192 protein-coding genes, 7 tRNA genes, 3 rRNA genes and 1 pseudogene (2 of these 203 only partly in view) are annotated in these 230,686 nt (G+C 39.5%); 121 read left to right on the top strand and 82 right to left on the bottom strand.

Annotated elements, in window-relative coordinates; translation table 11 throughout:
* Positions 1–1,950, top strand: the 3' portion of a protein-coding gene (locus CBM24_RS24430) for a transglycosylase domain-containing protein (protein ID WP_088163052.1). The gene continues 321 nt to the left of window position 1, outside the view; 1,950 of the gene's 2,271 nt are visible here — the last part of the coding sequence; its start codon lies beyond the left edge, outside the window; it ends in the stop codon at positions 1,948–1,950.
* A gap of 93 nt (positions 1,951–2,043) precedes the next feature.
* The gene (gene uvrC / locus CBM24_RS24425; protein WP_070570103.1) at positions 2,044–3,843 is read left to right on the top strand and encodes an excinuclease ABC subunit UvrC; all 1,800 of its coding nucleotides are present in this window, start codon (positions 2,044–2,046) and stop codon (positions 3,841–3,843) included.
* Positions 3,844–3,919: 76 nt separating this feature from the next.
* On the opposite strand, the gene era is transcribed toward uvrC, so the two are convergent.
* Positions 3,920–4,798: a GTPase Era gene (gene era, locus CBM24_RS24420; RefSeq protein ID WP_070570335.1), complete on the bottom strand. Its 879-nt coding sequence runs from the start codon at positions 4,796–4,798 to the stop codon at positions 3,920–3,922.
* A 115-nt stretch (positions 4,799–4,913) separates the two neighbouring features.
* Between era and CBM24_RS24415 the strand changes: the two genes are divergently transcribed.
* From CBM24_RS24415 to CBM24_RS24370, 10 genes are all read left to right on the top strand, one after another.
* Positions 4,914–4,986: transfer RNA gene (locus tag CBM24_RS24415), tRNA-Met, on the top strand.
* A gap of 55 nt (positions 4,987–5,041) precedes the next feature.
* Positions 5,042–5,114 (top strand) — tRNA-Met (locus CBM24_RS24410).
* Positions 5,115–5,169: 55 nt separating this feature from the next.
* A tRNA-Met gene (locus CBM24_RS24405) sits at positions 5,170–5,242 on the top strand.
* A gap of 56 nt (positions 5,243–5,298) precedes the next feature.
* Positions 5,299–5,371, top strand: a tRNA-Met gene (locus CBM24_RS24400).
* 56 nt (positions 5,372–5,427) lie between these two features.
* Positions 5,428–5,500 (top strand) — tRNA-Met (locus tag CBM24_RS24395).
* 350 nt (positions 5,501–5,850) lie between these two features.
* On the top strand, positions 5,851–8,940 hold the full coding sequence (locus CBM24_RS24390; protein ID WP_088163051.1) for a SusC/RagA family TonB-linked outer membrane protein: 3,090 nt from the start codon (positions 5,851–5,853) through the stop codon (positions 8,938–8,940).
* Between the two features lie 23 nt (positions 8,941–8,963).
* Entirely contained in the window at positions 8,964–10,685 is a 1,722-nt protein-coding gene (locus tag CBM24_RS24385; RefSeq protein WP_088163050.1) for a RagB/SusD family nutrient uptake outer membrane protein, read from the top strand.
* 169 nt (positions 10,686–10,854) lie between these two features.
* A complete protein-coding gene (gene der, locus CBM24_RS24380) occupies positions 10,855–12,156 on the top strand; it encodes a ribosome biogenesis GTPase Der (protein ID WP_088163773.1) in 1,302 nt (433 codons plus the stop codon).
* Positions 12,157–12,177: 21 nt separating this feature from the next.
* A complete protein-coding gene (cysS, locus tag CBM24_RS24375) occupies positions 12,178–13,644 on the top strand; it encodes a cysteine--tRNA ligase (protein ID WP_088163049.1) in 1,467 nt (488 codons plus the stop codon).
* A gap of 120 nt (positions 13,645–13,764) precedes the next feature.
* On the top strand, positions 13,765–14,649 hold the full coding sequence (locus CBM24_RS24370) for a DUF4440 domain-containing protein (protein WP_070569123.1): 885 nt from the start codon (positions 13,765–13,767) through the stop codon (positions 14,647–14,649).
* A gap of 77 nt (positions 14,650–14,726) precedes the next feature.
* On the opposite strand, the gene CBM24_RS24365 is transcribed toward CBM24_RS24370, so the two are convergent.
* Positions 14,727–16,076, bottom strand: a complete 1,350-nt coding sequence (locus CBM24_RS24365; RefSeq protein WP_075994297.1) for a peptidylprolyl isomerase — start codon at positions 16,074–16,076, stop codon at positions 14,727–14,729.
* 482 nt (positions 16,077–16,558) lie between these two features.
* On the opposite strand from CBM24_RS24365, the gene CBM24_RS24360 reads away from it, so the two are divergent.
* Positions 16,559–17,650, top strand: a complete 1,092-nt coding sequence (locus CBM24_RS24360; protein WP_075994296.1) for a lactonase family protein — start codon at positions 16,559–16,561, stop codon at positions 17,648–17,650.
* 61 nt (positions 17,651–17,711) lie between these two features.
* On the opposite strand, the gene mnhG is transcribed toward CBM24_RS24360, so the two are convergent.
* From mnhG to CBM24_RS24325, 7 genes are read right to left on the bottom strand one after another with little or no spacing between them, the layout of a single operon-like run.
* Positions 17,712–18,062, bottom strand: coding sequence for a monovalent cation/H(+) antiporter subunit G (gene mnhG, locus CBM24_RS24355; protein ID WP_046671613.1), 351 nt, complete (start codon positions 18,060–18,062; stop codon positions 17,712–17,714).
* Positions 18,055–18,330 carry a monovalent cation/H+ antiporter complex subunit F gene (locus tag CBM24_RS24350; RefSeq protein WP_046671612.1) on the bottom strand — a complete coding sequence of 92 codons (276 nt, stop codon included), beginning with the start codon at positions 18,328–18,330 and terminating at the stop codon, positions 18,055–18,057. The genes mnhG and CBM24_RS24350 overlap by 8 nt, the downstream gene beginning before the upstream one ends.
* The gene (locus CBM24_RS24345) at positions 18,327–18,803 is read right to left on the bottom strand and encodes a Na+/H+ antiporter subunit E (RefSeq protein ID WP_046671611.1); all 477 of its coding nucleotides are present in this window, start codon (positions 18,801–18,803) and stop codon (positions 18,327–18,329) included. The genes CBM24_RS24350 and CBM24_RS24345 overlap by 4 nt, the downstream gene beginning before the upstream one ends.
* Position 18,804: 1 nt before the next feature.
* The gene (locus CBM24_RS24340; protein WP_088163048.1) at positions 18,805–20,313 is read right to left on the bottom strand and encodes a proton-conducting transporter membrane subunit; all 1,509 of its coding nucleotides are present in this window, start codon (positions 20,311–20,313) and stop codon (positions 18,805–18,807) included.
* Positions 20,310–20,666 (bottom strand): Na+/H+ antiporter subunit C, encoded by a 357-nt coding sequence (locus CBM24_RS24335; RefSeq protein WP_046671609.1) that lies wholly within the window; start codon positions 20,664–20,666, stop codon positions 20,310–20,312. The genes CBM24_RS24340 and CBM24_RS24335 overlap by 4 nt, the downstream gene beginning before the upstream one ends.
* On the bottom strand, positions 20,666–21,085 hold the full coding sequence (locus CBM24_RS24330) for a Na+/H+ antiporter subunit B (protein ID WP_075994294.1): 420 nt from the start codon (positions 21,083–21,085) through the stop codon (positions 20,666–20,668). The genes CBM24_RS24335 and CBM24_RS24330 overlap by 1 nt, the downstream gene beginning before the upstream one ends.
* 56 nt (positions 21,086–21,141) lie before the next feature.
* On the bottom strand, positions 21,142–23,451 hold the full coding sequence (locus tag CBM24_RS24325) for a putative monovalent cation/H+ antiporter subunit A (RefSeq protein ID WP_088163047.1): 2,310 nt from the start codon (positions 23,449–23,451) through the stop codon (positions 21,142–21,144).
* 364 nt (positions 23,452–23,815) lie between these two features.
* Here CBM24_RS24325 and CBM24_RS24320 point away from each other — a divergent pair, with 364 nt between their 5' ends.
* From CBM24_RS24320 to CBM24_RS24240, 15 genes are all read left to right on the top strand, one after another.
* On the top strand, positions 23,816–24,343 hold the full coding sequence (locus CBM24_RS24320; RefSeq protein ID WP_070569139.1) for an RNA polymerase sigma factor: 528 nt from the start codon (positions 23,816–23,818) through the stop codon (positions 24,341–24,343).
* A gap of 46 nt (positions 24,344–24,389) precedes the next feature.
* Complete coding sequence (locus CBM24_RS24315) at positions 24,390–25,547, top strand: FecR family protein (RefSeq protein WP_088163046.1); 1,158 nt, start codon at positions 24,390–24,392, stop codon at positions 25,545–25,547.
* 255 nt (positions 25,548–25,802) lie between these two features.
* Complete coding sequence (locus tag CBM24_RS24310) at positions 25,803–29,429, top strand: SusC/RagA family TonB-linked outer membrane protein (RefSeq protein ID WP_070569145.1); 3,627 nt, start codon at positions 25,803–25,805, stop codon at positions 29,427–29,429.
* A gap of 11 nt (positions 29,430–29,440) precedes the next feature.
* A complete protein-coding gene (locus CBM24_RS24305) occupies positions 29,441–30,910 on the top strand; it encodes a RagB/SusD family nutrient uptake outer membrane protein (protein WP_088163044.1) in 1,470 nt (489 codons plus the stop codon).
* 3 nt (positions 30,911–30,913) lie between these two features.
* Positions 30,914–32,284: a substrate import-associated zinc metallohydrolase lipoprotein gene (locus tag CBM24_RS24300; RefSeq protein WP_088163043.1), complete on the top strand. Its 1,371-nt coding sequence runs from the start codon at positions 30,914–30,916 to the stop codon at positions 32,282–32,284.
* Between the two features lie 98 nt (positions 32,285–32,382).
* Positions 32,383–33,708 carry a DUF4302 domain-containing protein gene (locus tag CBM24_RS24295; protein WP_083296084.1) on the top strand — a complete coding sequence of 442 codons (1,326 nt, stop codon included), beginning with the start codon at positions 32,383–32,385 and terminating at the stop codon, positions 33,706–33,708.
* Positions 33,709–33,803: 95 nt separating this feature from the next.
* Positions 33,804–34,613, top strand: coding sequence for a hypothetical protein (locus tag CBM24_RS24290; RefSeq protein WP_157698584.1), 810 nt, complete (start codon positions 33,804–33,806; stop codon positions 34,611–34,613).
* Positions 34,614–34,628: 15 nt separating this feature from the next.
* Positions 34,629–35,072 (top strand): PH domain-containing protein, encoded by a 444-nt coding sequence (locus tag CBM24_RS24285; protein WP_088163041.1) that lies wholly within the window; start codon positions 34,629–34,631, stop codon positions 35,070–35,072.
* A 120-nt stretch (positions 35,073–35,192) separates the two neighbouring features.
* On the top strand, positions 35,193–35,708 hold the full coding sequence (locus CBM24_RS24280) for a hypothetical protein (protein WP_157698583.1): 516 nt from the start codon (positions 35,193–35,195) through the stop codon (positions 35,706–35,708).
* Between the two features lie 1,082 nt (positions 35,709–36,790).
* A complete protein-coding gene (locus CBM24_RS24265) occupies positions 36,791–37,324 on the top strand; it encodes a hypothetical protein (RefSeq protein ID WP_157698582.1) in 534 nt (177 codons plus the stop codon).
* Positions 37,325–37,366: 42 nt separating this feature from the next.
* Entirely contained in the window at positions 37,367–38,377 is a 1,011-nt protein-coding gene (locus tag CBM24_RS24260) for a hypothetical protein (RefSeq protein ID WP_088163036.1), read from the top strand.
* 685 nt (positions 38,378–39,062) lie between these two features.
* Positions 39,063–39,845, top strand: coding sequence for a hypothetical protein (locus CBM24_RS24255; protein ID WP_157698581.1), 783 nt, complete (start codon positions 39,063–39,065; stop codon positions 39,843–39,845).
* 231 nt (positions 39,846–40,076) lie between these two features.
* A complete protein-coding gene (locus tag CBM24_RS24250) occupies positions 40,077–40,508 on the top strand; it encodes a nuclear transport factor 2 family protein (RefSeq protein ID WP_088163034.1) in 432 nt (143 codons plus the stop codon).
* Positions 40,509–40,729: 221 nt separating this feature from the next.
* On the top strand, positions 40,730–41,758 hold the full coding sequence (locus CBM24_RS24245) for an energy transducer TonB (protein WP_088163033.1): 1,029 nt from the start codon (positions 40,730–40,732) through the stop codon (positions 41,756–41,758).
* A 171-nt stretch (positions 41,759–41,929) separates the two neighbouring features.
* Entirely contained in the window at positions 41,930–42,913 is a 984-nt protein-coding gene (locus tag CBM24_RS24240) for an energy transducer TonB (RefSeq protein WP_088163032.1), read from the top strand.
* 62 nt (positions 42,914–42,975) lie between these two features.
* Here CBM24_RS24240 and acs read toward each other — a convergent pair whose 3' ends face one another.
* Positions 42,976–44,892 (bottom strand): acetate--CoA ligase, encoded by a 1,917-nt coding sequence (gene acs / locus CBM24_RS24235; RefSeq protein ID WP_088163031.1) that lies wholly within the window; start codon positions 44,890–44,892, stop codon positions 42,976–42,978.
* A gap of 184 nt (positions 44,893–45,076) precedes the next feature.
* Here acs and CBM24_RS24230 point away from each other — a divergent pair, with 184 nt between their 5' ends.
* A complete protein-coding gene (locus CBM24_RS24230) occupies positions 45,077–45,955 on the top strand; it encodes a hypothetical protein (RefSeq protein WP_088163030.1) in 879 nt (292 codons plus the stop codon).
* Between the two features lie 165 nt (positions 45,956–46,120).
* Here CBM24_RS24230 and CBM24_RS24225 read toward each other — a convergent pair whose 3' ends face one another.
* From CBM24_RS24225 to rsmA, 3 genes are read right to left on the bottom strand one after another with little or no spacing between them, the layout of a single operon-like run.
* Positions 46,121–47,053: an NAD(P)-dependent oxidoreductase gene (locus CBM24_RS24225; RefSeq protein WP_088163029.1), complete on the bottom strand. Its 933-nt coding sequence runs from the start codon at positions 47,051–47,053 to the stop codon at positions 46,121–46,123.
* Positions 47,054–47,112: 59 nt separating this feature from the next.
* Positions 47,113–48,297, bottom strand: a complete 1,185-nt coding sequence (locus CBM24_RS24220) for an FAD-dependent monooxygenase (RefSeq protein WP_070560763.1) — start codon at positions 48,295–48,297, stop codon at positions 47,113–47,115.
* 1 nt (position 48,298) lies between these two features.
* Positions 48,299–49,078 (bottom strand): 16S rRNA (adenine(1518)-N(6)/adenine(1519)-N(6))-dimethyltransferase RsmA, encoded by a 780-nt coding sequence (gene rsmA / locus CBM24_RS24215; RefSeq protein WP_070560762.1) that lies wholly within the window; start codon positions 49,076–49,078, stop codon positions 48,299–48,301.
* 81 nt (positions 49,079–49,159) lie between these two features.
* Here rsmA and pdxA point away from each other — a divergent pair, with 81 nt between their 5' ends.
* The 4 genes from pdxA to miaA are packed head-to-tail and all read left to right on the top strand — an operon-like array spanning position 49,160 to position 53,310.
* Positions 49,160–50,215 (top strand): 4-hydroxythreonine-4-phosphate dehydrogenase PdxA, encoded by a 1,056-nt coding sequence (gene pdxA, locus CBM24_RS24210; protein ID WP_070560760.1) that lies wholly within the window; start codon positions 49,160–49,162, stop codon positions 50,213–50,215.
* Between the two features lie 55 nt (positions 50,216–50,270).
* Positions 50,271–51,704 (top strand): CCA tRNA nucleotidyltransferase, encoded by a 1,434-nt coding sequence (locus CBM24_RS24205; protein WP_088163028.1) that lies wholly within the window; start codon positions 50,271–50,273, stop codon positions 51,702–51,704.
* 45 nt (positions 51,705–51,749) lie between these two features.
* Positions 51,750–52,343, top strand: coding sequence for an IS1096 element passenger TnpR family protein (locus tag CBM24_RS24200; protein ID WP_088163027.1), 594 nt, complete (start codon positions 51,750–51,752; stop codon positions 52,341–52,343).
* A gap of 46 nt (positions 52,344–52,389) precedes the next feature.
* Positions 52,390–53,310: a tRNA (adenosine(37)-N6)-dimethylallyltransferase MiaA gene (gene miaA, locus CBM24_RS24195; RefSeq protein WP_088163026.1), complete on the top strand. Its 921-nt coding sequence runs from the start codon at positions 52,390–52,392 to the stop codon at positions 53,308–53,310.
* Between the two features lie 144 nt (positions 53,311–53,454).
* Here miaA and CBM24_RS24190 read toward each other — a convergent pair whose 3' ends face one another.
* Positions 53,455–54,525: a branched-chain amino acid aminotransferase gene (locus CBM24_RS24190; RefSeq protein WP_046672808.1), complete on the bottom strand. Its 1,071-nt coding sequence runs from the start codon at positions 54,523–54,525 to the stop codon at positions 53,455–53,457.
* 324 nt (positions 54,526–54,849) lie between these two features.
* On the opposite strand from CBM24_RS24190, the gene CBM24_RS27420 reads away from it, so the two are divergent.
* The gene (locus CBM24_RS27420) at positions 54,850–55,008 is read left to right on the top strand and encodes a hypothetical protein (RefSeq protein ID WP_157698580.1); all 159 of its coding nucleotides are present in this window, start codon (positions 54,850–54,852) and stop codon (positions 55,006–55,008) included.
* Positions 55,009–55,199: 191 nt separating this feature from the next.
* On the opposite strand, the gene CBM24_RS24185 is transcribed toward CBM24_RS27420, so the two are convergent.
* The 3 genes from CBM24_RS24185 to recJ all read right to left on the bottom strand — a co-directional run bounded on the left by CBM24_RS24185 (position 55,200) and on the right by recJ (position 59,327).
* Positions 55,200–56,714: a GH3 auxin-responsive promoter family protein gene (locus tag CBM24_RS24185; RefSeq protein ID WP_070560751.1), complete on the bottom strand. Its 1,515-nt coding sequence runs from the start codon at positions 56,712–56,714 to the stop codon at positions 55,200–55,202.
* A gap of 22 nt (positions 56,715–56,736) precedes the next feature.
* Positions 56,737–57,471 carry an LPS export ABC transporter ATP-binding protein gene (gene lptB / locus CBM24_RS24180; protein WP_028072074.1) on the bottom strand — a complete coding sequence of 245 codons (735 nt, stop codon included), beginning with the start codon at positions 57,469–57,471 and terminating at the stop codon, positions 56,737–56,739.
* A gap of 155 nt (positions 57,472–57,626) precedes the next feature.
* Positions 57,627–59,327, bottom strand: coding sequence for a single-stranded-DNA-specific exonuclease RecJ (gene recJ, locus CBM24_RS24175; RefSeq protein WP_070560747.1), 1,701 nt, complete (start codon positions 59,325–59,327; stop codon positions 57,627–57,629).
* Positions 59,328–59,441: 114 nt separating this feature from the next.
* On the opposite strand from recJ, the gene CBM24_RS24170 reads away from it, so the two are divergent.
* The gene (locus CBM24_RS24170) at positions 59,442–60,224 is read left to right on the top strand and encodes an MBL fold metallo-hydrolase (RefSeq protein ID WP_088163025.1); all 783 of its coding nucleotides are present in this window, start codon (positions 59,442–59,444) and stop codon (positions 60,222–60,224) included.
* A 48-nt stretch (positions 60,225–60,272) separates the two neighbouring features.
* Here the strand turns inward: CBM24_RS24170 and CBM24_RS24165 are convergent, their stop codons facing one another.
* From CBM24_RS24165 to CBM24_RS27840, 5 genes and pseudogenes are all read right to left on the bottom strand, one after another.
* Entirely contained in the window at positions 60,273–61,064 is a 792-nt protein-coding gene (locus CBM24_RS24165) for a RagB/SusD family nutrient uptake outer membrane protein (RefSeq protein WP_410528388.1), read from the bottom strand.
* A 138-nt stretch (positions 61,065–61,202) separates the two neighbouring features.
* Positions 61,203–61,451, bottom strand: a pseudogene (locus CBM24_RS28165) (RagB/SusD family nutrient uptake outer membrane protein); the annotation flags it as partial.
* Positions 61,452–61,468: 17 nt separating this feature from the next.
* Positions 61,469–62,851: a hypothetical protein gene (locus tag CBM24_RS27850; protein WP_232475623.1), complete on the bottom strand. Its 1,383-nt coding sequence runs from the start codon at positions 62,849–62,851 to the stop codon at positions 61,469–61,471.
* Between the two features lie 17 nt (positions 62,852–62,868).
* The gene (locus CBM24_RS27845) at positions 62,869–63,330 is read right to left on the bottom strand and encodes a TonB-dependent receptor plug domain-containing protein (protein ID WP_232475622.1); all 462 of its coding nucleotides are present in this window, start codon (positions 63,328–63,330) and stop codon (positions 62,869–62,871) included.
* Positions 63,331–63,392: 62 nt separating this feature from the next.
* Complete coding sequence (locus CBM24_RS27840) at positions 63,393–63,755, bottom strand: carboxypeptidase-like regulatory domain-containing protein (RefSeq protein WP_232475621.1); 363 nt, start codon at positions 63,753–63,755, stop codon at positions 63,393–63,395.
* Positions 63,756–64,184: 429 nt separating this feature from the next.
* Here CBM24_RS27840 and CBM24_RS24155 point away from each other — a divergent pair, with 429 nt between their 5' ends.
* Both CBM24_RS24155 and CBM24_RS24150 read left to right on the top strand, forming a co-directional pair.
* Positions 64,185–64,664 (top strand): cation:proton antiporter regulatory subunit, encoded by a 480-nt coding sequence (locus CBM24_RS24155; RefSeq protein WP_046672804.1) that lies wholly within the window; start codon positions 64,185–64,187, stop codon positions 64,662–64,664.
* Between the two features lie 3 nt (positions 64,665–64,667).
* Positions 64,668–65,909 carry a cation:proton antiporter gene (locus CBM24_RS24150; RefSeq protein WP_088163023.1) on the top strand — a complete coding sequence of 414 codons (1,242 nt, stop codon included), beginning with the start codon at positions 64,668–64,670 and terminating at the stop codon, positions 65,907–65,909.
* Between the two features lie 99 nt (positions 65,910–66,008).
* Here CBM24_RS24150 and CBM24_RS24145 read toward each other — a convergent pair whose 3' ends face one another.
* A complete protein-coding gene (locus tag CBM24_RS24145) occupies positions 66,009–66,338 on the bottom strand; it encodes a metal-sulfur cluster assembly factor (RefSeq protein WP_046672802.1) in 330 nt (109 codons plus the stop codon).
* On the bottom strand, positions 66,335–67,504 hold the full coding sequence (locus tag CBM24_RS24140; protein WP_088163022.1) for a glycosyltransferase family 4 protein: 1,170 nt from the start codon (positions 67,502–67,504) through the stop codon (positions 66,335–66,337). The genes CBM24_RS24145 and CBM24_RS24140 overlap by 4 nt, the downstream gene beginning before the upstream one ends.
* Before the next feature lie 111 nt (positions 67,505–67,615).
* On the opposite strand from CBM24_RS24140, the gene CBM24_RS24135 reads away from it, so the two are divergent.
* The 3 genes from CBM24_RS24135 (at position 67,616) to CBM24_RS24125 (ending at position 70,241) form a co-directional block, all read left to right on the top strand.
* A complete protein-coding gene (locus tag CBM24_RS24135; protein ID WP_088163021.1) occupies positions 67,616–68,584 on the top strand; it encodes a polyprenyl synthetase family protein in 969 nt (322 codons plus the stop codon).
* 84 nt (positions 68,585–68,668) lie between these two features.
* Positions 68,669–69,445, top strand: coding sequence for an amidohydrolase (locus CBM24_RS24130; protein ID WP_046672799.1), 777 nt, complete (start codon positions 68,669–68,671; stop codon positions 69,443–69,445).
* Between the two features lie 352 nt (positions 69,446–69,797).
* The gene (locus tag CBM24_RS24125; protein ID WP_070560735.1) at positions 69,798–70,241 is read left to right on the top strand and encodes a MarR family winged helix-turn-helix transcriptional regulator; all 444 of its coding nucleotides are present in this window, start codon (positions 69,798–69,800) and stop codon (positions 70,239–70,241) included.
* A gap of 102 nt (positions 70,242–70,343) precedes the next feature.
* Here the strand turns inward: CBM24_RS24125 and CBM24_RS24120 are convergent, their stop codons facing one another.
* The 4 genes from CBM24_RS24120 to CBM24_RS24105 all read right to left on the bottom strand — a co-directional run bounded on the left by CBM24_RS24120 (position 70,344) and on the right by CBM24_RS24105 (position 75,734).
* Positions 70,344–71,900 carry an FMN-binding glutamate synthase family protein gene (locus CBM24_RS24120; protein WP_075994264.1) on the bottom strand — a complete coding sequence of 519 codons (1,557 nt, stop codon included), beginning with the start codon at positions 71,898–71,900 and terminating at the stop codon, positions 70,344–70,346.
* Between the two features lie 186 nt (positions 71,901–72,086).
* Positions 72,087–72,848: a Rossmann-like and DUF2520 domain-containing protein gene (locus tag CBM24_RS24115; RefSeq protein WP_088163020.1), complete on the bottom strand. Its 762-nt coding sequence runs from the start codon at positions 72,846–72,848 to the stop codon at positions 72,087–72,089.
* A complete protein-coding gene (locus CBM24_RS24110) occupies positions 72,848–75,307 on the bottom strand; it encodes a heme lyase CcmF/NrfE family subunit (protein ID WP_088163019.1) in 2,460 nt (819 codons plus the stop codon). The genes CBM24_RS24115 and CBM24_RS24110 overlap by 1 nt, the downstream gene beginning before the upstream one ends.
* Before the next feature lie 19 nt (positions 75,308–75,326).
* Entirely contained in the window at positions 75,327–75,734 is a 408-nt protein-coding gene (locus CBM24_RS24105; protein ID WP_046672794.1) for a cytochrome c maturation protein CcmE, read from the bottom strand.
* 385 nt (positions 75,735–76,119) lie between these two features.
* On the opposite strand from CBM24_RS24105, the gene CBM24_RS24100 reads away from it, so the two are divergent.
* Complete coding sequence (locus tag CBM24_RS24100) at positions 76,120–77,079, top strand: lipid A deacylase LpxR family protein (RefSeq protein WP_088163018.1); 960 nt, start codon at positions 76,120–76,122, stop codon at positions 77,077–77,079.
* Positions 77,080–77,167: 88 nt separating this feature from the next.
* Here the strand turns inward: CBM24_RS24100 and CBM24_RS24095 are convergent, their stop codons facing one another.
* The gene (locus tag CBM24_RS24095; RefSeq protein WP_070560724.1) at positions 77,168–78,418 is read right to left on the bottom strand and encodes a dicarboxylate/amino acid:cation symporter; all 1,251 of its coding nucleotides are present in this window, start codon (positions 78,416–78,418) and stop codon (positions 77,168–77,170) included.
* A gap of 574 nt (positions 78,419–78,992) precedes the next feature.
* Between CBM24_RS24095 and mnmD the strand changes: the two genes are divergently transcribed.
* Both mnmD and CBM24_RS24085 read left to right on the top strand, forming a co-directional pair.
* A complete protein-coding gene (mnmD, locus tag CBM24_RS24090) occupies positions 78,993–79,658 on the top strand; it encodes a tRNA (5-methylaminomethyl-2-thiouridine)(34)-methyltransferase MnmD (protein ID WP_088163017.1) in 666 nt (221 codons plus the stop codon).
* 64 nt (positions 79,659–79,722) lie between these two features.
* Positions 79,723–81,390 carry a hypothetical protein gene (locus CBM24_RS24085; RefSeq protein ID WP_088163016.1) on the top strand — a complete coding sequence of 556 codons (1,668 nt, stop codon included), beginning with the start codon at positions 79,723–79,725 and terminating at the stop codon, positions 81,388–81,390.
* Between the two features lie 36 nt (positions 81,391–81,426).
* Here CBM24_RS24085 and CBM24_RS24080 read toward each other — a convergent pair whose 3' ends face one another.
* From CBM24_RS24080 to CBM24_RS24065, 4 genes are all read right to left on the bottom strand, one after another.
* Positions 81,427–82,167 carry a hypothetical protein gene (locus tag CBM24_RS24080; RefSeq protein WP_088163015.1) on the bottom strand — a complete coding sequence of 247 codons (741 nt, stop codon included), beginning with the start codon at positions 82,165–82,167 and terminating at the stop codon, positions 81,427–81,429.
* A gap of 510 nt (positions 82,168–82,677) precedes the next feature.
* Entirely contained in the window at positions 82,678–83,367 is a 690-nt protein-coding gene (locus tag CBM24_RS24075; protein ID WP_088163014.1) for an SMUG2 DNA glycosylase family protein, read from the bottom strand.
* 102 nt (positions 83,368–83,469) lie between these two features.
* Positions 83,470–83,967 (bottom strand): peptidylprolyl isomerase, encoded by a 498-nt coding sequence (locus CBM24_RS24070; protein WP_075994257.1) that lies wholly within the window; start codon positions 83,965–83,967, stop codon positions 83,470–83,472.
* A 37-nt stretch (positions 83,968–84,004) separates the two neighbouring features.
* Complete coding sequence (locus CBM24_RS24065; protein ID WP_088163013.1) at positions 84,005–86,005, bottom strand: thioredoxin domain-containing protein; 2,001 nt, start codon at positions 86,003–86,005, stop codon at positions 84,005–84,007.
* 200 nt (positions 86,006–86,205) lie between these two features.
* Here CBM24_RS24065 and CBM24_RS24060 point away from each other — a divergent pair, with 200 nt between their 5' ends.
* The 4 genes from CBM24_RS24060 to CBM24_RS24045 all read left to right on the top strand — a co-directional run bounded on the left by CBM24_RS24060 (position 86,206) and on the right by CBM24_RS24045 (position 91,341).
* Positions 86,206–86,820, top strand: a complete 615-nt coding sequence (locus tag CBM24_RS24060) for an RNA polymerase sigma-70 factor (RefSeq protein ID WP_088163012.1) — start codon at positions 86,206–86,208, stop codon at positions 86,818–86,820.
* Between the two features lie 2 nt (positions 86,821–86,822).
* On the top strand, positions 86,823–87,833 hold the full coding sequence (locus CBM24_RS24055) for a FecR family protein (RefSeq protein WP_088163011.1): 1,011 nt from the start codon (positions 86,823–86,825) through the stop codon (positions 87,831–87,833).
* Between the two features lie 18 nt (positions 87,834–87,851).
* A complete protein-coding gene (locus CBM24_RS24050) occupies positions 87,852–90,419 on the top strand; it encodes a carboxypeptidase-like regulatory domain-containing protein (protein WP_088163010.1) in 2,568 nt (855 codons plus the stop codon).
* A gap of 85 nt (positions 90,420–90,504) precedes the next feature.
* Positions 90,505–91,341: a DUF4249 family protein gene (locus CBM24_RS24045; RefSeq protein ID WP_088163009.1), complete on the top strand. Its 837-nt coding sequence runs from the start codon at positions 90,505–90,507 to the stop codon at positions 91,339–91,341.
* 189 nt (positions 91,342–91,530) lie between these two features.
* Here CBM24_RS24045 and CBM24_RS24040 read toward each other — a convergent pair whose 3' ends face one another.
* A complete protein-coding gene (locus CBM24_RS24040) occupies positions 91,531–92,022 on the bottom strand; it encodes a SixA phosphatase family protein (protein ID WP_075994251.1) in 492 nt (163 codons plus the stop codon).
* A 140-nt stretch (positions 92,023–92,162) separates the two neighbouring features.
* Between CBM24_RS24040 and CBM24_RS24035 the strand changes: the two genes are divergently transcribed.
* The 6 genes from CBM24_RS24035 to CBM24_RS24010 all read left to right on the top strand — a co-directional run bounded on the left by CBM24_RS24035 (position 92,163) and on the right by CBM24_RS24010 (position 98,562).
* Positions 92,163–92,966 carry a methyltransferase, TIGR04325 family gene (locus tag CBM24_RS24035; RefSeq protein WP_088163008.1) on the top strand — a complete coding sequence of 268 codons (804 nt, stop codon included), beginning with the start codon at positions 92,163–92,165 and terminating at the stop codon, positions 92,964–92,966.
* Between the two features lie 35 nt (positions 92,967–93,001).
* Entirely contained in the window at positions 93,002–93,982 is a 981-nt protein-coding gene (locus CBM24_RS24030; protein WP_232475620.1) for a glycosyl transferase, read from the top strand.
* Entirely contained in the window at positions 93,961–94,362 is a 402-nt protein-coding gene (locus CBM24_RS24025) for a sugar 3,4-ketoisomerase (RefSeq protein WP_088163007.1), read from the top strand. Before CBM24_RS24030 ends, CBM24_RS24025 begins: the two co-directional genes overlap by 22 nt.
* Positions 94,328–95,416 (top strand): DegT/DnrJ/EryC1/StrS family aminotransferase, encoded by a 1,089-nt coding sequence (locus tag CBM24_RS24020; RefSeq protein WP_088163006.1) that lies wholly within the window; start codon positions 94,328–94,330, stop codon positions 95,414–95,416. Before CBM24_RS24025 ends, CBM24_RS24020 begins: the two co-directional genes overlap by 35 nt.
* A 266-nt stretch (positions 95,417–95,682) precedes the next feature.
* A complete protein-coding gene (locus tag CBM24_RS24015; RefSeq protein ID WP_088163005.1) occupies positions 95,683–96,969 on the top strand; it encodes a S41 family peptidase in 1,287 nt (428 codons plus the stop codon).
* Between the two features lie 129 nt (positions 96,970–97,098).
* Positions 97,099–98,562: an MAC/perforin domain-containing protein gene (locus tag CBM24_RS24010; RefSeq protein ID WP_088163004.1), complete on the top strand. Its 1,464-nt coding sequence runs from the start codon at positions 97,099–97,101 to the stop codon at positions 98,560–98,562.
* A 224-nt stretch (positions 98,563–98,786) separates the two neighbouring features.
* On the opposite strand, the gene CBM24_RS24005 is transcribed toward CBM24_RS24010, so the two are convergent.
* Positions 98,787–99,005: an alpha-1,2-fucosyltransferase gene (locus CBM24_RS24005; RefSeq protein ID WP_088163003.1), complete on the bottom strand. Its 219-nt coding sequence runs from the start codon at positions 99,003–99,005 to the stop codon at positions 98,787–98,789.
* Positions 99,006–99,088: 83 nt separating this feature from the next.
* Here CBM24_RS24005 and CBM24_RS24000 point away from each other — a divergent pair, with 83 nt between their 5' ends.
* The 3 genes from CBM24_RS24000 to CBM24_RS23990 all read left to right on the top strand — a co-directional run bounded on the left by CBM24_RS24000 (position 99,089) and on the right by CBM24_RS23990 (position 102,572).
* Positions 99,089–100,162 carry a glycosyltransferase family 2 protein gene (locus tag CBM24_RS24000; RefSeq protein ID WP_088163002.1) on the top strand — a complete coding sequence of 358 codons (1,074 nt, stop codon included), beginning with the start codon at positions 99,089–99,091 and terminating at the stop codon, positions 100,160–100,162.
* A gap of 363 nt (positions 100,163–100,525) precedes the next feature.
* The gene (locus tag CBM24_RS23995) at positions 100,526–101,371 is read left to right on the top strand and encodes a glycosyltransferase family 2 protein (protein ID WP_088163001.1); all 846 of its coding nucleotides are present in this window, start codon (positions 100,526–100,528) and stop codon (positions 101,369–101,371) included.
* A gap of 202 nt (positions 101,372–101,573) precedes the next feature.
* Positions 101,574–102,572: a hypothetical protein gene (locus CBM24_RS23990; RefSeq protein ID WP_088163000.1), complete on the top strand. Its 999-nt coding sequence runs from the start codon at positions 101,574–101,576 to the stop codon at positions 102,570–102,572.
* Here CBM24_RS23990 and CBM24_RS23985 read toward each other — a convergent pair whose 3' ends face one another.
* Genes CBM24_RS23985 through CBM24_RS23975 form a run of 3 tightly spaced genes read right to left on the bottom strand, consistent with a single transcriptional unit; the run spans position 102,573 to position 105,173 of the window.
* Positions 102,573–103,376 (bottom strand): glycosyltransferase family A protein, encoded by an 804-nt coding sequence (locus CBM24_RS23985; RefSeq protein WP_088162999.1) that lies wholly within the window; start codon positions 103,374–103,376, stop codon positions 102,573–102,575.
* Between the two features lie 55 nt (positions 103,377–103,431).
* A complete protein-coding gene (locus CBM24_RS23980) occupies positions 103,432–104,421 on the bottom strand; it encodes a hypothetical protein (protein WP_088162998.1) in 990 nt (329 codons plus the stop codon).
* The gene (locus tag CBM24_RS23975; protein ID WP_198385991.1) at positions 104,418–105,173 is read right to left on the bottom strand and encodes a glycosyltransferase family 2 protein; all 756 of its coding nucleotides are present in this window, start codon (positions 105,171–105,173) and stop codon (positions 104,418–104,420) included. Before CBM24_RS23975 ends, CBM24_RS23980 begins: the two co-directional genes overlap by 4 nt.
* A gap of 356 nt (positions 105,174–105,529) precedes the next feature.
* Here CBM24_RS23975 and CBM24_RS23970 point away from each other — a divergent pair, with 356 nt between their 5' ends.
* Both CBM24_RS23970 and CBM24_RS23965 read left to right on the top strand, forming a co-directional pair.
* Positions 105,530–106,195, top strand: a complete 666-nt coding sequence (locus CBM24_RS23970; RefSeq protein WP_088162996.1) for a glycosyltransferase family 32 protein — start codon at positions 105,530–105,532, stop codon at positions 106,193–106,195.
* A gap of 31 nt (positions 106,196–106,226) precedes the next feature.
* Positions 106,227–107,186, top strand: coding sequence for a glycosyl transferase family 90 (locus CBM24_RS23965; RefSeq protein ID WP_088162995.1), 960 nt, complete (start codon positions 106,227–106,229; stop codon positions 107,184–107,186).
* Here CBM24_RS23965 and CBM24_RS23960 read toward each other — a convergent pair.
* The 14 genes from CBM24_RS23960 to CBM24_RS23895 form a co-directional block, all read right to left on the bottom strand.
* A complete protein-coding gene (locus CBM24_RS23960; RefSeq protein ID WP_088162994.1) occupies positions 107,181–108,290 on the bottom strand; it encodes a glycosyltransferase family 4 protein in 1,110 nt (369 codons plus the stop codon). The genes CBM24_RS23965 and CBM24_RS23960 overlap by 6 nt on opposite strands.
* Entirely contained in the window at positions 108,287–109,312 is a 1,026-nt protein-coding gene (locus CBM24_RS23955; protein ID WP_088162993.1) for a glycosyltransferase family 9 protein, read from the bottom strand. The genes CBM24_RS23960 and CBM24_RS23955 overlap by 4 nt, the downstream gene beginning before the upstream one ends.
* Before the next feature lie 3 nt (positions 109,313–109,315).
* On the bottom strand, positions 109,316–109,921 hold the full coding sequence (locus tag CBM24_RS23950; protein ID WP_075994236.1) for a DUF4254 domain-containing protein: 606 nt from the start codon (positions 109,919–109,921) through the stop codon (positions 109,316–109,318).
* Between the two features lie 208 nt (positions 109,922–110,129).
* Positions 110,130–111,608, bottom strand: coding sequence for an NADH-quinone oxidoreductase subunit N (locus CBM24_RS23945; RefSeq protein ID WP_088162992.1), 1,479 nt, complete (start codon positions 111,606–111,608; stop codon positions 110,130–110,132).
* Positions 111,609–111,613: 5 nt separating this feature from the next.
* Positions 111,614–113,215 carry a NuoM family protein gene (locus CBM24_RS23940; protein WP_088162991.1) on the bottom strand — a complete coding sequence of 534 codons (1,602 nt, stop codon included), beginning with the start codon at positions 113,213–113,215 and terminating at the stop codon, positions 111,614–111,616.
* A 3-nt stretch (positions 113,216–113,218) separates the two neighbouring features.
* On the bottom strand, positions 113,219–115,273 hold the full coding sequence (locus CBM24_RS23935) for an NADH-quinone oxidoreductase subunit L (protein ID WP_088162990.1): 2,055 nt from the start codon (positions 115,271–115,273) through the stop codon (positions 113,219–113,221).
* A gap of 3 nt (positions 115,274–115,276) precedes the next feature.
* Positions 115,277–115,585, bottom strand: coding sequence for an NADH-quinone oxidoreductase subunit NuoK (gene nuoK, locus CBM24_RS23930; RefSeq protein ID WP_088162989.1), 309 nt, complete (start codon positions 115,583–115,585; stop codon positions 115,277–115,279).
* Positions 115,582–116,124: an NADH-quinone oxidoreductase subunit J gene (locus CBM24_RS23925; RefSeq protein WP_088162988.1), complete on the bottom strand. Its 543-nt coding sequence runs from the start codon at positions 116,122–116,124 to the stop codon at positions 115,582–115,584. The genes nuoK and CBM24_RS23925 overlap by 4 nt, the downstream gene beginning before the upstream one ends.
* A 3-nt stretch (positions 116,125–116,127) precedes the next feature.
* Positions 116,128–116,691: a NuoI/complex I 23 kDa subunit family protein gene (locus tag CBM24_RS23920; RefSeq protein WP_046672765.1), complete on the bottom strand. Its 564-nt coding sequence runs from the start codon at positions 116,689–116,691 to the stop codon at positions 116,128–116,130.
* A 3-nt stretch (positions 116,692–116,694) separates the two neighbouring features.
* A complete protein-coding gene (gene nuoH, locus CBM24_RS23915) occupies positions 116,695–117,768 on the bottom strand; it encodes an NADH-quinone oxidoreductase subunit NuoH (protein ID WP_088162987.1) in 1,074 nt (357 codons plus the stop codon).
* A gap of 250 nt (positions 117,769–118,018) precedes the next feature.
* Entirely contained in the window at positions 118,019–119,305 is a 1,287-nt protein-coding gene (locus CBM24_RS23910) for a citrate synthase (RefSeq protein ID WP_075994228.1), read from the bottom strand.
* Positions 119,306–119,496: 191 nt separating this feature from the next.
* Positions 119,497–119,742, bottom strand: coding sequence for a hypothetical protein (locus tag CBM24_RS23905; RefSeq protein ID WP_088162986.1), 246 nt, complete (start codon positions 119,740–119,742; stop codon positions 119,497–119,499).
* 81 nt (positions 119,743–119,823) lie between these two features.
* Positions 119,824–120,831, bottom strand: coding sequence for an SPFH domain-containing protein (locus tag CBM24_RS23900; RefSeq protein ID WP_088162985.1), 1,008 nt, complete (start codon positions 120,829–120,831; stop codon positions 119,824–119,826).
* A gap of 5 nt (positions 120,832–120,836) precedes the next feature.
* Complete coding sequence (locus CBM24_RS23895) at positions 120,837–122,207, bottom strand: hypothetical protein (RefSeq protein WP_088162984.1); 1,371 nt, start codon at positions 122,205–122,207, stop codon at positions 120,837–120,839.
* Between the two features lie 338 nt (positions 122,208–122,545).
* On the opposite strand from CBM24_RS23895, the gene CBM24_RS23890 reads away from it, so the two are divergent.
* From CBM24_RS23890 to CBM24_RS23880, 3 genes are all read left to right on the top strand, one after another.
* Entirely contained in the window at positions 122,546–122,908 is a 363-nt protein-coding gene (locus tag CBM24_RS23890) for a BlaI/MecI/CopY family transcriptional regulator (RefSeq protein WP_075994224.1), read from the top strand.
* A gap of 4 nt (positions 122,909–122,912) precedes the next feature.
* Complete coding sequence (locus CBM24_RS23885; RefSeq protein WP_088162983.1) at positions 122,913–124,679, top strand: M56 family metallopeptidase; 1,767 nt, start codon at positions 122,913–122,915, stop codon at positions 124,677–124,679.
* A gap of 182 nt (positions 124,680–124,861) precedes the next feature.
* Positions 124,862–125,065 (top strand): hypothetical protein, encoded by a 204-nt coding sequence (locus tag CBM24_RS23880; protein ID WP_088162982.1) that lies wholly within the window; start codon positions 124,862–124,864, stop codon positions 125,063–125,065.
* A gap of 266 nt (positions 125,066–125,331) precedes the next feature.
* Here CBM24_RS23880 and pth read toward each other — a convergent pair whose 3' ends face one another.
* From pth to CBM24_RS23860, 3 genes are all read right to left on the bottom strand, one after another.
* Positions 125,332–125,895, bottom strand: a complete 564-nt coding sequence (pth, locus tag CBM24_RS23870) for an aminoacyl-tRNA hydrolase (protein WP_075994222.1) — start codon at positions 125,893–125,895, stop codon at positions 125,332–125,334.
* Between the two features lie 82 nt (positions 125,896–125,977).
* The gene (locus CBM24_RS23865; protein ID WP_075994221.1) at positions 125,978–126,574 is read right to left on the bottom strand and encodes a 50S ribosomal protein L25/general stress protein Ctc; all 597 of its coding nucleotides are present in this window, start codon (positions 126,572–126,574) and stop codon (positions 125,978–125,980) included.
* A 493-nt stretch (positions 126,575–127,067) separates the two neighbouring features.
* Complete coding sequence (locus CBM24_RS23860) at positions 127,068–128,024, bottom strand: ribose-phosphate pyrophosphokinase (RefSeq protein WP_046672755.1); 957 nt, start codon at positions 128,022–128,024, stop codon at positions 127,068–127,070.
* A gap of 802 nt (positions 128,025–128,826) precedes the next feature.
* On the opposite strand from CBM24_RS23860, the gene CBM24_RS23845 reads away from it, so the two are divergent.
* The 11 genes from CBM24_RS23845 to CBM24_RS23795 all read left to right on the top strand — a co-directional run bounded on the left by CBM24_RS23845 (position 128,827) and on the right by CBM24_RS23795 (position 145,328).
* Positions 128,827–131,841, top strand: coding sequence for a DUF2723 domain-containing protein (locus tag CBM24_RS23845; protein WP_088162981.1), 3,015 nt, complete (start codon positions 128,827–128,829; stop codon positions 131,839–131,841).
* A gap of 148 nt (positions 131,842–131,989) precedes the next feature.
* Positions 131,990–133,390 carry an APC family permease gene (locus CBM24_RS23840; RefSeq protein WP_232475619.1) on the top strand — a complete coding sequence of 467 codons (1,401 nt, stop codon included), beginning with the start codon at positions 131,990–131,992 and terminating at the stop codon, positions 133,388–133,390.
* Between the two features lie 246 nt (positions 133,391–133,636).
* Positions 133,637–134,200: a bifunctional pyr operon transcriptional regulator/uracil phosphoribosyltransferase PyrR gene (gene pyrR / locus CBM24_RS23835; protein WP_070561239.1), complete on the top strand. Its 564-nt coding sequence runs from the start codon at positions 133,637–133,639 to the stop codon at positions 134,198–134,200.
* A gap of 182 nt (positions 134,201–134,382) precedes the next feature.
* On the top strand, positions 134,383–135,321 hold the full coding sequence (locus CBM24_RS23830; protein WP_075994218.1) for an aspartate carbamoyltransferase catalytic subunit: 939 nt from the start codon (positions 134,383–134,385) through the stop codon (positions 135,319–135,321).
* 382 nt (positions 135,322–135,703) lie between these two features.
* The gene (locus tag CBM24_RS23825) at positions 135,704–138,742 is read left to right on the top strand and encodes a tetratricopeptide repeat protein (RefSeq protein WP_088162980.1); all 3,039 of its coding nucleotides are present in this window, start codon (positions 135,704–135,706) and stop codon (positions 138,740–138,742) included.
* Positions 138,743–138,748: 6 nt separating this feature from the next.
* Complete coding sequence (locus CBM24_RS23820; RefSeq protein WP_088162979.1) at positions 138,749–140,506, top strand: TonB-dependent receptor; 1,758 nt, start codon at positions 138,749–138,751, stop codon at positions 140,504–140,506.
* Positions 140,507–140,546: 40 nt separating this feature from the next.
* Positions 140,547–141,983 carry an SPOR domain-containing protein gene (locus CBM24_RS23815; protein WP_088162978.1) on the top strand — a complete coding sequence of 479 codons (1,437 nt, stop codon included), beginning with the start codon at positions 140,547–140,549 and terminating at the stop codon, positions 141,981–141,983.
* Between the two features lie 25 nt (positions 141,984–142,008).
* Positions 142,009–142,716, top strand: coding sequence for a MotA/TolQ/ExbB proton channel family protein (locus CBM24_RS23810; protein WP_046672749.1), 708 nt, complete (start codon positions 142,009–142,011; stop codon positions 142,714–142,716).
* Positions 142,716–143,126: an ExbD/TolR family protein gene (locus tag CBM24_RS23805; protein ID WP_088162977.1), complete on the top strand. Its 411-nt coding sequence runs from the start codon at positions 142,716–142,718 to the stop codon at positions 143,124–143,126. Before CBM24_RS23810 ends, CBM24_RS23805 begins: the two co-directional genes overlap by 1 nt.
* 58 nt (positions 143,127–143,184) lie before the next feature.
* The gene (locus tag CBM24_RS23800; RefSeq protein ID WP_088162976.1) at positions 143,185–144,012 is read left to right on the top strand and encodes an energy transducer TonB; all 828 of its coding nucleotides are present in this window, start codon (positions 143,185–143,187) and stop codon (positions 144,010–144,012) included.
* Between the two features lie 11 nt (positions 144,013–144,023).
* A complete protein-coding gene (locus CBM24_RS23795) occupies positions 144,024–145,328 on the top strand; it encodes a bifunctional folylpolyglutamate synthase/dihydrofolate synthase (RefSeq protein ID WP_088162975.1) in 1,305 nt (434 codons plus the stop codon).
* A gap of 111 nt (positions 145,329–145,439) precedes the next feature.
* On the opposite strand, the gene CBM24_RS23790 is transcribed toward CBM24_RS23795, so the two are convergent.
* Positions 145,440–146,459, bottom strand: a complete 1,020-nt coding sequence (locus CBM24_RS23790) for an asparaginase (protein WP_088162974.1) — start codon at positions 146,457–146,459, stop codon at positions 145,440–145,442.
* 12 nt (positions 146,460–146,471) lie between these two features.
* On the bottom strand, positions 146,472–147,239 hold the full coding sequence (locus CBM24_RS23785; RefSeq protein ID WP_075994211.1) for a TatD family hydrolase: 768 nt from the start codon (positions 147,237–147,239) through the stop codon (positions 146,472–146,474).
* A 362-nt stretch (positions 147,240–147,601) separates the two neighbouring features.
* Here CBM24_RS23785 and CBM24_RS23780 point away from each other — a divergent pair, with 362 nt between their 5' ends.
* Genes CBM24_RS23780 through CBM24_RS23770 form a run of 3 tightly spaced genes read left to right on the top strand, consistent with a single transcriptional unit; the run spans position 147,602 to position 151,138 of the window.
* Positions 147,602–148,996, top strand: coding sequence for a TolC family protein (locus tag CBM24_RS23780; RefSeq protein WP_232475618.1), 1,395 nt, complete (start codon positions 147,602–147,604; stop codon positions 148,994–148,996).
* 1 nt (position 148,997) lies between these two features.
* Positions 148,998–149,954: an HlyD family secretion protein gene (locus CBM24_RS23775; RefSeq protein WP_070561231.1), complete on the top strand. Its 957-nt coding sequence runs from the start codon at positions 148,998–149,000 to the stop codon at positions 149,952–149,954.
* A gap of 11 nt (positions 149,955–149,965) precedes the next feature.
* Positions 149,966–151,138, top strand: coding sequence for an ABC transporter permease (locus CBM24_RS23770; RefSeq protein ID WP_088162972.1), 1,173 nt, complete (start codon positions 149,966–149,968; stop codon positions 151,136–151,138).
* A gap of 79 nt (positions 151,139–151,217) precedes the next feature.
* Here CBM24_RS23770 and CBM24_RS23765 read toward each other — a convergent pair whose 3' ends face one another.
* The 3 genes from CBM24_RS23765 to CBM24_RS23755 form a co-directional block, all read right to left on the bottom strand.
* Complete coding sequence (locus CBM24_RS23765) at positions 151,218–152,225, bottom strand: FKBP-type peptidyl-prolyl cis-trans isomerase (protein WP_088162971.1); 1,008 nt, start codon at positions 152,223–152,225, stop codon at positions 151,218–151,220.
* Between the two features lie 23 nt (positions 152,226–152,248).
* A complete protein-coding gene (locus CBM24_RS23760; RefSeq protein ID WP_075994208.1) occupies positions 152,249–153,259 on the bottom strand; it encodes a DHH family phosphoesterase in 1,011 nt (336 codons plus the stop codon).
* Between the two features lie 118 nt (positions 153,260–153,377).
* Entirely contained in the window at positions 153,378–156,017 is a 2,640-nt protein-coding gene (locus CBM24_RS23755) for a hypothetical protein (protein ID WP_157698579.1), read from the bottom strand.
* 412 nt (positions 156,018–156,429) lie between these two features.
* Here CBM24_RS23755 and CBM24_RS23745 point away from each other — a divergent pair, with 412 nt between their 5' ends.
* From CBM24_RS23745 to CBM24_RS23725, 5 genes are all read left to right on the top strand, one after another.
* Complete coding sequence (locus tag CBM24_RS23745) at positions 156,430–156,819, top strand: DUF423 domain-containing protein (protein WP_046672738.1); 390 nt, start codon at positions 156,430–156,432, stop codon at positions 156,817–156,819.
* A gap of 241 nt (positions 156,820–157,060) precedes the next feature.
* A complete protein-coding gene (gene priA / locus CBM24_RS23740) occupies positions 157,061–159,544 on the top strand; it encodes a primosomal protein N' (protein WP_088162968.1) in 2,484 nt (827 codons plus the stop codon).
* Positions 159,545–159,777: 233 nt separating this feature from the next.
* Complete coding sequence (locus tag CBM24_RS23735; protein ID WP_046672736.1) at positions 159,778–160,434, top strand: protein-L-isoaspartate(D-aspartate) O-methyltransferase; 657 nt, start codon at positions 159,778–159,780, stop codon at positions 160,432–160,434.
* Between the two features lie 105 nt (positions 160,435–160,539).
* Complete coding sequence (locus CBM24_RS23730; RefSeq protein ID WP_088162967.1) at positions 160,540–162,363, top strand: MutS-related protein; 1,824 nt, start codon at positions 160,540–160,542, stop codon at positions 162,361–162,363.
* A gap of 68 nt (positions 162,364–162,431) precedes the next feature.
* A complete protein-coding gene (locus tag CBM24_RS23725) occupies positions 162,432–162,833 on the top strand; it encodes an acyl-CoA thioesterase (protein ID WP_088162966.1) in 402 nt (133 codons plus the stop codon).
* Positions 162,834–162,993: 160 nt separating this feature from the next.
* Here CBM24_RS23725 and CBM24_RS23720 read toward each other — a convergent pair whose 3' ends face one another.
* Positions 162,994–163,368 (bottom strand): DUF779 domain-containing protein, encoded by a 375-nt coding sequence (locus tag CBM24_RS23720; protein WP_088162965.1) that lies wholly within the window; start codon positions 163,366–163,368, stop codon positions 162,994–162,996.
* Between the two features lie 120 nt (positions 163,369–163,488).
* Complete coding sequence (locus CBM24_RS23715) at positions 163,489–164,991, bottom strand: aldehyde dehydrogenase family protein (RefSeq protein ID WP_088162964.1); 1,503 nt, start codon at positions 164,989–164,991, stop codon at positions 163,489–163,491.
* 174 nt (positions 164,992–165,165) lie between these two features.
* On the opposite strand from CBM24_RS23715, the gene CBM24_RS23710 reads away from it, so the two are divergent.
* Positions 165,166–166,068: an AraC family transcriptional regulator gene (locus CBM24_RS23710; protein WP_088162963.1), complete on the top strand. Its 903-nt coding sequence runs from the start codon at positions 165,166–165,168 to the stop codon at positions 166,066–166,068.
* Position 166,069: 1 nt separating this feature from the next.
* Here CBM24_RS23710 and smpB read toward each other — a convergent pair whose 3' ends face one another.
* Positions 166,070–166,525, bottom strand: coding sequence for an SsrA-binding protein SmpB (gene smpB, locus CBM24_RS23705; RefSeq protein WP_075994200.1), 456 nt, complete (start codon positions 166,523–166,525; stop codon positions 166,070–166,072).
* A gap of 411 nt (positions 166,526–166,936) precedes the next feature.
* On the opposite strand from smpB, the gene spt reads away from it, so the two are divergent.
* From spt to CBM24_RS23645, 12 genes are all read left to right on the top strand, one after another.
* Positions 166,937–168,136 (top strand): serine palmitoyltransferase, encoded by a 1,200-nt coding sequence (gene spt, locus CBM24_RS23700; RefSeq protein WP_046672730.1) that lies wholly within the window; start codon positions 166,937–166,939, stop codon positions 168,134–168,136.
* An 11-nt stretch (positions 168,137–168,147) separates the two neighbouring features.
* On the top strand, positions 168,148–169,269 hold the full coding sequence (locus CBM24_RS23695; RefSeq protein WP_088162962.1) for a hypothetical protein: 1,122 nt from the start codon (positions 168,148–168,150) through the stop codon (positions 169,267–169,269).
* Complete coding sequence (locus tag CBM24_RS23690) at positions 169,266–170,258, top strand: NAD-dependent epimerase/dehydratase family protein (protein WP_088162961.1); 993 nt, start codon at positions 169,266–169,268, stop codon at positions 170,256–170,258. Before CBM24_RS23695 ends, CBM24_RS23690 begins: the two co-directional genes overlap by 4 nt.
* A gap of 9 nt (positions 170,259–170,267) precedes the next feature.
* Complete coding sequence (locus CBM24_RS23685; protein ID WP_075994198.1) at positions 170,268–170,960, top strand: CDP-alcohol phosphatidyltransferase family protein; 693 nt, start codon at positions 170,268–170,270, stop codon at positions 170,958–170,960.
* Positions 170,961–170,962: 2 nt separating this feature from the next.
* Positions 170,963–171,358 (top strand): GtrA family protein, encoded by a 396-nt coding sequence (locus CBM24_RS23680; protein ID WP_075994197.1) that lies wholly within the window; start codon positions 170,963–170,965, stop codon positions 171,356–171,358.
* Positions 171,359–172,352: 994 nt separating this feature from the next.
* On the top strand, positions 172,353–172,484 hold the full coding sequence (locus CBM24_RS27965) for a hypothetical protein (RefSeq protein WP_262507971.1): 132 nt from the start codon (positions 172,353–172,355) through the stop codon (positions 172,482–172,484).
* Positions 172,485–172,627: 143 nt separating this feature from the next.
* Positions 172,628–174,157, top strand: a 16S ribosomal RNA gene (locus CBM24_RS23675).
* 121 nt (positions 174,158–174,278) lie between these two features.
* Positions 174,279–174,352: transfer RNA gene (locus CBM24_RS23670), tRNA-Ile, on the top strand.
* Positions 174,353–174,363: 11 nt separating this feature from the next.
* A tRNA-Ala gene (locus CBM24_RS23665) sits at positions 174,364–174,437 on the top strand.
* Between the two features lie 227 nt (positions 174,438–174,664).
* Positions 174,665–177,546: ribosomal RNA gene (locus tag CBM24_RS23660) — 23S ribosomal RNA — on the top strand.
* 128 nt (positions 177,547–177,674) lie between these two features.
* Positions 177,675–177,786: ribosomal RNA gene (gene rrf, locus CBM24_RS23655) — 5S ribosomal RNA — on the top strand.
* Together the 16S, 23S and 5S rRNA genes with 2 tRNA genes alongside form the textbook arrangement of a ribosomal RNA operon.
* Positions 177,787–178,118: 332 nt before the next feature.
* On the top strand, positions 178,119–179,060 hold the full coding sequence (locus CBM24_RS23645) for a TIGR01212 family radical SAM protein (protein WP_088162959.1): 942 nt from the start codon (positions 178,119–178,121) through the stop codon (positions 179,058–179,060).
* A gap of 152 nt (positions 179,061–179,212) precedes the next feature.
* Here the strand turns inward: CBM24_RS23645 and CBM24_RS23640 are convergent, their stop codons facing one another.
* Positions 179,213–179,680 (bottom strand): nucleoside triphosphate pyrophosphohydrolase family protein, encoded by a 468-nt coding sequence (locus CBM24_RS23640; RefSeq protein ID WP_046671593.1) that lies wholly within the window; start codon positions 179,678–179,680, stop codon positions 179,213–179,215.
* Between the two features lie 94 nt (positions 179,681–179,774).
* Positions 179,775–181,391 (bottom strand): pseudouridine synthase, encoded by a 1,617-nt coding sequence (locus tag CBM24_RS23635; RefSeq protein ID WP_088162958.1) that lies wholly within the window; start codon positions 181,389–181,391, stop codon positions 179,775–179,777.
* 242 nt (positions 181,392–181,633) lie between these two features.
* On the opposite strand from CBM24_RS23635, the gene CBM24_RS23630 reads away from it, so the two are divergent.
* Positions 181,634–182,446: a lytic transglycosylase domain-containing protein gene (locus CBM24_RS23630; RefSeq protein ID WP_088162957.1), complete on the top strand. Its 813-nt coding sequence runs from the start codon at positions 181,634–181,636 to the stop codon at positions 182,444–182,446.
* Between the two features lie 108 nt (positions 182,447–182,554).
* Here CBM24_RS23630 and CBM24_RS23625 read toward each other — a convergent pair whose 3' ends face one another.
* The gene (locus CBM24_RS23625) at positions 182,555–183,208 is read right to left on the bottom strand and encodes a LolA family protein (protein WP_088162956.1); all 654 of its coding nucleotides are present in this window, start codon (positions 183,206–183,208) and stop codon (positions 182,555–182,557) included.
* A gap of 1 nt (position 183,209) precedes the next feature.
* A complete protein-coding gene (locus CBM24_RS23620) occupies positions 183,210–185,945 on the bottom strand; it encodes an FtsK/SpoIIIE family DNA translocase (protein ID WP_088162955.1) in 2,736 nt (911 codons plus the stop codon).
* Between the two features lie 272 nt (positions 185,946–186,217).
* Here CBM24_RS23620 and CBM24_RS23615 point away from each other — a divergent pair, with 272 nt between their 5' ends.
* On the top strand, positions 186,218–186,727 hold the full coding sequence (locus CBM24_RS23615) for a GNAT family N-acetyltransferase (protein WP_088162954.1): 510 nt from the start codon (positions 186,218–186,220) through the stop codon (positions 186,725–186,727).
* 120 nt (positions 186,728–186,847) lie between these two features.
* Here CBM24_RS23615 and tyrS read toward each other — a convergent pair whose 3' ends face one another.
* A complete protein-coding gene (gene tyrS, locus CBM24_RS23610; RefSeq protein WP_088162953.1) occupies positions 186,848–188,131 on the bottom strand; it encodes a tyrosine--tRNA ligase in 1,284 nt (427 codons plus the stop codon).
* Between the two features lie 103 nt (positions 188,132–188,234).
* Here tyrS and CBM24_RS23605 point away from each other — a divergent pair, with 103 nt between their 5' ends.
* Both CBM24_RS23605 and CBM24_RS23600 read left to right on the top strand, forming a co-directional pair.
* Positions 188,235–188,918, top strand: a complete 684-nt coding sequence (locus tag CBM24_RS23605) for a hypothetical protein (RefSeq protein WP_088162952.1) — start codon at positions 188,235–188,237, stop codon at positions 188,916–188,918.
* A gap of 80 nt (positions 188,919–188,998) precedes the next feature.
* Entirely contained in the window at positions 188,999–190,693 is a 1,695-nt protein-coding gene (locus CBM24_RS23600; protein WP_088162951.1) for an amino acid permease, read from the top strand.
* 89 nt (positions 190,694–190,782) lie between these two features.
* Here the strand turns inward: CBM24_RS23600 and rlmF are convergent, their stop codons facing one another.
* Together rlmF and CBM24_RS23590 are read right to left on the bottom strand one after the other, a co-directional pair.
* A complete protein-coding gene (gene rlmF / locus CBM24_RS23595) occupies positions 190,783–191,694 on the bottom strand; it encodes a 23S rRNA (adenine(1618)-N(6))-methyltransferase RlmF (protein WP_088162950.1) in 912 nt (303 codons plus the stop codon).
* Between the two features lie 77 nt (positions 191,695–191,771).
* Positions 191,772–193,718, bottom strand: a complete 1,947-nt coding sequence (locus tag CBM24_RS23590) for a KUP/HAK/KT family potassium transporter (RefSeq protein WP_088162949.1) — start codon at positions 193,716–193,718, stop codon at positions 191,772–191,774.
* A gap of 259 nt (positions 193,719–193,977) precedes the next feature.
* Between CBM24_RS23590 and CBM24_RS23585 the strand changes: the two genes are divergently transcribed.
* Complete coding sequence (locus CBM24_RS23585; protein WP_088162948.1) at positions 193,978–194,412, top strand: T9SS type A sorting domain-containing protein; 435 nt, start codon at positions 193,978–193,980, stop codon at positions 194,410–194,412.
* A gap of 116 nt (positions 194,413–194,528) precedes the next feature.
* Here the strand turns inward: CBM24_RS23585 and ispG are convergent, their stop codons facing one another.
* Entirely contained in the window at positions 194,529–196,538 is a 2,010-nt protein-coding gene (ispG, locus tag CBM24_RS23580) for a (E)-4-hydroxy-3-methylbut-2-enyl-diphosphate synthase (protein WP_198385989.1), read from the bottom strand.
* Positions 196,539–196,583: 45 nt separating this feature from the next.
* The gene (locus CBM24_RS23575) at positions 196,584–197,531 is read right to left on the bottom strand and encodes a LiaI-LiaF-like domain-containing protein (protein WP_075994184.1); all 948 of its coding nucleotides are present in this window, start codon (positions 197,529–197,531) and stop codon (positions 196,584–196,586) included.
* Between the two features lie 246 nt (positions 197,532–197,777).
* On the opposite strand from CBM24_RS23575, the gene CBM24_RS23570 reads away from it, so the two are divergent.
* The 3 genes from CBM24_RS23570 to CBM24_RS23560 all read left to right on the top strand — a co-directional run bounded on the left by CBM24_RS23570 (position 197,778) and on the right by CBM24_RS23560 (position 200,293).
* Positions 197,778–198,512, top strand: a complete 735-nt coding sequence (locus tag CBM24_RS23570; protein WP_046671950.1) for an MlaE family ABC transporter permease — start codon at positions 197,778–197,780, stop codon at positions 198,510–198,512.
* A 9-nt stretch (positions 198,513–198,521) separates the two neighbouring features.
* Positions 198,522–199,280 carry an ABC transporter ATP-binding protein gene (locus tag CBM24_RS23565; RefSeq protein WP_088162946.1) on the top strand — a complete coding sequence of 253 codons (759 nt, stop codon included), beginning with the start codon at positions 198,522–198,524 and terminating at the stop codon, positions 199,278–199,280.
* 107 nt (positions 199,281–199,387) lie between these two features.
* Positions 199,388–200,293, top strand: a complete 906-nt coding sequence (locus CBM24_RS23560; protein ID WP_088162945.1) for a class I SAM-dependent methyltransferase — start codon at positions 199,388–199,390, stop codon at positions 200,291–200,293.
* 79 nt (positions 200,294–200,372) lie between these two features.
* Here the strand turns inward: CBM24_RS23560 and CBM24_RS23555 are convergent, their stop codons facing one another.
* The 3 genes from CBM24_RS23555 to CBM24_RS23545 all read right to left on the bottom strand — a co-directional run bounded on the left by CBM24_RS23555 (position 200,373) and on the right by CBM24_RS23545 (position 204,968).
* On the bottom strand, positions 200,373–202,151 hold the full coding sequence (locus CBM24_RS23555) for a hypothetical protein (RefSeq protein ID WP_088162944.1): 1,779 nt from the start codon (positions 202,149–202,151) through the stop codon (positions 200,373–200,375).
* A gap of 83 nt (positions 202,152–202,234) precedes the next feature.
* The gene (gene purU / locus CBM24_RS23550) at positions 202,235–203,077 is read right to left on the bottom strand and encodes a formyltetrahydrofolate deformylase (protein WP_088162943.1); all 843 of its coding nucleotides are present in this window, start codon (positions 203,075–203,077) and stop codon (positions 202,235–202,237) included.
* Between the two features lie 37 nt (positions 203,078–203,114).
* Positions 203,115–204,968, bottom strand: coding sequence for a DNA topoisomerase IV subunit B (locus CBM24_RS23545; protein ID WP_088162942.1), 1,854 nt, complete (start codon positions 204,966–204,968; stop codon positions 203,115–203,117).
* Between the two features lie 167 nt (positions 204,969–205,135).
* Here CBM24_RS23545 and CBM24_RS23540 point away from each other — a divergent pair, with 167 nt between their 5' ends.
* Positions 205,136–206,287, top strand: coding sequence for an SPFH domain-containing protein (locus tag CBM24_RS23540; RefSeq protein WP_088162941.1), 1,152 nt, complete (start codon positions 205,136–205,138; stop codon positions 206,285–206,287).
* A gap of 24 nt (positions 206,288–206,311) precedes the next feature.
* A complete protein-coding gene (locus CBM24_RS23535; protein ID WP_088162940.1) occupies positions 206,312–207,421 on the top strand; it encodes a zinc finger domain-containing protein in 1,110 nt (369 codons plus the stop codon).
* Positions 207,422–207,493: 72 nt separating this feature from the next.
* Here CBM24_RS23535 and CBM24_RS23530 read toward each other — a convergent pair whose 3' ends face one another.
* The 4 genes from CBM24_RS23530 to CBM24_RS23515 form a co-directional block, all read right to left on the bottom strand.
* Positions 207,494–208,489, bottom strand: coding sequence for a hypothetical protein (locus CBM24_RS23530; RefSeq protein ID WP_088162939.1), 996 nt, complete (start codon positions 208,487–208,489; stop codon positions 207,494–207,496).
* A gap of 34 nt (positions 208,490–208,523) precedes the next feature.
* A complete protein-coding gene (locus CBM24_RS23525; RefSeq protein ID WP_088162938.1) occupies positions 208,524–209,633 on the bottom strand; it encodes a hypothetical protein in 1,110 nt (369 codons plus the stop codon).
* Between the two features lie 10 nt (positions 209,634–209,643).
* The gene (locus tag CBM24_RS23520) at positions 209,644–210,390 is read right to left on the bottom strand and encodes a hypothetical protein (protein WP_157698578.1); all 747 of its coding nucleotides are present in this window, start codon (positions 210,388–210,390) and stop codon (positions 209,644–209,646) included.
* A gap of 237 nt (positions 210,391–210,627) precedes the next feature.
* Positions 210,628–211,125 carry a cupin domain-containing protein gene (locus tag CBM24_RS23515; RefSeq protein WP_046671961.1) on the bottom strand — a complete coding sequence of 166 codons (498 nt, stop codon included), beginning with the start codon at positions 211,123–211,125 and terminating at the stop codon, positions 210,628–210,630.
* A gap of 196 nt (positions 211,126–211,321) precedes the next feature.
* Here CBM24_RS23515 and CBM24_RS23510 point away from each other — a divergent pair, with 196 nt between their 5' ends.
* The 9 genes from CBM24_RS23510 (at position 211,322) to atpG (ending at position 219,529) form a co-directional block, all read left to right on the top strand.
* The gene (locus CBM24_RS23510; protein ID WP_088162936.1) at positions 211,322–213,547 is read left to right on the top strand and encodes a helix-turn-helix domain-containing protein; all 2,226 of its coding nucleotides are present in this window, start codon (positions 211,322–211,324) and stop codon (positions 213,545–213,547) included.
* 83 nt (positions 213,548–213,630) lie between these two features.
* Positions 213,631–213,846: an AtpZ/AtpI family protein gene (locus CBM24_RS28160; protein ID WP_075994172.1), complete on the top strand. Its 216-nt coding sequence runs from the start codon at positions 213,631–213,633 to the stop codon at positions 213,844–213,846.
* Positions 213,843–214,229 carry a hypothetical protein gene (locus CBM24_RS23500; protein WP_075994171.1) on the top strand — a complete coding sequence of 129 codons (387 nt, stop codon included), beginning with the start codon at positions 213,843–213,845 and terminating at the stop codon, positions 214,227–214,229. The genes CBM24_RS28160 and CBM24_RS23500 overlap by 4 nt, the downstream gene beginning before the upstream one ends.
* Before the next feature lie 105 nt (positions 214,230–214,334).
* A complete protein-coding gene (atpB, locus tag CBM24_RS27835; RefSeq protein WP_227550270.1) occupies positions 214,335–215,531 on the top strand; it encodes a F0F1 ATP synthase subunit A in 1,197 nt (398 codons plus the stop codon).
* A gap of 34 nt (positions 215,532–215,565) precedes the next feature.
* Complete coding sequence (atpE, locus tag CBM24_RS23490) at positions 215,566–215,754, top strand: ATP synthase F0 subunit C (RefSeq protein ID WP_021188666.1); 189 nt, start codon at positions 215,566–215,568, stop codon at positions 215,752–215,754.
* A 96-nt stretch (positions 215,755–215,850) separates the two neighbouring features.
* A complete protein-coding gene (locus tag CBM24_RS23485) occupies positions 215,851–216,351 on the top strand; it encodes a F0F1 ATP synthase subunit B (RefSeq protein WP_046671966.1) in 501 nt (166 codons plus the stop codon).
* Between the two features lie 29 nt (positions 216,352–216,380).
* Positions 216,381–216,923, top strand: a complete 543-nt coding sequence (gene atpH / locus CBM24_RS23480) for an ATP synthase F1 subunit delta (protein ID WP_075994169.1) — start codon at positions 216,381–216,383, stop codon at positions 216,921–216,923.
* Positions 216,924–216,977: 54 nt separating this feature from the next.
* The gene (gene atpA, locus CBM24_RS23475; RefSeq protein WP_075994168.1) at positions 216,978–218,552 is read left to right on the top strand and encodes a F0F1 ATP synthase subunit alpha; all 1,575 of its coding nucleotides are present in this window, start codon (positions 216,978–216,980) and stop codon (positions 218,550–218,552) included.
* A 77-nt stretch (positions 218,553–218,629) separates the two neighbouring features.
* Positions 218,630–219,529, top strand: coding sequence for an ATP synthase F1 subunit gamma (atpG, locus tag CBM24_RS23470; RefSeq protein ID WP_088162934.1), 900 nt, complete (start codon positions 218,630–218,632; stop codon positions 219,527–219,529).
* A gap of 73 nt (positions 219,530–219,602) precedes the next feature.
* Here atpG and CBM24_RS23465 read toward each other — a convergent pair whose 3' ends face one another.
* The gene (locus CBM24_RS23465) at positions 219,603–220,649 is read right to left on the bottom strand and encodes a 3-oxoacyl-ACP synthase III family protein (protein WP_088162933.1); all 1,047 of its coding nucleotides are present in this window, start codon (positions 220,647–220,649) and stop codon (positions 219,603–219,605) included.
* A 78-nt stretch (positions 220,650–220,727) separates the two neighbouring features.
* On the opposite strand from CBM24_RS23465, the gene CBM24_RS23460 reads away from it, so the two are divergent.
* The 3 genes from CBM24_RS23460 to CBM24_RS23450 all read left to right on the top strand — a co-directional run bounded on the left by CBM24_RS23460 (position 220,728) and on the right by CBM24_RS23450 (position 224,427).
* Positions 220,728–221,009, top strand: coding sequence for an ATP-dependent Clp protease adaptor ClpS (locus tag CBM24_RS23460; RefSeq protein WP_046671971.1), 282 nt, complete (start codon positions 220,728–220,730; stop codon positions 221,007–221,009).
* A gap of 99 nt (positions 221,010–221,108) precedes the next feature.
* Entirely contained in the window at positions 221,109–223,550 is a 2,442-nt protein-coding gene (locus CBM24_RS23455) for a TonB-dependent receptor domain-containing protein (RefSeq protein WP_088162932.1), read from the top strand.
* A 67-nt stretch (positions 223,551–223,617) separates the two neighbouring features.
* Positions 223,618–224,427 carry a DUF1080 domain-containing protein gene (locus CBM24_RS23450; RefSeq protein WP_083663849.1) on the top strand — a complete coding sequence of 270 codons (810 nt, stop codon included), beginning with the start codon at positions 223,618–223,620 and terminating at the stop codon, positions 224,425–224,427.
* Between the two features lie 32 nt (positions 224,428–224,459).
* Here the strand turns inward: CBM24_RS23450 and CBM24_RS23445 are convergent, their stop codons facing one another.
* Positions 224,460–225,164 (bottom strand): YjjG family noncanonical pyrimidine nucleotidase, encoded by a 705-nt coding sequence (locus CBM24_RS23445; protein WP_088162931.1) that lies wholly within the window; start codon positions 225,162–225,164, stop codon positions 224,460–224,462.
* 210 nt (positions 225,165–225,374) lie between these two features.
* Between CBM24_RS23445 and CBM24_RS23440 the strand changes: the two genes are divergently transcribed.
* The 6 genes from CBM24_RS23440 to CBM24_RS23415 all read left to right on the top strand — a co-directional run bounded on the left by CBM24_RS23440 (position 225,375) and on the right by CBM24_RS23415 (position 230,181).
* Positions 225,375–226,250, top strand: a complete 876-nt coding sequence (locus CBM24_RS23440) for a sensor histidine kinase (RefSeq protein WP_088162930.1) — start codon at positions 225,375–225,377, stop codon at positions 226,248–226,250.
* Complete coding sequence (locus CBM24_RS23435) at positions 226,240–226,947, top strand: response regulator transcription factor (RefSeq protein WP_070563139.1); 708 nt, start codon at positions 226,240–226,242, stop codon at positions 226,945–226,947. Before CBM24_RS23440 ends, CBM24_RS23435 begins: the two co-directional genes overlap by 11 nt.
* Before the next feature lie 10 nt (positions 226,948–226,957).
* Positions 226,958–227,476: a hypothetical protein gene (locus CBM24_RS23430; protein WP_231585185.1), complete on the top strand. Its 519-nt coding sequence runs from the start codon at positions 226,958–226,960 to the stop codon at positions 227,474–227,476.
* Positions 227,476–228,513 carry a uroporphyrinogen decarboxylase gene (hemE, locus tag CBM24_RS23425; RefSeq protein WP_088162929.1) on the top strand — a complete coding sequence of 346 codons (1,038 nt, stop codon included), beginning with the start codon at positions 227,476–227,478 and terminating at the stop codon, positions 228,511–228,513. The genes CBM24_RS23430 and hemE overlap by 1 nt, the downstream gene beginning before the upstream one ends.
* Before the next feature lie 141 nt (positions 228,514–228,654).
* On the top strand, positions 228,655–229,224 hold the full coding sequence (locus CBM24_RS23420; protein WP_312352403.1) for a CopD family protein: 570 nt from the start codon (positions 228,655–228,657) through the stop codon (positions 229,222–229,224).
* A gap of 75 nt (positions 229,225–229,299) precedes the next feature.
* A complete protein-coding gene (locus CBM24_RS23415; protein WP_088162928.1) occupies positions 229,300–230,181 on the top strand; it encodes a DUF4476 domain-containing protein in 882 nt (293 codons plus the stop codon).
* Between the two features lie 21 nt (positions 230,182–230,202).
* Here CBM24_RS23415 and CBM24_RS23410 read toward each other — a convergent pair whose 3' ends face one another.
* A protein-coding gene (locus CBM24_RS23410) for an NAD-dependent succinate-semialdehyde dehydrogenase (RefSeq protein ID WP_075994160.1) crosses the window boundary here: on the bottom strand, positions 230,203–230,686 show its 3' end. 950 nt of this gene lie beyond the right edge of the window; 484 of the gene's 1,434 nt are visible here — the last part of the coding sequence; its start codon lies beyond the right edge, outside the window; it ends in the stop codon at positions 230,203–230,205.

The following is a 230,686-nucleotide window of genomic DNA, read 5'->3' as shown; positions in this document are numbered from 1 at the left end:
CACTCTGGGATAGACTACTCACGTACATTTACAGTTATCTTTCACACGCTGACCGGTAACAAACAGGGGGGAAGTACAATTACACAGCAGCTGGCACTTAATCTATTTTCGGATGGACGGCAAAAGAATTTTCTAAAGCGTGTCATCCAGAAATTTCAGGAATGGATTACAGCTGTTCGCTTGGAAAGAAATTATACCAAAGATGAGATTATTACCATGTATTTTAACACGGTAGACTTTGGTGCTTACAATACATACGGAATCAAATCTGCAGCGCGGACTTATTTTAATACGACTCCGGATAAATTGACAGCTGATCAAGCAGCCCTTTTGGTGGGGATGCTGAAAGGACCTGGCGTATATTCTCCTGTACGTTATCCTCAAAATGCAATGAAACGCCGTAATACGGTGTTGAATAATATGGTTGCCGCAAATTTTATTTCGGCTGAGGAGGCTACAAAAGCAAAAGAAAAACCACTTGGTTTAGAACTTAAGATCGCAAATTACGGTGAGGGTTTGGCGCCATATTTTAGAGCGGTATTAAAGGATGAAATCAAAAAGGAATTTGCAAAATTGTCCATCACCAAACCGGATGGCACACCTTATGACCTCGATCGTGATGGATTGAAAATCTATACGACGATCAATATGTCTATGCAGCAATATGCCGAAGATTCGCAAAAAGAGTGGATGAAGCAACTGCAGTCTAAATTTGCCGCGCAATGGAAAAATAGGGATCCTTTTAAAGGGGATAAAGCCAAGCTGCTCGTTAGCGGAATGAAGCGCTCTGACCGTTACCGTATTTTGAAAGAAGAGGGCTTGAATGAAGACGAGATCAAAAAGGCCTTCAATGTCAAGGTTCCGATGAATATATTTACATGGAAGGGAAGTGTTGATACGATGATGACGCCAATGGACTCCATTAAGTACAATAAACTTATGTTGCGCAATGCGATGATGTCTATGGAGCCGAAGACCGGACATATCAAAGCCTGGGTTGGAGGTATTGACTTTGACCATTTCAAATATGATCAGGTAAAAATGGGTACGCGTCAAGTCGGATCAACAGCGAAACCATTTACGTACGCGGTGGCGATTGACAATGGTTATTCCCCATGTTACAGTATTCCCAATTACCAACAAACTTATAACGGATGGACACCAAGAGGAAATGCACAAGGTGGAAACCCGATTACCTTAGCGAAAGCATTGGCGTATTCGCAAAACTATGCAACGGCCTATCTGGTGCACGAAGTTGGTGCAGCGGAAGTAGCTGCATTGACAAAACGGATGGGTATAACAAGTGATGTGCCTAATTATCCATCGATCTCATTAGGGGCTTATGAAGCGTCGGTCTTTGATATGGTGGGTGCTTATTCGGCATTTGTGAATCAAGGAACTTGGATTGAGCCAACAGCGATCTTACGGATTGAAGATAAAAATGGTACACCGATCTATGATAAAGCACCAAAGGTCGTAAAAGCCTTAAATAGTGAATCCGCTTATATTATTGTTGATATGTTGAAAAAGGTGGTATCCCAGGGTACGGCGAGACGTATTCAATGGATGTATAAGCTCACAAATCCAATTGGCGGTAAAACAGGTACAACCAACGATAACTCAGATGCCTGGTTTATTGGTATTACACCGGAACTGGTTACGGGTGTTTGGACTGGTGCAGAAGATCGAGGCATTAGTTTCGACAGGATGGAGTACGGACAGGGGGCTGCAGCAGCGATGCCAGTATTCGCTTACTACATGCAGAAAGTGTATAAAGATTCAAATTTGAAGTATACCAAGGGTGATTTTGAGCAACCGCAGGGAGGGCTTACCCGTGTCATTGACTGTAATCAGTATTGGGGCGGTGGTGGCTCCGATGTCGAAGATGGGTCTACGGATTCAAGCGGCAAAGATGCGACTAAACTAAAAGATGATCGCTTAGGTTTCTAAGTTATTTTAACGAATACCATTGGGCCAGACAATAAATTTTTTCGAGATTTGTTGTCTGGCTTTTTTGCTGAAGGTGTTTGATATTGGAACATAATGGACGTATTTGACTATAGAGAAGAATTAAAGAAGATACCGCATCGACCGGGAGTCTATCAGTATTTTGATAAAAATAACGAACTGATTTATATCGGTAAAGCGAAGGATTTGCGTAACCGGGTCGGTTCGTATTTCGTTAATGAAAATCAGCTGAATGGCAAAACCCGTGTTTTGGTTCGGAAGATCAACCGTATATCTTTTACTATCGTTGACACGGAGATTGATGCTTGGCTGCTTGAGAATTCATTGATCAAAAAACACAAACCCAAGTATAATGTTCTGTTGAAGGATGATAAAACCTATCCATGGATTGTCATCAAGAACGAACCTTTTCCGCGGGTTTTTTGGACCCGACAATATATCAAGGATGGGTCCCGTTATTATGGCCCCTATCCTTCGGTGGGGATGATGCATATTGTATTGGATCTGATCCGTGAATTGTTTCCCCTCCGTACCTGCAATTTGGCCCTAACACAGGAAAATATACGGAAAGGCAAGTTTAAGATCTGTCTCGAATATCAAATTGGAAATTGCAAGGGGCCCTGTGAAGGGTATCAGTCCGAAGACGACTATGATCAGAATCTGAGTGATATCAAGGATATTCTGAACGGAAAGATTGCTGTGGTGACCAATCGTTTAAAGGAGAGTATTGCTACCGCAGCAGCAGCTCTGGATTTTGAAAGAGCGCAGTTAATTAAGGCGAAGCTGGATAAGCTGGACAATTACCAAAGCAAGTCTACGGTGGTCAACTCATCCATTACAAATGTGGATGTATTTAGTATTGCTTCAGACGAGGGCTACGCTTTTGTCAATTACCTGAAAGTCATGAATGGTGTTATTATTCAGACACAGACGCTCGAAATGAAGCGGCGTTTGGATGAGAGTGAACAGGAGCTTTTGGCCTTGGCCATACCGGAGATTCGGGAGCGCTTCAAAAGCCTTTCACGGGAAATTATCGTACCCTTTGAATTAGATATTGAAGAGAACGAACGGATTCGATTTACGATTCCGAAGCTGGGCGAAAAGAAAAAATTGCTAGAGCTGTCTCAAAAGAACGTGGCATTCTTTAGAAAAGAGCGTCTGTTGCAATATGAAAAGCTTAATCCTGATATTCGGACCGAGCGCATCTTAAAGCAGATGCAAAAAGATCTTCGCATGAATGTGCTCCCTCAGCATATCGAATGTTTTGATAACTCGAATATTCAGGGGAATTATCCCGTATCGGCTATTGTTGTCTTTAAGGATGCAAAACCTTCGAAGAAAGATTACCGTCACTTTAATGTGAAAACAGTTGAGGGACCAAACGATTTTGCCACGATGGAGGAAGCTGTTTTTAGACGCTATAGGCGATTATTGGATGAAGATCAACCTTTGCCGCAATTGATCATTATCGATGGCGGAAAAGGACAGCTAGGCGCAGCCTTAAAGAGCCTGCGCTTGTTGGGGATAGAGCGAAAAGTAACCGTCATCGGTATTGCCAAAAGACTGGAGGAGCTTTTCTATCCAGGTGATCAATATCCACTTTATTTAGATAAAAAATCTGAAACCCTCAAGGTCATTCAACATCTTCGGGATGAGGCACACCGCTTCGGAATCACCTTCCACAGGAATCAACGGAGCCGGAAGACCTTCGTTTCAGAGCTGGAAAACGTTCCGGGCATAGGTAAAACAACCGTTGAGAAAGTATTAACTGAATTTAAATCGGTGAAAAAAGCGAAGGAAGCCTCAGATGAAGAGCTAAAAAAAGTGCTTAATCTGAAACAGATTAAAGCACTTCGTGAATATTTTGCAAAGTAAAAATTTACAAGAAGAACAGTTCGCACAGGGGAGGTCAGTATAAAAAGATCTCCCCTGTACGAATGTTCAATGCGAATTAATCGTCGTAACCGAAACGTTTAAGGTAGTTCTTTTTACTTCTCCAGTCAGGAATTACCTTAACAAAAAGCTCGAGGAATACTTTTCCGTCGATAAACTCTTCAATATCCTGGCGCGCATAGGTGCCGACTTTTTTGATCATGGCTCCCGCTTTTCCAATGATAATGTTTTTTTGAGAGTCGCGCTCAACAATAATTTCGGCAGCAATACGTGTGATATTTGCCTCTTCTTTGTAAGATGTAACGATTACTTCTGTACTGTAGGGAATCTCTTTATCGTATAGTTTGAATACTTTTTCACGAATCATCTCAGAGACAAAAAAACGCATGGATTTATCCGTTAACTCATCTTTTTCATAATAGGCTTCGTGAATCGGTAATTTATCCTTAATGTAGTGCATCACGGCAGCAACATTATGATTTAATTTTGCTGAAATCGCAAAAACGGTATCCGGATTTAATTTTTCCTGCCAAAATTCGATCTTAGCCTTGACCTCTTCTTCCGAAGATTTATCGATTTTGTTGATAAGCACGGCAACAGGGGAATTTGTTTTACGCAATTTCTCCAGGACATCGTTCTCATCGTATTTTTCGTGGATATCTGTCACAAATAAAATAATGTCTGCATCGATCAACGATCCTTGGACAAAATTCATCATCGATTCTTGCAAAGAATAGTTTGGTTTGATAACACCAGGGGTGTCCGAAAACACAATTTGATGGTCTTCATCGTTTACAATACCGATAATGCGGTGTCTTGTCGTTTGCGCTTTGGGTGTAATGATAGACATTTTTTCACCCACTAAAGCGTTCATTAGGGTGGACTTACCAGCATTTGGCTTTCCGATGATACTTACGAATCCTGCTTTATGTGACATTTTTCTAAATTTTATTAGGATTACAAAGAAACAAAATATATCTTTGTACTCCAATTCGGAAGGATCATAATCTTGTTTTTTCAAAAGAAAAAAGCAATTTTGTTCAAAAATATATTGCGGGGTGGAGCAGTTGGTAGCTCGTCGGGCTCATAACCCGAAGGTCACTAGTTCGAGTCTGGTCCCCGCTACTAAAGAAAGAGCCGATTGCAATGATCGGTTCTTTTAAAGAAATTTAAAATACATTGCGGGGTGGAGCAGTTGGTAGCTCGTCGGGCTCATAACCCGAAGGTCACTAGTTCGAGTCTGGTCCCCGCTACTAAAAAAAGAGCCGGTTGCAATGATCGGTTCTTTTAAAGAAATTTAAAATACATTGCGGGGTGGAGCAGTTGGTAGCTCGTCGGGCTCATAACCCGAAGGTCACTAGTTCGAGTCTGGTCCCCGCTACTAAAAGAAAGAGCCGATTGCAATGATCGGTTCTTTTAAAGAAATTTAAAATACATTGCGGGGTGGAGCAGTTGGTAGCTCGTCGGGCTCATAACCCGAAGGTCACTAGTTCGAGTCTGGTCCCCGCTACTAAAAGAAAGAGCCGATTGCAATGATCGGTTCTTTTAAAGAAATTTAAAATACATTGCGGGGTGGAGCAGTTGGTAGCTCGTCGGGCTCATAACCCGAAGGTCACTAGTTCGAGTCTGGTCCCCGCTACTAAAAGAAAAAAGCCGAGGTGAATATCTTGGCTTTTTTTGTGTCCTAATTTACGCTATAATACCGCCTGTTTTTCAGGATCATCTTTTTTCCTACTCTTGTAAATTTCTTTTTATCGATTGTCGTGAGGTTGTTGAAAAACGGTCTTTTGCTGTTATTTAATCGTTCTAATTTTTTGATATTGGATTACGCTGTAAAATGTGTGTTTATGCAATCGTTTGTTTAATTGGCGCAATCGATTTCGTTGTTGCTAAATTTTGATATACTATCATCTTGCTTTAGATTTAGCATTCATGTACCTAAATTTTGATTAGTACGCTAATCAATTTTTAAACTAACTATTAAATATTATGATTTCAAAGATTCTCGACAATCACAAGTTGAGTCTGTTATCATTAGCTTTACTCATTGCAAGTACACACAGCTCGGCTAATGCTAATGGTCTTACGTTTCCAAACAACAATATTTTGTTGAATGACGCGGTTTATCAACAAAAAGTGAATGGAAAAGTGCAGTCTACAGACGGCCCGTTGGCTGGAGCAACCATTAGCGTTAAGGGGAGCGGTAAATCGACATCCGCAGGAGCAGATGGACGTTTTACAATAGATGCTAAAAATGGTGATGTACTGGTCGTTACAAGTGTTGGTTATAAAGCACAAGAAGTGACCGTGACAGGACCGGTTGTTAACATCAATATGGAGTCCAATAGTGAAGCACTCCAGGAAGTTGTCATTGTTGGTTATGGAACACAACAGAAAAAAGAAAGTTTGACTGGCGCTCTTCAGGCGGTTAAAGGAAACAAATTACGTGATGTCACTACGCCATCGGTTGAAAACATGCTGAATGGTAAAGCTGCCGGGGTATATGTTGCCCCAGGAGCCGGTAAACCAGGGTCAAATGGCGGTGTTGTGATTCGTGGTCAGGCAACATTAAGTGGTACGACCAGCCCATTGTGGGTCATTGACGGTGTTATTGTTGGCTCAAGCCCAGGTGATATCAATCCGGACGACATTGAATCATTAACCATCCTAAAAGATGCTGCTTCAACCTCGATTTATGGTTCTCAAGGCGCGAATGGTGTTGTCGTTGTGACAACCAAAAACCCTACTGCATCCAAAACAAGCATTAGCTTTTCTACAAAAATGGGTATCAACCAACTTTCCAATGGACACATGGAAATGATGGATGGTGCTGAACTCTATGACTACTTTGCGTCATTCTCCAATCAAGATAAAATTAAATTTCCACGCTGGAACCCTGAATTACGCAACAGTAATTTTGACTGGTGGAAACTGGCGACAAAAACCGGGTTTGTCCAAAACCACAATTTGTCTATTCAGGGTGGAAATGATAAATTACAGTCTTATTTGTCTTTAGGTTACTACAACGAAGCCGGTGCTGTAAAAGGATATGATTACGATCGTTATAATTTTAGATTACGTACCAACTATAAGCCTTTCGATTGGCTGACCATTAAGCCATCTATTGCGGGATCAAGACGTGCTGTAGATGATCGTCAATATGATGTCAATGCCATGTATGGAAACCTGCCTTGGGACAGTCCTTACGATGCAAATGGAAATTTAGTGCCACATCGTTACAGCGGCTGGGTCAACAATGCAAGTACAAACTACTTGTACGACCTCCAATGGAATCATAGTGCCAATACCAATTATGAATTTATGGGTAACTTAGATTTCGACATCAAATTAACAGATTGGTTGACTTTCTCTTCTGTCAACAATTATCGTTACAATAGTTATTCCGATAGCGGATATCAAGATCCACGATCAAACAGCGGCGAAAGTGTAATTGGTCGTGTGACAGATTATCGCATGGAATTTGCCCGTCGGTATACCAACCAGATTTTACGTTTCAACAAGACTTGGGATAAACATAGCCTGAATGGATTGGCTGCATACGAATTTAACGACTATTGGACAAAAACCTTAGATGCTTATGGAACAGGTATTGTAAATGGTTTCGAGGTATTGGATGTTGTTGCAAAACCAGAGCGAACCAGAGGTGGAATTTCCGAATGGGCAGTACAGTCATTTTTGTCTAATGCAAACTATGCATACGATAATAAATATTTGGCACAGGTATCTTTCCGTCGTGATGGAGCATCCAATTTTGGTACCAATGCAAAATATGGAAACTTCTTTTCAGTTAGTGGTGGTTGGAATATCAATAAGGAAGAGTGGTTCAAGGCTGATTGGGTAGATAACTTAAAACTGAGAGCAGCTTATGGATCGGTAGGTAATAGACCAAGTTCATTATATCCGCAATATAGTCTTTACTCGGTGTCTGCATCATCAAGTTATAATGGTATACCAGGGGCATTAATTAGCCAAATCGGTAATAAAGATCTGACTTGGGAAAAAACCTACACAACTGGTTTTGGGGTTGATGCAGCCTTGTTTAAGAATAGATTGCGATTCAATGTTGATTATTATGACAAGAAGACCGATAATGTACTTTATCAAGTGCCAATCAGCGGTCTGACCGGTGTCACTTCTATCTGGAAAAATATTGGTAAGATGCAAAACCGGGGGATTGAATTGACCATCGGTGGCGACATCGTTCGAAATGACAATGTACATTGGAGCTTGGATGTTAATTTGAGTCACAATGTGAATAAATTGACCGAGCTATTTGCGACAAAAGATGCCAATGGTAATCTTGTTTCAAAACCAATTATCGCAGGTGACGGATCAGGTATCGCTGGATCGGCGCAACGTCTGCTTCAACCGGGTCTTCCGGTAGATACCTATTATTTAAAAGAATGGGCTGGTGTTAACGTAGATAATGGTTTGCCAATGTGGTATCGATACGAGACAGATGCCAATGGCAATGAAACAAGGACAACGACGTCTAACTATTCCAATGCAACCTTCCGTAATGTAGGAAAAGGAAATCCGGATCTTTTCGGCGGTTTCAGTACGGCTTTAAGTTATAAGCAGTTTGACCTGAATGCCGTGTTCGGTTTCTCCTTGGGGGGTAAATTATATAATTACTCGCGTCAGGAATTTGATTCGGATGGAACCTATACGGATCGTAACCAGATGAAGTTACAGGATGGTTGGAGCCGTTGGGAAAAACCTGGCGATGTTGCCACTCACCCGATTGCGAGATACGACAACCAAGATAAAGGTAATTCACCTTCAACACGCTTTTTAGAAAGTAACAATTTCTTGAAAATGAGATCGCTGACCTTAGGGTACAACTTTGATTTAAAGAAATATAACATCAAAAATTTACGTGTATTCTTAGCTGGCGAGAATTTGTTTACGATTACAAACTATTCGGGTGTTGATCCGGAGCTTCCATTGACTGAGCCAGATGGCAAAGGCGGCGGCGGTCAAATGATTCGATCTACCGGAGTTTCTGTCTATCCTATGGTTCGCAAATACATGTTCGGCGCAAGCGTAACATTTTAATTTTAACGTTTAGAAAATCAACAATGAAAAAGATATTAATAGGACTTTTGATCGCAACGGCAGTATCCTCCTGCGATATAGATCGTCTTCCTTATACTTCAATGGATGAAGAAAATATTGCAAGTAATCCTGATGCAATGGTAACAGGTACTTATGCGCAGTTAAAAGCTTGGTCTGATCCGATGCACCGTCTTGGTGAATACGCTGGGGATAATATGATGATCCGCGGATCATCGACAGATGCATTTTACGAATTTATTTCCTATGCAAGAACACCCAATAATTACCGTTTGCAAAACTTTTGGGATAGCGGTTATAAAGCGATTGCCCAATCGTCGAACCTGATCAAGATGTTTGCTGAAGGTCAGAGTCCAGAAATGGACAATAAAATAGGTGAATGTTATTACATCCGTGGAATGATGTATTTTTACCTTTGTCGCGCATTCGGGAAGCCTTACTACCAAAGTCCAGAAACAAACTTAGGCGTTCCGATTGTCAATGGTACACCTGAAGATGTTTTCAATGATTTGAACTTACCGGACCGTGCGTCTGTAAAAGATACTTACGCGCAAGCGATCAGTGATCTGAAAAAAGCAGAAGCTTTAATGACCCTTGATAAGGGGGCCGCATATGCGTCTAAGGGTGCAGCGCAAGCGATGCTTTCCCGTATATATCTGTATATGAGTGGTACGTATAAAAATCCAAATGCGGAATATGCGCGTCTTTCTGTAGAATATGCGGATAAAGTGATTAACTCAGGTAAATATGTCCTGTTGGGCCGTGAGCAATTCATGAAATACAATACGTTTAGACCTGAAGATAACAAGGAGACCATCTTTGCGGTGAAACGTGTGGCTTCTGAATTTTCGGGCGATGACCATTATTATGGCATTGGAGGTATGTATTCCAATATTGGTGGTATGGGCTGGGGTGAGATGTATTCCAGCGCCAAATACATTGATTTATTGAATGAAACTGGTCGCAATGACTGGAGACCTGATCATTATACGATTGTCGACGCACGTGCAGCATTTATTGAACCTACTTATTCAAAAGATGATGCGGGAAAATACACAACTGTTTTTCGGTTTATTAAACAAGATGTACCCAAAAATGCAGGCGATCCGGTTACGCTAAGCTATGTACAGGCTCCTGCTACCATAAACGGGAATACCGTGACTTGTAAAGATGGTGATAATGTCTATACATTAACTGCTGTCAATGCTGCACAACAAACCTATAAAATTGCCTATGCAGATGGTAAAACATATACAGGTATGATTGATTACTATATTTCCTTGAACCGGGCTTATCCACAATTTTATATTGTGAAATGCTCACGTGAAGGTGAGGAGTCTCAACTGCACTCCCCTGTAATCAGCCGCTTGGGTGAAATTTATTTAAACCGCGCAGAGGCTAATGCAAAATTAGGTAATTATGGTGCAGCGCTAAATGATTTAAATACCATCAGAAATCGATCTATTGTCAATGGTGGATATACTTCAATTGATGCGGCCAGTGCAAGCAAACTGATTGACAAAGAGCGTCAGTTGGAATTGGCTTATCAGGCTGAACGCAGCTACGATGTGTTCCGTAACGGAGACCCGTTAAACCGTACATATCCGGGGCCACAGAAACAATTTGAAGATATTCTACCAACAGATTTTAGAGTAACTTATTTTATTCCTCAGGATGCGATAAATTCATATCCGGGCAAATTGACTCAGAATCCAACGTCTAACTAGGCGAATATTGATAATTTAAACCCTATAAATGGCTTTACTTCACGGTAAAGCCATTTTTGTTTTTGTGTCGCGATAATCCCTTTCGAATCCGTATCTTTGTTCCCTTAAGTATATTTTTAGCATAAAAGTGCCGCCTGCTGTGATAGTGGGTGGATCAAATAAAATAAATATGGCAAATATTGTTGCAATTGTTGGTCGTCCAAATGTTGGTAAATCTACCTTATTCAATCGTCTTACAGAAAGTAGAAAAGCGATTGTTGATGACTTTATCGGGGTGACGCGCGACCGTCATTATGAAACAGCCGAGTGGATCGGAAAGAAATTTACAGTAATTGATACAGGTGGTTTTGTACATGGTTCGGATGATGTCTTTGAAGAGGCTATTCGCGATCAGGTTTATATCGCTATTGAAGAAGCTTCAGTCGTTATATTCATGGTGGATGTCACAACTGGTATTACCGACTTGGATGACGAAATCGCTGATATTCTGAGAAGAAGCTCCAAACCTGTGTATGTAGTGGCCAATAAAGTCGATCACGCGAAATTGCATCATGAATCGGCAGAGTTTTATGCCTTTGGTTTAGGAGAGGTCTTCAATATCTCGTCAGCTACAGGATCGGGTACAGGTGAACTGTTGGATGCTGTGGTTTCTCATTTCGAAGTGGAGGAGGAAGAAGAAGAATCCTTACCTAAATATACCATCGTAGGCCGCCCGAATGTAGGTAAATCTTCTTTGACAAATGCTTTGATCGGTAAAGATCGCAACATTGTAACGCCAATGGCAGGGACAACACGTGATTCAATCCGTATACATTACAATCAATATGGACATAACTTTTTATTGATCGATACTGCAGGTCTTCGTCGTAAGTCCAAAGTAAATGAAGATATTGAGTTTTATTCGGTGATGCGTACCATCAAAGCCTTGGAAGATTCTGATGTGACGATTTTAATGTTGGATGCACAGGATGGATTAGAAGCGCAGGATGTTAATATTTTCAACCTGGCAGAGAAGAACCGTAAAGGTATCGTAATTGTTGTCAATAAGTGGGATTTGATCGAAAAGGACAACAAAACAATGAAGGCTTTTGAAGATCGCATCAAAGAGAAAATAGCACCATTTACAGATGTGCCTATTATCTTTACTTCCGTAACTGAAAAACAACGTGTTCTTAAGGTGTTGGAAGTTGCCGACAAGGTATATGCCAACAAAACCAAAAAGATCCCTACTTCCAAATTGAATGAAGTGATGTTGGATATTATCGAGAATTATCCACCGCCATCCTTAAAGGGTAAATATATCAAAATTAAATATGCAACACAGTTGCCAGGACGGACACCGATGTTTGCATTCTTCTGTAATCTGCCACAATACATCAAAGATCCGTACAAACGTTTTATTGAAAACAAATTGCGTGAGAACTTTGACTTTACAGGTGTGCCAATTCAAATATATTTCAGACAAAAATAGATTTCCAAGCAGCGATTAAACATGGACCATAATCTCTATTTATACAATACGCTTTCGCGAACAAAAGAAAAATTCGAACCTATTCATCCCAATCTTGTTGGTATGTATGTATGTGGGCCCACAGTGTACAGTGATGTGCATTTGGGGAACTGTCGGACGTTTGTGTCTTTTGATTTGATTTTTAGATACTTGCGTCACCTTGGTTATAAAGTGCGTTATGTGCGCAATATTACCGATGCGGGGCACTTGGAAGGCGATCGTGATGAAGGGGATGATAAATTTGCAAAAAAAGCAAAATTGGAACAATTGGAACCGATGGAAATTGTTCAAAAGTATACGATAGGTTTTCATGACGTATTGCGTCTTTTCAATACGTTGCCGCCCAGTATTGAGCCTACTGCGACAGGACATATTTCCGAGCAGATTGAAATGATCGAACAGATTATGGAGAATGGCTATGCCTATGAGCGCAACGGTACAATCTATTTTGATGTTGAAAAATACGTTGAAACATACGATTATACGATATTGACCAATCGTAAATTGGAGGATATGCTCAATAATACCCGTGAATTGAGCGGTCAGGATGAGAAAAAGGGACGTTTGGATTTTGCCTTATGGATCAAAGCAAAACCTGAAACGATTATGCGTTGGCCTGCACCTTGGAGTGTTGGCTTCCCAGGTTGGCATATTGAATGTTCGGCCATGAGCAGAAAGTACTTAGGTGATCAGTTTGATATTCATGGCGGTGGAATGGATTTGGCAGCTACACATCATACCAATGAAATTGCACAATCAGAAGCATGTAACCATACGAGCCCTGCCAAATATTGGATGCACACGAATATGTTGACTGTAAATGGTGCGCGTATGTCCAAATCTGCCGGAAATGGATTTTTACCGGGTGAACTATTTACTGGAAACCATCCCTTATTGAATAGAGGTTATTCGCCGATGGCCGTGCGATTCTTTATGTTACAGGCACATTATAGAAGCACGTTGGATTTCTCCAATGAGGCATTGGATGCGGCCGACAAGGGGTATAAAAGACTTATGACTGCGATCAGTCTTTTAGACAAATTGAAAGTGTCGAAAGGTGCTGATTCATTCAATTTAGCTGAAATCCGCCGCAAGTGTTACGCAGCTATGGATGACGATTTTAATAGTCCTGTACTCATTGCCGAATTGTTTGAAATTGTCCGTATCATCAACTCTATTTATGATGGTAAAGCGAAAGTAACAGCTGAGGGATTGGAAGGTCTTCAAGTATTCATGAAAGAATTTGTTGAGGATATCCTAGGGCTTAGAAACGATCAGACTTCAGCATCCGATGATATCGATGACGTCATGAATCTGGTCATTAAACTACGTAATGAAGCCAAAGCAAATAAAGACTTCGTCACCTCTGACCGTATTCGTGATGAGCTTAATTCTATTGGAATTCAATTGAAAGATAGCAAAGAAGGAACACTTTGGAATAAGATTTGATAGATAAGAAATCGAATTTATAAAAGAGGAATAAAATGGAATATTCCTATTGGGAAAACACATTATCGTGGAAACCAATGGATATTCCATGTAACCTTTAAAAGAAAGATCAATTTGCATATGAATTTTTGGAATAGGCTATCCGTCGTCGCATTCATGAGTGTTGCTGGTACAACACTTTATGCGCAGATACCTGAGAAAGTTGGAAGCCTATTGCAGGCCGATAAGGATGCTGCTGCACTGGCTAAAGCCTCTACACCGCATCAAGCGTTTCTTTCGATCATTGATAAGGAATCTACGTTTTATGTCCCATCGGCAGTAAATGCTTATAACTATCTTAATAATAGACCAAATATTCCCGATGTTTTAAATTGGCAACCTACGTTTGCGTTGATTGCTAAAAGTCAGGAGTTTGGTGTGACTTCGGGGTCTATGGACTTTCAGAAAGTAGGTGCAAGATTGCGTCATGGAGAATACTTGACTGTCTGGAAACGCAACAAAAAGGGTAAGTGGCTGGTCGATATTCGGGCCGAAGTTGAAAACAACGGGAAGGATGGGGAATTTGATCTTGAATATATCGAACCTACCGATTCGTGGTATCTGAAGCATCGCTCTAAAGTGCGATTAAATCAGCGTGAAGATATTGTCCTGGAAACAGACAAATTGATGTCAACAGTTCTGAAGGCCGATAACCCAACCGCATATAAGGAGTTTTTAAGCGAGGATGTCCGCTTTTTGTTCCCTTGGACCAGTCCGATGGAGGGAAAGGCCACAATGATGGCTTACCTCAAAAAACAACGGATGACGATAGAAACAGTGCCCGAAGAAGTAAAACGTTCGTATAGTGGCGATTTTGCCTATACAAAAGGAACTGCAACGGTGCGACAAAAGGATAAGGTGGTGAAGTATAATTATATTCGTATCTGGCAACTGAGCGAATTGGCGAAGGATGATGTGAAGAAAGCGAACTGGAATATTCTGATCGAGATGATGTTTGAGAAATAGCATGACGATTGCCAAATAAAAAAAGGGCTTGAATATATACTATTCAAGCCCTTTTTTATAGGATAAGTGTTGTACACTTATTGTTTTTTCCATTTTTTCAATTCATCGCATGAACCAAACTCGTCACTGATATTGATAAATGTTGTTTTCGATTTATCATCGAACCATTTACTTAGATTGCGATTGATTTTATCTTGTCTGGCAGCCTCTTTGATTTTGGTGAAATCCTCGTCCAAATTTGCTTTGTGCGGCGGAATACGTGTTTTCAAGTAATTGAAACGGTAGCCAACATCGCCCATTTTGTCTGTAAATTGCTCTGGTTTGGAGTATTCTCCTGGTTTTAGGGGATCGATTGCTGTAAATACTGATTTTTCCAAGCCATCCATAGGAATTACGGTTGTGCGGCTTGAGCCTTCTTGATTTAGGATCATACCCCCATTGAATTTGCTTTCTTCTGCATCCGAATAATTTGTAGCAGCGTGATAGAAATCCATTTTTTTGTCAACAACCAGTTTATAGATACTGTCCAATTTATTTTTGGTTCTTTCCAACGCAGCAGTACCAGGATTGATCTTCATCAGGATATGGCGTGTATGCACCTCTTCGCCCCGTCGTTCGAGTACCTGAATAATATGAAAGCCAAATTTGGATTCTACAATTGGAGAAATTTCTCCCGGTTTTAATTTAAAAGCCATCGCGGAGAATTCCTTTACGTAGTTGTCACGTGTGCCGAAACCTAAATCACCACCATAAGGGGCAGATCCGGGATCTTGCGAGTATATACGAGCCATTGTACCAAAGTCTGAGCCATCTACAATCTGCTTGCGGATACCTTCAATCTTATCTCGCTGCTCTTTTTTTTCTGCATCTGTCAATTTGGGCATCATCACAATCTCACCGATTTCTACCTCGGTATTGAAGTAAGGCAGACTGTCTTTATTCAAGCCTTCAAAATAACGCTTTACTTCCAATGGTGTTACGTCTACTTTTTGAACAATGTTTTGCTGCATTTTGTTAGCTTTCAATTGCTCAAAAACACTTGAACGCATTTCTTCTTTGTATTGCAATAAAGAGCGGTTGAGGAATTTTTCAAGACGTTCTTGCCCTCCTGCCTGTTGTGACATATGACGTAGGCGGGAGTTAAGGTTATCGTCAACTTCGGTTTCCGTTACATCTATAGAGTCAATTACTGCCTGTTGGGAAAGCAGCTTCTGAATGATTAACTGCTCAAGTACGCCGCATTTAAAATTTTCATTAGGTTTATTCCCTTGCGCTAACCATTGAGAATATTGCATATCCACGTCGGACTGTAAGATAATGCCCGATCCAACCGTTGCTACAACGCGATCAATAACTTGACGTTGCGCAAGACTGGCCTGAATTGATGCAAACAGCAATAAAAACAATATATAAATGTTTTTTTTCATCCGTATAAATTATTTATGATATTTATGAGTGATCTTCATTTGTATAAATGAATTCGTTTCACTCGGTTATTTGTTCATCATTTATTTTTTTGTCACAAGCATTCACGCTGCCTTCGGCGGTATACGTAGTAATTGTGTTCAATATATACTTTTTTGAACAACAGCACAAAATTATCAGATTATATGAATTATTCGTACTTTTATTTAACAATATTTTTGTATTCCCAATATTTTAAATGGGCGATTTTAGAATTGTTAAAATTGATGTGCTAAAATACGCATTTGCCTATTAGAAAGGACGGTTTTAACCAAATTTAACAAGTCTATTGACGATATTTACGCCTGTAAAATGGAGGGGTTTTAGATCCTCAGACCGAGGAATGAATGGAGGGATTTAATTGGAGTCCCGTATAATTTAGCAACAAACTTGATGTAATGGTCTCATTCAACAAATGAGTAGCTACATCTATAAAATAATTTCAATGAAAAAAGCATTTATTTATTTGATGACAATTTTACCTCTGGCTAGTTTTGCGCAACAGATTCCCATGTTTGTGGGCACATATACGAGCAAAACCGCGAGCAAGGGCATCTATATTTATAATTTTGATGTTAAAACTGGTGAAACAACCTTGTCGAGCACGCAAGAAAGTAAAGATCCATCCTTTTTAGCGCGAAATAATAACTTTATTTATGCCGTTAATGAGGTTCCAAATCAAGAGGGGACTGTTTCTGCCTATTCTTTTAAGGACGGCCATTTAACTTTTCTAAATTCACTTCCTTCCGGAGGGGAGTCGCCTTGTTTTGTTGAAGTACATCCTAAGGGTAGCTTGCTCGCTGTAGCAAATTATACAGGCGGCTCTGCAGCGCTGTTTGATTTAGAAAGTAATGGTGTTTTGAGCAAAAGAGCACGATTAATACAACACGAGGGTAAGGGAGTGGACCCCGTTCGCCAAGAAAAGCCACACGTACATTCTACTTTTTTCTCCAATAAAGGGGATAAGTTGTACGTCCAAGATCTTGGTTTGGATGAGATTTCTATTTATCCGGTGAATAAAACTGGAAATGCCTATAGTCTTGCTGATGAATCAGAAGATATCTTTACGCCTGCTGGTGGCGGTCCTAGACATATTGTATTTGATAAGAAAGAGAAATTCCTGTATGTCGTATTGGAAATGACCGGTCAAATTGCATCGTATAAGAAAGATGGCGATGCATGGATGTATCAAAGTACTTTTGATATTAACCCCGAAGGCTTTAAAGGAAGTAACGGCGGTGCTGACATGAAGATCTCTGCTGATGGAAAATTCCTGTATGCGACCAACCGTGGCGATGCCAATACGATAGCTACTTTTTCGGTAGAAAAGGATGGAGAATTGAAGAAAATAGCGAATCTTTCAGTAAAAGGTAAAGGTCCGCGTAATTTCAACCTTTCTCCGGATGGGAAATATCTTTTGGTCGCCAATCAATATACCAACAACATTGTTTTGTTTAGCCGGGATGCTAAAACGGGTTTGTTGACAGATACTGGAAAAGAAATTGCTGTACCAGCACCAGTTTGCATTATCTTCTAATCCAGAAAAGAAGTTCGAATAAGAAAAGAAGATTTTTAGGAAAAACCGTATGCGTTTTTTCTTAAAAATCTTCTTTTCTACAATCTAATTTACCTTCCTTTTCAAGGTCATTTAAGGTGGTTCCCTTCCATGTTTTTACCCGCTGTATATAGGCAGCCCTTCCAATCATGTGTGCTGCAACCGGAGCCGTTAGGATCAGAAAAAATCCAATAGCTATAGCCTTGGTCGTTACGGATACATCCGGGAAGGTCATTGCCGCACAGATAAGTAAAAGTCCCACACCCAGCGTTGCCGCCTTTACCGTAACCGAAAGACGCAAATAAAAATCGGGCATCCGCAAGATGCCAATAGACGCAAATAGTATGGCCAAGGCCCCGATGGTACTGAGAATGGCTAAAGTAATATCAATCATCTTTGCTTTGTTTTTCTAAATAAAATGAAAATGCGATCGTACCAAGAAATGCGATAAGCGCCAAGATCATGGCAATGTCTAAAAACACTTCCTGCGAAGTTCGTATACTATAAACGGTAATAATGCCAATTCCGATGGTGATAATGAGATCTAGGGCAATAACACGATCAAATATCTGGGGTCCTTTATACAGACGAATAAAAGCCAGTATGACTGAGATAGTCAAGATCGGAAGGATCACATAATCAAAATAGCTATTTAAAGTCATCTTAAGAGTTCTAAAAGTCTTCGTTCAACATTATTTTTAAGGGTAGAAACAAACTGTTCCTTGCTTTTCATGTACATGACGTGAATAAAGAGCGTTTTTTTATCTTCACTTACGTCGAGGATGAGTGTGCCGGGTGTCAACGAGATAAAGGTTGAAAGCAGGTTAATTTCCAAATCGGTTTTTGCATCCATGGGATACTTGACAATCGCAGGTTTGATAAAAAACTTGGGGGTTATCACGTCGTAGGCAACCTGCACATTGGCAACAATCATTTCCCACAGGAAAAAAAGAATAAAACTCAATGTTTTGGGGACCCGATAAAAGTAGCGTTGGTCCACCTCATTCCTGTTCATAAGCCAGAGGATACCGAATCCCAACATAAAGCCGAAAAGGAAGTTGGTGTAATACATCGATCCCGTCAATGCGACCCAGATAAAGGATAGCATGAGGTTCATTAAAAACTGTTTGATCATATCATTTCTGCCCTCCTAATACAGCGTTTATGTAAGGTGATGTGTCCAATAATTGTGTAGCGATCTGATCCGCGACATGGATAATCGCTTCGGCGTTGAGTCCGATATACAGGGATGCAGATGCCAAAATAACAACAGGGAGTATGAGCATTGTTCTTTTATAGCCGATCATACCCGCAAATTTGTCCTCAATGATTTCCGGATCAGGTGCATCTTTCCAGAACACCTGCGCCCACATTTTGGCGATGACAAACAAGGTGATAAAGCTGCCAATAATCAGGGCTCCCGCGAAAGCATACTTCTCTAAGTGGAAGGCATCTTTGAATAGATAGATTTTAGGCCAGAATCCCGAGAGAGGCGGGATGCCCACCAGTGAAAAAAGAACAATGGCAAAAAGTAATGAAATCTTTGGGTATTGGGCATAAAGTCCACCCAGTTTAGTCATATCCATGGTGCCGCGGAGTTGCCGTATAACACCGGCTATGAGGAATAAATTCGTTTTGACCATGATATCATGGATCAGATAGAATACCGCCCCCAATAAAGCCCATTTGCTATATAAGCCCAATCCGCCAATCATAAAACCAATATGACAAACGATCAAATAGGAAAACAACCTCCGGATATTGGTTTTGATCAATGCACCAAAAGCGCCCGTCAGAATTGTCAATATGGCTAGTACGATAAGGAGTTCCTTGGTAAAATGATTGGGAATAAATAGTAAGGAAAATACCCGGAACAAGGCGTAAATCCCAACCTTGGTCAATAAGCCCCCAAATGTCGCTGCTACGGCCGAAGGTGGCGTATGGTAAGAGGACGGTAACCAGAAATAGAGTGGAAATACAGCGGATTTAATCCCAAAACCGATCAGGAAAAATGTTGCTGTAATTTCTACTAAAGCCTGATTTTGTATTTTAGGAATACGGAGGGCCAGGTCGGCCATGTTTAACGAGCCTGAAATGCCATAAAGTATACCTATTCCTGTTAAGAAAAATGTGGAAGCCAGGATATTCATGGCCATATATTTTACGGCACCTTCCAATTGGGATTTTCTGCCCCCCAAAGTCATCAGCACAAAAGAGGAAATAATAATAACTTCAAACCATACATACAGATTGAAGATGTCACCGGTTAGAAAAGCCCCATTGAGCCCCATCATCAAAAAGTGAAAGATCGGGAAATAACCATAGAGGATGCGCTGGCGCCCCACACCGACACAGGAAAAGATAGAGACCGCCAGACCTGCGATAGAAGTGAGGAGAACAAGGGTACTGCTGAATAGATCGGCAACAAAAACGATCCCAAAAGGAGCTTTCCAATTGGCTGCATTCATGGTCAAAATACCGCCATCATAAACTTTGAAGAACAGTTTAAAGGCAAGAATGAGTGCGAGCAAGCTTCCGCCAACGCTCAGAAAACGTTGTGCAGTGGATTTGCGCCACAACATCAGTTGGACAATAGCAATAAATAAATGCACGATAATCGTGGCAATAATGTGGTTGTCTATCATATATCTTCTTCCTCAGGCGTGTTCAAATCATCCAGATCATCTGTACCCAGCAATGCATATACACGCTTGAGTAAAACGATGGCAAAGGAGGTTAGGCCAAAGCTGATCACGATGGCCGTTAAAATAAGTGCTTGCGGAATCGGGTCCGCATAAATATCTGTGAATACCTTCAGATCGGGTCCAATGATAGGTGGTTTACCTTTAATAATGTTTCCCAATAAGAAGATCAATATATTGGTACCATTGCCCAGTAACATAATCCCCAGCAACAATTTCACCATGCTTCGACGCAAGATGAGGTATATTCCGGCAGCATAAAGGATGCCGATCAATAACACGAGTATCAGTTCCATTATTCTTCTTCAGTAGTTAAAGCAATTGTAAATAAAATCGTCAGGACGACACCTATGACAACAAAGTATACACCAAGGTCAAAAAATAAGGCGGTTCCTATCATCCCGATAACGGGGATTTTCTCTTCCAGCCAAAGCCCGGTCATGACGGGGTAGCCAAAAAATGCCGGTAAGAACATGCTTATGGCCGAAATCCCCAATCCTATGGGGATAAGTGACAAGGGTTTGTACTGAATCAGTTTCATGGTATTTTGAGGGCCAAAGGCAAAACTATGCAGCACAAAGGCAATCGAAGCAACCAAGCCGCCAACGAAACCTCCGCCGGGGTAATAATGCCCCCTGAGTAGAAGGAACACCGAGAAAAGTAAGAGTATCGGTAATAAATACCGCGTAGCGGTCTGTAATATTGTACTGTTCATTTGTTACTATTTAGCAAGGAGTTATTAGCTCATTTGTGCATAACCTTTATCTATCATTATTCTTTATCAGAGGATTTTAAACGTAATTTTAATAAGCTATATACCCCTAATGCAGCAATACTCAATACGACGATTTCAAACATGGTGTCAAAACCTCTGAAATCGACAAGCAATACATTGACGACATTTTTTCCTTTAGCAAGCACATAAGCATAATCGCCATAGAAATCACTGATATTAGTTGTTGTTGGTTCATGGAGTACACGGAGTGCGACCATGGATAGCAAAATTCCAAAAACGATAGCGACCACGGCGTCGCGAATGATAGTGCGTCGGTTGGCCAAATTCAGAAAAGAAGGGAGCTTAAAGAGTACCAATACGAAGAGTACCACCGTGAGTGTATCAATGGTGAATTGCGTCATCGCTAGATCTGGGGCACTGTAAAACACGAAAATAAGACATATGGCATAGCCTACAACACTGGTGGCTACTACGGCTGTTAAACGGGATGAGGTGCGGATGGTGAGTACAATGGCGCCGATCAAAATGCAGACTGTGGTGACTTCGTAGAAACTCACTGGAGATAAGGTTTCCCATTTGATATGGAGTGGCCCGCCCAGGTATAACTGGTAGGCGATCAATAATTCGGCAAATAAGATAATTTTCAACAGATACGAACGCAAATAGCCGTTGTGCATTTTGTTGGTGAAGAAAGTAGAGAACAAAACAATTTCCTGCGCACATAATTGGATGATATATTCAGGAGAAATCTTATTGAAATTTGCAATCCAAGCCAATTTTTTCTCGCTGGGCCTGTTTGTGAAATAAAGCAACGTACCAGCGGCAATTGTAATAGCGCTTAGTAGCAGGATTAAATTAAAGCCATGCCAGATTTTCAGGTGAAATGTTTCGGGTTTTGCGAGTATACTTGTTGCGGTAGGTCCAGCAATCCATTCGCCGACAAGTCCTGGGATGCACCCAAAGACAACTCCTAATATAGCTAAAAGTAGAGGTGGGATCCACATGGCTTTATAGGGCAGGTGGATTGTATTAAATTGCTCGGGTAGCTTACCCACAAAAGGTTTGATACCGGCCATAAATCCGGCAGAGACCAATAATATATTGGTTGCTACTGCAGCGACGGTCAAATAGAGAAATAAATCGGGTGTGGCATGTAGTGTTGCCTCGTAAATCAGATCCTTTCCAATAAATCCAAATGTAAGTGGAATACCTGCACTGGAAAGTGCCGCTAGGAGACCTGCGATAGCGACAGGCATTAATACCTTGCGTAGCCCCCGCAAGACTGTAAGATCTCGCGTTCCCGTTTCATGGTCTATAATCCCCGTAATCAAGAATAATGCGGCTTTATATAGGGCATGTACGAGTATAAAGACACTTGCAGCGATAATAGCATCCTTGGTACCGAGTCCCAATAAGAAAACCAAAATACCGAGGGCGGATATGGTTGAATAAGCGAGTACTCCCTTGAGGTCTGTTCTGAAAAGCGAATGGAATGCGGCATAAAGCATCGTGAGGCCACCAATGGCCATGAGGGAATACATCCAGATCGGGTTGCCCCCTAGTATCGGTGAAAAACGGGCCAAAAGGTAGATTCCGGCCTTTACCATGGTTGCCGAATGTAAGTAGGCTGACACAGGTGTTGGCGCCTTCATAGCACCGGGTAACCAAAAATGGAAAGGGAATTGTGCTGATTTCGTAATCGCTCCAAGTGCTACGAGGCCAAAGACCAGGGGAAAGAGTGGATGTTGCTGAATGATTGATACTTTGCCGATGAGTGCTGTAATATGGTAAGTACCGGCAATATTACCCAGCAAAATAAAACCTGCCAGTAGAAAAAAACCACCCAACCCAGTAATGGATAGTGCAGTCAGTGCGCTTTTGCGAGAATCATTTTTGTCATTGTTAAATCCAATGAGAAAAAATGAGCTGATCGAGGTCAGTTCCCAGAAGATAAACAATAGTAACATGTTGTCCGACAGGACAAGCCCCAGCATAGCCGACATAAAAAGGCAGAGGTAGCCAAAGAATCGATCGATATACCGATGACCTTTGAGATAGGCATTCGCATAAAAGAATATACAGGATCCGATCCCAGTAATCAATAAGGCGAAAAGTAGCGACAGTCCATCTAATTTAAAATCCAGATTGATGCCTAAGGAGGGCACCCACGATGTTGATTGTACGAAATAGGAGCCTTGACCAATAGGTACAATATATTGCGTAAAGTATAGAAATAGAAGTACCGGTAAGAATGCGAGAATAAAACCCCATTTGGTTTTTAGGAATCGACCAAATGGAACAATAAGGCTCGATGTTATTAGTCCTGAAAGAACAGTAAATAGCATGTAGTCTTTGTTTTAATTTTTAACCTTCTACATTTCATCGTTGCCAATGCTTATACGGCGATGAAGGTTTTTTGAAAGTTTACAATATAGTAAAAAAAAGCGAAAAAATGCTAGTTTTTGACCGTTTTCTCTCTCTATAAATGATAAAAGCAGGAATTTTGTTTTGTTTGTCGGAAAAAAAACAAAACTAGTTTAGCAATTTAGAGATGAATAAATTCGGGTTTAGAATTATTATTTGGGATTGACAAAAAAAAAGAGCATTTTTACGATACAATTATTAAACATCCTCAATTGGATGTGTTTTTTACCCTAAATAATCTCATCTATAAAAATAATAGAATCAGAGTGTGGAAGAGATCTAACTATGCAGAAAGAAGAAGTATTGTTTAAGACACACTATAATGGACTTTGCCATTTTGCTTGGAAGATTGTGGGTGACCTTTCTCTAGCAGAAGATCTGGTACAAGACTCTTTTATTGCTTATTTCAAAAATACTGATCATGTCAGTGATAATGAGATTGCAATAAAGAACTATCTCTATAGTTCTGTGCGTTTCGCTTGTTATAATCATATCCGTCATGAAAAGGTCCGTCAAAAATATTGGAATGTTGTAGGTTTTACCGAAGAAGATAATACTGCGCTTGAATTGAATATGATTCACAGTGAGGTCATTCAGGAAATATATAAAATTATTGAGGAAATGCCTTTCGCCTGTCAACAAGTTTTTCGGCTTGGTTATCTTGAAGGTTTATCCAATCTTGAAATTACACGGGAGCTGCAAATTAGTATCAATACTGTAAAAACACAAAAGCAACGAGGCATGAAAATGTTGCTCAAACGTTTGAATCCCGAGTTTATACCCCTTATTATATTTTTGTTAAAAAATATTTAAATTCTTGTCACCCTTTTCTTCGTCTTAAGTTTCTTTATGGTAATTGATGAAAGAAAACACAAGACATATCACTGATTTAATACAGAAATTCCTTTGTGGTCAATTGACAGCAGAGGAACAAGTGCAGCTTGATGAATGGCTCAATGCCAGTTCACAAAATAAGCAGCTTTTAGAGTCCTTCCGAAAAGCGGAAAATATAGCAGAAGATTTAGCCGTTATTCGGCAGTTGGATGTAAATCAAGCATGGGAGCGGTTGAAAAGTAAAGAATCTAACAGCGCGAGATCTTTTCGGAAATGGTCCTTAAGCATTGCAGCATCTATTGTATTCTTGTTAGGTGGTTTTCTATTATGGAAAGGTGATTTTACCTCATTCTTTTCGGGTGATAAAAGTGTAATAGTTTCAAAAAAGCAAGATATTGCTCCTGCAACAAGTGGTGCAGTATTAGTCTTGGCTGATGGCTCCAGGCTCTCTTTGAATAGTGATTCCACTAAAACCTTGACTAAAAACAATAATCTAATCGGGAATAGCAATGAGTTGATCGTTAAGGGAATAGATCAAACGATCCCATTGCAATACAACTCATTGATTGTTCCAAAAGCAAGTTTCTATAAGATGACTTTGGCTGATGGAACAAAAGTTTGGGTGAATGCGCTATCTCAATTGAAATTTCCTGCGCAGTTTTCACCGAAAGAACGTAGAGTCTTTTTGGATGGAGAAGCCTATTTCGAAGTTACCCCCAAGTCAGATCAACCTTTCATTGTGGAATCGAAAGGTAATGAAATTAAAGTGCTCGGAACGCATTTTAATATTAATTCTTATTCGGATCATGTTCGAACAACTTTAGCAGAGGGGAGAGTGGAGGTACGTCAAAATGATCAACGGGTAGAATTATTTCCTGGTGAATATGCTTCTTCTTTTAAAGACAACTTAGTTAAGGGAAAAGCAGATCTGGCCCATGATCTTGCTTGGCACAACAATGAATTTTATTTCAAAAAGGAAACGATAACGAATATAGCACATCAATTATCACGTTGGTATGATCTAGATGTTACCTTCCGAGGTGATGTGCAGCTGGACAAAGAGTATACCGGAAGTATTGAGCGTGATGTAAAATTGTCTCAAGTATTGGAGATGTTATCCTATGTCAGTAACCTAAAATTTGAAGTAGAAGGTAATAAATTGATTATTGCTACCAAAAGTTAAGGACTAACAATTTATAAAAAGAAAATAGCGCGCCTATGATAAAATAATACATCAAAAGCAATGACCTAAAAAAGAGAACAGGAATGTTGCAGCATCCCTGTTCAGAAAAAGATGCGATCATCAGGTCCTAAAATCTAAAAATGAACAATTAAATCCCAATTAACCACAAAGTGTAAATGTATGAATAACTTACCACTTAGCAAAAGGTGGTCCTTGATCCCTCAAGACCCACGATTTTGCAAACCATTACGTATTATGAAAATTAGTACATGTCTTCTATTCGCATTTGTGACGGGTGTGCACGCTAAGAGCGCAGCACAAAAAGTCACGTTGAATATGAAAAATGCACGTATTGAAGAAGCATTGTCTGCCATCTCCAAGCAGTCCCATCTACGTGTTTTATATAGTGAAAATCTGAATACTAAAGCACGGATTTCTGTGAACGTTAAGGATGCGTCCGTTGAGGAAGCATTGAATGCTGTCTTAAAAAGCAATAATATTGAATACAAAATTATTGCTAACACCATTTCGGTCAACAGTAATGCAAAGAATATCAGTATGACAGTCCCATTGGCTATACAGCAATCCGTTTCAGGTACCGTCACTGATAAAAATGGAAAGGGATTAAGTGGCGCTACTGTAACCGTAAAGGGAACTTCTATTTCGACGCAAACAGATGATTCAGGGCACTTTAGGATTAATGCCTCTTCTTCTGCAGTTTTGGTCGTTCGGTATGTCGGGTTTGGAACCAGGGAAATTTCCATGGCTGGTAAGTCAACTATAAATGTTGTACTTACAGCTAATGATCAAAAATTGGATGAAGTCAATGTAGTTGCCACCGGTTATCAAAATTTGGATCGTAAATTATTCACAGGCGCATCTTCGAAGATTGATGCGAAAGAGGCTGAACGTGCGGGGGTTCCGGATATTTCTCGTATGTTGGAGGGACAAGCAGCAGGGGTTTCCGTTCAGAACGTGTCTGGTACATTTGGAGCGGCACCCAAAATTCGGGTTCGTGGTGCAACCTCACTTACGGGAGATAACAAACCACTTTGGGTAATTGACGGTGTCATCCTGGATGAGGCGGTCAATATCTCCAATGAGGCATTGTCAACAGGGGATGCAAATACGCTATTAGGTTCTTCTGTAGCAGGTTTAAATCCAGATGATATTGAGTCGATCACTGTATTGAAAGATGCTGCTGCCACAGCCATGTATGGTGCTGCTGCAATGAACGGTGTTGTGGTCGTAAATACGAAAAGGGGACGCAATACAGATGGTGTTGTCAATTTTAATTATTCAGGAAACTTCACCACCTATATCAAGCCTAATTACAACCAATTTGATATCATGAACTCAGCGGAGCAGATGCAATTGATCATTGATATGGAAAACAAAGGCTATTTAAATCATTCACAGGTTTCTCGTTCCCCAACTGGAGGTGTCTTTAACAAGATGTATAATCTGATGTACGATTATGATCCTTCTACTGATTCGTATGCTTTGCGCAATGATGCTCCCTCTCGGTATCAATTTTTGCAGCGCTATACCAATGCGAATACAGATTGGTTTGACTTACTTTTTAAGCAGTCCCTTGTTCACGATCACTCCCTAAGTATGTCTACAGGGACGGCTAAAAGCCAGACCTATGCATCTACTAGTTTTATGAATGATTCTGGTTTTACGTTGGGGAACTCTGCGAAGCGTTTTACTGCGAATGTCCGTAATAATTACAAAATCAATGATAAATTGAGTACCGAATTTATCTTCCAAAGTAATATTAGGGATCAGCGTACTCCAGGAACATTAAATAGAGTTTCGGATGCTGTGTATGGTAGCTATTCTCGTGATTTTGATATTAACCCATACTCTTATTCGCTAAATACGAGTCGTATTATAACCGCTTACGATGAAAATGGAAAACTAGAGTATTTTAATAGAGACTACGCACCATTCAATATCCTTAATGAACTCGATAATAATTATATCAAGTTAAAATTGATGGATATTAAGGTTCAAGCTGGTATAACGTATAAAATTTTACCTTCCCTGACTTATTCTGCGAATGGGATGTATCGTTATTACAATTCCGAAAGACAGCATATGATCACAGAAAATGCGAATCTTTCCAAAGCATATCGAGCAAACCAGGATCAAACAGTAAATGCAGGAAATAGGTTTTTGTACGCGGATCCAGATTTCCCCAATACGGATAAATATGTGATATTACCCAATGGAGGATTCTTTAATGTTGCCAATAATAATATGATCAGTTATTATATGCGCCACAATTTGGAATACAACCAAAAATGGAATGATCATACATTAAATTTATTTGGAACCTACGAGCTTCAGTATGCGGACAAACAAAATCATGATTTTAATGGTCCAGGAATAGAATATGGCAATGGAAATTTAGTAATGCCTACCTATCGCTATTACAAGTATGCGATTGAAAGTGGCAACGTTCCTTTTTCAATGGCCTATAATTATGATCGAAAATTGGCCTATGCACTTCGAGGTGCTTATAATTATAAGGATAAGTATTCATTTAACTTTACGACACGGTATGATGGCTCAAATAAAATGGGACATTCTAATGTAGCTCGCTGGCTGCCTACCTGGAATTTATCGGGAGCATGGGACATTGACCAGGAAAATTTTTTCAACCGTGAAAATAAAATTCTCTCTTCAGCACGCTTAAGAGCAACTTATGGTCTTGTGGCAAATATGGGAAATGCGTCAAACTCCTCTGCTGTATTTTATAATGCGGTGGCATATCGACCTTACGAATCGGAGAAAGAAGGTAAAATTAATATTGACGGTTTAGAAAATTCAGAATTGACTTGGGAAAAGATGTACGAATTGAATATTGGTACTGACCTAAGCTTTTTAAATCGTCGAATTGATTTGAACTTTGATTATTATAGAAGAAACATTTTCGATTTGATTGGGCCTATTCGAACATCGGGTATTGGAGGTCAGTTCGAAAAACTGGGTAACTATGCGGATATGAAGGGGCATGGTGTTGACATTCAACTAGGCGGATATCCTTTTAAAGATCCGCAAGGTTTTACTTGGCGGACCCAGTTTACCCTAGGCTTTAATAAAACAGAAATTACAAAACTTGATGTGACACGTAACATCTGGAATTTAGTTTCTGCTGAAGGTGGGGCCAAATTAGGAAAGCCACATCGTGGATTGTATTCTATCGATTTCGATAAGCTTAACGCAAGAGGTGGGTACCCGATGTTTATCGGTACTGACGGGACACCAGGTGCTACGTATTTTTGGCTGCAGGACAATGAAACTGATTTCTTAAAATATGAAGGCCCTGTAGACCCTACAATAGCGGGTGGATATTATAACCGATTAGAGTATAAAAATTTCAGTTTGTCCTTTTTAATGAAATTTGCTTTTGGTAATAAGGTTCGTCTGCAACCTAGTTATTCCTCATCTTATTTGGATATGTATAATGTATCAAAGGATTTGATCAATAGGTTTTTATATCGTGGTGATGAGTATCTAACGGTGATTCCCTCGACTTTGGATCCGTTGTCGGCAGAATTCGATGTTAAGAATGCTTTGGAAGAAAGAAATGCGGCAAACTATACGTACAATGCTTACAACTATTCATCCGAGCGTGTGGCGAAAGGCGACTATATTCGTTTGTCACAAATTTCTATTGGATACAATGTACCTAAGGAGCTCGTGTCACGCATTAAATTCAGAACAGCACAGTTTAATCTTGTAGGGAATAATTTATGGTTATTATACTCAGATAAGAAGTTAAACGGAGTCGATCCGGAGTTTTATAGTAATGGTGGAGTTGCTCTTCCTGTGCCAAAACAAATTACGTTATCTGTGAAGTTGGGATTCTAAAAATATAAATCATGAAATTAAATACTATCAAATATATTCTTTTATCCTCTGCTTTTTTGTTCAGCGGATGTAGCAAATATCTTGATCAGGAGCCTGATATGCGTGCTCAGATCAATACTGTAGATAAAGTCAAACGATTGGTTGCGTCAGCCTATCCTGGGCGAAATTCTTTGGCTATGGCTGAAACGTATTCGGACAATGTCGAAGACAAAGGTGTTGGCGATTTGTATCAACCGGTTCCTGCTCTTTATGAGTGGAAAGATATTATCGGCGATGATACGGATTCTCCAACCGCTTATTGGAATTCATGTTATGAGGCAATTGCAGCAGCTAATCATGCACTGGATGCTATTGAGAAGAATGATTTTGGCGCTGATGTTTTGCCTTATAAGGGCGAAGCACTTGTTGCTCGTGCTTATTGTCATTTTATGCTTGCCAACTATTTTGCAAAAGTATATGACCCAAAATCGGGAGCTAGTAATGATTCCCCAGGTGTACCTTATGTGAAAGAACCTGAAACGGTGCTTATAAAAAAATATGATCGAGGAACCGTTAAATCGACTTATGATAATATTCGTCAGGATCTGGAAGAAGGATTAGCGTTATTAGACAAAGGAAAAGGACTTTGGGATGTCCCTAAATATCACTTTACACCTGAAGCGGCTCATGCTTTTGCTACACGTTTTTACTTGTTTACAGGAGAATGGCAAAAGGTAGTGGATAATGCCAATAAGATTTTCGGTGGTAATTTTACGGGTAAATTAATTCCTTATAATTCCACGTTCAAGACATTGGGGTTTGAGTCCGTTCGTACAGAATTTGCCAAAGCCGAACAGCCCTATAACTTATTGATTAATGAAACTTATAGCGGTTACCAAAGATGGTGGAACAATCGTTATGCGATGGGGATAAATGTGTTTCAAAATATTTATAATGGTATGACGGCTGCTGGAGCTAAGCTTTATAACTTTGGGGTAAGTTATGGATCTCCACATTACACCACCTATCTGTGGAAAGAGTTTTGGTACGTGACAAATCCAACCGCAAATACAGGCTATCCAATGTTAATGGTACCCGTATTGATTACAGATGAGGTATTATTGAATCGAGCAGAAGCTTATGCCGAATTGGGGAATACCAATAGTGCCTTGGCGGATCTTAATTTATTTGCCAGCAATAGGATTAATAATTATAATCCCAATACCTATGCTGTAACAGTTGCAAAATCCAAGGATTTTTTTGGTGTGGCTGATGATAAAGAAGCCTTGATTGAAACAACATTACAGTTTAAGCAAATTGGCTTTATGTCGATGGGTCTCCGTTGGTTTGATATTATACGTAAAGGATTAACTGTTAGGCACAATATGATTGGCAATGATGAGCGTGAAACCATTCTAGAACTTAAACCTGAAGATCCGAGGAGAGTCTTTCAAATTCCACAAGAAGCGAAGTTAGCAGGTGTCGAACTAAACCCAAGATAAATCATGAAAACAATTGTTAAAATATTTACAGGAGTTAGTCTGATCGGATTAATCTTTGCCTGTAATAAAGAAGATAAACTAAATTACACACTTCAGAACTACGATACATTTGTTCCGGGGGCGATTGATGAATGGATTACTAAAAATCTGACAGATCCCTATAATATCGAAGTCGTATACCGCTATCAGCGTAATATGCATGATATAAATAAAAATATATCTCCTGCAGATGAATCGAAAGTGATTCCACAAATGGATATTGTGAAAAAGGGATTTTTGGAGGTATACAATAAAATTGGTGGCGCAACTTTTATTAAAACCTATACACCCAAGCAATTCGCATTGTTTGGCTCCGGAGACTATGATCCAGATGGTTCTGTGAAAGGAGGGACAGCTGATGGTGGACGCCGGATAACACTCTATGGATTAAATGGCCTGAATGAGAATAATCCTAATTCAGTAGTTGGAAATTTACAAGTGATCCATCATGAATTTACCCATATATTAAATCAAACACGATTTATACCAGTCGATTTTGAAAAAGTATGTGTTGGAGATTATTATTCCAATTGGACTGCACAAGAAAATACACCAGCAGCAGCGAGAGCACTTGGATTTATCACTCCATATGCCCGTAAAAATATTGGTGAGGATTTTGCCGAAACGTTGTCGCACCTAATTGTTGGAGGGCAATTGTATTATGACCAATTTGCTTATCAATCTGACTCAATTCCCTATGTTAAGTTAAAGCAAAAAGAGACCATTGTGCGGGACTATATGATTAAGTATTTTAATATTGATGTTACTCAATTACAAATGGAATTTCAAAGGGTAATGGAGGAGCAGTACAAGAGTCAATCTTATAGTTTTTTGACGGCTGTGACGAACAAAACAATCACTGAAACCATCGATATGGATATTCGATCAAGCTGGGGACAGGAAAATGTCTTATCACCTAAGCAGATTGAATTATTTACGCCTATTCTAGATGGATTTGGAAGTTATCAGGTTAAAGGGGTACGGTTAAAGATGCTTAGTGCGAGCAAGATGACCTTGTCCATTCCATTTGGCAATAATACTGATACCTGGAATGCTTTATATGATTTGGATATTATTAAGATCGATAATGAGAGTTACAAGATAAAATTGTCTACTGTACAAGGGACCGATGCCGGGTACGGATACGGTAATTTTTCTTACATTATAAGTGATGTGAAACCTTTATTAAATTATTTAGAGAGCACAAGTTTTAAATTCTCCTGGAGCATAAACGGTGTACAAACGCCACTTAATTATTTGAAATTTGTAAGTATTCAGGATTTAGCAAATCCTCAGTTTAGTCTCACGGGTAAGGTCTCAACTAAGAAATATTAATCATTTACCAATCCTCTTTAAAATGCCACTTAATAAAGAAGGTGAATTTGGAATAACAAATTCCGTATTATGGATTGGAAATTAAAAAATATGTATAGATGAAAAAGATATTTTATTTTATATGTTTTGTATTACTCGCAATGAGTTGTACAAAATCAAAAGAAGTCGAACTGGAGCTGGGGTCTGATCCAGACTCTCGCATCTCTGATACCCTTTCGTATGTTAGGAAAACATTAATTGGTGCTCCATATGGATGGAAAGCAAGTTTAACGACAGAGTATTCTGGCGGCTATGGGTTTTACATGCAATTTGGCGATAACGATCGCGTAAAAATGGTTGCCGATTTAAATGATGCAACTTCTTCGGAACTCAAAGAATCTACTTTTAGGGTCCGTCAAATTATGGCGGCGACCCTGTCATTTGATACCTATAACTATCTCACCATGCTACAGGATCCAAATCCGGGAACATATGGAGGTCAGGCTGGTAAAGGAATGGGAAGTGATGTTGAGTTTGATTATGTTAAAACTCACGGAGATACTTTGTTTTTTGAAGGAAGAAAGTTTCAAAAGCCTTTAATTTTGGTAAAGGCGAACGAATCAGAAGCAAGTAAATATATTGCGAAAGATTATCTGAATACGATTACAAAAAATAGGACATTTTTTAAGAAGAACCCATTGACCTCCATTGTCGTTGACGGGGTAGAAGCAGAAATAGCATTTGGTTTTAGTACGAAAAAGATGTCTGTGGTTGTTGCTAATTCAGATGGTACATTTTCTTCTTCGTTTGCAGATTTTTGTAGTACGATTGATGGACTAGAGATTGTTGGCGGAGCGCTATTAGGTAATGCTAAAATAGAACGTTTTATTTGGAAGGATGAAAATTCGATTGTTGGAATCGACAGCGGAGGTAAAGAATATCCTGTGAAAATTAATTCTTCTTCTGTTATTCCTTATATTACAGCATTGGGGACTAGTTTTTCAATCATTACTATTCCAGATGTTACAACCTTTAACGGGTGGAGTACAGATTTTATCGCAAGGAAGGCGTCAACAAAGGCAGGTATCGGTCGATGGAATATTGGTGGCCAGACCCTTATTTTAAATACGACAGATTTTAAATTTCAAGTTGTGAACAACAAGATGGCTGTTGTATTTAACATTAAATATGGCGAAAACAGAACGACATTGACGTACAATTATACGTATACAGTAGAAAACGGCAAATTTAAATTTACACCTAGTGGAACGCCAGGCGGTAATGAAGGTGCACTTTATAATGATGTACGCTATTTACTTCAAGAAAGAATCAACACCGATACATTTGAATTAGATTATTTTGTAAATCCTGAAACATTTGAGGTAATGTCTCAATTTAAAAGCATTGAACATCCTGATTTCTATTTTACTGGACAAAATAATTAATAACATCTTGATTTAATATTAGGTTCGATGCAGTATGTCGAACCTAATATCCTATTATCCGCATGAAGTGCGTATAGGATTACTAATATAGGATTATGTTAAAATATCACGGAATAATATATTTTTTCTTTCTAAGTCTATTTGCTTGTGAAAGGAATCAAAAGGTGGATCTTACCGGAAGTCTGGAAGTCAAGTCGCCGTTTTATTTTGATTTATATGAGATGGAAAGTGGAAGTAAAGTTATCGCAGACACGCTATATAGCGACACCTTCAAGATAAAGCTTGATAAACTTCCAAAAGGAATCTATCAAATCGTTTTTTCCTGGGAGAGGGATGTGGTGAAGCCACAGGAGATCGAACGATTTGCCCGTCAACCTGAACTTGGTACACCAAAATATTATTTGTCAGCCACATTTTGGTTAGATGCAAAAGAGTCAAATAATTATACATTGTTACTGGACAGTACTTATCAACAATCGGAGCTAGAAGAATTATTGTTGGCTAAGAATGGGAGTGAATCAATTAAAATTGCAGTAGTATCCGATGGAGCAAACAACAAGTTATATAATAGATACTTAGCATTAGTGGATCGTTATAGGGCTAAAAATCGACATCAAAAAGATAGTCTTCAACAAGTAGTGGCACATTATAATGATCTTAAATTATTCGAGGATTCAGAGCGATTAAACGCGCTCTTAGCAAAAGATTGGTTGCCAAATGTTAAAACAGCACTGTTACGTGAAGAAATAAATTTTATGAAAGATAATATAGACAGCGAGGTCATTCCTCTAATCTACCATATTCAGGTTAATACGAAAGAAGATTTCGAACAATATCGTGAAGTCTATAATTTGTTTCCGCTTTCAGTTAAGCAAAATTTTACCGTTTGGAATAAAAGTAACTGACCTAGCAAACTATTGATGATGAAAGAAGTATTTAATACCCACATACCCTTTGGTAGTTATATATGGGGGGCTGGGATGATTATATTTATTGCCATGGTATCATATGGTGACTTGGAGCAAGGACTTTACACTGGGGCACTTTTGTTGTTTGCGGTATTTGCATTAACCTGGTATTTCACTTTCTTCTATAAACGTTATTGGATTGAAGACAATAAACTGTTTATTAAAAGTATCTGGGGAACAGATTCTGTTGATGTCAACTCCATTCGCAAAGTTGAAGCTGATAAGGTATTTTGGTTTGGATCGATGAGGTTCACCGTTTTAAGGCCCTATAGAAGGGGAATGATTCTGCATTATAATGTAATTGATGATATATTCGTTGATCCGGAAAATCCAACCCAATTTATTGATAAATTGAAACAAATTGCACCCAATATCAATGTTATCGAAGCGAAATAGTCTTTTTCCTCAATAAAGTTTCGTCAATACGAATTGGTTACTCGGACTAAACATCTGCCATTTGAGACGATCTATTTTGCCGGTGTTCAATTTAATAACGCTAGCAATCTGAATAGGATCTTGAAAGATTATGATTCCGGAAAGGTACCTCTATTTGGGTGGAATGCTGGAGCTGGACTTGCATATAGGATCAAACAACCCCTCATTGGCGTGAATTTTAGCCTTTCCACAAGCAGTAAAAATGACAATACAATGAATACAGGCGATTTTACGGTTTATGTATCTACCAATGCGATACGTACAGGCAGATTGATCTTTAGCCCGCAGCTGGGAGTAGGTACGCAGTCTACTACTTTTACCGTTCAAAAGAAAAATCTGAATGGAGAATTTGGAGACTTTTTGACCAGGCAGTCCAACCAAACTAAAATGGAGCACGATGCTGCTATCGTAGACTTGAGTGTCACCTTGAAAACTTTCAATACGGAACGTAATATCTTTCGTCCTGAATGCAGAGTAGGTTATAAATCTTCTATTACAAAAAATGAATGGAAAGTAGTGAATGCTGCTGTTTCGAATGCGCCGAAGGATAGGCTTGGAAATTTCTATGTGCAATTCGCTTGGGGTAATGGACGATAAAAAAGGATAATTTATTTTATTAGCAAACAGGAGTAATAGTCAGCACTTATAGATCTTTATGAAAACACACCGCAAATTATTTTTTATCTACTGCCAGATCATGTTGGTAATCATACTCAGTCAGCAACTTATTGACGTTTACTTTCGAGGTGAAGTGACAGAATTTACCGTCGGTAGACTAGTTGCAACATGTGTGTATTTAATAGTCGGTGCGCTGGTACTCACATTTGTGGAAATTAAAACTAAGAAACGTAAATAATTTCAGATCTTTAAATATATAGGTTGTTATAACAGGATGCGGTATCCTGAAAAACATAGGAAAGCATGTTATTTAACCAAAAAAATGATGAAAAGATTATTTTTTATTAATAGGCTGTCAGAAAGGTGAAAAGAAGATATAAATCCGTTGCTAAAAAGGAGCTATTAACATCTAATTGGTTCACACTTAAAGCTAGGCAAGAGCCCGCGGTTTGGAATAAAAGTTAACTTACTTCTCGTTTCTAATTTTTGAGCTTCTTTTGGAGAAAATGTCGACATTTAATTCTGTCAAAATAAATAGGAGTGCGATCCAAGTGGTTAAATGGTGCTTATCCTTTATACCTATAACCAATAAAAGGAGAGCAAATATTATTCTAAGCCATCGACCTATAGATATTTCGACGATAGTGGTTGTCGTAAAAAATTGATAAATCTTTAATAAAATTGTGTTCATTGCTAGAATTTTAATCTATTAAAGATAAGTCTATATAGAGAATAGATCAGAATTGCAATAGCACAGATATCAACTAATGTTACTGATATAATTTTCAGTATTTCAGCATCTCGATGTATTAGGATATGCTGAGGCATTTGGCTGAGTAAGAATAGAGCAGTAATAATGTTCAAAACTAATGACAATGGGGATTTCGCTTTTAAGTATGTTTTCATCATTCTGATTATTGTATTATAGGTTTAAATTTGGCATACTTAAAGATAGTTATTTTTTTTGAAATGAAGCTATATTATCTGACTTTCTAACGGTGCTGTGATTGTAATTACAAACTCTAACTTCTATAGTAGATAACAACGTATTTGACCGAAAAATGATGAAAAGATTATTGTTTATTATTCCCTTTGTTGTTTTCTTTCTAGGATGTAAGAAAGAAAAAGACGATGTTAATCCTTTCGTAGGAGAGTGGGAAATCAAGACTATCTATACAAAGTATACCGACCCGGTTGCTGGACTAAAAGAGGAAACAACGGACGTGAAAACATTTTTGGCAAAGAATGGCTATTACCCATCGACCTATAAAGGACTGCTGTTTTATGCTGTTGATAGTGCCGCATTGATGACATCGGAGATATTCACGCTGCCCAACGATGATGGGCACCTATATGAGGACCCGGACAAACCTGATAGCGAAAGTAAAACGGCCGATAGGATAAGAGCCAGCTATAAGGTCGATGGCAATACCATCACTCTTCAATTGGAACCATTACCAGTCTCACAGAAGTTAACTTATCGTTATGCTTTTGTAAATGGACTACTTGAACTTGTTGTAAATGATATAGATAGCGCTTCGGGTGGAAAGCCCATGATCCATAAAGAAGTATGGACATTGCAGAAAAGCAAATAATGCGATAACTTAGCGTAACCTATTTTTTGAAATTTACTTATCATGAAACGGATTATTTTCCTCCTATTCATTATTCTTATAAATACAGTTGCCGTGCAAGCGCAACAAAAGACCAGAGCATTTCTATTTACGAAACCACATAAGATCGTCGAGAACGCTAAGTATGGCAAAATAAACCTATACGACGCAAGAGAGATAAAAGATAATCTGGGCGTCATACAGGTCGGTATGATGAACGCAAACCGGTTGTTGGTGGCGGAGCCATCATTGGAAAAACAGTTGCAGAGGCAATTGGAACAAATAACCGGTCGTAAAGGCAATGGTGAATTGCTGATGCGGTTGGAAAAGTTCTGCATAGCGGAATTGACGGGAGCTTTTTCTGAAAAGGGATTTTTGGATTTTAGAGCAATCTTATTCTCAAAAAAGGCTAATGGAGAATATTTACAGCTAGCCCGAGCTGATACAGCTATCGTCGTTAAAGGGATGGATGTAACCAAAGCGACTTTGGCACGCGCCAGCGACGTTGTCAATAACCTGATCCTTGATGCATTAACCAAAAACGGCGATACCACAAAAAGCTATAGTCTCAGTGAAATTGAACATTACGACGATATTCAAAAGAAACAATTGGCACTTTATAACACGGAAACATATAAAGATGGGTTATATCTGACCTACGAAGAATTTGCCCTTCAAACACCGTCAGGTGGGCAGGCCCAATTAAGAGAGGGGGATTTAAACTTAGGCTTCTTTAAAGAGAATGAAAAAGGGAAACTTAAAAAGGTAAACCCGAAAGATTATTATGCAGTAGTGCATGCTGGTAATCCTTTTATTTCAAGTCAGGATCAGTTTTATGCTTTAATCAAGGAAGATGATGATTTTATTTTTGTGGGTCCCGTTATGGAAACTGCATCTGCAACCAATGTTGTTGTAGCCTCCGTGTTGCTAGGTGCAATAGGAGGTGTGTTGGTAGCAGGCCCTGAAACAAACTACTATGCGCAGAAACTCGATTATGCAAATGGTACCTTTATTCGGATGCTGAATAAACAATAATATGTATCTCTTATTTACATCGTAAAAAACTTTTGGCCGACCATAGTATATCGTCTTATATTTCGTGTAAAATTTGATGTGTCCGCAGTTTTCCACAGCTTGTTAATAACATTGTGGAAAACGTTATCAATCCAGAGTTGTTAAATAGGCTTCTTGTTATAGAAATGGATTAATTATATAAATTAAATAAATTTCTCTTTGGATGTTAAATGTCTTTTGTATATTAAGTTGTACTCTATTAACCCTTGACTAATGAAAACCAAATTTATACTTGTTTTAATATTGTCCTTCATCGTCTGCTTTTCAATAGCAGCTGCTGTATACTATTTCTTGGATGAGAAATCGTCCATTCCCGATTCTTTGTTCGTAGGGGCTATATCAAGCTCTATTGTGATTACACTATTCTCAAAGTTCAATACAGCCGCTCGGCGCAAATAATTATATTTTCCTGACAGCAACTCCATACCAACTTGCGATCAACTCCGTACTGTAACCACCTTGTGTGCACAGTGAGTCCACGTTGAGTCCACCTTTTAAGGGTGCTTTCACTGTACAGACATCCTGTCTGCATCTTGCTTGCAATTAGAAGGTGGTTAGGAATTGGTTATAACTAATCCCCAAAAAGGTATCACTAAATTTTCAAATTTATAATTGCTGTTTGCTGCAGCTTCCGAAATCCTTAAAAATGAACAAGATACTTGACATAGGGTCGTTTTGGTGGTATATTTATTGTATGGGAATAAATGATAATGGCTATATCCGTGGACTGGTTGGCCCACTGGTAAGCAGGAAGGTAGGAACAAAGAACTACATTCAAGGTAAACCACATCGTGTAAAACAAAACGTCGACACGAAGAATGCTGGTAAAGATTTTGGACAGGCAAGTCGCGCGGGCGCCGCAATTAGGCAGGCTTTTGGGTTAGTGCATCAGGAACTGCATGATGGACAAATGGGCAATCGCTTGAATAGACAGATTTATAGGGCAATGAAGACAAATATCAATGACGATAGGGGAACACTTTGCCTAAACAACTGTAGGCTCGACAGATTGGTGAATTTCCAATTCAACGAAAATTTCCATATGCAGGATGCGCTGAATATCGATCCAACGGTTAGCCTTACCAAGGAGAATCAGATCGAAATATCATTTCCAATATTTGACATTAACCGAGCATTGCTGCTACCCAAAGATTGTAATGCTATCGCCTTTAAATTCCATACCTTTTCTTTCAATTTCAAAGAAAGGGAGTTCACTGAGGTAAAGGATGAAGAATGGGAAATCGATATCGTCTATGGGCAGGATCCAATTCCGGCCAAGACAATCAGCATTCCATGCAACGAATTTGTTGGTACGCCGATCCTGGTTGGATTTACGATCATATATCTTCATAAAAATGGCCGACGGTGCAATGTGCTGAATGAAGTTGATTGTACGCCTGCAACTATTCTAGCTGCTTTCCAGTTATAAAAGTAACGTTAACCCATACCTGTGTTTTTTCCTACCGGAGCGGATATCCATTTACCGCTCCTTTACCTCCATTTACCGACTTTTTTATTCCGTTGATCTAAATGTAATAAAATAGGATGCTGCGTTGTCTTACTTTTGAATCAGAATCTTAAAGGAAATGATGCAACAAAATCAACTTCCTTGCGACAATAAGAAAAGAGATAAAAAAACTAACAATATAAATAAAGTATTATGAAAACTTTAGTAAAGACATTCGCAGCAGCAGCATTGATTACACTATCAACTTTTGCAATGGCAGCAACTGACCCTGGTAAAGCATTGAACCTTTCCACAGCCGATTTGGCCATCGATAGCTATGTATCGGTAATGACAGAAGGTGCATCTCAGGGCGTAGAAAAATTGTTCGCATCCGAATTCAATCAAAAAGTTCAGGGAAAAGCTGCACGCACCAATAGCCGTTCGGAAGTCATTTCGTTCCTAAAAAAGCAAAAAGGTGAAAAATTGAACTGCAGTACAAGTACCGAAGTACTCGAGGAGTCTGAAAACTATATGGTAGCACGTGTCACCATGAAGTTTGAGGATTTCACGAAAACAGATTTGGTGACATTGATCAATGAATCGGGAACCTGGAAGGTTGCAAGCTCCGTAAACTCGTATAAATAGAAACTGTTTAATTAAATTCATATGTTTATTTTAGCCACGTCGGGATGATGTGGCTTTTTTGTGTTTAATGCATTTTTGTTTCTGTTAATCTTAAAGTGCTTTTGAACTTATCAACAATGTTATTAACATCGTGTGGAAAACTGTTTTTTTTCCTCACTAAATCGATGCATCGCATGAATTATGTAAATTAGCCCATAAAATTATTGTCCTACGCACATTTTATGAAATATTATTTAAATCAATTGTTGAAATTCATTTGCTTCATTACATTATTGGTCTTTTATCTGCAGGATGCGGCGGCCCAAGATATCGACACAACATTCCATAAGAAAGATGGGAAAGAAATAACAGCGAAAGACCCCGCTTATTTTAAGCGTATTATTCGTCCTGTAAGCGATCAAAACAAAAAATATTATGTTATTGAAGAGTATTATATCAATAACAATACGATTAAGTTAAAAGGCACCAGCAAAGATGCTGGTTTTCCATTTAGCTTTCAGGGTCAGAAATCTCAGTTTAGCTTTCAAGGTCAGAAATCTCAGTTTTACGAAAATGGAGTGTTAAGGAGCCTGGAAAATTTCAGTGAAAAGAGTGAACTGATAGATTCTGCATACTATTGGTACCCAAATGGTAAGCCTGAGTTGACTGTATTTTACCCAAGCTCATTCGATAAAAGAGGTAACCGGGTTGCAGAGAATCCTATTTATGTGGCTTATTTTGACTCGTTGGAGAATAAAACATTGGCGGATGGAAATGGTTTAATTTGTTTACGTGAAGGTGGTGACGATAATTTTGAAGAGGGGAGGATGGTCAATAATTTGCGTGAAGGAGAATGGAAAGGAATGGCAGATAATGAAACTTTTGTCGAAACGTATAAAAAAGGAAAGCTATTAAAGGGTAGTAAAATCAAAGAAAATGGGGAGCTCATAAACTATGATGCGAAAACTTATTTTGCGCAACCGGAATACCCTGGAGGTATCTATAAGTTATTGACTTTTATTGCTAAAAATTATGAGTATCCCAAAGAAGCTGTCAAAAATGGGGTAAATGGTTTAGTAGAAATAGATTTTGTGGTCGACAGAGATGGCCATATCGAAGATATAAAAGTAAAGAGTGATTTGGGATTTAACACTGGTGAAGCTGGTATCCGAGTTGTAAAAATGCTTAAGAAATGGAAGCCGGGTATACTGAGAGGAGAGTCCGTAAGAGTGGGTTATACCTTGCCCATACGGCTAAATTATGTACGTTAAGGATATAATGACTGTCGGTTTTTATGTTATCCACAATGTTATCAACATAATGTGGATAACATAAAACAGGTATTGGCAATTCCAACGCGATAAAACTAAACATTATTTAACCGCTTAATTTTTTTACTATCCTGGATATTTGTTATTATTACCCCTGTATTAACAATTATTATGAAGTATTATTTACATTTTTTGACAAGATCTATCTGCTTTTTATTATTCACCCTTTGTGTATCACATCTTCTCGCTCAGAACAAGATTTCCTACTATAAAAAAAATGGAGAAGAAACTAGGCTGAAGGACTCTGCTTATTACCTTAGGATAGTTAGTCCCGAAGGAAATGGAATTGATACATTTTATCGCGTGGAGGAATTCTATTTTCACAATGATTCAGTTAAGCTTAACGCTATAAGTAAAACTGCCCAATCACCTTTAAAATATCATGGGAGAAAATATGAGTTTTATGAAAATGGTCGTTTAAAAAATTTAGAAAATTTTTTTAATGGAACCAAAATAGATTCTGCCTTTTACTTTTATCCAAATAATCAATTGGAGAAAATTTTGTTTTATCCAAATAGGATCGACGCAAAGGGGGAAGTACAGGTAGAAAAACCGATTTATGTAGCATATTATGACTCTCTTCGGAATAAAACATTGGAAAATGGTAATGGCTTAATTCGTTTTTCGGGGTACAAGAATAACTATGAGGAAGGAACTATGTTAAATAGTTTGCGTGAGGGTAAATGGCATGGCAAATTGGGAAAAGATAGCTACGTTGAAATCTATAGCAAGGATAAATTGATTTCGGGTATCACAACTAAAGAAAATGGGGTTTTAATAAGTTATGATTCAACAAATTATATGATTCCACCTCAATTTCCAGGTGGAATATCTAGACTAATGGGCTATATCGGCAGTCATTATATTTACCCCAAAGAAGCTATTCGAAATAATGTAAGCGGTGTGTTGTTGATTATGTTCATGATCGACCATGAAGGGAATATAAAAGATGCTGTAGTGAAAGAGGATTTGGGGTTTGGTACAGGGGATGAAGGTATTCGCGTGCTAAAAAAGGCTGGGAAATGGAAGCCTGGTGTACAGCGCGGTGAAGCAGTAAATGTGGCTTACATGCTACCTATTAGACTCAATAGATGATTATTTTCACACAAAAAAAAGCCTTCCATTTGGAAGGCTTTTTTTTTAAGATACTTTATACGTTATTTTTTCAAAGCCGCAGCGCCTTTGATGATTCCTTCGACAACGGCAGGATCCTGAAGTGTTGAAGTATCTCCTACATTGGCGATATCGTCTTCGGCAATCTTGCGTAAGATACGACGCATGATCTTTCCTGAACGTGTTTTTGGTAAATCATCAACAAATTGGATAATGTCTGGTTTAGCAATTGGACCGATAATACGTGAAACGGTTTCCATGATATCCTTTCTGGTGGCTTCTGCATCGGTGTGGTGATTCGCAATGACATAAGCATAGATACCCTGGCCTTTTACTGGGTGGGGATATCCGACAATGGCCGATTCAACAACGTCAGCGTGCATATTGATGGCATTTTCCACTTCTGCTGTACCAATACGGTGACCCGAAACGTTCAATACATCATCTACACGGCCTGTGATTTTATAATAACCCTCCGGACTACGGAAACATCCATCGCCTGTAAAATACATATCCTTATACGTCGAGAAATAGGTTTGACGACATCTGTCATGATCCCCCCATGTCGTGCGTAGCATACCTGGCCAAGGGAACTTGATACATAGGTTTCCTGTGACATCATTGCCTTCGATTTCTTTCCCATTCTCATCCATCAAAGCGGGTTGAATGCCCGGCATCGGGAACATCGCATAACTTGCTTTTTCCGGTGTTACTCCCGCCAAAGAAGTGATCAAGTGGCCTCCATTCTCTGTCTGCCAATAGGTATCAACGACAGGACAATTCTTTTTACCAACTTTTTCGTTAAACCAGTTCCAGGCTTCTTCGTTGATTGGCTCTCCTACAGATCCCAAAACGCGCAAAGAGGAAAGGTCGTTCTTGTCGACAAATTCATCACCAAAAGCCATCAATGAACGTAAGGCAGTAGGGGATGTATAGATAATATTGACCTTGAACTTATCAACAATGTCCCAATAACGGCTCGCGTCCGGGAAGGTTGGAATACCTTCAAACATTAAAGAAGTAGCTCCTTGTGATAACGGCCCATAGACGATGTAACTGTGTCCTGTAATCCAGCCAATATCTGCTGTACAGAAAAATACATCGTTTGGCTTATACTGGAACGTATTCATAAAGGTATAGCCTGTATACACCATATAACCGCCACAGGTGTGTACTACACCTTTAGGCTTACCTGTGGATCCCGATGTATAAAGGATGAATAAGTTGTCTTCCGCATCCATCTCTTCTGCTGGACATGCTGGATTTCCTTGTGTTTCTACTTTTTTGATCTCATCTTCCCACCATACATCGCGTCCTTTGATCATCGATACCGGTGTACGTGTACGTGTTAAGACAATTACTTTTTCAACAGTGTCACATTGCATTAAAGCATCGTCCACAATATTTTTTAAACCAATGGTTTTGTTGCCACGGTAACTACCATCTGAAGTAACGATCAGTTTGCATTCCGCATCGACGATACGATCCGCGATAGAACGTGCTGAAAAACCTCCAAATACCACCGAGTGGATGGCACCGATACGTGCACAGGCCAATACTGCAATAACCAATTCAGGAACCATCGGTAAGTAAATACATACCCGGTCTCCTTTTTTGATGTTATTATTTTTAAGTACGTTGGCAAATTGCTCTACCTTTTGTAGTAATTGTTTATAGGAAAGAATGCGGTGCGCTTCATTGGGATCGTTAGGTTCCCAGATGATGGCTGGTTTATCACCATTCGCATAAATATGGCGATCAAGACAGTTTTCTGTAATATTTAATTTTGCACCCTCAAACCATTTGACATTGGGTTCCTCAAAGTTCCAGCTCAGCACTTTATTCCATTTTCTCTTCCAGAAAAAATGATCTGCAATGCTCGCCCAAAACTCCTCAGGTTGTTCTACACTTCGCTTATATTCACTTTGATATTCTTCAAATGATTTTATTTGTAGGCTCATCGTTATTAGGATTATTATGAATTATTTTAATTTATATTGTTATCGTTGCGAAATCGTTTTTGATATTTCGATTTCGGTGTACAATTTAGCGGTTTTTGCCCATTTTATCAAAAAATTGATGTTTAATATAATGTTAAACTACTTTTATCTATAAGATTGTTATCTTGCATCAAGATTTACCAAGATGTCTTTTCTAAGAAAGCTATTCTATATTACAATCTATACAAATCTGCTGATCGCCATGGCGGCCATGGCACAATGCGCGCTGACTTATATCATATTTGAACGACCTATCAATTGGTATATTGTTTTAGTGGAAGGAACAGCGACTTTGTTGCTTTATAATTTTAGCCTGTGGTGGTCCAAACCGAAGAACCCAAAAGAATCAAAATTCCCGCGGACACGCTGGATCTTTAATCATGAATGGGTCATGTGGTTAAATAATGGTATCGCTTTGCTTGTGCTCGGTTATTGCTTGTGGTATATTCATGTGTACTCTTTTTTGTTTTTGGGTTTTATTGGAATCCTGAGTCTATTATACGGAATGCCCCTGTTTACCTTCCGTGACCGCAAAGTGGGCCTTAGACAGATACCCGGGGCCAAGATTTTTCATATTGCCCTGGTCTGGGTCTGCAGCAGTGTGGTGCTTCCCTATGTGGAACTGGCCAACGTCGGTGTCAAAATAGATCAGTGGGTTTTTATTGCGCTCTGCGGATTGAAGTTCATATTTTTGATTATCTGTACCCTGCCTTTTGATATTCGGGATATCCAACAGGATTCCTATTATCACCTGCGGACTTTGCCCAATATGCTGGGCGAACAAAAAGCTAAAAATCTAACTTATGGGCTGTTGGGCCTCCATTGTGTTTTGATCCTGACGGTACCTTATTCGATACCTATTAAAATTGGATTGATTCTGACCAACGTGCTCATATTTGCTTTGCTAAAATTGGCCGTTTTCAAAACAAAAGATCATTATCACTATGCTTATCTACTTGACGGTAGCTTGGTGCTTCAGTTTCTGATTGTTGTTGTTATCGGTATCTTTAGTGCCGGAACCTGATTTTTTATACGTTTCAAGAGCAATAGGTTACTTTAACCTCCTAAGCGTGTATGGATAGGAGGAGATTGCTAGATTGCTAGATTGCTAGATTGCTAGATTGATTGATTGCTAGATTGCTAGATTGATTGATTGATTGGAGCTTTGGGAAAATAGGCCGTACAAAAATTAAGATGTCAGAAAGGCGATGATCTTATCGGCAGCCACTTCCGATAATTTATAATAACTTTCGAATGTCCATCCGGCAACATGTGGAGATAAGATCACATTGTCTCTACGGATAAGATCTGCATACCAGTTCTGTTCAGCGAGTTTTGGGAATTTTTCTACGGGCAACACATCGAATGCTGCTCCGATAATGGAACCTGAATCAAGGCCGCTAAGCACTGCGGGTACTTGTACAATACCGCCTCGTGCCCCCAGTAAAAAGAAAATAGGTTTTTCAAATTTAGCCAGATAATCCACATCAATCATCCCCTTTGTTTCATCCGTTAAGGGGATATGGAAACTGATCACATCGGCTTCTTTGCAGATCTTTTCCATGTCTGCTGCTGATGCATATTGATCGGCGTAGTCGATTCGATATTTATCATAGGCAAGCACCTGTACATCAAAACCGGATAGTTTTTTTGCCATAGCCATACCATTGTGCCCATAGCCGATCAACCCTACAGTACGTCCCTTAAGTTCGTATCCACGATTGGCTTCACGCAACCACTGGCCAGATCGTATTTGTTGGTCACCCCGATTCAGATTGTTCATTAGACTGAGCAACATACCGATCATATGTTCACCTACAGCATCCCGATTGCCTTCATTGGCCGGAATTAACAGCACATCTCTTTGCGCAGCAACTGTATCGTCGATATTGTCCATACCTGCACCAGCACGGGCGATAAAGCGGAGGTTTGGTGCTAGGTCAAAAAAAGCCTTATCTACCTGAAATTTGGAACGGATAACCATCCCCGAGTAATTGCTGATAATTTTTTCAGCCGCTTCCCGACTGATATCCGGTTGATAATGGAACGCGATTCCTGCCTGTTCAAATTTCTCAAGCATGATTTCATGAATGTCGTCAACGATCAAAATGGTAGTTTTCATTCAGTTATTTTTTTATGTGGGACTGATCAGTGAATACTGTTGTGGTGTAGTACGATGATTTAGATCCCAGCGTCATGATTATGGTTGATCTGCATAAAATCTACAGATAATAATTTGTTTAATTGTTGTTGTTTCATGCGGTTAGGCATTATTTTCATGCCAAAATTTCGCATTCTTATCAGGAATGGATTCTCCCATTGTGCGATTTTTCCTATCCTCCAGGAAGTATTACAGATGTAATTTACCCGATCCAATCTTCTTTTTTCGAATCCTTGAAAAGCCAAACTAACGGAAGCTGCGGTCTGGAGTTCATCCACGAGAACAGCAACATCTTCAATAGCCTGACAGGCTCCCTGGCCCAAGTTGGGAGTCGTTGCATGTCCAGCGTCACCCAATAATAGGATATTGTCAAAAGCGAGTTGCTGAAGTGGTTCGATGTCAATGATGTCATTTGCAATTAGCTCGCTATCCTTTGTTTCCGAAAGAATCGTTGGAATAGGGGCATGATAATCTTTAAAATTTTCGAGGAGCTCCTTTGTTTTCCAGTTTTTTAAGACCGGATTTTGTGCCTCAGTATTGATGCATGCGTACCAATAGATGCGGTTATTGACAAGTGGGGTCATCCCAAACCGGCCTTTGCTGCCCCAGGTTTCTGTCCCCTTACTGAGCTGTATACTGCTATTATCGATGGTGGCCCGCCAACAGGTATAGCCTGAATAGCGAGGTGCCGAGCCTGGTATGAGTTGTTGTCGTAATGCTGAGTGTACGCCATCGGCAATCAAAAGGGCTTGGCCGCGTACATGGCTTCCGTCTGCGAAATAAACTTGAATATCTTCTCCCTCCCGTTCAAAGGAAACGGCACGTTTGCCGAGATGAACTTGTCCATTGGGGATTTTGGATAAGAGAAACTGATGCAGATCTGCCCGATGGATAGCGAAATTGTCCTGTTGATATTTTTGACTGATTGACCTGGTGTCTGGTTCAACAAGAATATTTCCCTTTTGATCCAAGACATTATAAGATGCAAGGTAATGCCCTATCGGAACGATTTCATCCTTCAATCCGAGATGTTCCAAAGCTTGCATGGCGTTGGCTGCGAGCCCGAATCCAGCACCTATGCCTTTGAGTTCAATGGCGCTTTCATAGACATGTGCTTCAATACCTACTTTTGCAAGCCCTATTGCAGCACATAATCCAGCGATACCTCCGCCTACGATAATAAATGTGCTGTCCGTCGAATGCATATTAAAGACTGTTTGCTATTTCGTTTGTTAAACCGACAAAATCGTCTACCGTCAATCGTTCTGCGCGTAGCTCGTACAGTGGATTGTCGGACATTTTATCTTTGGGAACAACGCCCGAAAGTGAGTTACGGAGGGTTTTACGACGTTGATTGAAGCCCGCTTTAACAACACGCCAAAATAGTTTTTCATCACAATTCAATTGTTCACGGTCATTGCGCGTCATGCGGATAACGCCCGACAATACTTTTGGCGGTGGATTAAAAGCTCCTGCTTTTACAGTAAAAAGGTATTCTACTTTATAATAGGCCTGTAAAAAGACACTCAAGATACCATATTCCTTGCTGCCAGCCTTAGCTGTACAACGTTCGGCTACTTCTTTCTGGAACATACCCGTCATTTGAACGACACGTTGGCGTTCATCCAAAATTTTAAAGAGAATCTGGGAGGAGATGTTGTAAGGGAAATTGCCAATGACAGCCATTTTCTCACCAAAATACTGTGAAAAGTCAAGGTTTAGGAAATCACCGTGGATCAATCGCTTACCCAATTGGGGATATTTATCGTCCAAATAAGCAATGGATTCGTCATCCACATCGATCAAATAGGTTTCATATTCCTCTTTTTGCAAGAGAAAATCAGAAAGTACACCCATTCCTGGACCTACTTCAAGCACTTGGCTAAAACCCAATTTAGGATCCAATGCTTCCACAATCTTTTGTGCAGCATTTTTATCGTTCAAGAAATGCTGTCCTAAATGTTTTTTTGCTCTTACTGTGCTCATGTTGCAAAAGTAAAAAATAAATAAGTGAAAAGTCATTCTAAGAAAAAAATCCCTATTTTTGAATCAAAGCATTTAAATAGAATGAGCGATAAATTAAAAATCGGAATTACCGTAGGCGATATTAACGGCATTGGACTTGAAGTCATCATTAAATCTTTGGTAGATCAGCGTATGTGCGATTTCTTTACGCCAGTGGTTTACGGAAATACAAAGGTTGCTTCTTTTCACCGTAAAGCGATCGGTGTAAATGATTTTAGTTTTAACGTGATCAATGATGCTGAGCAGGCGCATTCCAAAAGAGCAAATATGATCAATTGCTGGCAGGAAGACGTCAAGATTTCGTTGGGTGAAGAAAACGAAATTGGCGGTAAATATGCCTTCCTTTCGTTGGAGAAAGCTGTTGAGGACCTGAAAGCCGGCAAAATTGATGCTTTAGTGACTGCCCCAATTAATAAGCATAATATTCAACAGGAGGGATTTCAATTTCCGGGCCATACCGAATACCTGCAGGCCAAAGTAGAGGCTGATGATGTATTGATGTTTATGGTTTGTGATGAATTGCGTATTGGTGTGGTAACAGGTCATATTCCACTGCATGAGGTTGCGGCTAATATTACTGAAGAAGCTATTCTTAAAAAGCTAGCCCTGATGAATGACTCGTTGAAGAAAGATTTTTGGATTGAAAAGCCTAAGATCGCAGTTTTGGGACTAAATCCACATGCTGGCGATCATGGGATTATTGGCACCGAAGATGATCAGATCATTAGACCTACCGTAGAAAAAGCAAACGAACAGGGGATCTTCTGCTTTGGTCCATATCCTGCCGATGGATTCTTCGCAAAAGGTGCTTATGAGAAATTCGATGCGGTACTCGCGATGTACCATGACCAGGGGTTAATCCCTTTTAAGCATATTGCCAAAGGTGCCGGTGTAAACTTTACAGCCGGTTTACCTATCGTACGCACTTCGCCAGATCATGGTACAGGCTATGATATTGCTGGAAAAAACTTAGCTTCTGAAAGCTCTTTTGTAGAGGCAATTTTCTCGGCTTTACATATTGTAAAACGCCGTCGTGAACAAGCCGAATTACTTAAAAATCCACTTGCTTTCCGTAAGTTGTCCAAAGATAGGGATTAGGGAAAAAAAATGTTACTTTTGCAAACTGTTTGGTTTTTTACCTGCTGTTTTGACTATGTACGATAATTTACAACATCCAATCTTTTCAATCATTAAGGAACTCGCCGAGACAACAAATACAGAATGTTATGTCATTGGGGGGTATGTTCGCGACTATATTATGAAGCGGCCTTTTAAGAATGATGTGGATATTGTTGTCGTCGGCAGCGGCATTGAATTTGCGACTTTATTGGGTGATAGGCTACATACTAAAGTGGCTGTCTACAAGAATTTTGGTACAGCAATGCTGGTTTATGAAGGACTCAATGTGGAGTTTGTCGGTGCCCGAAGGGAATCTTATCGTGCCAATTCACGTAAGCCTATTGTGGAAGACGGTACCTTATCCGATGATCAAAATCGACGTGATTTTACGATCAACGCGATGGCGTTTTCTTTGAATAAAGCGGATTATGGTACTTTAGTGGATCCATTTGACGGCGTGCAGGATCTTGAACAGCGCGTTATTCGAACACCGTTGGATCCGATAGAAACGTTTTCCGATGATCCACTGCGTATGATGCGGGCTATCCGTTTTGCGACACAGCTAAATTTTAAAATCACGATTGATGCGATCAAAGCGATTAGCGATACCAAAGAACGAATAAAGATTATCTCGAAAGAACGTATTATCGATGAAATCAATAAGATTATTCTCTCACCTAAGCCGTCAGTCGGTTTTAAATATCTTTTTGATACCGGTCTCCTGGAATTGATCTTTCCGGCCATGTATAATTTACACGGAGTTGATGTCATTGATGGCAAAGGCCATAAAGATAATTTCTACCATACGTTGGAAGTGTTGGATAATGTATGCGAATTGTCTGAAGACCTTTGGTTACGTTGGGCAGCGATTATGCATGATATTGCCAAACCGGCAACAAAACGTTTCGATAAAAAGCTCGGCTGGACGTTTCATGGCCACGAAGATCGTGGTGCACGTATGGTACCAAAGCTTTTTGCTGAATTGAAGCTGCCGCTCCATGAGAAAATGAAATTTGTTCAGAAGCTGGTACAATTGCATCTTCGGCCTATTGTCTTGGCGCAGGATATCGTAACGGATTCTGCTGTACGTCGTCTCTTGTTTGAGGCGGGGGATGATATTGAAGCCCTTATGATGCTATGCCATGCGGATGTGACCACAAAAAATGAGTTTAAAAAGAAAAAATATCGTCAGAATTTTGAACTTGTCAAACAAAAATTGAAGGATGTCGAAGAGCGGGACAAGGTTCGAAACTGGCAGCCGCCAATCAGTGGAGAGGATATCATGATCCTATTTGGCTTAGCACCAGGGCGTACTGTAGGGCAGCTGAAAAATTTGATTCGTGAGGCTATTCTAGAGGGCGATATTCCAAATTCCAGGGTAGAAGCTTATCAATTCTTGGTGAAAAAAGCAGGGGAAATGAACCTGACGATCAAACAAGAAATCCCATTGGAAATTTCCAATTCTTAAAATATAGTATTAATTTTAGAGGGTTAAAAGAAGAAAATAGCAGAGATGGCAATTTATAGATTTAGAGTTACTTTTGAGGATTATGAAGATGTATATCGTGAGATCGACATGCCTTCTAAAAGTACATTTATAGACCTGCATGAGGAAATCCATAAATCAACAGGTTATGCTGCGGATGCATCTTCCTCGTTCTATGTGAGCAATGATCAGTGGAAAAAGGGAACGGAGATTGCATTCAAGCCTACACAACGTAAAAAAGATGCTGAGGTATTGTTGATGGAGAATATCCGTTTAAGTAAGTTTATTGATGATCCACATCAGAAATTTTACTACGTTTACAATTTTGATCGTCCTTATGATTTCCAGGTTGAATTGATCAAGATCTTGAAGGAAGAGGATGGAAAAGACTATCCGGCGCTGTTTAAGTCTATGGGTCAGGTTCCCAAAACTATGACTGCGGCTAATTTCCCCGTGTCAGATGCGGTTGAAGAGGACGATTATGTGGAGGAAGACGATACGCAATATGGCGTCGATGATGAAGACGAATTGGATGGCTTCGACAGCGATGGTGACGATGAGGAAGAGGGCGAAGAAGGTGAAGAGCGTGAAGAATCCAACGGCTACGAAGACGAATATTAATTAAGAAGACTTTACAGGTTCTTTTCAGCCTGTGAAGTGCTATATTATGGCAAATAAAAAAACATTGATAGCCATTGTGGGGCCAACTGCTGTTGGTAAGACTACAATGGCTATTTCATTGGCGCAATATTTTAAAACAGCGATAATTTCTGCTGACTCTCGTCAGTTCTATCGGGAAATGTCTATTGGTACGGCTAAACCAGATCCAGCGGAACTTGCTGCTGCTCCTCATTATTTCATTGATTCACACTCCATCACGCAGGATTATTCTGCAGGCGATTTTGAACGTGAGGCCTTACTGAAACTAGAAGAACTATTTCAATTGCATGATGTCGTAATTATGGTAGGTGGATCGGGCCTGTTTGTACGGGCCCTGTGCGAAGGATTGGATGATCTGCCCAAGGCGGGGGATGAAGTGCGCGAGCGGCTTAATCATGAACTTGCAGTATTGGGATTGGAGGTCTTAAAAGATCGATTGAAAAGTATTGACCCTGCATATTTTGAAACGGCAGACATCGATAATCCGCAACGTGTCGTACGGGCGCTTGAAGTTTTTGAGGAGACTGGTAAACCGATGTCATTTTACCATAAGAAAGATGTCGAGAAAAGACCTTTTGATATCCTTACCATTGGCTTGAATATGGATCGGGCGAACTTGTATGAAAGGATCAATTTACGTGTAGATTTGATGATGAAAAATGGCTTACTGGACGAAGTGAAAGCTTTACTTCCTTTCAGAACGAAGCCTGCATTGCTCACTGTTGGCTACGCTGAGTTGTTTGATTATCTCGATGGCAAGCAGTCTTTGACGGAAGCGACCGAGAAAATCAAACAAAATTCGAGACGTTATGCCAAGCGACAGATTACATGGTTTAAAAAATATGGTAATACGCACTGGTTTCAATCCCAGGAGACAGCCGCTATAATTGATTTTATTCAAAAGGAGCTGACAGGAGAGCATTCCTAAGGATCTAGCAGTAGACACTAGACGTTATCCGCAAAGGTTCAGACGAGGTATATAGACCGCGTTTCAAGGTATGCATAACGTATATAGGCCATAAAAAAAGCCTTTGTTATTAATAACAAAGGCTTTTCTATTTCATTTTGGAAATTACTTTACTAAATAGTTCCATCCGAATGGATCTTCTACTTTGCCATAGCGCAAGTCGTTGAGGTAATTCAAAACACGATTTGAAAACTCGCGGCCCTCTACTGGTGGCAAGTGGTAATCTTGTCCTTCAAAACCGATACGGCTGATATCCGTAATTGTGGCTGCAGTACCAGCTGCGAAAGCTTCAGTTACTGTACCGGCTTTAATACCGTCAATTAATTCTTGAATAGATACCTTTCTCTGCTCGGCTTTATAACCCCATTTCTCCGCCAATTCCATAATTGTACGACGTGTTACACCGTGTAAGATCGTATCACCATGTGGTGTAATAATCGTATCCCCAATGCGGAAAATAAGGTTTGCCGTACCTGCTTCTTCAATATATTTATGTTCAGAAGCATCTGTCCACATAATTTGGTCATAACCTTCATCATTGGCCAATTGTGTAGGGTAAAGCGATAATGCATAGTTACCTGCATTTTTAGAAAAGCCAACACCACCTTCTGCTGCACGCGTATAATAGGTCTCAACTTTTAAGCTGATTGCTTTGCTGTAATATGCGCCTACAGGGCCAGTGATAATGATAAATTTGTATGACTTTGAAGGGTGTACACCTAATGCTGCTTCTGTTGCGAACATAAAAGGACGGATGTACAATGATGAACCTTCTTTTGCCGGGATCCAGTTACGGTCGATGTCCAATAGTTTGCTTAGGCCATCCATAAAAATCTCCTCAGGTACCTCCGGCATTTGAAGACGTGCGGCAGATTTGTTGAATCTTTCCCAGTTTCTGTCCGGACGGAAGATACTCACTGTTCCATCTGCAAATTTATAAGCCTTGATTCCTTCAAAGATCGCTTGACCATAATGTAAAGCGGACATCGAAGGACTAATACTGATATCTCCATAAGGGACGATGCTGACATCTTTCCATTCACCGTCATCATAGTTTGCGACCAGCATGTGGTCGGATAAAATCTTTCCGAATTTTAGATTGTCGAAATCTACTTGCGAGAGTCTTGAATTTTGAGTTGGCTCTACGCGAATTGAATAGTTCTCTGTCGCGTTCATCTTATTTTTTAATTACTTAGGCTAAGTTAGGAAAAAAATGAAATATAAGTTGCACCTGTACCCGGATAATTTACCCGCTTCGATATGCCTTTTATTTCGGACAGTTGTTCCCTATTTTACTACACTTTTTTTGAAATGGAAGAATTTTACTTCATATTTCTTGGCTGGACTGTATTAATAATTAAATGTGTTAAGTATTTATTAATTAACGCCGTTATTTCATATTATGGCATAAAGTTTGGCTATAAAGAATGCGGTCCTATAGATGGGCTTTTTGGTCCGCAGTAACGCTATAAAATCACTTATCATAAAAATAAACTTAGTATGGAATTGACTCACAGTCTTAACAAAAGTAGTGAAGTAACATCAGGCGACAATCGCTCAGTGTTACAGGGTGAAGTTGAAGTTCAGAAGAAAGGTATTTCTATGAATTTTATCCTTGGTTTTTTTGTTTTTTTATATAAAACGGCAATTAAACCTTAACAAACCTCCATTATAGTCTAAGCTTTCTTGAGCTTACCAATTAGACGAACTCACAGCGGTTCTTTAAAACAACAAAATTCAGCAATACGAGATTAGCCAAAATAAGGGAATCCAAAAATTTTGGCTAATCTCCAGCCGGAGACCCCCTGTTATTCGGTCAATGTGCGGAATATTTTAGTCTGTATGCCGTATTATTCGGCTAGTATTTTCAACAGCGGGTCGAGATATTCGCGACTATTGCTCAATCTTGGAACCTTATTTTGTCCACCTAGCTTACCTCTTGATTTCATCCATTTATAGAACGTATCTTCGGGCGCATTGTGTACAATAGGTGGTCTTAGGGCCATATTCTTAAAACGTTTGGCGTCATAATCCGAATTGATTTCACGGAGTTTAGCATCCAATATTTCACAAAAACGCCTAAAATCATTGGGTTGTTGTTCAAATTCTATCACCCATTCATGTGCTCCGGCTTCGGCATCTTTAAAATAGACAGGTCCAGCGGTATAATCTTTTATACGTGCCTGTGTCAACTTGCTCGCTTCGGCCAGGGCCTGTTCGGCGTTGTCAACAATAACCTCTTCGCCAAAGGTGTTAATGTATTGTTTGGTACGTCCGGAGATCTGAAAACGATAAGGGGATAATGATGTAAACTTGATGGTATCTCCGATTTTATAACGCCACAAACCAGCATTCGTTGAAATGATCAATGCATAGTTTTTGCCAAGCTCCACCTGATCCAAACGTAAGGTTGACGGATTTTCTTCGTGCATTCGCTCAGTAGGTAAGAATTCGTAATAAATACCATAATCTAGCATAAGCAGAAGATCTTCCGAATCCGATTGATCTTGTAGACCAAAATATCCTTCTGAGGCATTATAATTCTCTAGATAATACATATTGTCAGAAGGGATCAATTTTTGGAATTGCTCGCGGTAAGGTTTGAAGCTCACTCCGCCATGCCCATAAAACTCTAGATTTGGCCATACCTCCAAGAGGTTGTCTTTGCCTGTAATCTCAAGAATACGTTTGGCCATAACAATATTCCATGTCGGTACGCCAGCTAGACTCGTTACGTTTTCTTTGAGTGTAATTTGGGCAATCTGCTCAATTTTCTCTTCAAAGTTGGGGTTTAAAGTAACTTCCATATTGGGCGTTCGCTTAAATTCGGCCCAGAAAGGAAGGTTACGGATGAGGATTGATGAAAGATCACCGTAGTAGGAATCCGGACTGAAATTGTTGATCTGTGAAGAACCACCAATAACAACTGATTTTCCCGTAAATACGCGATTTTCAGGTCTATTATGACAGTATATTGTGAGCATATCTTTACCGCCCTGGAAGTGACACTCTTCGAGTGCTTCCTCACTAACGGGAATAAATTTGCTGCGATCAGATGTGGTGCCTGAGGACTTGGCAAACCATTTGATATCAGAAGGCCACAGGATATTCTGTTCGCCTTTTATCATACGATCAACGTAGCCCTTGATATCATCATAGTCCTGTATCGGGACGCGTTCTTTGAAGATCTCTGGGGTTAATATACTTGTATAATCGTATTTTTTCCCCCATTCCGTCGCTTCAGCAGTGGCAATTAAACTCTGAAACCATTCTTCTTGTACATCGTGTGGGTATTTCATGAAAAGTTCAATCTGGTGAATTCTTTTTTTCATGAACCAAGTAAAAATGGAGTTTAATAAGGCCATAGGGGGAGGGATTCTTTAATCTTTAAAATTTTTTCCTTCTTAATTCAAAATGTCGACCGAGATAAAATTTACGGGCAAGCTCATTATCTGCAATTTCCTCAGGTGTACCCGTCAGCATAATCTTTCCTTCGGTCAGGAGGTAGGCCCTGTCCGTAATAGATAGCGTTTCCTGTACGTTGTGGTCGGTAATTAAGATGCCGATATTACGGGTTTTGAGCTTGGCTACGATCGTCTGAATTTCTTCTACGGCGATTGGGTCAACCCCTGCAAAAGGTTCATCCAAAAGTATAAAAGATGGATTTGCAGCTAATGCTCGCGCAATTTCGGTACGTCGACGCTCACCACCGGATAACAAATCACCCCTGTTTTTGCGGACACGGTGTAGGCTGAATTCTGTGAGTAGTTCTTCCAGTTTTGCCAAGCGTTCTTCTTTATTTGGATAGTGGATTTCTAATACAGCCAGGATGTTGTTTTCTACGGAGAGCTTCCGAAAGACGGATGCTTCCTGAGCGAGGTAACCTATCCCACGTTGGGCACGTTGGTACATCGCATCCTGCGTAATCTCCTGATCGTCGAGGAATACTTTGCCTTCATTGGGCTTGATCAGACCAACAATCATATAGAATGAGGTCGTTTTTCCTGCCCCATTGGGGCCCAATAACCCGACAATCTCTCCTTGTTCCACATGGAAGGAAACATTGTTGACAACGGTTCGCTGCTTATATTTTTTTATGAGATGTTCTGCCTTTAAAATCATCTTCGTGGAGTGTCTTGTGTTATATGTATCTGTTCAATAGGACTACTTAAGAACCCTCACCGTTCTTTCATGCCTGGTATCTAATCCAGTATGAGGGTTTTATGCCTGACCAAATCTTGTGTAAATATATTTAATATCTTCTTACTATTGCAATACTAATACTTAATCCCTTTGATGTTTAGCTGTAAGTTTCTTTTGTTGCGCCACACATTCTCTTCAATGCTGTAACAGATGTCGAAACTTTGTCCGGAATTGATATGTGTGATATGTTCTGCTAGTCCAAAACCGATACAGTCAAATGAAGGAGAGTCTTCTTGAACAACGGTCATCTTGAGGTGATTGGTGCCTACAATAAAAGCTTGTCCTACTGCATTTACCTTTTTACTGAGGAAAATAGGAGATTCATTTTGGGGCCCGAAAGGTTCAAACTGCTGGAGAATACGGAAGAACTTAGCATCTATATCCTTCAACGCTAGCTTAGCATCGATCAAAATTTCTTGGGTCAGCATTTCAGGACTGATACGTCGCGATACCACTTCCTCAAAACGATCTTGGAATAGGGTGACATTATCTAAGGACATCGTTAATCCGGCAGCATATTTATGACCGCCAAATTGTTCCAATAGATCGGCGCATTCGCTTAAGGCTTCATATAAGTCAAAACCCAGTACCGAACGGCAGGAACCTGCAATATGACCATTTGTTTCGGTCAATATAATCGTCGGACGGTAATATTTTTCGGTCAGGCGGGAAGCTACAATACCAATGACACCTTTGTGCCAGTCGGCTTTATACAATACCGTGGATTTGCGGCTTTTAAGTAGGGCATTGTCCTCAATGAGTGCCAGCGCTTCTTCTGTTATTTTGAGATCAAAATCTTTACGGACATTATTTTGATCGTCTATGCTCGAACTGAAGTCTTTGGCTTCTTGTAGCGATTTGGAAATCAAAAGCTTGACGGCGTCTTTGGCATGGTCTATTCTGCCCGCAGCATTAATGCGTGGGCCGATCTGGAACACGATGTCGTTAACTGTAAAGATCTTCGTTCGATTATTTGATAAATCAATCAGTGCCTTTAGTCCGACGCAGGGATTCGTATTAAGTTTAATAAGGCCAAAGTGGCTGAGTATTCTATTTTCACCGGTAATCGGAACAATGTCCGAAGCGATACTCACGGCCACAAGATCTAGAAACTGATAGCAGGCATTGATATCCATGCCATTGGTCAATATAAAAGCCTGAATAATCTTAAAGCCGATTCCACAACCTGAAAGTTCTTTATAGGGATATTCACAGTCTGCACGCTTGGGATCTAATACGGCATAGGCTTTAGGAAGTTCTTCACCGGGAAGGTGGTGATCGCCAATGATAAAATCAATTCCTTTGCTATTTGCGTAATCTATTTTATCGACTGCCTTGATACCACAGTCCAATGCAATAATTAAGCTGAAACCATTTGCTGCGGCATAGTCGATGCCTTGTGTAGAGATGCCATAACCTTCGGCATAGCGGTCTGGTATATAAAACTCCAGCTGGCTATGAAATTCCCTGAAAAAACTATAAACAACGGCTACCGCTGTGGTACCGTCTACGTCATAGTCTCCATAGATCAGAATTTTTTCTTTGTTGCCGATGGCTTGGATAATACGGGTGATGGCTTTCTCCATGTCCCGCATCAAAAATGGATCGTGCAAATCCGATAATTGAGGTCTAAAAAACTGCTTTGATTCGTCAAAAGTCTCAATTCCCCTGCTCACGAGCAACTCTGCCAATACAGTGTTGATGTTTAATTCCTCGCGCAGTTTGTTGGTTATTTTGACATCAGTTTTAGATTTTAGTACCCACCTTTTTTGCATATCTTTGCACAATATTTTAAGTGTAAATATACGTTTTAAGGCTGGACTTACCTAATTCCTAAACCCGGTATTGATCCGCTGTTGCTTAACGTGCATATTCCCAATGTTTTAAATATGGTGCAGGCTTATTCTTTATATGAAGGTTCTTTTTCCGTAGACAAGAGTAGAAAATTTATTCCCTTTGACCCACTTCTAGACGACCCTAAGGACCGACCGGGGGCGATGTTTATCCATGTCCATCCCTTCTTGATCCAAACTAATTCCGGGCTTGTTCTCTGTGATACCGGCCTTGGCTATACGGATGACAGTGCTGTGCTACAGCTGCATCATAATATCCGTAAGGCTGGCTTTAGACCCGAAGATGTAAAATATGTACTGATGTCCCATCTTCATAAGGATCATGCCGGTGGGATGGTCACATTTGAAAACGGAACTGGACGTATCGCATTTCCTGAAGCCGAATATATTGTTCAGCGTGGCGAATGGGAAGACGCCTATTCAGGCATCTCCAGTTCATACAGGACCGAGATTTTTGATGTGATTCAACGCAGTGGAAATTTGGTACTGGTGGAAGGTGAAGGAAAAATAAATGATGAAATCAGCTATGCGCTCAATGGTGGACATACCGCGCATCATCAGGCATTTCATATTCAAACGGATGATCAGCACTATTTCTTTGGCGGAGATGTATTACCTGAGCCTGAAGAAATTTTCCATAATTATGTCGCCAAATATGATGTCGATGGTCGGCGCTCCAAAGCCTTGCGTCAGGAGTATTGGGCAGAAGGCGCGCCAGCGGGCTGGATTTTTTTGTTTTATCATTCTAAAAATATAACCATTGGCCGTAGTCAGATCCGGGAAGATGGGACCTATAAGCTAGTTGACGCAAAGTCATAAAGGAAAAACCTCCATGACCTTTTGGGAACATGGAGGTTTTTGGAAGGTTTAGTATCCCGGATTTTGCGGGAAGGCTGCACCAGTGTTACTGTCGATAACTTCTTGTGGAATAGGCCAAAGAATAAATTCTTTTTTCACCACATTTTTTGATTGTGTGTTTAATGTTTGCACGCGACGTAAAAAGATGTCGTCACCAAAACGGGCAAGGGTCATACGGCGCATTTCCTCACCAATAAGCTCCCGGGCGCGTTCGTCGAGAATCAAATCAGCATTGATTGCTGTAGCATCGATTAATGACGCCTTTGCACGGGCGCGGACAGCATTGATGGCGTCTTTAGCTTGTGCCGGTTTATTGGCGCGCCAGTATGCTTCAGCCAATAGCAGGTAAGTTTCTGCCAAACGTACTTTCACACGGTCCTTCATATTTCCTTCAAATGCAGGGTCAACAGCTGTCTTTCCGTAGAAAAATTTGGTTGTTGTCGGGAATACATTGCCTGATTCTTTGATGGCGTCGGTAAGTTCGATCTTCTTGCCATAAAGTTCAGGGACGGACGGATCGTTGTAATACCAATCGCGTTTGATATTGAAAGATGAATTTCTGACATCTTGTTTTTCATAACTATCCAGCCACCATTGATAAGGGCGTACGTGCCCAAGACCTCTTCCACCAAGTGAGTCGGCCAAGGCAAATCCTTTTTGTTGCGAATAGAAAGGTACCCAGGCACGTTTACTCCAATCCGTGTAGCGGTCGCCGCCCCCTTGTGTATTGTATTCCAATTGGATGGCCCAGATCGTTTCTTGATTGCCAGAACCGCGATTTTGATTGTTTTCGATAAACATATCGTGGAAATAATCCCCGGGTTTATCTTTTTCGGCGCCAAAACGTTGATCGTTCAATTTAAAGTAACCACTTTGAATAACTTTGTTGGCAGCTTCTGCAGCTAAATCTGGCTGCCCAGCTTCGATATATGCTTCTGCCAGGTAGTGTAAAGCAGCCCATTTCGTCAATTTACCTTCCTGAATTGTTCCTGGATTGTCGGGCAGGTTTTCACTTGCATACTTAAGGTCTTCAATCATGTGCGTCAAGATTTCAGCTTTCGGTGTACGTGTGAAATCACGACGGGGTGTTTCGGATACTTTGTCCACCCAAGGCACATCGCCGTACAGGTTGACTAAATAGCGATAACTGTAGGCACGGAAGAAACGAGCCGTTGCTTCCACACGTTTTGGATCGTTGTCCTTGTCTAAATGGTGTTATAGCCGTTCATGACAGGGACCTGTTCACTTAATAAAAGATCCGATGTTTTTGAGGAGTAGTAGTCGATCGTTCCTGAAAGTCTATTTTTGAGAATCCCAAAATCCAAACCAAGGTTTAATGAAGCTGTCGTTTCCCACGTTAGATTGCTTCCACGTCCATTGAAATTCATCACAAGTCCTTTGACTGGGTCAAGACCATAAATATAATCGACGTTGGTCAGACGGTCATAAGTTTGATAAGGTGATACGGCCTGATTTCCATTTTTACCATAAGAAACACGAAGTTTTAACAAGTCGAAATAGTCCTGCACATTCCCTTCTTTAGAAATTACCCAGGCTCCTGCAACGGATGGGAAAAATGCATATCGGTTGTTAACAGAAAATGCGCTATAACCGTCCGAACGACCTGTTAAGGTTAATAGGTAGCGATCCTTAAAGGCATAGTTGATTCTTCCCATGTAGGAAATCATCGCTGTATTTTGAAGGTTGGATTCGATCTTAAGATTTTTAGAGGCAGAAGCCATGTTGTTATATCCGGCATCTGATACAAAATCGTCTCCATTCATTTTTGAAGTTTTCAAATTTGTTTTCTGGGAAGAATAGAGGCCCACGACATTGATCTTATGGTCACCAAAGGTACGGTCATAGGTCAAGAGATTTTCCCAGGTCCAGTCCCAGAAATGCTCATTGTAAATTGATCCGGTACCATTCACGCCGCGTCCTGTGACCGTATTTGAGCCATAGTAGGAGTTTTCGTTAATATTTCGGTAGTTGGTTCCGAATGTGGTTTTGAAACTTAATCCTTCAATAGGGAGTTTCACATCAAGCCAAGTATTCGCATAGACCGTTCTTCTGGTCTGATCCCACTGGCCTTTTTCGTCTGCGAAAGGGTGTGCCCACAGCGTTTGTGCGTACATTGGGTACGTTACAGCAGTGCCATCGGCATCACGGTTTTTACTGTAAGGGGAAAGTTTTACAACACTTTCAAGGTTAGGCTGTACGCCGTCACGGTTCCCTTGAGAAGCCTGCATGGTCATTCCTAGCTTTAACCAAGAGCTTAAACTTTGGTTGAGGTTTAGATTGACATTATATCTTTCGTAGGGCGTGTTTTTTACCACACCATCTTGATTTAGGTAGCTTACAGATGCATAATAATCGGATTTATCCGTTCCACCCGAAAAACTGAGTTGATGTTCCTGAATGGGAGCGCCACTATTGAATACTTCGTCCTGCCAATTAACTTCTTCCCCTTTTTTGTATTGTTCCAATACGTTGGCAAAAAGATAATTTTCTGGGTTGAGCTGATCGCCGGTTTTTCCTTTCGAAGCCTGGTAATCACGCATAAATTGGATGTACTGTGGGCCGTTCATCAATTTAAGGCGGCGTTCTACACTTTGAACCCCAAAATAGCCGTTGTAATTGATGCGTGCTTTCCCTGCGGCACCTTTTTTGAGGTGATGAGGATAACGCCATTTGCAGCTCTTGAACCATAGATTGCGGTGGATGAAGCATCTTTCAGTACCGAGATACTGGCAATTGTATTGGAAGAGATATCACCCAGGGAACCACTAAAAGGAATTCTATCCAGGATAATTAGGGGGGCATTGGACGCCGAGATCGAGTTCTCACCGCGGATATTGATAGAAGCTGTTTCGCCAGGTTTGGCCGAACCGGAATTGATCGCTAAACCAGAAATCTTACCCTGAAGTTTATCGACAACATTCGGTGAATTTATTCGTTCCAGGGATTTTGCTTCCACTGTAGCGATACTTCCTGTCAAATCGCTCTTTTTCTGTTTACCATAACCTACGACCACAACTTCATCCAAAACATCCTCGGATTTTGTCAAGGTTATTTGTGATGCTTGTGCTGCAGAGACTTCTTTCGCCGTAAATCCGATCGAGTTAAATGTTAGGATGCACTTTTTGAACTGACGTTCAGTGAGAAGATACCGTCTTGATTGGTTGTAGTTGCTGCTGCTTTACCTTTTTCAGAAACAGTAACACCGCTTATTGGTTTCCCCGTTTCATCAACGACCTTTCCGGAGACGGCTTGCTGCAAGGGTGAACGACTGGTTATTGCAACCAAATTACGTGGATTTGCTACCCCGTAAATAGGTGCCGCTAATGACAAAATTGATAATGGTGTCAGCAGGATGAGATGACTCTTTTTGACCATAGGTGTGTAATTTAGATTCAGTAAGTGTTTAATGCGGCAATTGTAAAGAAATAAAGCGTTGGCAATTCTATTGCTTCTTGGAACAAACGATTGCACGAACTACGAAAACGTTATAGAAATGGGGTTTTGTAATGAAAAATTGGAGCTAATGAAAGCTGATTTGTTCGGCTAGGAATTCCGATCGTTAATAACAGGTGTGCGTCGAGCGCTTTTATTGTTGTTCAGTTGTGTCATCAAGATGCCATACGTCGAAAAAAGGGATGATATCGGTTAAAAGAGTCGTTTTTCTGCTCTTTTTTTAGTATTTTGGGGTAATTTGGTCTTTGTAGCCCATCCCGTCAGATACCAGCGGATTCGTTTAAGATTGATTTTTTGGGTAAATTTGTGTTTTAGTAGCTAAGGGCTGATGCTGTTTTTTCTAAAAGTCTTTATTTTTTGTTAGAAAGAACCTTTAGCTTGTTTTCGTAATTGTTGTAAACAACGTTATGAAGCTTATATTATTAGTATTTATTTAAATAGAAGATTATGTCTATTGTAAGAGAGTCCGATCTGATTGGAATTGGAAAAAAATTTCAAATTGAAACCGATGCGGGAGACAATATGGTTGTTGTTATCCATGACGATGGCAGACGGGAACTTTATCGCTATGATGACGAGGAACATGAGTCACGTTGCGTCATGACACTCAATGACGATGAATCTCGGCAGATTGCGGGTATTATCGGTGGTTTGTCCTACAAGCCTAAAGCATTGGAGACAATTGAAGTTGCTTTGGACGATTTACGCATTGAATGGTACAAAGTGGAAGGCAAAAATGAGGGGGCCGGAAAGACAATTGGAGAGCTGGAAGTTCGTCAACGTACAGGTGCATCGATTATTGCTGGGATACGGGATGATGATACGGTTATCAATCCAGGACCGTCTTATTTGATTAGCCCAGGCACCACACTTGTCATTGCTGGAAAGAAGAATAATATTAAACTTTTGAAGGAAATTTTACTGTAATTTATGCTATCACATACCTTAATACTGGAAATTGGAATCGCTGTGGGACTTGTTGCCATTGTTGGCCTAATAGCCAATAAGCTTAAGTTTTCTGTTATTCCATTTTTCATTATTATAGGAATGGTTTTGGGACAGCACGCTCCGCAGGTTGGTCTGGTGGATTTAACATTTACAGAAAGTAAACCCTTTATAGATTTCATGGGACGGTTGGGTGTATTATTCCTGCTGTTCTACTTGGGACTTGAGTTTTCGGTCAATCGCCTTATTAAATCCGGTAAAGCAATTGTGACAGGCGGGACAATTTACGTCTTATTGAACTTTACTTCAGGCTTGTTGATCGGATGGCTAATGGATATGCCATTTAAGGAGATGATGGTCTTATGCGGTATCATGACAAGTTCTTCCACGGCCATTGTCGCAAAGGTTCTTACAGATCTCAAACGCACGGCCAACCCGGAGACTGAGGTCATTATGGGGATGATTATGTTCGATGATCTGTTTATAGCGATGCATATCTCTTTCCTTTCAGGCTTGATACTGACAGGAAGCAGTTCGTTTTGGACGGTAGCAGGAACGTCCTTACTGGCCTTGGGATTTATATTGGCCTTTTTGATTTTGGGCAGAAAACTGGTGCCTGCGATTGATCGCTTATTGAAGGAGAAAACTTCTGAACTATTTATATTGATCATCTTTGCCTTACTGTTTATTGTAGCAGGTTTCTCTGAAACCATCCATGTTGCGGAGGCTATTGGGGCGTTGATGGCTGGTTTGGTGTTGGCAGATTCGCAATACATCAAAAAGATTGAATCGATGGTACTGCCTTATAAAGATTTTTTTGGGGCAATGTTTTTCTTTAGTTTCGGATTGTCTATTGATATTATGTCACTTGGGGGAGCTGTATTTTGGGCTTCGATTGCAGCACTGGTGACGGTGATGGGTAATCTTGCATCGGGGTATTTTGCAGCTAAATTTTCGGGCATGAAACCTAAAACTTCTTTTGATATTGGCTTTACATTGTCTGCGCGGGGAGAGTTTTCCATTATCATGGCAAACATTGGTAAAGCAGGGGCTTTATTGCCCGTTATTCAATCCTTTGTGGTTGTATATGTGCTCATTCTTTCCATAGTATCCCCACTATTGACCAAAGAGTCCCGTAATCTGTGGAAATTACTTTTCGGTGCGGATACCAATAGCTCCAAGCCTTTGAAAAAGTTGAGTGATTTAGAAAATAAGCAGACCACTTAGACTTTCTAGATAAGAGAGAGTCTTATATGACTTATCATAAACAAAAAGGGATAATACGGTAATGTATCATCCCTTTTTGTTTATGATAGATATTGGATTTTACAAAAACCCTAATTCTAGTTTTGCTTCTTCCGACATCATGTCTTTTGTCCAGGGTGGATCAAATGTCAATTCGACCAATGCTTCTTTGACACCTGCTACAGCAGCAACTTTTTCTTGAACTTCATTCATGATTTCGCCTGCCACGGGACAGCCAGGAGCCGTCAGCGTCATTACAATCTTTGCAATACCCTCTTCCTTCGTAATGATTTCATATACAAGCCCCAAATCCACAATATTTGCAGGTTTCAGTTCAGGATCATAAATTGTTTCCAGTACAGCTTGGATTTGTGGCGCTAGACCCAGTTTATCTAATACAATGATACTCATTTATTCAGTTTTTTATCGTGAATAGCGTTTTGATAGATCGCTAATAATTTCGCTTCATTTATTTCAGGAGTAAAATTACTAAAATAGTAAGCAATACAGGTCTTTCTTATCTCATCTTTTTCGTTTGTCGTTTTTGTACTCCACTCCCTTAAACATTGGATGATATCGTTTTTGTTGTGGGGATCGAAAGTTTGTCCTGTTTTGCCGGGGATAATCAGTTCGGGGAGTGGGCCTAGATTTGAGCTGAGCACAGCTGTTCCGACTGAATAAGCCTCAAGAATCGTGATCGGCATACCTTCAAAACAAATCGATGGTACGAGTAGTGCCTGTGCTTTGGCTATCAGGGGAAGTATTTCTGACCTTTTTTTAAAACCGAGGTAGGAAATATTCGGCTGGTCTTTAATTCTTCTCAGGACCTCATTTTCGAGCGGACCGCCACCAATTAGCTGTAGTTGAAAATCTGTTCCGATAAAAGTATCAATCAGATTCAATATCCCCTTTTCATCTGAAAGACGACCGACGTATACAAAGTGGGCCTGTGTACCCTCAGGCGCTATTGTAGTAGGAAAAACAAAGTTCGGTTTAATCTCGAATTTAGTAGACGGAAGGTGCAAGGTCGATTCAACGAAGATGTTCTTTGCAAAGGAGCTTAAATTGATGTAGCGATTTACCTTTGCCCAAGTTCCAATTTTACGATGAAACCAGTAATTCAGTGCGAGAAGAAATGTTTTTACTATAGAGTTGTTAAATGCTTTTTGTCGAACGGCTGTCCACGGAAACTCCTCTTGGAGTGAGTCCAAAAAGAGATGGTTGTGGTGGTACAGCGTCGCCGAAGGGCATAGTAAACGGAAGTTATGCAAGGTCATGACCTGGGGGATGCCGAGTTTTGCAATCGTACGAACGATAATCGGACCCGCTGCATAATGGGTGTTGTGAACGTGAACGATGTCTGGTTTAAACGTCCGAATTATTTTTTTGACACGTTGAGCAGCGCAAATATTCCAAAAAGATCCTATTGTCTGTAATGCACCCTGCCAACCCTTTTTATTTTGAAAGGTTAGCGTTTGGACCTCATGTCCTTGCGCGAGGAGGGAAGATTCCTGCTGAAATACAGTGTCTTCACCACCAGGATCTTGATAAAATGTATGGATAATCAGTATGCGCATAATAAAAGACTTATGCAAATGTACAATTTTGAGGTGACTTCCTTTAAAGGGACAAAATTGCCATTTCTATATGATTATTGCTATATTCGCAAGATTCGATCGTAAAGATATATGCAACATTTACAACAACTCGTGATAGAGGCGATAGAGACAAGTCAATTTCCTGAAACACCATCAAATTTATATGATCCGATACGGTATATATTGACTTTGGGCGGAAAGAGGGTTCGACCAGTGCTGACATTGATGGCTGCCGAATTATTCGGTATGCAAGAGATGGATGAAATTATCCCTGCTGCCAAGGCAGTGGAGTTTTTTCATAACTTTTCACTGATCCACGATGATCTGATGGATAAGGCTCCTTTAAGAAGGGGTAAAACGACAGTTCACGAAAAGTGGGATGCTAATATTGCTATATTGTCTGGAGACGGCTTGTTGGTCAAAGCTTATGAGGAAATTTCAAAGTGTAATCCTATTTACCTGCCTGCAACCTTGAAAATTTTGAGTAAAGTGGCTATGGAAGTATGTGAGGGGCAGCAATTAGATATGGATTATGAAAGTCGGGATTCGCTGACAATGCCTGAATATCTTGAGATGATCCGTCTTAAAACTTCGGTGTTATTGGGCGGAGCGTTACAGTTGGGTGCTATTTTGTCTGGAGCAGATGAACAGCAACAGCAGCTGATCTACGATTTTGGAGAGAATGTCGGCTTAGCATTTCAATTACAGGACGATATCTTGGATGCCTATGGAGATCCAGATACCTTTGGAAAGATCGTTGGTGGTGATATCATGATCAATAAAAAAACCTTTTTATTGGTGAAGTTGATGGCGGTAATTTCGGACGACGATAAGATAGTCTTACAAGGCTTATTGGACGCGTCTATAGCGACTGCTCCATCAAAAGTAGCGGATATGCTTACCTTATACGAGAAGTATGCGATTAAAAGTGCTGCCGACGAATTGAAAGATAGCTATACACAACGGGCATTTGAAAAAATGGAAGCATTGAATGTACCAAATGATCGCAAAGAAGCGTTATTAGTGTTAGCAAATAACCTTTTGGTAAGACAGCAATAAGTATAAATTCTATTAAAATTCGTATCTTGCCTGTAAATGTTTTTTTTGTAAGAAAATAATTAAATAAATTTTTAGATTACGTTCATGGAGCCTTTAAAAATCACCGTATTTCAAGCATATTTATTCTGGGAAAATATCGAGAAGAATCTAAATAATCTTGCATTGAGACTTTCCTCATTGCGTGAGAAAACGGATGTTATTATTCTCCCCGAAATGTTTAATACAGGCTTCACGAATAATGTCGAGAAATGTGCAGAACCTGCAAATGGACCTACAACAAGATGGCTATTTGAAATGGCAAGCTCACTTAACTGCGTTGTTGCCGGTTCTTTGATTATCGAAGAAGGCGGGAAATACTATAATCGTTTTGTATGGATGTTCCCTGATGGTAAATATGTCAAATATGATAAACGTCATCTTTTCGGACTATCTAAAGAAAGCGAGTACTTCGAGCCAGGAAATGAACGTATCCTGGTGGATATCAAAGGATGGAAAATTTGCCCAATGATCTGTTATGACCTTAGATTCCCCGTCTGGTCTAAAAATCAAAATGGCGCCTATGATATTTTAGTGTATACGGCCAGCTGGCCGGATAAGCGTTCTGCACATTGGAGAGCCCTTATTCCAGCACGCGCGATAGAAAATCAAGCTTACGTTGTTGGAGTAAACCGGGTTGGGCATGATGGTAATGATATTTACTATTCAGGTGGTTCTATGTGTATCTCTCCACTTGGTGATGTGGTGTATTATAAGCCAGAAGACGAGGATTTGTATACATTTACCTTAAATCCGAATGATCTGTTGGAAGCACGGGAGAAATTTCCTTTCTTAAAAGACTCCGATTCTTTTACAATCGGGTAACACGCTCTAAATTAGGTATAATTGCAAGCAATTAGTTTTTCTGAGAGTGCCTGATCTTATTGGTCAGAAAGAACCTTCAGTTTGATTTAATTGCTGTTGGTGTTTGCAAAGTTATGAAGGTTTTGTTTGTCTCCTTTTTATTTGTTAAATTCAGTCTAGTATAAATCAAATTGTTATGATTTATCAACATCTACTGGTGACATGTTGATAAAATTTTGTTTGAGACAGTTAGATTAAAGCGTAATTTAGGCTAACTATTAGCCAAAATACGTTTAGCTTTTTCTCAAATTATATGAAAGACAACGTTTTATTATTGCAATAAGTTGCGTAAACAACCATAACCATTATTCATATGTTAGACCAAGATTTAGTATCACAAGAGTATTTTTATAATTTCTTAACAGGGAAATACTCAATTGCAGTTATGCGGAGATTACAGCGTAATCTCAAGGAGGCCGGGTTAAACATTACTTCTGAACAATGGAGTATCATGTATAACCTGTGGGTAGAAGAGGGGCTTACCCAGCAGGAGCTTGCTGTTCGCACATTTCGAGATAAACCAAGTGTCACTCGATTAATTAATAACCTGGAACGGGTAAATTTGGTTATCCGCGTTAATGATAAAAACGACAGACGGTCCAATCTGATCTATTTAACAAAAATAGGACGAAAGATGAAGGATGAAGGAATGAAGCAGGCAAAAAATACCATTGAACAGGCTTTAGGCGGATTAGCCGACGATCAAATTGCCTTATCAAATACCATTCTGCATCGCGTATTATTTAATTTGAAATAAAGATACTTAGTGGGGGTTATTTTATAAGTGAACTATCAGGGTATAAAAAAGGTCCCCTATGTTGAATACATAGGGGACCTTTTTTATATGAATTTCTAGCAGTTAATCTTCGAAAAGTTTGCTTTCGAAATCTGTGTGGCTATTGACCAATTTACCTTCAGTTCCGAAATAGATTTCCTGAAAACTTAGTGTCCGGATAGCATCTACCTTACGATAGAATTTATCAGCAGATACATCTGAAAGTGTTTTGAAACCACAAGCTTCCATAATTTCGACTGTAGCACGTAATGTGTTGCGGTGGAACTGAGCTACGCGTACATATTTATCATTTACGTCGAGTCCTTTGTATAAATGCGGCTGTTGCGTGGCAACTCCAACCGGACAAACGTCTTCATTACACTTAAGTGCTTGAATACAACCTAAAGCGAACATCATACCGCGAGCACTATAACATGCATCTGCGCCTAAGGCAATAACTTTTAAGATGTCGAAACCCGTTACAATACGGCTGGATACGATAACTTTAACATGTTTTTTCAAACCAAAAGCAATCAAGGTTTTCGTTACAAATGCCAATGCATCGTATAGTGGCATTCCTAGGTTATCTGTAAACTCTAGTGGCGCAGCTCCTGTACCACCTTCTGATCCATCTACGGAGATAAAATCCGGGAAGATCTGCGTGTTTTGCATGGCGTGACAGATGTCGATAAACTCATGTTTATCGCCGATACAAATTTTGAAACCGATAGGCTTTCCACCCGATAGCTCGCGCAGCTGTTGTATGAAGTGCATCATTTCAGTCGGTGAGGAGAAAGCGCTATGTGCTGGAGGAGACATCACATCTGTTCCTGGAATGACGTGACGAATAGCCGCGACCTCAGGGGTGTTTTTTGCCGCTGGAAGGATACCCCCATGACCGGGTTTAGCACCTTGCGAAAGTTTCAATTCGACCATCTTCACGTTTTCACGATTGGATTTTTCTCGGAAAAGTTCCGGATCAAATTTTCCCTCCTTATTACGGCAGCCAAAATAACCTGTACCCACCTGCCAGATTAAATCACCCCCATTGTTGTGGTAATCGCTGATTCCCCCTTCGCCGGTATTGTGTGCAAAGTTTTGAAGTGCAGCACCCTTATTTAATGCCGTTATCGCTGTTTTACTCAACGCACCGTAACTCATTGCCGAGATGTTGAACACACTTAAGCTATAAGGTTTTTTACAGGCTGCATTTCCAACAGTGGTACGCAGGTCGTGGTTTTCGATATGGCAAGGGAAAACAGAGTGTGCAGCCCATTCGTTCCCGACAGCCTGTGGATCAGTCTGCATACCAAATGCGACAGTTTCACGTTGATTTTTTGCACGTTGGTATACGATCGAACGCTGTCTTCTGTTGAAAGGACGTCCATCCATGTCTGATTCCCAAAAATATTGCCTCAACTCAGGACGAATAGATTCGAAGATATAACGGAAATATCCAACTAAGGGATAATTGCGTAGGATGGCATGTTTGGTCTGGAAACTATGGTATAACGCGATCAATAGCAATGGAAATGGGATGATAAGCAGCCAAAACCAGCTTGATGTAAATATAAATCCAAATGATACAATGATTAAATTAATCACAATCATTATTGAAAGAATGAGTTTTCTAACTTCCATAGAAAATACGATTGTTTAGTTTTAATTCGCTATTTTAATGTTTAGCCCAACTGATTATTTTATTACTCAATTAGCATTCCAAAATGCGCTTTTGGACGAAGCAAATGTACTAAAGTTCCTGAAGTAAATGGATATATTTACCCCTTGGAGGTAAGTTTTGATAAGTTTATAACCGTTTCTAACAAACTATTTTCTTTTAGTAATCTCCTGCGATAAAAGTTGATAGATTTGCTGTAAATCTGGTTTATTGCTAATAAATTGCAAATGTTTTTGCATTGTTGTGCTGTCCTGTCGGATCGCTGGTCCTGTCTGAACTGTTATTGGAATATGATTTTGCACTTTTTCTGCCGTCTCCAGGATGATTGGTTTAATTAGATCAAAGGACAGGTCGTTTTCTGCTAAGAGCTCGTAGGCCATCTGATAAAGGATGTTAGTAAAATTGTTGACCATAACCGAGGCAAGGTGGATGGCTAAACGCTGCTGGGAATTACAATAGATGCTCCGCGGTGCAAATGTCTGTGCTAACTGAAGTAGCTCGGCACTATTTTCATCCGTGTTACCTTCAACACAAAGTGGGACGGTCGAAAAATCGACTGCTTTATTTTTGGATAATGATTGTGGGGGATAGATGACTCCCGCATTTTTAAATCCAGCCAGGGCAGAAAGATCGGTTGCTCCCGAACAATGAATAACAACACCTTTTATATCTTTTGGTAGCGCTTCTACCAGCGATACAATGGCCTGATCGGTAACGGAAATGAGGTAAAGATCAGCATGTAGGTCTAGTTCAGATAGTTGGTCAATTGCTGCGCAATGAAGAGCAAAGGCCAATGCATCTGCATTGGCCTTTGTTTTACTGTAGATCTGAACGATATGATGTCCTGTTTTTTGAAACTGTTGTCCAAAATGCGTAGCGGCATTACCGCTTCCTAAGATCACAATGTTCATTATTTAAGTGCTTTTCGTTTCTCCTCTTTATTTCTTCTCACAATGGACATGATAAAACCAATGGTCATGACAATCGTTCCACACCAGAAAAAGTTGATGTATGGGAATTTAATGGCTTTAAATACGACCCATTTCTTTTCTGGAAGTGGCTTTTGATAAACCATGATTTCCAGTTTATCCTTGTCAGGTTTAATTCCCGTAAATCTGAATTTAAGCCCTTGCTCGTTGACATCTTTATTGAAGTCATAAACACCACCGTCTTTAATTAAGTAGATTGGTTGTACTTCATACTGTTTGTTGTCGGCCGAAAATACTTTTATTTTCAATCCAACCATAACATCACTAGGACCTTTTGGAATTTTCTCCAGGTGAGCTTCTTTGTTTAAGCCTTCAATGACATAATATCCATTGCGGTAGCGTAGGGTATCACCGATATTTACCTGATACGTTGCCGGCTCCTCGTAGTCTTCGAAACCAGTTTTGTCTTCTGCCGGAACTTTCGCATGTGTTGCCTGACTTTCAGCTGCAGCTGCGGTAATCAGTGTATACACGTCATGCGTGACATAATGTTTGGTCGCTGGAGTACCAATCAAACCGCCCATTTTCGCGTTGTTTTGTGCAAAAGGTTGCAGCACAAAATGCTCCTTCACTTTACCTGTTTCTTCGTCGATCCGCTCGTATTTTATTTTATAAAACGTATTTGGAGCCACAATGCTATCACCGATATAGGTTATTTTGTATTCCCCCATTTGTACAGGTTCACCTTCGGTCAAGAATAAGTTGTCGCCAGGTTTCTCTACCTTGTCAAATCCCGATACAGCAATGTAGCCTGTGTTGTTGACCGAGATGACCTCGTTGGTTGCTGCAGCCACCATGGCACCGATAAGTAGTAATCCAAAGCCGATATGGGCTACCGAAGAGCCGGCCAGCTTCCATTTACCTTTGACAGCATCACCCAATACACGGATATTCGCCAAAATACAGAAAATACTTGCGAAGGTGATCAAAATATAGATCAGGTTGGTATACGTCTTCGTAAAATAGACGACAGCAGCCGTTAGAATGAGAGACACAACCAACGATGCTACCGTAGAAGCCAAAAACTTGCGGCTATCGGTACGTTTGTATTTTAAAAATTGTGTAAATCCGGTTAAGATCATAACGATCACTGCAAAACCCGATTGCCACTTGTTATAATGTTGGATCGGATCCAAAGGTGGAGCTACCTTGGTGCCAAAGATCTTGTTGAACACTGGAATTGATGTTGAAGCAATGATCTGTGCACATGCGACAGTCAATACCAAGGCGCCAATAAACATCCAGAATTCTCTTGAATAGATATCCTCATCCTTTTCTGTGATGGGCATCTCTTTCTTTTTGACGGTAAGAAATACGACCATGATTACCAAAAAGACAACATTGAATAAGATCAATTGTCCGCTCATTCCCAGATCGGTAAAGGAGTGTACAGAAGTCTCTCCAAGGACACCACTACGTGTCAGGTAAGATGCATAGATAACAAGTACAAAGCTGATCATCGCTAAAAATGTAGCGGTGAAGTAGGAGTGGCCTGAATTCTTATAAGCAATCATGACGTGGACAGCAGCAATCAGGGTAAACCAAGGAATAATTGATGCATTCTCTACCGGATCCCATGCCCAGAAGCCACCGAAGTTAAGTGCTTCATAAGCCCAGAATGAACCCATGATAATACCTGCGCCTAAAATCATCACGGCAAATAAAGCCCAAGGAAGTGCTGCATTGATCCATTCTTTGTATCGCTTGGTCCAAAGAGCACCGGTTGCATACGCAAAAGGAACAATCATCGACGCAAAGCCAAGGAACAGTGTTGGTGGGTGAATCACCATCCAGTAATTTTGAAGCAAAGGGTTCAAACCATTACCGTCGGTGATGAGTGAAAGATAATTAGCTTCTCTAAAGATTGGAATATCCATTGCTTCACGCAATAGGATAAACGGAGAGCTACCGATACGCAGACCGAAGATTTCCACACCAATAATCATGGAAGCTAAAAATGCTTGGCATAACATGACGAAAGTCATGACAGACGATTCCCAGCTTTTTGCTTTAAATAGCAAAACAGAACCTAATACTGTTTGCCAGAACATCCAGAGCCAAAAACTACCCTCCTGACCTTCCCAAAAACTGGAAATGATATAGTAGGTAGGGAGTGTCTTGGACGAGTGCGCCCAAGCATAATTATATTCAAAAAGATGATTGTATATAATATAAAATAAAGTTGCACCAATCGCCACTACGGAGACCGCATTAACCCAAAAGGCAATACGTGCAATTTTTTTCCATGAATTCTCTTCAGGGTATTTTGTTGCAAAAAAGTAACTGATACAAGATAGAAGTGCAGCACCAAAAGAAAGTACAATAAAGAATTGTCCGATCTGCCCTGGTAGCAGGTGCTCACCAACGTAATTAACGTCCATTGAAAATTGATTTTACGAATTAATTATTGAAAGCAGTAGCATTGATCTCGGTGACGACCGATTTATCGTTATATTTTGACGGACATTTCATCAATATCTTACTTGCCCTAAACACATTTCCGTCCATTTTTCCTGTCAATACAATTTGCTCTGAACGTTCAATATCTTGAGGTTTGGCGCCTCTAAAAATCACTTCACATTCTGTACCATCGTTGTCACGCATGAAAAACGAAAATTTGTTGGCGTCAGTTTTGGGATCATAATGAAGCGCTTTGTCTTTATTCAATTGACCTACCACATATAGTTCGGTTTTCTTTTCTTTAGCTTCGGTAAATGTCGAATAGGTACTTGAATCGGTATAGATAACAAGTATCATGGCAATTGCGACAGCAATGATAGCGATTAGAATAATTGAACTTTTTTTCATTTGTATTTACTTATTTTATAAGTGTTTGATCTCATCGTATAAATGAGCTCGTTTCACCCGGTTTGTTTTTTCTTAACGATGAATAGCAGTTCCGATCTGCCAGATATCCTCCTGTTTTTTCAGAAAGATTATTACCCAAATCTGACAACGTTGTGCTCACTAAAATCCCAAATTGATTACATTTGAGACCTAATCGAATGCAAAATTACAAATAGATTCGCTAAGAAAGGAATAATGCAACTTTTCCATATTATTTATATCTATTCTAAATAGTTTGAATTAATTGGAAAAATAAGCTAGATTCGAATGCTTTTGAATAATTTGAAGTGAAATTTGCTATTTTGGTTCTAATGATATCGCATGAATTTTACAATTGCCTGTTAATATGAGTGTTGCTTTGCGATTTTTAGGCCTCTTTTGGGCTGTTATATTCCCCTGCTTTTTTGTTTTTGGACAGGTAAAATTCCGTAATCAGGAAATTGCTATCCAAAATGACAATGACGTTTATCTACTGACGGGTCAGGACCGCTATTATACCAATGGTATCAATATCAACTATAGGATTGCGTTGCCAGGGAAACCAGATAGTCAGACTTCAAATACGGTATTGGATTTTGAAATAGGCCAACGGATTTACAATGGTATCAGTATCATTGACTATAGACGGCAGGAAAAGAAATACGATAGACCATTTGCAGGTTACCTCTATTTTAGTGCTGGGATAACACGGTTTTTACCGCACGATCAGGTTGTTGAGTTTAAGACTGAATTGGCGCAGATCGGCCCTAAATCCTACGGTGAAGAAGCACAGAAGTTTATCCATCATCTCTTTGGGATGTACGAGGCGACAGGTTGGGATACGCAGCTTGGAAATTCCTTTGGTATTGATTTAAGTGCAACCTATAAAAAAGGACTATATCGCAGTCAAAATCAGCAATTCGATGTCGGAATTATAGGTGAGGGGACCATTGGATTAAATAATACCAATATGGGAATTGCGGCCCCGCTTCGGTTGGGGAAGCTGAAATCCTATCAGGCATCCACCTTTACACATGGGCATTTGACACAGGGAAGAGCGAACAATGATAAAGAATGGTATTTTGTCTATCAACCAAGCGTGTCTCGTATTTTTTACAACGCAACGGTAGAAGGAGGGAGAGGTAAAAATGATCCCATAGGCAAATTATACACTATTCAGCCTTGGATGCTTAGTCACCGCATTGGTTTCAATTGGTCTAACCACAAGATCAATTACGGTATCAATTACATCTTCAATTCGAAAGAGCTCAAATCGGTGTTTCACCGGCATCAATATGGCGAGCTGTTTTTTGCCTACCGTTTTTGATCAGCCAGCCATAAGTAGGACCTACATGGATCCGCTTGATAGGATCTTCGTTGGTCCAGCGTTCAAATGTTTGTCGTTTGGAGATTGTTTAACCTGGGTTTTCGGGAATAGGGTCAGCCAGTTTTTGCCCGATCAATCTGGTGGTGAGCATAGCGGCCACGGTATCTCCAGTAGCATTGAGCATTGTTGCGAGAGGATCGACGAGGGTTGCTATGATCATAATGGAAGGGATCACCTCCGTTGGCATCTGATAAACCGATATGATCAGCATTTCTCCGATGTAGCCACCATTAGGAATACCTCCGGCTACGATGCTCACCAGTAACGTAATGCCAACCGCCATAATCAGATTGGCTGGATCAAAAAATTCCTTTCCGCTTAATAAAAGTGCGATATAGATTTTAAAGATACAGGCGATCGCGGATCCATGCTTGTGCAATGTTGTGCCTAGGGGAATGACGACACTAGCGACGCTGTCCGGGATTCCAATTTGCTTGGCTGCAAGTAAGTTGGCTGGCATGGTGGCGAGACTACTGCAGCTGCTCAATGCGGTCAAGGAAGGCAATATATTGTTTTGCCAGTAACGTTTAATTCCCTTTAGTCCGAATGCAAAAAAAGCGAATAAACTGAATACCGTGAAAAAATAGAAGATTCCAAAAAAGTAATATAGACCGATAGGTTTGGCATAAAAACCAAAAAGCTGAGGGCCTAATGTTCCAACCTGATAGGCAAAATATGCTCCCAAACCAATGGGCGCGAGGTTCATGACCATCACGAGCAGATTTCCCATCACAACATTGCCCGAGTTTATAAATTTACGGAAGGTCTCTGCAGATGCCCCTGATTTGCGCGTAGCAATGCCAACGAGGAACGAAAAGATGACAAAGGCCAGCATATTTTGTCGTGATAATAAACTTGAAAATTCGCTAACGGTTAAAAAGCGGACCATTTTTTCACCCCAAGAATCATGAACAACTGTTTCCATGATCTTGTTTGTTTGTTCAATAGGCAGTGGAGCATCTACTGGAAAGAGGTAAAGGAAGCAGATGCTTGACAGTCCGGCGACGACAATACCCAGTACAAATACGAACGACATCATGCCGATGATCCTTCCCAGTACACTGTCGCCATTGATATTCGCAACAGATGAGGATATGGCAAAAAACACCAATGGTATGACGCTGACAAAGAGGAGGTTTAGGAAAATGTCACCGATCGGTTTAAGATTGTTGACGATATGCGGAAAGAAGATGCCGATCAAACTTCCAATACTGATCCCAAGGAGTAGAAGTAAGATACTGCCGTAGTTCTGCACAAAAGTTTTTGTAGCGTATTTCATAGGTGTATGATTAGTTATTTCAAAAGGAGTTCATTCACATGGAAGAACTGCTTATATTGTCTTTGTATTTGGTCACATTGAGAATATCCAATGCTGTTGTATTGCTTGCGCTTATTAGGTTTGGATATTTCATTAGGTTTTGTGAATATTTTGTATTTAAATTGCTAAAATAGTGTTTTTCTCGAATAGGTCTATTAAAACGAGCTGAATTTATGCGTGTTTGTTCATTTTTGTTTTACCTTGCTGAAAAAATCCGCTTTTTGCCGACCTTGTTATCTTACTGAAAACTTTTTTTGTCGAGGTATCCATCATCGCTGCACGCTCGGTATTAATATGTATTTTTCATTTGGAAGTCGATGTACTGCTTAATTGGTTGACATCTCCTTCAGGCTACGCTGATAGATGGTCGTGCTTCGGAAATCATGAGGATTTTGATACACGCATCGGCTTTTTTATCTTTGGACAGTAGCAGTGACTAAGTGTCATGGGTAAGGAATGCGCCATTTGTTTGGATTACTGTTTAGTTGTTTAGACTGAATGTGTGAAAATTGTAACTTAAAGTATTTGTATAAAAATGGAATTTGTAACGACAGGAGATGGTTCGAAAACGTTGTTTAATGCTGAAATAGGAGAATGTTATCATTCGAAACATGGTGCAGTACAGGAAAGCAGGCATGTTTTTATAAAAACAGGGCTTGACCACTATGTACAAACAACAGGGGTAACCGACCTCGGTATCTTGGAGGTGGGGTTCGGAACAGGTTTGAATTTTTTGCAAACAGCTGACTTTCTTAGGACCAAATCCGTTCAGGTGGAATATGTCGGAATAGAAGGATTTCCCTTGCCTTTATCCACTATTGCTGCAACGGGCTATGAGGCGACGGTAGATCCGACCGTGTGGGCAAGCTATTTGAATGCATACGAGCAGGCTTTGACGGAAAACGTACGGATTAACGAGTACTTAAAGCTTCATATTGACCATACCTTATTGATGAATTTCCAGTCGGATCGCTTGTTTGATGTCGTTTATTTTGATGCTTTTGCGGCAGTGCATCAGCCTGAGATGTGGAATGATGCTGCCTTGGGGCATATTGCGCAGTTTGTTAAACCTGGTGGTGTTTTTGTGACTTATGCTATTACCGGAAACCTCAAACGCAGTATGAAAGCATTGGGATTTTCAATTGAAAAGGCACCTGGTGCACCAGGCAAGCGTGAAATGCTGCGCGCGACAAAGCACTAATTTTTATAATAGCTACTTGAATTTAACACACACGATTTAGTAGAGACTTGTATACAGAATATATATGAAAATTTTGCAGATAATTGCCAAACAAAGTGAAGACCGGCTGACACAGGCTAAAAAGCTGGTTGTGCGTGAATTGGAGGAACATGAAGGCAAAGGAAATTTTGTGGCTTATGTGGATGAAGGGGAGTACTCTTACGATGTAAATATACAATTAAATAAGGATACTATTGTTGGGCATTCATGCGATTGTGGGCGTCGGGAAAGCTATTGTATGCATCAGTTAGCTGTGATTTGTGCCTTAGCAGGTATAGATAAAAATTCGCCCTCCGAGGTAAAAAACAAAAAAAAGGTGACACTGAAAAAAGTCAAGGAAAGCGAACAGCTGCTTTTAGCCGTGGAACATGAAGTGCTCAACTCTTGGCTTCTGGAGCTTTTCAAATCCAATAAAGATGTCGAGCTGCAATTTCTGTTGAAGTTTGGAAAGAATAAGCAAGAATATCAAGAGAAAGATATCGTTAAAATTCTAAAAGAGGCTGTTGTTTCTGTGATAGGTAAGCGTAAGAAAATAGAAACTTCTGAGATCAAAAAGATTTTACAATTATGGGAAAAATCTCTTGTGCCGTTTTGGGAGTATTTGGCGTTGAATATCGGAAACGAAAAAATTATTAATCTGTTTTTGGCTGTATATAATGCTGTTTTGGATATTGAATACCAAACCATGTATACGGGCACACGTTTTAGAAAGTTTATTGAAACCAACAATATAAAGATATCGACAGCTGTGGCCCAAATTGAATCTGATATCCAATGGGGAAGGCTTATGGATGCGTATTGGACTAAGCTGTGGTGGGAGGAAGGCCAACAGGGAGCACTGTTGGAGTTGTTTATTTTGATCTATCAAAATTCCAAGACAGATCGGAAGCGTTTGATCAGTGTGAAAATTGAACGTTTGATCGAGGAATTTTTGGAGGAAGCGTACCATATGTCTCTAACAGTAGATGAATTTTTTCTCGATGTGCTTTTAGAGAATGATATGTTCGAAGCAAGTTTGGATTATTTTTTTCCTCGCTATTGGGAGGCCAAATATAATTTAAAATTAATTGAGGCTGTGAAAAAGGTTGAGCCCGAACGGGCGATCGCGTATTGTCATGTTGTCATCGAATCAAATTCAAAGACGGAGTACAATCTACCATTTTTGGATATCTTGGAAGAGCTGTATTCAGCAAATGGTGACTTAAACAAGTTGGCCCAAGTCAAGATGGATAAGTTTCATATAAATAGAGATATCGCAGATTATGTCTTTATTATGGATAATTCTCAGGATGCGGATTTAAATAAAAAGTTCAGAACGAATACACTGACCATGCTGCGCAATAGTATGGGATACGATTATGATTCCGGTAAGATTTATTTTGAGATACTTGAGCACGAAAAAAATTACACTAAAATGCTTGAGGTAATTGATTATCGTGTCAGTGCAAAGCTTCTGTTGCAAGTTTGGGATCATTTGTATGCTTATGATAAGCTTAAATTTTTGCGAGCCATAGCGGGCAACCTGCATATCGATTACCGCACAGATCCAGCTGATCTCGATAAATTAATTCACAGGATATTAGAAAATTATGAAAAGGATGTTATCAGGTTATTGTTTAAGCCGGATGCACGGTCGAATTACTTACGTAATTTTAAAGCAATGGTGTCTAGCAGTCTGGAGAAAATGAAGTAATATTTTCTCCATCGTGCCTATGCCTATATTTTGCTTTTAAGATTCAATAATAAATGCTCCGACTATGGCGGCTGGATGTAAATCTTTGTTGTTTAGCAGGGAACTGTTTTCGCCGAATCTCTCATAATATTCGATATTCATTCCAATAAGAACGGTCTCAGCATCTTGATAGTCCACATCAAATAATAGCTCTTCGAGTTCTATATCTTTTGAAGGTGCCTGTAAGCTTATAGGAATCTGGTGTTTATGCCAACGGATATATTGTTGCTTGTCAAAGTTGAATATCGCAATCATCAAATTTATTTTAATTAGATTGCAGTATTTTGGACGATGAATATCTTTTTGCATGTTAAACTTTGGAAATTTTATGGAGACTAGCTTTGTGCCCAACATTTTTATTTCCGGGTCGAAATGCATGTAATCGTGCATGTGGCATTTTTCGACGAACTGGAAATTGATCAGACGATCAATTTTTCCGCCACGGATTGTCTTTTCGCCCACAGGAGCACTGTTTGCCCAGATCACTCTTTTTAAATGATTGATTAGCCGGTTGTGCATGGAACCGTCGTGCATGTTTAAGTGAATTTCTCCCATTATATTTCTGATACGGGATCCTGCAGTACTCAAGTGTCCAAAATCTCTAGCGGCTGCTTTTGTCGCCTGCGTTTGTTTTGTTTTACGGCCGGGGCCAGTTTGCACAATTGTTTTTTTATTTGATTTCCGAAAGACAAGATTTCCGACCAAGCCCTTCAAACTACCATTTTCTAAAATAGCCATAAGTTGAATTTAAGTAATTAAAATGCTGATAAACAAATAATTGTTTATTTTTGAGAAAATGGAAATTGGTAAGTATGGAGCTTTGTTAAAATGATAATGGCTGGTAAATGAGGATTATGAAATTTGCAGTAGATTTTTGAACGATTGTTCAAGTAAAGATTTAGGACGAATAGCGCATGGATGTAATACTTCTGTTTCGATGTCCATTTGTATCTCGTCCGATGCATATCCGTGTCATGGTCAGGATGTGTCCGTGGTGAGAGCGACATGAGTCCGTGTTGAGTCCGAGTCTAACTCGGAGATAAGGCGGTAGCACGCCGCTCAGAAAATGCTCTAACCTGCTTGTAAGTACGATTAAGGCCCGAAGATGCCTCGAATCATTGTCGAAGGAGAGTTAAATAACGCACAAAACACGGACTCCTTGATGATAAATAATAATAACGGTAACGCAGCAAAGAGGTTAATAAGATACGTGTTGTTTATCAGTTGATTAACATGTTTATCCATATTTTATAGGTCGCTTAATAATCGGATATAATTGTCAATATACAGTTCTTTGTCCTTTGATTTATACTGTTGGATATAACGGGGGTGATCCAAAATGGTCATCTTTCCGAAAAGCTTCTCTTCTTTGTTGATCTTCATGAGAAAAGTAGCATTCTTTTTCCCGAGAACAAAGACTTCGTCAGTTTCAAGTCCCATGGAAATATGCTGTTTTAGGGATTGAACCATAAAAGATTTCACCATTTCAAAAAGCTGCTTGTCATCATAGTAGTTTGCATTGATCCAGCTGTTGGGTTTGGTCTGCCTGACAATCGCTAATGGGAAGGGGGAGTTGATATAAAATTGGTTATAAAAGATTTCAGGGCCGCCAAAGGCTTCAATCATATCGTACATGAAAACCGAAGATACTTCATGGGTATGTGCGGATTGCATCTCTATGCCACATGCACTAGCTAATCTTTTGGTATCGGTAAAAGGAACGCCCGTTACACCTGCACCGTGTCTGCTTGGGTTAATGCCGATGATAAATTTGCGTTTAAGATTGTCATTATAGTATTTGTTGTAGAACTGTTCCATCACGACAAGCGTTTCAGGGTTATCGAGGTAGGGATTAATTACGTTAAACTCCGAAGGTAAATTTCCTCTGTAATGAAGTTGTTTGTTGAATAAAATTACTTTTTGGGAAAATGTTAGCATCGTTCGTGTGTTTAAAAACAAAATACGATTTTTAAAGAACAAAAAAACAAAGCCGGGTGTCATTTGACACCCGGCTTTGTTTTTTTGTATCTTGGGTCAGGATTAGTGACCTTGTGTACCGTCTACACCATGTGAATGTCCATGAGACAATTCTTCTTCAGTAGCAGGACGTACAGTTAAGATTTCGATATCGAAATTTAATGTTTTGCCAGCCATTGGGTGGTTTAAGTCAGCAACAACTACTTCTGGAGTAACCTCAGCTACTACAGCGCGGAATTGGTTTCCTTGGTTGTCTTGTAAAGGCAATACTTCTCCTACTGGAGGTAAACCTGTTTCTTTGAACATATCTACTGGCAACTGTGCGAATGCCTTGTCATCTTTTTGACCGTAAGCATCATCCGGTGCCAATTCAAATGAAATTTTATCACCAACGTTTAAGTCTGCGATGTTTTCTTCGAATTTAGGTAACATCATACCTACACCATATAAGAAATCTAAAGGTTGTTCTGCAGTTGTTTCTTCAACGAAAACTTTTTCACCGTTTTCTACTGTGTGAAGTCTGTACGTCAATGCTACGACGTCGTTTGCTTTTATAGCCATCTGATTTTGATTTTTGGAAGCCCGAGGCTACCGTTTATTAAATATAATTTATTAACGCTTGTATGGAATCCTGTGGTAGACTGCAGGTCCTGTTTTTACAAAGATATGCTTTTGTCTCCTTTCCGACTCTATGTTCGAGCAATGGAAGATTTTCTTCTGTACCGCCAAGAACAATTTTATTTGGAATATAATAGTTGCCGAGTTCATTTTTGAAAGCCATTGCTTTATCCCCCGTCAATGCAATTTCATTGATTCCATATATTTCTTCTAGCAATAATATTGCCCAATTTGAATAAGCCGAACCATAAGTCTTGATTTGCGGGAATACATTCGCCAGCAATTGGTCTGTAATGGCGATGTAATTTTCATCATCAAAAAGCAAACCTAATCGTTTCAGCTGACGAACCATTGTCGACGAAGAGGATGGAATTACATTATCCATAATTTCGCTTTTCCGTGCGATGAGTTCCTCTGCCTGCGACGATGTATAGTAGAATGTTTTTTGTGATCCATCGTAAAAGAATGCAATGGCCTTATCAGCGAGCTGTCTTGCTTTTGTGAGCCAATTGAGGTCAAATGTCGCCTCATATAATGCTATAAAGGCTTCAATAGTGAATGCATAGTCATCTAAGAAGCCTGCGATCGCTCTATTGTTATCTTTGGGTTGGTGCAATAACTGGAGATCGTCTTGAATAAGATGTGTACAGATAAACTGGGCATTGTTTAAAGCGAGTTCAAGGAAATGGCTGTTTCCAAGACTGTGATAGGCATCTATTAGTCCTTTTAGAAATAGCGCATTCCAAGTGGTTAGCTGCTTATGGTCGAGTCCCGGACGGATCCGTTGTTCACGATAGTTGTATAATTTTTTCTTTGAAATTTTTAAAAAATCTGCCCATTCGTCAGCTGACATATTGACCTTTGTTGCTAACTGGTCTGCATTAATGGCGCAAATAGGAATGTTGGTTTTCTCCTCCTCCCAGTTGCCGGCTTGGGTTATGTTAAAATATTGCCCGAGTAGGGGAGCATCATCGCCCAATACCTCGTCAAATTCAACTTTGGAGAAGGAATAGTATTTCCCTTCAATGCCTTCGCTATCGGCATCTAAAGCGCTATAGAAACCATGGTTTGGAGCAAGCATTTCACGCTCGGCCCAAGTAATCGTTTCTTCGATGATCCGTTTATAGAATGGATCCCGACTTTGTTGATAAGCTTCGGCATAAAGGGATAATAATTGCCCATTGTCATAAAGCATTTTTTCGAAGTGGGGAATATGCCAATAATGGTCCACCGAATAGCGGGCAAAGCCACCTCCGATCTGGTCATAAATACCGCCTGATCCAATCTTTTTCAATGTAAAATGAACATGTTCCAAGATTTCCCGATCGTCGGCCAACACAGCATATTTTAGCAAGAACAACCAGTTGTTGGGCAGTGGAAATTTGGGTGCTCTTTGATATCCGCCTTCCTTTTTATCGAATATCTCGATCCAAGGGGTAACAATTTCATTTAAGTCGTCGATTGTGTATTGCGCTGGAATAGGATTGATGGGAAGTTTCTCGGCCCGTTGAATACCATTGTTTAGCTTTTCGGCATATTCGAATGCAACTTCTGGTTTCTCAGCCCACATTTGTGCAATTTGCAATAAGATATTCTGCCAGTCGTGCGGTTTGAAATAAGTACCACCGTAAATTGGTCTTCCATCGGGCAGGCAGATACAATTCAATGGCCAGCCCCCGGCATTGGTCATCAGTTGCACTGCAAGCATATACACTTGATCAATATCGGGGCGTTCTTCGCGGTCAATTTTGACCGATACGAAAAACGTATTCATGGTTTGGGCGATGGCTGAGTTTTCAAAACTTTCACGCTCCATCACATGGCACCAATGGCAAGCCGAGTAGCCAATGCTTACGATGATCAGTTTATTTTCGTCTTTTGCCTTTTTTAAAGCTTCCGGTCCCCAGGGCATCCAATCTACTGGATTGTGTGCGTGCTGTTTAAGGTAGGGTGAATTTTCAAATTGCAATTGATTCGCCATAAGACGAAGGTAGTGAAAAAGTAATTATTAACCAGCCTAGTGAAAAACATACAGGCAATAAACTTTGCTGTAGCATTTTTTTTTATTTCTACGTCGTGTTAAAGTAACTTCATTGGATTGAAAATTAATTAGATGTTATATAATGTCCGATGAATTTGATTAGTTTTACATGCATTTATTATTAGCTTTACCGAAGTCCTATGTCAAATGACGTTGATCTGCTTAAGAAGATAGTCCAAAAAGATAGAAATGCTTTTGAAGCTATTTATAAGAGTCATTTCCGTAAATTGTATATCTTGTCTTTTCGGTATGTGCGAGAGGAGGCAATCGCTGAAGAGCTCACCAATGATGTATTTATGATGTTATGGGAAAATGCAGGAAAATTGATCATTAATCAATCACTTGGAGCCTACCTATCCCGCAGTGTTATCAATCTCTCGCTTACTTACCTCAAAAAGAATCAACGTTTATTAGAACGGAATAATGATTATAGCAAGGAACTGGATCTGACAGATGAGGAAGATCAGATCGATAGCGCAGCACTTTACGAATCCAAATTATTGATGATCGAAAGTATATTGGAAGGGCTGCCGCCGCAGTGTCGAAAAATCGTTCTTATGAGTAAGTACGATAAGATGAAACAACAGGAAATCGCGGATCAATTGGGAATTTCCATTAAAACCGTAAAAAATCATTTGACGATTGCTTACGATAAAATTCGGGTGGCTTTGGCCAGGCAAAAGACATTTCTGTTGCTTCTAATCGGCTTTTTATTTTTTTCATTAGGACTTTTTGTTCAGTTTATTATCTTATAGATATGGAAGAAAACAATACTTCAAGATTTATTCCTTATGACTTGATTCAGAAAGAGCTGGATGGGACTATTTTCGAAAGGGAAGGGGTATTACTTGAACGTTGGATTTCTGATGATACGGAGAACCATCGATTATATGATGAAATCAGAACAATATCCGATGACCTTATTGCATTGGAACACTATAAAAATGTAGATACCAATAGTCAATGGGATAAATTTAAACTGCAGCTGGATAAAGAAGCCATTGTTCAGGACCAAGAGATCGCGATACCAATTAGCACGATTTGGAAACCCTGGATGAAATTTGTGGCTGCAGCCGTATTGTTGGTTGTCGGTTTTGCCTGTTATCTGAACTTTGACCGCTGGATGGACAATGAAATCCGAATATATGGATCAGCAGCGCAGCAGCCCATTTTGCTTCCTGATAGTTCAATTGTGATATTGCATGCAGGAGCGGAAGCTTTGTTCAATAGGCGAACATTTCTGGGAGAACGGATTGTCGAACTTAAAAAGGGAAAAGCGCTATTTGATGTAAAGCACAAAACGGGGAACTCTTTTGTCGTAGATCTTGAAAACAATTATGTGCGTGATATCGGAACTACTTTTGAAGTGAATTTGCTTGAAAATGATGTTGAGGTTTTTGTTAAGGAGGGCTCTGTCGCCTTGAGCAGTGGAAAAGGAGATCATGCAAAGGAACTTATTCTGCAAAAAAATCAGAAGGGCCTGTATAAAAAACAAACAGCATCCTTGTCCAAAATAGATCTTTCTGAGCAAAATGATACCGAAGTTGCTCAGAAACTGAGCTATTCGAATATTCGATTGGACAGTATCTGCGCGGATTTGGAAAAGCATTTCCGGGCGAATATTACTGTTGTTGGGGATAGCTTAAAAGCGCGGAAGCTGACCATGTATTTTGATGGACAAACGCTCAATGAGATTGTTCAGATTCTCTCCAAGACCCTCAATGTGAAATGGAAATCGGGTAAAAAAGGATATAGAATCTACGAATAGACTTTTCGCATTGCTGATATGAAAGATAGGATACTGTATCGTCTGCTCTTTTTATGCTGGTTGGTTATAGTCATGTGTTCGAAATCCATGGGGCAGAATTCTCCTACGGATTCGCAAATTTCAATTGACACACATAACAAACAGATCATTCAGATACTTGTCGAAATTCATAAAACATACGATATATCCATGTCTTATGATGAGCAGATTTTTAACAAGGACATTATCTATAGTCGATCATTTAATAAATCGAGTTTAGAAGAGGTTCTTAATTATTTGCTCAAAGATTCCAATATTGGATTCACAATGATCAATAGGGCCCTGATCTTCTACAAAGAGGATAAGACTTTTACCATTAAGGGGCGTGTTGTAGATAGTCTAAGCGGTGAAAACCTGATTGGTGCTACTTTGTTGATTGCTGCGAAAAGTAAAAGTAGTTTTAGTAATAAATATGGGTTTTATTCATTAACTCTGCCACTGGAGACCAATGTCTGTGTGGTAAGCTATGTCGGGTATAAAACAAAAATTGTGAAATTTTCTCCCGATATGGAGTTTGGTACATTTTTAATCAAACTTTCCCCTCTAGATATGAATCTAAGTGAAATTGTGATCAATGGAGACTCTATCGGGCGAAGTAAGCAATTACAGGTGTTAAATGGGAAGATAGACTGGAATAGAGCTCGGAGAAGTTCTTTCTATAAGGGAGAAGCGGATATTATCAAGGTTTTACAGATGCAAAATGGTGTTAACGGATTGACTGAGGGGGGGAGTAACTTGTTTGTTAGAGGCAGTGGTAAAGATCAGAATCTTATATTGTTGGATGAAGCCGTTGTTTACAACCCATCGCATTTATTTGGTTTGACTTCTGTCTTTAATCCTGATATCTTAAAACATACTCAAATTTATAAGGATGCTATCCCATCGAATTTCGGAGGACGGATTTCATCCATCATGGAGATGAGCACACGTGATGGCGATGTAAACACAGTACATGTCTTCGGAGGCGCAAGCTTACTAGTTGCTCGCATTGGAGCTGAAGGTCCACTTATAAAGAAAGGGAAGGGATCTTTTTTAGTGACGGCAAGATCAAGTATATCGAATGTGTTCAATAAAGAATATCGTTTGTTCAATGTGAAGGGGAATTATAGTGACTATAATGCCAAATTGAATTACGCAATTGGGGACCGTCATAGGGTTTATGTTTCTGGATATATCGGGCAAGATAAAGTGGTTGCACCTAATAAAAATACTAATCATTGGGGGAATTGGGCGTCTACATTACGGTGGAATTATGTGCATAGTCCACGCCTGTTTATGAATTTGTCCGCGATTTTTAGTAATTATTCGAACAGGTTGGATATCAGTAAACCCGAATCGCCAGAAAACCGAACATGGCTGACCCAAATTAGAGATTTTAGCCTTAAAACTGATTTTACCTATTTTGGAGGATTAGATCGCATGCTTGATTTTGGAATCCAAGGGACGCTGCATAGGTTCAAACCTGGGGAAATTTCTCCCGTTGATCTAGCTAAGGAAGAAAATATTTTCAGGGCACAAGCATATGAGTATGCAGGCTACGTATCCTTTAACTGGAAGATTGACTCTTCCTTTCGGGTCGTTTTAGGTACACGTTTAAATGCTTTTTATAGCACTTCGTTTGGACAATATTATTTATTGAATAACCAATACAAAGTATTGGCGGGAGATTTGGATAAGAAAAAGACTTATTACGGGATCGAACCTCGTTTTTCTTTTCAGTATAAGTTTGCCGATGCTTATTATGCAAGAATATCTTATAACCGTATATACCAATATCTACAGCTTTTACAGAATGATGAATTGGCTTTTTCATCGTTGGAGGCCTGGATACCTGCTGGGCAAAATATAAAACCTCAATATACAGATGCAGTCTCATTTCGCATAAATAGAATGATTCATGGAGGATACATTGCGATAGATGGGTATTGGAAAAAGATGAAAAATCAAGTTGAACTTATTGACCATGCGCAACTTATTTTAAATCCTTTTATAGAAACTCAGATAAAACAGGGAAACGGTCGAGTATATGGTTTAGAATTTTCTTTTAATAAACGTATAGGCCCTGTTGAGGGAACTGTTCTATATAGCTATTCTCGGTCCTTTCGCAAAATTGTAGGAATAAATAAAGGCAATGAATACGTGGCTAACTATGACATTCCACATGTGGCAAAAGTTAGTTTGTCTTACGATATCAATACAACTATTCATTTGAATACATTTTATGTATTACAGTCAGGAAGGCCATTAACATATCCAATGGGGTTTACGGAGTATGAAGGCATAGTTATGCCTATTTATTCGGATAGAAATTCACATCGTATGCCGATTTTTAGTCGCTTAGATATAAGCTGTTCTTTCGATTTAGAAACGAAAAAACAGCGAGAAAAAGGTCGGCTAAATACTTTAAATATAGGTCTATATAATGTTTTTGACCGACATAATCCATTATATTACAGTTTTTTAGAGAGTGGAAATGGTTCCCCCGTCGTTAAACAGACTTCATTTTCAGGAATTGTTCCATCAGTAAACTATGCAATAAGATTTTAAAATAAATGATGTTCAATGTATCTAAAAGTTCATTTTAATCGTATGGTTAATGTAAATTTGGAACTAGTAAATTAGGTTGGGGCAGATGAATAAAAATATCTATTGGAAAGTCCTTGTTTTGTTGTTTTGCTGCAGCATGCTTTACGCCTGTGAAAAATCAGCGCTAGAAGATGGACAATCTTATGATATGATCGTGGAAGGTGGTATCAATACCATGTATAAAGAGCAATATATTCAATTAAAGCGACTTCATATTTCTGGCGTTACTAGTGAACTTGAAGGAATTAGTGCTGCTACGGTTATCGTGACAAATGGTCCAAATCAAATTGATTTTGAAGATGTTGGAAATGGTCTTTATAGAGGTCAATTGTTTGATTTAAGAGATACCGTTGGAAATATATTCCAATTAAAAATTGAATTGAATGGAAAGGTGTATGAATCACAAGATCAGCTAATCACCAATGTTCCGATAGAAAAGTCTTTTATTCCGGTAGAAAAATCTGATGTTAATAAAAAATGGCATGTCAAGGTTGATACATATTTATTTGGTATGAGCAATTCCAATAAATGGCTTATCATGCCGCAAAAGGAATTTTCGGATGAAAGTATGGTATTTTTTAAAGCACCCTATAGTTATAGTTTTAGGTCGGGAGCTCCAAATGTTTTAAATACATTGCTGGCTGCTACTTATAGTTATGAAATGGGAAGGAAAGACAGTTTAACGATTTCTAAATTTGCGATTTCGCCGAGATATGCAAAGTTTTTATATAATTTGTTCCAAGAAACAAAATGGAAAGGGCTATTGTCAGCAGTCCCTGCGAATGTACAAGGAAATGTTACGGGAAACGCCCTTGGATTTTTCTATGTAATGGATGGAATCAAGAAAACAGTTCCGATGAAAGATATTAGAAACGCTAAATAGCCAATTTAATCATTAAAATTAAGAGCCATATACGTAAGAATCGTATATGGCTTTTTTTATGTGAATTTGTTTCTATTAAATTTTGTTGATTAGAAAATGAAAATGCTATTAGGACTTTTTAATAATGTTATTGTCATTATTAAAGATTGAACAACTAGACGTGTTTCAATACAAATGGTTCTTTGAATTTTAATCAATTATTTGCCCAAGATCAGCGCAATTGCCGCTGAGCATCTGAAAAGTGAAACCGGTGTCGAGTTTTATCTCTGCGCATGATGAGGTCCGTAGATATGCCGCTTTCCGGGTTAAGTATTCAACGAGATCAGTTAACGTAGGATTATGACCGAAGAGCAGAACTTGATTGATATGGTCAGGAATTGCATTGATAATGGATAGCAGATGTTTGTATGTGCATTCGTAGATCGTTTCTTCGATCTGAATATCAAAAGAAGAAGAACCCATGACGTCCAGAAAAGTGCGCGTTGTTTGAAGTGCGCGGTTGGCTGGGGAGCTGATCACCATACTATTTTCGTCAAGATTCAATTTTGTGGCAAGCTTGGCAGCAACCTGTTTTGCATGCTGAATTCCATCGGAGGTAAGAGCTCGGTCAAAATCGTTTATTCCCGGAATGGTTTCAGCTTTGGCATGTCGGATGATATAAAGTTTTTTACTGTTGTCCATGATTAAAATTTTTGATTCTATACTAATAACGCTTGATAGCAATATTTCATTGTAAAAATGATGAGATTACTTTCTTCATTATAACAAAATAGTAAAGTATGAGTTCTGCGATTCTAAAAAATATAAAATATAAAAGATAAATGATAAAGAAGTTCTTTTCAAAAAAAAGTAATAAAGAAAGGACTGATCATGGATATGGCTGGTCAGGAAGATATATGTATTGGGAAGATGTTAAAAGCTTAACAGATGGGTATGATGCAAATTTGATTTTGAACAGAACCTATCAATCGATGCTTAAAATTCGTGATGGGCATGCTGTATATGAGAGAGATTCCGTGCTATTTGAGAAAAAAGAATATCCTTTTGCACTAATTTCAAGTCTTCTTTATATAGCAACAAAAAATGATTTGAAATTGAAAGTCATTGATTTTGGAGGCTCTTTGGGTACAACTTATTATCAAACACGTGACTTTTTAAAGCCTTTGGAATCGTTAGAATGGCACATTGTGGAACAAGAGTCCTATGTAGAGCTTGGTAAAAAAGAGTTTGAAAATAAGCAGTTAAAATTTTATAAAACAATAGAAGAGAGTATTGCTGATGGCCTGCCAGATATAATTATTCTATCCAGTGTTGTCCAATATTTGGAAAAACCGCATGAATTTCTCAGTTATTTGACGGGTTTGCGAATAGCTTATCTTTTTTTCGATCGTACGGCGTTTGTCTATGAGGGACCTGACCGCCTTACCTTGCAACGTGTGCCACCATCTATTTATGATGCATCCTACCCAGCATGGTTTTTTAATGAGGCAAAATTCTTGAACCATTTTAATGACTATGAACTACAAGCTCAATTTGCATCCTATGTTATTGGAGAACAAGATATGCTAATTGATGGAAAGTTGGCAGGATATGATAGCGGATTTTTTTTTAAGAAAATGATATGATGCATAACTACTGTACTTTATTTAACTCAACATATTTGACTAGAGGATTAGCAATGTATAATTCTCTCGATAAGTATGTTAAGGGATTTCATCTTTATATTTTCCCATTTGATGAGGCGTGCTTTTCAATTTTAAAAAATCTCAATCTGCCGAAAGCGACAATTATTCCGTTAATCCAGTTTGAGGATAGGGATTTACTTGCTGTTAAGTCGACGCGTACAGCTGCAGAATATTGCTGGACTTGTACACCATCTATTATACGTTATGCAATTAATACCTATGGATTGCAATCGTGTACATATCTGGATGCAGACTTGTTGTTTTTTGGAAATCCACAGGTTCTGTTTGAAGAGATGGGAGATAATTCGGTATTAATTACACCACATCATTATACTGAAAAATACGATCAGTCAGCAACAAGTGGAACATATTGTGTTCAATTCGTTTGTTTCAAAAACACGAAAGAGGGAATGGAAGTACTTGAATGGTGGCGCAATGCTTGTTTAGATTGGTGTTATGCGCGCGTGGAAGATGGGAAATTTGGCGATCAGAAATATCTTGATGATTGGATGACGAGATTTAACTGTGTTCATGCTTGTGAACATCGAGGAGCGGGAATTGCTCCCTGGAATATTCAACAATATGAATTTGGTGATAGGGATAGTTCAATATGGGCAAAAAGTATAGGGACTAGACTTAGTTTTCCAGTCATATTTTATCACTATCATGGGCTCAAGATAGCAGAAGCTAATAGTTTTATTCCGTTACCAACAGCATACTATGATTTAAATGATAATGGCCTCTTGTTTATGTATAAACCCTATATGTCCGCTTTGGTAGAAGTAAGTAATGGATTGAAGAAACGGGGGATTACTGCTGTACTACACGAAAATATCAAAATTCCGAAGATTCGGACATCCATTCGTCGAATTGCTAACCTCTTTTTTAAGGGAAAAACAGGAGAGTTTTATCACATCAATTATTTTAAAATGAGATGGCTTACCAAGTTGATTTAAAGACATTTACTGATGATCGCGGTAATTTGACAGTGATTGAAAAGGTTATTCCTTTTGATGTCAAGCGTATATTCTATATCTATGGAGTCGATGATTCTATCAGAGGAGGGCATCGACATTATCAGACCGTTCAAGCAGCAGTCTGCTTGCGTGGACGTTGTGCAATTTACAATCAAGATGGTGCAAAGGAACAAATTTTTGAATTGAATTCACCGGACCAATGCTTGATTTTAGAGCCAAAAGATTGGCATCAGATGTTCGACTTTTCGGACGATGCTATTCTTATGGTGCTTGCTTCTGAATATTTTGACGCTACAGATTACATTTATGAACCCTATTTAAAACATGATAGCATACGAGAACTTACAGCAGGTCAATAAGGAATTTATGGATGAATACACGCATGTTTTTCAGGAGGTATTACGCGGAGGTTGGTATATTTTGGGAAAACAGGTACAGCAATTTGAACAATCATTTGCGAATTTCTGTGGTGTCGAGCACTGTATCGGAGTAGCCTCCGGGCTAGATGCATTGGTTCTTTCACTGCGCTATTTTGGATTTAAACCCGGAGATGAGATTATCGTACCTGCTAACACCTATATTGCTTCGATATTGGCTATTGTTCAGGCTGGTTTAAAACCCGTACTTGTTGAACCGGATATAAACACGTACAATATTGATCCAAAACGGATAGAAGAGTGCATTACAAAAAGAACGAGGGCTATACTTGTTGTCCATCTTTATGGAAAGATGAGTGATATGGATCCCATTCTTCAGCTGTCCGCTCAATATGACTTAAAGATAATCGAGGATTGTGCACAAGCGCATGGAGCTAAATACAATGGTCAAAAGGCAGGAGCATTTGGTGATTTTGGTGCATTTAGTTTCTATCCTACAAAAAATCTTGGCGCATTGGGAGATGCTGGAGCTATCACATGTAAGGCTGATATACTGAATAATTCGATTCGTACGCTACGGAATTATGGTTCATCTGCTAAATATGTCTTTGATGAGGTGGGGTATAATTCGCGGCTCGACGAACTGCAAGCTGCTTTTTTGTCTGTGAAATTAAAATACCTAGATAAAATTACAGCGCACAAACAGAGGTTGGCAACAGTTTATCTACGTGAGTTAAAGTCCGATTTTATACTTCCAGTTGTACAACCTAGACAAGAAGATGTTTATCATATTTTTGCGATCCGTCATCCCGAACGAGACCGATTGCGCGCTCACCTTTTGGCAAATGAAATTGGAACGGAAATCCATTATCCAATCCCTCCACATCAACAAAAAGCGATGAAAGGAATTTTATCAAGCGACGGATATCCTATTTCAACGGAAATTCATCGAACAATATTGAGTCTCCCTATTTCCTATGGTCATACAGAAGAGGATATCAATAGGGTTGTGGAGGTAATGAATAAATTTTTATAAACAAGCTCGACGCAGGTAGAGGCCAAAGTCAGGCCGCTGGAAAAACGGATGAAGATCACTCGTGTATACAACTTTAAAAGTTATTTTATGTGTGTGAAAGGGGGAATTTTTCTTTATGATTATATTGCCATAACACTGCCAAAGCGATAGTCGTTATGCTGTAGTTTTAGTTTTAGAAGAAGTATTGTCTTGAGAGCCTATGAAAAAAATAATTTTTCATTAAATGCGAATTTAAAAAAAGGATATTAACATATTATATTTGTTTAATGAAAATAGTAAGTACTAACCTTTCGTATAAAGTTATAGATGTATGCTTGACAGCGACTCTTTTGTTTGTTTTTGGTTGTAAAAAATACTCTGACGAGAACATTTCCCCTTCAACAGGATCAAGAATAGAATTCACATTAGATTCATTATACCTGTATGCGAAAGATATATATCTATGGAACGATGTACTTCCCAGTTATAGTGATTTTTCACCTAGAGAGAAATATGCGTATATTTTTCCTGAAATCAACGCCGTTAATAACGAGTTATTTGACCTCTCTCAATTCAAAATCAACGAGAAGACTAAACTACCTTATGAATACCGAGGATTATTAGATCCAAAATATAGTTACCTAGAAACCAATTATAAACAAAATACAAAAGCAACGTTATCCGCTTCTGGTGTCGTAAATAGCGGGATAATAGTCAATCACATTGACAATTTAACTTACCTTTATATACCTTCATTCCCCCCATTAAATACACTAAGAAACAATTTGGACAGTATATTTATAGATATAGCCAAGCAGAGACCTAGAACAATGGTCATTGATTTGCGTTATAATAAAGGAGGATATATAGAAACGGCTGAGTATCTGGCTAACCTGATTGGCTCCAGTAAACTTAATGGAAAAATAATGTACATGGAGTGCTTTAACAGTACGTTAAGCACTGGAAAAGCAAAAATTTTAAAACATCAGCCCTATCTAGATATCAATGGGAACTATGTAAAAATTAATGGACGGCAAGCCACCATGGCAGATATAGACTTCAGTGAAAAGGGGAACACTTACTATTTTGATAAAAAAGGGCAGTTGGAGAGTATAGAAAATATATATTTTATTATCTCGGGATCGACCGCCTCAGCAAGCGAATTATTAATTAGCTTATTTAAACCCTATTACAACGTAAAACTAGTCGGACAAAAGACTTTCGGAAAACCGGTAGGCTTTTTTCCAATCGAAATTGATAAATATTCAATCTATCTCAGTAGCTTCTTATTAAAAAATGCAAAGGGCTGGTTTGATTATTTTGACGGAATCGAACCAGATATTGCTATTGATCTACCCATTAGCCCTGAACTTGGAGATCCTGAGGAAGTAGGTTTAAAGAATATTCTTCGAGACCTCGGAAGAAATAAAACTAGTTTATCAGCAACAAACCGCAAGAAATATACAGGACGCAACCGGCACGACAACAAAATATTTGATTCTGATAAAGAAATGCCACTTATTGAAAGAAGATTGAAATTAACTCTAGGTGTTGAAACCTTAAATACACAATAAACATGAGCAATTAAATACTATATGTGACAACATAAAGTCAAAAAAATATTATTTAAATATAAAAATGTAATAAAAGATATTTTGTAATAAGATTAATTTTGTTTTTTTTTGTGTAAAAATAATAAGATAATGAAAAGAATTAATCTATTTTGTACTTTAATCGCTTCGACGTTTCTCCTTGCTAACTGTGCTAAAAATGAATCTAATGACGAAATTTTATTAAACAATAACTCTGCTAACAAAGCATTTGCCGGCGATGAAAAATGGGATGTTTTGGGGTATGGGTATGATGTAGCTGGCGATTATCTTAATTTGAATAGTGTGAAAACACTTCCGGTAATTGATGTGGACAAATTTGATGCTGCAAACAATGGTAAAATATATATGCCAACTTCCACCTCCAGTCCAAAGGGAGACTACTATTTTGGATCCACGGCAACCGAGTTTATAAAGGAAATCAATACAAATAGAAAGTTTGATGCGAGTGCAAGCTACGGTAGTAAAGATAGTTTAAAGACGGGTGGGCAATTATTCACTGCATCTTTTAGTCGTGATAAATCAAACGAAAGTATTAAGAATACAGCCAGCCGGTATTCCTATGCGCGTTATGATGAAAGCCTAACTATAAAGAGGATTCAATTTACAGATGATATAGATGTGGACATTTTGAAAAATTATACAACAAATGATTTTAAAACTTACATCAATACAAAATCTCCAGAAGAAATTATACGGCTCTACGGTACACATGTTTTGTTGAATGTTGATTTAGGCGGACGTTTAAGCTTCTCGTTTTCTGCAAATATTACAAGTGAGACCAGTCAGGAAAAGAAGATTAATAAAGTTCAAGGAGGTTTGGGCTTCTTCATTAAATCATTCGGTATTAATATTGGAGGAAGTAAAAACACTGAAGAAATGACTAAAGATTTCAATGAAAGCAGAGAAAGATCTCTCAACCTAAGCTTTTATGGAGGAACGAACTCTGGAAGGTCAATTACTTTCGATTCAAATGGTAATTCGTCTGAAAGTATTAATATCGCCTCTTGGCAGCAGAGCATTTCCTCAAAAAACTGTGCTTTGACTAATATTAGAAAAATGGTTCCTCTTTATCATTTCGTAACCGACCCTACAAAAAAGGCTGCACTTAAAGTGGCTATTGAAAAGTATATTAGTGATAATCAGATTAGTGAGCTAGGGGAGATACCGGTATACTCATTACTTATCGGATCAGGTAAATTTACAAACCATCTTATATCTCATTCTCCTTCCTCCGAAATAGGGGATATTGTTAATGAAGGTGTTGTTTTTTACGCCTTAAAAAATCAAAAACCAGGAACGGTGCCTGTATATAGATATAGAAATGATAAGTATCATAATAATTTTTACACAGTGTCAGGTGCAAATTTGAATTTACCTGATTATAAGTACGAAGGGATTGTGTATTATGCTTACCCAAGTCCCGGATCGTCTCTTAAGCCTGTGTTTCGTTACTACAACGAAAATTTAGTAGACCACTATTATACAATGCAATTAGGGACATATATGGGGTATAAATTTGAACGTATTGAATTTTACGGAATAGGAATTGATTAGATACATATAATTGCTATAGAAGTATTCGGAGATACTAAACTGAAATACCTGCCAAGTAATATTATTAAGAATGATGATATTACTTGGCAGGCATTTCTTTTTTAGTTCACCTTCATGTTTTTTGTAGACATGCCGAGGATAATATTTATTTTAAAATGTAATGAAGTGTAATAATACTCGTCCCGAAGTATCAATGGGGACGTTTATCCATTTTCTTGGAGAAATCACAACTTTGTCCGGGGAATATTGTTTAGCCAAGCTCCCCACCAACTAAAACTATTATTGGCGATAATATGGTGTTTCCACAGTGACATGAGCTGCAAATCCCGAAAACTATTGACGCCGGTGTTGTGATCAACGAAAATCGCATTTAGATCATTAACTGTGGCTTCAAAATATCCAATATGAAATCCTAAAAGAATCTCCTGTGTTATATTTTTCAATCTTCCTAATTTTAGGAGAAATTGTTATATTGCATATTCACATTAATATATGCACGGATGATTTGTCTGTATTGCTTTTAGACATGTTATCTGAAGAAGATTATATGCTAATGCAAAAAGAAAGAAAACAGGGGAATTCACACGAAGAGAATAACGCAATAAAAGTGACAGTATTTATGGCTGCCTATAATGCGGCGGCTTATATTGCGGAATCAATAGAAAGCGTGTTGCAGCAAACTTATACTAATTTTGAATTACTAATTGTAGACGATGGTTCCACCGATGAGACTATAGATATCATTTTAGGATTCCAAGATTCAAGAATTAGACTGATTCAGAATGAAAGTAATAAAGGTTTACCTTTTACTCGTAATGTAGCCTTGAGGGAGGCAAAAGGCGATGTTTTAGCTGTTTTGGACAGTGATGATATTGCATTCCCTGATCGATTGCAGATACAGATTCAGTATTTTCTTAATCGCCCTCAATTGGCTGTCTTGGGAGCTTGTGCGTTTGTTATAGATGATCAGGGAAAGCGAACCGGGGAGGAGATGATCCCAATTTGTGAGAGTAATCAACTTCATGCAGCTTTATTGTTTTATAATTCATTTGTCCACTCTACTGTAATGTTGCGGATGTCTGTTTTCAGAGAATTTGGCGGTAATCCCAATCATCCTGTGGCGCAGGATTATGGATTGTTTTCCCGAATCGCTCTAAAGTATGAAGTTGATAATATTCCTTTACATCTGGTAGAATACCGTGTGCATGGTAATAATATTTCTATACGTAAACAAAGTCTATTAGCTCAACAGCTGACTGCAATCTTATTTTATCAACTCGATAAGTTACTTCCAGACACAAAAAAGATTGACCCTCAAATATTACTTACTCCTGTTGAAGGAAGTCATTATTCAATAGCAGATTATTATATGCTTTATCGAGAAATTATCGTAAATAATAACGAGAAAAGAATATATCCTATAGATTGTCTACATCGTCTGTTGTATAATAATTGGGTGGCGATTGTTATGGAAAAAGGACGGTTGAATACATTTACTATGCTGCTAAGTCAACCAATATTTAAATTGAGTTTTGCTACAGCAAAACAGATTCGAAAAGCCTTTAAACAATCATTTTGGAGTCTAGTAGGACGTCAGTGATATTTATATTCTACTTAGCAGATCTCTGTTGAACATATATTTTTAATCTTGACCCGTCGAAGAATTAGCAAGTACTCTTTCTAAAAAAATAGCCCTTCAATTATCCAAAAACTATTGCTGTCTAATATTTTTTAATTTTTGATTGGGACCTTTTTGAGAACTAGTTGTCATAATGTAGAAAGGGAGTATTCTGATGATACTTCTTTGTTTATGCTCTTTGTTCCAAATTCTGTGGTTGTAAGAAAAAAGATAAGTTAAAGGATGATTATAGATCTTTTTGTATAGATCCCGGAGATACCTCAAAGAGCATTTTATTTTCTTGATCAATTAGTATAACGAAAAATAAAATTTCTCTAAAGATATATGGGTGTTAAATTTTCCATTGTTACTATTAACTATAATAATAGAAAAGGATTAGAACAGACGATTGAAAGTGTGATAAATCAGAAATATGACAACTTTGAATTTATCATTATTGACGGCGGAAGCAATGACGGTAGCGCAGAACTTCTCAATAAATACGAACGATATATTAGCTATGCTGTTTCTGAAAAGGACGACGGTATTTATAATGCCATGAATAAAGGGATTCGTGCTGCGATCGGAGAATATATTGTATTTATGAACAGTGGAGATCAATTTTATGATGAATTTGTATTGTTGAAATACCAAGAAAATATTTGTGACAATTATCAAATTTACTATGGCAATGCAATTGGTGTTAATGAGGATAATGGATTGAAGGATATCTTTTATCCCAATGAGCTCAACTTATCTCAATGGTTATACGATACAATAAACCATCAGGCTTCTGCTATTAAACGTTCTTTGTTCTTAACATATGGTTTCTATAATGAGCAGTCAAAAATAACTGCCGACTGGCAGTTCTTTACAAAAATGTACCTTTTGCATCAAGTCCAGTTTAAATATATATCTTCCTTTCTAGCAAAAATAGACCTTAATGGAATTTCATCTGATCCATCATTTTCCATATTGCAGCAGCAGGAGAGAGATAATTTTATTCAACTTGAACTGCCTCAGTTTTGGAAAGAATATTTGTTCATGCGACAAGTTAGATTTTATAAGTATATGACCAAAAGAGAAAGGAAGATTTATCGTATTAAACAGAATAGAATGACTAGTAGAGTTTTTAAAATTTGGATTGATTTTTTAACATTATTTACTCGGGATGAAATTAAGCATGTGTAAAGTTTTATTGGGCGAGTAATATCTGGAAAGAAACAATAACTAATTTAGAATAGCCAAAATAATAATTCATGCTAGATGTAACTATATAGAAGCCTTCATCGTTATACTGTATAGTTGTTACAATTATTTGATATCTTTGATTAATAAGTTTAACTCTTTACTGGCGTATAACGCAGTTAATCGAATAGATCCATTTAAATTCATGAATAAAAAAATTCTTTTGCTAGTACCCAATGATTATCAGCTTTATAAATTAGTTCAAAAAAATATAGAAGACATAGGGTTTGATGTTACTGTTATTCTCCATAATTCAGTTAAATTTAGGTATAAAAACATTTTTCAAAGACTTTATAAGCTTTTTAGAAAGTTGTCCGATGGGAATAATAGCTACAAGCAGGAACTGATAATCAAATACAGTGCAGAGCAACTTATCAATAGGATAGAGGCGTTTGATACGTTTGATTATTGTTTAGTATTTCGGGCCGATTTTTTTCATATTGATGTTTTAAATACTGCTAAGCAGAAATCAAAATGGATAACGTCTTATCATTATGATGGTTTGAAGCGCAATCCGTCAATTTTTGAAAGAATTTCCATATTTGATAAGTTTTATGTTTTTGATGAAGAGGATGTCATGAAAACTGATACGGTAAGAACTTATCTTTCCCATAATTTTTATTTTGACTTTGATCATGGACACAAAGAGGCTATATATGATGCTTATTTTCTAGGTTACTATAGTGAAAGTAGAGAGTATTTTTTGTTAAGTCTATTTCATATTTTAAATAGAATTTATAGTAGAGTGAAATTTCAAATTGTTTTTCCTCCAGAACAATTAAAGCATGTAAAAAAATACACAGAATACGGCGTAGAATGCCTCAAAAAAGTTGTTCCATTTGATGATTACCTGGATCGGGTCGAACGGTCAAATATTATTGTGGACTTCTTAATCGGCGATCATAATGGTCTATCGTTTAGAATATTTGAAGGTCTAAAATATTCTAAGAAAGTAATAACGACCAATCCAAATGTGGTCAAATATGATTTTTATCATCCTAATAATTTTTATATATTGAATGCATCTTCCTTAGTTGAAAAGCAATTACTTGATTTTCTGAACCTTCCATATGTACAGATTGAAGATACCATACGTCAACGATATAGCTTTACTTCTTGGTTCAATCAGATTATAGCGATGTAATTAATAGTTTGTTTCAGTAGCAGCCAAATTTCCATCCTCATCAAATTTCCATGAGCTGGAGCTAGAGGATGTTCTCATATAAAATAGTTGTTCTTCGGTAAGGTTTTTGGGATTTAGATACCAGCCCATATGTTTACTTGTAAAGTCTCCTGCAATGCGGATACCTTCATAAAACCTTATCGGTTTTACCTTAAAATTAATGGGATATTTAGGTTTATATAGTGCAAATGTTGTGTCTATTCCTGCTTTGTAAATATTGGTGTCTAACTGATGTTCCCAAAATTGTTGTTCCCATTTTATGACTTTTTCTCTAAATGGATAGTATTCAGGTATTGATTCTAAATCGAGTGCAAAGCCGGTTTTTAATACGCTAAATTGGTATCTATCCAGCGTGCGAATTAAAGTGTCTAGGAAATTATCTGGAAGATTGTCATTGGGGCGTATATCAGCATCAGTAATACAATAGTACCCTTGCCCATACTTCTCTTGAAGTTGTTTGTTTTCAAAAAACACCATATGACCGAGATTGTCGGACATCATTTCGACTGTTACCGTGCCACGTATCTCATTATAATATTCTAGGAGAGGAGCATAGGTCGACTTATTGTCAATAATTATTATATTTTTGAACCCCCTTTTTAACAAAAATGAGACTAGATATTTTAAATTTTCTAACTGATTATAATTTATAATGAGGATTGGAATACTTTTACTGTTTTTTCTTTGTTTTTTTACTTCCGTATTGAAAAAAATAAGATATTTATACAAAAGAAAATGACTTAGACGCTTAAGATGTTTTTTCATTTATCGGATTCAATTTAAAATCAAATTTAGTTATATCAAATTATTTTGATAGCATTTAAATATAAATTTCTTCTGTTTTAAATATTTTAGTAATCCAAGAATCTAAAGAATAATTTCTATAAACATAATTTCGCAGAGGACTGTAGGGAGTATCAAAAAAGCAAAGATCAATATTCGAGAGCTCACGGTTCAAAATAAGAATATTACTAGTATTGTAAAAATCATATCTCTTGATGGTATTATTATCTGTAATAATCTTCTTCTCTAAGGCCATCGCCTCAAAAATTCGAAAACTTAAACCTTCTTGCCCTTCACGCATTAAATCTATTATTGCTTTTGACTTTTTATATTCGTTTAATACCGCTTCATTGTCGATAGTTTTTTTTCGGTATTCAATCAGGGATGCGCCTTTTGGTCTTAATATAAAGTTCCGTAGTTTCTCTTTCCAGATCTGTTTTCCGACCACTATAATCTTACTTCTTACTTGGAGGGTAGAAAGACGAGCCGCGAGTTTACGCAAAAGCTTGATACGCCGTTTGTCATAGGAAGTGATATAGAATAAGTCGTTTTCAATTTCTTCGACCTGAACGGGTTGTTCTGAAAGATAATTGTAGTTTGTTATCTTTTCAAAACCATATTTTTTTACATCCTTATCTTCAAAAGAATAGATCTTATCAAACAACTCCAACTTTTCTTCCACTGGAAAACGCTCGAGGTTATCATACAGATAGGAAATTAAATATGGTGTATAAGATTTGATCTGTTTGATAGTCTTGTAATCTAAAGTATGTGGGTTAAGTACCAATATCTGATCTTGAGGACCTAGTTTTTCCAAGGTATTTAATACGTACTCTTGTCGTTTTATATGTTTGATATTTTTATTCAGAAAAATTTTGCTGACTGCATTGGAAGCCCTTTCACTAAAATTTTTGTATTTATAGGTACCCATATTGATATGTGATGCATCAATACCCTTCTCTTGTAATTTCTTTACAATGTGGTGGTCGTAATTCCAGTAATCAAAGCTTATAATGCAAATCTTCATTTTTTTTCTTCTCTTTTCAATGACTTAAAAGTTTCATGCACACTGAGACTCTGTAAGTAGCAAAGTTGGTATCCTCGTCTCCCATCTAATATTCCTAGTTTCAAAAAGTATGCCTTAAAAAATTTAAAGGACACTTTCGCCAGGTGACTTAAGAGCGAGTACCGCTTATGTTTGGCGTATAACTCTTTACCTTTAAGCTGACCATAATGGACCATTTTTTCTTTGTAACTCGCGTAGTCTGCAAAGGAATAGTGCCATATCTTGTTTTTTAAGCTACCAATTGTACCATTAACCAGTAATGTCTCATGCACTTTCTTTTTCGTGTCGTATGTTGCTTTACTTTTTTTGAACAAACGGAAGTTCTTATCGTTTTGCGTTCCCGAAAAATTAATGCGTTCACCACAAAAGAAAAATAATCGATACATGTAATAAGCGTCTTTCGCTTGAGGATCGTTTATTGTTGATACTATCTCCGTTTGGCATGCTGAAGTCAAACGCTCGTCGGCATCCAAAAAAAGTATCCAATCGTTATTCGCATATGCCAGGGCCAAATTGCGCTGCTTGGTGAAATCCTCAAATTTGTTCTGATAAATTTTCACTTTGGGGTGCAGACCGGCTAACTCAACCGTGCGATCAGTACTGAATGAATCCAAAACAATGATCTCATCTGCAAACTCCATGCTTTTGAGGACTTCCGCTATATTCTCCTCTTCATTGTATGTAATGATTAAAGCGCTTATTTTTTGACTCAAGGTATACGATATAATTGAAAAATTGGACCATACTTTATTGTAACGTGAAAGTTCGCTAATTCGTTACAATCAAATTGAAAAAATGACATTTAATGTTTTCACAATGTAGATCACCACAGTGGACTTTATTGCATTGTGACAAATATATTACATATTTTTTGTAATAAAATATAAAAAAAATGAAATGTTTGTGAAGTACAAGTTTATTCTCAGTTAGCGAATATTTGATTAACTAAATATAAGAAAATACGTGTTTGTAAGGGATATATCGTTATTTTTGCATGTTTTATAGTTTTGAATTTATTTTTACATCACTATACACGCTGTTTATTACCATAATTTAATTTTTAATCCAAGTGGCGATTCCAAAAGTTATTTATCAGACTTTTAAAACCAATAAGATACCCTTGTTGACGAAGTTTTATATTTGGCGATTTCTAAAACGAAATAAGGGCTATAGTAGAAGGTTTTTTGATGATGCGCAAATCGATACGCTCATCAGGGAAAATTTTGACCAACGTACATATAAGGCCTTTGCCCGTTTACAGATCGGAGCTGCCAAAGCGGATTTTTTTAGATATGCGGTTTTATATGTGTATGGCGGTATCTATTTAGATTTAGATAGCGATATTATTGGCGTTTTGGATGAAGTGATTAAACCTGAGGATACGGCGGTTATTACGCATGAGAAGAATAGAAGTCTTTATGCACAATGGGCATTGATCTACGATAAAGGACACCCATTCCTGAAAAAGACAATTGAATTGATCGTCCGTAATATCGAGGAAAATAGATATCCACATGATGTCCATCAGATGACGGGACCAACGGTATATACCGAAGCTATAAATCAGGTTTTAGAAGAGGATTCTCAGGTTGCCTACCGACGGATAACCGACGATTATCAGGGACTTTTGAAATTCAAGTATAAACTAAGTAAAATTCTGATTTACGGCGATCGCTCGTTACATTGGAAGAAAATGCAGCTTCGTGTACCTGTGGTCAAACCTAAGGACGATTAGATAGCGACAGCTCTTATTTCTTATATATGCTATGAAGTTGAATTTCAAGAAGATCTTTTTAAAAAATAAGAATGTTAAATTCTTTTATTATTTAAGTGTATTCGGACGACAGCTGAGACCAAAGTTTCTGCTACGGAAAAAGGCCTCGGTGTTGCTGAACAGAGATTTGACCCAGCAGCCTGAATGGGTTCGGTTTCGGATAAACTATTATAATAAACTAGCTCCGCAGCAGTCTTTATCAAACGAATCGATTCCGATCAAAGATTATAAGATGCCCAAGAAGATTCGTGTTTATTATTTTGACAGTAAACAGTTTCTTGATTATTTTAATCAGCAACTGAAATTTCAGATCCTTCCAGGTGATATTATTGCTATTCCGGATAAACCTGCCTTAGTGAAAAGTAGGCCAATCGCAGGTGACAATGCCAACTCGGTATTGTTGAACCTGGATAAGAGCCGACACTTTAACTTTATTACCGACCATATTGCTTTTCGGAAGAAGAAAAATAGACTTGTTGGGAGGAGTGAGTTTGCACAGGCACATCGGGAACTATTTTTTCAACAATACCATAGTCATCCCTTATGTGATTTAAAAAAAGCGCTCAGGTCATCAGATCCGGATTATCTTTCTATCACAGGTCATTTGTCTTATAAATTTATTCTTGCCCTGGAAGGAAATGACGTAGCTACCAACTTAAAATGGATCATGTCGTCAAATTCCATCGCTGTCATGCCGATGCCAACCTATGAAACCTGGTTTATGGAAGGAACTTTGTTACCAGACTATCACTTCATCTGCATTAAAAGTGATTATTCGGATTTGGAAGAAAAGCTACAGTTTTATATAGATCATCCTGAGGCGGGCGAAGAAATCGTTAGACAGGCCAACGCTTATGTGAAATTATTTATAGATCAGGCACAAGAAGAGTTTGTTTCTCTCCATGTATTGAAGAAGTATTTTGTTTCAACGGGTCAGTCGGTCGATTTATAAGCTGGCATAAATAGAAGCCATCTGTTTGGCAACACGGTCATCATTAAACTTCTGCGCAAATTCCAATCCTTTCTCGGTCATTTCATGGCGCTTGGATGAATCGACAAGCAGCGTCGCTATAGCATGCTTTATCTCTGAAATATTTGTAGGGTCAATATAGCAAGATGCCGGTCCCCCCGCTTCTGGGAAGACGCCCATATTGCTGGTGATAACAGGTGTACCAGAGTAGAGTGCTTCTATAATGGGAATGCCAAAGCCTTCATAAATTGAGGGATAAATGAAAATCGTTGCAGATGCATAGAGAATGGCCAATTCTTCCATCGCTAGCCCTTGGAAAAAGAAGATCCTATTCTCCATGTTGTTTTGTCGGATATAATCCATGACCTCTCGGTGATAGCGAGTTGGTTTTCCTACAATTACAAGGGGAATATCGATGTCTTTAATCGCTTTCACTGTTGGTAAGATATTCTTTCTCGGTTCAATCGTTCCAACATTTAATAGAAAATCCTGTGGTAATTTTAACTTCTCTCGAAGATTTGCTTTCTGCTCTTCAGTTTTGATAGTTTTAAATGCTTCATGGCAACCTTGGTAAACAACATCGATTTTTTCTTCGGGTATATGAAAAAGGTCGACAATATCGTTTTTAGTACATTCGCTTATGGCAACGATACGATCAGATGCCTTGCAGGCATGCTTGAATTTCTTCTTATAAATCCAACGATCAATTGGATGATAAAGTTCAGGGTGTCTCAAAAAAATTAAATCATGAATGGTAACGATAGATTTAATATGTGCCTTTGCTAAACCTAATGGAATTTCACCAGACAGTCCATGGTAAATATCAACTTTATCCTTTTTCAAATCCCGAACAATACGTTGATTACGCCAGATATTAGGCCAAGTAGTGTTGATAAAACCCTGTGGCAACCGGATATTTTTTTGAGATGCTGGTGGATTGATATATTGATCACCGGTTTTTGGTGTATATTTTAGATACTCATTTTCGGGAGCATACTTTTCGAGCATACGAATTAAGTCCCGACTATAATTTCCCAGACCGGTTTTGTTTAGGAAATAGCGTTTTGCATCGAATCCTATTTTCATCCTATTGCTCTTATTTTTTCGATCACCATTTCCGGTGTAATTAAATCAATTGCTTCTATCCCATCACAATCACAGGGCTTGTTGCCATAGACTGAACTTGGTCTATTGGGGTGCTCAACTTGGATGCAGTCTGTTAGCTGCTGCCCATAACCTGTGAATCCAGCATAAGGATGCGTTGCTCCCCACAAAGAAAGACACCTTACGCCCATTAACGATGCCATATGAAGTCCGGAAGAGTCCATACTGATCATAAGATCCAGATTGGATATCAAATCCAGTTCCTCCCGCAGCGAAAATTTGCCTATGGTATTATAGGTGTTGGGAAATCGCTCGGTCCAGTTTTGGGCAATTTGGAACTCTTGTTCGCCACCGCCGAACAACAAAACATCATAGCCATTGTGCGTGAGTTCGTCTATCACATTTTCCATTTTGTTTTGAGGGAAAACCTTATAGCGATGTTGTGCAAATGGGGCAATGCCAATTTTCTTTCGATTGAAATTTGCAAACATATTAAATGCAGCTTTGGGTACATCCTGCAAATTAGGCGCCAATTTGTTACTGAGCTCAAATTTGAAGCCTAATGCACGAAATACGTCTGCATAGCGCTCCACCGTTAGCTTTAAAGGAACCTTAATTTTGTTATTTTCTCGGCTTAAAGCTTTTTTTTCTTCCCGCCCTTTGTCAAGCTGCTTTACTTTTACGCCCGATAAGGAAAATAATAGATCAATTACACGCGAACGCAAATTGAAATGTAAGTCGGCAATAGCATCTGCGCCGTACTGTGCTAGCTCTTTCTTTAGCCTGACCAAACCAAATAAACCTTTATGAATTGTTTTGGGCTCAATGGCGTGAAACCGTATGTTTTTTATTCCATCAAAAAATGGGGCAAAGAATTGCCTACTGACCATAATAATTTCTATATCAGGGTACTGAATGCAGAATTCTTTCAATACGGAGGCAACCATGGCAACATCGCCCATAGCTGAAAATCGGGTTACTATGATCCGTTGCGGTAAGGACATGTTTTATTTTCCTGATGAATATAAGACAGGGTTCAATGAAGGATCGTTATACATTTTCATCTGCTTATAAACCTTCATGTATTTATCGCCAGATGCGATTGCGGTCATCAATTCATCAATACTTTGGGACAAATCTTTCCTTTGTTCCAATAAAACGTTCAGTTTTTCTTGGCAGGAAATGATATGTGCTTCGGAAGCATCTGTGCGCAATGTTTCCTGCTCCATGTGGTAGATTTTTAACGCCAGAATGGAAAGCCTATCAATAGCCCATGCCGGACTTTCAGTATTGATTGTTGCTGTAGGACTCGCCTGTATATCTTGAAATTTTTGTAGAAAATAACTATCAATATACTCTACGGTATCTGTGCGGTACTGATTGGATTCATCAATACGTCTTTTCCAGTATAAGCCTTCTTGGGGTTCAATCGAGGGATTACGTACCACATCTTCCATATGCCATTGCACGGTGTCAATCCAGCATTTTAAATAGAGGAGATGTTCCAGAGATTGTTTGTCATACGGATTTTGGATTGGATGATCAATCTGATCGTAGACGTGGTAATCCTGGATAGCACGCTGAAAAATTGGATTTGCTATTGCACTAATCATGGTACAAACTTAGATAAATTGCTTTTTATATGCAATTTAATTGCGCTTTACATAAAAAACAATTTATCGGTCTCTCCTCAACCCTAGATAATACTTTTATTGAGGAAATATAAAATATATTATGGAGTTATTCTTACTATTCAACGCAGACATTAAGGGAATGAATTGGACGATAGAATTATTTAAAATGAAAGAAGTTTCCTGTTTTCTAGAATGCCGAAAGTAATAAATCGGGAAAGATACCTAAGATCAATACGGCTACGGTACATAAGATTCCAATACACAAGAGTACCATATTGAACTTCACTGCTGGAGATCCCGTATTTTCTCTTAAAAATGCATTCAGTGGTATTTTGAAATAATAAAATAGGGAAATGACAGATGTCAATGCACCAACTAGGAGCAATGCCAATAAACCAAAGGATTGGAAGTTTTGGTATTGTTCGAACACTTTGGAAAAGACCAAAAGTTTTCCAACAAAACCTGCAGTAGGGGGTAGCCCCACCAAAGCGATTAAAACAATTGAAAAGGAGGTGAACAGCAGTGGGTACTGCTTTCCTAAGCCGCGATACGATTCAATTGAAGTATTTCCTAAACTAGCTTCCAGAGCATCAATAAAGATGAATACCGCAATATTCATCAAAGCGTATATGGAAAGGTAAAATAAGAGCACATTTGACTCATTATTTTGATAAACCAATACAGCCATGAGAAGTATCCCCGTATGCCCTATAGAAGAATAGGCCATCATCCTTTTGGCATCCTGTTGGCGCAAAGCGGCTAAATTACCAATTAGCATCGTTGCAATGGCGATCGCAATAATCACATAAGTCAAGAAATCACTAAAATAAAAGGACACGTTAAGCCAGGCTGAAAGTATCTTGGATAATAGCACAACAACAGCAATTTTTGGTACTGTAGCGAGATAGGTTGTAATCACTGTTGGGGCGCCTTGGTAAACATCCGGACTCCAGACATGAAAAGGGAAAAAACTCAGTTTGAAACCAATACCTGTCAGTAAAAATAGTAAAGCAATGCTGATCATGATCTGGGGTGCTTCCATCAAGCCGGCAATGTGACTTGGGGCGTCAAAATTCAGGTTTCCCGTGAAACCGTATAATAAAGACAAACCATAGAGCATAACCGCAGCACAGATGGATCCGAACAGTACATATTTTAAAGCAGCTTCCGATTGAACTTTTGTTGAAGAGAAATAGCCAACCATAATATAGGAGCTGATCGAAACTGTCTCCACTGCAATAAAGATCATCAACCAGTTACTCGACATAGTCAGCAGGTTCAAGCCAAGGGTTGCGGTCAGTAGTACGGCGTATAGGTCACCTAAAGGGCGGTCTTGATGGCGTTGTTGAATGAATATACAAATGAGAATTGTTGACAACAGGATAATCAGTCGTGCCGAAGTAGCGAAAGCATCAACCTGGATCATATCAAAAAAGCCTGTTGCATCTACCTTACTAAGTCCTTGGCCCACAAGATAACAGCCACTGAGCAATAGCCCAATGAGGGTGATGACAAAAGAGGTATGCTTCCAGTGTTTGTCAATAAAAAGACTAGCTAGAATAGTACCAATAAAAGTGACGATCAATGTCAGTTCAGGCTTAAAATAAGGAATGCTTACGATAATCTGATCGATGAAAGAACTGATATATGGACTGAATGCGAGCATGCGAATTAAATAAATTGTTGGATAAAACTCACGAGATTCAGAACACTAGCGTTTAGGTTGTTAAATACTAATGCCGGCATAACTCCAAGTAATAAGGCGAGCGCTAGGGTAGGAAATAAGATGATCTGCTCGCGTGAATTTAGGTCTGTAAGTGCATTACTCCAAGATTCACCACCTTTTAAGCGAATTTGTCCAAAGAACATACGTTGCAGTGTCCAAAGTAGATAGGCTGCACTTAATAGGATACCTATGGATCCCGCAAGTGCCATCCAGCGCGGTAACCCGGTTCCTATACTCGCTGCATTGAAGGAACCGATAATGACAAAGGCTTCGCCAATAAAGGCTGAAAAGCCGGGCAGGCCCAGGGATGCAAAAAATGCGACAGCGACGTAACCTGTGTATTTAGGCATAATTTGAGCTAGGCCACGGAAACTATAGATATTTCTGTCATGTACTCGGTCATAGACCACGCCAACAAGGAAAAAGAGTGCCGCTGATAAGAATCCATGGGAAATCATCTGAAACATGGCGCCAGAAATACCTTCGGCAGTCAGTGATGCAATACCAAGCAGCACAAAACCCATATGAGAGACCGATGAATAAGCAATCATTCGTTTCAGGTCTTTTTGTGATAAGGCATTCAAGGCACCATAAATAATGGATACAACGCCGATTAATCCAAGCCACCAATTGGATAAGGCTGCCATATCGGGAAAGATGCTATAACAGATACGGATGATACCGTAACCACCAATTTTCAGGAGGATACCGGCAAGAATAATAGATACGGGTGTCGGCGCTTCAACGTGCGCATCCGGTAGCCAAGTATGTAGGGGAACAATGGGTACTTTAATGGCAAAGGCAAAGAAAAGCACAATGAAACCGATCAGTCGAGCCGAAACACCCAAAATTTCCTGGTAACCCTCCCAGCCGAAAATAGAACCCTCAAGATAATTCTGTGGATTCATCATATAGATCATGTTGAAAGTATGTGCTCCAGTCAAAGGGTTGATTACTGAAAAATACAATCCTACGATAATCAACAACATAAATACAGACCCGAATAGGGTATATAGAAAGAATTTTATGGCTGCGTATTCGCGTCTTGCACCACCCCAGATACCGATCAAGAAGTAGAGTGGCAGTAACATGACTTCATAAAACAAATAAAATAGGAAGAAATCCAATGCGCAGAAAATCCCCATAACGGCCATATTAAGTACCATGAGCAAGGCAAAGTATCCCTTCGGACTTTTCTGGATATTCCAAGAGGCGCCTATAGCCATCAGCATAACAAAAGCACTCAGCAATAACAAGGGCATGGAGATCCCATCAATACCAATAAGATAATCGATCTCTAATTTACCTATTGATCCTAAATCTAATCGGATCCAGGAAAGTTGCTCAACAAATTGATAGCCCGCCAGATCTTGGACTCCTGTTTTGCTTGCATCAAATTGTGCATAACATATTCCGGCCAGGACAAATTGTATTGCTGTGAATGCTAAAGCAATATATTTGTAACTCGATTTATATCGTGTTGGTAGGGCGAGAATGAGCGCCGTAGCCAATAGCGGTAAAAATATCAATAAGGATAAAATAGGCATTTCCTAAAAGAATATAAGATAAATTAAACCAAGTAAAACTATTAAAAAGACGGAATACAATGTTGTCTGTAGCTTTCCATTTTGGACCAGGCGGACTTGATTACCAGTCCAATAAGCCACAGAAGCAACCGTATTAACAAAACCATCTACAATATATTTGTCTATCCAAACACTTAGCTGAGAAAGGGATAAGACGATAAACTGAATCAAAGAAACGAAAGCGTCAACGATATGACGGTCAAACCAATAGCAGAATTGTGCTAATTTTAATGTGCCATTAACAAAGACTGCTTGGTAAAACTCATTGATATACCCTTGGTTGAAAGCGGCTTTTAATGCCTGGCTATCGGGGTTCAACGGGTATTTATTCTGTACATACCATTTCCAGCCAATGATCCAGCCAATAGCAGAACCAAGAAGCAGTATTGCAGGGATAATAAGGTGCGCACTATGGCTTGGTGCAAAAGTATATTCATCCAATAATAGGCCGTCCATCAACCAGGAATCGTGATACGAAAACGGATTGAAAGAAAACAATGGAAATAAGCAGAACAGTCCCAAAACAAACATGGGGATCAACATGGTCTTTGGCGCTTCATGCAGCGGATGATCATGTAGTTTGCCCTGAAGTTGTTTCAACAGTCTGAACTCCCCAAAAAAGGCTTTGAATAGCAAACGACCGATGTAGAAAGCCGTTAAAATACTCACCAGAATCAAACTTATGGGGATGATAAGGTATAAGTTACCTTTTGAAATAGCCCATTCAAAGGAAGAGATAACGATACTATCTTTGGATAGATAACCTGAAGTCAAAGGGAATCCTGCAAGTGCTAGCGAAGCTATGCTCATCAGCACGAAGGTCTTTGGCATATATTGACGTAGCCCGCCCATATTCCGTAAATCCTGTGGGTCAAAGCCCAGGTCGCTATGTTCTTTAAGATGGGCCATTTCATGAATGACAGCTCCGGCAGAAAGAAACAACAGACACTTAAAGAAGGCATGGGTCGTTAGGTGAAATAGTGCAGCATCCCATGTTCCAATGCCAATGCCAACCATCATAAAACCTAACTGCGATATGGTCGAAAAGGCAAGAATACGTTTGATGTCGTATTGGCCAAGCGCGAAGTATGCGGCCAAAGCAGCGGTTATTGTACCAATGATGGCAATAAATAATAAGGCAGATTCATTAAATAATGGAAATACAGTAGCCAGCAGGAATACACCAGCAGCAACCATTGTCGCGGCGTGAATCAGCGAGGATACGGATGTAGGGCCTTCCATGGCATCAGGAAGCCATACATGTAATGGAAATTGTGCGGATTTAGCCATAGCTGCCAAGAAGAAGGCTAATCCAGCAATGGTAAGCCAAATCTGAGGTAAGCTATTGACTGGAGATATCCATAATCCTTGGGCGATTGTGGATTGATAAATTAAGCCATTGTCCCCAAATAGATCGATTAAATTGAGGGTTTTGAACTGTGTAAATAGGATCGCAAGACCAATTAGAAAACCGAGGTCGCCGATGCGATTGACCAAAAATGCCTTTTTATTGGCTTGTACAGCTGTCTCACGTGTGAACCAGAAGCCGATGAGGAGATACGATGCAAAACCGACCAATTCCCAAAAAACATACATCAACAGGAGGCTATCCATAATGACCAATCCCAACATCGCAAAACAGAATAAGCTGAGATACATCCAATAGCGGTGAATACCTGTATCGCCATGCATATAGGCTCTGGAGTATATATGTACGGGTAAGGCAACAGTCGGTACCAAAAAAAGCATCAAAGTGCTCAAATTGTTCAGCAGGATACCAACTTTAAATGACGTTTCACCGATGGTGAACCAATTTACCTGAATTGATACCGCCGGATTATTCCATATGGAGAACCAGGTTAAGCCGCCAGCGATAAAGCTGAGGATGATGGCCGTGAGAGAAACAAGGCCGGACTGGTCGCGTTTACCTACTAGTGCTTGATATATGAATGCCGCTAATGGTGCTACCAAAGTAAGCAGCGCGGTCAGAAGGGGCGATATGTGAACAAATTGATCCAATGCTTACTTGTCTTTTAATTGGTTTATCTCATCCGGATTAATGGTTTTGTAATGTCTATAAACATTTAATACGATAGCCAATCCAACAGCGACTGCGGCCGCAGCAAGAACGATAGCAAATAATGCAAAAATTTGCCCACCATAACTCAATTTATCATATTTTCCAAAAGCAACAAAGTTCAGGATAGCGGCATTGATCATCAACTCAATACCGACCAAAATCATAATTGCATTTTTCTTGGAAAGAATGGTATAAAGACCAATGCAAAAGATGCAGGCACTGACAACTAAAAAATGCGTCAGCGTAATCATATTGTACGCTCCTTTCTGGATAAATGTGAGGCTCCTATCAAGGCCATCATCAAAAACACGGATATGATTTCAAATGGCAATACATAAAAAGTCATAAAACGTAATCCGATCTGATGAATATTATTGTCTGTTGCGACAATCTCGGTGTTATTTTCCCTAGCTTGTAAAATCCACGTAGAAGGGGCTTGTTGCCATTCAATAATGCCGTATAGCATGAGTAATAGGAAGCCAAGCACTACTGGAATAGTCTGCCATTTGGGTATGCTTAAGAATGAACCGCTACTATCTTGAAGATCTTTTAAAAGCTCTTTATTGGAAAGCATAAAGGCAAATAACATCAATATGAGCACGCCGCCAACATAAACCATAATTTGTGTAATGGCCACAAAATCGGCTAAAGCAAATAGGTAAAGTCCTGCCATTGCAAATAGCACAATAAAAAACAGGAATAAAGCACGTGCAATATTTTTAAGATTGACGAGCAAAAGTGCTGAACCGATTGCTAGGGTAGCAAAGGCATAGAATAAAATACTTTCCATCTTTTATTTTTGCTTTGCTGCCTCCTTTTCAGCTTGAAACTTGGTCCATTCTGCTTTACGTTGTGCGACCTCGCTATCGGTCATATCTGAGAAACCATAGATAAGATCAGTCAGTTTTTGTGAGCTGCGGTCATATTCGTTGGTCATGGTAATACATTCTGTCGGACATACGACAGTACATAGCCCGCAATACATACATTTGGCCATGTCAATGTTGAATTTGGCCGGGTATAGTCTTTTAACGCTACCATCGGAAGTTTTTCCAATCGCTTCCGGTGATTTGATGGCTTCGATTTCGATGCAGTCGACAGGACAAGCCTTTGCGCATAAATCACATACAATGCAGTCCTCGATATCGACTTGCAGCTGATAGCGGGCAACCTCGGGGATAGGCATTTTTTCACGCGGATATTGAACAGTAACAATACCTTCCTGCTGATCAAAGTAGTTATCCTTTTTGATATTTAATTCCGTTCGCGAACGTCGGGCACCAAACAAGTGTTTAACAGTCAAAGATAAACCCTTGATTGCCGTACGAAATGCATGCGAAGCCGTTTTAAATATCATATCCTATGCTATAACTAAAATTCGCCAAATTGCAGAAATGGCCATACAAAGAAAAGCCAGCGGCGTCAATACTTTCCAACATAAACTCATCAGTTGATCTGCACGCAACCGTGGTAATGTCCATCGAATCCACATTTGGATACCAACAATAAATAATGATTTGGCTAAGGTCCAAAATATTCCCCACACTAAGCCTGTGGTCCAATCGGCCAAACGTATTGCACCTATGTTTGGTAACGGTGTATTCCAAGCTCCTAAGAAGAGAACAACCCCCAACATCGATACCAAAAACATCATGGCATACTCCGCCAAAAAGATAAAGGCAAATTGTATCCCGCCATATTCTGTATGGAAGCCACCGACCAATTCAGATTCGGCTTCCGGGATATCAAAGGGAGCACGATTACACTCGGCAAGGGTTGCGATAAAGAATATGATGTAGGTGATAATCAAATGTGGAGCCTGAAAAATATTCCAGGCGAAGAGCCCCCCAATCTCATTGACTTCCCAAAGACCCAAGAGTTTAATGCTTCCATTGGTTAGGATGCCCTGTCCAATAGCGATTTCATTCAAATTTAGGGTTTGGGTTAGCATAACGACCGTAATTAGGGAGAGGCCTACCGGAATTTCATAAGACACCATCTGTGCTATGGCACGCATGGATCCTAATAAAGAATATTTGTTGTTAGATCCCCAGCCAGCCATTAAAATGCCCAAAGCATCAATGGAGATGATGGCCATTATGAAGAACAGACCCGTATGCGTATCCGCTGGAATAAAATCTTTGGCCCAGGGAATAACGGCAAAACCTGTAAATACAGCCACGAAAATAACGATAGGGGCAACTCTAAAGAGAATCTTATCGGCTGATGAGGGGGTAATTAATTCTTTTTGTAATAATTTGAGAATGTCGGCGATCGTTTGGAGACTGCCGTACTTCCCTGTTTCCATTGGTCCTAGGCGATCTTGTACAAATCCCGCGATCTTTCGCTCGGCATATACTGCAAACAAGGTGAAAGCTGCTATAAAGGTGAAAATAGCAATGGGAACCAAGATATGTAGTATTGTTTCTAACAAGTCTTATTTATAATGATTTTTAATAAGAGACCAATGAATACGCAAACTTAACGAAAAACAGGGAATTTAGATAAGGAAAAATTAAAATATACTTAACAAGTAGATTATCGTGACAATAGCGTAACGACAAGTAATCATATCTTGTTCGAGTAGGTGGTTTCGGACAGCTGTAATGCCATCCATGTTAGCTCGGATGAAAATAAAAAAGCACCCCGAGGGATGCTTTTTTAGGATATAAATCGAAATCGGATTAACGATTTGAAAATTCAACGTAGTCGCGTTCTGTGTGGCCAACGTATACTTGTCTAGGACGACCGATAGGCTCTTTGTTTTCGCGCATTTCTTTCCATTGTGCAATCCATCCCGGTAGACGGCCTAAAGCAAATAATACCGTAAACATATCTGCTTTGAAACCTAATGCACGGTAGATGATACCTGAATAGAAGTCAACATTTGGATAAAGTTTTCTGTCGATGAAATATTGGTCATTCAATGCTGCTTCTTCAAGCTTTTTAGCGATATCCAATACCGGATCTTGAACGCCTAATTTCTCCAAGATATCATCACATGCTTTTTTGATGATCTTAGCACGAGGGTCGAAGTTTTTATAAACGCGGTGACCGAATCCCATTAGACGGAAAGGGTCGTTTTTGTCTTTTGCTTTAGCAAGATATTTTTCAGCATCACCACCATCATTTTTAATGGCCTCCAACATCTCGATTACGGCTTGGTTTGCACCACCATGTAATGGTCCCCACAATGCATTGATACCCGATGCAACAGATGCATAAAGGTTTGCATTGGATGAACCAACGATGCGAACAGTAGATGTTGAACAGTTTTGCTCATGATCAGCATGTAAAATCAACAATTTGTGCATGGCGTCAATGACAACAGGATCGAATGTTTTTTCATCATTCACTTCTCCAAACAGCATGTTTAGGAAGTTGTCAATGTAACCAAGGTTATTTTTTGGATAAACAACAGGATGACCTAATGATTTCTTTTGAATCCAAGAAACGATTGTTGGCATTTTTGCCAAAAGATTGATGATCGTTTGATCTTCTTCTTCGTCTGTTAAGTTTGGATTTAAAGATTCTGGATAAAATGCCGACAATGCGCCTACTAAACACGAAAGTTGGCCCATTGGGTGAGATTTGGATGGGAATCCAGCGAAGAAGTTTTTCATATCTTCGTGAATCATCATTTGCTTTTTGATGTCAGCTCTGAATTTTTCCAATACCTCTTTTTTTGGAAGCTCTCCATAAATCAACAAATAAGCAACTTCCAAGAAAGTCGATTTCTCTGCCAATTGTTCAATTGGATATCCTCTATATCTCAATATGCCTTTTTCACCATCAAGGAAAGTAATCGCACTTTTCGTTGCACCTGTATTTTTGTATCCTGGGTCTAACGTAATAAATCCGCTTAGATCTCTTAATTTGGAAATATCAACTGCTTTTTCATTTTCAGTACCGACAATGACCGGAAGGTCATACGAAGTGCCGTCTAAATTTATAGATGCTTTATCTGACATGTTTATATATTATCTTATATCTGATTTGTTATGCTAATCTCACAAATTTAACTATTTGATATTTAAAATTGAAAGTTCTTTTGGAATTAAAATGACATGATTGCGTCATTTTGGATAATATTCACTAATTATTTACTTAAATAAGCAAATAATTTATTCAAATTTAACATTATCTTATTTTGCAAAAAATATCAATCTATTTTTCTTTGCGCAACCTTTCCTTTGTCTTCGTAGTTGCCCTGTTTACCCGATCCAAAAAAGGGGAGTATGACAAAACATACCAGAATAATAGAGGTTAGTGTCAGAATTCCCGTAGTCCACAATATTTTGCTGAAGTTCTCTGCATCCAATAGCTTAATGCCCCAAAGCCCCAGTAGGAAATAGGTGGCAACGAAAAGTATCACCAAGGTGAGTAATATACCGAATATGTATTTCATAGCTGAATTAATTTATGTGTTATGAATTGATTCACCTCGGTATAATTGAGCTGAATCGTGATATGAATATCCCCGCATGCATTATATTTTATTGAGGATCTGTTTTTTGAGCGTATCGAATTCTTCTTGGGTAATGATGTTTTCACGGAGCAGCAGCTGCAGCTTTTGAAGTTTCTCGACAAAGTCGCCCTCTTGCTGAATATGATCTTTGATCTCCTCTTTTTGGAGGTCAAACTGTTTTCCGAGTTCCATACCGACGCCCAGCTGTGCCCCTACACCCGCGATTCCCCCTTCATTTTTAGCGGCATCACGGAGCGCACGTAGTTTTTCTAATTCAACATAGCTCAGACCTGCCTGTTGCGCCGCTTGATTTTGTGTGGTCAAATCTGCGATTTCTCCGATTCTTCGTTGAGTATTGGCGTCAAATTGAGTTCCTAAGATTTTGAAATCCGTAACATCGAGCCCAAGATCCTTAAAGTCTTGTTCAACTGCAGTTTTGATATCGCTGGATAGCAGCCCCAGTTGGCTGTCAATCTCATTATAACCTAGTTTCTTTTGTGCAATCTGCGCAATAATTTGTTGTGGGATCCGATTATTGATGATGTCTTGAATGACAGCTGTGTTGACCGTATTTTGATTAGCTACAATGTTTTTATAGAAATGCACTGGTTCCTTGATCAGGTAAGAGAATGTACCATTCAAGCCGATTTCTATTGGTAAATTGTAATGGGGGTCGATATATTTAATAGGTGTTCCGGTTCCCCAGGATTGATTGACGATAGCGGCCGTACGAAAAAAGTAGATGTAAAGCTTATGTTCGGATTCAAAATTCTGCCGTAAACGCGCTAAAGTGGTAAAGAATGGATGGTTGTCCGTTTTGAGGTTGTATGTTCCCGGTTCGGTCAGCAGGTTTTCACCTTTTCCTTCATAGACAAGGATGCAGCCCTGCCCTGGAGCGAGGATCAGCTTGCTGGAATTTTTGATCTCGTTCCTTTCGGATGGGAATTTATACCACAATAATTGAGGGTCTTGGTTTTTCCACTCGATGACTTCAGAAAGCTGGTTGTTAAAAAGATTAAATAGTCCCATAGTGTTTAATTTAGTGTGTCGAATTTGGGGTTATACCCTTCAAACTTGTTGATTTGTTTGCCGTTATTATCAAAATAATAATAGTCGCTGGCTCCCTTTATGATAAAACCATCTTTGAGTAGGCTCCCATTTCCATACATGGATTTAAGATCTGTGGTCACTGTTTTTTGTATAGCGCCAGTTGTTACATCCAATAGTTGGATCTGGAAAGGATCGTCTTCGGCAGGCGTTGGTTTATACGCAATGAGTAGCGTTTTGTCATTCTGCGCAATGATTACAGGCTGAAAGTAAAGTCTTCCTGGCGTAAAGTCCTTGAAGCTGATCAGACGGGCGCCTTTAAATTGCCATGGATTAATCAACACCTTTTTATAAGGATCGCGGTCGGTAAAGATACCCGACCCGCCGTAGTCTTTATCCCAGGAAAATCGCGGGCTATCTTTGGGGAATCCATATTGATATTGATAACTGTACTGGATTAACTGGATTTTTTCTTCTGGATAATAACTGGATTTACTTGAAAAGGTAAATTCCGTTTTTGTTGTTGGGTTGGGAAGCTTTTTCCTTCTTTCGTCGTACAGCTGTTTGTCGGGAATAGATTTGTTAACCAAGGGATAATAAGCTAGGTTTTGGCCTTCATTGTTGACAATTTGATAGGCTGAGCCATAGTCTTCGTATTTAAATTCAACTTTGGCGATTCCTGTGCTTAAAGATGGCGCATCTTTTACATAGTTCTCTAGGACACTTTTATACGTGAGTGTATTTCTGTCCAGCTGATAAATGTATTTGGATTTGACGATGATATATAGGTTCTGGTCTTCAAATACCTGAAGTTTGACGTCGCTGCTTGATAGTTCGACGGGAGTTTCCATCAGAGCTTTTACCCATTCTTTTTTACCCGTTTTGGGATCGAAGAGCCCAATATAAACCTTATTGTCCTTGTTTTCGTCCATTCGTTTTCTGAAGGTTCCGACATTACCGACGACAACAACATGTGGTGTATTATCTTTATCCAAAAATAGCGTGTTGCTTGCGTAGTTCCATTCGAGAGGTTCTGCCTCTTCTTTTTTCTCTGCTGTATTGGAAGTGCTGTAAGTTGAATAATCGGGCGTTGGCTTTTTGGAAAAAATAGCACTCAGGGCTCCAATGATAAACATAAGCGCAATAAAGCCCACAACGGCAAATAATACAATCCGTATAGCTTTATATTGATCTTGGTTGTTGCGTGGGTAGTTATAGTTGTGGTTGATATTGATGTCATCACTATCCAGAAAAAATTCAGTTCCACAGCTATCACATTTGTAATAATCGGGGCGTAAAGTGGTGATTTTTATACTGCCACAATGCGGACATTTGATCGCTTTGATATTTTTAGCCATTGATCTTTCTTGTATTTGTTTTTAAACCATCTCCTTTTGTAGTGAACGGTGTGACTGATTGCTATCAATTTTACACAGTGGAAATTTCTGTTTTTTCAATTGATGAAGCGATTTATGAATGAATTTAGAATTAAAATAAACGTATTGCAAATTTTCTGCCAGCTAACTTATATTCGTCGGATTTGAGTTTAAATACGCAAGAAATGAGCCACTTCTTTTTTTAGAGGGGTGAGGAAGGTCTTATTTTGGGAGAGATCCGTAAAGGAAAGAAAAAATATTTTTTGTATTTACGAATTATTCGTAGATTAGTGATAGATTAGAAAAAGGAAGATAAAGACATGGAAAAATTAACAGCACAGGAAGAGCAGGCAATGCAATCTATTTGGAGCCTCAATGGAGGTTTTATAAAAGAGATCTTGGATAATGTAAAAGGCGAGAAGATGCCTTATACGACTTTGGCTTCGACAGTAAAGAATCTGGAGCGCAAGGATTTTGTGAAAGCAGTACGCTATGCCAATGCCAAGCGCTATGAGCCGATGGTGAGTGAGGAAGATTATAAGGCCAAGTTTATGAACTCCTTTGTGGGCGATTATTTCAAAAATTCCTATAAAGAGATGGTTTCCTTTTTTGTACAGGAAGAAAAACTGACTGCTGATGAGTTAAAGGAGATCATGGATATGATTAAGCATAATAAATCTTAATGGCATGGAAAGTCTACTAACCTATATTATACAAGTCAACCTGCTCTTGGGGATTATCTATTTGGGATATATTGGACTATTGAAAGGGCTGACGTTCTATGTGTTAAATCGAGTTTACTTTTTGGCAGGAGGACTATTTGCTTTTATATATCCATTTCTGGATTTAAAGTCTTTGTTTGTACAGCGCGGATTGAATATGGGGGTCGTGGGCGAGCAAATTTCGCTTTATATTATGGAGCCGGAGGTTCAACAGCAGCTGACATTAGGGAGGTTGGTGGAAATCGTATTTATGGCCGGTGCTGTTTTATTGTTATTAAAATTTGTATTTCAATTATTGAGTTTATTACGAATTCATCTGAATTCGAGGTCCGATCAATGGAGGACTTATCTATTCCGGAATGTGCTTATTCCTATTGTTCCATTTTCGTTTTTGAATAAAATCTATGTCAATAAAGGGCAGCATGTTGATGCTGAACTAAAAGATATTTTTAAGCATGAGGATATTCATGTGAAAGGCCTTCACAGTCTGGATATTTTACTGTTTGAAATGATATTGGTGTGTTGTTGGTACAATCCTTTCGTCTGGCTCATGCGCAGGGCCATTCGCCAAAATTTGGAGTTCCTGACTGATCAACAGGTTCTCGATAAAGGAATTGACAAGCAGACGTACCAATACAGCCTATTGAATGTGTCCAAAAAGGGTACTTCAGTAGGATTGAGCAATCAATTTAATTTTAAACTTTTAAAACGTCGAATTATGATGATGAACAAGAAGCGATCATCGAAAATAGAGCTGAGTAAATACGCCTTTCTTTTACCCGTATTTTTATTGACGGGAGCAGCATTTACGGTAAGTAAAGCCGAGGGCAGTATAGAGGGGGTAGTTGAGAAGGCAAATGAGACTACCGTTATTCAGTTGAACAAGGACTTACAGGTTGATGTTTCTTTGCCAGAAAAGAAGGTGGGTAAGGTAAGTAAGTCTTTGGTAGAAAATTTGTCGGTCAGTCAAATGAGCGTGGATACCCTCGTAGCGAAATCTCCAGCGGATACGCTTCATTTTAGGGTGAAAATGAAGAGCGAGAAAGAGCCTCTCTATATCGTGGAAGGGAAGGAGGTTAATTCAACCATTATGGCTGCCATTCCGGGGACGGAAATCCAATCGATTGATGTGATTAAAGATAATGGTGCAGCAATATATGGCGAGAAAGGCAAGAATGGAGTTGTTCTTGTTGCGTTGAAGAAAAAAGGCTCACCTACGGTCACGAATCAGACACTTACTTTTACCTATGATAAAAAAGAGGATGCAGCTAAGGCTCACAAGATGAAAGGAGAACCTTCGGAAGTGGTTGTTACTGGATATAAATCCGGAGATGCGAGCGAGCCTAAACTTGAGGGAAAGGTACGAGGAATTGCGGTCAATATGACGGGACGTACAGATCTTGAGCCGGGTAAGTTTGGTGCCCGTGGTATTAAAGGAGATCCGCTATTTGTTATTGACGGAGAAATTGCCGCGGATAAAAAGATCAAAGAGTTGGATCCGAATACAATTGGTCACATATCGGTTTTGAAGGGGCAAAGTGCTACTGCAATCTATGGTGATCAGGGAAAGGATGGCGTTATTATCATTGTCTCCAAAGCCTATGGAAAGGAGCATCCTGAAGCATTATCTTCCGATCTGGAGGACCGTTTGTCAGGAAAAGTGAAAAAAGTAATTAAGACCGAGCTGGATAAAGAAAAAGTTGAAGCGGTTAAGGAAAAACAGGTACATTAATCCGTTCAACTAAAGCTTGACACAAGAAACATACAAGATCGACACAAGGATGACTATACCTAAGCCCTTGCTTAACACAAGGTCGACACAATAAAAGCACAAGAGTTACACAAGAAAAGCCGATTTATTCGGCTTTTCCGTTTGTGGAGTTGTTTTATTAACTTTGTAAAAACGAAAGGGTTATGGCAATATTATCATTTCAAATAGATTCTTCTGAAGTAGAAAAGATTAAAGCAGTACTAAAGGCACTCGGTGGGACAAAAATAAAAATTGAGTCTGAAGATAGATCGTCGAAATTAAATGACCGCGTGAAAGAAGCTAGGGCTGAGAAGAAAAAAGGCGAATTAGTCCAATTGGATAGCAAGAATATATGGGAAAGTATTTAATCCAATATTCGAAAAAAGCGATTAGAGATTTGCAAATGATTAAAAAATCAGGACGTAAATCTGATAGGACAAGAATTGACCTATTTCTCTTGGAAATGGAGGAGAGTCCGAGAATGGGGTCAGGCTCTCCCGAACAATTAAATATTTTGACGGTGAAATTTGGAGTAGGGCGATCAATAAGAAAGATCGCCTTATTTATGAAATTTTTGAAGAAGAGATTGCTGTCGTTGTGATCCAAGCACTGGGGCATTACAACGACAAATAACTTATTTTGTATTCAAATTTGTCATCGTCAGCTCGATGCCGATATTGACAAAACTCTGGATCATTTTAACGGAATGGTCAATTAAAGCCGGTAGTTCAGCTTGTTCCTCTTTGTCAAAAGGGCCAAGTACATAATCCACTTGTCTACCTTTTGGGTAATTGTCTCCAATACCGAAACGTAAGCGCGGATAAACCTGTCCGCCACAAAGCTGTTCAATGGATTTAAGTCCGTTATGACCGGCGCTGCTTCCTTTGGGTTTCATTCGTAGCGAACCAAATGGAATGGCCAGATCATCCACAATCACCAATACATTCTGAATAGGAACTTTGCATTGTTGCATGTAGTAATTGACGGCCTTGCCGCTTAAGTTCATATAGGTCGTGGGTTTAATTACTGTGACGTTGTGGCCTCTTTGCTTAAATTCGCTATAATAGGCTAACTTGAGCAAGGAGAAACTGGCGCCAGCCTGTTTGACAAGCTCGTCGGCAACCATAAAACCTATATTATGCCGTGTATCGGCATATTCACTGCCAATGTTGCCCAATCCAACGATAAGATAATTCATGATGCAAAAATAAAAATTTTAATAAACAAAAAAAGCACCGAATTTCGGTGCTTTCTGTAGTATTTTAAGAATCTTGTTCAGATTATTTTTTACCACCTTTAGATGCTTTCGCTGCTTCTTGTTCAGCTTGACGCAATGCACGAGACATGATTACTGATACGATTGTATCATCAGCATTGTTTAATACTTTTGCGTTTTCCAATTGAATTTGACCTACACGAACTGATTTACCAACTTCTAAAGATTCCATTGGTACAGCAATTTCTTGTGGTAAGTTTGCAGGTAATGCTTTTACGCGTAAATTACGTAATTTTTGAACTAATTTACCCCCCATTTTAACACCTGGAGAAGTTCCTGTTAATTTGATAGGAATATTCAATGATACTTCTTTATCATCAAATAATTCTAAAAAGTCAACGTGCGTAACTAAGTCAGTTAATGGGTGGAATTGTGCGTCTTGAACGATAGCTCTTTTAGTTTGACCTTCAATGTTTAATTCAACAATGATTACGTCTGCAGTGTAAAGAACTGGTTTCAAATCAGCTGCGGATACAGAAAGAGCTGTTTGCTCTGTACCACCGTAAAGTACTGCTGGTACTAAACCTTGGTAACGCAATTCTTTTGCATCTCTTTTCCCTACGTTCTGTCTTACAGAACCGCTAATAGCAATTGATTTCATCTTTTAATTTTTTATAAATTTGAGGTGCAAAGATAATCTAATTTCTGATATTATCAAAAAAATACGACCGCTATTAGTTCGGAAACAGATACTTATTCCAGGTTTTCGATTTTTCCATGTTCATGACTAGGCCTATTCAAGGCTACTTATTTACCCTAAAGTATGACCAAATTAATACCATTTCCTATATTAAAACTGGAATAGGACTCTCTTAGTAGGGGTATAACAGGGGGGTAACAGGGCTTTACCCCTGTTATACCCCTGCTAACCCCCTGTTAACCCCCTGTAAATCCCCTGTTATTGCGGAAGTTGACAACAGTCAATTGCTAACCTATATACGCGATAAAAAGGGCTATTCGCCTATGGTTAAAAGATAAGAACCAAGCGGAAGAGAGAAGGTGGGGTGGTGGCGCAATACAAAAAAAAGACCCTGGTCGTTGAGCTGAATGCTTTCTGTACCAAGGTCCAATATCTAGAATCTAAAACTCAAAGATTATTCTACTTCAAATAAATCGGAGATTGAAGAGTGTTGATTTACACTTGTGATTGCTTTTGCAAATAAATCAGCCGTTGATAATACTTTGATTTTGGTCGATTGTTTTGCTTTTTCTGGATCCAATTGAATGGTATCGGTTACGATCATCTCTGACAAGACCGAGTTTTCAATTGTTTCATATGCCTTTCCGGACAACACAGCATGTGTACAAACGGCTCTTACAGATTTTGCACCATTTTCCATGATCAATGCCGCTGCTTTTGAAAGTGTACCAGCCGTATCACAGATATCATCGATCAAAACCACATCTTGACCAGTTACATCGCCGATAATTGACATTGATTCGATTTCGTTTGCACGTTTACGACGTTTGTCACAGATAATAACTTCTGCATTGAAAAATTTAGCAAAGGTACGTGCTCTGTATGAACCACCCATATCTGGTGAAGCAATCGTTAGATTTGGAAGTTTTAACGATTTGATATAAGGAACAAAAATGATAGAACCATCCAAATGGTCAACAGGGATATCGAAAAAACCTTGGATTTGCGCTGCGTGCAGGTCCATTGTCATGATACGGTGGATACCAGCTGCAGTCAACAGATTGGCGATCATTTTTGCGCCAATAGCAACTCTTGGTTTGTCTTTTCGATCTTGTCTTGCGAAACCAAAGTAAGGGACTACCGCTGTGATATAATGCGCTGAAGCTCTCTTCGCTGCATCTGTCATCAATAATAATTCAAAAAGATTGTCGGTAGGTTGGTTGGTAGATTGGATAATGAATACATCGCTTCCGCGAACTGACTCATTGTAGAAAGGTTGAATCTCACCGTCGCTAAAACGTGACAATGTTTTGTCTCCTAGTGGTTTCCCGTAAGATTGTGCGATTTTTTCGGCTAGTTCTGTAGTGCCAGAACCTGCAAATAGTTTAACCGTGTTGAATTGCAAAGGCATGGTTTTGTATATTTATGTTGGGTTATTGTATTGTCGTTTATTCAATATTTTTATTCCCTTACTGTTTTTTAAAGTTAAACATTAAAAAAAATGGATTGTTTTCACAATCCATATACGCTTAACTTTAAAAGTTGTCCGACCTGGATTCGAACCAAGACAAACAGAACCAAAAACTGTTGTACTACCCTTATACTATCGGACAATGTCTCTAAAAAGTCAACGTTTCCGCTTTTCTCTTTTTGACGACGCAAAGATAGAGATTTGTTTTAAAAATCAAAATGTAAATTTAAAAAAATCTAAACCCTTTTATAAATAATAAGCCTTGCATATAACGCAGAAAAGGCTTGCAGATGCAAGCCTTTTCTATTGTTTGTTGTCCGACCTGGATTCGAACCAAGACAAACAGAACCAAAAACTGTTGTACTACCCTTATACTATCGGACAAACAATTCAAAAGTGATTGCTATCGTGATGATGTCGTTCACATTTGATGATGCAAATATACGGACTATTCTCATTTCTGCAAATAAAAATGAACTTAAAAGTGTATTAGGGCTGATTTTCAAAGAAATAATTTTTGTTTTGATTTGAAAAGATATGCACGCTAAGCTTTTTTATCGAGATGTTGGCCCACAAAAGTACATGCGTGCTTTTGGGAATGCTTTCCTTTCAGCCAATATTGGATCGCGTAATGAAATTTTTTCAATTAATATGTGTTAAAAAATCAGAATAAAGTTCATTTCTTATTAACTTATCCTTATTTTCGAGCCGTATTAATAATACTTTTTACAGTTATCATTTTATGAACTATACTAAAATCAACAATCTTTTAGGATGGATATGTGCGCTAATAGCAACTGTAGCGTATGTCATGACTGCCGAACGATCGACGAGTTGGTGGGACTGTGGCGAGTTTATCGCTTCAGCCTTTAAACTTCAAATTGTGCACCAGCCAGGAGCACCTTTATTCTTAATGATTCAAAATATATTCTCAAACCTTGCTGGTGGAGATGTTACACGAATTGCTTTCTGGATGAACGTAGGATCGGCAGTATGTAGTGGTCTGACCATTTTGTTTTTATTTTGGACAATTACAGCTTTAGCAAAGAAAATCGTTGTAAAAGGTGTTGATGGATCATATACATCCACCGATTTAATCAAAATATTCGGTTCGGGCGCTGTTGGTGCACTGGCTTATGCTTTTACGGATACTTTTTGGTTCTCAGCAGTGGAGTCCGAAGTATATGCCATGTCTTCTTTATGTACAGCCGTCGTATTTTGGGGTATTCTAAAATGGGAAAATCATGCCGATGAAGCTGGTTCGGACCGCTGGTTGATCTTTATCGCTTATGTGATGGGACTTTCTATCGGGGTACACTTATTAAACCTTCTAGTGATTCCGGCAATTGCTTTGGTCATTTATTTTAAACGTTCAAAAACAGTGACATCATCGGGGGCGATCAAAGCTTTCTTAATCGGTGTTGTTGTTTTGGCGCTAATTTTATGGGGTATTATTCAATACACTGTTAAAGCCGCCGCATATTTTGATCTGTTCTTTGTGAATAGTTTGGGCATGGGCTTTGGTACTGGATTTAACTTATTCATGATTTTAGCGGTAGCTCTTTTCGTATATGGTATCTGGTATTCAATCAAAAAGGTAAAACCGATGTTAAATCTGATCTTAATCAGTGCAGCATTTATCATTTTTGGTTATAGTTCCTTTGCCATGATTATGGTGCGCGCCAAGGCAAATCCTACGTTAAATAACAGTGATCCGGATAATGCATTTTCTTTTGTGAGTTATCTTGGACGTGAGCAATATGCCAGTGAGCCGCTTTTGAATGGACCTACATTTGATGCGCAAGTGGTTGATGCCGAGCCTACGTATACGTACAGAAAAGATAAAGACAAGTATACCAAGGTGGAGAACGGCATGGACTATAAATACGATAAAACGATGTTTTTTCCGCGTGTTTATAGCTCAAGAGACCAAAATCATATAGATTATTACCGCGATTACCTAAAGATTCCTGAAGGACAATCGCCAACATTTGGGGATAACTTAAAGTTCTTCTTTAGCTATCAGATCGGACACATGTACGGTCGTTATTTTCTTTGGAACTTTGCTGGTCGTCAAAATGACCAACAAGGACAGGGTTCCTTCACTGAGGGGAACTGGATCTCAGGGGCTAAACCTGTAGACCAGATGCATGTGGGTGGACAAAATGCCATTCCAGATTCATTGAAAACTGATCCTTCAAACAATAAATATTATTTTCTGCCTTTGATCATTGGTTTAATTGGTGCATTCTGGCATTTTGGAAAAAGACAACGTGATGCGGGAATTGTGGGTCTGTTGTTTTTCTTTACAGGATTAGCAATTGTATTATATCTAAATCAAAGTCCACTCCAACCACGTGAACGTGACTATGCGTATGCCGGTTCTTTTTATGCCTTCGCCATCTGGATCGGGCTTGGGGTTTTCGCTATCGCGGATTATTTAAGCAAAAAAGTGGATGGTAAAATAGCGGCCGGTGCTGCTACAGTAGCTTGTTTATTGGGGGCTCCTGTATTGCTGGGTTTCCAAAACTGGGATGATCACGATCGTTCGGAAAAAACGACCGCACGTGATTTAGCGAAAAACTACCTGGCTTCCTGTGCACCAAATGCAATTTTATTTACCTATGGTGATAACGATACCTACCCATTGTGGTATGTGCAAGAAGTTGAAAATTATCGTCCGGATGTTCGGGTCGTAAACTTAAGTTTGTTGAGTTCGGACTGGTATATGCGCCAAATGAAACAAAAAGTAAATCAGGCAGATGGTTTACCGATCAATATCGATGATGAAAAGTTCAAGAAAGGTGTTCGCGAAGTGCTTTATTATCAGGATATGAAAGTTCCAGGACATGTTGATCTGGATTTGATCATGCAGATTTTATTGTCTGACGACCAGAAGAACAAATTGGAATTGAGAGGTGGTAAGTTTGAAAACTTTTTGCCAACCAAAAACTTCAGCCTTCCGGTGAATAAAGAATCTGTTCTGAAAAATAATGTCGTTCCTAAAGCTTGGCAAGAATCTATTGTCGATACCATGAGCTGGACTTACAATAGAAATTATATTTCCAGAGCGGAGTTGTCTATCTTAAATGTGCTGTTAAATAACGATTGGAAACGTCCGATTTATTTTGCGGCAACAGTTCCAAATGATAACTACCTTGGTTTAGATAAATATTTGGTACAAGAGGGCTTTGCGCTGCGCTTGATGCCGATTGCAACTCCTGCCGGGGCCGAAGGTACATTGGTTGATACACAGTCTGCTTATAAAGACATTACCACCAAATACCAATGGGGTAATATGGCACATGCTTCTTACCTGGATCCTGAATCTTACCGCATGATTACCATGATTACAAATACAGTAATGGGTGGTACAGCGACACAGTTGATGATGGAAGGTCATAAGGATGAGGCGCGCAAAGTTGCTGTCGAAACCTTTGAGAAAATGCCAAAACGTGTTTATTTGATGCGCGATATTTTAGGCTATATTCCAATTGTCAATGTGTTGTATGAAACTGGTGAAACGAAGCGTGCAAATGAAATCGTAAACCGTAACCTGAAGTTTATGACGCAAAATATGCGTTGGTATCAGGATATTGCACAAACAAAACCTGAGCTGGAATATTCAAATATCGGTACAGCATTACGTGCTTTGGGTGCCTATAAGAGTATCTTGGCCTCTACCTCGGAAAAACAATTGCTACAGCAAGTGACCGATTTAGAAAAATCGTATAAACAACAGTATGGTGTTGAGTAACAATTAGAGACATCATTTTAACCGAAGGAGCTGCCCTTTACTACAGGTATTCGAAAGGAAATACACTTTTTGATGCGATGTAGGAAAGGGCGGCTTTTTTTTGATTATTTTTTCTTAGCTTAACGCCATATAAAACCAACCTTAAGTTATGATGAAACGTCAATTAAAATTGTGGGATGCAGTGATGCTGGTCATGGGGTCGATGATCGGAAGCGGTATTTTTATTGTATCGAGTGATATGATGCGGCAGCTGGGATCCGGATATTGGTTGGCGATAGTTTGGTTATTGACCGCATTAGCAACTGTTGCGGCGGCAATCTGCTATGGCGAATTGTCGTCTATGTACCCGAAGGCTGGGGGACAATATACCTATCTGACAGAAATATTTGGGAAGCCAATTGGCTTTTTATATGGCTGGAGTTTATTTACAGTCATTCAAACGGGAACGATAGCAGCTGTAGCTGTTGCCTTTGGTAAGTTTACAGCCTACCTTATTCCGCAGCTAAATGATGCAGCACCGCTATTTCAGCGTGGAGAGTTTAAGATTACCTGGATACAGATTGTCGCTATGGGTGTTATTATTCTCCTGACCTTTATCAATACAAGAGGGATCAAGAGTGGAAAAGCTGTTCAATCTTTCTTTACTTCAGCAAAAATTATTGCGCTGGTTTTACTGATTTTAGGTGGTCTGTTCTTGATTAAGGAAAATCATTTTTCAGAAAATATGGCTTATGGCTGGGACTCTTTTCAAAATTTGAAAGGTGCTGGCTGGTCGCAGATCTCTGGGGGCGTACTGATGGGGGCTTTAGCTGCTGCGATGGTAGGTTCGGTATTTAGTAGTGTGGCCTGGGAAAATGTAACGTTTGTTTCCGGAGAGATTGTTAATCCGCAGCGTAATGTTGTTCGGGCATTGGTTATCGGAACAAGCTTGGTGATGTTGCTCTATATAAGTTGTAATTACATTTACCTGGCGGCATTAAATCGAGAGGAAATTGCTTTTGCGGCAAATGATCGTGTTGCCATAGCGGCGGCTGAAAAAATATTAGGCCATAATGGTACAATAGCGATGGCGATTTTGGTTATGATCTCGACCTTTGGTTGTGTTAATGGACTTGCACTGTCCGGAGCGCGTGTTTTTCAGACTATGGCAAAAGATGGATTGTTTCTGAAGCAGGCGATTCCCAATAACAAATATGATGTGCCCGCACGATCGTTATGGCTTCAGGGAATCTGGGCTTCCTTACTTTGCCTAAGTGGGCAATATGGCAATTTACTGGATATGATATCTTTTGTTATTGTCATATTTTATATGATTACAGTACTGGGTGTTATTATTCAACGTATCCGGAGACCGGATTTGGAACGTTCCTACAAAACCTTCCTCTTTCCGATTACACCAATCTTGTACCTGTTGATAGGTGCCGTATTTTGTGTATTATTAATTATCTATAAGCCACAATATACCTGGCCAGGCTTTATACTTGTATTAATCGGTGTACCGGTGTATTTTTTTGCACGGAATAATAAAAGTGCCGAGCTAGATGAATAGTCGCTACCTATAGCATTTCGATGTTATGGAATTTGCTGTAAATGGTTGGCAATGCGTATTGTATATAACTTCAAAATCTGTTAATGTGCTGGAATAATGGCTTTGTAAATTTCCCGGAAAGGAAGATAATCTTTGTTTAAATCACTTTTTGTTATTGTGCCAGTTGGATGCAAATATTGAAATTAATTGCCCTTCATGGCTTCGTTTTTGTTAAAAAAAGTGTAGCTTTGCTCAAACATTCCCATAATGAAACAGTCGATTTTATTAGACGGACCAAAATTTCAAATCACAATTCAAAGACTATGTCGTCAATTGATTGAGAATCACGGTGATTTTTCAAATGCTGTCGTCATAGGTATTCAACCCCGAGGAACTTTCTTAGCGAGACGCATCGTCAAAGAGCTTGAACAAATGATCGGAAAAGAGATTTTAGTTGGCGATTTGGATATTACCTTTTATCGCGATGACTTCCGTACGAAAGGGAATACTGGTCCAATCTTAGCAAATAGCACAAATATCAATTTTATTGTAGAAGGTAAAGAGGTGATCTTTATAGATGATGTCTTATGGACAGGACGTACTATTCGTGCGGCAATGGATGCTGTGCAGGCATTTGGCCGTGCAAGAAGAATAGAATTGCTTGTTTTGGTCGATCGCCGGTTTTCTAGACAGATCCCTATTCAGCCCGATTATATCGGAATACAGGTAGATTCTATTGATTCACAAAAAGTAATTGTTAACTGGAAAGAATCAGAGGATCAGGATAGTATTATCTTGATTACAGAAAAGAAGGCGTCAGCTAGCGATTAATAGCGGTGTCATGACGATACTGAAGGTTATTGTTGACCTTTGGAAACAGGCACTTTCAATAAAACCTTCATGACTTCGCAGACGCCAACAGCAATGAAAGCAAACTGAAGGTTCTTTCTGGCCAATAAGATCAGACACTTTCAGAAAAAAAATGATTAGTAAATATTTGAATATACTATAAAATGTCATCTGTAGCAGAACAATTAAGTACCCGCCATTTATTGGGGATCAAAGATCTAAATGAGAACGATATCCAATTGATCCTGGATACAGCAAGTAATTTCAAAGAGGTATTAAATAGGCCAATCAAAAAGGTTCCGTCGTTAAGGGATATTACGATTGCCAACGTGTTTTTTGAAAATTCAACACGGACACGTCTATCCTTTGAACTTGCTGAAAAGAGACTTTCTGCGGATATCGTGAATTTTGCGGCATCCTCCTCTTCAGTAAGTAAGGGGGAGACACTCATCGATACGGTGAACAATATTCTTGCAATGAAGGTTGATATGATTGTGATGAGACATCCATACGCCGGAGCTGGGGTATTTCTAAGTAAACATGTTGATGCACAAATTGTCAATGCAGGTGACGGAGCACATGAACACCCTACACAGGCTTTACTTGATTCATTTTCGATCCGCGAACGCTATGGTGATGTAGCTGGTCGTAAAATAGCTATCGTTGGAGATATTACACATTCACGCGTTGCCTTGTCGAATATCTTATGTCTTCAAAAGCAAGGTGCAGAAGTGATGGTTTGTGGTCCGACCACATTAATTCCTAAACATATTACATCATTGGGTGTAAAAGTAGAGCATGATTTGCGGAAAGCGTTGAACTGGTGTGATGTTGCAAATATGTTACGGATTCAATTGGAGCGTCAGGATATTGCCTATTTCCCTTCCTTAAGAGAATATTCCATGCTATATGGATTGAATAAAGAGATTTTGGATTCTTTAGAGAAGCCAATCACAATTATGCACCCCGGACCAATCAATCGGGGGGTCGAAATCACATCGGATGTCGCGGATAGCGAACATTCAATTATTTTGGATCAGGTTGAAAATGGTGTTGCTGTGCGCATGGCTGTCTTGTATCTATTAGCAGGGCAACGCGGATAGTCTACATTGGTTTTGACGTGCGTTAATGTACGTGTGAGACTAAATAGCACTGTTTTCTAATGCAATAATAGTATGCCTGACTTTATTTTTTTGTCGGGCATATTTTTTGTGCAAAATTTCCGTTATAATACAGGGTTATTCACAGATGTTAATAACTTTTGTGTAAAATAGCTCAATTAAAGTATAATTTAGTAAAATGAATAAAACTATCTCCCTGAGAAGTGGAGATTTGAATTGATTTTCAATAAATTTGAGGCTATCTTAAAGCCTTTAATGGCAGAGAGGCTTTCGATAAATTTGCTTTGAAATGCGAATTTATCGCGGTTTGGAGGGAGATTCATTTACATTTGCAGATAAATAACATATTAAGGTTTCACATATTATGTATAAGAAGATTTACCAGGTGGGAGTTGCATTAACCGTTATGGCGACGCCAGCATTAGCGCAACAGACAGAATGGCAACAAAACAACAAGGCGTACAAAACAGGAATGGAATTGTATGAACGCGGAAAATTTAGTTCTGCTTCAGCCCAATTTGACCGTGTTGAAGCTTTGCGGACAAAATCCAACTTGCAATTGGACGAAACAGAGGAACTGTCTTTGTTGAAAGAGAACGTACGGTATTATCAAGCGGTTTGCGCACTGGAATTGGGCGAATCCGATGCCGAAAACCGTTTTCTGAAATACATTAAAGATTTCCCTGTCAGTGCAAATGCTAAAGCAGCTTATTTTCAAATCGGTAAATCCTATTATGCTAAAAAAGATTATGTTAAGGCCTTAGAGTGGTTTAACAAGATCGACAGCAAAAATTTAGCAGGTAAAGAAAATGTAGAATATCGCTTTAAATATGGATATGCTTCCTTTATGACAAAGGATTATAAAACGGCGAAACCATTATTTGAAGGATTGAAAGATCAGAAAACTGAATTTCAGGAAGCTTCAATCTATTATTACGCGTATCTTTCTTACTTAGACGCCGAGTATAAAACGGCGTTGAATGAATTTGAGCGCCTAAATGGATCTAAACAATTCGAAAATAGTTATCCTTATTATATTACTGCTTTGTATTTCTTGGATAAGCGCTACGACGATGTGTTGGATTATGCGTTGCCAATTTTGTCGCGAACAAAACAAGAAAATGAAACAGAGATGTTCCGTATTATAGCGGCAACATACTTTATCAAAGGTGATTTAAAAACATCAAAAGAGTATTACGACAAATTCCAGGCACAAGACCAAGGTAAGACGCAGAATAATCAGGATAGCTACCAAATCGGTTACATCGCTTACAAATTGAAGGATTACGATAAAGCGATCACTGAATTGGAAAAAATGACTGATCCTGACGCATATTATCAATCTGCGATGATTACCCTAGGGGATGCTTTCTTGAAGAAAGGCAATAAGCAATCTGCGCGTAACGCATTTTTCCGTGCTTCGAAATTGGATTTTGATCCAGCAATGCAAGAAGAAGGCTTATTCAACTATGCTAAGCTTTCGTATGAATTGGAATTCCACCAAGTGGCTTTAGCTTCGACACAAGAATACCTGAAAACGTACCCAAAATCGAAACGCTTAGAGGAAGCGAAAACTTTGCTTGCTGAAGTATTGTTGAGTACAAAAAACTACCGTGAGGCAGTTGATATTTTGGAATCTATTCCTAAACGTGGAAAAGAAGCAAACGCTGCTTATCAAAAGGTAACCTACTACAGAGGTTTGGAGTATTATAATGAGCGTGCTTTTGAAAATGCAATTTCCCTATTCATGCGCTCTGAAGAGTTTCGTTATGACGAGGAAATTTACGCTTTAGCCACCTATTGGAAAGCGGAAGCCATGTACGAAGTGCGTAAATATGGTGAAGCGGTTACAAATTTCAATAAATTCCTTCGCTTGCCAGGAGCTAACAAAACGGATGTGTATGGGTATGCAAATTATGCGTTAGCCTATGCGGCTTTCCGTAATGGAAACTACAGCACGGCGGCCAATTACTTCGAGCGTTTCTTAGCGTCTGGTGGTTCGAAAGGAATAGAAATGAATACACGTAATGATGCAATTGCACGCTTGGGCGATTCTTATTTCTCTTCGAAAAACTACGGCAGAGCATTAACAGAATACAATAAGTTGATCTCTTCTAAAGCGCCTAGTCAGGATTACGCGTTATTCCAGCGTGGTATTATTCAAGGTTTACAAGGGGATAACAATGGTAAAATTTCAACATTGAATGCTGTTATTGCACAATTCCCGAGCTCTAATTATGCGGATGATATTGCGTTTGAGATTCCTTACACACGTTTCTTGATGGGAGAAAGTGACCAGGCAATTGCTGGACTTCAAACAATGGTTGAAAAATATCCGCGCAGCAGTTATGTGCCACGTGCTTTGGTGACGATTGGTTTGGTTCAGTATAATCAAGATAACAATGATGCTGCATTGGCAACTTTCCAACGTGTAGTCGACCAATATGGATCAACAGATGAAGCAAGACAGGCCATGCGATCGATTGAGAACATCTATTTGGATAAAGGCGATGCAACAGGGTATATTAAATATGCGACTGGAACAAACTTAGGGGATGCGTCGAAATCTGAGCAAGACTCGCGTTCATTCTCCACTGCCACAACCCTATTCTCCAGAGGAAATTACCAAGGGGCGGTGGAAGCTGTAAATGCGTATTTCGATAAATTCCCGAAACCAAATCAAGAGAAATATGCGCGTTTTGTTCGTGCTGAAAGTAACGCAGCTTTGGGCAATACAGAAGATGCTCTACATGATTACAATATTATCTTGAATGACTGGACGTCTCCTTATACAGAACGTACGTTAATTTCGGTGTCAAATTTATATTTGAAACAAAAGAAATATAACGAGGCGACACAGTTATTGAAAAAGCTGGAGCTTACTTCTGAATACAAGGCTAACTATGGTTTCGCAATAAATAACCTAATGGTCTCTTATTTCCAAATTGGGGATTATAAAGAAGCATTAAATTATACCAATGCTGTCAAGAATTACGAGAAGTCTTCGGAAGAGGAGATCGCAAATGCATTCTTGTATGCCGGTAAATGCTATGTGAAGCAGAATAAGAAAACTGAGGCAATGAAAGAATTCAGTTTAGCTGCATTGAAGAGCCGTACAGTATATGGTGCCGAAGCAAAATACAATGTTGCGGTACTACAATTGGAAAATAAACAATACGATGCGTGTATCAAAACAGCAATGGATCTATCCGATAATTTCTCTTCGTACGAATATTGGGTGGCGAAAAGCTTTATTACCATGGCTGATGCTTATGCAGGTAAAGGAGATTCTTTCCAGGCGAAAGCTACACTTGAATCGATTGTGGATAACTATGATGCGAAAGACGATATTTTGCCAGCAGCAAAAGAACGTCTAAATAAATTGAACAACAAAAAGAAATAGGATACAATGAAGAAGTTGCAAAATAGAAACGTGAAGAAATATACTTTAGCAGCGCTTTTGATGGGCGTGGGATTGAATTCTTTTGCACAGGAAACAGGCAAGAAGAATGATCCTGAGAAACCGGTCACTATCGATTCTTTTGATGTTGTTCGTGATTACAAGCCAATTCTTGCGGATGCTGTGAAAATCCGCCGCAGTCCGGATATGACCAATAAAAGGGAATACCAGCCCAAATTGTCCTACAACAATATTTTGGACAAGAAATTGGATATCAATACCGGTTTGAAACAATTGAATGTACAGGAGATTCCTTTTGCACAACCTTTTGAACATAGTAGCAACTATGTCAAATTTGGTATCGGTAATTATAACAGTATATTGGGCGAGGCTTATTTAGCTTCTGAGCAGTTTGAAAACACACGGTTTGGCTTATTTGCAAAACATTTGAGCCAAAAGGGTAATATTGACGGACAGAAGTTCAGTACACAGGATATCGGTATTTTTGGTCGTCGTGTATTGGATGCGGTAACCGTTAAAGGTACCATCGGATACAATCGTTATGGCACAAACTTCTATAGCCAGACTTTTGATCAATCGGGAACAACTTTGTTGAATACGACTCCGGATAAACAGACCTTTACAGATATCTACTTGAATGGAGAGCTGTCAAGTAATGTGGATCCAAAAAATGAGCAAGCCTTAAGCTATTCCGCAAAAGTTGATGGTTATTTGTTTAAAGACGCTTATAAAGCCAAAGAAAATTCCATTGCATTATCCGGTTATTTGAACAAACGCCTAAGTGCATTCAATGTTGGTGCGAATTTGAGCGTGACAATGAATAATGTGAAAGATAGTGCTGAAGTAAAAAATCATTTGGCGGTCATCAATCCATATATTCGTTTTAAGGGCGACAACTATAACGTAACCTTGGGTGCGAATTTAACTTCTGAATTTGGCGATAGCTCAAGATTCAATATTTTCCCATCCGTAGAAGCTGATTTTGCTTTGGCACCTGAATATATTTCCTTGTTTGCCGGAATCAATGGGGGAGTGAAACAAGCTTCTTTCCGTAGTTTCGCTAAGGAAAATCCATATTTGGCTCCTAACGCCAAAATGATAAACTCGATTGAGAAAATGAATGTTTACGCGGGTTTAAAAGGAAATGCCGGTGCAACATTTGGTTATAAAGTAAAGGTATTCTACAAGCAAATCGAAGGATTGCCCTTGTTTAAAAATAGTGGAGTAGCTCTTTTGAAGCCAGATGGAAGCTTGGGAGGTTACGCGCCTTGGGCTTTTGATGTCGTTTATGATGGCGTGATCAATAAAGCTAAACATATGGGATTGGAAGGAGAAATCAATGTACGTCTTTCACAATTGGTTAATCTAGGTGGAAAAGTGTATATAGACGATTATAACTTGAGTGATGAAGAGGAAGCTTGGGGATTGCCAAAATTCCGTATGCAGGCTAATGCACGCTTCAATATCTCCGATAAATTTTTCGTAGATGCTGAACTTTCTACACAAGGCAATACCTATGCGTATATTTATGATTATAACGCAGATGGCAGTCGTATTGCCAACAGTGGGCATAAGGCAACAATAGCTTCGTTTGCTGATCTTAATGCAGGCGCAGAATACCGAATCAAAAAACAATTTGGTATTTTCGTTAAAGCAAATAATATCTTCGGAAAAGAATACGAACGTTATATGTATTACCCAAGATTGGGCTTTAATGTAATTGGTGGTCTTAATTATTCGTTTTAACGAATTAAGATTATAAATTTGCATCTTAAAATAGTGCGCGATGAATCTAGGCAAAAACATCAATAGTTTATTAAAACGTTATGCGGAAGTATACGTGCCCGGAATAGGTGTGTTCAAACGAATTCATTCTCCGGCTCAGTTCGATAAACAGAATAATGTGTTTTTACCCCCGATTTCTTATGTTGAGCTCGACTATTCTGCTCAACATGGATTTAATATTGTTCATTATATCCAACAACAGGAAAACTTGGGCCTCAATCAGGCGCAACAGATATTGTCGGAAACTGTTGATAAGCTGCGGGCCGATTTGGGGCAATTTGGACAGGTCAAACTTGATGATCTTGGATTACTGATAAGTTATGGCGCAAGTTTGGTCTTCAAACCCTTAGACTTGTCGGGATTCGACTTCCAACCGGTTACAAATCTTGTTGCACCAGAAATTGAAACAGTTGTTTCTTCTTTGGAAGAAGCCAAAGAAGAAGAACTTACGGCCTTAGCTGTTGAAGAAGACCCTGTTGTAGAAGAAGATCCTGTGGTGGAAGCTAATGATAAGGTAGAGCCTGCGATAGAGTCTATGCCGGATACGGCAGATCAAGACGAAACGATCGAGGTTGAAGAGGTCAAAGAAGAAGCTGAAACAACACAGGTAACGGATCCAGTAGCGGATGAGCTTTCGCAGGAGACAGCACCAACAAGCGATCGTACCGGTCTTGAAGCTGAAGAATCGTCGTTAGCGCAAAAGGAAACTGAAGAGTTTGAACCTGTGGATGCTGCTGTGATAGCTGATAGCAGTGTTTCGGTTACTCCGAAGGAAGAAAACACTTCAAAAAGAGAAATCGGTGCTATTGCGTCGGCTAACGCCAATTCAACATACGCACCAAATATCTATGAGGAAGAGCCGCGTAATTCAAATGCGATCTGGTATTGGATGACTGGAATTATTGTGCTGGCAATGGTTGCTGTTGCGGTGGTTTACACCAATCCTGCGTTGAAGGATTCGTTATTTGGATCGACCAAACCTGTTGTAAAAACGGCAGATACGCTTGTTCAAAAACAGCCGATCATGCCTGCGGATACATTGTCCAATACGTTGCAAGCCGATAGTTTGAAAAAAGTCGATTCATTGGCTAAGCGCACTGTGATAGATTCTGTTAAAAAGACAACAACTGTACCAGCGACCAATGCGGAAGCAAAACCTCCGGTTTTGGAAGCAAACCCTGTGATCAAAGAATCTATCCCTGTTGCACAACCCAGATATCAATTGGTAATAGGTTCTGCAAAGACAATGGTACAAGCAGAGCAGGAAGCCAAGCGCCTTCGGGAAATGGGCTATAAAACAGCACGAGCTGTAGAGGGAAAGTTTAAAAGAAATAGAAAGAAAATCATCTTAAACACCTACATGACAAAATCGGAGGCAGACCTCGCTAAGAAATCTGTAGAGAAAAAGATTGAAGGTGCTTGGGTAGAAACATTATAGAAACTATATAAAACTATTAATAATTATGTCATTAGTACAAGATACAGCACGGGCTGCTGTGGATTCGTTTAATCAAGCTGCACAACAACCATTACCTGCTGCTGCGCCTACAGAAAACATGAGTTTGATCGATATGATGATCAAAGGGGGATGGATCATGGTTCCAATCCTACTGTTGTTCTTTATTGGATTGGTTATCTTTTTTGAGCGTTATTTGACTATCCGTCGCGCCGCAAAATATGATAACAGCTTAATGTCGCAAGTAAAGGCAAATGTTTTGTCCGGAAATTTGGATTCGGCATTAGCTGTAGTTCGTTCAAGTAACTCAGCTTTGGGACGTATGTTGCAAAAAGGCTTATTGCGTGTCGGCAGACCGATCAAAGATATTGAAGGAGCGATCGAAAACGTGGGTAAATTGGAAGTTGCCAAGTTAGAAAAGAACATCAATATTTTGGGTATTATTGCTGGTATTGCCCCGATGCTTGGTTTCGTAGGTACGATCTTTGGAGTAATTAAGATTTTCCACGACGTGGAATTAGCTGGTGGTATTGATATTGCTTCTGTATCTGGGGGGCTATATGTAAAAATGGTATCTTCTGCATCAGGTCTTGCGGTCGGTATCTTAGCTTATTTGGGCTACCATATCCTGAATATGATGGTGGAACGATTGATTTTACGTATGGAAACGGATGCAGTAGAATTTATTGATTTATTGGATGAACCGGGAAGATAATGAACTTACGAAGTAGAAAAAATAAACCATCTGCGGAAGTATATACTTCAGCGCTGAATGACATCATGTTTTTCCTGATGTTGTTCTTCCTGTTGGCTTCTGCAGTTTCTAATCCGCAAGTGGTGAAGCTATTGTTACCAAAGTCAAGTGCGGGAGAACAATCTGTTGCTAAAAAGACCGTCACGGTATCGATTACAAAAGATTTGGGCTATTTTATTGACAAAACTCCAGTTCCCATTGAGGGATTGGAAGCTGCAATTCAATCGCAAATGGCTGCGGGTGAGGAAGTGACAATTATGCTCTATGTCGATAATACGGTTCCCATTCAAAATGTTATTTCTGTAATGGATGTAGCTAATCGATTGAAGATTAAAGTGGTATTGGCAACAGAACCAAAAAAAGATAAATAGGAACAATTAAACTTTTTTAAAGTTTATTGGTCAGCTATTAATATAGGAGATTAATGCGATGAGATATCACCTTCAACATGAAGAAAATAATTTCCCCAAAGCATTGGGGATATCGACTTTGGTCATGGCATCGTTGCTCTTGATTGGATTTTTTGTTGTTTTTAAAGCTCAGGTACCTGATGAATATGGAATGGGGGGAATGATCGTCAATTACGGTACTTCACCTGAGGGAATGGGAGATGACTATATGAGTGTTGAGGAACCATCGGTGGATCCCAACGCCAATAATGAACGCCCTGACCGTATTGATCCTGTTGAAACACCTACCCCAACTCCAACGCAGCAAGTTGCGGAAAAAGCGGTTGTCACACAGGATTTAGAAGATGCCCCTGCGGTAACAAAAACGGAAAAGAAGGTCGTTTCAAAAGCACCGGAAACAACCAAAGCTGTAAAAGAAGTGGCACCACAGGCCAATGCCAAAGCGCTTTTTAAAGGCAATAAAAATAACGGTACTGGAGCTGGTGATGGTACAGGGACAACTCCTGGAAATCAGGGTTCCAAACTGGGTGATCCTTTAGCAAGTAACTACGGCGAAGGGGGATCTGGAAACGGTAACATGATGTTGTCTATTGAGAACCGAAGTTTTACGAAACGGCCAAGTATCGACGATAATGGACAGCAAGCAGGAAAGGTTGCTGTGGAGTTTAGAGTGAACAAGCAAGGGGTTATCACCTATGCGCGTGCTGGTGTAAAAGGAACGACGATTACCGATCCATCCTTGTTGGAGAAATGTGAGCGTGCTGTACGTGGCGCTAGGCTAAACCAATTGCCAAATGCTCCCGACTCCCAAACAGGACGGATTGTATTCAATTTTAGATTAAGATAAAAATCATTCACATGAATGCTTATAATGAGGCAATCGAGTATCTGTATACTCGATTGCCTATGTTTACAAGGGATGGCGCCTCTGCCTTCAAAAAAGACCTTGACAATACCATCAAACTTTGCGCTGCTTTGGACAACCCACAGCGAAAATTCAAAACATTACATATTGCCGGTACAAACGGAAAAGGATCCACCTCCCACATGTTGGCCGCTATTTTGGCCGAGGCAGGATATAAGACAGGCCTCTATACTTCACCACATTTACTGGATTTCAGAGAACGTATTCGTGTCAATGGTCAGTTATGTGAGAAAGAATTTGTTGTTGATTTTGTCAATACCCATCGCGAGCTTATAGAAGAAGTCAGTCCATCGTTTTTCGAAATTACTGTAGCCATGGCTTTTGATTATTTCGAGAAGAATAAGGTTGATATCGCTGTCATTGAAGTCGGCCTTGGCGGGCGTTTGGACAGTACCAATATTATTCAGCCTTTGCTGTCGGTAATTACCAATATCGGTTTTGATCACATGAATCTTCTTGGTAATACCCTAGTGGAAATTGCTGCTGAGAAGGCCGGAATTATCAAAAGAAATACACCTGTCGTTATTTCGGAATATGCTGAAGAGACAGCAGCTGTGTTTTTGGATAAAGCAACGATCGAGCATGCACCGATCCAATTCGCTTCCGATAAGTATGCCACGAAAATGCTGGGTGTGGACCAAGATTATTTGACGGTACAAGCGACGGATTCTGCGGGTCATTCAGCAAACTATCAACTGGATTTAAAAGGCTCCTATCAGGTCAAGAACCTCGCCGGCGTCCTGTTAGCTGTGGATGAATTACGTCAACTGGGCTTTGAGATCAGTGATCAACATGTGCACCAAGCGCTAAAAAATGTGCAGGCAACCACGGGAATTCAAGGCCGATGGCAACAATTGTCGAAGGATCCATTTATCATCTGTGATACAGGGCACAATGAGGACGGAATTCATGAAGTGCTCAAAAATCTGGCTACAACAACTTATGATAAATTGCACTTTGTGATAGGCGCCATGCGCGATAAGGATTTATCACATATGTTGCCTTATCTGCCCAAGGATGCAACCTACTATTTTTCTGCTCCGGATATGCCGCGTGCAATGCCGTCCGAGGAGCTGCGCAAAGAAGCTATGGAATTTGGTCTAACGGGGCTTGATTATGCATCGGTAGGAGCTGCGTTTGATGCAGCAAAAGACGCGTATCAACAAGGGAACCTTATTTTTGTTGGTGGAAGCAATTTTGTTGTTGCGGAAGTGCTTGCTCGTTTGAGACAGGAATAAGAATACCGCCTTTTCTTGCAAATAAATCTGCGGGAGGATTATTGAAACCGATCACAAAAAAGGGAGCTGCGTGAAGTGCAGCTCCCTTTTTTGTTATTTTGTGCCTGGTCATTAGTCATTGATCGTCAATTCACCACGGATATCCTTTTCAATCCAATAGGCGACCTCTTTTTGATCTTCTAACTCGCCTTGAAGATACATTAATTTGGTTACTGCCGCTTCGAATGTCAGGTCGTAGCCATTGAGCACGCCGATGGATTTAAGTCCTTGTGAAGTCTCATAGCGACCTAATTCAACAGACCCTACTTTACATTGCGAAATGTTGAGGATATTTTTACCTTGTTCAATTGCTTCCTTCAATAGATCCAGAAACCAAGTGTCTGTGGTTGTATTGCCCGATCCGAATGTTTCCATAACAATGGAGCGGACATCGGAATCTAGGACTGCTTTTATTGTTTGCGCAGAGATCCCCGGAAATAATTTCAATACGGCTACCCTGTTGTCCAGTTTGGTATGTAGGATAAATTCTTTATCGATATTATTTAATAAAGCATCTGTATTATATTTGAGGTGAATACCAGCTTCAACCAATACGGGATAGTTTGGCGATCTAAAGGCCTCAAATTTGGCCGAATTATATTTAAATGAGCGATTGCCACGGAATAATTTATTGTCGAAAAGAATGCATACCTCTTGGATAATGGAGATACCATCCTGCTTTGCAGAGGCGATTTCCAATGCTGTCATCATATTTTCCCTTGCGTCTGTTCGGATCTCTCCGATAGGCAGCTGAGAGCCAGATAAAATGACCGGTTTTTGGAGTCCTTCCAACATAAAGCTCAGTACTGATGCCGTAAAAGCCATTGTATCGGAACCATGTAGAATCACAAAACCGTCGTAATCTGCATAGTTATCCTTAATAATTTGTGCCATTTCAATCCATATCTCTGGCTTCATGTTGGATGAATCGATAATGGGTTCGAAAGAGTGCACGGTCAGCTTATAGTCTAAGCGACTTAAATCAGGGAGATTACGTTTGATCAATTCAAAGTCGAAAGGAACGAATGTTCCTGTTTCATCTTTAACCATTCCAATGGTCCCACCTGTGTAGATAATAAAGATATTATGCATTGAGTTTTGAAATTATATACCAAATATACGTTTTGAATTTTCTGTTGTGATTTCGGCTACCTTTTCGACGGAGATCTGGTGAAGGTCAGCTACTTTTTGTGCGACGTAAACCAAATAGCTACTTTCATTTTCTTTACCGCGAAAGGGGACAGGAGCCAGATAAGGTGCATCTGTTTCTAGAACAATATGTTTTAAATCGATTTCTTTGACCACCTGATCTAAGCCCGCTTTTTTAAAGGTAACGACTCCGCCAATACCAAGAGCGAAACCTAAATCGATAGCTTGGTGGGCCTGCTCCAGGGAACCGGTAAAGCAGTGCAGAACGCCAAATAATTTGTCGTCGTGAAGTTCTTCCAATAATTCGAACAGTTCAGTGAAGGCTTCCCGGCAGTGGATATCGATCGGTAAATTTAATTCCTTTGCCCATTGAACCTGAGTTCGAAAGGCGTCTTTTTGAATTTCAAGCGTGCTTTTATCCCAATAAAGATCCAGCCCGATCTCACCTATGGCATGGACTTTGTGTGTTTCCAAGCTCTTTCGGATGGTTTCTAACTCTTCCACATAGTTTTCCTTTACATCGCAGGGATGTAATCCAAGCATGGGAAAACAATGTTCTGGATAAGCTGCTACGGTATCAAATACAGGTTTTATGGAAGCGCTATTCACATTCGGCAAAAAAAGGCGTTGTATGCCATTATCGAAGCAACGTTGTAGATGTTCTTGCAGTTTTTCGGTTCCTGCATGGTAATAAATGTGTGTATGTGTATCTGTAAGCAACATAGTTTTCTGCGTGGAAGCAGCGGGTTAGGATAAAAACTTGTTTTTATTATTATCGAATAAAGTGGTAGACTTAATTACCAAAATTTCAATTCGCTCTCCAAAGATAACTTATTAATTAGCAAAAATGAAAATTAATACAGGATTCCTTCTACAGAAACGAATTCCTTTTTTTGTATCTTGGAAAAGCTAACAGGTGGAGGTCAGTCCTTCATGTCATGGAGACATTCGCAAAGATTGTTATTGGCCGTTGAAAAGATACGTTTAATTAAAAAGAGTCAGAAGTCAAACATACCGTACGATTTACTGTTAAACAGATAAAAGAGGCGGTTGTTGTCCTATTTTTATAAGAATAAATGAATCATATGATGAATAAGAGGTTATGCCTGGGTTTATTGACTTTGGCGTCGGTTATGTGTTTAAACAAACTACATGCGCAATCATTGATTGACCCTTCGGTAAAAGATATTATTCAAAAAGCCTTTCAGACAAATAAAGAATTGAAATTGAAGGCTTACGAAGTCGATAAAGCACGTCTGGAAGCCGATGGAGTAAAAGCAAATCGGCTGCCACATGTCTCGGCACTCGGGCTATACGGTTATGTACATAGCAATGGGAGTATTGATATTCCTACGGTTAATATCCCTTTATTGAACCTCGGCTTGTTTGAAGGAGCCACAGGATTTAGTATGCATGGGCAAGCGGCCTATGCGGGGGTGTCTGTAAAGCAGATTATCTTTTCGGGATTACAGATTTCGAATGGAATAAAAGCATTGCAGGAGAAAGCTGTGGCTCAACAATATTTAGAATCGGCCGGTCGAGAGACACTTTCAAAGGATATTATTGCCTCTTTTGATCAGTTGATGTTGTTGGATGAGGTGGATAAATTGATTGTAGATTCTGAAAAGCGATTAAAGAAAGAACAGGAAAAGGTGAATAAAGCAATTCAAAATGGCCTTGCAATACCTTATGATAGAGATAAATTGAAATTGGCCTTGCTGGAGCTGGAAGAGAAAAAGGTAGAGGTTTCTGGCAATCGGGATTTGTTGTGTCAAAAGATCGAACAAGAAACCGGGGTATCTTTTCAGGAGGTTGGCGGAATTCATTATGGACTTAAACCTATATTTTTGTCGGATCTTCCACGTGATGTCGAACAAAGATCCGAATTGAAAGCACTAGATGCTTCCTCAAAAGCGTATGAGTACCTGTATAAAAAAGAAAAGGGGGGAGCTCTTCCTGCTGTCTTTGCCTTTGGATCCGCAAACTATCTGAATGTATTCAACTCCAAACTCACGGTGAAAGACCAACCGCTATTTGGTACGGTCAACTTACCGCTTAATTCTATCAAGGGGAGTCCCAATCTAATGGTTGGCGTAGGGGTTAAATGGGATCTCTATACTGGCGGGGAACATCACAATAAGATAAAGCAAGTTAAACTCGATCAAAATATCAATACGACCAAAAGGGAAGATACACAGGAAAAATTAAATTTATTACTCAGCAAAAATACCGTTACCTACACGACTGGCAATCAAAAGTTGAAAGTGGGGGAACAGCAGTTGAAAGTTGCCGAAAATAATCTTTCTATGGCTGTTAAACAGTACCAAGCTGGCTTAATAGATGTTACGGAGTTATTGGCTGCTGAAAACGATTGGTACAAAGTTAATTTGGGTTATTTTAACAATGTTTTGCAGCAACGTACAGCGGCAGTTGAATTACTACATACATCAGGAAAATTATTACAAACTATACATGAGTAACATGAAGAATTTATATGGGATATTATCGCTGTCTATTTTTGTTTCTTGTACAAATCAAGTGAAAGAGAAGCCTATTGAAGGCAAGGTGGAGCGAGAGCAAGTGACGGTTGTGACAAAGGTTCCGGGGAAAATTGCGAAGCTTCTGGTTGAAGAGGGGGACTTTGTGCATGCGGGTGATACCTTGGCTATTTTGAGTATTCCCGAGGTAGATGCGAAAGAAGAGCAGGCAAAGGGAGCGCTGCAGTCTGCTGATGCACAATATAACATGGCAGTCAAAGGTGCTACGAAAGGTCAACTCGTGCAATTGCAGGCGAAGGTAGATGGACTTAAGGAACAATATGAATTTGCGAAAAAATCAATAGGTAGGCTGGATGCCCTTTTGCAGGATAGCCTGATTCCGCAGCAAAAGTACGACGAGACCTACGCTAAATTTCAGGGGGCTAAAAATCAGTATCTTGCAGCACAGGCTGAATTAGCTGAAGCAAAGGGTGGGGCTAGACAAGAACAGCAGATTATGGCTTTGGGGCAAAAGGAACGTGCACTGGGAGCGGTATCTGAAGTCAATGTTGCTGCACAGGAGAAATATGTCATTGCTCCACAGGACATGAGTGTGGAAACGATTAATCTGAAAGTCGGTGAATTGGCGATGGCAGGTTATCCGATTATCAATGGTTTCCTTGATCGATCGACCTATTTTAGATTTACATTGCCCGAAAATAAAATGGGAAAACTTCAAAAAGGAGAGGCTGTTGAGGTTGAAATTCCTTATTTGAATCACAAAAAGGTTAAAGCAAAGGTGATTAGTATCAAAGCCTTAAATTCGTACGCAAGCATTGCCTCAGCTTATCCTGATTTCGATCCGCAACAGGCTGTGTTTGAATTGAAAATTGTTCCTGAAGATGTTGCCGGTAGCAAAGATTTGTTAACAAAAACGCTTGTGGTTCTCCATGCGAATTAAAGAGCTTGACTGTGAAAAAATTTTTAGAATTGATCCAACGGGAGTTTAAGCTCTTCTTCAATAATAAAGTGCTATTGATGCTTTTTCTGGGTGCACCTGTATTGTATGGTGTCTTGGTGGGGCATGTTTATCAACAAGGTAAGGTAACTCAGATGCCGGTCATTGTAGTTGATGAGGATAATAGCCCCTTAAGCAGTTCATTTATTGATATGCTTTCGGATAATGAGAGTATTGAAGTTGCCCGTGTATTACCGTCCTTATTTGATTCAAAAGATATTGCGATGCAATATGAGGCAACAACGATTGTACATATTCCCAAGGGTTTTGCATCCGGAGTACAACAGGGGCGTTTGCCCGAAATGACTGTTTTTGTAGATGGTGCCAATACATTGACCTCAAATACTGCCATGATGGCTGTCAATGTGTGTGCCTCGACGTTGAAAGCAGGCATACAGATTCAGGCACAAATGAAACGTGGTGTTCCCGCAAAGATCGCTGCACAGCAGTACGAACCATTTAAGACAACTTTTGTTAAGCAGAATATTCGAAGTGGAAATTACCTGTATTTTATGCTACCTGGAGTGCTAATTACTGTGCTGCAGCAGGTCTTGCTCTTAGGCTTGGCTTTGTCTTTTTCCTCAGAATTTGAAGGCAATACATTTCCGGAACTTGTACGTAAAATAGGTAATCCTATCGGACTTATTCTTGTTAAGATATTACCATATGTTTTGATGTCTGTCGGTATTCTGGTTTTGTATTGGGGTTTTGGCCAATATTACCGTATGCCTTTACAAGCCGAATTTGGTCGCTTTGTGCTGTGTACTTTCGTCTTTTTGCTAGCCGTATGTTTTATAGGTGTACTCGTCAGTATTCTACTGCCTTCACAGTTGAAATCGACAGAAGTACTTATGGTAATTGCGACGCCAGCATTTATCTTGAGTGGCTTTACCTGGCCTTCGAGTCTAATGCCAGGCTGGGTGCAGGCAATTGCAAATGTAATTCCATCGACGCATTATCTACGAATTTTTAGGTTAATGTTTATTCAGCATGCTGAAAATTACCATACCGATAAGGCGCTGATCGCATTGACCATCATCATGATCATCAGTTTTATATTGGCGGTAATAATACTATGGCTGAAAATACGGAAGATCAAAAAAGAAGATAAAAAGATTAGCGTATAGTGAATAAAAATACGAACAACAAAAAAGCGGTTTCATCGAGATGAAACCGCTTTTTTGTTAACTGAAATTTACAGTCGAATTATTTTTTTGCTGCAGGAGCTGTTGCCGCTGGAGCAGTAGTTCCAGTAGGCGCTACCATGCCTGGAGTTGTTGCTGTAGGAGCAGGAACTTTTCCAGGTTTGATATCCAATACTTCTACTTCAAATACTAAAGGAGCATATGGAGGGATAACACCTGAAGGGCGATCGCCATAAGCCAAAGATGAAGGAATGACTAAAGTTGCTTTTGTACCTTTGTTAAACAATTGGAATGCTTCAGTCCATCCAGGGATTACACCATCAACACCTAATTGAAATTTTAATGCTTCATAAGGACGTTGAGGGTTGAAAATTTTCTCTTTTTTAGCTACATCTGGAAGGTTTGTATCAAATACTTTTCCTGTAGTTAATGATCCTACATAGTTCACGTGAATAGAATCACCTACTTTTGCATTTGCTCCTGTTCCAGGTTTAGTAATTACATATTGAAGACCTGAAGCTGTTTTCGTTGTTTTCAAGCTTTTATCCTTGATGTATTTTTCAAGTTTAGCTGGTTCAGCTGCTTTGTGTTTGTTCAATTCTTCTTCAAAATATTTCTGAACTTGTTCACCTAATTGTTGGTCTGTTAACTTTCCTTTTTTGAAGTGTTTTTTGACTTTGATCGAATAAACAATGAATTTATCTGCAAACTCTGGTTTTGGTTGATGTGTTTTAGCAGCCATAGAATCCAAATTGATTTTGAATACCAAGCTATCACCTTCACCTACGTATTTGAATAAACCAGTAGGGTCACCTGGATTTTTTGCGATAATACTATCTGGATATAATTGAACGATTTGAGGGACTCCCATGTCATACGTACTTTGCATTGTAGAATCTCTGTCCGTTTTCACAACCATGTCAAGTGCTAATAAATCGCCTGATACTGCTTTTTCTTTTGCATTATCATCTACGATTTTATACTCAAGACCACCTTCAGCCTTTTTGAATTTTTGGCATGACGTCATCAAAAGACCGGCAGCCGCGAAAAATAGAATTGCTTTCTTCATTTTCTAATGTATGTTACGATATCTTATTTTGTTAATATTTCTTTATAATTTGGTAAAACCGATTTGAATTTTGCAATCACTGCTTCGAGGCTTTCTTTCGAATTACCTCCTGAAGCGTTAAGATGCCCCCCTCCATTGAAATACAATTTACAGATCTCATTGCAAGGAACTTCTCCAATCGAACGCAAAGATAGTTTAATTTGTTCATTTCTGTCAATAATTAAAGCAGCCAATCGAATTCCTTTGATAGAAAGGGCATAATTGACTAATCCTTCGGTATCACCGGTGATCACTTCAAACTGAGTGAGATCCGCTTTGGTTACATGGATAATGGCGGTGTTATATTCATGGATAACCTCTAGACGATTCAATAGACAGAACCCTAAGAATTTTAGGCGGCTTTCTGACGAGCTGTTGTAAATCTCTTCGTGAATAGCCCAGTTTTGTGCACCGCAATCAATGAGTGATGCAATGATGCGGTGAATTTCTGCAGTGGTAGAACGGAAGCGGAAAGAGCCCGTATCGGTCATAATACCGGTATATAAGCATGTCGCCATGTCAGCACTGATATGGTCTGGATCTTGCATCTCATGGACTAAGAAGCGATAGATTAATTGTGCAGTCGCTGCAGCAGATGGATCCCAAAATGCGTAATCTTCAAACCCTTCCGGATCTAAATGGTGATCAATCATGCATTTGATTCCTTTCGCTTGACGAATAGGTTCACCCATTTCGTGAATCCGGGCAAGGCCATTAAAATCTAAGCAGAAAATTAATTCAGCTGCGTCAATCTGTTGATTGTGCAGGTCAATATCCTGCGTATAAATTTGTACATTTTCTAAGCCAGGTAACCAATCCAAAAAGGCTGGAAAGTCTGACGGTACAATGAGATTTACGTGGTGTCCTTTCGCGGTCAACCAAAAATATAATCCTAAAGATGAACCCAATGCGTCCCCATCCGGTTTGTAGTGCGTTGTAATTACAATACGTTTTGGTTCAGCTAATAATTCTTTTAATTCTTCCGATTTCAGCATAGTCATATTAAGTCTGCAAACCTACTATAAAAAAATTAGATTAGACAAATTTTTTATAAAGATCTTTTAGCATCTTATAGCGTTTGGTGTTGATTTTAAAAAATTGATTTTCAGGTTCTTAAAACTTATATACATAGATCTTGAAATCCCGCTTCATGCAGATTAAATAATTGGCATTGTCGCCATAGTTAATCGGTCCATAATAGAACTTTGAAAAACCTTCTACAGGGAATCCCTCCTGGACCAAGCCATCAGATCCGAAAACATAAATCATGCGGTTGTCGGTTCCAACACCTATGATATCAGATTTACCTATTCGTTTAAAAAACAACGGTCTGTTACTGGCCTCTTCGATGAATTTATATTCAAAGTAGGAAGACGAGTCTCTTGAACTGTAGGCATTCAGTTTGTTGTTGGCTAGAATAACAAAATCTCTGTCAGCACCACCGCTAATATCTTCAAAATTAAAGAACGCATCTTTACCCCAATCACCCAGTTTTATTTTTTTGGCCTCGCCTTCGAAAGGAATTTTGAATACGCTGCCTTTATTGTTTGCCAAGTAAATGAAGGAGTTCTTTTCATCCGACGCCGCAACTAAACCAATTGGATTTTTAACACTTTCCCCATCGGTATCCATTGTTTTTTTACGGATGATCTTACCATTTTGATCAAAGAAATACACGGAAGCAGTGCTTGTGCCGGCAATAATATAATTTGTCTGTCCCAGGCTGGTTGTTTTTAGATCGAATAAAATTCGACCATCCACGCTATTATTTTCAAAGCCCTCCACTTTTTTGCCATCCAGGGTATACGCAAGAATGCGGTCTGTTGCCGGAATGTAAATACGTTGTTCTTTATTGAAGGTGGCGATTGCAGCTCCGTAAGTTGCCGAGTATGGAAGTTCAACGGAGAAGCCAGTTCTGTTTTTACCATCGGGCATAAAGCGATACAAGCGGTTTTTTGTGACGGCGACAATACTGAGATCCTGTAACTGAATTGGCTCGCCCAAAATTTCACCTTGGAAGAGGTTTTGCCAAAGTTCTTTTCCATCCGGCGAAAATGCATGTACCGTGTGATCTTGTTCTTGAATCAGGATAAACTTGTTCTTCCCATCTTGATCGAAAATCCAAGGTTTATTGATCATTCGGTTCTCCAGCTGGACTGTCCATTCTGGTTTGCCGCCTAATCTCGTATCACTCTTAAAGAGGGCATATAAACTGGACGAAAATGTGCCCTGATTGCCACTCAACTGGTAAGACCAGGAGTAGAAATTTTGAAAGCCATATTCATCCTCATCTTTAAAGTTCTTTGCAAAGTCAGCTTTTAAGTTATCTAGAATATTGCTTTTACCAGCTTTAGGTTCTAAATAGAAAGTCACATTGCTGCGGCTATTCTGCAATGCTGCATGATTTTTGAAAATAGCCGTTCCGGAAAGAAATTGCTTTTCCCGGAAAGATTCCCGATAATCTCTCAAGATACCCGTCCGTGTAGCGACCACCATAATGTTATCTACAATGGTAAAATAGGGGCGGGTAAAGCTTTTGAAAGGTTCTCCAAATAGCGCATGTAAGAGATTCGAATATTTAAATTGATAGATTGAATCACCTACAGACGAACTGAATTTCTTGAGATTATCAGCAAATAGCGTTGAATCCGAAATACTGATCAAACCTATTGCATCCTGATTATCTAATTCCGCAAGCGCAAATTCATCGTTGAAAATTGGCGCGATGATACTGTCAAATGATACTTTGCTGTCTTCTTCAAAGTTCTTTATACTTTTAGCCAATCGAGCATCTTCTTTTTGCTGTACCAACAAGGCTTTCAGTCCACTGCGAAAACTATGGGGATCTGAAATACTAAAGTCTATATAAGATGCAGCATTTTTAGGCAGATAATTCCCTAGAGCTTGCACTTGAGCCGTCTGCGTGGCAAATAATTGTAGGTAACTATTTTTGCTCGCCGAGAGATCTGTTTCACCCTTAAAAATAAAAGCATCCTTTTTGAAATTCATATTCCAGGACGTTTGGCCCTTCAGCGAATCGATTAAGTTGAGATAAGTGCCAAATTTGGATTTCATCAATATTCGAGCAATTTGCGCCAATTGTTCATTGAAAAAATAGAGACTAAGTGGCGTGTTTTTATTGTTATGGTTTACAAAGAACTCGATTTGTTTGGTACTTATTTTCTTAACCTGTTTATCAAAAATCTGGGAGAGTACCTGTTTGGAATAGCTAGCGAAAATGATTTCGTGAGAATAGGCACAATAAAGTGTACTATCCTTAGTGCCTTGATTAAGCCCATAAAATCGTTGGCCTAAGGTGTCAAAAGGTTGTATTTTGTAGTTTTTACCGACGTTTCCAAGTAATGTTGCCAGCGAGTTATTATCAATGCTTTGACCAACCTGAACGCTATATAATGGCGTAATCTGATCTTTTTCCTGGTGAAAAGAGAGTAATATTTGCTGCCCCGCTACAAGAGGTGCAAACTGTTCATTACGTAATAATTCGTCTTTAAGACGCTCCAGGTTGCCGAAATTGCGTTGACCTATAATGGCTTTAAAGAGCTCATAGTCATTGAAGATCGTATCTACAGTCTGATCATTGGCAAAGGAGGCAATAGCTAATGTACTTTCAGGAAGATATTGTAAAGCTTTAGAATCTTGTTTATTGTTTTTATTGAAGTCTCCAAAAAGATAGATCGTGGCCGCGATGACCGCGATGAATAATATAACAGTGATGATGATTGTTTTTTTCATCCTTTTTATTTTTTTCAATGCCTGATAAGAACTCGAATAAATCGTCAGTACCACGCTGGTCGATGCGATTAAAAATCCAGTTTTAGCAGAACAACTATTTATGAGGTACTCATTTTCTTGTCAGCAGAATAAGTACACTAAACTTGTTTTTTTAATGGTGATGAAGCCATCATGCGGCAGATGTTTATCAAGGATATACAAATCTTGCACCTCGTTCAAGATTTCGGTGAGCTGCACGATGCTCATGATGATTCATACGTAAAACAAACCTAATAAAAATATATGGGAAGAGATAGAAAATCGTTCCTATAATGCGCCTTTGTAATATAAATTTAACAAAAAATTCCTTATTTTGCTCTGTTTTTAATACATTTATCGCTAGAAACTCATTTTCAGCATTCACTTTAACATAATGAATAAGAAAATCATTTTAGCCGCTTCGTTGTTGGGAGCATTAGCTGTAATATTAGGCGCCTTTGGTGCTCATGGTCTAGAAGGAAAGGTAAGTACATATCATATTGAAACTTGGAAAACTGCAAATCAGTATCATTTCTATCATACCTTCGCCCTGTTATTTTTATCCACTTTTTCGAGAGCAAAGACGTACTCCATTAAAGTGTCATTTATAGCTTTCCTCATTGGTATACTTTTTTTCTCGGGATCGTTATATGTCTTAAGCGTGCGCGAAATAACCGGCTTTGGAAATCCGTCTATTTTAGGACCTATCACCCCTTTGGGAGGATTATCGTTAATCGTTGGCTGGGTTGCATTATTTATTGCTGCACTAAAAAATAAATCGTAATCCTATTTAATTGCCTATGTTCATACGAAATCATATTCGTATCTAATTATAACGGAGCCTTCTTGAATAGATTTCAGGAAGGCTTTTTTAGGTTGCAATTGACTGACCTATGATCTCTTGGTTTTTTCACGCCGATATCGCTTTGAGCCCGCATGATTGTTGTCGGTTTTAGGTATCGCCGGGGTCGTTTGACCTCTTTTCCTGAAGGTTTTTTTGTACTTTTATACCATAATTTGAATTTATGTCCAATCCACAATCTACGATTTTTAGTGAAAGAGATACGCTGTTTGTTGATGTGGTCCTACCACTAGCATTGGCAAGAACATATACTTATCGTATTCCGATTGACTGGAATGATCGTGTGCAGGTCGGTGTACGTGTCATTGTGCAATTTGGAAAGAATAAGATCTATTCTGCGGTTGTGAAGTCAATTAGTCAGGAAGCACCAAAGCATTATGAGGCAAAGTATATTTTGGACATCATTGATGACAAACCCATTGTCAATTTGGCTCAGTTTAAACTTTGGGATTGGCTAGCCGATTATTACATGTGTAGTTTAGGCGAAGTCATGCAAGCTGCGCTGCCTTCGGCATTGAAGCTGGCCAGTGAGACCAAAGTCGTTTCATCGATTGCGGCAGATTTTGACCGTTCTACACTTTCAGATAAAGAGTATCTGATTATAGAGGCTTTGGAGGTTGCGGGAGAACTTAAAGTCAATGATATTGTGAAATTGTTGGGACAAAAAACAGTCTTCCCCATATTGAAGCAATTATTTGACAAAGGAATTGTTTTGATTTCTGAAGAGATTACAGAAAGATATAAACCCAAGACCAAAGCATTTTTACGTTTTGCTCCCGACTTTAGAAATGAAGATGCAAAAAGAGAATTGTTGGATAGCTTAAACCGTGCGCCAAAACAACAAGATGCGGTATTGGCATTTATGCAGCTGGTCAAAAAAACCGAGGAAATCACGCGGCCCATGTTGGCTGAGGCCTCGGGCTGTGGTAACGGTGCTATTACGGCTTTGATTGACAAAGGTGTTTTTGAAATAAAGGAAAAGGTTGTATCCCGGTTCCAGGGGGAAGATATCGAACTGGATGCCAATTTTCAATTTAATGAAAATCAGCAAAGGGCCTATGCCGAAATACAAGAGTCGTTTGAAGAGAAGGAAGTTACCCTGTTACATGGTGTTACTGCTTCGGGAAAAACACAGATTTATATACGGCTTATCGAACAAGCAATCGCAGCGGGAAAATCAGCCCTTTATCTACTGCCTGAGATAGCGCTGACAGCACAGATTACGGCGCGCTTAAAGCTGCATTTCGGCGATAAATTGGGGGTGTACCACTCCAAGTTTAATGATAATGAACGTGCCGAGGTATGGCATAAAGTAATGAAAAATGAATTTCAGGTCGTGATTGGGGCCCGTTCTTCAGTTTTTCTGCCCTTTCAGGATTTAGGGATTATCATCGTTGATGAAGAGCACGAAAGCTCCTATAAACAGTTTGATCCAGCTCCACGTTACCATGCCCGAGATACGGCTATTTACCTCGGGTTTCTACATCAGACCAAAGTGCTATTGGGATCAGCGACGCCTTCTTTGGAAAGTTATTACAATGCCAAGGCTAAGAAGTATGGTTTTGTGCAACTGCTTGAGCGTTATGGCAACGCACAATTGCCAAGTATTGAGTTGGTGAATATTCCCGAAGAGGGAAGAAAAGAAAATATGTTTTCCTATTTTTCTGGCACCTTGTTAAAAGCAATTGAAGAAGCCGTAAAAAATAAAGAGCAGGTTATATTATTTCAAAATAGACGTGGGCACACGACAATGATCCAATGTAATACCTGTGGATTCGTTGCAAAATGTGTCAATTGTGATGTCAGCTTAACCTATCACAAGAGCTCTAATATGATGCATTGCCATTATTGTGGTCATGTGGAGCCTCCACTTCGTGTTTGTCCGGCCTGTGGAATGCCGCATATCGAAAGTAAAGGATTCGGTACAGAAAGGATAGAGGAAGAACTTGAAATCCTGATGCCCGAAATTCGCATCGGTCGGTTGGATCTGGATTCCACAAAAGGTAAATACGGTTTCGATAAAATTATCACGGCTTTTGATGAGCATGAATTTGATGTTCTTATTGGGACGCAAATGGTTGCTAAGGGGCTCGATTTCGGAAGAGTAAGCCTCATCGGTGTTGTCAATGCAGATACGATCATTAACTTTCCGGATTTCCGTTCGTATGAACGATCTTTTTCGTTATTTTCCCAGGTAGCAGGACGTGCAGGTCGGCGTGAAGCAGGCGGAAAAGTGATCATTCAGAGCTACACCACGAATCATCGGGTGTTAGAACAGGTGGTCAATAACGATTATGAAGGGATGTTTATGACGGAAATTACAGAACGAAAAAACTATCTTTATCCTCCTTTCTACCGGCTTATTCGGATTGATATTAAACATACGGATTTTCAGAAATGCTATGATTCGGCCAATCGTTTTGCCTCGGCGCTGCGTCAACAATTGGGTGCAAGGGTATTGGGTCCGGAACCGCCTTTAGTTTCACGCGTGCGGAATAATTTTATCCAGACCATTACCTTAAAGATTGAACGCACAAATATTAGTATTGCGAAGGTCAAGGAATTGATCCGCTCGGTTCTCCTGGATTTTGAAATAGATAAAACCAATGCTGGTGTACGCGTTCAGGTCGATGTAGATCCATATTAGCGACAATTATTACCCATATAGCTTTTAAAGACTTGCGTTTTAGGTAAAGTTAAACCACATGCGCTTATCGTTTTGTTCGGTCCCAAATTCAAGAGGTCAGCGTAGATTGGGCATAAGGACAGGTGATTTGGAAAATAAAGCAAATTGACTTGAAAATGTGTACTGTATTGGTATTGAATTATTTGTGATTAATTCTGCTTAATGTGCCTTTTAAAAGGTAAATTTGAAACATCATGGCGTACAAGTTTATTGATAATTATCGAGAGAAAGGTGCTCGTAAGAAATTGGTTGAACATCTTAAAAGCCGGGGGATTGCGGACCAGAAAGTATTAGATGCCATTGGCAAGGTACCACGTCACTATTTTTTTGATGAAACATTCTGGAATCAGGCCTATCGGGACATTGCTTTTCCAATAGGTGACGGGCAAACAATTTCACAGCCGTATACCGTCGCCTATCAATCCGAACTGCTCCACGTCAAAAAAGGAGATAAAGTACTGGAAATTGGTACGGGATCGGGATACCAAACCTGTATCTTATTGGAACTTGGCGCAGAGGTATATACCATCGAACGTCAGGAAAACCTATATCAACGAACCATTCAAGTGTTGCCGTACATGGGCTATAAACCGAATTTCTTTTTGGGCGATGGCTCCAAGGGAATTGAAGAGCACGCTCCTTATGACAAGATTATTGTAACTGCGGGTGCGCCATTCGTGCCAGAGGTTATGTTAAAGCAGCTGAAAATGGGCGGAATTTTTGTAATCCCTGTAGGAGACGAAAAATCGCAAAAGATGATGACGATCATTCGCGTCGGTGAAAATGATTTTGACCGTATCGAATTGGATACTTTTCGTTTTGTGCCTTTGGTGGGTGATCAAGCCTGGTAGGATATCCATTCAACCAGCTTAAACGACTTCCCTCAAGGTCTTTAAGCGACACCAAAACATCCATGATTAAATTGAAATGAACGTGAAAGAATAAATATTCACCTTATGACTCCAACTGCAATACTATATGACCAGAAGCATCGCGAAATCGCTTCAACTGTCCTCAAATTAAATAAACAAGTCAACACGCTCAGCTTGTCGCGGCTATTTGTGATACTCGGTGGCGGAGCATTATTATTTTATACCTTTCAACTGGAAAGCCTTCCGCTGGTTTTTTTCTGTTTTTTTGCATTATTGTTCCTATTCGCCTATCTCGTGCGGAAGCAGAGCCAGCTAGAGCTTCAGAAGAACTATTTTGAAGCCTATCTGAAAGTTTTGGCAAATGAACAGGCCCTGGCGGACGGAAAATTAAATATGTATGATCATGGCCAGCATTTCGAAAACGGAGCTCATCCTTATAGCTCCGATATGGATGTCTTTGGAACATACTCCTTATTTGCACAGATAAATCGGGCAACGACCAAACAGGGAATTGATCTTTTGGCTTCTTGGCTTGATGCACCTCTCCAAAGCCATCAAATTCAACGCAATCAAGAAGCTTCCCAGGAACTTGAAAATGAATCGGAATGGATATGGGATTTTCAGGCAAAGCTTTTGGCCAATCTGAACCATAAATTGGATATCAAAGCATTTTTGACAAATTACTTTCAAGACCGAAATTTTCAGTTCGGAAATGCCTTCATGCGAGTCTATCTCAAAGTAGGGCCTGTTTTATTTTTGGTCGCTTTAGTCGGCAGTTTTTTCGTGCCAAAATTGGCTGGGGTGGCAACATTGATAGGGCTATTTCATATTCTTTGGGCCTTGGCCAAAGCGGGAAGTGTTGGCATGTTCTCCTCTCGAATAGACAAGATAGGTGGCGTGCTGGGCTCATACGCAGAGGCGATTCAATCTATTGAAGACCACGCATGGAAGTCTATTGCTATGCGGGAGATTGCGGGAGAGCTTAAACAAAACCAGGGTACAGAATCCATTTCCCTTGCCTTTAAGAAACTCGCTGGTCTTATTAATAATTTGGACGCCCGGAATAATGTCTTTGTCGGGATATTTCTAAACTTGTTTCTGCTTTGGGATTTTAGACAAGTATTGGCTATTGTTGACTGGAAGAATAAGTACGAACACGAGATTCTAAATTCATTCGATACCTTAGCTAAGGTTGAGGCTGTAACTAGCCTTGCCATTTGGAAGAGAAACCATTCGTCGTACATTTATCCAGTAATTTTGGAAAACCCACTGGAAAATAAGATTGACGCGCAAGGGGTATATCATCCATTGATTCCAAGCAATCAGGTCGTAGCCAATGATTACAGTAGTATAGATCATCGAGTTGCTTTGGTGACAGGTTCAAATATGGCAGGAAAGAGTACGTTTCTGCGGACAGTTGGTATTAATGCAATTTTGGCATATGCCGGAGCTGCGGTTGCTGCAGCTTCTTTTCAGCTCCCGATTTATAAACTGATATCCTATATGCGAATCAAGGATAATTTGAATGAAAGTACCTCGACCTTTAAAGCTGAATTGAATCGGATGAAATTTATATTGGATACAGTTTCAGCACATAGCGATAGTTTTTTTCTAATCGATGAGATGCTTCGTGGGACAAATTCTGTCGACAAATATCTGGGCTCCCGTGCAATCATAAAGAAACTGGTTCGATTGGATGGTAAAGGTATGGTGGCTACACATGACTTACAGCTGTCCAGTTTACAAGAGGAATTTCCGGGAGATATCAAAAATTATCATTTTGACATTCGTGTCGACGAGGGTCAGATGCTGTTTGATTATAAGCTGAAGATAGGAGAATGTAAAATATTCAATGCTTCGCTTTTATTGAAAGGTATAGGAGTGGATATCGACGAAAATATGGAATAAAAATGACGGAACTGGAGCTAGATTGGTTTACATTTGTCTCCTCTTAAATCCACTTAATAAAAAAATAAATGACTTTACAAGAACGTATTGATTTATCAGAAACACACGTCTGCACGACCGTGTTTCCGTTTTTGACGAATCATCACGATACCTTATTCGGCGGCAAGGCGATGTCCATTATGGACGAAGTATCGTTTATGGCTGCAACACGATTTTGCCGCAAAACGTTGGTGACTGTATCGACAGATCGTATAGACTTCAATAGGGCAATTCCTTCCGGAAGTATTATTGAAGCTATCGCAAGGGTTCAGAATGTAGGCCGGACCAGCTTGAAGGTGAAGGTCGAGATATTTTTGGAACATATGTACAAGGAGGGAAGAGAACTGGCCATTGAGGGTGTTTTTACATTTGTTGCCCTAGATGAAAACAAACAGCCAATTCCAGTCCTTGAAGGCTTGGATATTGAATAAAATTTTAGCATTCCGAATGCGGAAACTCAGGAGAGAATTTTTTAAAATTATAACATCGAAAAAGGGACGCATCTGCGCCCCTTTTTTCTTTGAGAGAGTGATCCAGAATTTTATAGGTCATCTCTACAACGTTGTGATTCTATGGTGTTTTATGCTTTTTTTATTCGTTTCGTTTGATTGGGCCGAGGTCATTAAGCTCTTCGGTTGTAAATAGGCGATAATGAACTTTGAAAGTTTTACCCAGTGGCGTTTCCAATGAGAATCCTCCGGGACCAAACCCATCCAGTACATCGAGGGTGAAATGCGCATGTTTCCAATATTCAAAGAGATCACGATCCACCCAAAATTCATATCCTTCAGCTAATCCGATCATGGCATCATTCGTCCTCGGAAAATACCCTCCTTCCTCAAAACACTGTGGCTGCGTACCCTCGCAACAGCCTCCGGCTTGATAAAACATTAATTTACCATGCTTTGCTTCAAGTTCATGGATGAGCTCCCTTGCTTTTTCAGTGATGTCTAATCTATTAATCATGGTGAAATCAGTTTATGTGTTTTAGCGTTGGTTCATATGAAATTCAGCGGAAGGGGCAGCATTTGCTCCCCCTAGACTCGGGTATCAAGCTGTTCGAAAAGTATACCCGGTATGCTTCAGTTAAAAGAAGCCAAGTTTTTCTTTGCTGTAGGAAATCAACATATTCTTGGCTTGTCTGTAATGGGCAAGCATCATTTTATGGTTTTCCCGTCCAATTCCTGATTGTTTGTATCCGCCAAATGGAGCGCCAGCTGGGTAGGAGTGGTACTGATTTACCCATACACGTCCAGCTTGTATGGCACGTGGAACCTGATAAAGCTGATGTGCATCTCGGGTCCATACACCTGCTCCGAGACCATACATGGTATCGTTGGCGATGGCAATTGCTTCTTGTTCGTCTTTGAACGTGGTCACTGCAAGCACGGGGCCGAAGATTTCTTCCTGGAAAATGCGCATGCTATTATCACCTTTGAATAGGGTGGGTTTGATGTAGTAGCCTTCTTCAAAACCAGCACCAACATTGTTTTCATCTCCGCCAGTCAATACTTCGGCTCCTTCTTCTTTGCCAAGTTTAATATAGGACATGATCTTATCTTTTTGAATCTTCGATGCCTGAGCACCCATCATTGTTGTTGGGTCTAATGGATCCCCGACTTTGATCTGATTAACCCGATCGATCACTTTAGCAATGAATTTTTCATAAATATCCTCCTGGATCAGTAGACGAGAGGGGCAGGTGCAAATTTCGCCCTGGTTGAGCGCGAATAATACCGCCCCTTCAACTGCTTTGTCCAAAAATGCATCATCTGCATCCATTACCGAACTGAAGAAAATATTGGGCGATTTTCCCCCCAATTCTAGGGTTACCGGGATGATATTTTCAGTCGCATATTGCATGACCAAACGTCCTGTTGCTGTGGAGCCTGTGAATGCTGCTTTGGAGACCTTAGGATTGGTGACCAAGGAACGACCAAGTTCTGCGCCGAAACCGTTGACGATATTGACCACTCCGGCAGGAATCAAATCACCGATGATTTCCATAAGAACAAGAATAGATGCTGGTGTACTTTCAGCGGGCTTTAATACGACAGTGTTCCCTGCAGCAAGGGCCGGAGCTAGTTTCCATACGGCCATCAGAATCGGGAAATTCCATGGAATAATCTGTGCAACAACACCGATTGGTTCGTGTACAATCAGCGACACCGTATTGCTGTCCAGTTCGCTTATGGACCCCTCTTCAGCACGGATTACACCAGCAAAATACCGGAAATGGTCGATGGCTAATGGGATATCCGCATTGAGTGTTTCACGTACAGCTTTTCCGTTGTCTATTGTTTCAACGGCTGCGATATATGCTAAATTAGCTTCAATGCGGTCAGCAATTTTATTGAGGATAATACTTCGTTCTGTAGCGGAGGTTTTTCCCCAGGTTTCAAAAGCTTTGGCTGCAGTGTTGACAGCGAGATCCAGATCTTCTTTTGTTGAATGGGCAACTTGAGTAAACACTTTTCCGTCTACCGGCGAGATATTATCGAAGTATTTTCCTTGAATTGGTGCGACAAATTTACCACCAATGTAGTTGTCATATCGTTCTTTGAACGATGGTCTTTTGATTGCGCTCATATGGTTTATTATTAATTATTTTTAATCCCTTCTTATCAAAGTTAGCCAGCAATTATTCAATAGCGTAGCAGAATTGATCCAAAACATAGCACAATTGTGGCAGATGAATTTCGGCTACAATTTATTTTTTTTATTATATTTGATTGACTGCCAATTATATTTAATTGTTGCACTATGGGAGATAGGACGCTGATTCATACATTGCCATTTTCGCGGGCTGGGGAGCTTAGCACATTAGTGGAGAACCGACGCGCATTTACGTTAGATAGCTTGGAGCTTAATATCTACGAAACATATCGGGTATCGCAGCATGTGCCTTTATGTTTTGATGATTTGGTTATGATTAACATGATCCAAGGTAAAAAGATCATGCATTTGGAGAATGTAAAGGCTTTTGACTATCTGCCCGGTCAGATGATGGTGTTGCCTGCATCGGTGGCTATGCATATTGACTTTCCGGAAGCGAGCCTCGACCAGCCCACGCAGTGTACCGCTTTAACAATTCATAAAGAGAAGATAGCAGCAGTCTTGGACTATCTAAATGAGTTTTATCCGAAAGAACAATTTAGTCAGTGGCGGCTTGATCCGGATTTTTTTCATCTGTACAATTCGACTGAGCTCGCCGACCTGGTGAACAAGTTGTTTCAAATTATTATTAGCGAAAATCCGTTGAAAGATGTACTTGCAGATTTGACTTTTAAAGAGCTTACGATTCGGCTACTTCAGTCACAGTCGCTGATTGCATTAAAAATTGGAAAGTCACCCAACAAGGTGCTGTTACATGTGCAGGAATTTATTCAGAAACATATTACCGAGAAAATTTCAATTGGTTTATTGGAGCGGACTGCCCACATGAGCAAAGCGAGTCTTACGCGGATGTTTAACCGTGAACTTGGACTTAGTCCGATGGAGTATGTGATCCAACAGCGTATCGAGAAGGCAAAAAAAATGCTTTTACTCACCCGGAATGTAAAGGAGTCTTGCTATGGGGCTGGATTTAATGATGTCAACTACTTTGTCCGGCTTTTTAAAAGCAGGGTAGGAATGACGCCAGGCGCATTTGTCCTGGCGCGTTAATCTAGAATTTCATCACGCGATCAAGCTCTCGTTTAACATCTCTTTCTTTGATGTTTTCTCGTTTGTCAAAATCTTTTTTACCCTGTGCCAAGGCAATTTCAACTTTGGCAAACCCCCTGGAACTGATAAAGATGCGTAGGGGTACAATGGTAAAGCCACGTTCTTCCCCCTTCTCTTTTAGCTTTTTTAATTCCCTTTTTGTCAATAGTAGTTGACGGTCGCGCTTTGCCTCATGGTTATAGAAAGATCCCATGGAGTATTCTGCAATGTGCATGTTACGGATGTATAATCCGTCCTCAAAAAAACTACAGAAACTATCGTTAATATTTGCTTTTCCTTCGCGTATGGATTTTATTTCTGTACCCAATAATCGAATTCCTGCAATGTACTTGTCCAGTAAGTGGTATTCAAAAGAAGCTTTTTTATTTTTTATATTGATATCTGAAGATAAAGCCATATATTGTTGTATATTAGTAAGTCTATACCATTGCTATTGCAATGAACCTAAATGTAACTAATTATAGGATAATTTAAAGTTCGCAAATATAATTATTAAAATTGTCTTATTTTAAAGTAGAATTGTGTGGGCAGATGTTAGCGGAGTATTAAAATAAAATTAACGGTTTTGGGCGATGTGTTAAAAATATGACTAAATTTAAGCGAAAGTCAGATTATGTTTTCGTATGTTTGCAACGTTTTTTGGAATTATTGTGAATATATACAACGTAGAATTTCAACTTGCATTGTGCATATTAGCAGATTTTTAGTCGGAGACCGAGTTTTTTATATAAAAGTCCAATTCGATAATTTTGTTTGTTACAATAACATCTAAAAGTTAGAAATAGTTTTAGAAATACCTTTTTATCGCATGAGTAAAGGAAAGTTAGGCGAAAAAATATCGCAATTTAAGATTGTTGAGGAGTTGAAAGCTAAGGGCTTATATGCCTATTTTAGACCTATTCAATCAAAACAAGATACCGAAGTAAAAATCGATGGTAGACGTGTATTGATGTTTGGTTCTAACTCTTATTTAGGGTTAACGACTGATACACGTATTATAAAGGCAGCGCAAGATGCTTTGGAAAAGTATGGTACTGGATGTGCTGGATCTCGTTTCTTAAACGGTACGTTGGATATTCACGTGGAACTGGAAGAAAAATTATCTGCTTATGTAGGTAAAGAAGCCGCGATTCTTTTTAGTACAGGATTCCAATCAAATCTAGGCCCTTTGTCATGTCTAATGGGACGTAATGATTATATTTTGTTGGATGAACGTGACCACGCGTCAATTATTGATGGTAGCCGTTTGTCTTTTTCCAAAGTAATCAAATACGGTCATAACAATATGGAGGACTTACGTGCTAAGTTATCACGCCTACCTGAGGATAGTGCCAAGTTAATTTGTACGGATGGTATCTTTAGTATGGAGGGTGATATTGTTAATTTGCCTGAGCTTACATCGATTGCCAATGAGTTTGATGCTGCTGTAATGGTTGACGATGCACACAGTTTAGGTGTTATTGGGCACAAAGGAGCTGGTACAGCTTCTCACTTTGGGCTTAATGACGATGTAGACTTGATTATGGGTACATTTAGTAAATCGTTAGCATCTTTAGGTGGATTTGTGGCCGGTGATGCAGATGTGATTGATTTCTTAAAACATAATGCGCGCTCTGTGATGTTCAGTGCTTCAATGACTCCCGCTTCGGTGGCTTCAACATTGAAAGCTTTGGAAATTATTCAAAATGAGCCCGAGCATATTGAAAAATTATGGAAAAATACAGATTATGCCAAAGCACAATTACTGGATCATGGGTTTGATTTAGGTGCTACGGAAAGTCCTATTCTACCAATCTTTATTCGTAGCAATGAAAAAACGTTCTGGGTAACTAAAATGCTCCAAGATGATGGTGTATTCGTTAATCCAGTTGTTTCTCCGGCAGTTCCTGCGGAAGAGTCTTTGATCCGTTTTTCATTGATGGCGACACATACTTATGACCAAATCGACGAGGCTATTGAGAAGATGGTTAAAGTATTCAAACAAGCTGAAGTTGAAACATTAATATAAAATCTAATCGTATGATTCAGATTATACCCGTTGAAACAAAGAAACAAAGACGGCTGTTTATAGATTTCCCTCATAGTCTCTATGAGGGAAATCCTAATTATGTACCTGCCTTATTTCTTGAACAAAACGATTTGCTTTCCCCTGACAAGCATCCCTTTTATAAACATTCCCAAGCACAACCTTTTCTAGCTTATCGTAACGATAAGATTGTTGGTCGTATATGTGCCATCTGGAACAACAACCATAATGCCTTTAATCATGTGAATGAAGGACAGTGGGGTTTTTTCGATTGTATAGATGATCAAGAAGTCGCGAACGCGTTATTTGAAACTGCAGAAAAATGGGTTAAAGCTAAAGGAGGGGATACGATCGTTGGGCCTATCAATTTATCGACCAATGATACCGTTGGTTTATTGGTTGACGGTTTTGATAAGCCTCCAGTGGCCATGATGCCCTACAATTCACCGTATTACATCGACTTGATTACCAATTCGGGCTATGGACATAAAGTGGATTTGAGAGCTTACTTGGTTATGGAAAAATCTGCGGATAAGCGTTCAGTCATGCTTTTGGATAGGCTGGAAGAGCGTTTAAAAAGATCTGGCATTACATTGCGTCAATTCAATGTGAAGGATTTTAAAAACGAGGCAGCAAAAGTTCGTGATATTTATAATAGAGCATGGGATAAGAATTCGGGTTTTGTTCCGATGACAGAGGACGAATTTAATTATACGGCCAAAGATTTAAAAATGATTCTCGATCCTCGTTTTGCTATCGTTGCGGAGAAAGATGGTGAGCTTGTTGGCTTTGGTCTAGGGATTCCAGATATCAATCAGATCCTTATCAAAGTGAAGCGCGGACGTCTACTTCCTACGGGTATTTTTAAATTGTTATTTGGAAAGAAAAAAATCAACTTGCTTCGTGTACTCATGTTAGGGGTATTGGAAGACTACCGTAAACTTGGTATTGAAGCATGTTTGTATGGCCGAATTATAAAAGAATCAAAAGATTCTAATATTAAGGGGGCCGAATGTTCATGGATGTTGGAGCATAATTACATGATGAACCACGCTATTGAGCAAATGAATGGAGAATTGTACAAACGTTATCGTTTGTATCAAAAATCATTATGATAGAAAAAGTATTAATCACCGGAGCGAGTGGTTTTGTAGGCTATCATTTGACAAGAGCAGCGAAAGACGCGGGGATGGAAGTTCATGCCGCGGTGAGGAAGTCAAGTGATGTTTCAGAAATTCGCTCTGTTGTAGATAAATTTGTTTATCCGGATTTCTCTGATGAAGAGTCTATCCGAGAATTACTGGAAGCGGAAAACTATACCTATGTTGTTCATGCTGCGGCAATGACTCGTGCCAAACATGAAGAAGATCTCGAAAAGGTCAATGTTGGTTATACAAAAAACTTGGCATCGGCTTGTTTTTCTTTAAAAACTCCCATCAAAAGATTTGTTTTCGTTAGTAGTCTTGCGGCGATCGGTCCTGTTGACTATGATGCTCAACTTATTGATGAAAGCAGCCCTTATCGTCCTGTTACGGCATATGGTCGTAGTAAGCGGAAAGCGGAGCTCGCGTTGAATGATTTTAAAGATCAGCCACTAACGATTTTGCGCCCTACTGCAGTATACGGCCCTCGTGAAAAGGATATTTTTATTGTTTTTAAAACAATGAATGGAGGCCTGGATGCTTATGTTGGTCGTTCTCCTCAAAAGCTTAGCTTTATTTATGTTGCCGACCTGGTGCAGGCGATTATTCATGCCTGTCGTTTTGACCAAGGTGGAAAGCAGGTGTATAGCCTTAGTGATGGACAGGTATATGGGCGTTATGAGTTGGCTAGGTTTTTCAAAGAGTTTAGTCAAAAGAAAATGATTCGTATGCATATTCCTTTGGGTGTAGTGAAGACTATCGCGGTTATTTTTGAACGTTTGTATAAAAATTCTAAAGCAATACCTGTACTATATCCGGAACGGCTGAATGAACTTACAGCTGAAAACTGGGGCTGTGATATCTCGGCGGCTCAACGTCAGCTACAATACCAACCTAAATATGATTTGAAGAAAGGCTTAATGGAGGCATTGGCTTGGTATAAGGAAAATAAATGGCTATAATCGCAGATAATGAGTGAGTTAAAAATAAATAAAAAACTTTTTCAGGATAGAAAGAGAACAAATATCTTAAGTGAACCCGAACAAAAACTTATTTCGTACCTTGTTCCTCGAATCCCCAATTGGATTACTTCGGATGGACTTACGGCAATTGGATTTTTAGGTTCCTTAATGATATTGGGGAGTTTTATACTGGCTGAATATGTTGATATTCGCTATTTACTTTTAGGAATCCCTGGTTTCTTTGTACAATGGTTTGGTGATTCATTAGATGGGCGTATCGCATTCTACCGCAATAAATCCCGTCGCTGGTACGGTTTCGCGCTGGATATTGTAATGGATTGGATCAGTACGGTTTTTATCGGATTGGGATATGTGCTGTATACCGTGGGTGACTTTAAGTATCTGGGATTTACATTGGTCGCATTATATGGCTGGGCAATGATCATTTCTCAGCTCAGGTATAGAATTACAGATAAGTATACGATAGACGCCGGAATTTTGGGGCCTACTGAAATTCGGGTGATTATTTCATTGGTTATGCTCTTCGAAGTTTTAATGCCTGGATCTATTAATTGGTGTGTACTGGTAATCTGTATTGCACTTTTTATAATTAATACAAATGATACACGTCTACTTCTTAAATTAGGCGATGAAAAAGATAAAGAGGATAAATTGAAAAAACAGCAGGAGGAGGCTATTTAACGATGTCTTCAAAAGTTATTACTTTTTTAAAAGCTCAACTTTCCGCCTTTTTAGGCGGATTGTTTGATTTTGGAGTATACTCTGCTTGTTATAAGCTACTTCATATCAGTGCTCCTTTTTCTAATGCTATTAGTGGTAGCCTTGGTGCTGTTGTTAATTTTTTGATCAATCGATACTGGTCCTTTGGTAGTACGCAAAAGTCCGTTGGGAGTCAGCTATGGAAATTTGTGATTGTCGTCTGTGGTAGTATTACATTGAAGTCTACAGGAATTCATTTTCTGGTGGATGTTTATCATTTAAACTTTTTGTTCTCGAAACTAGTCGTTGAGCTGCTCGTTTCTTTGGGCTTCAACTATACACTTCAACGTTTTTGGGTTTTTAAAGCGGAGGAGAAATAGTAATTTCCTTCTTTTTGCGAATCAGCTTTAGCTGGTTTCAGTTTCTTTTCTGTTTTCCGATTCTTTTGATCTCTCTTACTCTTTTCTTACCAAGTTTTGGTTTTGTAGGATGTTAATTTAGCTCTTGTTCTAGACTAAAAGGGCTTTTTAGCGTCTTATCTCTGTTATATTCCTTCAAATCGCTGTTGTTTTCTGTTTCTCTGGGGCAAATCCGAGGTGAAGCGTGCCACCATCTTATTTGTTGATTATATTTATTCGCTTTTATTTAGTTCCTCTTTAAGCTAGATTTTAACTGGTATTTAGTTAGCTTTAAGTTAGGGTTAGTTTAGCTATAACCTAAGCTATACCTAAACTAACCCTAACTAAACCCTATACTAAAATAAAAGTTGATCAAAGTTTACAATAAGTAATCCCTGGACCAAAATGACAGGATCTGGAGCCTTGCTTAAATTCTAAAAAGAATCCCGGGGAAGTCTTAAGGTCGCCATGCCATTCTCTGTTCCGTTGCGGTTGCGGTTCCCCATTACATCCTATTTCTATTATATCGATGGGATTAAACGTTGCGGATCTCTGTTGTTCTCTGTTCGGCTATGTTTGCGTTTTCCGATCTCCCTTTGCTATGCTGCGTCGGTGGGGCGATAGATCCGGCAGGTGCAATTCGGGATGTTTTCGTTGCTCGATGCCGCTATGTGGCCCAATCTGCCGGCCGGATCAGCCATCCCAGCCTTCCGATCACCTGTTTTACAAAAAGAATCTCGCACCGTTACAGGCAGTTAGGGACAAAATGAAATAAATAAGAACAAAAGGCTTGGAAGTTTGTTAGTAATCTCCCTATCTTTGCACCACTCCGCAAGGGAGGGACGGTTACTTCGAGAGAAGGAATCCTGAAAAAAGAAGGGTTTAAGAGAAGTCTGGCAGGATTTAAAATCCCGCTCAGTTTATTTTAAACGCGGAAATCGAAAAAAGGGAAAAGAAAAAAAACTTCAAAAAGTTTTTGGAAGTTCAGAAAAGATTTCTACCTTTGCAGTCCCAACGGAAACGAAGGGAAAAACAAAACGATAAAGAGGGGCGCAATGCCTATCGGAATAAAGCGGATACGGAAGTTGAAGCGGCAAAAGTTCTTTAAGAAAACACAATCATGTAAGCGTGACGAGTAGACAAACGAAAGTCATGAACAAATTCAAGTAATTCGTTCAATTCGATCCAAGATCAGAGATATAAAAAAAGAATTCTGATTATGTAAATAGTTGGAATCAAAAACTTCATTTTACAATGGAGAGTTTGATCCTGGCTCAGGATGAACGCTAGCGGCAGGCCTAATACATGCAAGTCGGACGGGATCCGTCGGAGAGCTTGCTCGAAGACGGTGAGAGTGGCGCACGGGTGCGTAACGCGTGAGCAACCTACCTCTATCAGGGGGATAGCCTCTCGAAAGAGAGATTAACACCGCATAACATATCTGACCGGCATCGGTTAGCTATTAAATATTTATAGGATAGAGATGGGCTCGCGTGACATTAGCTAGTTGGTAGGGTAACGGCTTACCAAGGCGACGATGTCTAGGGGCTCTGAGAGGAGAATCCCCCACACTGGTACTGAGACACGGACCAGACTCCTACGGGAGGCAGCAGTAAGGAATATTGGTCAATGGGCGGAAGCCTGAACCAGCCATGCCGCGTGCAGGATGACTGCCCTATGGGTTGTAAACTGCTTTTGTCCAGGAATAAACCTCTTTACGAGTAGAGAGCTGAATGTACTGGAAGAATAAGGATCGGCTAACTCCGTGCCAGCAGCCGCGGTAATACGGAGGATCCGAGCGTTATCCGGATTTATTGGGTTTAAAGGGTGCGTAGGCGGCCTATTAAGTCAGGGGTGAAATACGGTGGCTCAACCATCGCAGTGCCTTTGATACTGATGGGCTTGAATCCATTTGAAGTGGGCGGAATAAGACAAGTAGCGGTGAAATGCATAGATATGTCTTAGAACTCCGATTGCGAAGGCAGCTCACTAAGCTGGTATTGACGCTGATGCACGAAAGCGTGGGGATCGAACAGGATTAGATACCCTGGTAGTCCACGCCCTAAACGATGATAACTCGATGTTGGCGATAGACAGCCAGCGTCCCAGCGAAAGCGTTAAGTTATCCACCTGGGGAGTACGCCCGCAAGGGTGAAACTCAAAGGAATTGACGGGGGCCCGCACAAGCGGAGGAGCATGTGGTTTAATTCGATGATACGCGAGGAACCTTACCCGGGCTTGAAAGTTAGTGAAGAGTGCAGAGACGCACTCGTCCTTCGGGACACGAAACTAGGTGCTGCATGGCTGTCGTCAGCTCGTGCCGTGAGGTGTTGGGTTAAGTCCCGCAACGAGCGCAACCCCTATGTTTAGTTGCCAGCATGTAATGGTGGGGACTCTAAACAGACTGCCTGTGCAAACAGAGAGGAAGGTGGGGACGACGTCAAGTCATCATGGCCCTTACGTCCGGGGCTACACACGTGCTACAATGGATGGTACAGCGGGCAGCTACATAGCAATATGATGCTAATCTCTAAAAGCCATTCACAGTTCGGATTGGGGTCTGCAACTCGACCCCATGAAGTTGGATTCGCTAGTAATCGCGTATCAGCAATGACGCGGTGAATACGTTCCCGGGCCTTGTACACACCGCCCGTCAAGCCATGAAAGTTGGGGGTACCTAAAGCATGTTACCGAAAGGAGCGTGTTAGGGTAAAACCGATAATTGGGGCTAAGTCGTAACAAGGTAGCCGTACCGGAAGGTGCGGCTGGAATACCTCCTTTCTAGAGTATCGAAGATCGGTGCTCGTCACGTTACATATGATTGCAGGAAGAAAAAACATCAGAAGAAAGTGCCCGCCCCTAAGGGAGCAGGACCGAGAGAAAGAGATGAACAAGATAAGCTAGTCCCGTAGCTCAGTTGGTTAGAGCACTACACTGATAATGTAGGGGTCAGCAGTTCAAATCTGCTCGGGACTACGAAAACGAATGGGGAATTAGCTCAGCTGGCTAGAGCACCTGCCTTGCACGCAGGGGGTCAACGGTTCGAATCCGTTATTCTCCACATCTCCGGTGAAGTATATAAAGATATACTTCAGGATACCGGAAAAAGAGTTCTTTGACATATTGAAAGAGAAAAAAAATTACAAGAGAAGACAACAGTATAGAGACAATACGTGTATGTGTCTGAAGTAAGGGAGAGACCCTCGGTGAATGCCGGACGATCCCGAACCTAGCATATGTGTATATATATCAAAAGCAGCCGCATAGTAGCAAAAGGCTATGCCGGTGAAGAAAGTAAATAAGGGCACACGGGGGATGCCTAGGCTCTCAGAGGCGAAGAAGGACGTGATAAGCTGCGATAAGCTTTGGGGATTGGCAAATGCGACTTGATCCAGAGATTTCCGAATGGGGCAACCTGACTATTTGAAGAATAGTCGTATAAAACGCGAACGCGCTGAACTGAAACATCTAAGTAGGCGTAGGAGAAGAAAATAACAATGATTTCCCAAGTAGTGGCGAGCGAACGGGAAAGAGCCCAAACCGATCATGTTACGGCATGGTCGGGGTTGTAGGACCACGACATTGTACAGCGCTATGAACTGGAAGCAGGTGGGAAACTGCGCAATAAGGGTGAGAGCCCCGTACAGGTAAAGAATGTTGACATAGTGGTATCCTGAGTACCGCGGGACCGGAGAAATCCTGTGGGAATCCACCAGCACCATCTGGTAAGGCTAAATACTCCTGAGAGACCGATAGTGAACCAGTACCGTGAGGGAAAGGTGAAAAGAACCCCGAACAGGGGAGTGAAAAGAACCTGAAACCGTGTGCTTACAAGCGGTTGGAGCAGGCAGGTCCTGTGACAGCGTGCCTTTTGCATAATGAGCCTACGAGTTACTCTTGTCTGGCAAGGTTAAGTCCTTCAGGGACGCAGCCGAAGCGAAAGCGAGTCTTAATAGGGCGCATAGTCAGATGAGGTAGACGCGAAACCTTGTGATCTACCCTTGGGCAGGTTGAAGTTGCAGTAACATGTAATGGAGGACCGAACCGATAAACGTTGAAAAGTTTCCGGATGACCTGAGGGTAGGGGTGAAAGGCCAATCAAACTGGGAAATAGCTCGTACTCCCCGAAATGTTTTTAGGAACAGCGTCGGCGTAGAGTTTGATAGAGGTAGAGCTACCGATTGGGTGCGGGGGAGTCAAATCCTACCAAATCCAGACGAACTCCGAATGCTATCAAATATAGCCGGCAGTGAGGCTTTGGGTGCTAAGGTCCAAGGCCGAGAGGGAAAGAACCCAGACCATCAGCTAAGGTCCCCAAATTCGTTCTAAGTTGAACTAACGAGGTCCGGTTGCCCAGACAGCTAGGATGTTGGCTTGGAAGCAGCCATTCATTTAAAGAGTGCGTAACAGCTCACTAGTCGAGCGGCCGGGCGTGGATAATAAACGGGCATCAAGAACGGTACCGAAGCTATGGATTTGCATTGAAAGATATGCATCTGGTAGGGGAGCATTCCATCGCCGGGGAAGCAGTTTGGCAATGAACTGTGGAGGTTATGGAAAAGCAAATGTAGGCATAAGTAACGATAAGGCGGGTGAGAAACCCGCCCACCGAAAGACCAAGGTTTCCTGATCAACGTTAATCGGATCAGGGTCAGTCGGGACCTAAGGCGCACCCGAAGGGGGCAAGCCGATGGACAACTGGTTAATATTCCAGTACTCTTCATAACTGCGATGTGGTGACGGAGTAGTGACACTGCCGCGAACTGACGGAATAGTTCGTTGAAAGGCGTAGGTATAGGGACGGTAGGCAAATCCGCCGACCCTGCTGAAACCCAATAGTACAGCAAAGCTCCGGTGGCGCTGATAGAGCAGGTAAACAGACTTCCAAGAAAACCCGCTAAGCTTCAGGTTATGAAGACCCGTACCGCAAACCGACACAGGTGGTCGAGGAGAGAATCCTAAGGTGCTCGAGTGAGTCATGGCTAAGGAACTCGGCAAAATGGCCCTGTAACTTCGGGAGAAGGGGCGCTGTCTCGTAAGAGCAGCCGCAGTGAAAAGGCCCAGGCGACTGTTTAACAAAAACATATGGCTTTGCAAAATCGCAAGATGAAGTATAAGGCCTGACACCTGCCCGGTGCTGGAAGGTTAAGAGGGGATGTCATCGCAAGAGAAGCATTGAATCGAAGCCCCAGTAAACGGCGGCCGTAACTATAACGGTCCTAAGGTAGCGAAATTCCTTGTCGGGTAAGTTCCGACCTGCACGAATGGTGTAACGATCTGGGCGCTGTCTCAGCCATGAGCTCGGTGAAATTGTGGTATCGGTGAAGACGCCGATTACCCGCAACGGGACGGAAAGACCCCATGCACCTTCACTATAGCTTAACATTGAGATTGGGTACAGGATGTGTAGGATAGGCGGGAGATGTTGAAGTGGCTTCGCCAGGAGTCATGGAATCAACCTTGAAATACCGCCCTTTCTGTATTCGGTTTCTAACTCGGCAATGCCGAGGACATTGTTTGGTGGGTAGTTTGACTGGGGTGGTCGCCTCCAAAAAGGTAACGGAGGCTTTCAAAGGTAAGCTCAGTACGCTTGGTAACCGTACGTGGAGTGCAATGGCATAAGCTTGCTTGACTGTGAGACCGACAAGTCGAACAGGGTCGAAAGACGGACATAGTGATCCGGTGGTTCTGTATGGAAGGGCCATCGCTCAAAGGATAAAAGGTACGCTGGGGATAACAGGCTGATCTCCCCCAAGAGCTCATATCGACGGGGAGGTTTGGCACCTCGATGTCGGCTCGTCACATCCTGGGGCTGGAGAAGGTCCCAAGGGTTGGGCTGTTCGCCCATTAAAGTGGCACGCGAGCTGGGTTCAGAACGTCGCGAGACAGTTCGGTCCCTATCTGTTGTGGGCGTTGGAAGTTTGAGTGGATCTGACCTTAGTACGAGAGGACCGGGTTGGACAGACCTCTGGTGAACCTGTTATGCCGCCAGGTGTACGGCAGGGTAGCTACGTCTGGAATAGATAAGCGCTGAAAGCATCTAAGTGCGAAACTAGCCACGAGATGAGACTTCCTTATAGGGTCGTAGAAGATGACTACGTTGATAGGCCATAGGTGTAAAGGTTGAGAGACCAAAGCCAAGTGGTACTAATAGCCCGAAGCTTTCTCAAGCAGACAGACACTGTTGTCTTCCTCTTTAATTTTTAAGAAACAAACAGGAAACGAACCTCTTTCAATACATATGTCATTTGGCATGAATCACATGATAAGAATATCATAGATCATCCAATAAAGATTTTTAGGTGCCTATATCGGCGGTGTCTACCTCTTCCCATTCCGAACAGAGCAGTCAAGCCCGCCAGAGCCGATGGTATTGCCGTAACAGGTGGGAGAGTAGGTCGGTGCCTTTTTTTACACGGAAGCCCTTGCTGGAAACAGTCAAGGGCTTCTTTCGTTCAGATCTTTCCTTATGAAGCATCTCGCCTGTTCTAGAACTCCCGTATCTAGGTTTTTTGTATATTGCTGTACATATTACTTACTGGCCATATGAGAAATTGTTTGATCATCGTCTGCCTTCTCTTGTTTAATTTGAGATTAGGTATTTGCCAAGATGGACAGGATTACATTTTTGTTTCCTATGAAAACTATCTTCCAACCCCCAAGATAGGTATTGTTGATTTAACATTTGATCCTGAAAAAGTAATGGTCACATATGATTTTTATTGAGTAACTTTGCAGCGCAATGGGTACATTATTGGACAACGGAATTAAACCGTATAATCATTACGGGGCTTATTTAAAGCAAAAGTATAACGGACAGAAAGTGTTTAAAGTGATTGTGGATGGTAATTTTACTTGTCCCAATCGTGATGGTAGTAAGGGCTATGGTGGTTGTACTTACTGTAATGTAGATTCTTTTACACCGGATACTGCCCGGAAAATTCCTTCGATACGGGAGCAGGTAGAATCGGGTATTGAAAGAGCACGCAATAGCTATGGCGCCGAGAAGTTTATTATTTATTTCCAACCAAATACAAATACATATGCGCCGACTCATCTACTGAAAATGATGTATGATGAGGCCTTAAGTATTGATCCTGAAAATACTTTGGGGCTTTCTGTTGGTACACGTCCTGATTGTTTGGATTTTGAAAAGATTGCATTGTTGGAGTCTTATACAGATCGTTACGATGTGGATTTGGAAATGGGTATGGAATCGATCTACAACGATACATTGGAGCAGATCAATAGAGGCTGTTCTCACGACGAATTTGTTCAGGCCATGGAGATGTTGAAAGATACCCCTTTGGAGCTTTGTGTGCATACAATCTTTGGCTTCCCGTGGGAATCTGAAGAAATGATGTTGAAATATGCAGATGAAATCAACCGCTTTCCACAGATTAAATTTGTGAAGCTGCATCACCTACATATTGTAGAGGGATCTATTATGGGGGTTAAATTCAAACGTGAGCCCTTTGAACTTTTTTCGATGGAAGGTTACACCGAGTTCTTAGCGAAGTTTATTCCTCGATTGCGTCCTGATCTGATCATTCAACGTATTTTCGGGATTGCAGATAAAGAATTGTTAATTGCCCCGAACTGGGGCTTACCGAAATCAGGTATTCAAACATACATCGATAAGGGATTGGAAGCGCGTCAGGTCGTGCAGGGAAGTCTTTTTTAGTCGCCCCTAATATTTTCTACTCTTTTGATCGATCATTGTATGCTATCGCGTTATATGAATATATTCCGCGCTATAAAAAACAGCAAAGGCTTCTCTAAAGAAGCCTTTGCTGTTTACCTATAAAAAAATAGGGTACGATCACCATCTTTTATTTAGCCCTCAACAATCGTTTTTAGATCGGCTGGAGAATAATTGATAGATTTTAACGTTTTATTGTCGGCTGTTCTGAATACCAGAAATTTGCCATCAACTTCTTTATAATAGGATTCTACACCTTTTAATTTATAGTGCTCCTGTGTAGCGATGGCTTCTGCTTCGTCTTTACATGCCTTGCTCATATTGGAACGTTGAACTTCATCAAAAAGAGCTGAGAATTTATCTTTTAAACCAAATTCTAATACCGCTCCAGCAAGTACATATTGAATGTCACATAGTGCGTCTGCAATCTCTACCAAATCCTTATCCTGGATGGCTTCTTCTAATTCTTTTAATTCCTCAGCGATCAACGATACCCGTAAGGCACATCTTTGTTCAGATGGAATCGTAGGGGTGTCTAGGATTGGATGTTGGAATGTTTTATGGAATTCCGCAACGGATGAAAGTGTTTTCGGATCAGTCATATTCTTTGTTGTTTTATTTGAAAGAGCAAATATAAAAAATAAAGGACGGTTAACTGAATGACCGTCCTTTATTTTTATTTATCTTCTTACGCGATTAAATCAGGTGCTTTAATTGCACGATTTCACGCTCCTCTAAATACCTCCAACGGCCACGTGGAAGATCTTTTTTCGTTAAGTTTGCATAAACCACACGGTCCAATTTAACGACTTCATATCCTAATGACTCAAAAATACGACGTACGATACGATTTTTTCCTGAGTGGATTTGGATGCCAACTTCACGTTTTGATCCACCTTGAACATAGCTCAAGTCATCGGGTTTGATTACACCGTCTTCTAATTCGATACCAAAGCTGATTTTGTTAAAATCACCCTGTGTAAGGCTTTTGTTTAACTCGACATTATAGATTTTGCTGATGCTGTTACGCGGGTGTGAAAGTTTTTCAGCAAGACTACCATCATTTGTCATTAAAAGAAGTCCCGTCGTGTTTCTGTCAAGACGACCAACAGGATAGATTCTTTCTTTTGTCGCTTTAGAAACTAGTTCCATTACGGTATGACGCTCCTGAGGATCATCTGTAGTCGTGATATAATCTTTTGGTTTGTTCAACAAAACGTAAACATTTTTTTCACGTTTCAATCGTTCGTTGTTGTAACGGATTTCATCTGTTGCAGGATCTACCTTGGTACCCAATTCTGTAACAGGTTCTCCATTTACCCAAATGACACCAGCAGTGATAAGCTCATCAGCTTTACGTCTTGAACAAATACCAGCATTGGCGATGTAACGATTTAAACGAACTAAGCCGTCATCCTCTGCATCCTCTGCTTTTTTCTTTGGACGTTTAATATATTGTTTATCACCAAAGTTTTTGTTGTCATCAAAATTTCTACTTCTTTCGCCATCAAACTTTCTGTTAGAAGGTCTTGAAGAGTCATTTCTGTCTGAACGTTTGAAACTGTCTCTTTTATCAAAAGAACGCTCCGATCTATCAAAAGATCTTGGAGTGTCATTTCTATCTGAACGTCTGAAGTTATCTTTTTTATCGAAAGAACGCTCTGAACGGTCAAAAGATCTTGTGGAATCATTTCTGTCTGAACGTTTGAAGTTATCTTTTTTATCGAAAGAACGCTCTGAACGGTCAAAAGATCTTGAGGAATCATTTCTGTCTGTACGTTTGAAGTTATCCTTTTTATCGAAAGAACGCTCTGAACGGTCAAAAGATCTTGAGGAATCATTTCTGTCTGTACGTTTGAAACTATCTCTTTTATCAAAAGAACGCTCTGAGCGGTCAAAAGATCTTGAAGAGTCATTTCTATCGGAACGTTTGAAGTTATCTTTTTTGTCAAAAGAACGTTCTGATCTATCAAATTTATTGAAGGAATCTTTTTTGTCAAAAGATCTTGAAGAATCATTTTTATCAAATGAGCGTCCTCCTCTACCAAAGGATTTTTCTGAATTATCTTTTGAACGGAAGGAATTGTTCTCTCCTCGGAAGGGAGGTTTGTCTGAGAATTTTTTAGATCCGAAGGATCTGTTCTCACGATTATCATCTTTTCTGAAAGAACCTCTTTCAGATTGGTCATTCGACCCATATGATTTTTTTCCGAAACTATTGTTCTTATCGCCTCTAGATTTGAAGCTATCTGAGTTGCCTCGTGACTTTCTGGAGTTGTCATCACGACTGTTCCTTTTATTGCTGAATGGCATTGTGTTTTGCTAAAATGTGAACCACAAAGTTAGGTATAATTTTGGGTTTTGCGAAAAAATCCTTATCTTTTTGTCTTTTCTTGAATTTGCTGCGTTTTTACGCCAAAAAAGCCACTTTAAGTTGTCTGTAATGTAACTATTTGTTTTTTAAATAAATAGTGTTTACCTTTGTACCCTTGAATTTGAACCAAGCTATTTTTTGATCGATTGGAGTCGTGGATAGGATAGCATTAAGGGAGTGAATGATAAGAAAGAAAGTTTTATGTAGTAGTTTGATTTTGTTTGCTTTATTGCTGTCAAAATTATACTCAACCCCACACAACAACGCTTCAAACGACGATAAGATCGTTGAACCGAAGCTCGTAGTAGTTCCCGCTCATGATGGGGACGAAGAAGAAAAAAAAGAAAAAAGCAATTCGTTTGAATCTTATATGAATTCATTGACATTTGCCGAAGATTCATTACCGATGGATCGTCCGCTTGTGGAAAGTAAATTGCGCAAATTTTTCAATCGATTCTCGTTTAAAAAAACAGGATCATACGATATGCACAAAAAGGCAGAGACCTATTTGCCTATGATCGCAAAGATCCTTAAATCACATGGTATTCCGGAGGATTTTAAGTATATCCCCTTAGTGGAAAGCGGGCTTAGTAAAGCTGTTGTTTCATCTAAGGGAGCTGGTGGTTATTGGCAGTTTATGCCAGCAACAGCGCGATTGTATGGATTGAAAGTCAATGGTACAGTAGATGACCGGAAAGATCTTGTTAAATCTACACATGCTGCTGCCAGATACCTGAAATACTTGTATGCCCAATTTGGAAACTGGACCTTGGTAGCTGCAGCATATAATGTCGGTGATGGTAGTTTAAGAGGTTCTATAAGGAGACAAAAAAAGGACGACTATTTTGCATTGAAATTGAATAATGAAACGGGTTCGTATGTTTACAAACTTGTTTCTATGAAGGAAATTATCGAACATCCGCAAAAGCATGGTTATTCGCGTTATGCAAACAAAGAAAGCGAGACCTTGGATAAGGAACCCAATATGCTCTAAAATTGCGTCAAGTACAATAACGATTAAAGTACCATAAAAAAGGCTTTCCAATTGGAAAGCCTTTTTTATGGTACTGCGTTTAATCAGTGTTATAGCGTCGATAGATTTTTATCTTAAATCGACGATTTCAAAACCTTTGTAATCATTTTTGTTGAATGCAAATAGATTAGCTGAAAAGCCCTTATTGCCCTCTTGTGAGGCTAATGTATAGGTATAGCGATTACCACTTTTATCAAAAACGGTCGTATCATAGATCAGGTTGCTTGCCTTATTGATACGCAGCTTTATCTTTGAATAGTTTTTTTTGTTATCGAGCGGACTTAATTCAACGACACTTAGCGTGAGTCCCTTTACCTTTTCAGTATTGGTCAAGGTATATTTAAAACCGCTGGTGTAGAAGCTGAATATGTTTGTTGGATTGATCTCGTTGGTCGAATTGCTTGCTTCTGAGATTTCAACTTCCTTTTCGGCTTTCATGATATTCCACTGTGTCTTGGAATCCGATATCAATACTTGATTTTTGGTACTGACCTGGTACTTGTTGTTACTCTTGTCTAGGTATATTGTTCCAGCGTCAGTATGTGAGCCACCATTAGCTTGTTTAATAGCTAATGAGAAGTTGGCCTGTATTGTTTTGTATGCATTGTACTTTTGGCTTACTTTCGTCAGTAATGCTTTAGCAGCGGCATCATTTTGTGCATAACTGTTTTGGCTGTATGCAATAATTAGCAAACCTACCATAAACCACAATTGTTTTTTCATCTTAGTTGTCCTTTCTTAACGTCTCCAAAAATTGTTCTAATGAATACTCATCTGGATAAAGTACCTCGCGGGCCTTACTTCCTTCAAATGGACCTACAATTCCAGCAGCTTCCAATTGATCGATGATTCGTCCTGCTCTGTTATAACCCAATTTTAATTTACGTTGGATTAATGAAGTTGAGCCTTGCTGATGCATGACAATCAATCGGGCAGCTTCTTCGAACAACTGATCGCGGTCTTTGGGATCAAAATCCACACTACCAGAACCATCTCCGTTTTCGTCTACATATTCCGGAAGCATAAATGCCGAAGGGTAGCCTCGTTGTGCACCGATGTAGTCGGAAATTTGTTCAACCTCTGGCGTATCAACAAAAGCACACTGAATACGTATCAAATCACTTCCAGTCGCTAGAAGCATGTCACCTCGACCGATCAACTGATCTGCACCGCCTGTATCTAGGATGGTCCGTGAATCGACTTTCGATAATACACGGAATGCAAGACGTGCAGGGAAGTTGGCCTTGATTGTACCGGTAATGATATTGACAGAAGGACGTTGGGTTGCAATAACCAAGTGAATCCCTACCGCACGGGCCAATTGTGCCAATCGTGCAATCGGTGTTTCGACCTCTTTTCCTGCTGTCATCATCAAGTCGGCAAACTCATCAACAATAAGAACGATATATGGTAAGAATCGATGACCCTCCTCAGGGTTTAATCTGCGATTGATAAATTTTGCATTATATTCCTTTAAATTCCGTACCTGTGCATTTTTTAACAAATCATAACGTTGATCCATTTCTATACACAGAGAATTTAAGGTGTTGATTACCTTCTTCGTATCGGTGATAATTGCATCTCCGTCGTCAGGCAATTTTGCAAGGAAGTGGCGCTCTACTTTTTTGAATAGAGAAAGCTCCACTTTTTTAGGGTCAACAAGGACAAATTTTAGTTCGGCCGGATGCTTTTTATACAGCAAGGAGGTCAGAATGGCGTTGATACCTACTGATTTACCTTGTCCGGTCGCTCCCGCAACTAGAAGGTGGGGCATTTTAGCTAAATCGGCAATATAGACTTCATTGGAAATCGTTTTACCTAAAGCAATCGGGAGATCCATGTCTGTTTTCTGAAACTTCTCCGTAGCAAGTACTGATCGCATGGATACCATTTCCGGACTGGAATTTGGTACCTCAATACCGATTGTTCCTTTTCCAGGCATAGGTGCAATAATCCGTATACCCAATGCCGCAAGACTTAAGGCAATGTCATCTTCCAGATTTTTGATTTTTGAAATCCGTACACCTGGTTTTGGTATAATTTCATACAAAGTTACCGTTGGACCTATAGTTGCTTTGATACTTTCGATCTCGATACTGTAGTTTCTCAGTGTATCAACAATCCTGTTTTTGTTCGCTTCGAGTTCCTGTTGATTGATGGTAATTTTACCACCACCATAGTCCTTCAATAAATCCAATGCCGGATGTTGGTAGCCAGAAAGATCCAATTTTGGATCATATTGTCCGAATTGGGCTACAAGGTCACTGGCAGTAATCTCTTTTTCCTCTTTGATATCCTCAACCACCAGACCTGGTACTGCATCAGGTTCGATGGCAGCTTCTGGCTCTTGTTGAGGTTCTGCTTCAATTTTAGGTGTTTGATATTCCCGGATTAGCGGTAAGTCCTCCGCTTCAAATTCTTCGTTCGGCTGATCAATGGTAAAACTGATTGAAGGTGTATTCTCTGTTCGTTCAAGCGGACTGTCGTCGAACGAGAGCACCACTTTGTCTTTCGGATCAATTTGTACTTCAGGTACGGCGTGATGTGTAAAGGCAGGGCGCTGAAGTTCTTCCTGTATATCTTTTTCACGAGCAGATTGAAATCGCTCATTAATTGATGTTGGCCGTTGAAAAGATTCCCGTACAGATTGGATGGAATCATCTTCAATATGAATTTTGTTTCTTAGATTTTGTGGAGCGTATTCATCTTCATCCTCTTCGTCCATATCTTCGGAGAATGACTTGGATTTCCTGTTGCTGAATAGGACAAATTTAAAATCGAGGTTGTAAAGTAAGATTAATGTCGTCAGGTAGGCAAAAGCCAATATACAGCCAACGCCGACAATACCAACTTGTGCTTCCAGTAATTTATTGGTCCAAAAACCAAATTTCCCCTCGAGCATATGCGGTGTATCTGCCATAAATCCATGTAGGAAGCCTAATGTTACCGAGATAAAAACGATTGCAACAAAAGAATAGACCACAGTACGGTACAATGGAAGTAATGATTTCTTGAACAACAGGCGATATCCTAAAATGAATAATACCGGGATAAAGAGAAAAGATGCGACGCCAAACCATTCGTACATGAATTGGTTGGCAAGCAATGCGCCAAATTTCCCTAGTTTATTATCGACAACAGGTAGATCAACAGCTTCATCATGAATTTCTTCTGTAGATCTGAATAATGTCGACCATCCGCCATTGGTTTTTGCGATATAACTTTGATCGTCTTCCCAAGTGAATAAGTAGGAGACGAAAGCTGTAGCAAATGCCAATGAAAGCAAGATCAATAAAATCCCTAATATCTTGACAGCCTTTTGCTGTGCATCAGAATAATCTCTTGGTACACTATTTTTTTGACTTTTTTCTTTTTTAAATGTTGTTGATTCCTTTTGAGGGGCACGTTTGCCGGAAACTGAATTTCCTGTCTGCCTAAATGTATTTCCTTTGTTTGACATTGAAAAGCTCACAATTATACTGCTTACAAACTTAGTTATTTTGATAGTATTTTAAAGATGCTGATGGCCTATTATTTTAAGTTTGTCGTTTTTTATGAATGAATAAATTTAGATGTAGCTAAAAAGCTAGATAGCTATAATGACTAGCAAATACTATGCCCTGCAAATAGGTTTGATCAAAGAATGTGCATATCTATACAGATTGCTGTTTTGGTGTATTCTTTGGAGTTGCTGTAAAATATGTAGTTTTACGAATAAAAATAAGAGATAGGATGAACAAGTTTGAAATACGAAAAGCGACATTGGCTGATAAAGGACGGATTTGGGAAATTATACAACAAGCAATTGCCCTCAGGAAAGAACAAGGCAGCCGACAATGGCAAGATGGTTATCCGAATGAAGATGTGGTGCAGTCGGATATTGATAAGGGCTACGGGCATGTCGTTGAAGTGGAGCATAGGATTGTAGGTTATGTAGCTGTTATTTTTGATGTCGAACCTGCTTATAATGATATTGACGGAAAATGGTTAAGTGATGGTCCTTATGTCGGTATACACCGATTGGCCTCGGCGCAGGATCCGCATATGAAAGGTGTGGGCACGGGAATCATGTCTGGGGTGGAGAAGATCGCGGCTGATCATGGGGTTTATAGTATTAAGGTGGATACTAATTTTGACAATGGAGGAATGTTGCATGTGTTCGAAAAGCTGGGGTATCAATATTGTGGGGAGGTACATTTTAGAGGAGCGTCGCGTAAGGCATTTGAAAAACTATTAAAATAACCGGAACGATTTTTTAGCGGAAGAAGAACAGCTTTGGATTGTATAAAGAAGTCCCTTTTGATTTGTTCAAAAGGGACTTCTTTATACTTATGGATTATTAAATCAGGATATTGCTGATCACTAATCTGCGATAATCAGGTAATAATTCTTTTTACCGCGTTGTGCAACAATATATTTATTGTTTACAAGGTGATTTTCCGTAACTGACTCTTCTATATCAGTTGCTTTTTCTCGGTTGATAGAAACTCCGCCGCCCTGAAGCATTTTGCGGGCTTCACCTTTGGAAGGGAATACTTGTGTCTGAACAGCCAGTAAATCAAGAATATTGATGCCTGCTGCAAGGTCTGCTTTAGCGACCTGAAATTGAGGAATGCCTTCAAATACCTCTAAAACAGCCTCGTGATCTAACTTGTTCAAAAATTCTAAAGAACCATTACCAAAAAGAAATTCAGAAGTTTTGATCGCAGTTTCGTATGCTTCTTCGGAGTGGGTACGAATGGTGATATCTTTTGCCAGTGCTTTTTGAACTAAACGTAAGTGTGGCGCTGCATCATGTTCTGCAATAATAGACGCTATTTCGTCCTGAGGTTTGAGTGTGAAAATTTTGATCCAGTTTTTAGCATCATCATCTGACGTATTCAACCAAAATTGGTAATATTTATACGGAGAGGTTTTCTTTGGATCTAACCATATGGCACCAGATTCGGTTTTTCCAAATTTCTGACCATCGGCTTTTTTGATTAATTGTGTGGTGATTGCATAGGCTGTTCCCTGATCTTGGCGACGAATCATTTCACTTCCTGTTACAATGTTACCCCATTGGTCGGACCCACCCATTTGAACTTTACAGTTATGATGTTTCCAAAGGTAGTAGAAGTCATATCCTTGAATCAATTGGTAGGTAAACTCTGTAAATGAAAGACCATTGTCGCCTTCCAGACGTTTTTTTACCGAATCTTTAGACATCATATAGTTAACGGTAATCATTTTACCGATATCACGAATAAAATCCAAAAATTTAAAATCTTTGAACCAGTCGTAATTATTAACCATTTGGGCGTCATTTTCACCTTCTCCAAATTCAAGAAATTTGCCTAACTGTTTTTTCAGACAAGCTACATTATGCTGTAAGGTAGCTTCGTCCAACAAGTTACGCTCTGCAGATTTGAAAGAAGGGTCTCCGATCATTCCTGTCGCTCCTCCAACCAGGGCAACAGGTTTGTGGCCTGCATTTTGGAAGTGGATCAAAGTCATGATCTGCGTCAAGTGTCCTACGTGTAGAGAGTCGCCTGTGGGATCAAAGCCGATATAACCAGCGACTTTTTCTTTATTCAGTAAGTCTTCAGTGCCTGGCATAATATCTTGCAACATGCCTCTCCAACGTAATTCTTCTACAAAGCTCATTGTTAAATGGATTTAATTTTTTAATTTACAAGATGCAAAGATAGGAGATTAAGCGTATATTGAGCGAATAATTCCATATAAAAGCACACGCTAATAAGCTGGTATGAATTTTTTGTCACATTTCTATTTTGAGCGGTTTGCAACCAATGCCGAACGTATTGTAGGTGGATTGCTACCCGATTTATTAAAAAATGCTGATAAATCCTTTATGCTAAAGCCACGTCAGTATGAAGATGAGCTTTTGGACAATCCTTTACTGGAGCAATTGTATATAGGTTGGAACCGTCATATCGAGGTCGATCGCCTGTTTCACAATTCACCTTATTTTTTTCGTCATACACATCAACTGAAACTAAAAATACAGTCTAGTTTAGCGGGGCTGCCTATCCGGCCCTCCTTTATGGCCCATATCGCGTTGGAGCTATTGCTGGATCATATCCTAACACAAAATAAAGCGGTCTCCATCGATAAATTCTACGCTGCACTAATGCATGTCAATGAAGACGCTGTTCGGAAGTTTTTGAAAATTAATCAACTGAATGATATTCCTAAGTTTGAAAAGTTCTATCATCAGTTCATTGAGTGGGAGTATATTTATGACTATGCACAGGTGGAAAAAATTGCAGGTGCACTTTTTAATATTTGTAAGCGATTGTGGCAATTTGAAGTTTCAGTGGAGCAAAGACAGCTTCTGACAGAACAGCTGATTTCCTATTTATATACGCAGATGACCGATTATCAGGAAATTTACCAGTATATTCAATATGAGCTGGTGGACTTTAATTAGTCTATCGGAAAATACCAATAGTATAAGACCTTGAAAATATTTATTTTCGCATAATTTTAAGTATCAAAAACTAAATTTACATGTCACATAGACTTTTTCGGAAGAAAAGTGTTGATCAGATTCTGCATGACTCTCAAAAAGAGGGTGGAACGGGCCTTGCAAAGGTATTGGGGGTAACAGATCTGGTTTCGTTGGGTATCGCCGCTATTGTAGGGGCCGGAATCTTTAGCACAATTGGATTGGCGAGTTATGAAGGTGGGCCAGCAGTCTCACTTCTCTTCGTTTTTACGGCTTTTGCCTGTGTTTTTACAGCATTGGCCTATGCTCAATTTGCCAGTACAGTTCCTGTTTCAGGATCGGCGTATACGTATGCTTATGTAGCCTTTGGTGAGTTGTTTGCATGGATTATAGGTTGGGCATTGGTCTTAGAGTATGCTGTTTCCAATACGGTTATTGCCATTTCCTGGTCGCAGTATTTTGTTTCCATGTTGGAGGGCTTTGGTCTGCATATACCGGCTTGGTTATCCATGGCACCAGGCTACGCTTATGATGCTGTAGACAAGATGAACCAACATGGCGCGGCTGCCCTTACCGCAATCGACCAACATGGTCTGGATGCTTTTAATAGTGCTCCACGAATTGGAGGTCTACCTATTATTTTCGATTTACCAGCCGGTGTTATTACATTTTTGGTCACTTGGTTGGTTTACATCGGAATCAAAGAGTCCCAGAAAGCCAGTATGGTCATGGTGATGATTAAGGTAGCTATTATCCTGGCTGTCATTTTTGGAGGTATATTTTTCATTAAACCAGAAAATTGGACCCCTTTTGCACCGAATGGTCTCAAAGGCGTACTCGGAAGTGTGGCCGCAGTTTTCTTCGCGTTTATTGGATTCGATTCGATCTCCACAACTGCCGAAGAGTGTAAAAACCCACAGCGCGATTTGCCTAAGGCAATGATCTATTGTCTATTGATTTGTACTGTATTATATGTTGCCATTACCCTGGTCTTGACGGGGATGGTTAACTATACCGAATTAAATGTGAAGGATCCACTTGCTTTCGTATTTAAATATGTCGGCTTTGACCATATGGCCGGAATTATATCGGTGACCTCTGTGATTGCCATTACCAGTGCCTTGCTGGTGTATCAATTGGCTCAACCAAGAATTTGGATGACTATGAGTCGGGACGGTTTGTTGTGGAAGAAATTCGCGACGATCCACCCAAAATATAAAACACCTTCTTTTGCCACTATTGTAACAGGTTTGGTGGTTGCTATCCCTTCGTTATTTTTTAAAATGGACTTCTTTGTGGATCTAACGAGCGTGGGCACCTTTTTTGCCTTTATCCTTGTTTGTGCAGGTGTATTGTATATGGATTATTCGGGCTTATCTGCAAAATCCAAATTTAAAGTCCCTTACATCAATGGTAAATATTTAGTTGGTGCGGGGCTACTGATCGCTATTGTGCTTATTTTTAGCTATGCGCAAGAGACGATTCAGGAGTGGAAATCGCTCTCCATCCTGGAAATTATAGAACATAAAATGTTGGTCATTATATTTTGGTTAACCTGGCTTGGCCTGAGTATTTATAGCTTTAAAATGAACTTTTCGCTATTGCCTGTCGTTGGTATCCTGATCAATTTGTATTTGATGACGGAATTGGGGGCAAGTAACTGGATAATATTTGTGATCTGGCTCGTAATCGGATTGGCTGTATATTTTATGTATGGCTATAAACATTCAAAGTTAAATAAACAGGCGCAAGTATAGTATATGAGAAGCGTCGTACAATAATGGTTCAAAGAAAAGGAGCTATCTGCATAAAAGATAGCTCCTTTTCTTTGAATATCGTGGACGTATTAGAATCTCCACAAAAGGATTCGGCTTACCTTATTGCCTTGTTCCATGCGGATCACCTCGGTCTCTTTTACACTTATTTTCTTTAGTTTGTGTTGTAGAAAGCGAATGTCTTCGCGGTGAGCAACTAATGTTGTGAACCATTTTACTTGATCTTTGTGAAATTGACTTTCAAAGATCATGCGTGACAAGAAAGCTTTTTCACCACCATCACACCACAACTCGCTTCCTTGTCCAGAAAATGCTTGTGTGACAGGTTTTTCGTCTATTTTAGCTTCTTTAATGCCTGTAGTCTTACGGATTGACTGCTGTAAAGCCTCGGTTTGAGAGCTAAAAAATGGGGGATTACAGATTACCACATCATATTTCTCACCTGGAAGGATAATATCTTTGAATATGGCTTTCGGGTTATTTTGTAGACGGATTTGTATACTCTTTTTTAAGCTCATATTTGTCCGTGTTATCTCGATTGCATTTTTGTATGCGCTCTTGATAATTTCAGATCCTACAAAGCTCCATCCATACTCCTGATGCCCGATGATGGGGTAGATACAATTTGCACCAACACCGATATCGAGTATATGGATATTTCCACCTTTTGGAATCTCACCATTATTATCCCTTGCAAGCACGTCTGCGATGTAATGAATATAATCTGCTCGGCCCGGGATAGGGGGGCAAAGATTCTCTTTGGGAATATCCCAGTGTTGAATGTGGTAATATTTTTTTAGAAGCGCCTTGTTTAACGTTTTAACAGCATCGGGATTGTTAAAATCGATGGATTTTACGTTATAAGCATTTTCTATAACAAAATCTTTGAGCGAAGGTTCGACTTTGCTCAATTCTTCAAAATTATAGTTATCGAGATGTCTATTTCTAGGGTGTAATTTCTTTTTTGGATTAGCGTCTGCCATGATGTATTATTTGCAACAAAAGTAATGCAATTCTATTGAATAAAAAAGGTGATGCTTGGGCATCACCTTGAGGAGTATTAATCTTTCCGTATGAGATGGACCTCTGAAGTCTGAGGAAAATTGAGTGGAACCCGCTCAATTGTAACGAAGCTGGAATCTAAACCGAAACCTTTTTCTTCGGACAAACTCATTTTTTTGAGGTAACCATAGATGTCCATAATTACCTTCTCTATCCATGTCATTTGGTTGGTTTTGGAGAGTACTTTTTCCAAAACAACAAACTTAAAGTCACCTGGAATATTGTGTTTACGTAAAGTGTCGTATTGACTGGTAATATCAATTTCACCTTTTTTTACCATTTCCTCAACTACTTTTCTGAACAGCAGGCTGATGCGCTGTTCTTCTCTAAAGCCAAGTTTAAAATCAACGCGTATTAACTTACCCGGGATAAGCTGATCGATCGAATACTCTTTTGTATGTGGATGATCCATCACATCAACGTGGACGAGCCAATATACATCCGCACGTTTTGGTTTTTTATTAATAATTGAATAAATAATTTTAGCCTCTATCTCGGATTTGAAATTTGCACTTGTCAGATACACCAAATGTGATGCATATGGAGGAACCGATTTATCCTCGCTCAATTCGGAGATAATTGGGTAGTATTTGTTGATGTTAATGAAGTTAACGAAACGATTTTTAATTTTTCGCGCCGTGTACCAGCAATACATTGTTCCAAATAACGCAGTGGCAAGCATCAAGGTTAACCAACCACCATGCGCTATTTTGACACCATTTCCTATTAAGAACGTTAATTCAATAACAAAATAAGCAACCAAAAATACCGCAATAAGCACGCGATTGACCTTTTTCATGGCGAGGAAGTATCCCATTAAGATTGTGGTCATCAATACCGTTAAATTGATCGCAAGCCCATAGGCTGCATCCATTCGGCTTGATTCTTCAAAAACCCAGATGACGATCATACAGCCGACCCATAAAATTAAATTGATGGATGGTACATACAATTGTCCTTTATGTTCGCTGGGGTAGCGGATAGCCACCTTAGGCCATATATTCAAACGTACGGCTTCCGAAATTAGGGTATAAGAGCCAGATATCATGGCTTGACTGGCGATGACCGCTGCAATCGTTGCGATAGCGATACCGTAACCGATAAACCAATCGGGCATGATTGAATAGAACGGATTTTCACCCCCTAGAACACGTCCTTCCTGTGTTAATAACCAGGCTCCTTGCCCGAAATAATTTAGTATAAGTGTGATTTTTACGTAGATCCAGCTGATGCGGATATTGTTTTTACCACAGTGTCCCATATCCGAATACAATGCTTCGGCGCCTGTAGTACATAAAAATACTGCACCGATCAATAATAGTGAATGGGGGTAAGTAATTAAAATATGGAAGGCATAGTAAGGGTTGATTGCTTTCATCACTTCCGGTGCGAGGTGAAGATGAGATAAACCAATTACACCGATGATGGAAAACCAGATGGTCATTAATGGACCGAAAACCTTTCCTACAACGGATGTTCCAAATCGTTGAATAATAAACAATAAGGAGATAATTGTAACTACAATAGGTACTGTAGGTAATCCTGGGAATTTGAGATCCAAACCTTCAATAGCCGAGGATATTGTGATGGCAGGGGTGATCATTCCGTCGGCTAATAAGGTCGCCGCACCGATCATCGCTGGAAAAATTAACCAAGGGGCACGCTTGCGTACCAATGAATAAAGGGATAGGATACCACCTTCACCTTTATTGTCCGCCCGGAGAGTGATCCAAACATACTTTACTGTTGTCTGGAGGGTCAGTGTCCAAAAAACACAGGATAGTCCGCCCAAAACTAAGTCTTTTTGAATGGCTCCTTGTCCCATGATTGCTTTGAAAACATACAATGGAGAAGTTCCGATATCTCCAAAAACGATTCCTAAACTGATCAATAATCCGGCGAAACTCACCTTATTGATACTGTTGTGATGACTGTTGTCTGCCATTTATCAATTATTTTATTTCAAAATATACTGCAAAAATATACTTTTTGCCTGTACTTTAAGTAGGTACATTTCCTGCGCCAAATTTTAGCATTTACTTTGACATGCGCAAGAGCTGTTAAAATTTGTTAAAAGAAACTTAGAATGAATCTATTTGCTGAAAAACTTTTAAACAAAATACTAACTTTGTTGTTGATAATTCAAATAGTTAGCGTTATATTTGATTAAACCGTAACCAGTATTTGAAGTCTAATTTAACACTATGGGGAGAAATCTACTTAAAGCAGCTTGTTTAACACTTTTATCCGCACTGACATTGTGCAGCGGGGTGACTCGGGTGTATGCAAAGTCTCCTTATGACCATACTATTTCGCAACATATTTGGGACGGTACTGAGGCATTTGGGGAAGACAACAACATCAAGGACACAGAGAAACTTATCAATAATGTGAAGGTTTTCTATAATCCGATTGCGGAGCAAATAAATCTTTCTTTTAAATTGGCAAAATCGTCGAGTGTCTCTATTAAAGTAATGGATGCATTGGGCAATGAGATTCTCCAATTAATGAATGGCAACCTAGATTCAGGAATTCAAAATCTTTCCTTTGAGCATGGCGGAAAATTAACGACAGGGTTTTACTTTGTACGGGTAGTCGCTGGTTCAGAAACTGTGGTGAAAAGATTTTCTGTTCGATAAGGAGGTCTGTTCGATAAGAAGGTAAGATATAATGTAAGTGCATTCGTATACATAAAACAGCAAAGGGAATCATTTGATTCCCTTTGCTGTTTTATGTAAAGCTTCATTTGTTAATTCTAGTCTTGTTGTATTTCTTCGATCCACAGTCCATCATCTTGAATGATCTTGATCAATTCGTCTAAGGCATGTGCGGAACTTACATTTTTCTTAACGATCTGCTGACCTCTATATAGCGTCACCTTATCAGGTCCCGCCCCAACATAACCATAGTCAGCGTCCGCCATTTCTCCAGGGCCATTAACGATACAGCCCATAATACCAATTTTTAAGCCTTTTAAGTGATTGGTGCGGCTTCGGATCATCTGCGTCGTTTCTTGGAGATCAAATAAAGTTCTGCCACAACTTGGGCAGGAAATATATTCTGTCTTGGATATTCTGGATCGTGTTGCTTGTAAGATTCCGAAAGAAAGCGAGGCGATGTTCTCCAATGCTGTTGCCGGAGAGTCAATCCAAATTCCGGAACCCAAACCATCGATTAATAATGCTCCTAGATCAGTAGAGGCGTACAGCTGTATTTTTGAAATAGGTTCTTCGGGATTCATAAAATCACCAATGGGTCCTGAGAAATCTTCTTCCAAATAAGAACGTTTGATAATGACAGGATTATCGATACCGATTTCCTGTAGATTTCGAAAGAACTGTCTTTGATCTGCCATACCGTGCAAATAATCGGTTTCTACTATAAATACGACAGTTTTGTCAAGCTGTAAAGATTCAAACAGTGGGGTTAACAAATCTGAATTACAGATTTTGACCATATTCAGGACTTTATCCTTGTTGTCCGACTTTACGAATTCGTCTAAGGTAAAGAGGGGATGAATATTAGTTTGATCGGTAAGTTTTGACCAGGTGTTATAGTTATATACTTGCTTCAGATTTGCCGGCATCGTAAAGGATGGCAAATTGTCTGCGAGATAGACAAAGTCTACAGACTGCTCACCCATGTGGTATTTATCTAATAGGATATCATAGCGATAGCCAACTTTGGAAAGGATCTGAGCGTCTTTCAGATTTTCTTTAGAAATGTCGACCACAATTCGTGGTACCAAAGAACCACCGATGAACGTATTTACTTCTTGGCTGGTATAAGGAATATGTGGTGTCTCTGGAGAGAGCTGAACAATCTCTTGTTTGGGTTGAATCGCGATGTTTGCCTTTCTTTTACTATATCTATTGACAAGTGCTATAGCGACTGGAGCTTCCCGTTCAGGCTCTTCGGTTAACGATACACGTACAGTATCACCCAGTCCATCTTCCAAAAGTGTTCCGATACCAACGGCAGATTTTACACGACCATCTTCACCGTCTCCAGCTTCGGTTACACCGAGATGTAGGGGATAGTTCATGTTTTCGGAAACCATTTTTTCGACCAGCAATCGGTAGGCTTTGACCATGACCTGTGGGTTGGATGATTTCATTGAGATACAGAGATTGTAGAAACTCAGATCTTCACACATCCGGATAAACTCCATGGCAGATTCGACCATTCCTTCGGGGGTGTCGCCGTAATGACTCATGATCCTGTCCGACAGTGAGCCATGGTTGGTACCAATACGCATGGCGGTACCATTTTCTTTGCAGATATTTACGAGCGGAGTGAATTTTTGATAGATGCGCTCTAACTCACGCTTGTATTCAGCATCGGTATAAGATAGCTGATCAAACTTTTTCTTGTCTGCATAGTTACCAGGATTGACTCTTACTTTCTCGACGATACGAGCGGCAACCTCGGCAGCATTTGGTGTAAAATGAATATCAGCAACTAAAGGGACCTTATAGCCTCTTCTGCGAAGTTCACTTTTTATGTTAGCTAAATTTTGTGCTTCTTTAATACTGGGAGCGGTAATACGAACGTATTCGCAGCCCGCCTCAACCATTCGAATGGTCTGCTCAACCGAGCCCATCGTATCCATTGTATCTACTGTAGTCATACTTTGAATACGAATGGGATTATCGCCACCCATGGGAATATCACCGATCTGAATTTCCCTCGTTTTCCATCTCGAATAATCTACCTTGGAATTGCAATAGATTCCAGGTAATGTCAACATATTACTTGTGTCCATATCTAACACAAAGTTAGCTTTTCTTGGCTAAAAATTGGCTGTCAATTAATATCTTCTAATTTTTATTGACGCGATGCCACCGTTGATGTCGAAATCGAATTTTTGAGCGGCCGAATCGTAATTCGTCGATTTTACCTCGCCTTCGCTTTTTAGAAAATCGCCCTCATAATCTGTTGAGGATAATGCATTGTCGCTTGTAATGCGGCAGGCAGCATTTTTTGGGATGGAGATTTCAATAGAGGAAGCTCCGGCATCCATCGAAATTTTAGTTGTTGCTAGGGGCTGTCCTAATTTTAGCTTTAGGCTAGTCGCTCCAGCATCAATATCCAATGTTTCTATCTTGTAGGGTGAAAGATCCAACTTGGCATCAATTGCACCTACGTCAAAATTCAGATTCCATAGGATGTTAGGGTTTAAAGCGATAAACGTATTGTTGTTTTTGCTGTTAAAATCCTTGTTTTTGAATTTTCCCTTTAAGTTGATATCTAATTTGTCTGCGGACTCTCCATGTACAGTTACGCCCAGTAAATATTCTTTTGATGTGTTAAATGCCGAGAAGATTTCTGTCGTAGTGCTACTATCATTTCTTAATGAAGTGGCCCCCAAATCGAGGTTTAAGGTAGCGCTATGGATTTTATCGTCCAACGGTACATTGAGTTTTTCTGTTGTATAATTTGTTTTGTCGTTAGGGTCGTCGATATTGATGTTGACACCTTTGCTTTTCAATAATTGTGTTAAAATCGGCTCTTTTGGTGTCGACAGCCCTATGTAAGTCAAAAAACCTAAAATCACTACGGTAGAACCAATGGCGACAAACTGTCCAATCTGTTGGTCTTTGGGTACTAGCATACGAATTCCGGCTAGGACAATAAACAGCGGCCAGTATCTAAAAATACCTACCCAGTTGAAAGAAATCGTGTTGAGCTGTGATAATAATAAGACAACTCCTATAAAGAGAATGGTGATACCAGTTGTTATTCTTCGTGTATTCATAACTAATTCCGTTTGTTAATATGTCTCAAAAGTAAGTCGCTTTGAGAGATACCGTATGAATGTTTAGGCTATTATACATAAAAAATCGGTAAATGTGACTAATTGATCGGTAAGTAATTTCGTTTTTCGTATACTTTTTGGGTTTTTGCTTGTTTATATATTTGTTGGAATTAATTACCTTTAATGGATTGCTTGGTTTAGCATAGCCGTAAAATTGGCGTAATACATTGAAATTAAATAGATAATATGATCTTTCATCACATTGGTGCATATCTCATACTCCTGAAATCAGTTTTTAAAAGACCAGAGAAAGGTCGAATTTATTGGAAGGAAACCGTGTTGGCAATGACCGATATTGGTATAGGGTCTTTGGGACTTATCGTTATTATTTCCACCTTCATTGGAGCTGTTATGACCATGCAAATTGCCTTTCAGATGGTTTCCGACTTGATTCCAAATTCTATTATAGGTTCGATCAACCGGGATTCAAATATTTTGGAATTGGGACCAACGATCTCGGGACTAGTCTTAATGGGAAAAATTGGGTCGTCTATATCTTCACAGATCGGATCCATGCGTGTTACAGAGCAAATTGATGCCTTGGAAATTATGGGGATCAATGCCCCTGGTTATTTGATATTACCCAAAATATTGGCGGGTATTACCATGATTCCGATGTTGGTTATTATTTCCATCGTATGTGCCTTAGTGGGCGGTCTGTTGGGCGGGTCACTTTCGGGTGCTGTGACACAGGCGGATTATATTTTAGGAATTCAAGATGGCTTCAACGGTTTCACGGTGACAGTTGCCCTTGTTAAAGCTGTTGTGTTTGGGTTTATTATTACCTCGATATCAGCTTATAAAGGGTATAATGTAAAGGGAGGAGCTTTGGAAGTTGGGCAAGCTAGCACAGAAGCAGTTGTAGTTGGCTGTATAACTATTCTTGCAGCGGATTATGTGATAACCGCATTAATGCTTTAAAAAGATTTTATGATTCAAATCGAAGATATTAACAAGTCATTTGGAGACAATCACGTTCTGAAGGGTATCAGTGCAAATTTCGAACCTGGAAGAGTGAGTTTGATTATCGGAGGGTCGGGTTCCGGAAAGAGTACTTTATTGAAATGTATTGTGGGCCTGCATCAACCGGAAAAAGGAAAAGTGATTTTTGATGGCAAGGATTTTACTCGGATGAATTTTGAAGAGCGCGTTCCTATTCGAAAAGAAATAGGCATGCTTTTTCAAAATTCAGCGCTGTTTGATTCGATGACGGTCGAACAAAATATCATGTTTTCGTTGGACATGTTTACGGATATGTCCAAAGCGGAGAAATTGGATCGGGCAAATCATTGTCTGGAACAGGTTAATCTGGAGGGAAGAAATAAATTGTTCCCTGCGGAGCTTTCGGGGGGGATGAAGAAGCGGGTTGGAATTGCACGCGCAATTAGTATGAACCCCAAATACCTTTTTTGTGATGAACCCAATTCGGGATTAGATCCGGAGACTTCGATTGTTATTGATGAATTGGTGCTAAAAATTACACAAGAATTGAAATGTACAACAGTCGTTGTTACACATGATATGAATTCTGTGATGGGAATCGGTGAGTATATTTTGTTTCTCTATAAGGGACAAAAATTCTGGGAAGGTTCCAATAAGGATATGATGCGATCGGATGTGGAAGAATTGAACAACTTTGTTTTTGCAAGCCCATTAATGAAAAGTGCTAAGGCTTCTATGGGGCAATAACACGTGAGAAGAAGGCTTTATTGCGCTTAATTTTATGTGTTTGATCGGCGTTAGCATCGTGCAGATTTCTTTTATATTGAAATTTAGCTTAGTTTTGTCGGAAAATTTTGATTTTGGCAGCAACAAATATACAACTATTGACCCCACAGCATTGGAAGGACTATGAACTCATTGATTGTGGTGATTTTGAAAAACTGGAACGTTTTGGTGATTTAGTTTTAATCAGACCAGAACCTCAGGCTGTATGGCCTAAGGCATTGGGTGATCCAGAGTGGAACAAACGTTATCATATCAAATTCAAAGGTCGTTCGGCTACTTCTGGAGAATGGTTGAAGAAAAATCCAAAGGTCCAAGACCGTTGGCACATCGAATATAAAAATGAGGATGTGGCCATCAAATTTAGATTGGGCTTGACATCTTTTAAACACGTCGGGATATTTCCGGAGCAGGCTGTAAATTGGGATTATATCTCGGAATCTGTTCGCTCATTTAAGACGGAGAAACCGAAGGTTCTAAATCTTTTTGCATACACTGGTGGAGCATCTTTAATAGCAAAGGCTGCAGGTGCGGATACAACTCACGTCGATTCGATAAAACAGGTTGTTACCTGGGCTAATGAAAATATGGAAATTTCCAATTTGGATAACATTCGTTGGGTGGTTGAAGATGCTTTGAAGTTTGTAAAGCGTGAGCTGAAAAGAGGCAATACGTATAATGGGATTATTTTGGATCCACCGGCATACGGACATGGGCCGAAAGGAGAGAAATGGAAATTGGAAGATCACATTATGGAAATGATGACTGAGGTCGTTCAACTATTGGATCCTAAAGAACATTTCTTGATTTTGAATACGTATTCATTAGGGTTTTCTTCTGTTATTGTTGAAAATTTAATTAAGACGGCTTTTCCAAAAGTGGAAAACTTAGAAATAGGCGAGTTGTTTTTACAAGCAACTGCAGGACCAAAACTTCCACTTGGCGTATTTGGTAAATTCCGCAAAATAGCGAAGTAAGACTTGTCAAAAGATTCCTGATAATAACACGGGGCGCTTGTTTAAGCGCCCTGTGTTTGTTTAAAGTTATATTAGGGGGTTACATATGGATGTCTTTTAAACGTAGTGAGGCCAGTTCAAGTTGTCTGGGTATCGCTGTGCTGATGTTGTGTGGAATGAGCGATAAGTGCTGGGTAAGTTCGTTGTAATAAGCTATTCCAGCTTGTAATTGTGCTTTGAATTTGGCTACATATTTTATTTTTTTATCGTTCATGATATTTTTATTGTCTGTGACATATTTTTGAATATGATCGATATAAAGGTTGAGTTCGTTGATCATAACAAAAGGTCTGTTTTCATTTTCAAAAACTGATATACGGCCATAGATGTGATCGATCATTTCCCGCAAAGAATATTGTTTTTTGAACCAGACAAGATTTGGACCTGGGCAGATGGATACAGCGGTCTGTTCTTTGCTCTTCTGGATATTGTACTTGAGATAGGCGGGTGCTGCGAGCCCTTCACAAAGACAGGTTTTCTCTGTAATGGCGTCAAAGGCTTTATCGTATTCCGCAACGGACAGGTTTTGTTTTTGTAGTTCCTGGATCTTTTGATGTTGATATACGCGTGATGCGGTGCAGATCGGTTTATCACTAAACTCTGTGTTCGAAATAAGGTATTCTTTTTTACAAGGGCTACCGGGGCGCCCTTTTTTTATACGTTCCAATCGTAGGTGCTCCGCGCCACTTTGTCTGAAATTGTTAAAGGGAATTCCCAATGGAGATGCTCCGCTACAGTAGAAGTCTTCTTGCTTGGCAGTTTCCAATGCTTTTAAGGTTTCTTGATCTACCGTGGTTGCTTCGGGAACCATCAGGAATGGGGAGCCCCATCCTACGGCATCGAATCCATAGTAGTCTAACAAGAACTGATGTTCTGAAGCAGTTCCCACACCTCCTTGAACTGTATATTTGATGATGGGGGGAGTTGTTAATGAGCGCTCTTGGGAAGTCCAATATTCGTGGTATATCTCGAAAAGTTCGGTTTTCAAACTTTCTTTTTTCTCTTTAAACTCTTGAAGGATTGGCCCTAGAAGAAAACCATCGGTTGCGAAAGCATGACCACCACAGTTCAAACCGGATTCTATTCTGAATTCAGACACCCATACACCGCGCTTAGCGAGATATTTTGCCTGGATGAGCGCCGATCGAAAGTCACTTACTTTCAAAACGATCTTTTTGTCAAATAGACCTTCACTATTGGGGAAGAAACCCGGTAATTCAGCGAGGTAAGCGTATAGGTGTGGATTCATCCCTGCGGAAAGGATAAGAGAAGAATGCAGGGTGGAATTGGCAAAACCTCGTAAGGCTGCTGAAGCATCCGAATAACGCTGATCCAATAGATTACCATCCTGGTAATTCATTTTATCTACTTTGGACATAATATTAACATCGATGTCTCCCGCTTTGAGGTAATTGATCAATAGATCTTGCAGCTCGGTTTTAATCGCGCGATTGCTTTCAATTTCCATCGCATGATAAATTGGTTTTGAAGGGTGTGAATCGGGTAGAAGCTGAAAATATTTGGTAAGTTCGGAATTTTCGGTAAAAGGTTGACGCTTTAAGGCCTCGATTTGCCTATTGACCACAAACTGTACAAGATTGAGATAGGCCGTAATTCTTTTTGCTCGGTAATCTTCTTCTGTTTTAGCGATCGGATGATAGGAGATTTGATATTGTCCGCAGTAATAGCGGCGCATGCGCTCAATTAGTTCATCGTCAACAATAGACATTACGGAGGAGATGCCGTATTGTGCGACCTTAAGTGCGGAGTCGATGGAGAAAGCTAAGCCTAATACGGGGATATGAAAAGTATGCGTCATTCTTAAATATTTCTTTTACGAAATAATGGAGAATAACGCTAAAAAAAAGTAACGATTGTTTTATCGGGAAATGATTGTAATCACTATTCAAATACAATTGTCTTGTAATCGTTGCGCATTACACGATCTTCGCTAAGCAGACGAATTGCTCGGCTCAAAACAGCCTTTTCTATTTCTTTTCCGGCAGTTACCATATCTTTTACAGTATAGGTGTGGTTGACATGTCGTATATCCTGTACGATGATGGGGCCTTCATCGAGTTGGTCGGTAACGAAATGCGCTGTGGCGCCGATGATCTTAACTCCTCTTGCATGAGCCTGCTTGTACGGGTTGGCACCAATAAAAGCGGGGAGAAATGAATGGTGTATGTTAACCAGTTTATTTTCAAAGGTACTGACAAACTGAGGGGACAAGATCCGCATGAACTTCGCTAAAATAATATAATCGAAATTATAGTTTTGGATTTGTTCAATCAGTTGTTTTTCGAATGTTTCCTTTGTAAGGTTTTCATGTGAGATACAATGAAATGGAATATCGAACTTTTCCGTAAAGGAGCGTAGTGATTCATAGTTACCAATTACGGCCTGCACCTCCGCTCCCCATGTTTCGAAGTGTTGTCTTACTAAGATATCGGCAAGGCAGTGATGCTCCTTGGTCACGAGGACGACGATTTTTTTGCGGTTATTGGGGTTTATCTGTATCTGAGCAGATGGGGGAAGTACTTCGGCAAGGGAATCGGAAAGCTGTTTCTGCTCAGGTACGATACCATTACATACGACACGCAAGAAAAATTTGTTGGCTTCTTCATCCACATATTCACGCATGGTGACAATATTGAGCTGATATTTTGCTAGCGTATTTGAAATGTTGGCGACCAATCCAACGGCATCTTGACATTGGATCAGAATTAAGGTTTGGTTGTGCATGAAAGGTGGTTGTAGGTTGCTAAAAAAGCGGGTTATTTTAACCCGCTTTTTTTGTTAGTTCTTCTTCAAGGTCAACTTCAACACGTAGATTTTCGACAATATGTTTTTGCCGGTCTGGTGTGTTTTTGCCCATATAATATTCTAATAACTGTTGAATTTTATTGTCTTTGGACAAGATAACCGGGTCAAGTCGGATATCTTTTCCGATAAATAATCCAAATTCGGAAGGTGATATCTCACCTAAACCTTTGAATCGGGTAATTTCAGGCTTAGCGCCTAATTTTGCGATTGCTTTTTGTCGTTCTTCATCGGAATAGCAATAGATCGTTTCCTTTTTGTTGCGGACACGGAAAAGTGGTGTCTGTAAGATGGAAACGTGACCAGCTTTGACAAGGTCTGGAAAAAACTGCAAGAAAAATGTCAATAACAACAGACGGATGTGCATTCCATCGACGTCGGCATCGGTAGCGATTACGATATTGTTGTAGCGTAACCCGTCGAGACCGTCTTCAATATTAAGCGCGTGTTGTAAGAGGTTAAATTCTTCGTTTTCATAAACGATCTTTTTGGACATGCCGTAGGAGTTTAACGGTTTTCCTTTTAAACTGAAAACTGCTTGAGTCTGCACATCCCGCGATTTGGTAATGGAGCCAGATGCAGAATCCCCTTCGGTGATAAACAAAGTTGTTTCTTGGTTACGTTCATTTTTATCGCTGAAGTGCACTTTACAGTCACGTAGTTTACGATTGTGCAAAGAGGCTTTCTTCGCTCTTTCGTTGGCGAGTTTTTTGATCCCGGCGATATCCTTACGTTCACGTTCAGACTGTAGAATACGTTTTTGAAGAGCATCTGCCGTAGCCGGATTTTTATGCAGGTAATCATCCAATGCTTTTTTGATAAAGTCACTAATGAACCCTCTTACTGTGGGACCTTCTGGACCGACACTCTGCGAGCCTAATTTAGTCTTGGTTTGAGATTCAAAAACAGGTTCCTGTACTTTGATAGCGATAGCACCAATGATCGAGGAACGAATATCCGATGCGTCAAATTCTTTTTTGTAGAACTCGCGGATTGTTTTGACAAGTGCTTCACGGAAGGCTGCCTGGTGTGTTCCACCTTGCGTGGTATGCTGACCGTTGACAAACGAATAGTATTCTTCTCCGTACTGCTGACCATGTGTCATTGCAATTTCAATATCTTCACCACGGAGGTGAATGATCGGGTAGCGCATGGACTCGGCATCGATATTCCGTTCCAATAGATCTTTTAGACCATGCTCGGAAATAAATTTCCGATTATTGAAATTAATGGTAAGACCAGAATTTAAGAAGACATAATTCCAGATCATGTTTTCTACAAATTCAAGTCTATATTTATAATTTCGGAAAATCGAATCGTCCGGATAAAATGTTACTGCTGTCCCATTTCGTTGCGTGGTATCTTTTTGTTCATCGTTGATTAATTCTCCGTTGGAGAATTGGGCGATGCGCGTTATATTTTGACGATATGACTGTACGGTAAACTGACTGGACAAAGCATTTACGGCTTTTGTACCGACACCATTTAAACCAACGGACTTTTGGAAAGCCTTACTATCATATTTACCACCTGTATTGATTTTAGAAACAACATCAACCACAGAACCAATTGGAATACCACGTCCATAATCGCGTACGGAAACTTTATTTTCGTTTACCGTGATATCAATAATTTTACCAGCGCCCATAACAAACTCATCAATTGAGTTGTCAACGACCTCTTTCAATAAAACATAGATACCATCATCATAGGCCGAACCGTCCCCCAATTTTCCAATGTACATTCCCGGACGAAGGCGAATATGCTCTTTCCAATCCAGGGACCTAATGCTGTCTTCGTTATATGTACTCATAAATTAATGTTGAACTTAGCTAACAAAAGTAAAAAAAATAAACTACGATAAGTAGTTTAAAAGGCTAAATTTTTTAGATATCGATAGTTTGCGTGCCGCTGGAGAAAATTGCTGGTTTGATGGGAAATGTTTACATTTAGTGTAAGTAATTGTAACGAGAATAATTTATGGGATTATTTGATAAAATCAGGAATGAGTTTGTCGATATTATCGAATGGGTCGATAATAGCACAGATACGATTGTGTGGAAGTTTCCACGGTATCAGAATGAAATAAAAATGGGTGCGCAGTTGACTGTGCGGGAAGGGCAGGCTGCGGTATTTTTGAATGAAGGTGTGGTTGCGGATGTCTTTCAGCCTGGTCGCTATGAATTGACAACACAGAATATGCCGATCATGACAACCATCAGAGGTTGGAAATACGGGTTCAATAGCCCATTCAAAGCCGATGTCTATTTTGTCAACCTTCGACAATTTGTCAATCAGAAATGGGGAACCAAAAATCCGATTATGCTGCGGGATCCTGAATTTGGACCAATTCGACTTCGGGCTTTCGGTAATTTCTCTTTTCAGGTGAAGGACGTTACTGTTTTTATGAAACAGCTGGTTGCGACGACGCCTGTTTTTACTGTTGAAGATATCACAGAGCAGCTTCGAAATATTGCGGTATCGCGTGGGATGGATGCTATTGCTGAGTCGAAGATACCAGCCTTAGACCTCGCATCCAACTATGATGAAGTTTCGGCTTTGATACAACAAAAAATTGGGGTTGATTTTGATGAGTTGGGTTTGAGCTTAACGAAATTCTTAATCGAAAATATTTCATTCCCAGAAGAGGTGGAAAAAGCCCTTGATAAGCGAAGCAGTATGGGGGTCGTTGGTAATCTAGGGGCATATGCCCAATTTCAAGCGGCTAATTCCATGGAGAAAGCTGCTGAGAATCCCAATAGTGGGGGGATCGTAGGTGCTGGATTTGGTGCTGGGCTGGGAGCGGGAATGGTTGGTCAAATGGGTAATGTATTTCAGCAAAACAGTTTTGATGGGAATAATCCTACTGGTACGGGATCTGCTGCTGCATCTTCTGCAGGGTCTGTAGGACCGCCTCCATTGCCCAAAACGGTAGCTTATTACCTGGCCATTAAAGGTAAACAGGAGGGGCCATTTGATCCGGAACAGCTGCGCGGTCTGATAAAAGATGGGACGATGACACTTGCCACCCTGGTCTGGAAAGAGGGACTTGAAAACTGGATTGAGGCTGAAAAGGTAGGCGAATTAAAGGATCTGTTTTCGCAGAACCCGCCACCGATACCAGGAGTTTAGGATAAAACGCACGACCGAAGTTTTATGAGTTTTGAAGAAAAAACCTCCGAAATAGAGCAGGGGTTAAAATGCCAGGGCTGTGGTGCTATTTTGACTTATCAGCCTGGTACTTCCTATTTAGAGTGTTCCTATTGTGGAACTAGGAATGAAATAGCGGATCAGCTACCGGAAGATGGGCATATTGAATCTACAGATTATAAAATTTTTGGACAAGCAATGGAAGGAGTCGCCGATGAGCGCTATAGCTATTTGGCTGAAGTTGTGCATTGCAGTAACTGTGGTGCAAACTCGCGTTTGAATCCTCATGTTACGGCAGATTTATGTGCTTTTTGTGCTTCACCTTTGGTAATTGACCATCAGCAAAAGCGTATTGTGAAGCCACATGGTCTTGTTCCCTTTTCCGTTGATTACAAAAATGCTTTTGGGCTACTGACACAATGGGCGGGTAAGATATGGTTCGCTCCGAATGACTTTAAGCGAATTTTTAATTCAAGAAATGATCGTTTAAAAGGAGTGTATATACCATTTTGGTCCTATGACGCAGATGTACATTCTGATTACGTCGGGTCACGTGGAGAGTATTATTATGTGACGCGTACAAGACGCAATTCGGATGGTGAGACGGAAGAATACGAAGAAAGACGAACAAATTGGTATCCAGCTTCAGGTAGTATCTATAGTCAATTTAAGGATATTGTCATTTCGGGATCGACATCTCTTCCCGAAAAGTTCTCTGATAAAATCGGACCTTGGAATTTGGGCTATCTAAAACCTTTCAATGAGCAATATTTAAGTGGCTTTATCGCTGAAACTTTTAGTGTGGATCATGTAAAAGCGGCGGAGACTGCCCGGACTATTATGGATCTGGAAATCGAACGTCAGGTTGAGAATGACATCGGTGGTGATACACAGGATATTGATTCTATTGATAGCGATTTTAAATCCATTAAATTGAAGTATATTCTTTTACCTGTGTGGTTATCAGCTTATCAGTACAAAGGAAAGAGTTATCAGATCATGGTCAATGCATTTAACGGTAAAGTTTATGGACAAAGACCTTATAGCTTTTGGAAAATCGCTTTTTTGGTATTGGCGATCATTATTGTTTTATATCTCTTGAGTTTTATGGGATAACAAAAAAGGTTGCAAAAAAAGCGCTGTTCTCTTTTATTGAGAACAGCGCTTTTTTTATGCTAATCGTCTTGACTATTTGTTTAGTGAAAGTAGGAATCCGATCGTGAAATTGGCATCCCAATCAAATACGAAGGTGTCGCAATTGGTTGCATCTTTAATTGCTTTATAGATGTTGACACCGCTCTTTGTTTTTACTTTATCTGTTTTGTAAGATGCTGGATCGTTCAAAACCGTAAAACGCTCTTCACCTTGGCGTGTCTGCGATGCTAATTCAAAAGGAACCCCGCCTATAATAAAACAAACTTCTCTTTTATTTGCTGGAATTTTTTCGCCTAATTTTTTTACTTCTGTATAGACCGCATCATCTTTGAGGTCTTTTTCATAATATTTCGCACCAGGTGCTTCTACCGATTTTGTGTCACCGTCGATCCAGGAGATTTTGGTGTTACCAGAGCCAATATCAACAACAAATGAATTGTCTTCGTAAGCTTTCGGAAGAACCGATTTTAACGCTAATTTTCCTTCCTGCTCTGCTGTAACCAGGTTGACCACAAAGCCCATTTTTCTAAGTTCAGCACTGATAACTGAAGTTTTAGGTTCTTTTTGAGCTCCGGAGCTAATAACGAAATGTATGTTTTTGGATTTGACGCCTTTGTCGAGCATCATGCCTATATAATCTTTTAATCCTTTACGGATGTCTTCCGTATTTGCCAATCCTTCGTATGCAAATGACTTTCCAAAGTCTTTGGAAATGATCTCCCAGCGATTTTCTTTGTCCATATTGACGACAAAGGAATTGAAACCCGAAGCGCCCACTTCAACGACACCCTTGTATTCGCCGTCGACTGGTTTTTCGGGTTGATAGTTGAATGAACGAGTCGTTTCTGAGCCTGATGAAGGTGCGGCCGCATGACCATTATTGCTTGTTGAATCTGTTGTTTGGACTGTCGAATTAGCCTCAAATTTGCCCGATTGAATGGCCCAATAACCGATTGCGAGAATAGGTAAGGCGATGATAATTGCTTTGATTGGCCATCTTAATCTTGCCCATGTTGATTTTTCTTCCATAATGTTCGTATAATAAGTTTGATTTTAGTTAATATTAATCGAGTAATGTAAATCCTTTATCTACTTTTTCTTCGGGTTTGAGTTCATAGCTGGCATCGGCCATTTGTGTTACGTTTAATACATTTAGATTACGTTCGTCAACTTTGCGGATAAACTCTTCCAGTTCACCTTGAGTAGGCGTGCCACCCACGGTGATGTTGTTGTTTTGATCCAAGAAATCAAGATTCGATCGGATAGAGGCAATATTTTGACTGATGGCACCTGTTGCTGCATTCATGGCCTCTTGAAATGCCCAGCCATCTTTAATATTGAATACATCGGCTAGGCCATCGGTGGCATTTTTCATCTTTTGAGTGGCTTCTAGCTTCTTGGAAATAATGGAAATGCTGCTATCCAAGGTGCTGACATAGATACGCGCTGCGCTTTCATTATCTTTTAGGACTTCCAATACTTTTGCAAATTGATTGGCATATTGGACATAACTGCGCGCATTTTGCTCTTCAGATTCACCTTCTTTTCCCAATAGAAATGCTTTGGTACGTGTTTCTTTGGCATCTCTTGCATAAGCATTTGCCTTCTCTGCATTATTTTTGCTCGTTTCCTCCTTTGATTTCTCGTCGAGATTAGCCGCTTCAGCGGTGAAACGTTTCGCATAGGTGTACTTCTCTTCGGCTGTTTTTTGAGCAGTTTCACCGCTTTGAATCATGTCGATGCGGACACCGTCTACATTGCTGATTTTTTCCTTCACGCGTTTCAGGGTGTCTTTTGCATCTCTTGATAACAGTTGTAAGGTTTCGATAGGGTTATTTCTAATGATGGATTTTTCACCTTTAAAAAGTAGGACGGTTCCCAATCGGTGCAATAGTGCAATGATCTTTGGGGCTAGCAATAATAAGGTAATCAGGATTATACTGAATATCACAAAAAGTATACTTTTTCCGGCATATTCCAGCATAATCGGTAAGTACTTGAAAAAAGCAAAGGCTCCACCAAGTAAAAGTGCCCAAAAGAAGATCGACGAAGCTGTCTTCTTCGCTTCTGGTGATTTTAATTGTGCAGGCAGATGATCGCCCAGTACTTGAAATATCGGAAGTTGCGTTTTTATCTCAGCGGGAATATTAACATACTGATCTTTTCTTTCCATTGATTTATTTTTATGTTATTGATTGATTAATCATATGCAATGCAGTGTTGATTTCGGTGACCACTTCATCAACGGCCGCGTTGCCGATGTTTATTTTTTGTTCGATATCTTTAATTCTTGGTTCGTACTTTTCATTAATTTGACCCAAAGCGAGTTGTTTTTTCTGTAGGTCATCTTGCAATTTGGCGATATTCTCCGTTATTGTTTTGATTTCAGTGTTCAGATTTGCAATCTCCATGGTTCGGTCTTGTTCAGTCTTTTTCTTTTCAGCCTGTTTTTGTTCCGATTCTTTGGCAATGGTTTCTTTCAATTTATTAGCATAATTTGTGCCAGTTGCTACCAGTTTATCCTTGGTTAACGACCTGTCTACAAATTTCAGTGAAGTATAGGCTGCTTTTAATGTGTTTTCCTCTACTTTTCCCATTGCGGCAGCAGCATTCCATACTTCGAAAAAATCTACACCCTGTTCGTTGAGTTTTTCAAGAATGGCATAGACCTTTAATTTCATTTCTTTGAGGTCGGTTGTTCCGTCATTGGCTGTTATAGGGATTGGGGGCGGTGTTTTTCCAGTTGGAGCCTGGACCGTCGGCGATGAATATGCCGGTGGTACCTGCGGTCTTTCAGGAGCGGCATTAGTGGTCGGAGCCGGTGGGGCTTGTACCGGCGGAGTTTGCTGCGGCTGATCGTCCTCAAAAATTAATTTCTTCAGACTGTTTAATATACTGGATCCTCTTTTAGTATCGTCGTTGCTCATCATGTCATAGTTGATTATATCTCTACTAAAATAATAAAAATTAATATTCTCTTCTAATGAATTGCGCTATGGAATACCCGAAATGGACATGGGGGTGATAGGAGCTTGAATAAAAGCGATGAAATGCAAAGTAGGGAGAGTGAATTGGCCTCTATGGCACTTTATGTTTAGGGTAAAAACAAAGATTCCCAATTGTTGATTGGGAATCTTTGTTTTGGCGGTAACGGTCCTGTGGGATTATTATCTGCCAAAATCATCTTGTACGCGAACAATATCGTCTTCATCAGAAGGGTTGTTGGCATCTGTGTGCTGCCAGATCTCGGCTAGAATACCGAAGCCATCCAATCCAATTAAACGGTGACGTTGCCCTTGACGCAATCTAATCGTTTCGCCTTCTTTCAATGTTGAAACAACCGATTCTTCATCTGTGTCAGAAACCATAACGCCTACGTTACCTTGGATAACACGCCAGATTTCGGCACGACGGTGGTGATATTGCCATGAAAGTCTTTTCTCTGGTGCAACAATTAAAATTTTTGGACTTAATTTCCCTGAGATTCTTAATTCTTGTACATCCATTCCGCCGAAGTATTCATCGGCAAATTCTTGTGCTTGGGATTCGTCAATAACGAAAAATCCTCCCCAAGGGCGTGCAGCATCTGATTTATCAATACGAAAACCTTTGGATGTCAGCATTTCCTGTACTTTCTCAAACAATGCGATTTTATCTATAGCCATATTAAAAATTCTAAAAATTTGTTATTCGTTAATTCAGTTGCTAAATATAAAAAAAATCCATTAATATTTTAAGTTAACCGTTTTAGCTTTATCTAAATACGTTATAATGGAGCTGTTTTGGATATCCCTAGCTATAATATGTCGCGTGAAGTTAAAAATGAAATTGCTAATTTTGTGATCAATCTAATTTCAGGATATGTCAAACTTTCAAGTCGATCGGGAAAATACTGCATTTATGCAGGCTGTTGCTTTTGTTAACCAAACGAACCAAAACATATTTATAACAGGAAAGGCTGGTACAGGAAAAACGACGTTCTTGAAGTATATTCGTGAGCATAGCTACAAGAAGATGGCTATTACGGCACCTACAGGCGTCGCAGCGATGAATGCGGGCGGAACCACTTTACATTCTTTATTTTGGCTTCCATTTGGAACCTTTATAGAAGATTATGAATTACGTTGGGACGAGCAGGATAGTCATATTTACAATAAATCACGTTTATTCAGTACGATTAAATTGACCAAGCAGCGCAGGGCTATCTTGCAGGAACTTGAGCTTTTGGTGATTGATGAGGTTTCAATGGTCCGTGCAGATACATTGGATGCGATTAATGTGATTCTGCAATCTGTTCGTCGCGATATGCGACCTTTTGGTGGTTTACAAGTATTGTTTATTGGAGATTTATATCAGTTGCCACCAGTAGTGAAAGATGCCGAATGGAATGTTTTACGGGATCATTATTCTTCTGTTTTCTTCTTTAACGCTAAAATTTTAAGGGATAATCCGTTGGTGATGTTAGAGCTTAATAAAATCTATCGTCAGCAAGATGAGGGTTTTATTTCCATATTGAATGCCATACGAAACAATCAGTGTACCAGTGATATGCTCACGACCTTAAATGGTTACTATCAGCAGGACTTTGTTCCAAATGAGGCGGAACAGTATATTACATTGACCTCCCATAATCGAAATGCTGATGAAATAAACGGAGCCAAGTTGGCCTCATTATCAGGTAAAATGTTAAATCTTAAGGCTGTTGTCAAAGATGATTTTGCGCAGGGTTCCTACCCTGCTGAAGAAACGTTGTCTTTAAAGATAGGGGCACAGGTGATGTTTATTCGAAACGATTCGGGAGATGAACGTAAATATTACAATGGAAAGATTGGTACGGTAAAGGACATCGATACGGTGCAGGGCACAGTAACGGTTACATTTCCTGATGGATCGGAATCTGTAACGGTAAAAAGGGAGACCTGGGAGAATATTCGGTATAATTACGATAAGGGGCAAGATCAGATTAAGGAGGAGATATTGGGTACATTTTCGCAATTTCCACTTCGACTGGCCTGGGCTATCACCATTCATAAAAGCCAGGGCTTAACTTTTCAAAAAGCAATCATCGACGCAGGGACCTCTTTTGCCGCGGGACAGGTGTACGTTGCATTGAGCCGTTTAACGAGTTTAGATGGGCTTGTATTAAAATCGATCATCCCTTCTTATGCTATCCGTACAGATTACCAAGTTGTCGAATTTGCGCAGCGTGCTCAGGGACAGGCTGATGTAAATGAGATTTTGGAGCAATGCCAGCGGAATTATCTTGGCCAGATTTTAATGCATGGTTTCCGTTGGGACGGTCTATTGGCCGAAACTTCTGAGTTACTGAAATCACTTGAGGAGCGTAATATTGATGGAAAGGAACAAGCATTACTATTTTTTCAACAATTGGTCAAGCACCTTCAGACCCAAGAGAAAGTTGCACATAAGTTTATTGTTGTACTGTATGATTTGTTGCGGGATAAAAACGCGATCGATTATGATGTAATCTGTGAACGTTCTACCGCTGCGGTCAATTGGTTTTTACCGAAAATGGATGTAGATCTGATTGAGGCTTTAACCAAACATATCGAAGAGTACCAGATACGAAAACGTACGAAGAAATATATTGACGAGTTAAAAGCATTGTTGCTTGATTACAAGCGAAAACGTGAGCAGTTGCAACATTGTCTTCTTATTGCTGATACGCTTTCCAAACGGGAAGATTTTCAAACAGCGATGCTCGATGTTGCTGCCAGTGTGAAGACCAAAGAAAAAGACGAATTGGCTGCACAAAATGCAGATGAAGAGGGGCCTAAGAAGTTGGATACAAAGGAGATTTCCTTAGAAATGTTTAAGGATGGGATGAGCATTGCTGATATAGCGGTTAAGCGCGGGATGGTCGCTGGTACGATATATGGGCATTTAATTAACTTTGTTGGTACGGAAGTGGAAGCAACAGAGTTGATCGAGCAGGAGAAGTTGGATCGTATTCTTGGTGTGATACGTGCAAATCCGGATAAATCCTCTTCAGAACTTAAAATGCTTTTGGGGGCAGATATTGATTATCCGGATATTAAAATTGGACAAAAAGTTTTGGGATTGTAGGCAATAAAAATTTATAGCGTATATTTGTAACAAATTGTGTGATATAGTTTGTTGAAAGCCCATTGATAACCTTAAGATTGCTTATGGAAAACAAGAAAGATCCTAACAAGTGGCTTGTGCTGACGACTATTTCAACCCAGATGGTTTTTACCATTTACGCATTTTATTTATTGGGGGATTGGCTGGACGGTAAGTTTCATGCTGAGAACCAACTATGGATGAAGATCTGTACCCTTGGAGGGATTGGAATTTCTCTATATCAAGTCATTAGACAAGTGAATCGATTAAACGATAGATGATAGTATATATAAAGCAGGCCCTTATTTTATTTTTTGTTGCGGTATTAATTTTTGCCGTTCATTTCTTTTTGTTAAAGTCTTTTGATGGTATACATTCCCTGGAAGATCTACATTTTCCATTGTATGAAATTTATATTTTTCAACTGATATTATCCGTGATCATCATGGTGGGGATAAGTTACTGTTCGCAGAAATTTCCGCAATATGTTGGTTTTGTTTTCTTGGGACTATTGACTTTAAAGTTTGTCCTGAATTATGTATATATCCATAATGGGTTGGCAAAACCGCAGGCTGATATTTTAAAATATAACTATTTGATCGTTGTCGTTTTATTCCTTTTTTACGATGTTATATTTGCTTACAAGGCTTTAAACAAATCCTAAGGGAGAAAACGATAGTTTTTTCAAAAAAATGTAATATTAAAGTAGCTTTTGTGCTTTATATATAGTATTTTCGCAAAAAATTTTAAATAACATAATAGTAGTATCGTGAGTCTTAAAAGAACACTTCAATTTTTAGCAGTTATTCTGTTTGCAGTTGCGCCATTTTTAACAAAGGCGAATGAGGATGCACACGGAGAAAAATCGCAGGCTGAGGAAATCAATAGCCATATTGAGCATCACTTACAAGATGATTATTATTTTAGCTTCTTTTCGGATGAAGAGACAGGTAAACATTATGGTTTTTCATTGCCGGTAATTTTGATCGATAATGGCTTGAAAGTTTTTATGGCTTCGGCATTCGATCACGGTAATAAAGTTGCTGAGGTTGACGGTCAATATTATGCATTGTATCACGGGAAAATTTATAAGACTGATGCTACTGGTAATTTGACTGGTCATGAGTATCGTAAAAATGCTGATGGTAGCTATGTTATGACTATAAATGAAGATGGAAAAGAAGAGAAAAAGGAATTTGAAACTTCCTATGTGATTGGTTCTCATGAAATTCATGATGCTGTCGATTTTCATCCATCTGTAGCGATGCCTTTAGATTTTTCGATCACTAAAAGTGTTGTTGGTTTGTTTTTGGCTGCATTTTTAATGTTTTGGGCATTTATTAGTTTGGCTAAAACATATAAAAAAGGTGCTAACAATTTACCTAAAGGTGTTGGACGTGTATTGGAGCCTTTGGTTATCTATGTACGTGATGAGATGGCTATTCCAAACATTGGTCATCGTTACAAGGAATTCATGCCTTATTTATTGTCTGTATTCTTTTTGATCTGGATTTTAAACTTGGTTGGTTTGACACCACTAGGGTTTAACGTTACAGGAAACATTACAGTAACTTTATGTTTGGCTCTTTTTACATTCTTAATTGTGAATATCAAAGCAAACGCAAACTACTGGAAGCATATTTTTTGGATGCCAGGAGTTCCGGTTCCATTTAAATTTGTTTTAGCGCCAATTGAGGTATTGGGATTGTTTACAAAACCATTCTCTTTGATGGTACGTTTGTTTGCAAATATTACAGCTGGTCACACGGTCGTAATGGGACTGATTGCAATTGTTTATTTATTGCAACACCAATTGACAGTAGTGGGTAGTATCGGTGTTTCCATGTTCTTGACAATCTTCTTGATGGTTATCGAATTATTGGTAGCATTCTTACAAGCATTTATTTTTACGATGTTGTCATCCTTATTTATCGGTATGGCTGTTGAAGAACATCACGATCATTAATTAGTAAATTTTTTAATTATTCAAATCATACATTATGTACAATTTAATTGGAGCCGGTTTAATCGTTATCGGTGCAGGTTTAGGTTTAGGTAAAATTGGTGGTTCTGCAATGGAAGCTATCGCTCGTCAACCAGAAGCAGCATCTAAAATCCAAACTGCAATGATTATCATTGGTGCCTTACTTGAAGGTTTAGCATTCGGTGCTTTATTATTAGGTAAATAGTCACAACGGTTTTATGGTATAACCTGCAACGGTTGGTTGCAGGTTATATTATTCCTGAATCTTAAAAAATAAGAATTATCATTATATAGTATAACAATGGATAAATTAATACATTCGTTTTCGTACGGTTTGTTTTTTTGGATGGTCATCGTCCTTGTGGTTATTATCTTTTTATTAGGTAAATTCGCATGGAAACCAATTGTTGATGCCCTAGACGAACGTGAAAAAGGTATTGCAAGTGCTTTGGAGGCTGCTGAAAAAGCTAAATTAGAAATGGCTCGTTTAACAAATGAGAACGAACAATTACTAAAAGAAGCTCGCGCAGAACGCGATGTTATCCTTAAGGAAGCAAAAGAACTTAAAGATAAGATTGTAGCTGAGGCAAAAACTCAGGCACAGGCTGAAGGTGCAAAATTGATTGCACAAGCAAAAATCGAGATCAACGAACAAAAGAATAAAGCTTTGGCTGAGGTTAAGTCTCAGGTCTCTTCTTTGTCTTTGGATATTGCTCGTAAAGTGTTAAACAAAGAATTTGAGGACCAAGGAAAGCAAGAAGCTTTAGTAGCAGATTTGCTTAATGACGTTAAATTGAACTAATCCGGTCACTCAAATTACGAAATAGAATTATGTCAGTATTTAAAGTAGCATCAAGATACGCTAAGTCATTAATCGACTTGGCTAGCGAGCAAGGCTCACTGGAAACAATCAAGGCGGATATGGATTCATTCATTGCTGTTTTGAAATCCAGTACAGAATTGCAAGCTGTTTTTGCCAATCCTATTGTTCCTTTGGACAAGAAGAAAAACATATTGGATGCGCTATTTAAAGATAAGATCAATCCAAATATCTTGGCATTCTTTAAGATCATGATCAATAAAGGTCGTGGCGAGATTGTTTATGCCACTGCTCAAGAATTTATTCGTGAGTACAACGAGGTAAAAGGAATTGTGAAAGCTACAGTTACATCTGCAGCGCCGCTTTCTGAAGCTAATTTGGCAGCGATGAAAGATGTACTTGCGAAAGAAACCAACGCTCAAGTGATATTGATCAATAAAGTTGATCATAGTTTGATCGGTGGATTTGTAGTCAATATCGGCGATCGCCAAATTGATGCAAGTATTGCTGGTAAGTTGAATAAATTGGAAAGATATTTGAATCAGAATAATTAATTTGTTCTGATACTTGAAGTAAAATAAATCAAAAAACCCCTTATAATAATTAAAATGATAGAGGTAAGACCAGATGAAGTTTCGGCAATTCTAAGAGAGCAATTGTCGGGCTTTAAATCAGAAGCCGAACTAGAGGAAGTGGGTACCGTACTTGCTGTGGGTGACGGTATTGCTCGTATTTACGGCTTAACTAAAGTTCAGTCCGGTGAGTTGGTTGAATTTGATAACGGATTACAAGGTATTGTATTAAACTTAGAAGAAGACAACGTTGGTGTTGTACTTTTAGGTCCTTCTGATGAGATCAAAGAAGGAGATACTATTAAACGTACCAACCGTATTGCATCCATCAAAGTTGGTGAAGGCTTGTTGGGACGTGTTGTAAATACTTTAGGTCAACCAATCGATGGTAAAGGACCTATTCAAGGTGATTTGTATGAAATGCCTATCGAGCGTAAAGCTCCAGGTGTTATCTACCGTCAACCGGTAACTGAGCCATTACAAACAGGTATCAAAGCGATCGATGCGATGATTCCAGTTGGTCGTGGTCAACGTGAGTTGGTTATTGGTGACCGTCAAACAGGTAAAACAGCTGTTTGTATCGATACAATCTTGAACCAAAAAGAATTCTATGATGCAGGAGAACCTGTATTTTGTATCTACGTTGCCGTAGGTCAAAAAAATTCTACAGTTGCGAATATCGTGCGTACATTGGAGGAAAGAGGTGCTATGGCTTATACAGTAGTTGTTGCTGCATCTGCTGCTGATCCTGCTCCACTTCAGTTCTATGCGCCAATGGCAGGTGCTGCTATCGGAGAGTTTTTCCGTGATACAGGCCGTCCAGCATTGATCGTTTATGATGATTTGTCTAAACAAGCGGTAGCTTACCGTGAGGTTTCATTATTGTTACGTCGTCCACCGGGCCGCGAAGCATACCCAGGTGACGTATTTTATCTACACAGCCGTTTGTTGGAGCGTGCAGCGAAAATCAACTCTTCAGATGATATCGCACGCAACATGAATGATCTACCTGAATCGATCAAACACTTGGTGAAAGGTGGTGGTTCATTAACTGCGCTTCCGATCATTGAAACCCAAGCTGGTGACGTTTCAGCGTATATCCCAACCAACGTAATTTCAATTACAGATGGTCAGATCTTCTTGGAGTCTAACTTGTTTAACGCAGGTATCCGTCCAGCGATCAACGTAGGTATCTCTGTATCTCGTGTAGGTGGTAATGCGCAGATCAAACCGATGAAAAAGGTATCCGGTACATTAAAGTTGGATCAAGCTCAGTACCGTGAATTGGAAGCTTTTGCGAAATTCGGTTCTGATCTAGATGCTGCTACTAAATCTGTCTTGGATAAAGGTGTTCGTAACGTTGAGATCTTGAAACAAGGTCAATACTCTCCGGTTTCTGTTGAGAAGCAAGTGGCGATCATTTATATCGGAACTAAAGGTTTATTGCGTAATGTTCCTGTAAATAAAGTGAGAGAATTTGAAGAAGAATTCTTGACTCAATTGGAACAACGTCATCCAGAAGTATTGTCAGCTTTTAAAGCGAATAAGTTCTCCGATGAATTAACTGCAGTATTAGAAACAGTAGCTAAGGATTTAGCATCAAAATATTAATAGTAATGAGTATTTGGTATTGAGTCTATCGACAAGGCTCGATACTCAATACTAGGTACTTAATACTTAAAACAAATATGGCAAATTTAAAAGAAGTAAGAAACCGGATTACCTCGGTATCATCAACACAGCAGATCACGAAAGCTATGAAAATGGTTTCGGCTGCTAAATTGAAGCGCGCTACTAACGCTATCTTACAATTGCGCCCATATGCGAATAAACTAAGAGATATTTTGGCGGATGTTTCTGCGAGTGTTGAGGGAAGTAACTCTCCTTTTACAGTAGACCGCGAGCCAAATAAGGTGTTGATCGTTGTTGTTTCTTCGAACAGAGGTTTGGCTGGAGCATTCAACGCAAATGTTATCAAAGCGACTAATAACTTGATCTTTAACAAATATGCCGAGCAACATGCAAAGGGTAATTTGAGTATCATTGGTATTGGTAAAAAGGGTTATGACTTCTACTCGAAACGTAACTTCAATATGGTAGCTAATCACTCTGATTTGTTTTCTGATTTAAATTTTGGTTCTGTATCTGTGGTGACTGAATTTATCATGGAACAATTCAAAGAAGGTAATTTTGATCGTGTTGAAGTGATCTATAATCAGTTCAAAAATGCAGCAGTTCAAGAGTTGACTGCAGAGCAGATTTTACCATTATTACCTGCGGAGGAAAACAAACAACATACGCATAAAGCAAAAATAGAAGCTGAGGTGGATTATATCATCGAGCCTTCCAAAGAGAAGATTATCGAGGAGTTGATTCCTAAAGCAATCAAGATTCAATTATACAAAGCTGTTTTAGATTCGAATGCCTCTGAACATGGAGCACGTATGACGGCAATGGATAAAGCTACAGAGAATGCTGGTGACTTAATCAAATCACTTAAGCTATCTTACAACCAGGCACGTCAAGCTGCAATTACAACAGAATTGACGGAGATCGTATCTGGTGCAGCAGCATTATCAAACGGATAATTTTTTTATTCCGAAATATATAGAAAAAGGGCTAATCACACATGATCAGCCCTTTTTCTATATACGCTATTATCTACCATCGAATTAAGGCTGAACCCCAGGTAAATCCTGCTCCAAAAGCTGCCAAACATACGAGATCACCGTCTTTAATCTTTCCTTCTTCCCAAGCCTCGCATAGTGCTATCGGTACAGAAGCCGCAGTGGTATTCCCGTATTTCTGAATATTGTTGAATACCTGATCTTCCCTTAATCCAAGAGTTTTCTGTACAAATTGCGAAATGCGAAGATTGGCCTGGTGTGGAATCAATAAATCGATATCACTGGTTTTTAAATTATTTTTTGCCAGCGCTTCATGAATGACCTCCGGAAATTTGACAACAGCTTTTTTGAAGACGGCCTGGCCATCCATATTTGGAAACGCAGTTCCATCTTCGAGCATCTCTTTGGTCATTAATAATCCGCCCAATTCCTGATCCGGCCAATTGGGCATTTTATCTAACCAAATTCCACTGGAAGCTCCGGGGTAATACATCGCTAGCTTTTCGGCTTCGGCTCCATCTGAATGTAAGTGCGTGCTCAGGATTCCTTTGCCATTTTCGGTTGTAGGCTGCACAACTACTGCTCCGGCACCATCTCCGAAAATCACGGAAACGGCTCGTCCTCTCGTAGAAAAGTCAAGCGCAAAAGAGTGTTTCTCCGAACCAACCACTAGCACATTTTTGTACATCCCTGTTTTGACAAATTGATCGGCAATAGAAAGCGCATATATAAAACCAGAACATTGGTTTCTAATATCCAGTGCCCCGATCTCCTTCATCTTCATTTCCCGTTGCAGTAGAACGGCGCAGCCCGGGAAATAATAATCTGGCGATAAGGTGGCAAAGATGATGAAGTCGACATCTTCAGGTGTAATATGGGCTCGTTCGATGGCAATTTTAGCTGCTTCGACCCCCATAGTGGTGGTGGTTTCGCCTATTCGGTCTGCATATCTACGTTCTTTAATGCCAGTTCGTTCTTGAATCCATTCGTCACTGGTATCCATAAAGCGTGTTAGGTCATTATTGGTATATACGTTTTTTGGGACGTAATAGCCAATTCCTGCAATTTTTGACTGTAACATAATAAATTCCTCTAATTGATTGTATTCTTCCCTTTTATATTATCGTTAATTTAGAAAAAAATATTCTATTTTTGCAGCATGGGTACCCAAACTGCTGAAGAAACCTTTACGTTAGAAGAGATATTAGCCTCTGTGAAAGAGTCTAATCGCCTCATTTTGTGGAATGATGAAACCAATACGTTTGAACATGTGATTCATTGTCTCATCTATCATTTACAATATACCGAGAAGCAAGCTGAGAAGATTGCCTGGAAAGTACATACTGAGGGGAAATGTGCTGTACTGGAGGGTACTTATACGGAGATGGAGATCTATCGTAAAATTCTGAAAGCCGAGGGATTGACTGTTTCTGTGGAGTAATTTGCTATTCTTTTGTTACCGTAATAATATGGTTACGCTTCAATTTTGTCTGTAAGTTTTAGTTTTCTTTGCACTATAACTTATAAACTAAGCTGAAGCATGTTTTTTTACGCTAAATCGTTTAAATCTTTCTTATTTGTATTCTTTTTACCTGTTGTTCTTTTTGCTCAAACAGGTCAAATCAAAGCTATTTTAGTCGATAGCGAAACTTCTAAACCTATTTCATCGGCTAGTGTCGCGCTCTTGGACGCCTATAGTAACGTCTTTGTTAAGGGGGGACAGTCTGTATCCCAAGGATTCCTTTTGTTGTCTGATATTAAACCTGGTAAATATAATGTCCGTATTACTTATGTTGGCTACGAGACACAAACCATTGATAGTATAGAGGTCTTAGGAAGTAAAAGCAAGGACTTAGGTCGAATTGCTTTGAAATCTACAGGTAATATGTTGAACGAAGTTGTTATTGAAGGAAGAGCTCCTGCCATGCAAATTGGTATAGACCGTAAAACCTTCAATGTTGGCGAGAGTTTGGTCAGCGCGGGTGGAACAGCGACCGATGTGCTTGCGAATGTCCCCACTTTGCAAGTTGATCAGGATGGATCGGTCAGTTTGCGTGGATCAAGTAGTGTGAAGATTTTAATCGACGGACGGGAGTCTGCCTTAGCAGGAAATGATGTAACTTCTTTGCTTCAGAGTCTACCTGCCAATTCAATTGAAAAAGTTGAAGTCATCACAAATCCATCCTCTAAATATGATGCAGAGGGCCAAACTGGGATTATCAATATCGTTTTAAAGAAAAATATTCGAACAGGGCTGAACGGATCGATAAATACATCCGCTGGTTCTTATGATAATTATATGGCTGGTATAACATTGAATTATCGTGATCGGAAATTCAATTACTTCGGATCCTATAACTTCAATAAACGAAACATGTTGGGAAGTGGGAAAACGGACAACAGGTTTTTTGGGGATAGCACGCGTAATTATAGCGAATCCGAATCGTCAAGAAAGGGCAATAGCCATACGGTAAAAGCTGGGTTTGATTATAATATGTCAGACCGTACTTCATTGAGTTTTTCGGGTAATTTAAGTATACGTGATAACAAGCGAATAGAAGACTTGAATTACGAGTTCTTTAAGCAATCGCAGATGACAGGAACGAGTGTTCGAAATTCAACACAATTTGAAGATGATCTTGGTTATGAATTAAACACCGATTTTAGACATCAATTTAAGCGAGAAGGAGAGGAGTTGACGGGGAATGCAAGTTATGGGAGAGATAAGGAAGATGGTACAAATGATTTTTCTCAAAATTACACCGATGGGCGGAAGGCCACCTCACGGAAGAATGTTACGTCTGAGGATGGTAAGAATATCAATCTTCAATTGGATTATGTTTTACCTTTCTCCGAGGTAAGCAAATTCGAGGCAGGCTACAGGTCTCAAATCAGAAAGTCATTTGATACACAATTTTCCAGATCACTCGATTCTTTAGGTAATTATGTGCCGGATTATAGAATCAGCAACGATTTTGATTTTACGAGTACTGTCCATGCGATTTATGCGAATTATCAAAATAAATTAACAGATAAAATTGGCTATCAAATTGGACTCCGGGGAGAGCAATTTGAACTCAAGTCCACCTATTTCTCCAAGGATCCAGCTGCAGTGGAAATGGAATCCAATGCTAAACAGAAATTTTTCAGGTTATATCCAACACTGTTTTTAACCTACGATGTTGGTGAAAATGGGGATAAAGTTCAATTTAGCTACTCGCGCCGTGTTCAACGGGCTCGTGGTTGGCAAGTTAACCCATTTTTAAACGTATCCGATGATTTGAATTATCGTCAGGGAAATCCGAATCTGAAACCGGAAGATGTACACAGTTTGGAAATGAGCTTTGCCAAAACCTTTGGTAAAGTAAACCTCATATCTTCTGCCTATTTCAATCACGCAAGTGAGGTTATTCAGCCATTTGTTTACAAGATAGAGGATGGAAGAACATACAGTAGATGGGAGAATATGACCAGTCGTAATCTTTCGGGTTTTGAGTTTATTTCAAAAGTCAACGCAACGAAGGATTTTGACTTTACATTTAATCTCAATTTGATCCACATTCAGTATAATGCAAACCCGGACTACGATATTAAAGAACGAAAGGATTTCGCTTATAATGCTAATCTGACCGCTAATTATCGTTTTACACCAACGTTTTCTGCTCAAATGAGAGGCGAGTATAATTCTTCGCGTGTAATGGCTCAGGGGCAGATGAATGCCATGAAAGGTATGGATCTAGCCTTAAAAAAAGATGTGTTCAAGAAGAAAGCTTCAATTATGTTGAATGTGAGAGATGTATTTAATTCGCGAAAAATGAATGGTGTGACGGAGACTGCTCAACTTATATCAGATTTTGAGCACCGTTGGATGAAGAGGATGGTAACCTTATCACTTTCCTATCGGTTTGGTAGCCAAGATTTAAACAAATCAAAGAAAAAAGTGTCGAATACAAATGAAATGGGTGGCGGAGAGGAATATTAAAAAATATTCCTCTTTATACACTCAAATGCTTAAATTTAATTTTAAAACAAACCTAAAACTAAAAAGAATGAAGTTATTAAAAACAGTTCTTGCGGTATCGGTGATTGCTTTTTCAGCACATCTTAATACTGCCGTAGCGCAAGCAAAAAAAGAGGTTCCTGCTTACAAAATCTTAGATTTACCCCGTGTAGATATCAAGAAATTTAAAAAGAATAAAGCTGGGGCCTATGTTATTTTTGATGGTACTTCCATGGAAGGCTGGAGAGGATATGATAAGACAGTAGTGCCAAAAAGATGGGTAATTAATGAGGGAGCGATCAAATTTGATAGTCAAGCCAATGTTGGTAAAGAAGAAGGTGGTGACTTGGTCTTTGCTCATGATTTCAAGAATTTCGAATTGGAGATGGAATGGAAAGTTGCTAAAGGAGCAAATTCAGGTATCTTCTTTTTAGCGAAGGAAGTGGAAGGACAACCGATTTATATCTCGTCTCCAGAATGTCAGGTTTTGGACAATGAGAACCATCCTGATGCTAAAATGGGTGTAGATGGAAACCGTAAATCGACATCATTGTACGATATGATCCCTGCTAAGCCTCAGAATGGTAAACCGTATGGCGAGTGGAATAAAGTTAAGATCAGAGTAAACAATGGCAAGGTAGAGCATTTTCAAAATGGTGTAAAGGTTGTTGAATATACATTATGGGATAAGTCCTGGATTGATTTATTGCAAAAAAGTAAATTCAGTGAGGAAAAATGGCCTTTGGCTTTTGAATTGTTGAGCCATGTTGGTGGCGATAGCAAATCGGGGCTTATCGGTCTTCAGGATCATGGAAATGATGTATGGTTTAAGAATATTACCGTTAAGGTTCTAAAATAGAAAAAGTAGCTTTAAGCTGCTTTTTCTATTTTCTATAGTATCGATTGTAATTCTTTCAAGTCGATAATCATATGTGATACATCGTCTGGTTTTTCAATAACATTTGGGTTAAAGAAAATGGCGTCCATGCCTACATTTACGGCTCCACGGATGTCGGCGTCAAGGTTATCTCCGATCATCAGTGATTGCTGGGCTTGCGCTTGAGCAGTCGTCATAGCAAACTCAAATATTCGGGGATCCGGTTTATTCACACCGATGACTTCTGAAATAAAAATATGTTTGAAGTATTTGTTTAGGTTGCTCTTTTCCAGTTTGGTCTCACAGGCCTCTTTAAAACCATTAGATATCAGGTGAAGATTGTATCTGTCACCCAAATAAGCCAAGGTTTCATGTGCATGGGGAAACAGGTTTGTTTTTTTTGGACAGATAGCGAGATAATCCAGTTCGAATTCTTCAGGAAACAACTCTGGATCCACACCGAGCTCGGTAAAGGTATCTGCAAAGCGAGCTTTCCTGAGTTCTGGTTTTGAAATCTTTCCGTGATGATAGAGTCCCCAAAGTCGATGATTGTTAACTGTATAAGTTTCTATAAAACGAGTGGATGACTCTTGATTAAACAAGTGATCAAACTTGTATTTAAAATATAGCTCGTGCAGACTTTCTTCGGCATTTTTATCAAAATCCCATATGGTATGATCTAGGTCGAAGAAAATGTCTTTTTTCTCGTGATTAAACATATGCAAAATTAAAACAAATTAACCTGAAATTCCAAGTCAGTTAGGTTATCTAGTAATGAAATTAAAGGTCACTTTTATCGATATCGGGTTTCCGATGGTTTATATACTGTTTGGTGATTTTAGTCTTATTGCGAATCGGTTAATTTTCTTCTTTGTGTCATAATCCTTCGGATATTTCCGAATACATGGGTGAATACCTATTTTTGTCACATGAAGAAAGCGCTGTTACTCTTTTATTTTCTATTGTTCTATGCGGTTATGCAACTGATATGGTGGGGGGTGATGTTTATCCGTTTTGATCCGAGTAAAAAGAACATGATCATAGGAGAGGGAATATTCTTCTTGATTATTTTCTTGTGGGGTGCATGGCGGTTGAAGCGGCTGGTTGAGAGGGAGCAGAAACTGCTTCAACAACAGCAGAACTTTCTTTTGGCTATTACGCATGAACTTAAATCGCCATTGGCTTCCGTCAAATTGTATATTCAAACTATTTTGAGGCGTGATCTTGACAAAGAGCAACAACAAACGTTCTTGAGAAACTCGCTGAAGGATATCGAGCGTTTGGATGATCTGGTGGAAAATGTATTGATGACAACCAAGTTGGACAGCCGAAATTACAGTATGCCGAAGGAGGATTTTAATTTTACTGCTTTGGTAGAACAGGTTGTAGATAGGCTTCAGAAGAATTCCTGTAGTTCACAAGTTTTGAAACCTTATTTGGAAGCGGATATCATTATTCATGCAGATAAGTTTGCGATTAGTAATGTGGTTACTAATCTGATAGAAAATGCAATTAAGTATTCGCCGGCATGTGCTATGGTGGATGTGAAATTATATACGGAGAATAATAAAATAATTTTTTCTGTTGCTGACCATGGTATCGGTATCAGTGATGAAGAGAAAAAACTTATCTTTAATAAGTTTTATCGCGTGGGAAGTGAGGCAACACGAAAAACCAAAGGCACAGGTTTGGGGTTATATATCGTGAAAACCGTATTGCAGAAGCACGACGCGACCATAAAAGTTAAAGATAACACTCCTAAAGGGAGTATTTTTGAAGTAACATTTGAAAGAAATGCAAAGTAAACAAAGAATATTACTTGTCGAAGATGAAGAACACTTGTTAGAAGCTATCAAGTTGAATCTCGAAATGGAAGGCTACCGTGTTACTACGGCTACCGATGGAAAAAAAGCACTAAAAGTCTTCAAGGAGGAACGTTTCAACTTGGTGGTTTTGGATGTGATGATTCCCGAAATTGATGGATTCCAAGTGGCTGAAACTATTCGACTGCAAAACACTGAGGTTCCTATCATGTTTTTAACTGCGAAAAATAGCAGTGAGGATCGAATTACGGGTCTTAAGAAAGGGGCGGATGATTATCTGGTAAAACCTTTCAACTTAGAAGAATTGATTCTTCGTGTTGGAAATTTGGTGCGTCGTGGCATGAAACCAGACGATTTGAAAGAACTAAATTCTTATCAAATTGGTGATAAAACGATCTATTTTAATTCGTATGAGCTACATCATGCAGATGGCACGATCACTTCGTTGACAAAGAAGGAAACCATGCTGTTGAAACTGTTGATTGAACGACGGAATGAGGCCGTATCCCGGGAACAAATATTGGAGACCGTATGGAATTACGATGTTTACCCATCTACACGTACCATCGACAATTTTATCTTAACCTTCCGGAAATATTTCGAACCAGATCAAAAGCATCCGATTTATTTCCATTCTATCAGAGGTGTTGGTTATAAGTTTACCGACAATAACGCATAGGTAGAAAGAGATGATGACAATCAGGGCTAGAATAGCCGTTATTTTTATTGCTGCATTATTTTTGGGCTATGGCTTATACCAAGGGCATTATCAAACTGCTGTACTGATAGCAGGCGGAATAGGCTACTTGATTTGGAGTCATTTTAGAGAAGGGTCCGTTTTTTTGGCAACGCAGGCTTTTCATAGGCAAGATTATGAAAAGACAAAAAATTTGCTAGCTGAGATAAAGAATCCGGACGCACTTCGTAAAGGCAGACGTAATTTCTATGAATTTATGATGGGAAATATTGCGCTTAAAGAGGAACGTGTCGATGAGGCCGAATATCATTTTCAGCTAGCTTCACGTCTGCCTTGGAAAAAAGATAATGAAAAGGGTATGGTGATGATTAATCTGGCAAATATAGCGCTGCGAAAGTTGGATTATGAAAGAGCGAGAGCTTATACAGATGTTGCCAATAAGTTACATCTGACGGCTAGACAGAACAGCATTATTACAAAAATAGAAAACGAAATTTCAAAACATTTATAGTGAGTACTACTTTACAAAACGACTTATTGATTAAAGCTGCATTTTCGCAGCAAACGGAAAGACCTCCTGTGTGGATGATGCGTCAAGCTGGACGCTTTATGAAGGAATATTGGGATATCAAGAATAAATATTCCTTTTTGGAGATGTGCAAAACACCAGAAATTGCTGCGGATGTCACTATGCTTCCGGTAGATTTGTTAGGCATTGATGCAGCTATTTTATTTTCTGATATTTTAGTTACAGCTGAAGCCATGGGAGGGGATTTGTCCTTTGAACAAGGTGTAGGGCCTCGTTTTTCTAATCCTGTTCGTTCTGTAAAGGATGCTGAAGATTTGTCTACCAACTGTTTGGATAAATTACAGTATGTTGCTGATGCAATCAAGGTCATTCAACAACGTCTTGACAGCCGTATCCCTTTGATTGGTTTCGCGGGAGCACCATTTACAATTTTAAGTTATTTGGTTGAAGGTGGATCTTCAAAAGATTTTAAGTTAACGAAGTTGATGTTGAATAATCAGCCTGAGTTGGCACATATGATCCTTCAAAAGATCGCAGATGTAACGGTTGAATATCTTAACATGCAGATCGCAGCTGGAGTAAATGCAATTCAATTATTTGATAGCTGGGCCCTGGCTTTATCCTGGAATGATTACCGTGATTTTTCGCATTATTATAATAAGCAGATTATCGCTAAGTTGAACCGTAAGGATATTCCTGTCATTTCCTTTTGTAAAGGATCTTCTGTTTTTGCACCAATGATGGTCGAAGCGCAACCTGATGTTGTTTCTATCGATTGGAATGCAGATTTAAAAAATATTAAACAATCTCTGCCACAGGGTATTGCTGTTCAAGGAAATTTGGATCCATTTGTTTTGTATGCAGATAAACCTGTTATCAAGAAGAAGATTATCGAATTATTTGAGCGCATGAGAGGTGAAAATGGTTTTATCTTTAACTTGGGACATGGTATCATGCCAGATATTCCTTTTGATAATGTAAAATATGCCATTGAGGTTGTAAAGGAATTTAGCTATTAGTTTGCTATCTACTTCAAAAACAAAAACGACTTGCCTTTCGCAGGTCGTTTTTGTTTGCCCTATATTTAATCTATTTCGGTTGATATAGCACTTTTGTATATTGGATGTAAGATTTGCGCAATTGATGTTTGGACGTATTGAATGCTATTAACTTTTCTTATTTTTGTAACTATGGTCTATTTATATGCAAAAGCAGTTCATATTATCTTTGTGATTTGTTGGATGTCAGGTCTGTTTTATATGCCTCGACTCTTTATATATCATACAGAAGCTAAGGACAAGAGTCAAGAAGCGTTTGATGTTTTGCATAAAGAATTCAGTAAGATGGAAAAATTACTGTGGTGGGTTATTACTACTCCTGCGATGTACATCACAGTCTTTTCTGCACTAGTTATGTTATGCTATTCCCCTGGTTTATTATCCATGGGGTGGATGCATGTAAAACTGACATTCGTTCTGGGTATGATTATCTATCATTTTACCTGCCAGAAGATTATGTTCAAATTGAGTCGTCAAGAATCCAAATTAACTTCAACAAATCTCCGTTTGTTTAATGAAGTCGCAACAGTTTTATTATTCGCTATTGTTTTTACTGTTGTCTTAAAATCGGCACTGAACTGGATATTTGGCGTTTTGGGACTCTTAATTTTATCCATTGCTTTAATGATGGCCGTAAAACTTTATAAGAAGTACCGGAACAAGAAAGCATAAGAAAATGTTAAATTCTTTGGTTTCTTAATCCTTTTTTATTCTGTGTAGTCGAAGGATTATAAATTGAATCGGATTATGTACAGGAAAATTTTGGTTATGGTCTCGTTGCTTATTGTCGCAACGGCTGGGTTTGCGCAGCGATACAGACCTTTTGGAGGGGCATTAAACATCTATTCTACAGATGTCCCATTTTTTCTTTATATCAACAACGTTTTGTATAATAATAGGGCTTCCACGGATATTAGGGTATCCAATTTGACGAGTCGTCGTTATGATTTGCGTATTGTATTTGCTGACAGACAGCAACGCACATTGAATGGCAGTGGTGTGCAACTTGTCAATAGAAATGGACAGTATATGAATGTGGTATTTTCTGTCAGTAGCAGAGGCGGAAATAGGGGGATTATCCTGGAATCCATGAATCCTGTTGATCGGTATAACAACGGTAATTATCGTGAGGATTTACCGTATAATAACCAGGATGGATATAGTAATGAACAAGGTAATGAGCGATACAGACAATCGGAAGATCGTGATGATTTGCCAAACAATAATCGTGGGGGATATAATAATGATCAATATAGGCAGTCAGAAGACGCTAAGGTTTATCGTAACGGTGTAGCGAATCAAGGAGGATATGCTGAAAATGAAGATAATGATCTGTCTGATGCCGGAGTAATGAATAAGACGAATTCCAATCGATTGAACGATCTATTAAATCAGAAGGAAAACGATCAGGATAGACTTGCTGTAGCTGCTCAGGAATTAAAAAGTATGCGCCTAAGTGTTGGTGAAATTGTTGATTTAATGGAACTTTTTATACGAGATGATAATAAACTGGCCTTTGCCAAATATGCTTATCCAACCTGTGTGGATAAACAGAATTATGAGAAAGTAGGGGACGCCTTATCGTTCAGTTCAACAAGGGAAAAGCTAGTGGATTTTTTGAAAAAATAAAAGGAGCATTTTGCTCCTTTTTTATTCACCGCCAAAGCAGATATATTTTAATTCCATATATTCATCCAAACCGTATTTAGATCCTTCACGACCTACACCAGATTGTTTTACTCCACCAAAAGGAGCTGCTGCATTTGAAATAAGGCCTGTATTGACACCTACCATGCCAGCTTCTAGCTGTTCAGCAACACGAAAACAGCGATTTATATTTGTACTATAGAAATAGGAGGCTAGTCCAAATTCAGTCGTATTGGCCATTGCAATTCCCTCTTCTTCTGTTTTGAAACTGAAAAGGGCGCAGATCGGACCAAAAGTCTCCTCGCGGAATATAAGCGCTTCTTTCGGAACGTTGGTCAGCACAGTTGGCTGGAAAAATAGATCTTTGATAACCTTTCCTCCAGTAGCCAATTCGGCACCATGATTTAATGCATCTTGTACATGATGCTGTACTTTCTCTAGCCCTTTTGCATTGATTAAGGGGCCTACCTGGACGCCTTTGTCAAGT

It is taken from the genome of Sphingobacterium sp. G1-14, from assembly GCF_002196555.1.
GTDB lineage: Bacteria > Bacteroidota > Bacteroidia > Sphingobacteriales > Sphingobacteriaceae > Sphingobacterium > Sphingobacterium siyangense.
This window is presented reverse-complemented; position numbering and strand designations above follow the sequence as displayed.

What these genes read in the sequence shown, in the direction of transcription:
- uvrC (WP_070570103.1), top strand. Translation starts at nt 2,044, where the DNA reads ATGGACGTATTTGACTATAGAGAAGAATTAAAGAAGATACCGCATCGA.
- era (WP_070570335.1), bottom strand. Translation starts at nt 4,798, where the DNA reads ATGTCACATAAAGCAGGATTCGTAAGTATCATCGGAAAGCCAAATGCT.
- CBM24_RS24390 (WP_088163051.1), top strand. Translation starts at nt 5,851, where the DNA reads ATGATTTCAAAGATTCTCGACAATCACAAGTTGAGTCTGTTATCATTA.
- CBM24_RS24385 (WP_088163050.1), top strand. Translation starts at nt 8,964, where the DNA reads ATGAAAAAGATATTAATAGGACTTTTGATCGCAACGGCAGTATCCTCC.
- der (WP_088163773.1), top strand. Translation starts at nt 10,855, where the DNA reads ATGGCAAATATTGTTGCAATTGTTGGTCGTCCAAATGTTGGTAAATCT.
- cysS (WP_088163049.1), top strand. Translation starts at nt 12,178, where the DNA reads ATGGACCATAATCTCTATTTATACAATACGCTTTCGCGAACAAAAGAA.
- CBM24_RS24370 (WP_070569123.1), top strand. Translation starts at nt 13,765, where the DNA reads ATGAATTTTTGGAATAGGCTATCCGTCGTCGCATTCATGAGTGTTGCT.
- CBM24_RS24365 (WP_075994297.1), bottom strand. Translation starts at nt 16,076, where the DNA reads ATGAAAAAAAACATTTATATATTGTTTTTATTGCTGTTTGCATCAATT.
- CBM24_RS24360 (WP_075994296.1), top strand. Translation starts at nt 16,559, where the DNA reads ATGAAAAAAGCATTTATTTATTTGATGACAATTTTACCTCTGGCTAGT.
- mnhG (WP_046671613.1), bottom strand. Translation starts at nt 18,062, where the DNA reads ATGATTGATATTACTTTAGCCATTCTCAGTACCATCGGGGCCTTGGCC.
- CBM24_RS24350 (WP_046671612.1), bottom strand. Translation starts at nt 18,330, where the DNA reads ATGACTTTAAATAGCTATTTTGATTATGTGATCCTTCCGATCTTGACT.
- CBM24_RS24345 (WP_046671611.1), bottom strand. Translation starts at nt 18,803, where the DNA reads ATGATCAAACAGTTTTTAATGAACCTCATGCTATCCTTTATCTGGGTC.
- CBM24_RS24340 (WP_088163048.1), bottom strand. Translation starts at nt 20,313, where the DNA reads ATGATAGACAACCACATTATTGCCACGATTATCGTGCATTTATTTATT.
- CBM24_RS24335 (WP_046671609.1), bottom strand. Translation starts at nt 20,666, where the DNA reads ATGGAACTGATACTCGTGTTATTGATCGGCATCCTTTATGCTGCCGGA.
- CBM24_RS24330 (WP_075994294.1), bottom strand. Translation starts at nt 21,085, where the DNA reads ATGAACAGTACAATATTACAGACCGCTACGCGGTATTTATTACCGATA.
- CBM24_RS24325 (WP_088163047.1), bottom strand. Translation starts at nt 23,451, where the DNA reads ATGCTATTTACTGTTCTTTCAGGACTAATAACATCGAGCCTTATTGTT.
- CBM24_RS24320 (WP_070569139.1), top strand. Translation starts at nt 23,816, where the DNA reads ATGCAGAAAGAAGAAGTATTGTTTAAGACACACTATAATGGACTTTGC.
- CBM24_RS24315 (WP_088163046.1), top strand. Translation starts at nt 24,390, where the DNA reads ATGAAAGAAAACACAAGACATATCACTGATTTAATACAGAAATTCCTT.
- CBM24_RS24310 (WP_070569145.1), top strand. Translation starts at nt 25,803, where the DNA reads ATGAAAATTAGTACATGTCTTCTATTCGCATTTGTGACGGGTGTGCAC.
- CBM24_RS24305 (WP_088163044.1), top strand. Translation starts at nt 29,441, where the DNA reads ATGAAATTAAATACTATCAAATATATTCTTTTATCCTCTGCTTTTTTG.
- CBM24_RS24300 (WP_088163043.1), top strand. Translation starts at nt 30,914, where the DNA reads ATGAAAACAATTGTTAAAATATTTACAGGAGTTAGTCTGATCGGATTA.
- CBM24_RS24295 (WP_083296084.1), top strand. Translation starts at nt 32,383, where the DNA reads ATGAAAAAGATATTTTATTTTATATGTTTTGTATTACTCGCAATGAGT.
- CBM24_RS24290 (WP_157698584.1), top strand. Translation starts at nt 33,804, where the DNA reads ATGTTAAAATATCACGGAATAATATATTTTTTCTTTCTAAGTCTATTT.
- CBM24_RS24285 (WP_088163041.1), top strand. Translation starts at nt 34,629, where the DNA reads ATGATGAAAGAAGTATTTAATACCCACATACCCTTTGGTAGTTATATA.
- CBM24_RS24265 (WP_157698582.1), top strand. Translation starts at nt 36,791, where the DNA reads ATGATGAAAAGATTATTGTTTATTATTCCCTTTGTTGTTTTCTTTCTA.
- CBM24_RS24260 (WP_088163036.1), top strand. Translation starts at nt 37,367, where the DNA reads ATGAAACGGATTATTTTCCTCCTATTCATTATTCTTATAAATACAGTT.
- CBM24_RS24255 (WP_157698581.1), top strand. Translation starts at nt 39,063, where the DNA reads ATGAACAAGATACTTGACATAGGGTCGTTTTGGTGGTATATTTATTGT.
- CBM24_RS24250 (WP_088163034.1), top strand. Translation starts at nt 40,077, where the DNA reads ATGAAAACTTTAGTAAAGACATTCGCAGCAGCAGCATTGATTACACTA.
- CBM24_RS24245 (WP_088163033.1), top strand. Translation starts at nt 40,730, where the DNA reads ATGAAATATTATTTAAATCAATTGTTGAAATTCATTTGCTTCATTACA.
- CBM24_RS24240 (WP_088163032.1), top strand. Translation starts at nt 41,930, where the DNA reads ATGAAGTATTATTTACATTTTTTGACAAGATCTATCTGCTTTTTATTA.
- acs (WP_088163031.1), bottom strand. Translation starts at nt 44,892, where the DNA reads ATGAGCCTACAAATAAAATCATTTGAAGAATATCAAAGTGAATATAAG.
- CBM24_RS24230 (WP_088163030.1), top strand. Translation starts at nt 45,077, where the DNA reads ATGTCTTTTCTAAGAAAGCTATTCTATATTACAATCTATACAAATCTG.
- CBM24_RS24225 (WP_088163029.1), bottom strand. Translation starts at nt 47,053, where the DNA reads ATGAAAACTACCATTTTGATCGTTGACGACATTCATGAAATCATGCTT.
- CBM24_RS24220 (WP_070560763.1), bottom strand. Translation starts at nt 48,297, where the DNA reads ATGCATTCGACGGACAGCACATTTATTATCGTAGGCGGAGGTATCGCT.
- rsmA (WP_070560762.1), bottom strand. Translation starts at nt 49,078, where the DNA reads ATGAGCACAGTAAGAGCAAAAAAACATTTAGGACAGCATTTCTTGAAC.
- pdxA (WP_070560760.1), top strand. Translation starts at nt 49,160, where the DNA reads ATGAGCGATAAATTAAAAATCGGAATTACCGTAGGCGATATTAACGGC.
- CBM24_RS24205 (WP_088163028.1), top strand. Translation starts at nt 50,271, where the DNA reads ATGTACGATAATTTACAACATCCAATCTTTTCAATCATTAAGGAACTC.
- CBM24_RS24200 (WP_088163027.1), top strand. Translation starts at nt 51,750, where the DNA reads ATGGCAATTTATAGATTTAGAGTTACTTTTGAGGATTATGAAGATGTA.
- miaA (WP_088163026.1), top strand. Translation starts at nt 52,390, where the DNA reads ATGGCAAATAAAAAAACATTGATAGCCATTGTGGGGCCAACTGCTGTT.
- CBM24_RS24190 (WP_046672808.1), bottom strand. Translation starts at nt 54,525, where the DNA reads ATGAACGCGACAGAGAACTATTCAATTCGCGTAGAGCCAACTCAAAAT.
- CBM24_RS27420 (WP_157698580.1), top strand. Translation starts at nt 54,850, where the DNA reads ATGGAATTGACTCACAGTCTTAACAAAAGTAGTGAAGTAACATCAGGC.
- CBM24_RS24185 (WP_070560751.1), bottom strand. Translation starts at nt 56,714, where the DNA reads ATGGCCTTATTAAACTCCATTTTTACTTGGTTCATGAAAAAAAGAATT.
- lptB (WP_028072074.1), bottom strand. Translation starts at nt 57,471, where the DNA reads ATGATTTTAAAGGCAGAACATCTCATAAAAAAATATAAGCAGCGAACC.
- recJ (WP_070560747.1), bottom strand. Translation starts at nt 59,327, where the DNA reads ATGCAAAAAAGGTGGGTACTAAAATCTAAAACTGATGTCAAAATAACC.
- CBM24_RS24170 (WP_088163025.1), top strand. Translation starts at nt 59,442, where the DNA reads ATGGTGCAGGCTTATTCTTTATATGAAGGTTCTTTTTCCGTAGACAAG.
- CBM24_RS24165 (WP_410528388.1), bottom strand. Translation starts at nt 61,064, where the DNA reads ATGTTTATCGAAAACAATCAAAATCGCGGTTCTGGCAATCAAGAAACG.
- CBM24_RS27850 (WP_232475623.1), bottom strand. Translation starts at nt 62,851, where the DNA reads ATGAACGGCCCACAGTACATCCAATTTATGCGTGATTACCAGGCTTCG.
- CBM24_RS24155 (WP_046672804.1), top strand. Translation starts at nt 64,185, where the DNA reads ATGTCTATTGTAAGAGAGTCCGATCTGATTGGAATTGGAAAAAAATTT.
- CBM24_RS24150 (WP_088163023.1), top strand. Translation starts at nt 64,668, where the DNA reads ATGCTATCACATACCTTAATACTGGAAATTGGAATCGCTGTGGGACTT.
- CBM24_RS24145 (WP_046672802.1), bottom strand. Translation starts at nt 66,338, where the DNA reads ATGAGTATCATTGTATTAGATAAACTGGGTCTAGCGCCACAAATCCAA.
- CBM24_RS24140 (WP_088163022.1), bottom strand. Translation starts at nt 67,504, where the DNA reads ATGCGCATACTGATTATCCATACATTTTATCAAGATCCTGGTGGTGAA.
- CBM24_RS24135 (WP_088163021.1), top strand. Translation starts at nt 67,616, where the DNA reads ATGCAACATTTACAACAACTCGTGATAGAGGCGATAGAGACAAGTCAA.
- CBM24_RS24130 (WP_046672799.1), top strand. Translation starts at nt 68,669, where the DNA reads ATGGAGCCTTTAAAAATCACCGTATTTCAAGCATATTTATTCTGGGAA.
- CBM24_RS24125 (WP_070560735.1), top strand. Translation starts at nt 69,798, where the DNA reads ATGTTAGACCAAGATTTAGTATCACAAGAGTATTTTTATAATTTCTTA.
- CBM24_RS24120 (WP_075994264.1), bottom strand. Translation starts at nt 71,900, where the DNA reads ATGGAAGTTAGAAAACTCATTCTTTCAATAATGATTGTGATTAATTTA.
- CBM24_RS24115 (WP_088163020.1), bottom strand. Translation starts at nt 72,848, where the DNA reads ATGAACATTGTGATCTTAGGAAGCGGTAATGCCGCTACGCATTTTGGA.
- CBM24_RS24110 (WP_088163019.1), bottom strand. Translation starts at nt 75,307, where the DNA reads ATGGACGTTAATTACGTTGGTGAGCACCTGCTACCAGGGCAGATCGGA.
- CBM24_RS24105 (WP_046672794.1), bottom strand. Translation starts at nt 75,734, where the DNA reads ATGAAAAAAAGTTCAATTATTCTAATCGCTATCATTGCTGTCGCAATT.
- CBM24_RS24100 (WP_088163018.1), top strand. Translation starts at nt 76,120, where the DNA reads ATGAGTGTTGCTTTGCGATTTTTAGGCCTCTTTTGGGCTGTTATATTC.
- CBM24_RS24095 (WP_070560724.1), bottom strand. Translation starts at nt 78,418, where the DNA reads ATGAAATACGCTACAAAAACTTTTGTGCAGAACTACGGCAGTATCTTA.
- mnmD (WP_088163017.1), top strand. Translation starts at nt 78,993, where the DNA reads ATGGAATTTGTAACGACAGGAGATGGTTCGAAAACGTTGTTTAATGCT.
- CBM24_RS24085 (WP_088163016.1), top strand. Translation starts at nt 79,723, where the DNA reads ATGAAAATTTTGCAGATAATTGCCAAACAAAGTGAAGACCGGCTGACA.
- CBM24_RS24080 (WP_088163015.1), bottom strand. Translation starts at nt 82,167, where the DNA reads ATGGCTATTTTAGAAAATGGTAGTTTGAAGGGCTTGGTCGGAAATCTT.
- CBM24_RS24075 (WP_088163014.1), bottom strand. Translation starts at nt 83,367, where the DNA reads ATGCTAACATTTTCCCAAAAAGTAATTTTATTCAACAAACAACTTCAT.
- CBM24_RS24070 (WP_075994257.1), bottom strand. Translation starts at nt 83,967, where the DNA reads ATGGCTATAAAAGCAAACGACGTCGTAGCATTGACGTACAGACTTCAC.
- CBM24_RS24065 (WP_088163013.1), bottom strand. Translation starts at nt 86,005, where the DNA reads ATGGCGAATCAATTGCAATTTGAAAATTCACCCTACCTTAAACAGCAC.
- CBM24_RS24060 (WP_088163012.1), top strand. Translation starts at nt 86,206, where the DNA reads ATGTCAAATGACGTTGATCTGCTTAAGAAGATAGTCCAAAAAGATAGA.
- CBM24_RS24055 (WP_088163011.1), top strand. Translation starts at nt 86,823, where the DNA reads ATGGAAGAAAACAATACTTCAAGATTTATTCCTTATGACTTGATTCAG.
- CBM24_RS24050 (WP_088163010.1), top strand. Translation starts at nt 87,852, where the DNA reads ATGAAAGATAGGATACTGTATCGTCTGCTCTTTTTATGCTGGTTGGTT.
- CBM24_RS24045 (WP_088163009.1), top strand. Translation starts at nt 90,505, where the DNA reads ATGAATAAAAATATCTATTGGAAAGTCCTTGTTTTGTTGTTTTGCTGC.
- CBM24_RS24040 (WP_075994251.1), bottom strand. Translation starts at nt 92,022, where the DNA reads ATGGACAACAGTAAAAAACTTTATATCATCCGACATGCCAAAGCTGAA.
- CBM24_RS24035 (WP_088163008.1), top strand. Translation starts at nt 92,163, where the DNA reads ATGATAAAGAAGTTCTTTTCAAAAAAAAGTAATAAAGAAAGGACTGAT.
- CBM24_RS24025 (WP_088163007.1), top strand. Translation starts at nt 93,961, where the DNA reads ATGGCTTACCAAGTTGATTTAAAGACATTTACTGATGATCGCGGTAAT.
- CBM24_RS24020 (WP_088163006.1), top strand. Translation starts at nt 94,328, where the DNA reads ATGATAGCATACGAGAACTTACAGCAGGTCAATAAGGAATTTATGGAT.
- CBM24_RS24015 (WP_088163005.1), top strand. Translation starts at nt 95,683, where the DNA reads ATGAAAATAGTAAGTACTAACCTTTCGTATAAAGTTATAGATGTATGC.
- CBM24_RS24010 (WP_088163004.1), top strand. Translation starts at nt 97,099, where the DNA reads ATGAAAAGAATTAATCTATTTTGTACTTTAATCGCTTCGACGTTTCTC.
- CBM24_RS24000 (WP_088163002.1), top strand. Translation starts at nt 99,089, where the DNA reads ATGTTATCTGAAGAAGATTATATGCTAATGCAAAAAGAAAGAAAACAG.
- CBM24_RS23995 (WP_088163001.1), top strand. Translation starts at nt 100,526, where the DNA reads ATGGGTGTTAAATTTTCCATTGTTACTATTAACTATAATAATAGAAAA.
- CBM24_RS23990 (WP_088163000.1), top strand. Translation starts at nt 101,574, where the DNA reads ATGAATAAAAAAATTCTTTTGCTAGTACCCAATGATTATCAGCTTTAT.
- CBM24_RS23985 (WP_088162999.1), bottom strand. Translation starts at nt 103,376, where the DNA reads ATGAAAAAACATCTTAAGCGTCTAAGTCATTTTCTTTTGTATAAATAT.
- CBM24_RS23980 (WP_088162998.1), bottom strand. Translation starts at nt 104,421, where the DNA reads ATGAAGATTTGCATTATAAGCTTTGATTACTGGAATTACGACCACCAC.
- CBM24_RS23965 (WP_088162995.1), top strand. Translation starts at nt 106,227, where the DNA reads ATGAAGTTGAATTTCAAGAAGATCTTTTTAAAAAATAAGAATGTTAAA.
- CBM24_RS23960 (WP_088162994.1), bottom strand. Translation starts at nt 108,290, where the DNA reads ATGAAAATAGGATTCGATGCAAAACGCTATTTCCTAAACAAAACCGGT.
- CBM24_RS23955 (WP_088162993.1), bottom strand. Translation starts at nt 109,312, where the DNA reads ATGTCCTTACCGCAACGGATCATAGTAACCCGATTTTCAGCTATGGGC.
- CBM24_RS23950 (WP_075994236.1), bottom strand. Translation starts at nt 109,921, where the DNA reads ATGATTAGTGCAATAGCAAATCCAATTTTTCAGCGTGCTATCCAGGAT.
- CBM24_RS23945 (WP_088162992.1), bottom strand. Translation starts at nt 111,608, where the DNA reads ATGCTCGCATTCAGTCCATATATCAGTTCTTTCATCGATCAGATTATC.
- CBM24_RS23940 (WP_088162991.1), bottom strand. Translation starts at nt 113,215, where the DNA reads ATGCCTATTTTATCCTTATTGATATTTTTACCGCTATTGGCTACGGCG.
- nuoK (WP_088162989.1), bottom strand. Translation starts at nt 115,585, where the DNA reads ATGATTACGCTGACGCATTTTTTAGTTGTCAGTGCCTGCATCTTTTGC.
- CBM24_RS23925 (WP_088162988.1), bottom strand. Translation starts at nt 116,124, where the DNA reads ATGGAAAGTATTTTATTCTATGCCTTTGCTACCCTAGCAATCGGTTCA.
- CBM24_RS23920 (WP_046672765.1), bottom strand. Translation starts at nt 116,691, where the DNA reads ATGATATTTAAAACGGCTTCGCATGCATTTCGTACGGCAATCAAGGGT.
- CBM24_RS23910 (WP_075994228.1), bottom strand. Translation starts at nt 119,305, where the DNA reads ATGTCAGATAAAGCATCTATAAATTTAGACGGCACTTCGTATGACCTT.
- CBM24_RS23905 (WP_088162986.1), bottom strand. Translation starts at nt 119,742, where the DNA reads ATGAAATACATATTCGGTATATTACTCACCTTGGTGATACTTTTCGTT.
- CBM24_RS23900 (WP_088162985.1), bottom strand. Translation starts at nt 120,831, where the DNA reads ATGGGACTATTTAATCTTTTTAACAACCAGCTTTCTGAAGTCATCGAG.
- CBM24_RS23895 (WP_088162984.1), bottom strand. Translation starts at nt 122,207, where the DNA reads ATGGCTAAAAATATCAAAGCGATCAAATGTCCGCATTGTGGCAGTATA.
- CBM24_RS23890 (WP_075994224.1), top strand. Translation starts at nt 122,546, where the DNA reads ATGGAAAAATTAACAGCACAGGAAGAGCAGGCAATGCAATCTATTTGG.
- CBM24_RS23885 (WP_088162983.1), top strand. Translation starts at nt 122,913, where the DNA reads ATGGAAAGTCTACTAACCTATATTATACAAGTCAACCTGCTCTTGGGG.
- CBM24_RS23880 (WP_088162982.1), top strand. Translation starts at nt 124,862, where the DNA reads ATGGCAATATTATCATTTCAAATAGATTCTTCTGAAGTAGAAAAGATT.
- pth (WP_075994222.1), bottom strand. Translation starts at nt 125,895, where the DNA reads ATGAATTATCTTATCGTTGGATTGGGCAACATTGGCAGTGAATATGCC.
- CBM24_RS23865 (WP_075994221.1), bottom strand. Translation starts at nt 126,574, where the DNA reads ATGAAATCAATTGCTATTAGCGGTTCTGTAAGACAGAACGTAGGGAAA.
- CBM24_RS23860 (WP_046672755.1), bottom strand. Translation starts at nt 128,024, where the DNA reads ATGCCTTTGCAATTCAACACGGTTAAACTATTTGCAGGTTCTGGCACT.
- CBM24_RS23845 (WP_088162981.1), top strand. Translation starts at nt 128,827, where the DNA reads ATGAACTATACTAAAATCAACAATCTTTTAGGATGGATATGTGCGCTA.
- CBM24_RS23840 (WP_232475619.1), top strand. Translation starts at nt 131,990, where the DNA reads ATGATGAAACGTCAATTAAAATTGTGGGATGCAGTGATGCTGGTCATG.
- pyrR (WP_070561239.1), top strand. Translation starts at nt 133,637, where the DNA reads ATGAAACAGTCGATTTTATTAGACGGACCAAAATTTCAAATCACAATT.
- CBM24_RS23830 (WP_075994218.1), top strand. Translation starts at nt 134,383, where the DNA reads ATGTCATCTGTAGCAGAACAATTAAGTACCCGCCATTTATTGGGGATC.
- CBM24_RS23825 (WP_088162980.1), top strand. Translation starts at nt 135,704, where the DNA reads ATGTATAAGAAGATTTACCAGGTGGGAGTTGCATTAACCGTTATGGCG.
- CBM24_RS23820 (WP_088162979.1), top strand. Translation starts at nt 138,749, where the DNA reads ATGAAGAAGTTGCAAAATAGAAACGTGAAGAAATATACTTTAGCAGCG.
- CBM24_RS23815 (WP_088162978.1), top strand. Translation starts at nt 140,547, where the DNA reads ATGAATCTAGGCAAAAACATCAATAGTTTATTAAAACGTTATGCGGAA.
- CBM24_RS23810 (WP_046672749.1), top strand. Translation starts at nt 142,009, where the DNA reads ATGTCATTAGTACAAGATACAGCACGGGCTGCTGTGGATTCGTTTAAT.
- CBM24_RS23805 (WP_088162977.1), top strand. Translation starts at nt 142,716, where the DNA reads ATGAACTTACGAAGTAGAAAAAATAAACCATCTGCGGAAGTATATACT.
- CBM24_RS23800 (WP_088162976.1), top strand. Translation starts at nt 143,185, where the DNA reads ATGAGATATCACCTTCAACATGAAGAAAATAATTTCCCCAAAGCATTG.
- CBM24_RS23795 (WP_088162975.1), top strand. Translation starts at nt 144,024, where the DNA reads ATGAATGCTTATAATGAGGCAATCGAGTATCTGTATACTCGATTGCCT.
- CBM24_RS23790 (WP_088162974.1), bottom strand. Translation starts at nt 146,459, where the DNA reads ATGCATAATATCTTTATTATCTACACAGGTGGGACCATTGGAATGGTT.
- CBM24_RS23785 (WP_075994211.1), bottom strand. Translation starts at nt 147,239, where the DNA reads ATGTTGCTTACAGATACACATACACACATTTATTACCATGCAGGAACC.
- CBM24_RS23780 (WP_232475618.1), top strand. Translation starts at nt 147,602, where the DNA reads ATGATGAATAAGAGGTTATGCCTGGGTTTATTGACTTTGGCGTCGGTT.
- CBM24_RS23775 (WP_070561231.1), top strand. Translation starts at nt 148,998, where the DNA reads ATGAAGAATTTATATGGGATATTATCGCTGTCTATTTTTGTTTCTTGT.
- CBM24_RS23765 (WP_088162971.1), bottom strand. Translation starts at nt 152,225, where the DNA reads ATGAAGAAAGCAATTCTATTTTTCGCGGCTGCCGGTCTTTTGATGACG.
- CBM24_RS23760 (WP_075994208.1), bottom strand. Translation starts at nt 153,259, where the DNA reads ATGCTGAAATCGGAAGAATTAAAAGAATTATTAGCTGAACCAAAACGT.
- CBM24_RS23755 (WP_157698579.1), bottom strand. Translation starts at nt 156,017, where the DNA reads ATGAAAAAAACAATCATCATCACTGTTATATTATTCATCGCGGTCATC.
- CBM24_RS23745 (WP_046672738.1), top strand. Translation starts at nt 156,430, where the DNA reads ATGAATAAGAAAATCATTTTAGCCGCTTCGTTGTTGGGAGCATTAGCT.
- priA (WP_088162968.1), top strand. Translation starts at nt 157,061, where the DNA reads ATGTCCAATCCACAATCTACGATTTTTAGTGAAAGAGATACGCTGTTT.
- CBM24_RS23735 (WP_046672736.1), top strand. Translation starts at nt 159,778, where the DNA reads ATGGCGTACAAGTTTATTGATAATTATCGAGAGAAAGGTGCTCGTAAG.
- CBM24_RS23730 (WP_088162967.1), top strand. Translation starts at nt 160,540, where the DNA reads ATGACTCCAACTGCAATACTATATGACCAGAAGCATCGCGAAATCGCT.
- CBM24_RS23725 (WP_088162966.1), top strand. Translation starts at nt 162,432, where the DNA reads ATGACTTTACAAGAACGTATTGATTTATCAGAAACACACGTCTGCACG.
- CBM24_RS23720 (WP_088162965.1), bottom strand. Translation starts at nt 163,368, where the DNA reads ATGATTAATAGATTAGACATCACTGAAAAAGCAAGGGAGCTCATCCAT.
- CBM24_RS23715 (WP_088162964.1), bottom strand. Translation starts at nt 164,991, where the DNA reads ATGAGCGCAATCAAAAGACCATCGTTCAAAGAACGATATGACAACTAC.
- CBM24_RS23710 (WP_088162963.1), top strand. Translation starts at nt 165,166, where the DNA reads ATGGGAGATAGGACGCTGATTCATACATTGCCATTTTCGCGGGCTGGG.
- smpB (WP_075994200.1), bottom strand. Translation starts at nt 166,525, where the DNA reads ATGGCTTTATCTTCAGATATCAATATAAAAAATAAAAAAGCTTCTTTT.
- spt (WP_046672730.1), top strand. Translation starts at nt 166,937, where the DNA reads ATGAGTAAAGGAAAGTTAGGCGAAAAAATATCGCAATTTAAGATTGTT.
- CBM24_RS23695 (WP_088162962.1), top strand. Translation starts at nt 168,148, where the DNA reads ATGATTCAGATTATACCCGTTGAAACAAAGAAACAAAGACGGCTGTTT.
- CBM24_RS23690 (WP_088162961.1), top strand. Translation starts at nt 169,266, where the DNA reads ATGATAGAAAAAGTATTAATCACCGGAGCGAGTGGTTTTGTAGGCTAT.
- CBM24_RS23685 (WP_075994198.1), top strand. Translation starts at nt 170,268, where the DNA reads ATGAGTGAGTTAAAAATAAATAAAAAACTTTTTCAGGATAGAAAGAGA.
- CBM24_RS23680 (WP_075994197.1), top strand. Translation starts at nt 170,963, where the DNA reads ATGTCTTCAAAAGTTATTACTTTTTTAAAAGCTCAACTTTCCGCCTTT.
- CBM24_RS23645 (WP_088162959.1), top strand. Translation starts at nt 178,119, where the DNA reads ATGGGTACATTATTGGACAACGGAATTAAACCGTATAATCATTACGGG.
- CBM24_RS23640 (WP_046671593.1), bottom strand. Translation starts at nt 179,680, where the DNA reads ATGACTGATCCGAAAACACTTTCATCCGTTGCGGAATTCCATAAAACA.
- CBM24_RS23635 (WP_088162958.1), bottom strand. Translation starts at nt 181,391, where the DNA reads ATGCCATTCAGCAATAAAAGGAACAGTCGTGATGACAACTCCAGAAAG.
- CBM24_RS23630 (WP_088162957.1), top strand. Translation starts at nt 181,634, where the DNA reads ATGATAAGAAAGAAAGTTTTATGTAGTAGTTTGATTTTGTTTGCTTTA.
- CBM24_RS23625 (WP_088162956.1), bottom strand. Translation starts at nt 183,208, where the DNA reads ATGAAAAAACAATTGTGGTTTATGGTAGGTTTGCTAATTATTGCATAC.
- CBM24_RS23620 (WP_088162955.1), bottom strand. Translation starts at nt 185,945, where the DNA reads ATGTCAAACAAAGGAAATACATTTAGGCAGACAGGAAATTCAGTTTCC.
- CBM24_RS23615 (WP_088162954.1), top strand. Translation starts at nt 186,218, where the DNA reads ATGAACAAGTTTGAAATACGAAAAGCGACATTGGCTGATAAAGGACGG.
- tyrS (WP_088162953.1), bottom strand. Translation starts at nt 188,131, where the DNA reads ATGAGCTTTGTAGAAGAATTACGTTGGAGAGGCATGTTGCAAGATATT.
- CBM24_RS23605 (WP_088162952.1), top strand. Translation starts at nt 188,235, where the DNA reads ATGAATTTTTTGTCACATTTCTATTTTGAGCGGTTTGCAACCAATGCC.
- CBM24_RS23600 (WP_088162951.1), top strand. Translation starts at nt 188,999, where the DNA reads ATGTCACATAGACTTTTTCGGAAGAAAAGTGTTGATCAGATTCTGCAT.
- rlmF (WP_088162950.1), bottom strand. Translation starts at nt 191,694, where the DNA reads ATGGCAGACGCTAATCCAAAAAAGAAATTACACCCTAGAAATAGACAT.
- CBM24_RS23590 (WP_088162949.1), bottom strand. Translation starts at nt 193,718, where the DNA reads ATGGCAGACAACAGTCATCACAACAGTATCAATAAGGTGAGTTTCGCC.
- CBM24_RS23585 (WP_088162948.1), top strand. Translation starts at nt 193,978, where the DNA reads ATGGGGAGAAATCTACTTAAAGCAGCTTGTTTAACACTTTTATCCGCA.
- ispG (WP_198385989.1), bottom strand. Translation starts at nt 196,538, where the DNA reads ATGGACACAAGTAATATGTTGACATTACCTGGAATCTATTGCAATTCC.
- CBM24_RS23575 (WP_075994184.1), bottom strand. Translation starts at nt 197,531, where the DNA reads ATGAATACACGAAGAATAACAACTGGTATCACCATTCTCTTTATAGGA.
- CBM24_RS23570 (WP_046671950.1), top strand. Translation starts at nt 197,778, where the DNA reads ATGATCTTTCATCACATTGGTGCATATCTCATACTCCTGAAATCAGTT.
- CBM24_RS23565 (WP_088162946.1), top strand. Translation starts at nt 198,522, where the DNA reads ATGATTCAAATCGAAGATATTAACAAGTCATTTGGAGACAATCACGTT.
- CBM24_RS23555 (WP_088162944.1), bottom strand. Translation starts at nt 202,151, where the DNA reads ATGACGCATACTTTTCATATCCCCGTATTAGGCTTAGCTTTCTCCATC.
- purU (WP_088162943.1), bottom strand. Translation starts at nt 203,077, where the DNA reads ATGCACAACCAAACCTTAATTCTGATCCAATGTCAAGATGCCGTTGGA.
- CBM24_RS23545 (WP_088162942.1), bottom strand. Translation starts at nt 204,968, where the DNA reads ATGAGTACATATAACGAAGACAGCATTAGGTCCCTGGATTGGAAAGAG.
- CBM24_RS23540 (WP_088162941.1), top strand. Translation starts at nt 205,136, where the DNA reads ATGGGATTATTTGATAAAATCAGGAATGAGTTTGTCGATATTATCGAA.
- CBM24_RS23535 (WP_088162940.1), top strand. Translation starts at nt 206,312, where the DNA reads ATGAGTTTTGAAGAAAAAACCTCCGAAATAGAGCAGGGGTTAAAATGC.
- CBM24_RS23530 (WP_088162939.1), bottom strand. Translation starts at nt 208,489, where the DNA reads ATGGAAGAAAAATCAACATGGGCAAGATTAAGATGGCCAATCAAAGCA.
- CBM24_RS23525 (WP_088162938.1), bottom strand. Translation starts at nt 209,633, where the DNA reads ATGGAAAGAAAAGATCAGTATGTTAATATTCCCGCTGAGATAAAAACG.
- CBM24_RS23520 (WP_157698578.1), bottom strand. Translation starts at nt 210,390, where the DNA reads ATGATGAGCAACGACGATACTAAAAGAGGATCCAGTATATTAAACAGT.
- CBM24_RS23515 (WP_046671961.1), bottom strand. Translation starts at nt 211,125, where the DNA reads ATGGCTATAGATAAAATCGCATTGTTTGAGAAAGTACAGGAAATGCTG.
- CBM24_RS23510 (WP_088162936.1), top strand. Translation starts at nt 211,322, where the DNA reads ATGTCAAACTTTCAAGTCGATCGGGAAAATACTGCATTTATGCAGGCT.
- CBM24_RS28160 (WP_075994172.1), top strand. Translation starts at nt 213,631, where the DNA reads ATGGAAAACAAGAAAGATCCTAACAAGTGGCTTGTGCTGACGACTATT.
- CBM24_RS23500 (WP_075994171.1), top strand. Translation starts at nt 213,843, where the DNA reads ATGATAGTATATATAAAGCAGGCCCTTATTTTATTTTTTGTTGCGGTA.
- atpE (WP_021188666.1), top strand. Translation starts at nt 215,566, where the DNA reads ATGTACAATTTAATTGGAGCCGGTTTAATCGTTATCGGTGCAGGTTTA.
- CBM24_RS23485 (WP_046671966.1), top strand. Translation starts at nt 215,851, where the DNA reads ATGGATAAATTAATACATTCGTTTTCGTACGGTTTGTTTTTTTGGATG.
- atpH (WP_075994169.1), top strand. Translation starts at nt 216,381, where the DNA reads ATGTCAGTATTTAAAGTAGCATCAAGATACGCTAAGTCATTAATCGAC.
- atpA (WP_075994168.1), top strand. Translation starts at nt 216,978, where the DNA reads ATGATAGAGGTAAGACCAGATGAAGTTTCGGCAATTCTAAGAGAGCAA.
- atpG (WP_088162934.1), top strand. Translation starts at nt 218,630, where the DNA reads ATGGCAAATTTAAAAGAAGTAAGAAACCGGATTACCTCGGTATCATCA.
- CBM24_RS23465 (WP_088162933.1), bottom strand. Translation starts at nt 220,649, where the DNA reads ATGTTACAGTCAAAAATTGCAGGAATTGGCTATTACGTCCCAAAAAAC.
- CBM24_RS23460 (WP_046671971.1), top strand. Translation starts at nt 220,728, where the DNA reads ATGGGTACCCAAACTGCTGAAGAAACCTTTACGTTAGAAGAGATATTA.
- CBM24_RS23455 (WP_088162932.1), top strand. Translation starts at nt 221,109, where the DNA reads ATGTTTTTTTACGCTAAATCGTTTAAATCTTTCTTATTTGTATTCTTT.
- CBM24_RS23450 (WP_083663849.1), top strand. Translation starts at nt 223,618, where the DNA reads ATGAAGTTATTAAAAACAGTTCTTGCGGTATCGGTGATTGCTTTTTCA.
- CBM24_RS23445 (WP_088162931.1), bottom strand. Translation starts at nt 225,164, where the DNA reads ATGTTTAATCACGAGAAAAAAGACATTTTCTTCGACCTAGATCATACC.
- CBM24_RS23440 (WP_088162930.1), top strand. Translation starts at nt 225,375, where the DNA reads ATGAAGAAAGCGCTGTTACTCTTTTATTTTCTATTGTTCTATGCGGTT.
- CBM24_RS23435 (WP_070563139.1), top strand. Translation starts at nt 226,240, where the DNA reads ATGCAAAGTAAACAAAGAATATTACTTGTCGAAGATGAAGAACACTTG.
- CBM24_RS23430 (WP_231585185.1), top strand. Translation starts at nt 226,958, where the DNA reads ATGATGACAATCAGGGCTAGAATAGCCGTTATTTTTATTGCTGCATTA.
- CBM24_RS23420 (WP_312352403.1), top strand. Translation starts at nt 228,655, where the DNA reads ATGCTATTAACTTTTCTTATTTTTGTAACTATGGTCTATTTATATGCA.
- CBM24_RS23415 (WP_088162928.1), top strand. Translation starts at nt 229,300, where the DNA reads ATGTACAGGAAAATTTTGGTTATGGTCTCGTTGCTTATTGTCGCAACG.